Origin of the sequence: Rhizobium sp. NZLR8 (assembly GCF_019685025.1) — a bacterium.
Classification (GTDB): domain Bacteria; phylum Pseudomonadota; class Alphaproteobacteria; order Rhizobiales; family Rhizobiaceae; genus Rhizobium.
The window spans coordinates 165,444-388,495 of record NZ_JABDVY010000003.1 but is presented as its reverse complement, the minus strand read 5'-3'; the positions used below and the strand labels follow the sequence as shown (position 1 = coordinate 388,495).

The following is a 223,052-nucleotide window of genomic DNA, read 5'->3' as shown; positions in this document are numbered from 1 at the left end:
AGATCCGGGCGATCGGCCTTTCCAACGAAACCACCTGGGGCATCCAGAAATACCTGACACTGTCAGAACAGAAGAGCCTGCCGCGCGTCGCCAGCGTCCAGAACGAATACAATCTGCTCTACCGCCATTTCGACCTCGATCTCGCCGAACTCTCGCACCATGAGGATGTCGGGCTGCTCGCCTATTCGCCGCTCGCCGGCGGCATCCTGTCCGGTAAATATGTCGATGGCCGCAGGCCGAAAGGTTCGCGCGGCTCGATCAACCACGATATCGGCGGCCGCCTGCAGCCGCTGCAGGAGCCGGCGACCAAAGCCTATCTGGCGATCGCGGCCAGTTACGGCCTCGACCCAACGGCCATGGCGATCGCCTTCTGCCTGTCGAGGCCCTTCATGGCCTCGGCCATCATCGGCGCAACCTCGATGGAGCAGCTGAAAGTCGATATCGGCGCGGCCGAGCTGACGCTTTCTAACGACGTGCTGGCGGAGATCGCCAAGGTGCATCGGCAGTATCCGCTGCCGCTCTGATTATATTCCTTGATTTCGATTTAAGGAATTATGCAATAGCCAGACGCTACCGATTGGTCTGCGTCGGGCTCGAGTGTCCGATTGAGCTTGCGTTTGCCCGAAAAATCCGTATAAGCCGCCCTGTTCGTTAATCCGGTCTTCTGGCTGGTGGCTGAACGGAGGGCCGGTTTCCTGTTGGAAATCGTTCGGAACGGAAGCGTTCCAGCCTCCCGTGTCTCCGCTCTCGACCGTCTCGGAAACGCTTTCTTGCCTGGGTCCGCCCAATCAGGAGCAGTCGTTGAGGCTTAGCCGCCGAATATCGGGTTGAACCAAACGCAAGAAAGGCAAAGCTGTCATGGCTCTTTATGAACATGTATTCCTTGCCCGGCAGGATATTTCCGCTCAGCAGGTCGATGCCCTCGTAGAACAGTACAAGGGTGTGATCGAAGCTAACGGCGGTAAAGTCGGGCGTATCGAGAACTGGGGCCTCAAGTCCCTTACCTATCGCATCAAGAAGAACCGCAAGGCGCACTACGCCCTGATGGACATCGATGCACCGGCTGCTGCCGTCCAGGAAATGGAACGTCAGATGCGCATCAGCGAAGACGTTCTTCGCTACATGACGATCGCCGTCGAGAAGCATGAAGAAGGGCCGTCTGCCATGACGCAGAAGCGCGACCGCGACGACCGTCCGCGCGAAGGCGGCCGTGGCCCGCGTGAAGGCGGCTTCGGCGATCGTGACCGCGGCCCGCGTCCGCCGCGTGAAGGTGGCTTCGACGACCGTCCGCGCCGTCCGCGCGAAGACCGTGTATAAGGGAGATCCGAGATATGTCTGAAACTTCCTCCGCTCCGGTCCGCCGCCCGTTCCATCGCCGCCGCAAGACCTGCCCGTTCTCCGGCGCCAACGCGCCGCGGATCGACTACAAGGACGTACGTCTGCTGCAGCGCTACATTTCCGAGCGCGGCAAGATCGTTCCGTCGCGCATCACGGCTGTTTCCCAGAAGAAGCAGCGCGAACTCGCCCAGGCGATCAAGCGCGCCCGTTTCCTCGGCCTGCTGCCCTACGTCGTAGCCTAATAGAATATGTGACCCCCGGATTCCTGATCTGGGGGTTGCCTCCCTTCTGCGATGGGCGCGGATCGGAACTCTTAAAACCCATGTTGAGACGTTTCTGAATTCGATTCAGCAACATCCTCTAACTGCTTGATGAAGCAGGACAGCGACCTTGAAACGACCGGATCTTAAAACGCTGCTGATCGGCGCACTCGCCGGATTGACCGCCGCCCTGCTGGTGCTGGGCGCGAGCGTGCAGCCGTCGTTTTTCAGCGCGCTCCTCTACACGGCCTCGGCGCTGCCGATCCTGATCGTCGGGCTCGGCTGGGGCAATGCCGCGGCGATCTCGGCCGTTGCCACTGCAGCGGCGCTCGGCGCGATCTTCATCTCGCCTTCCTTTGCGCTGATCATGACGCTGGTGACGCTCTTGCCGGCCGGCTGGCTCAGCCACCTCGCCAATCTCGCTCGCCCCGCCTCCGAACTCGGCGGCCCTGACCACCTGCTTGCCTGGTATCCGCTCTCCGATATTCTGCTGCATCTCTGCGGCCTGGTGACGATCGCCGTCATCGTCATCGGCGTGATGATCGGCTATGGGCCGGAGATCACCGATCCGATCGTCGATCTGCTGATCACCTCGGTCAAGCAGCAGCAGCCGGAATTCATGCCCGATCCGGCAGCCACCGCGCAGACCAAGTCGCTGATCCTGCTGATGCTGCCGGCTTTGCAGGGCGGCATGTGGGTCAGCATGCTGTTTGCCGCCTATTATTTCGCCGTGCGCATCGTCGCAGCGTCAGGTCGCGGCCTTCGCCCGCGCGAGGACATTCCCTCGTCGCTGCGCATGAACCGCAACTCGATCTTCATCTTCCTCGCCGGGCTTGCCGCCTGCTTCTTCGGCGGCGTTCCGGCGCTGGTCGGCGCGACGGTGATCGGCACCTTCGGCGCCGGCTTCGTGCTTTCCGGTTTCGCCTCGCTGCATTTCCGCACGCGCGGCAAGGACTGGCGCATCCCGGCCCTCATCCTTAGCTACCTGGCTTCGATGCTCATGCTGCTGCCAGCTCTCCTCATCCTCGTCCTCGGTCTCAGCGATACGCGCAAGGCGATCGCGCTGACCCCGACGAAAGATGCTGATGCCCCCAAACAATCCGACACGAAAATTTGAGACACAAGAAAGGCAAAAGAAAATGCAAGTCATCCTTCTCGAACGCATCTCCAAGCTCGGCCAGATGGGCGAAACCGTAAAGGTTCGCGACGGCTTTGCCCGTAACTACCTGCTTCCGCTCGGCAAGGCGCTGCGCGCCAACGCCGCCAACAAGACCCGCTTCGAAGCCGAGCGTTCGACGCTCGAAGCCCGCAACCTCGAGCGCAAGTCGGAAGCCCAGAAGGTTGCCGACGTTCTCGACGGCAAGTCCTTCATCGTCGTGCGTTCGGCCGGCGAAACCGGCCAGCTCTATGGTTCGGTCGCTGCCCGTGACGTCGTCGATATTCTCGCCGCCGAAGGCTTTAACATCGGGCGCAATCAGGTTCACCTCAACACGCCGATCAAGGCGATCGGCCTGCACAAGGTCGAGCTGCAGCTGCATGCCGAAGTCGAAATCCACGTCCAGCTGAACGTTGCCCGTTCTGCCGAAGAGGCAGAGCGCCAGTCCAAGGGCGAAGAACTCACCTCGGTCGACGCCATCTACGGCGTCGACGAAGACGCTCTGCGTCCTGAAGATTTCTTCGATCCGGAAGCCGACGGCGTCGACGAAGACGAAGCATAATATCGTCGGAGCAATCCACGACAGGAAGCCCGGCCACAGCGCCGGGCTTTTTCGTTGGGGATGTTTCGGATGTTTTTGCTGCGAGCCTTATCGCATCGCGCTAAAATAGAGTTCTCCGAAACGGATGGGCTGAGTCGGCGCCATACCGTGTCGTGCGGGTGACACTGCCGGTATTTCTCCTTTGCGTCGCCCAGGACTGTGGAGAAGTCGAACAACGTGCACAGCGTTCAGGATTTAAGCGAAGCGAGCCCCCGCTCCCCTCGCAGCCTCTTGATTTTCGCGTCCGGAATTGCAAATCCGGAGCTGGAAAAAGACAGAACGGATGATGATGAACGACGCCGCTCGAAAGATTGCAGCCGTTGCTCCCTCGGAGCAGCATTATCGCGAAGCACCCAACAATATCGAAGCCGAGCAGGCGCTTCTGGGTGCTATCCTGATGAACAACGACGCCTATTACCGGGTGTCGGACTTCCTGAAGCCGATTCATCTCTATGAACCGCTGCACAGGAAGATCTTCGAGGTTGCCGGCGATATCATCCGCATGGGCAAAATCGCCAATCCGGTGACGATCAAGACCTTCCTGAAGGCCGACGAGAAGGTCGGCGATATGACGGTTTCGCAATATCTGGCGAGCCTCGTCAGCAATGCCGTCACCGTCATCAATGCCGAGGATTACGGCCGGGCGATCTACGATCTGGCGCTGCGCCGGGCGCTGATCACCATCGGCGAAGATGTCGTCAACATCGCCTACGACGCGCCGCTCGACATGCCGCCGCAGTCGCAGATCGAGGATACCGAACGCCGCCTCTTCGAACTGGCGGAAAACGGCCGCTACGACGGCGGCTTCCAGGCCTTCAATGATGCGGTTGCGCTGGCGATCGACATGGCGGCCGTCGCCAAGGAACGCGACGGCGGGCTTTCCGGCATTTCCACCGGCATCCATTCGCTGGATTCCAAGATGGGCGGCCTGCAGCGTTCGGACTTGATCGTTCTTGCCGGACGTCCCGGCATGGGCAAGACTTCGCTTGCGACCAATATCGCCTACAATATCGCTGCCGCCTACGAAGGCGAAGTCCAGTCGGACGGCAGCACGAAGGCGAAGAACGGCGGCGTCGTCGGTTTCTATTCGCTGGAAATGTCGTCGGAACAGCTTGCCACCCGTATCATCTCCGAGCAGACGGAAGTCTCCTCCTCGAAGATCCGCCGCGGCGACATCAACGATGCCGATTTCGAAAAGCTCGTCGCCTGCTCGATGATGATGCAGAAGGTGCCGCTTTATATCGACCAGACCGGTGGTATCTCGATTGCCCAGCTTTCGGCGCGCGCGCGCCGTCTCAAGCGCCAGCGCGGCCTCGACGTGCTTGTGGTCGACTACATTCAGCTGATGACCGGCTCGGGCAAATCCAGCGACAACCGCGTGCAGGAAATCACCCAGATCACCACCGGCCTGAAGGCGCTCGGCAAGGAACTCAACGTTCCGATCATCGCTTTGTCGCAGCTCTCGCGTCAGGTGGAAAGCCGCGACGACAAGCGGCCGCAGCTCTCCGACCTTCGCGAATCCGGCTCGATCGAGCAGGACGCCGACGTTGTGCTCTTCGTGTTCCGCGAGGAATACTACGTCAAGAATTCGGAACCGCGCGACATCCACGATCCGAAATATCCGGAATGGGAAGCGCTGTTCGACAAGGTGAAGGGTACCGCCGACGTCATCATCGCCAAGCAGCGCCACGGGCCGACCGGCACGGTGAAGCTCGCCTTCCAGGCGGAATTCACCCGCTTTGCCGATCTCGCCGATCCGTCCTTCACCCAATATGAAGAGCACTGATCGCGCAGCGATGCTGCAGCGCCGGGCTTTCCATTGACAAAATCGACCTTTAAACTGGCCGGAGAATCCTCCTCCGGCCTCTTTTCGATGTGGATCATGAGCGATTTTCTCGACGCCCCCGAAGACGATAATTTTGCCTCGGCAGGCCTGCGACTGACCGTCGACCTGACGGCCTTGACGGAGAACTGGCGCGACATGGCGCGCCGCTCCGGTGCGGCGCGCGCCTCGGCGGTCGTCAAGGCGGATGCCTACGGCATGGGCATCGAGGATGCCGGCGAAGCGCTCTACATGGCAGGCGCCCGCGACTTCTTCGTCGCGACCGTCGACGAGGGTGTGACGCTTCGCCTCTATGCGCCCGAGGCGCGCATTTTCGTGCTCTCGGGCATATGGCCGGGCACCGAGCGGCGCTTCTTCGAAAACGATCTGGTTCCGGTGATCTCCTCTGACGAGCAGCTCGCCTTCTGGATGGCGGTACTTGCCGATTACGGTGACTACCCCTGCGCGCTGCATGTCGATACCGGCTTCAATCGGCTCGGATTGCATATGGACGATGCGATCGCGCTCGCCGACGACGTCTCACGTCCGGCGAGCTTCGCACCGGTGCTTGTCATGAGCCATCTCGCCTGCGCCGACGATCCCAGCCATGCGATGAACCGGCAGCAACTCGAATCATTCCACAGGGTTAGCGCCGCCTATGAAGGCATCGATTCAAGCCTTGCCGCCTCGGCCGGCATTTTCCTCGGCGAGGATTATCACTTCGACTTGACCCGTCCCGGCATCGCGCTTTATGGCGCCGAGGCGGTCTGCGGCCTGGCCAATCCGATGCGGCCGGTGGCAACCGCGGAAGCCCGCATCATCCAGGTGCGCAGCGTCGAGGCCGGCGAGACCGTCAGCTACGGGCGGGCGCTGCAGCTTGGCCGCAAAAGCCGGCTGGCGATCGCTTCGGCCGGTTATGCCGACGGCTACATGCGCAGCCTGTCGAGCGGCGGCGTGCCGCTGCGCCAGACCGTACCGCAGGGTGGGCAAGGCTTCATCGCCGGACGTAAGGTGCCGGTCGCGGGCAGGATCACGATGGACCTGACGATCTTCGACGTGACGGATCTGCCTGACAACGCCGTGCGCGCCGGGGATTATGTCGAGCTGTTCGGAAAGAACATGGCCCTGGACGATGTGGCGCGGGCGGCAGGCACGATCGGATACGAGATCCTGACCAGCATGGGGCTCCGCCACGAGCGGCGCTATGTCGCCGACGAGGAATAACCTACCCGTCAGCGGCTGCTGAGCGCAAGGCGGACGCCGAGCGCCAGGAAAAGCGCGCCGAGGCCGCGATCGAGCCATAACCCAATTTTTTGATTATGCCTGAGCGCATCGGCAAGGCGCCCTCCGAGGAGGACGAGCGGCGGCTCGATGAAGGCAGCGACGACGATGATCAGCCCGCCATGCAGCATGAGCTGGGCCCATGCCGGCCCTGCCCCTTCAACGACGAATTGCGGCAGGAAGGCCAGGAAGAAAATCGCCACTTTCGGATTGAGCAATGAAACCAGAATGCCCTGTCGGTAGATCCTTGCTGCCGGCATTTTTTCACCGGCAGTCTTTATCAGACCATTGCCGCCGCCGGCGCGCAAAGCCTGGATGCCCAGCCAGACGAGATAGGCGGCGCCGATCCATTTGACCGCGGAGAAGGCGACGGCGGAAGCGGCGAGCACGGCGGAAAGGCCGAGCGCTGCCATCAGTACATGCAGGCAGGCGCCGGACCAGACGCCGAACAACGCGGAAAAACCGGCGCGTTTTCCGCTTTTCATCGTGTGACCGAGGATGAAGGCGATGTCGGGGCCGGGCGACAGGTTGAGCAGAACCGCCGCTGAGAGAAATGCAAACCAGTGCGCAAGCGAATAATCGAACATCTTCCACCGTTCAGAATGAGCAGAGGCAAAGGATAGGCACGGGAGGCGCTGATGGGAAAATCATTAGTTTTGATCCGTCGCGATAGCCATTATCTCAGGCACGACAATGATTCGATGAAGCGGCGCGTCTGCTTCACTCGGGAACCCGGACTGAAAGAGTGATTGATGGCGAAGGCCAGGACACAATTCATCTGCCAGAGTTGCGGCACGATCCACAACCGCTGGGCCGGCAAATGCGAGAACTGCGGCGAGTGGAACACCATCGTCGAAGAGGACCCGATGGGCGGGATCGGCTCCGGCCCCGGCAAGACGCCGAAGAAGGGCCGGCCGGTGGCGCTGACGGCGCTCTCAGGCGAGGTCGAGGAGGCGCCGCGCATTCATACCGCCATGTCGGAGCTCGACCGGGCGCTCGGCGGCGGCTTCGTGCGCGGGTCGGCGGTGCTGATCGGCGGTGATCCCGGTATCGGCAAATCGACGCTGCTGATGCAGGCGGCCGCCGCCCTTGCGCGGCGCGGCCACAAGATCATCTACGTTTCCGGCGAGGAAGCCGTGGCGCAGGTTCGGCTGCGGGCACAGCGCCTTGCGGCGGCCGATACCGACGTGATGCTGGCGGCCGAAACCAATGTCGAGGATATTCTGGCGACACTTGCCGAGGGCAAGCGGCCGGACCTCGTCATTATCGATTCCATCCAGACGCTGTGGAGCGAACTGGCCGAATCCGCGCCGGGAACGGTGACGCAGGTGCGCACCGGCGTGCAGGCGATGATCCGTTTCGCCAAGCAGACCGGGGCCGCCATGGTGCTGGTCGGGCATGTCACCAAGGACGGGCAGATCGCCGGCCCGCGCGTCGTCGAGCATATGGTCGACGCCGTGCTCTATTTCGAGGGCGATCGCGGCCATCACTACCGCATCCTGCGCACGGTCAAGAACCGCTTCGGCCCGACCGACGAGATCGGCGTTTTCGAAATGTCAGACAAGGGCCTGCGCGAGGTTGCCAACCCCTCGGAGTTGTTTCTCGGCGAACGAAACGAAAAATCGCCGGGTGCTGCCGTCTTTGCCGGCATGGAGGGCACGCGTCCCATTCTCGTCGAGGTGCAGGCGCTGGTGGCGCCGACCTCGCTCGGCACACCACGGCGCGCCGTGGTCGGCTGGGATTCGGCCCGGCTGTCGATGATCCTCGCGGTGCTGGAAGCCCATTGCGGCGTCAGGCTCGGCCAGCATGACGTCTACCTCAATGTTGCCGGCGGTTACCGCATCACCGAACCGGCGGCCGATCTCGCCGTCGCCTCGGCGCTGGTTTCCTCGCTTGCCGGTATTGCCCTTCCCGCCGATTGCGTCTATTTCGGCGAAGTCAGCCTGTCGGGCGCCATCCGGCCGGTTGCGCACACCGCCCAGCGCCTCAAGGAAGCCGAGAAGCTGGGCTTTTCCGCAGCACTGCTTCCATCCGCCTCCGCCGAACTGCCGAAGGGCTCCGGCGGGCGGTGGAGCGAGGTCGAAAGCCTGCCGGATCTGGTGGCGCGCATCGCCGGCTCGAAGGGAGCGCTGCGTGTGGAAGACGAGGTTTGATCCTTTCATTGCCAAGATTGGTAATGATATAGGAGGCACACGATAAGGCACGACACGGCCGCCAAGCGGCAGTCCTGGAGTTGAATTTACATGCCCATTACGATTTTCGACGGTATTGTCATCGGCGTCGTGCTCTTCTCCGCCGTGCTGGCGATGGTCCGCGGCTTTTCGCGCGAGATCCTCTCAATCGCGAGCTGGGGCGGATCGGCAGCGGCGGCCTATTACCTCTATCCGTACCTGTTGCCCTACGCGAAGAAATATACCGATGACGACCGCATCGCGATCGTCGGTTCGGCAGCGGTCGTCTTCCTGATCGCGCTCATCGTCATTTCTTTCATCACGATGAAGATTGCCGATTTCATCATCGACAGCCGCGTCGGCGCGCTCGACCGCACGCTCGGTTTCCTGTTCGGGGCAGCGCGCGGCGTGCTGCTGCTGGTCGTCGCCGTCGCCTTCTGGAACTGGCTGGTCGATGTCGACCACCGCCCGGCCTGGGTCAACCAAGCAAAATCGAAACCCTTCCTGGATTCGATGGTCGTGAAGCTGAAATCGGTTCTGCCGGAGCAATTTGCCCAGATGATACCGGCGAGCATCCGTGATAAGCTTCAGCCGCCGGCACAGGGCGCCGAAGGCACCAATCCGCCGACGGGCGACCAGGCACCGGCAGAAGACGCACCGACCGCGCCTGCACAGCAGCCAGCGAATTGACACAGTGTTCAAGAGCTTGACCCGCCCTCCGACAATTGCCATTTGAGCGGGATGTCAAATAAGGGGTCCGGCCGGGCATTCCAGCTCTGCCGGGCTTCAGTTATTTCTGGAAATGCCGATCCATTCTTGTGAGAGCAGAGGCCCGCAGAAATGAACCAGTCCCATTCCTTCCCGACCGACGATCCGCTCGACGGAGATACGCTGCATGAGGAATGCGGGGTTTTCGGAATTTTGGGACATCCCGATGCCGCGGCACTGACGGCTCTTGGTCTGCATGCGCTTCAGCATCGCGGACAGGAAGCAGCCGGCATCGTCTCGTTCGACGGCAAGCGCTTCTATCAGGAGCGCCATATGGGCCTGGTCGGCGACCACTATACCAATCCGATGACGCTCGCCCGCCTGCCCGGCAGCATGTCGATCGGTCATACCCGCTACTCGACGACAGGCGAAGTCGCCATGCGCAACGTGCAGCCGCTGTTTGCCGAACTTGAGGAAGGCGGGATCGCCATTGCCCATAACGGTAATTTCACCAACGGCCTGACGCTGCGCCGCCAGATTATCGCGACCGGCGCCATCTGTCAGTCGACGTCCGATACCGAAGTGGTGCTCCATCTCATCGCCCGCTCCCGCCACGCTTCCACGTCCGACCGCTTCATCGACGCCATTCGCCAGATGGAAGGCGGCTATTCGATGCTCGCGATGACGCGCACTAAGCTGATTGCCGCGCGTGACCCGACCGGCATCCGCCCCCTGGTGATGGGCGAACTCGACGGCAAGCCGATCTTCTGCTCGGAAACCTGCGCGCTCGACATCATCGGCGCCAAGTTCATCCGCGACGTGGAAAATGGCGAGGTCGTCATCTGCGAAATCCAGCCCGACGGCTCGATCAGCATCGATGCCCGCAAGCCCGGCAAGCGGCAGCCGGAACGGCTCTGCCTGTTCGAATATGTCTATTTCGCCCGGCCGGACTCGGTCGTCGGCGGCCGCAACGTCTATACGACGCGCAAGAATATGGGCATGAACCTCGCCAAGGAATCGCCCGTCGAGGCCGACGTTGTCGTGCCGGTGCCGGACGGCGGCACGCCGGCGGCTCTCGGCTTCGCACAGGAAAGCGGCATTCCCTTCGAATACGGCATCATCCGCAACCACTATGTCGGCCGCACCTTCATCGAACCGACCCAGCAGATCCGCGCCTTTGGGGTGAAGCTGAAGCATTCGGCCAACCGGGCGATGATCGAAGGCAAGCGTGTGGTGCTGGTCGATGATTCCATCGTGCGCGGCACGACGTCTCTCAAGATCGTCCAGATGATCCGTGAAGCGGGCGCGCGCGAAGTCCATCTCCGCGTCGCCAGCCCGATGATCTTCTTCCCCGACTTTTACGGCATCGACACGCCCGATGCCGAAAAGCTCCTGGCGAACCAGTATGCCGATGTCGACGCCATGGCCAAATATATCGGCGCGGACTCGCTTGCCTTCCTGTCGATCAACGGGCTTTACCGCGCCGTCGGCGGCGAGGACCGCAATCCTGCCCGGCCGCAATTCACCGACCACTACTTCACCGGTGACTATCCGACCCGCCTGCTCGACAAGAACGGCGAGTCGATGGGCAACAAGCTTTCGATGCTTGCCAGCAACGGCTGAGCCGCCGCTGCTTTGACTTCCCTTCCGAGGGGCTCGTGCGCCCCTCGCCATCGCAAGCAAATCCGGAACCGGAACAGATGAACATCAATCTTGAGGGCAAGATCGCACTCGTCACCGGTGCATCGCGTGGCATCGGGTATTTCACGGCGCTGGAGCTTGCCAAAGCCGGCGCCCATGTGATCGCCTGCGCCCGCACGGTCGGCGGGCTCGAGGATCTCGACGATGCGATCAAGGCGGTCGGCGGCACGGCGACGCTCGTCCCCTTCGACCTGGCCGACATGAATGCGATCGACGCGCTCGGCGGCTCGATCTTCGAGCGCTGGGGCAAACTCGATATCCTCGTCGCCAATGCCGGCGTGCTCGGCGTCATTTCGCCGATCGGTCATATCGAGGCGAAGGTGTTCGAAAAGGTGATGACCATCAACGTCACTGCCACATGGCGGCTGATCCGGTCGGTCGATCCGCTGCTGACCCGCTCGGATGCCGGCCGCGCCGTCATCCTGTCCTCGGGTGCCGCCCACAAGTGCCGGCCCTTCTGGGGCGCCTACTCCGCTTCCAAGGCGGCCGTCGAGGCGCTGGCTCGGACCTGGGCCGGCGAGAGCCAATCGACGCCGCTGCGCATCACCAGCGTCGATCCGGGCGCCACCCGCACGGCGATGCGCGCCCAGGCGGTACCGGGCGAAGATCCGCAGACGCTGCCGCATCCCTCCGAGATCGCCAAGGCGATCCTGCCATTGACGGGGCCTGGTGTGACCGAGACGGGCAAACTGTTCATCGTGCGGGAAAACAAGCTCGTCGACTACCGCCTGCCGGAGTAGCGTCATTTGACAGCAACGGCTGGGAACAGATGTGCGAAGCCCGTTTCCGACGGGCACACCGCATTGAGGTCCACCGCTCCCTGAATGCCGTCGACAGTGCCGTTGTCGGCAAATTGCCAGATCGACCAACCACCGCAATCTTCCTGCGTCGGTTCTTGGAACACGCTTCGCAGCCACAGGAAATGGTCGGGGAAGCGGTATTCATTGCCTTTCAGATAGCGATCGAAGAATTCCTGCGTGACGTAAAAGATCGGCTTTTCCGGAAAGGTGCCTTTCAGCTCGATGAGGAAGGCGTTCAGTTCGGTGGCCATCTCCTCGAGCGTCGGGATCTTGTGCAATTGCCGACAAACTCCAGATCGACGGCGATGGGCAGGGTTCCCGGTTCCTTCGGCACGGTGGCGAGGACGTTCTGCGCCTGATCCTTGCCCGGGCGGCAGAAGGTGAAGAAATGATAAGCGCCCCTGACCACTCCTGCATCGCCGGCGCGCCGCCAGTTGTCGGCGAACCTGGAATCCTTGTGGTCGCCGCCTTCGGTCGCCTTCATGATCGCGAAACGGACATTCGGCTGCGCGGCCACCATCTTCCAATCGATATCGCCCTGATGATGGCTGACATCGATGCCCTGGATCGGATAGCGGCTCAAGGATGGATTGTTGAAGCGAAGCATCCCGAAATCGTATGCGAAATATGCAGCCAATGCGACTGCCAGAATTGCAGTCGCCGCAATCGTCCACCGAACCAAGCTTCTGACATTCCCCCCATTTTCAGTAGCTTGACGATAAACGATTTGTGCCGCGAAAATGGCGGACGAACCGTACCGCGGGATCGTTCTTCGCCCCTCTTGACCAAACGTCATTCCCACGCCATAAAACGCGGCATGAAAACGGTTATCTGCATTATCTGCGGAAAGATTATTCGCTAGCGCAAGCGCTGGCCCGGCCGTTTTCGTCTCCCAAATAGTCAAGATGCGAAACGCCCCGGCCCGCCGGTCGCGATATTTCTGATTGTACTTATGGGAGAGTGGAATGGGCGGCATGCCGGAACTGAGGCTGTACAACACGCTGACACGGGAAGAATCGGTTCTTTCGCCGATCGATCCCAACAATGTCCGCATGTATGTCTGCGGCCCGACCGTCTATGATTTCGCTCATATCGGCAATGCCCGGCCGGTCATCGTCTTCGACGTGCTGTTCCGGCTGCTGCGCCATGTCTATGGCCAAGACCACGTCACTTATGCCCGCAACATCACCGACGTCGACGACAAGATCAATGCGCGGGCGCTCCGGGATCATCCCGGCCTGCCGCTCAACGAAGCGATCCGGGCGGTCACCGAAAAGACCGAGACGCAATTTCACGCCGATGTCGCCGAACTCGGCTGCCTGGAGCCGACCTTCGAGCCGCGGGCGACCGACAATATTACTGGGATGACCGAGATCATCGAGAAGCTGATCGGCAACGGCCATGCCTATGTCGCAGCCGGCGAAGTGCTGTTCGACACCAAGTCCATGGCGGATTACGGCCAACTTTCGAAGCGCCCGCTCGACGAGCAGCAGGCCGGCGCCCGCATCGCCGTCGACGCGCACAAGAAGAACCCGGGCGATTTCGTGCTCTGGAAGCTGTCGAGCCACAACGAGCCCGGCTGGGAGAGCCCTTGGGGCCGCGGCCGGCCTGGCTGGCATATCGAGTGCTCGGCGATGAGCAAGCGCTATCTCGGCGATGTCTTCGACATTCATGGCGGCGGGCTGGACCTGATCTTCCCGCATCATGAAAACGAGATCGCCCAGTCGCGTTGCGCCCACGGCACCGAGGTGATGGCGAATGTCTGGATGCATAACGGCTTCCTGCAGGTCGAAGGCCGCAAGATGTCGAAATCCGAAGGCAATTTCGTCACCATCCACGAGTTGCTGTACACGCCGGTTTTCGGCGGCCGGAAATGGCCGGGCCAGGTGCTGCGCCTTGCCATGCTGATGACGCATTACCGCGAGCCGATCGATTTCTCGATCAAGCGGCTGGAAGAGGCCGAACGGCTGCTCGCCAAATGGCCGGCGACCGAAGCCGGCGATACCGCACCCGACGAAACCGTGCTCAATGCGCTGGCCGACGACCTCAACACGGTGGCGGCGGTGCAGGCATTGCATGCGCTGGCGCAAGCTGCCCATACGGATCCCGCCGCCGGCGCCGCCTTCGCGGCAACCGCTGCCCTCCTCGGGCTGCTGCCGAGGAAAGCAGAAATCGACGCGGTCGTCGCAGCGGCAGTCGATGCACTGGTCGCCATGCGTCTGGAGATGCTGAAGGCGAAGAACTTCGCCGAGGCCGACAATATCCGCGACGAGCTGACCGCGAAAGGCATCCAGCTGAAGGACGGCAAGAATACGGCGACCGGCGAGCGGGTGACGACGTGGGAGGTCAAGCGGTGAGAGTGGTGTCTGGGGATAAGGCCCCTCCCCAACCCCTCCCCACATTGTTGCGGAGGGATTGTCCATGACCACCTATACCGGCGGCTGCCAGTGCGGTGCGGTGCGCTTTCGCGTCAGCGGCGAGATCAAGGATTCGTCGATCTGTCATTGCCGCATGTGCCAGAAGGCGTTCGGGGCTTATTATGCGCCGCTGGTGTCGGTGCGTGGCGCCGATTTTGCGTGGACGCGCGGGGAGCGGAAAAGATTCCGCTCTTCCAATTTCGTCGAGCGCGGCTTCTGCGGCGATTGCGGCACGCCGCTTTCCTACGAGGCGCCTGACGGGGTTGCGATTGCCGCGGGTGCCTTCGACGATCCTTCGGCGCTCCCGCCGGTGGTGCAATTCGGCATCGAGGGCAAGATCGGCTTCGTCGATCATCTGCACGAATTGCCGGGGCACCGGACGGAAGAGGATGCGCAAGCCGCCCCCTTCGTGCTCGAACTCGTCTCCTTCCAGCATCCCGATCATGAGACGCTGGCATGGCCGCGCAAGGAGCCCAGATGACAGTGCACGCAGACAGAAGCGGCGGGTGCCAATGCGGGGCGGTGCGTTACCGCGCTGAAGGCGAACTCGGTTATCCCCACCTTTGCCATTGCCGCATGTGCCAGAAGGCGGCCGGCAATTATTTCATGCCGCTTGCAGCGGCGGAGCGTCAAGATTTCGAGCTGACGCGCGGCGCGCCGAAATGGTTTCAGTCATCGGATCTGGTGCGGCGCGGCTTCTGCGGCGATTGCGGCACGCCGCTGTTTTACGACATTCCGGAGATGAATTTCATCAACATCACGCTCGGCTCGCTTGATAATCCCGACACGGTCAAGCCCGTGATGCAATCGAACACTGGCCGCAAGATGTCCTGGTTTCACGCGCTGGACGGTCTGCCGCTGGAACCACAGGCTGAAACACCCGACCGCGAGGACGCGATTGCGGCAAGCAACCATCAGCACCCCGACCACGACACGAAAAGCTGGCCCCTCGGAGAAATCTCATGACGGACACGATAAAAACAGGCGGATGCCAATGCGGCGCCGTGCGCTTCCGCATTTCAGGCGGACTGGGGCGACCCTCGATCTGCCATTGCCGCATGTGCCAGAAGCAGTTCGGCGGTTTCTTCTCGGCGCTCGTTACTGCGCCTGAGGAGGGGATGGAATGGACGCGCGGCGAGCCGAGCTATTTCCAGTCCTCGGTCAATATCGACCGTGGCTTCTGCAGCAATTGCGGCACGCCGATGACCTATCGTCATCCGGGCGGGCTGGAGCTTGCGATCGGCACTTTCGACGACCGCAGCGATCTCGCACCGCTGGTCCAGGTAAACTACGAGGCCCGCCTGCCCTGGGTCGAAGAGATCTTCGATGCGCCGGTGCTGAAGGATCAGGATTTCTACGCGCGGCAGGAGGCGATCATTTCCTTCCAGCATCCCGATCACGACACCGCGCTCTGGCCCGCGAAAGGCGTGAAGATATGACCGAGATCCTGCGCACACTCTATCCCGAGATCGAACCCTATGCCTCCGGCCATCTCGATGTCGGTGACGGCCATGTGATCTATTGGGAGCGGTCGGGAACGCCTGGCGCCAAGCCGGCCGTCTTCCTGCATGGCGGCCCGGGCGGCGGCATTTCGCCCGCCCATCGCCGGCTTTTCGATCCTCAGCTCTACGACGTCATGCTGTTCGACCAGCGCGGTTGCGGCCGGTCGACACCGCATGCCGAACTTAACGCCAACACGACCTGGCATCTCGTCGCCGATATCGAGCGTCTGCGCGAGATGGCCGGCGTCGACAGCTGGCAGGTGTTCGGCGGCTCCTGGGGTTCGACCCTGGCGCTCGCCTACGCCGAGGCGCATCCGGAGCGCGTCTCCGAGCTCATCCTGCGCGGGATCTATACGCTGACCAAGGCCGAGCTCGACTGGTACTACCAGTTCGGCGTCTCGGAAATGTTCCCGGACAAGTGGGAGCGCTTTATCGCTCCCATTCCGCCGGAAGAGCGGCATGAGATGATGCATGCCTATCATCGCCGCCTGACGCACGAAGACAGAGACGTGCGCCTCAAGGCCGCGCAGGCCTGGAGTATCTGGGAAGGCGAAACGATCACGCTGCTGCCCGAACCTTCGACGAGCGGCAAGTTCGAGGAGCCGGAATTCGCCTATGCATTCGCACGCATCGAGAACCATTTCTTCGTCAATGCCGGTTGGATGGACGAGGGACAGCTGATCCGCGATGCCGGCAAGCTCAAGGATATTCCCGGCGTCATCGTGCATGGACGCTACGACATGCCCTGCCCGGCAAAATATGCCTGGCAGTTGCACAAGGCCTGGTCGAAGGCAGAGCTCCACCTGATCGAGGGTGCGGGCCATGCCTATTCGGAGCCGGGGATTCTCGACCAGCTGATCCGGGCGACGGATAAGTTTGCTGGGAAGGCGGATTGATGTCGCACGCCGCGACTACCCCCTCTGCCCTGCCGGGCATCTCCCCCACAAGGAGGGAGATCGGCTGGGCGTGGGCTCCTTGCCCAAACCTCGATGGCCTGGACTGCAGCTCAGCGAATTTTCGATCTCCCCCCTTGTGGGGGAGATGCCCGGCAGGGCAGAGGGGGGTGAGCCCCGGATGAAAACATTAAATGCCTGGGAGGCATCGCGGTGACCAAGGAAAAAATCTACCTCTTCGACACGACGCTCCGGGACGGGCAGCAGACGCCCGGCATCGATTTCTCGGTCGAGGACAAGATTGCGATCGCCGCGATGCTGGACGAATTCGGCATCGATTACGTCGAGGGCGGCTATCCCGGCGCCAATCCGACGGATACAGCCTTCTTCAGCGAGAAGCGCACCAGCCGGGCCGCCTTCGTTGCCTTCGGCATGACGAAGCGGGCGGGCGTTTCGGTTTCCAATGATCCCGGCATTGCCGGGCTGCTGCAGGCGAAATCCGACGCCATCTGTTTCGTCGCCAAGAGCTGGGATTATCATGTTGCGGTGGCGCTTGGCTGCACTAACGAGGAAAACCTCGAAAGCATCGCCGAAAGCGTCAAGGCGGCGGTCGGCGCCGGCAAGGAGGCGATTGTCGATTGCGAGCATTTCTTCGACGGCTTCAAGGCCAATCCGGCCTATGCGCTCGCCTGCGCCAAGACCGCCTATGACAGCGGCGCCCGCTGGGTGGTGCTCTGCGACACAAATGGCGGCACGCAGCCGCCGGAGGTGCGCGCCATCGTCGAGGCGGTGATCGCCTCAGGCGTTCCCGGCCACTGTCTTGGGATTCATGCCCATAACGACACCGGCCAGGCGGTCGCCAATTCATTGGCCGCGGTCGAGGCCGGCGTCCGGCAGATCCAGGGCACGCTGAACGGCATCGGCGAGCGTTGCGGCAATGCCAATCTGGTGACGCTGATCCCGACGCTGGCGCTAAAGAGCGCCTACAACACACGTTTCGAAACGGCAATCGACGAGGAGCGGCTGCTCAATCTCACCCGCCTTTCGCATGCCTTCGACGAGCTGCTCAACCGCTCGCCTGATCATCAGATGCCCTATGTCGGCGCTTCCGCCTTCGCCACCAAGGCCGGCATCCATGCATCGGCGCTGATCAAGGACCCGCGGACCTATGAACACGTGCCGCCGGAGACCATCGGCAACTTCCGCAAGGTCATGGTGTCAGACCAGGGCGGCAAGGCGAACTTCATCAATGCGCTGAAGCGGCGCGGCATTACCGTCGCCAAGGACGATCCAAAGCTCGACTTGCTGATCTCGATCGTCAAGGAACGTGAATCCATCGGCTATGCCTATGAGGGCGCAGATGCGAGCTTCGAGCTGCTGGCGCACCGCACGCTCGGCACGATCCCGGAATTCTTCACCATCGAAGGCTTCCGGGTGATGATCGAGCGCCGCTTCGACAGTCTTGGCCGCGTGAAGATCGTCTCCGAGGCCGTGGTGAAGATCACCATCGACGGCCAGACGCTGATGTCGGTTGCCGATGCCGAAGGCCCGGTGAACGCGCTCGACCTCGCGCTGCGCAAGGATTTCGGCAAATACCAGCACGAGATCGACGATCTGGTGCTCGCCGATTTCAAGGTGCGTATCCTCAATGGCGGCACGGAGGCGATCACCCGCGTTCTGATCGAGTCCACCGACAGCGACGGCGTGCGCTGGTGGACGGTCGGCGTCTCGGAGAACATCATCGACGCCTCGTTCCAAGCACTGATGGACTCCGTCATCTACAAGTTGATGAAGAACCGGCAGCTGGCAGGCAAGATCGCGGCGGAATAAGTCTCTTCCGCCGGTTCGGCGAGGAAGCCTTGCCGGTCTTTGCCGCCATCATCCGTCCGTCACCTCGTTTCCGCTTCAAATTCTCTCAAGGTTCATTGAAATGAATTGGCCTATTCACGGCGCTTAAGCTAGGCCGGATCAGAAGAAGAACAAAGATGGAAACACCCCGATGTCGACCGATGCATCCGTTCCCTTGGCCAAGAACGAAGACAGTCCGCGCGGTTTCGCCTTCGCGCTGACGGCCTATCTGCTCTGGGGCTTCCTGCCGATCTACATGAAGGCGGTGGCGCATATTTCGCCGGCCGAGGTGATCGCCCACCGCATCGTCTGGTCGCTGCCGCTGGCAGGCATCGTTCTGATCGTGCTCGGGCGCACCCAGGAGATCGCGACTGCGCTGCGCTCGCCGCGCATGCTGGCGATGGCAGCGCTGACGGCGTCGCTGATCACCGTCAACTGGGGCACTTATGTCTGGGCGATCGGCGCCGGCCATTCGCTCGATGCGGCGCTCGGTTATTTCATCAATCCGCTGTTCAGCATCTTCCTCGGCTCGGTGCTGCTCAAGGAGAAGCTGCAGCCGCTGCAGATCGCCGCGATCGCGCTGGCAGGGCTTGCCGTCGCCATTCTCGCATTCGATAGCGGCGGCATTCCATGGGTGGCGCTGACGCTGGCGATCTCGTGGGGGTTTTATGCTTTGCTCCGCAAGACGCTGCCGCTCGGGCCGAACCAGGGCTTCTTCCTCGAAGTGCTGATCCTCAGCGGACCCGCCCTGCTCTATATCCTCTATCTCGAATTCGGCAGCGGCCAGGGCCACCTCTACCGCACCGGCCTTGCAGATACGACGCTGCTGCTCGGCTGCGGCGTCATTACCGCTGTGCCGCTGATGATCTATGCCAACGGCGCCAAGCTGCTGAAACTCTCGACGATCGGCATCATGCAGTATATCGCACCGACGATGATTTTCCTGATCGCGGTCTTCGTCTTCCAGGAGCCGCTCGGCACGGCGCGCATGATTGCCTTCCCGCTGATCTGGGCAGGGCTGGTCCTCTACAGCTGGTCGATGCTGAGGGGAAGCCGCGGGCGCTGAGGGCGCCCGTACGGACTTCTACATCTTCGAGATCACCTCGTCCTCGCCGTTACGATCGGCGGCGAGTTGGGCTGCCTGGGCCATGATCGCCGGAATGATGCCGGAGATCTCGTCGACGACGAGCGGCTGCACCCGGTGGGCGGTGTGCAGGAAGCCTTCTTCGGTCATATGGCGCATCAGTTCCATCATCGGATCCCAGAAACCGTTGACGTTGGCAAAAACCATCGGCTTTTCGTGGCGGCCGAGCTGTGCCCAGGTCATGATCTCGACGATCTCCTCCAGCGTGCCGATGCCGCCTGGCAGCGCGACGAAAGCATCGGAACGCTCGAACATCGTGTGTTTGCGCGCATGCATATCAGGGGTTACAATAAGTTCGTTGAGCTGACCGAGCGAGTGGCGAGTCGCCTCCATATCGATCAGGAATTCGGGGATAATGCCCGTGACCTGACCGCCGCCTGAAAGCACGCCGCTTGCGACCGCGCCCATGATGCCTTTGGTACCCCCGCCATAGACGAGGCGCAGGCCGTATTCGGCGATCTCTCGTCCGAGAGCGCGCCCGGCCGCCATGTGGGAGGGATCGCGTCCCGGCCTTGAGCCGCAGTAAACGCAGATGGATCGAATCGATACAGATTGTTCGGTCATAGAGGCAAACAACTATTCCATTTCAATGCAGTCAAGAAAATTGACTGGAAAGCAGCGTGCCTAGCTTGCCGAATTGCTTTGAATGCTTGTGAAAAGCAACGGGAATCGCTAGCAATTTCGGTTACTACGGCAAATTGCCGCCTTGGGAGACATAATGATGAAGAACCGTGCCGGCTTGCTGGCCCTTGCAGTGCTCGTAATCGCAATCCTACTGATGGTGTTTTTCGTTATGCCGCGCATCGGCGGCGATGCAGGCAAGGTCGGCGACGCGATCAACCAGGCGAGCACGGAACTCAAGGATACGGTTAACGAGTCGGCAAAGACATCGCGCTCCGCTGTGGCGGATGCGGCTGCGACAGCCGACAAGGTGGGCCGCCTTTCGGCCGGCGCCAGCGTCTCGCTCAGCGAACTTAAGGCGCTGTTTGCCGACGGCAAGGGCCCTGCCGACGATGTCTTCGCCGCCACCAAGACCAAGGCCGTCAACGCGCTGGGCGCACTTGCCGGTTTCGCAATCCCCGAGGGCCTCGATCCGGCGACCCAGACGCTTGCCACGAAAGCCAAGGACGGCGGCGCGAAGGCGCTCGCTATCGTCCAGGCGCTGCCGGAGAACATCGCCGATGCGCTTGCCGCGATCGCCAAGGCCGAGGCTGCGCTGACCGGTGCGTCCGACCCTGCTGCGAGCACGGCAGCGGCGAATGCCGGCCCGAAGCTTCCCGCCTTCGACGTCTTGCGCGTTGAGCCCGACGGCTCGACGGTGATTGCCGGCTCCGCCGAACCGAACGGCAAGCTCGAAGTGCTTGACGGCGAAAAGGTCGTAACGACAGCCAATGTCGATGCAAGCGGCGATTTCGCCGCGGTTCTCGACGAGCCGCTTGCAGCGGGCGACCACCAGCTGGTGCTCAAGTTCACCGGCAAGGACGGCAAGAGCTCGCTTTCCGAAGAAGTCGCGACAATTTCCGTGCCGAAAGACGGCAACGGTGCCAATCTGCTCGCCATGGTATCCAAACCCGGCACAGCGAGCCGCATCATCACCGCGCCGAAGGCCGGAACCGAAGTTGCCGATGCCTCCAACAAACCGGCCACGGGCGAAAGCTCGCCTGCGCCTGCCACAACAGCTGCGCCGACCGGCGAGCTGGCGCTGCAGACGCCAAACCTCACCGACGCCGCCTCCGGCGCCGCAGCCACGGCACCGGCCATCCCCGGCACCGCCGCACCCGACAAGACGAATGCGCCCGATGTGATGGTCAATGCCGTCGAGATCGAAGGCAACAAGATCTTCATTGCCGGCACGGCGCGCGCCAACGCCAAGGTCGTCGGTTATGCCGACGACAGCCTGGTCGGCCAGGACACGGCCGGCTCGGACGGCCATTTCGTCATCGACGGTGTGGTGGCGCTTTCGGTCGGCGACCACAAGATCCGCGTTGATGTTGTCGATCCCTCCGGCAAGGTGATCGTTCGCGCGGCGGTGAATTTCAATCGCCCTGCCGGCGACCAGGTGAGGGTCGCCGCCCAATCCGCGCCTGCCGACGCGAATGGCGCTTCCTCGATGGTGCCGCTCGACGAAGGCGAACTCGGCAAGCGCAAGGCCGAGACCGGCAAGGCCTTCGGCCTGCTGAAGGGGCTGTTTGCCGACGGCAAGCTGCCGGGCGCCGAACAGCTTGCGGCAGCGCGCTCGGCAACGGAATTCGCACTGCGCTCGGTCGCCGATTTCCGCGCGTCGGCAGATGCATCCGATGCCTTCAAGCAAGCGTCCGGCGCCGCCTCTCAGGTCGCCGGCAATGCGCTGACGCTGCTGCAGAGCCTGCCTGGGGACGCGAAGTCCGTCGGCGCGGCACTCGACAGGCTGGGTGGCATGATCGCTGAACTTACCGCCACGCCCGCGCCGGCGGTGACCTCTGCAAACGATGTCGTAGGCAATCAGCCGAAGACGATCGAACAGGCGCCGCTGACTGCAAACAACGCGGCGGTCATCATTCGCCGCGGCGACACGCTGTGGCAGATCTCGCGCCGCACCTATGGCCTCGGCGTTCGTTACACGACGATCTACATCGCCAACGAAGACAAGATCGTCGATCCAGACCGCATCCGTCCCGGTCAGATTTTCGGTCTGCCGAAGGATGTGTTGCCGAATGCCGAAGAGCTGCACCGCAAGCGCCTTTCCGGCCAACACCTCTAAACGCCAGACAAGATGACGAAGCCGGGCGGGCGAACCGCCCGGCCTGTCTTTTCCTGAACTCCGCATTTGTTGTATTCGTCCGCCCGACACCCTATCTGGCGATGGCGGCTGCGGGTTGCGGCGAGTGCTTTCGGGCACGTCCCGGTTCCGTGCTCTTGCCGGCATCGAAGCGCGGCAATCGCCGCAAGCCCATCCGGGCTGGAGACAAGCATGGCAAACGGTAAGACAGTCTCGGAATCCAACCTGCTGCAGACGCTTCTCAACCTCTGGCCCTATATGTGGCCGGCCGGCCGGCCGGACCTCAAGATGCGCGTGGTCTGGGCTTCGGTCTTCCTGCTGATTTCCAAGTTCGTCCTGCTGCTCGTCCCCTATTTCTTCAAGTGGTCGACCGATGCGCTGAACGGCAGGATGGATCTGGCCGGCTCGGTGCCGCCGCTGCTGGCCGGCGCCATCGCCCTGGTGATCGCCTATAACATCACCCGGCTGATTCAGCTCGGCCTCAACCAGTTGCGCGACGCGCTGTTTGCCAGCGTCGGGCAACATGCGGTGCGTCAGCTCGCCTACAGGACCTTCGTGCACATGCACGAGTTGTCGCTGCGCTTCCATCTGGAGCGCAAGACCGGCGGTCTCTCGCGCATCATCGAGCGCGGCACCAAGGGCATCGAGACGATCGTGCGGTTCACGATCCTTAATTCGGTCCCGACAGTCATTGAATTCCTGCTGACGGCGGCGATCTTCTGGTGGGGCTACGGCTTCTCCTATCTCGCCGTCACCGGCTTCACTGTCTGGGCCTATATCTGGTTCACCATCCGAGCATCCGACTGGCGCATCGCCATCCGCCGGTCAATGAACGACAGCGATACCGACGCCAACACCAAGGCAATCGACTCCCTCCTCAATTTCGAGACCGTCAAATATTTCGGCAACGAAGAGATGGAGGCAAAACGCTTCGACAAATCGATGGAACGCTACGAGAAGGCGGCGACCGATGTCTGGACCTCGCTCGGCTGCCTGAACTTCGGCCAGGGCGTCATCTTCGGCATCGGCACGACCATCATGCTGGTGCTGTCGGCGCTGGCCGTCCAGCGCGGCGAGCAGACGGTCGGCGATTTCGTCTTCGTCAATTCGATGCTGCTGCAGCTTTCCGCGCCGCTCAATTTCATCGGCTTCGTCTACCGCGAAATCCGCCAGGGCTTGACCGACATCGAGCAGATGTTCGACTTGCTTGAGGTCAAGGCCGAGGTCAAAGACACGTCCGATGCGACCGAGCTTCGGATCGGCCAGGGTGCGATCGCCTTCAAGGACGTGCACTTTTCCTACGACCCGGCCCGTCCGATCCTGAAGGGCATTTCTTTCGATGTTCCAGCCGGCAAGACAGTTGCCGTCGTCGGTCCTTCGGGCGCCGGCAAATCGACGCTGTCGCGGCTGCTCTACCGTTTCTACGATATCCAGAGCGGCGTAATCACCGTCGACGGCCAGGACATCCGCACAGTGACGCAGAAGAGCCTGCGCTCAGTGATCGGCATGGTGCCGCAGGATACCGTGCTCTTCAACGACACGGTCGCCTATAACATCCGCTACGGCCGCACATCGGCCAGCGAAGGCGAGGTCTTTGCGGCAGCCGAGGTAGCGCAGATCGCCCATTTCATCGAGACGCTGCCCGAGGGATTCGAGACCAAGGTCGGCGAACGCGGGCTCAAGCTTTCGGGTGGCGAGAAGCAGCGGGTGGCGATCGCCCGCACCATCCTCAAGGCGCCGCCGATCCTGATCCTCGACGAGGCGACATCGGCGCTCGATACGACGACGGAACGGGAAATCCAGACCGCGCTCGACGTGGTGTCGAAGAACCGCACGACACTGGTGATCGCCCACCGGCTTTCGACCGTCATCGGCGCCGACGAAATCATCGTGCTGAAAAGCGGGGAGATCGCCGAGCGCGGGACGCATGCCGCCCTGCTCGAAATGAACGGTCTCTACGCCTCGATGTGGAACCGCCAACGCGAGGCGACACAGGCGGAGGAACATCTGAAGCAGGTGCGAGAAAGCGACGACCTCGGCGTGATTGCGCGGCTTGCCCCGGCAAGCTGAGCCGGGATAGGGCACCGACAGGCTTTTGTTGTTCAGAACCCCGGCGTCGGAACCAGGGCGCGGGCCATAGCATTGCCCCGGAGACGGTTTTTCGCTAACCAGCGAGAAACGCAAACGCAAGGAGACCGGCAGCATGAGCCTGTTCAACACGGTTCGCAACACGATCGTCCCCGTGCACAAGGAGGGTTATCCCTTCGTTGCCGCCTTCTTCGTCGCGTCGCTGATCCTAGGCTGGATCTTCAAGCCGCTCTTCTGGATCGGCATGATCTTCACGCTCTGGTGCGCCTATTTCTTCCGCGATCCCGAACGGGTGACCCCGCAGGACGACGATCTGGTGATCTCTCCCGCCGACGGCAAAGTCTCGGCGATCCAGATGGTGACCCCGCCGGCGGAACTCAATCTCGGCTCCGAGCCGATGCTGCGCATCTCGGTGTTCATGAACGTCTTCAATTGCCATGTGAACCGGGCGCCGATGCGCGGGCGCATCGTCAGCATCAACTACCGCTCCGGCAGCTTTGTCAACGCCGAGCTCGACAAGGCGAGCGAGGACAATGAACGCAACGGGCTGGTGATCGAAACCCGGCACGGCCAGATCGGTGTGGTCCAGATCGCCGGTCTCGTGGCACGGCGCATCCTCTGCTGGGCAAACCCCAACGAACCGTTAGATGCCGGCGAGCGCTTCGGGCTGATCCGTTTCGGGTCGCGGCTCGACGTGTTCCTGCCGGCCGGTGCCGCGCCACGCGTCTCGCTCGGCCAAGTGGCGATTGCCGGGGAAACTGTTATCGCCGAATTTGCCTCCGCCAAGGGTCCCGTCATCAGCCGCCGCAGCTAAAGCGCGTCGCGATCTTTCAGATTCGCTCTTGGCGCTTAAGCCCATTGTTTTACGCCTGTCGTTATCGCAAACCGCTGCACAGTTTTGCGCGACATGCTCCAGGTTCAGATTGGAACGCGATATGGAAACGCCCTTTCCGCCTTTCGAGCCCAATGGTCCGGATGATTCCGCCCGCGGCCCGCGCCTGCGCGAAATCCCGCTCCGTCTCGTCTTTCCGAACCTCATCACCATTCTGGCGATCTGCGCCGGGCTGACCGGCATCCGGCTGGCTTTCGAGAACCGTTACGAGCTCGCCGTCTCCATGGTACTGGTGGCCGCCTTCCTCGACGGCATCGACGGGCGCGTGGCCCGGCTGATGAAGGCGACCTCGAAGTTCGGCGCGCAAATGGATTCGCTTGCCGATATCGTCAATTTCGGCGTCGCACCCGCCCTCGTCGTCTATGTCTTCGCGCTCGACCAGGCGCGCTCGCTCGGCTGGATCGCCGCCCTGATCTACGCGATCGCCGCCGGGCTTCGGCTTGCCCGCTTCAACGTCATGGCCGAACGTGAGAACAAGGCGAGCTGGCAATCGGAATATTTCGTCGGCGTGCCGGCGCCGGCTGGCGCCATGCTAGTGCTGCTGCCGGTCTATCTCGGCTTCCTCGGCCTGGCGACGGACCGCACCTTCGCCTATGTTTCTTCGATCTATACGGTCGTTATCGCCTTCCTGCTGATCAGCCGGCTGCCGGTCTGGTCGGGCAAATCGGAAGGCAACCGGTTGCGGCGCGATCTCGTGCTGCCGATGATGCTCGGCGTCGTGCTCTATGTGGCTCTGCTGATGAGCTACACCTGGGAGGTGATGGTCTTTACCGTTGCTGCCTACCTTATATCGCTTCCCTTCGGCGCACGGAAATGGCGCCGGAAATATGGGACGCTGACGATCGAGGAACCTGGTGTCGGCGACGACGATATCGGCCGGCACATCTGATCTCCGCGCATTGCTGATTTTTCTGACCTGGGAAATCTTCTCTCTACGTTCTCACCCACGGGATAACCGCTACGCGCGATTCTCCGGCGAAAACCGCTGCGCACTTTAGTTGGAACCGCTGTCTTCAGTAAGTATTAACCAACGTAGGCTTCAGTTAAGCCTCGCGAATTATGGTGCTCGTTTACAAATCCTGATGGGAGACGTCTCTGTTTTGTCGCTATTTATGACGAAACAGCAAATCATAAAATGCCCAGGGAAGAACCACGTAAGGAGAGTATCGTGACCTCGAAAAAGAGTATTAGCAGCGAACAGCAGCCGTCCAAGCCTGATCTCAGCGCCAACTATCGCCCGGTTGGCCTGAAGGCCGTTGTCGCAGCATCGCTGATGGCAAAGAACAAGCCGGGCACCGTCAAGAAATCCGCTTGAGGTGCTACACTTCCAACCGGACTTCGGTGCGCTTCAAGTCTGGTTCTCCGCATGTCGTCATCCCAAAACAGCAGTGATTTTGGGTGACATGCGTTAGGTACCGCTGACGAAGCGGATGCTGAGATTTATCGCCGGAAGCCTCAGACGATGCCGACCACGCCATCCTCCAACCCGCCGTGCGGCGGGTCTGACGTGGAGCGGTTGCAGCAAGCCGCACCAAAACCTCCTCCAACGCACAAGACGAACCAAGCGGTTATACCGCCAAGTGAAAAATGGCGGATGCCGCTTCAGAAGAAACTGAGCTGGTCGTCGTCAGGCCTTCGCTTCTCGGGAGCCTTCAGCGGCTTTTCGATGACGACCGGCTGCTGCAGGTCAGGCCCCATATTAGTGACCTTGTTGACCTTGTCGGAGACCGGGACGGCCTCGAAGAAATCGTCCTGAACGGGCCGCATCAAGTCGACCACCTCGCGCGGTTCCTGCGTCTTGCAATCCAGCCAGCGCGAAAAGTCTTCGGGCTTGATGACGACCGGCATGCGATCGTGGATCGAGGATATGCCTGAGTTGGCTGATGTCGTCAGGATCGCGCCGGTATCGACCTCGGAACCATCAGCCGAGGACCATGTCTCCATCAGGCCGGCAAAGGCGACGACCCCGCCTTGACGCGGCCTGATCCAATAGGCCTGCGGTTTCTCACCGCTATCCTTTGATGCACGATGCCATTCATAGAAGCCGGAGGCCGGGATGAGCACGCGGCGATGGCGCATGGCCGCCCGGAAAGAAGCCTTGCCGATCGCGGTCTCGGAGCGGGCATTGGTCAGCAGCGGAAATTCCTTCGGATCCTTGACCCAGCCCGGCGTGAAGCCCCAGCGCACGAGCACGGCGCGCCGGTCGGCCAAGTTGCTGCCCTGCTCCCTGCCCTCGCCTGAAATGACGACGAGAATCGGCTGCGTCGGCGCAATATTGTAGCGCGCCGGAAATTCGTCGAAATCCAGACCGGAGAAAATGTCGCGCAGGCCGGCGCTAGTGATTGTCAGGGCAAAACGTCCACACATCGGCTTGTCTTTGCACCGGGCCTGAGTCCGGTCAAGGCGCTTCAGCCTCTCGGCGCAAAGAGGATGATGCTCGTCCCGGCAAGGCAGATCAACGCCCCGCCGATGTCGTAACGATCAGGCATGCGGCTTTCGACCAGCCAAAGCCAGAGCAGCGAGGCGACGATGTAGATGCCGCCATAGGCCGCGAAGGTGCGGCCGGCCGCCTCGCTCGGCACCAGCGTCAGAAGCCAGGCAAAAAGCGCCAGCGAGACCATGCCCGGCGCCAGCCACCAGATCGGCTTTTCGAGTTTCAGCCACGCCCAGAAGGCAAAACACCCGGCGATCTCGAAGACGGCGGCGAAGGCGTAAATGATGTAGGTCACGAAAGCACCTTTCGAATCCGTCACCACTATCCCAGCGAAAACTGGGGAAGCCAAGCAGCGGCGGCATGCAAATATCGGTTCATCGGATAGGATGGGCGATCCGAGCCAAGAGCCCCAAGAGCAGCCCCGATGACCTCCACCGCCAAAGCCGCCTCATCCGCCATTCTTGAACGCGACGGACGATTCCTGCTGGTGCTGCGGCGCAATCCGCCTTCCGCCGACATGTATGCCTTTCCCGGCGGACGCGCTGAACCTGGCGAGACCCCGGAGCAAACGGCCTTGCGAGAATTCGGTGAAGAGACCGGCATTTCGGCACGCAATCCGCGGCTGCTTTCGACCTATGATCTGAAGACCCATGCGGCCGATGGCAGCGTCAACAGCCATTTCCTGCTCTCGGTCTTCCGGGTCGAGGCGGATAGGGATGTGGTGGCGGAAGCCGCCGACGATGCGGCCGCCGTCGGCTGGTACACGGTGGAGGAAATCCGGCGATTGCCCGTACCGCAGAGCGTGCTCGAATGCGCCGAGCGGCTAGAACAGGATGCCGAAAACCGCTGACGCTTTTGGGCATCATGTCCTGGCGGGCGGCGAATAGAAGTGGAAACTCTCAGGCCCGCCTTGTTGCCGTCATGCTCAACGTATCAACTGAGAGCATGATTCCCGTTCGACGCATTTTCTTGTCCCTGCTCGTCCTGGCCGGTCCGACCATGGCGCAGGGCAAGAATTCGCCGCCTCCACAGGAGGAGATTACGCCGCCGCCCGCCGTGATCGTGCCTTATGACGACAAGCTGGCGCGGCTCGCCGAGGTGTTGGGTTCGGTGCATTATTTGAGAACGCTCTGCAAGGCGGCAGACGCCGACGAGTGGCGCAACGGCATGCAGCAGCTGCTCGATTCGGAGACCGGCAACGAGCAGCTGCGCAAGGAAAGGCTGACTGCAGCCTTCAATCGCGGCTACCGCGCGTTCGCCTCCGTCTATACGGATTGCACCGCAGCGGCCATCGTGGCAGAAGAGCGCTACCGTAACGAAGGTGCAACACTCGCCACAGAAATTACCTCGCGTTTTGGAAATTGACGTTTAATTAACCTGTTTTCGCATGCGGACGTGTCGTTTTGGGAAAAGGCTGTTAGTGTTGTTAACGGTGCAGTAAGACATGAGAAGTTCTGAGGAAAAGACAATGGAAGCAAGCCTCAACGAGATCGACGACATGATCGTCCACGAAAAGATGCAGGCGGCTCTGGAGTACCAGAACGAGGCTTGGGCCGACGGCATGGCGGACGGAATCGAGCCTGAAATCATCGCTGATGCCGCCATTGCGCATGCACTGCGGGAGACCATCAGATTGCACGGGGAAAGCAGCGCAGAGGCCCTGCTGGATTCGCTCCGTGAGCGCATGCTTGCCGGCGAATTCTCCGCGAACCGCACCCTGCAATAATTATTATCAGAGAGTTTGATGCGCACCGGTAAAGAGAAAGTATCGCGAATTCCGCTCGCGCCGGTGCTGCTTGCGTTCAGCCTCGCCGCCGGCAATGTTTTCCTCGCGCCGGCAGCGTACGCGCTTTCCGAACTGCACAAGGTCCCAGGCCAGCCCACCAACGACGCCCCGGCCGCTCAGGGACAGAGCCAACCGCAAAGCGGAGCCGCTCCCGGCGTTCCCATGGCGGATCCGCTGGTCAACAGCCAGAATAATCAGGGTGTCGACAAGACGCCAGGCGCCCAGGATGCTGCCAAGCCCGCCGAAGTGATTTACGACATCAGCAAGGTACCCGAGCCGGTTCGCAAGATGCGCGAGCAAATCGTCGAGGCGGCCGCCTCCGGCGATCTCGAACGGCTGCGGCCGCTGATGGGCGCCGGCACTGAGCAGACGCAGGTGACGGTGGGTGAGCCCACAGACGATCCGATCGGCACGCTAAAGGATCTTTCGGGCGACCCTGACGGAGACGAGATCCTCGCCATCATGCTCGACATCATCTCGACCGGCTTCGTGCATGTCGGCCAGGGTACGGCAGACGATATGTATGTGTGGCCGTATTTTGCCGAGAAGGACTTGAAGTCGCTGACGCCGCCGGAGCGCGTCGAGCTACTGCGCATCGTCACCGCCGGCGATCTTTCCGACATGCAGGAATTCGGCGGATATAATTTCTACCGCCTCGGCATTACGCCTCAGGGCAAATGGAAATTCTTCACGGCGGGCGACTGACGCCCACCTCGCTTGCTCCTCTCGCGTTTCGCATGAGGCGCTTGCGATCCCCCTCATGAAGACATACCTGTGAGCGATGACCAACGCGACAGGTTCCGCCATGCCAGCCGTATTCCTGAAAGACCGCGCATTGCTCTTTGTCAGCGGTGCGGAAGCCCAATCCTTCCTGCAGAATCTGATCACCACCGATATCATCTCGCTCGGGTCCGACGAGGTGCGGCCCGGGGCGCTGCTGACGCCGCAAGGCAAGATCCTGTTCGACTTCATGATCTGGCAGGAGGGCGATGGCTATACGATCGAAACGGACGCCAGCCAGCGCGATGGCCTGCTGAAGCGACTGACGATGTACAAGCTGCGTGCCGCCGTCACGCTTGCCCTTCGCGCAGAGGAGGGCGTCACCGTTTGCTGGGGCGATGATGCCGACGCCAGCCAGGGCGCCCGGGACAGTCGCTTCGCCAAGGCGGGCGTCACGCTGGTCCGTCGGCCCGGCAAACACGGCAAAGGTGAGGAAGCGCTCTATGACGCGCTGCGTATCAGGCTCGGCATCGTCACCTCAGGATCGGACTTCGCCCTGCAGGATGCCTTCCCGCATGACGTGCTGATGGATTTGAATGGCGGCCTCTCCTTCAGGAAAGGCTGCTATGTCGGCCAGGAGGTCGTCTCGCGCATGCAGCACCGCGGCACTGCGCGCCGGCGCGTCGTGACCGTTTCTGCCGTGACAGCCCTGCCGGGGACGGGAACGGAGATCACCGCGGCCGGCAAGCCTATAGGGACGCTCGGTTCGGTCGAAGGCGACCATGGACTTGCGATCGTGCGTATCGACCGCGCCGGCGCCGCAATCGCCGCAGGCACGCCGCTGCTCGCCGGCGAAACACCTGTTTCCCTCGTCCTGCCGGCATGGTCCGGCCTTGTCTTCCCCACCAGCGCCGACGAGGCCAGTGCGTGACAACCGCAAAAGCCCCGCGTGCCTGGCAGCGTATGCTGTCCGGGCGCAGGCTCGACCTGCTCGACCCCTCGCCGCTCGATGTCGAACTGATCGATATCGCCCATGGGCTGGCGCGTGTCGCTCGCTGGAACGGCCAGACATCAGGCGATCATGCTTTTTCGGTGGCGCAGCACAGTCTCGTCGTTGAAGACATTTTCCGCCGCTTCAACGATGCGCGGCCGCAGGAGTGTCTGATGGCGCTGCTGCATGATGCACCCGAATATGTGATCGGCGATATGATCTCACCGTTCAAATCGGTGGTCGGCGGCGGCTACAAGACGGTGGAGAAGCGGTTGGAGGCCGCAGTGCACCTGCGCTTCGGCCTGCCGCCGCATCCCTCGCGCGACCTCAAGGACCGAATCAAGAAGGCCGATACGATCGCCGCCTATTTCGAGGCGACGGTGCTTGCCGGCTTCACACCCGCCGAGGCGCAGAAATTCTTCGGCCAGCCGCGCGGCATCAGCCCGGAGATGCTGATGATCGAGCCCCTGCCGGCAGTCGAAGCGCAGCGACTGTTCTGCGAGCGCTTCGCGGCGATCGAGGCCGAGCGGGAGATGGTGTCGTGAGCTTCATCGTCGTCTCGCCGCTGTCGCGCATCGCGGAGATGGCGGTGCGCCACAAGGCGCGTGACATGATCAGCCTGATCGCCAAGGAGCAGGCCTTTCACCGACCTGGCGTGATCGCGGCCGACCGCCACCTGACGCTTGCGATGAACGACATCGCCTTCAAGGGCACCGGCGGCCTGGTGGCGCCCGACGAGACGCATGTGCAGGGAATTATCGACTTTGCCGCATCGTGGCGGCAGGAGACGCCGCTGCTCATCCATTGCTGGATGGGCGTGTCGCGATCGCCGGCGGCAGCCCTGATCGCCGCGCTGTCGCTCGTACCGGATCAGAGCGAAGAAAGGCTTGCCGGCCGGCTGCGGGCGGCCTCGCCTTTCGCGACGCCGAATGCCCGGTTGATCGAGATCGGCGACGCGCTGCTTAACCGCCGCGGCCAGTTGGTCGCGGCAGTGCGGGCAATCGGCCGCGGTGCGGATGCCGACGGCAACGCGCCCTTCGTGCTTGCGATCGACGACGCCGCCTGCGGTTGACGCTACCGCCATTCGCTCCATCTAGCCTCCGACCAAGAACAATCGACAGGGCCAGATCATGCAACAACAGGCAGCCGACGTCCTTCTCGCCACGCAAACGGCGCTCAGCCAGGCGAGCGCGCTGGCAGTGCAATATTCCTTTTCCGTCCTCGGCGCCGTCATCCTGCTCATTCTCGGCTGGGCGCTCGCCGGTTTTACCAGCCGCTGGGCCTATGAAGGCCTGTCGCGAGTCCATGGCATCGACGAGACGCTGGCGCGATTCTTCACCAATGTGCTGCGCTACGCGCTGCTTATCCTGGTGTTCATCACCGTGCTCGGCCAGTTCGGCGTCCAGACCGCCTCAATCATCGCGACCCTCGGCGCAGCCGGCCTGGCAATCGGACTGGCGCTACAGGGGACGCTGCAGGATATCGCCGCCGGCATCATGCTGCTGATCCTCAGGCCATTTCGAGTCGGGGAATACATCGAGACCAGCAGTGTGGCCGGCACAGTGCGCGAAATCGGGTTGTTTGCGACTGAACTCAGGACCGGCGACGGGCTCTACCGGTTGGCGCCGAATTCGACACTCTGGAACACGCCGATTACCAATTTCAGTCGCGAGCCTACGCGACGGAACGATGTGAACGTCAAGATCGCCGATGGGGATGACATCCATCAAGCGTTGGAGACACTGATGGGCCTTGCCAAAGCCGATTCCCGGGTGCTGAGGTCACCGGAACCAAGCGTCTTCATCAATAGCCTCGGTGACGGCGCGATCTTGGTGACGCTGCGCTACTGGGCAAAGACCGGCGACTGGTGGGCGGTCAGCCGTGACATGATAAAGCGCGTCAAACTCGCTTTCAACGAGAGGGATCGGGACGTTGTTCCGGATGTACCGGACGCTGCGTCGGCAAAGAACTCCAAAGGCAGGGCGGCGGCCGAAAAGCCGGCGCCGACGCGCCAATGACACATTCCAGCACCGCCGCGATTTCAGATCGCATAGCTCTTAACACGTTGAATCGGCGTATAATTTTGTCGTAACAGTCTATTGGATGACGCCGCAGGAGAGTCTTTCACCGGCATCACCGGAGGGCTGGCTGCGATAATCATCCGAATTGGCGTGGACCATCAATGCGCGGCCGCGAATTCCGTCGGTCTTGCCGTCGAGCGTGACCTTGCTATCGAAGACCTGGGCTCTCAGCATACCGTCCTCTCCGACATACTGATTGGGCATATCGCCGGCGTGCGGACCCTTGGCGGCAAGGAGGCCGTGCTCGGCCTTCTCAGGGTTGAAGTGACCGCCGGCCGACTCGTGATGGGTCGCGGCATCGCAGCGGCCGGTCTCGTGAACATGGAAGGCCACCCATTTGTTGGCCGGCAGCCCCGATATCTCGACTTCGATCAGGACGCCACCACTGGCGGCAGCCGTCAGTTGCGCGCGGCCGTCCTCCTTGCCGTCCTTGCCGACGAAATTGGCGACCGCCGTCTGCTTGTCCTGAGCGCTCGCCGGCAATGCAACTGCAAGCAGGCTCAGGGCGGCGATGGTGCACATGGCTTTCATGGAGGTCTCCTTCCGTCCGGTTGTCCTTCTGAACGTGTCAGCCAGGAAGGTGTTCCTGATTAAGCACAAAGGACGCTCTATCCGTTGGATTAACGCATGATCCTTTGCTGATATCGATTCCGGTTTTCGGGTCATGCGCTGGGAACACAGGACTGGAAAAGCCGGCCAAACGGCCGGCTTGCAGATCGCCTGATTCGGGAGTGGCTCAGGCGACGGCGTTGAAGTCGAACTGGCCGTAAGTGTTGCGGTAAACATCGTCCGACCGATCGCCGGTCGTCGGCGCGGTCTGCTGCAAAGGATAGGGAACGGCGATACTGGCTGCCACGCCGCTGTCACGCGAGTCCATCATCAGCGCAATCAGGCTGCCGGAAAATTTCGGCTGCGTTTCGCTGGCCTTGTCCTCGTCCAGGAGTTCCTTGATGATGCCGGGCTTCTGATCGGCGGCGCGTTCGCCGCGGCTGAGGACACCATCGCCATTGGCATCAAGCCGCGAGAGCGTCGCCAGATATGCATATGAAGTGTCCGAAACGGATGTGGTGCTGGTCATACAAACCTCCATTCACCGCCTTTAGCCGGTGGTGTTTGTACGCAATACGAACGTGGAAAATCACTAATTGACTCGCTGGTTAAACTGATTTGCGCGGTGCGTCAATAAGTTGTTAACTTCTCATTAACGATGATTGACAACCGTTAACGCAATGCTTGGCTGCCAACCTTCCGTCGAGGTCAAATGAGGGGATCTCGCGGTATTTCAGCGATTTTTCACATATAAAACAAATGCCTAACGATCTGGCCTCGCTGCCGCACTGCAACCGAATATTAATCCCGTCCGACCAGAATGGGCGCCACAAGCCACTACCCAGACTTTCAGCTTATAAAAAAATCAATTTTATGTTCACTTTGGAAGGGTTTTCGATGTGATGAGGTACGTTCATCAGGTGAGGACGACCATTGCTGTCGCAGCCGCCCCGCAAGAGGCATCCCCATGAAAGCTGAAGCGCTCTTCTGGAAGCAATGCAGCCAGGCCGTCATGGCCGATGGATCGGTCGATGCGCGACGTTTGATGGAGCTTGTGATCGCGACCTACCGCGTCCATGAAAGCGACTATGACGAAATCGAGAGAAGCGCGGATACGCTGCTGAGAGAAAACCATGCGCTGAGAGGCAATATTTCCGCCCTCAGTCAGGCATTCGACGGACAGCAAAGGCTCTTCGAAATCATCCTCAACAACCTGCCGCTCGGTCTCAGCGTATTTGACGCGGACCAACGGCTGACACTTTCCAACATTCGCTTCGCTCAGCTTTTCGGCCTGACGCAGGACGATGTCGCTGCCGGCGCGACAATCGCCGATCTCACCGACAAAATGCGCGGCGCGGAGGGCGCCAGCGCCAAACCCGGCCGCCGGGTCGGGCGACATTCCTCTGCAACCACAAAACGCAGCAGTATCCGTCGGCGCGAATGGCTGATGGACGACGGCCGCATCATCCAGAGCATGGTGACCATCCTTGCCGACGGCAGCAACATCGCCATTCATGCCGATGTCACCGAGGATCGAAGGGCGGCCGAGCGCATCACCTATCTCGCCCATCACGACCCGCTGACCGGCCTCCCGAATCGCATCCATTTCCGCGAGCAGGTCGATGCGACGCTCATCGAGCGCAAGCCGGACGAGCAGATCGCCCTTGTTCACCTCAATCTCGACCGTTTCAAATCGATCAACAACACGATGGGCGTGTCAGTCGGCGACAAAATATTGCAGCAGGTCGCCCAGCGCATCCGAGCCTCGGCTGGTTCGGAGAATGCCTTGGCGCGCCTCGGCTCGGACGAGTTCGCCATCCTGCAGACAGGCAGACAGCAGCCGTGGAACGTGACTGCCCTTGCCGAGCAGATCCGCCGTGCGCTTTCCGAGCCATTCATCCACGGCGAGAAACAAGTGGAGCTCAGCGTCTCGATGGGGATCGCAGTCGCCCCGGGGGATGGCGAAGACACCGATATCCTCCTGAAGAATGCCGGCGTGGCGCTGTCGCATGCCAAGGCGGACGGGCGCAAGCGCGAGCGTTTCTTCGCAGGCGAGATGGAAGTGCAGATGCAGCTGCGCCATGCGCTGGAGGCCGACCTCAGAGCAGCCGTTGAAAAAGAAGAATTCGAGCTGCATTACCAGCCGCTCTATGACCTTTCGCAGCGGCGCATCTGCGGCTTCGAGGCTCTGATCCGCTGGAACCACCCGATCCGCGGCCGCGTTGCGCCGATGGATTTCATTCCGCTCGCCGAAGAGGTCGGCCTTATCGTCGATATCGGCCGCTGGGTTTTGCGCCAAGCCTGCAACGATGCAGCGCAATGGCCGGAGGATATCAAGGTCGCGGTCAACGTTTCGGCGATCCAGTTCAGCAGCAGCGACCTGACTGAGGACGTCAGCGAGGCGCTTGCCGCTGCTGCTGTATCGCCGTCGCGGCTTGAGCTCGAAATCACCGAGAGCGTGCTGATGGAAAATCTCAGCGAGGTGCTGCCGATCCTGCATGCGCTGAAGGAGCGCGGCATCCGCATCTCGATGGATGATTTCGGCACCGGCTATTCCTCGCTGAGCTATCTTTCGAGCTTCCCCTTCGACAAGATCAAGATCGACAAATCCTTCGTCAGCGACATCGTCGACAACAAGGAAGCGCATGCGATCATGCATGCAATCATCCTGCTTGGCGATGCGCTCGGCATGCGCGTTACCGTCGAAGGCGTCGAGACGGCCGCACAGCTGGCGCTGCTCGAATGCGAGGAATGCGACGAGATCCAGGGCTATCACATCAGTCCGCCGAGACCCGTGCGTGACGTGCCCCATCTTCTCTCCCTTCCGAAGAACGGCGGCAAGATGCATCTTCCCCGGGGCTGAGCCTCGATTGCGACTCGCACGGCAAGCCGCTACAAAATCGGCAGCGGTCAGCGAGCCTTCATTGTCGCGGGCTTTGACCGAGATCTCCGCTTCCGTTCCGGTGTTCTATCGACGGAAAACATTCTTCCTCATAACAGGTGGCGCAATGTTCGAGGCCGAAGCCTTCTCTCCTTATGAAACTCTCGCCGCAGCGCTGATCGCAGACGCTGCCGATGGCGACGACGGCTCGCACGACCTTGCCCATATCCTGCGCGTCTTCCGGAACGCCATGCGCATCCATGCTAGAGAAGGCGGCGACGGGCGGGTTCTTGCCGCTTCCGTGCTGCTGCACGACTGCGTCGCCGTCGAGAAGAATTCGCCGCTACGGGCAAAAGCGTCGGCCTTGGCGGCGGAAAAGGCATCGGCCATCCTGGCAGACCTCGGCTGGAGCCACGCGGATATCGAAGCCGCGGCTCACGCGATCACCGCGCATAGTTTCTCGGCCGGGGTGGTGGCGCAGACATTGGAGGCAAAGATCCTCCAGGACGCCGACCGGCTGGATGCGATCGGCATGGTCGGCGCCGCACGCTGCTTCTATATCGCCGGGCGACTGGGATCTGGACTCTATGATCCATTCGATCCGGCGGCAGCGAACCGCCCGCTCGATGACAAGCGTTATGCGATTGACCATTTCCAGACGAAGCTGTTCAAACTGGCGGACGGGTTCCAGACCGAGACCGGCCGCAGGCTGGCGGCCGATCGCGACCAAAGCCTGCGCGACTTCCTCCAGGCATTCATGGACGAGATCTAGGAGAACGGCATGCATATCAGCGACCTCTTCATCTACCCGCTCAAGAGCGCCCGCGGCCTTGCCCTGCCTTCGGCCGACATCGACGCCTATGGGCTTCCTGGCGACCGGCGAGCAATGATCACCGATGCGCACGGGCACTTCATCACCCAGCGCGAGTTGCCGGACCTCGCGCGTATCGAAGTACGACCGGAACCCGGCGTCTTTCGGCTGCTGATGCAGGGAAAACCGGAAATATCGGTACCGCCGCCTCAGCCTGAAAGCCGCATGGATGTGTCCGTCTGGAAATCAACTGTCAGCGCCGCCGTCGCCGATCCCGAGAGCAACCGTCAGCTTTCCGAATGGCTTGGCCGCGAGGTGCGGCTGGTCTTCTTCGACGGACAGGCCCGGCGGACTGCGAATGCCGAATGGGCCGGCGAAGGCACGCCGGTCACCTTTACCGACGGCTACCAGATCCTGGTGACGACGACCGGCTCGCTGAAGGCGCTGAATGCCGATCTCGCCGCCCATGGCGAAGGCAGCGTCGGCATGGAACGCTTCCGGCCGAACATCGTCATCGATATCGACGAGGCCTGGCCGGAGGACCGCTGGGCGGCGATCGAGATCGCCGGCATCCGCTTCGATCTCGTCAAACCCTGCTCGCGCTGCATCATGACGACGCAGGACCAGTTGACCGGCTCACGCGACGGGCCAAACCCGATGCCGGCCATGGGCCGCATCCGCATGTCGGCCGACAGACGTGTGCCCGGCCCGCTTTTCGGCTGGAACGTCACCCCACGCGGCAACGGCAGGATCATGATCGGCGACACAGTCAGCATTATAGAAGAGAGGCCGGAGGGCTGGGCGCTCAAGCGTCGCGTCGCAGCATGATGCGTGTCCTCAGGATCTGATGCGACAGGCTTTGGAAGCGTCAGACACGCGCGAGTGCCGCGTCGATCCCGGCCATGACATCGGCCGATAGCGGTCCCTTTTCCAGCGCGCCGGCATTTTCCTCCACCTGGGCGACGGTGCGGAAGCCCGGAATGGGCAGGGTGCGCGGCGACCTCGCCCAGAGCCAGCCAAGCGCCCCTTGCGTCAGCGTGCGGCCGCCCGATGTCAGGAGATCGCGGACGGCGTCGAGCCTTGCGGTAAATTCCGGGGCCATGCGCCCGTCCTTGAAATAAACCATCCAGTCGAGGGCTGCGCCCCGTACATCCTTGGCGCCGACCGCCTTGTCGGCGGTGAATTTGCCGGTTAGGAGGCCCATGGCCAGCGGACCGCGATTGATGGAGATCAGGCCCTTTCTCTCGATCACCGCGATCATCTCCGGCACCGGCTCGAAGACATTCATCGTATGCTGAACGGAGACATAGCCCTGACGGCCGGCATGGCGGGCAGCACGATCAGGAAAATCGGTGCTCCAACCGAACGCATCGATCTTGCCTTCGGCGCGCAACGCTTCCAGCGTGTCGAAGACTGCGTCCGATTGTGCCAGTGGAAAGTCATTGAGGTGGAACTGCAGAAGATCGAGGCGGTCGCGCTTGAGACGGCGCAGCGAGGTCTCGACCGAACGGCGGATGAAGGCTTCGTCGGCGAAAGCGCCGGTTGCCTGCTTGGTTTGCGAATCGGTGGCGAAGCCGAACTTGGTGGCGACGATAATATCGTCGCGATTGCCGATTGCCCGGCCGAGCACCTCCTCCGAATGGCCGGCGCCGTAGTTTGAAGCGGTGTCGAAGAAGCGGATGCCGAGTTCGATGGCGCGATGGATCGCTTCCACCGATTCATCGTCGTCGACGTCTCCCCAGCCGAGTGGTGTGTCGCCGGCGAAGAAGGGACCGCCGATCGCCCAGCATCCCATGCCGAGACGCGGAATTTCGCGGCCGTTCCAGAGCGTGATCGTCGTCGGGGTTGCGGTCTTGATCAGCATGAAATCCTCCTTGGTTGGCGTCTCCAAGACATAGGAAGGGCTCATATACGGGTAAACCGCCAAATCCGGAGGATGTTTTGCACCCGTAAAAAACGGCTGAAAACCGATCTCAGGCGGAGATCTGACCGGAAAGCGTCCGCAAAGCAGGATTGAGCGCCTTGAGTGCCGCCTGAACGAAGCCCTCGCGGGCTGCAACGGCCTCGATGCCTCGCGGTTCATAGACGTGGCGATGCAGAAAGAATCCCGTCAGACGAAACGCCGCCGCAAGGCTGTCGAAGTCGGCTGCATGGTTGCCTTCGATGCCGAGGAAGGGCGGCAGGAGCAGCATCTTGTCCGCCCAGGGGGCACCGGCGCTGCGGCTGACGGCGCGGCCGGATTTCGGCGAGACATAGGCGAGATCGGAACGGGCGCCGGTCGCGGCACATTCGGCCAGATCGAGACCGAAGCCGAGATCGTTCAGCACCGCAAGCTCGAAACGCACGAAGAGTTCGCCGGCATCGGCCGGGTTGTGCAGGTGATCGAGGATGACCTCCAGCGCATCGAAGAGATGCGGATGCGGGTCACGCTCCGGCAGCAGCCGCAGCAGCGCGCCCATCGCCTGAACGCCGTAGACGGCGGTCGCCGTTTCCATCAGGCGGGCGGCGCGCAACGTCACCGGCTCGACGCGAAATTCGCCGAGATGCTCGTCCAACCTGGCGCGCCAAAGGACCTCCACGGCATTGCCCACCTGCAGCACTGGCTGCATGGCGCGCGACCGGCCGGAACGAACCAGGCCGAGATGGCGGCCGCGATCACGCGTCATCACCTCGGCGATGACACTCGTCTCGCCGTGGCGCTTAACGCCCAGGATGATCGCATGGTCCTGCCACTGCATCGAAAGAAGTCCTTACGGCCGACGAATCCATCCTAGAGCATGATGCCGAAAACAGTGAGCGGTTTTCGGGCGACATCATGCTCCTGTCACGGAGCGCATCAGGCGACAGCCGGGAAAAGCCTCAGCAGGAATTCACGCATCGCCGTTTCGTCGAAAGGCTTCACCAAAAGCGGAATGTGCTGCAAGTCGGGCGGGAAATCGCCCGTATCGGAATAGCCGCTGACGAAGCCGAAGGGAATGCCAATATCGAGAAGATGGCGGGCAAATCCGAAGCTCATGCCCTCACCGAGATTGACGTCGAGAAGGGCGAAATCATATGTCTCCGCAGCGATAGCAGCCCTCGCCTGCTCCACACTGCCGACGATATCGATACTCTCGACGCCGGCCAGGCGCAGCATATCCTCCGCCTCCATCGCGATGATCAGACTGTCTTCAAGAACCAGAACACGGATTGCGCTCATGATTCCATGCCTCCCGTCGGGCGCCTGTCGCAGCGTCCCGGCTGTTTCGCCAACATCATTGCCTTCCGGTGCCCCGCATGGCACGCTATCGGTGAATTCCGCCACCATTTCTGAATAAACCACTTTTCTGCCCGGTCGATAAGAATCAAAATCGGAGGAAAGGCGACGACCGACCTTATTTTCCGAGCTGCTAATGCGCATTTAAAAAAGACATAGGGCCAAGTGTTAGATGAAGGGGCGTTTGCCCTCTCCGAGCCCTTCCCAGCCGGCAATGGCCATCAATTCCTCGCCGTTCAGAACCTCGCAGCCGCGCTCCTGCCAGCGGATCAACCGACGTTCACCGAGCTTTTTCAGGGTCTTGTTGGTGTGGACGATGGAAAGGCCGAGTGTATCGGCAATGTGCTGCTGGGTGATGGGGATGAATTTGCGGCCGTTGAAGAGATTAAGCTTCCGGCCACGCTCAAACAGGAAAGCGATCAGGTAGGCTGCTCTTTCCAGCGCCGTGCGGCGGCCGATGCTGAGCAGGTGTTCATCGAGAATACGCTCCTCGCGCGCAGCGATCCAGGTGATGTCGAAGGCGAGCGAGGGGTGTTTGTTGTAGAGCGTCATCAGTCTGTCACGCTCGAAAACACAAAGAGATACCGGCGAAAGCGCTTCGACGGAATGCTGCATCTCGCCGGCGATCGTTCCCTGCAGGCCGATCAGATCGCCTGGCATGATATAATTCAGAATCTGGCGGCGCCCATCCTCCAGCATCTTGTAGCGAAAGCCCCAACCAGCAAGCACGGTGAAGAGATGAGCGCTGTGTGCGCCCTCGACGAGGATAGTGGAGCCGGCATCGACGGCAAGCTCACCCCTCTTGAAGCTCGAGACGAATTCCAGCTCGTCGCGGCTGAATTCCCTGAAATGCGGCAGGGGCCGCAAGGGACATTGCTGGCAAGGGGTCTTGAAAGAATTGACCGATCTCGACGTCACCATGTTTGCCCTTGCCGTCGCAAAACCGACGCACCATCGCTTGCACGCCGTTCATTCAGGAATGCGAAAGCCACAAATTTGTTCCGTGAGCAAAGCGATTTTTTTATGCGGAAACAACGGTCTGGCGCCTGGCCGACGAAATCCTTGCCGTGCTTATTTCGGGAAATCGAGACCCATTTCGCGGAACCGCTCGGGATCATCACCCCAATTCTCGCGAACCTTGACGAACAGGAAGAGATGGACCGGCTGCTCGAGGATCTCCGACAATTCCTTGCGCGACGCAGTCGAGATCGCCTTGATGGTTTCACCACCCTTGCCGAGCGCGATCTTCTTCTGGCTGTCGCGCTCGAGATAGATCACCTGCTCGATCCGCACCGAGCCGTCCTTGCGCTCTTCCCACTTTTCGGTCTCGACATGCGAGGCGTAGGGAAGCTCCTGGTGCAGGCGCAGAAACAGCTTCTCGCGGGTGATCTCGGCGGCGAGCTGGCGCATCGGCAGATCGGAGATCTGGTCTTCCGGATAGTACCACGGCCCTTCCGGCAGCGTGGCGGCCAGATAGTCCATGAGATCGTCGCAGCCGGAGCCGTTTTCGGCTGATATCATGAAGGTACGATCGAAGGCGATCTTCTCGTTGGCAGCGGCCGCGAGTGCCAGCAGATCCTCACGGTTGACGCGGTCGATCTTGTTGAGCAGCAGGATTTTGGGCTGCCGGACCTCCTTGAGGCCTTCGAGGATGGCTTCGGCATCGCCGCGCAGGCCGCGCTCGCTGTCGATCAGCAGTACGATCAGATCGGCATCCCTCGCACCGCCCCAGGCCGAGGTCACCATGGCGCGGTCGAGCCGGCGGCGTGGCTTGAAGATGCCGGGCGTGTCCATGAAGACGATCTGGGCGTTGTCATGGATCGCGATACCGCGGACGATGGCACGCGTCGTCTGCACCTTATGGCTGACGATCGAGACCTTGGCGCCGACGAGGCGGTTCACCAGCGTCGACTTACCGGCGTTGGTCGGCCCGATCAGCGCAACGAAGCCCGAATGCGTCGGACGATTGGTTTCTGCAGCAGCTTCGGCCGCGATATCTTCTTCTTGTGTCATTGTCCCGTCAGTTTCCGGCAGGCGATTGCTGCCAAATGCCTTCGCGCTCAAGCATCTTCGTCGCCGCAACCTGTTCGGCGGCGCGCTTCGACCGCTCTACGCCGGTTTCCGGCTTTATGCCAGCAACTTCCACCGTCACCTTGAAACGCGGATCATGATCCGGTCCGCTGCGTTCATCAACCCGGTAGTTGGGCGTGACGCCGAATTTGGCGTGCGACCATTCCTGCAGCTCGGTTTTGGCGTCCCGCTTGGCGCCATCGGCCCTGACCGCCCTGCCCTGCCAGTAGCGCAGGATGAAGCGGCGGGCAACTTCGAGGCCGCCGTCGAGATAGATCGCGGCGATCAGGCTTTCGACGACGTCGGCGCGCACGTTCATCATCCGCTTGCCGGTCAATTTCTTCACATCGGCGCCGGTACGGATATAGAGGTGAAGACTGAGTTCGTCGGCGACGGCAGCGCAGGTTTCAGCGCTGACGAGCTGGTTGAGGCGAACCGAGAGCTCGCCTTCCGCCGCCGCACCGAAGGTGCGAAACAGAAGCTCGGCGATGCAGAGGCCGAGCACCCTGTCGCCGAGGAATTCCAGCCGTTCGTAATTGCCGCCCTTTTCGGTGCGGGCGCTGGCATGGGTCAGCGCCCGATCCAGGCGTTCCTTTTCGGCGAAGTCGTGACCGATCAGGCCTTCAAGCTTTGCGCGGTCGGCCGCAGAAAGCGTCTGCGCCTTGCTCATTCAACAACCTTGAAGAGGCGGTCCCAGCGCATATTCGTCGGCCACTTCCAGATTTCGCGGAAGGAGGTGTCGTTGCCGAGTGAGAAGAAGATGACGCTGGCGCGGCCGACAAGATTTTCTGCAGGCACGAAGCCGACGTCGAAACGGCTGTCGAGCGAGTTGTCGCGGTTGTCGCCCATCATGAAATAATGGCCTTCCGGCACGATGAATTCACGGGTGTTATCGCCGCGCGACACGGGAGATTGATCGAGCGTATCGTAGGTCTTGCCGCTGTCGAGCGTTTCGCGGAAGACCGGTACGTCGGCGCCCGGATCGAGTTTGTAATCCGACGTGAAGGTACCGTCAGCCACCTTCGGAACCGGCTTGCCATTGACGTAGAGCACGCCGTCGGTAACCTGGATATGGTCGCCCGGCAGGCCAATGCAACGCTTGATGTAATCGACTTCAGGGTTTGGCGGGAAGCGGAAAACGACGATGTCGCCACGCTTCGGATCGGAGCCGAACAGGCGGCCGCTGAAGATATCGGGCGAGAAGGGCAGCGAATATTTCGAATAGCCGTAAGCGAACTTATTGACGAAGATGTAGTCGCCGACGAGCAGCGTCGGCATCATCGAACCGGACGGAATGGTAAAGGGCTGGAACAGCACCGTTCGGATCACCATCGCCAAAATCAGCGCCTGGATGATGACTTTGATATTTTCCCAGAGGGCGTTCGGCTTGGTTTCGACTTTTTCGGACACGCAGTCTTATTCCTTCAAGACGCCGCGGCGGCGCAATTTTTCTGTCGTTCTCTTAGAGCATGATGCCGAAAAGTGTCAGCGGTTTTCTTATGACATCATGCTCTAATTCTTTAATCGAGAACAGGATTCAGATTTTGGGCCGGCCCGGCCTAAAATCGCCCTGTTCTAGCGACTTCGGCCGGTTGCGGCAATGGCGACAACATCAAAAGCGACGAGAGGTCGCGATCAACATCTCCCGAGGTCGCGATCAACAGCTCCCGAGGTCGCGATCAGAGGCTCTCGGGCAACGCCTCGATAATCACGAAGGCCTGCGCCAAGGGATAATCATCCGTTATTGTCAAATGAATGGCGGGCCTATGGCCTGCGGGCAGCATCGATTCGAGGATCAGGGCGGCGGCGCCCGATAAAACCATGGTCGGCTTGCCGCTCGGCAAGTTGACGACGCCCATGTCCTTCCAGAAGACCCCCTGGGCTATGCCGGTACCGAGCGCCTTGGAACAGGCCTCCTTGGCGGCGAAACGCTTGGCATAGGATGCACCACGATTTGCCCGGCGGTCGGAACGCGCGCGCTCGATCTCGGTGAAGCAGCGACGGGTGAAGCGCTCGCCAAAGCGTTCGATGGATTTCTCGACGCGGCGAATGTCGATCAGATCGCTGCCAATGCCGATGATCATGCCGGAACCTTCCGTCGCTTAAGCATTCTTGATCAGGCTCATACGCTCGGCATGTCGCCGGCCGGGCTGGCTAGGCGCAATCGCGCCCGCTCCAACAGCCGTGTGTGGCGGCGCGTCTGGAAACCCTTCACGGTGTAGAACGTCAGCGCATAGAGCGCAACGGAGGTGACGATCCCGGGCGGAATGGCGCCAACGAGCATCGGTTCGAGCACCGGCCTCCACAGTTCGGAAAAGTTCAGCTTGTGAAAGAGGGCAGCCAGATCAACGGTCTGACCCGCCAGATGATCCTCACGGCTCAACAGCAGATGCCCGATCTCCCAGGTGATGCCCCAGATGAAGGGATAGGTCAGCGGATTGCCGAAAGCGGCGCAGCCGAGGGCGGCGGCCACCATACTGCCGGAGAGGAAATAGGTGATGACAAAAGCCATGACGAAATGCACGCCAATGAACGGCGTCCACGAGACGAAGACACCCGCAGCGACGCCGGCCGCAACCGCATGCGGCGAAGCGCTGAGGCGCAGGATGCGCATTGTCAGATAACGGATCGGGCGAAGGAAACCTTTGCGGGGCCATAAAAGCTCTCGCATCTTTTCCTTGAATCCCGCGGGCTTGCGACGGCGAAACAACATGGCCGGTATTTAGTGCAGCGCACATGACCATGACAAGAGCGGCAGTTGATACCGCGTAAAAAACAGCTCAGTTCTCTTCGCGGTGAGGAGCTTCTTCATGCCAAGGGGCGTCCGTCATGCATAACGTCCCTCACTCGTCTCAAGTATAAAGTTCAGTATCAGCGCGTGCGGAACAGACCGCGGTCGACCTGGCGCTGACGAAACTCGAGATCGATACGATCGAGCGAGCCATTGAGATATGCCATTTCACGTTCCTGCGTGGTCGGAGCGCGGAAGGCACGGGCGAATTTCTTGATGGGGTCAAACATTTCTTGTCTCATCTTCTGTTTGCGTTTCGATGACCAGAAGATAGGCTCGGCACAAGTTAATTACTACAGCCGCAACATGGAGACAGCCATGCATTTAGCGCATTGCTTGCCTTTTTAACGCTCCACCTTGACCACGGAACGATCATAAAATGTGCAATTTTGCGCTCAAAGCCCTGAGGGCTTAACAAAGAGCCTACTCATAAAGCCGCCGAACCGTGGCGATGCAGTCCAGTTCCTTCATCTGAGCGAGCAGTTGATTGAGCTGACGGAGGTCCCAGACCTCGACCTCGAGCATCATCTCGGTGAAATCCGCCGCTACCCGCACGGTATTTAGCAAACGGATATTGACGTCGAGGCCTGCAACCGTCTGGGCGACCTTGGCAAGCGTGCCGGGCTCGTTCAACCCATTCACCATGATGCGCGCCATGAAACGCGACTTGTTGGCTTCGTCGAGGTCCCAGCGGACGTCGATCCAACGGTCGGGCTGATCGTCGAAGCGCTGCAGGCTCGGCGACTGGATCGGATAGATGGTGATGCCCTTGCCCTGGTCCATGATGCCGACGATGCGATCGCCGGGCACCGCGCCTGTTGACGCGAACTTGACGTCGACATTGCCGGACAGGCCGCGGATCGGCCCGATATCGGCGTCGGTGTCGATTTCCGAATGGCCGCCATCAGGCCCGGGCTTGGTCTTGCCGGGGATCTTGAAGATCATGCCGGCAGCACTGCGGACATTGAACCAGCCGTCGTCGCCGGAGGGCCTCACGGTGACGCGCTCATCCTGATGGTCGGGATAGACGGCGCGCAGCACGTCGAGCGAAGACATCTCGCCGCGGCCGACGGCAGCGATCGCATCCTCGACTTCCTTCTGGCCGAGGCGGTGCAGCGCCGGCTTCATCGCCTCGCGGGAGAAAATCTTGCCGGCCCTGTCGAAGGTGCGTTCGAGTATGCGGTGGCCGAGGCCGGCATATTGCTTGCGGATCGCCATGCGGGTGGCGCGGCGGATGGCGGCGCGCGCTTTGCCGGTGACGACGATCTCCTCCCAGGCTGCGGGTGGAACCTGCACGCCGGAGCGGATGATCTCGACCTCATCGCCATTCGCAAGCCGCGTCACCAGCGGCATGATCCGGCCGTTGATCTTGGCGCCCACCGTGGTATCGCCGATATTGGTGTGCACCGCATAGGCAAAATCGATCGGCGTGGCGCCACGCGGCAGGGCAATCAGCTTCCCCTTCGGCGTGAAGCAGAAGACTTGATCCTGGAAGAGTTCGAGCTTGGTGTGCTCGAGGAATTCTTCCGGGCTGTCGCCCTCGGCGAGCGCTTCGATCGTATGGCGCAGCCAGGAATAGGCATTGGATTCGCGAGACAGGATGTCGCCGTCGGCATTGGTGGCGCCGTCCTTATAGAGCGTGTGGGCGGCGATACCGAATTCGGCGATCTCATGCATGCGCTTGGTGCGGATCTGCAGTTCGATCCGCTGGCTGGAAGGACCGACGATGGTGGTGTGCAGGGAACGATAATCGTTCTGCTTCGGCGTCGAGATATAGTCCTTGAAGCGGCCAGGCACGACGCGCCAGCGGGTGTGAACGATGCCGAGTGCCCGATAGCAGGAGGGGATGTCCTCGACGATCAACCGGAAGCCGTAGACATCGGAAAGCTGTTCGAAGGAAAGCGACTTCGACTGCATCTTGCGGAAGACCGAATAGGGCTTCTTCTGCCGGCCCTTGACATAGGCGCTGGTCAGGCCGCTTGCGACCAGCAGGTCACGCAGTTCGGCCTCAATCTTCTTGACAATGCCTTCATTGCGCTTGGAGAGCTCTTCCAGCCTTTTGGTGACGGTGTCGTAGGCTTCCGGGTTCATATGCCGGAAGGAGAGTTCCTCCAACTCCTCGCGCATGTCCTGCATGCCCATGCGGCCGGCGAGCGGCGCATAGATTTCCATCGTCTCCTCGGAGATGCGGGCCCGCTTGTCGGCCGACATGTGATCGAGGGTGCGCATATTGTGCAGACGGTCGGCAAGCTTGACGAGCAGCACGCGCACATCGTCGGAAATGGCCAGCAGCAGCTTGCGCAGGTTTTCCGCCTGCTTGGCTTTCTTGGTAACGAGGTCGAGCTTCTTGATCTTCGTCAGACCCTCGACCAGGCGGCCGATATCCTCGCCGAAGAGTTCGTCGATCTCGGCGCGCGTCGCCGTCGTATCCTCGATCGTATCGTGCAGCAGGGCAACCGCGATCGTCGATTCGTCGAGGTGCATGTCGGTGAGGATGGCGGCGACTTCGAGCGGATGGGAAATATAGGGATCGCCGCTCGCGCGCTTTTGCTGGCCATGTTTCTGCATGGCGTAGACATAGGCTTTGTTCAGCAGTGCTTCATTGGCATCGGGCTTGTATTGCTGAACCCGCTCCACGAGCTCGTACTGCCGCATCATTCCAAAGCCACTCCGATAAAAATAAAAGCGCGCCAATCAACGATTGGCGCACACATGGGCAATAATATGCCTAAGCAATAAAGGCGCAAGATTGACGATTGGTAATCATCGCTCTTTTCCATCGCATGAAACTTTTCCCGGATCGGATTCAACCGGGGGATCACATGCGACCGGGATCAGGCTACGCGCTTAGTAGTCGTCGCTCTTTTCCGGCGGCACGAGGCCTTCAATGCCGGCGAGCAGCTCTTCTTCCGACATCTGGTCGAAAGTGATCGTCTCGGGCACGTCGTCCTGCTCTTCGCTGTCGGCTGCGGCGACACCGCCGGCGGCGATCATGCTGGCCGGATCGGGCTCGGGCTCGTCGACTTCGACATGCTTCTGCAGCGAATGGATCAGATCTTCCTTGAGGTCATCGGGCGAAAGCGTCTCGTCGGCGATTTCGCGCAGGGCGACGACCGGGTTCTTGTCGTTGTCGCGATCGATGGTGATCGAGGCACCCTGGGAAATCAGCCGGGCGCGGTGGCTGGCGAGCAGAACCAGCTCGAAGCGGTTCTCCACCTTGTCGATGCAATCTTCAACTGTGACACGGGCCATTGCCTGTCCTTTACGGTCGTCATTTCGGGATTAGCACGCCGGATACAATTAAAACCGGGCAAATACAAGTTTTTCATTCCGGCTCCCCTCGTCTTTATCCGCGGCCGAGCTAAATTTCCATGGAGAATGTCACAATTCCACCGAAGGTTGCTTGGAATATGCCGAATCGTGCCCTAAATCTTTCATATATGAATAATTGTTAAAATATGGATCAGATCGAAGTCAAAACACAAGTCATTGTTTTTATTGGATTTTGGTCCTGCGGATTTCTATTGCTCTCATTGGATTGGTAAGCGATGTTTGACCCACGCGAGAAAATTGCACTCTTCATTGACGGCGCCAACCTTTACGCTGCATCCAAGAGCCTCGGCTTCGACATAGATTACCGCAAGCTCTTGAAAGCATTCCAGAAACGCGGTTATTTGCTGCGCGCCTACTATTATACGGCTCTGATCGAAGATCAGGAATATTCGTCGATCCGGCCGCTGATCGATTGGCTCGACTATAACGGCTATAAAGTCGTCACCAAGCCTGCCAAGGAATTCACGGATTCCATGGGTCGACGCAAGATCAAGGGCAACATGGACATCGAGCTTGCGATCGACGCCATGGAACAGTCCGAAACTGTCGATCATCTCGTTATCTTCTCGGGCGACGGCGACTTTACCAACCTGGTCGAGGCGTTGCAGCGCAGGGGCCGCAAGGTCTCGGTGATCTCAACCATGGCGACCCAGCCGCCGATGATTGCCGACGACCTGCGTCGCCAAGCCGATCACTTCATCGATCTCCTATCTCTGAAAGCTGAAATTGGTCGCGATCCCGCCGAGCGAGCCCCACGTCAGGTCGAAGTCGCACCGGCGAACGATGTAGAGGATTGATCTCAATCGATCATTTCGAAGCGAGTGGCCGCGAGGGAAAAGGGCGTGGCAGCCCCTCCCCGCACCGCCATGCCTGCACACTCGAGATCAGCGACAGCGGCCGACTGCAGTGTGATCGCCAATCACGGCATAGTGGGCAGCCCAGTGTGGTCAGCCATTGTCCTTCAGAAGGCGGCTCTTCTGCCGGTTCCAATCCCGCTCCTTCTCGGATTCCCGCTTGTCGTGCAATTTCTTGCCCTTAGCGAGCGCCAGCTCCATCTTTGCCCGGCCGCGATCGTTGAAATAGATCTTCAGCGGGATCAGCGTCATGCCTTCGCGGTTGATAGCAGAGCGCAGGCGATGAATTTCACGCCCCGACAGCAGCAGCTTGCGGCGTCGGCGCGGTTCGTGATTGAAGCGGTTCGCCTGCAGATATTCGGGCAAATAGGAATTGATCAGCCAGATCTCGCCGCCCTCATCCGACGCATAGGATTCGGCAATATTGGCCTTTCCTTCGCGTAGCGCCTTGACCTCCGTGCCCATCAGCACGAGGCCGGCCTCGTAGGTATCGATGATCTCGTAGTTGAAGCGGGCCTTGCGGTTTTCGGCCACGACCTTATTCACCACGCGCTGGCTGCCTTTGGGGGCCATGACGATATTCCCTTCAGGGCGCGAAAAGCCGCGCCCTCATTGCTTGCCCTTATGTAGGGGAACGACCCGGCCTTGTGAAGACGGCCGGTCTCTTCAGTTCAGAAGCCCGGCGTGGCGCAGGGCGGCGTCGATCGCCGTTTCCGTTGCCGGTTCCAGCGTCGAAATCAGCGGCGAGCGGACGTTGCGGCTCATACGACCAAGCTTGAAGAGCCCGTATTTGGCGCCGCAAAGACCAGGTTCCAGGAAGATCGCTTTATGCAGCGGCATCAACCGATCCTGATATTCCAGCGCGCTCGAATAGTTGCCTTCCAGCGTCGCCGCCTGGAAATCGGCGCAGAGGCGCGGGGCGACATTGGCCGTTACCGAAATACAGCCGACACCGCCATGGGCGTTGAAGCCGAGCGCCGTCCCATCCTCGCCGGACAACTGCCTGAAATCCGAACCGCAGGTGATGCGCTGCTCGGAGACACGCTCGATCTTGCCCGTCGCATCCTTGACCCCGACGATATTCCTGTGGGCTTTGGCGAGCGCACCCATCGTTTCCGGCGTCATGTCGACCACGGAGCGGCCGGGGATGTTGTAGATATAGATCGGTAGATCGACGGCCTCGGCAATCGCCGAAAAATGCGCGATCAAGCCCTTCTGCGTCGGCTTGTTGTAGTAAGGCGTGACGACCAGAACTGCGTCCGCACCGACCTTTTCGGCATGCTGGGCAAGCTCGATCGCCTCACGTGTATTGTTCGAGCCGGCGCCGGCCATGACGGGGACGCGTTTTGCAGCAACCTCGATGCAGAGTTCCACCACTCGTTTGTGCTCGGCATGCGACAGCGTCGGGGATTCGCCCGTCGTGCCGACAGGAACGAGACCCCGGCTGCCTTCCTTGACCTGCCAGTCGACATGCGCGGCGAAGCTGTCTTCGTCGATCAGTCCGGCATCCGTGAAGGGGGTGACGAGGGCGGGAATGGACCCATTGAACATGCAAAGCTCCTCACGACCAAATCCTTGCTTCGGCCGCATTCCATGAATATTTTGCGCACCATAGAGCGCCGAAATCATCGCGACAAGCGCGTAGAGTTCGGTTTAGGGCAATTCCGATAGCAGATGTGAATGAATTTTACCTGGTACGGTAAGGTTTCGTTAAGATGCCTCTAGCCAAATGGCAGGGCGTGTTTTCGTTGCGAGATCCCGGATGAAGAAAGCTGTCCTGATTCTGTCCGCCTTCGGCTTCATTGCCGCCGCGTGGGGCGGTGTAGCGTCGCCGCTTCCCGGCGAGAGCGCGCCCGTGCCTGCTGTCAAGCCGCTCGGCTTCATTCCTGAGACGGCCATACCGGAATCGATCACAACAGGCGCCATTCCGCGCAATCCGGCAGTCGCGCCAGTCAACAACGATCTGAAAGCCGGCCTCGACGCGCTTTCCGACAAGGACCCGCAGCTAGCGCTGTCGATCCGCGACAGCATGCGCGACGATACGCTCGACCGCCATATCCTCACCTGGGCGATCGCCGTTTCCGGATTGAAGGGCGTTCCCTCCTATGAAATCGCCAGTGCTGCGCAAGAGCTCAAGAGCTGGCCGGGCCTTTCGCGGCTGCGCGCCTATTCCGAACGCGCGCTCTATGATGAAAACCCCGCCCCATCAGCCGTGCTCGCCGCCTTCGGCGATACCGCACCTGAGACGATGCAGGGCGCAGTCATCCTCGGCCGGGCGCTGATTGCAACGGGCAAGCAGGCGCAGGCGGCAAAATATATCCGCAAGGTCTGGCGTGGAGAGGGTCTCGACAAGGCGACCGAGGATAAGATGCTCATCGAGTTTTCGGCGCTGCTGACGCCCGCCGACCACAAGGCGCGGATGGACTATCTGATGTATCGCGGCCGAGTGGCGCAGGCTAAGCGCTTTGGAGACATGGGCCAGGCGCAGTCGCTCTACAAGGCCTGGTCTGCCGTCGACGCCAAGGCTGGCAATGCCGGCGCGCTACTCGATACCGTCGATGCCAGATGGCGCGGCGATGCCGGCTTGCTGTTTGCGCGAATCGAATATCTCCGCAAGCAGGACAAATATGCCGAGGCGGCAGCACTTCTGGAGCAGATGCCGCCCGAGCGCAGCGACCTTGTCAATTCGGGCGAGTGGTGGAACGAGCAGCGTATCGTCAGCCGTGGTCTCGTCGACCAGGGACAGTTCAAGCCGGCCTATCGCATCGTCGCAAATTACGCCGCAACGAGCCCGACGGATATCGTCGAGGCTGAGTTCCATGCCGGATGGTACGCGCTTCGCGGCCTGCAGGATCCGGCAGCCGCGGAACAACACTTCCGCAAGATCCTCCAGACGTCAAACGGGCCGATCTCGGTTTCACGCGCCTGGTATTGGCTGGGACGAGCGGCGGAGGCCGGAGGTCCTGGCAAATCCGGCGAACTCTATGCGAAGGCTGCGACTTTTCCCGGCACTTTCTATGGCCAGCTCGCGGCGGAACGGTTAGGGCGGAAGACGCTGAACGTTACTTATCCCTCGCCGACCGCGGACGACCGGCAACGCTTCCAGGGACGCGAAGCCGTGCAGGCGATCGCCCGGCTGGAGGCGGCAGGCCATGGATGGCGGGCCGACATTCTCTATCTGGCGCTCGCCGATCAACTGCAGAGCCCGGGTGAACTGGCTGTGCTTGCGGCACAGGCTGAGCAATCCGGCGATCACCATCTGTCGCTGCAGATCGGCAAGATCGCCTATGGACGCGGCATCGACGTCGCAGCACTCGCCTTTCCTGTCGGCGTCATCCCGGCTAATGCCAATATCTCCGGCTCCGGCAAGGCACTCGCCTATGCCATCGCCCGGCAGGAAAGCGCCTTCAACCCAGCCGCCGTTTCGGCGGCGAATGCGCGGGGATTGCTGCAGCTTCTGCCGGGGACAGCCCAGGCGGTGGCCAAGCGCCATAACATCGCCTACTCGAAAGACAAGCTGACGGCCGATGCCGGTTACAACGCCACACTCGGCGCGCATTACCTTGGCGAGCAGATCGACGCCTTCGGCGGCTCCTACATTCTCACCTTCATCGCCTACAATGCCGGACCGAAGCGGGTACCTGAATGGATCGGCCGCTATGGCGATCCGCGCGGCAAGTCGATCGACGAGATCGTCGACTGGATCGAGCGCATCCCCTTCCCCGAAACGCGCAACTACGTCCAGCGGGTCATGGAGAATTACGAGGTCTACAAGGCCCGTCTCGGCCAGCCGACCGATATCGAGCGCGACCTGATCGGCGGACGCAGCGCCTCCTGAAGCCGTTTGGCGCGGCAGGCTACATCTGCGGGATCAACAACTCTCGAGGGATACGATGCCGGATACGGATGCAAGCGGTTTCCAGGAACGATTTTACGCGTCTTCGGATGGGCTGAAGCTTTATGCCCGCGACTATCGGCCGGGCGAGGCGGCAACCGCGGGACGACTGCCGGTCGTCTGCCTGCCCGGCCTGACCCGCAATACGCGGGATTTTCATCCGCTTGCGCTGCTTCTCTCCGGGGACATGACAGAACCGCGCCGGGTCATCGCGCTCGATTCGCGCGGGCGGGGAAACTCGGCCTGGGATGAGAACAAGGCGAACTACAATCTCACGATGGAGGCCGGCGACGTCGTTGCCACCTGCGCGGCACTCGGAATCGAGAGGGCGATCTTCATCGGCACGTCTCGGGGCGGGCTGATCCTGCACCTGATCGCGGCGACACGGCCGGATCTTCTCGAAGCCGTCATCCTCAACGATATCGGGCCTGTCGTCGAGGCCGAAGGGCTGGCGCGGATCCGCGATTATCTCAACGGCGGCAGAAGGCCAGAAGACTGGAACGCCGCGGCCGATATATTGAAGGAAAATCATGGCGCGTCGTTCACCGCGCTTGAAAACGACGACTGGCGCGAGATGGCACGTGCCATTTATCGCGACATCGGCGGAGGGCCGGTCGCCGATTTCGATCCGGCGATCGCCGAGGCACTGAAATCGGTCGATCTCAGCCAGCCGCTACCGGATCTCTGGGAGCAATTCGAAAGCCTGAGCCGATTTCCGCTCCTGCTGATCCGTGGCGAAAATACATCTCTGCTCTCAAAGGAGACCGCTGATGAAATGGGGCGGCGGCACTCAAGGTTGATCTTTCACGCTGTCGAAGGGCAAGGACATGCACCCCTCCTGCATCTCAGCAGTATTCCCGCAGCTATTCGAGCTTTTCTCGCCACCTGCGGATAGCCTGATTGACGCCGGACATCCGCAGCTATCCCTGCCATTTATCGGAATACAAAAAGCCCGGCTCGAGAGCCGGGCTTTCCTGATTGACCGAAATCAGATCAGATTAGAACGAACGCTGCAGACGGAAGTAGCCCGTCGTGGAGTCGTCAGCATCTTCCGGATCGAGGTACTGAACCGAAGCCTTGGCGTAGAAGTTGTCGACGATCTGGTAATCAACCGTCAGACCGACCTTCCAGGCGTCGCCGTCGGCGAAGTCGCTACCGTCAATGCCGTAGTTGCTGTAGTACTGAACACCAGGGGTGATCTTGAGCTTGTCAGTTGCCTTGATAGCGTATTCGGCAGCAACAGCCCATTCAGCCGCGTTGTAGTAGGCATTCGGGTTGGTGGCGTAGACGGCTGCGAGGCCGAGCGTGCCGGGACCGATTTCAACCGTACCCATTGCGCGGACGGCGCCTTCTTCATTGTCGGTGTCATAGCCGGCAGTGATCTGGTAGCTGAATGCACCAGCCTTACCGCCGAGACCGACTGCAACGCCGACGTTGTTGGCGGTTTCGCCATCATAGAACGGGCTGTCTTCCAGCTCGTCGACGCTGATGCCAGCATAGAAGTCGCCGGTTTCGTACTGATAACGGATGGAGTTATGCAGCGTAACCGGAGAGCCGATATCGTCGGTTTCGCCGGAGAGGCCATCGTCCCACCAGCTGTAGAACAGACCGGCGCGGAAGCCGGCGATGTCGAGGTAAGCGGAGTCGAGCTTGGCTTCCTGATCGGTGGCGTTGTCAGCATTGAACTGCATGACGATGACGCCGGTCAGCGGACCATACTCGGTATCGCTCTTGGCGGTAAACTGAACCTGACCGCGGGTAACGGCATCCCAATCGGAGTCGTTAGGATGAGCTAGCGAACCGCCAACCTGATCGCCAACGTTGACCTGGAAACGAATGTAGCCTTCGATCTTGAGGCAGGTTTCGGTGCCCGGGATGTAGAAGTAGCCGGTGCCGTAAGCGTCGCAGACGCGAACGTATTCAACCGGTTCCGGCTCAGCAGCAACGATAGCGTCAGCAGCCTGAGCACCGGAAACTACTGCGAGAGCAGCAGCGGAGCCGAGAAGAAGGCTCTTGATGTTCATAAATGACCTCCAATTCAAAGTTTCGATCGGGTTTGGGATCTTTCGCTGAGCAGCGTTCCCTGCCCCATCCCCGTGTTTGAAGAAGTGGACGATCAGTCGCCCTTGCTTCCGACGCTGAAAATACAAGACGGAAGCCGTCACGCAATCACCAACTTACTCGGACGGGGGTTTTGGGGGAGCCTTCCCGACATTCTGTTGCTGAAAGGACACAAGTCGGGCCACCGGCCGCGATTTCCTTTATGCTTTGTTAAGAAAACCCTGATTTTGCGGCGGCTTAGGTCGGATCAACAATGAACTGGACATGGGCTGCGCAACATATCTGGGACGCTTTTTTGACGAAATCCGGATGCCGAAGGAGATATCGCCACTGCGGCAAGCGTAACCGGACATGCACAGAACCGGTTTCGCCGCTTGCCGGGGCATGGGAGCGGGCGGTGATTCCCGCCGGCGATTCTCTCGCCCAGGGCGGAGCGATTTTTCTCATCGCGCCGCCGCGAGACATAATCACCTAAGCGAAGGGGTTCTCTGCCGGACGGTAAGAATCGATTTGAGCTGGGAAAAATCAAAATGGCGGAGAAGATGGGATTCGAACCCACGATACGCTTTTGACGTATACTCCCTTAGCAGGGGAGCGCCTTCGACCAACTCGGCCACCTCTCCGGTGCGGCCTAACTATGGTGACCGGTCTGTGAATGCAAGGGTTTTTTCAGGTTTCACCAGAAGAAATGCAGTGGCCGGCATTTCGACCGGTTGCTTAAACAGACCGCATTTCCTGGGCTGATCCGCGGAATTTGATCGCGCTTCGTTCTCTTTAGCGAAGAAGCTGAGCTTTGCTGCCCGGCGTTCGATATGATTGGCGAGCCGAGCACGGCGTTTCCGCTGGCTGTGATTCGTTGCGACGATCGGTCTTGGGCTCAGCCAAGCAGGCGCTTGAGGTCGGCGGAGGGGTCGGCGAGAATCGACCTGTCGGGGTTGGTCCCGGATTCCAGCAGCTTTTTGCCGGTCACATAGGCTTTGGCGTCGTTGATGGCATCGACGGCAATCAGCAGGCCTTGCCTGAAGTACCAGATCGAATGGGCGCCTTCGCGGGCGCCGGGGCGCAGCAGCGTTTCGTCATAACCGAGATTGAAGCCGGCGATCTGCAGCTTGACATCATACTGGTCGGACCAGAACCACGGCTTCGGATCATATGGCTCGCTGCCACCGGCAATGACGGCGGCCGCCGCTTCGGCCTGGTCAACGGCGTTCTGCACCGATTCGAGCCTGATGCGGCCACCCTGCCAGGGAAGAGCTGCGCAATCGCCGGCGGCAAAGATCGCCGGATCGGAGGTGCGAGCGAATTCGTCGACGACAATGCCGTTGGCGACTTCGAGGCCGGCTTCCTTGGCGAGCTGGTCATTCGGCACGACGCCGATGCCGACGACGGCAAAGTCGATGTCGATAACCGATACGTCGGACAGGGCGGCGCCAGTGACGCGGCCATCCCTGCCGACCAGATGCTTGAGCCCGGTTTTTTCGCGGATCACCACGTCATGGGTCTCATGGATCCCGCGCATGATGTCGGCGGTCTCCTTCGCGGCGACGCGCTGGAGGATGCGGTCAGCCATCTCTATGACGGTGACCTCAAGGCCGCGGTGGCGGGCGACGGCTGCCGCCTCGAGGCCGATATAACCGCCGCCGATGATGAGGACGCGGCGACCGGGGCGCATCTCGTCGGCGAGCAGATCGGCATCGCGCTTGTCGCGGGCGACATAGACGCCTTCGAGATCGCCGCCGATTGCGGCCGGCAGCCGGCGCGGCGTCGAGCCGGTGGCGAGCGCCAGCGTGCCGTAATCGAGAACAGAGCCATCCTGCAGCAGAACCTGTTTGCTGTCCGGCTTGATTTGCTCGGCCCAGGTCGAAAGGCGAAGATCGACGTTATTGTCGGCATACCAGTGGTCGGCGCGGAACAGCAGGCGGTCGAAGGTCATTTCGCCCAGCAGGTATTTCTTCGAAAGCGGCGGGCGCTGATAAGGCGCCACGTCTTCGGCGCCGATAAGGGTGATCGGGCGCGCGTCCTTCAAGGCACGCAGCTTGGCCGCCAATGCGAAGCCGGCTTGTCCCGCGCCGATGATCACCAGTCTATCCGTCACGATCTCACTCCCGAAAATGCGCCGACAACCGCGCCAAGGCCTATTCCCTGCTCTGCGCGCCGTCAACGGAAAGCGGCTTCTTACCTTCAGCCGATCTCGATCCAGCGACGCTCGTGGAAGGACTGTGCCATGGCATGCACCGACTTCTCTATCCTGAGACCGTCTTTAAATGTCACGATCGACGACGGCTCGCCCGATATCGCCCGGATCAGCTCGCGGCATTCGATAATCTTCAGATCATTGAAGCCTAGGCCGTGGCCGGGCGCCGGGATGAACCGATCATAGGGCCGATGGGCTGGTGCCGCCAGTATCTTGCGGAAACCCTGTTCGGAGCCGCGACCCTCGGCCTGATAGAGTTCGAATTCGTTCATCCGCTCCTGGTCGTAGACGATCGAGCCTTTCGAACCATAAATCTGCAGGGCGATGCGGCCCTTGCGGCCCCAGGCGGCGCGATTCGCCATCAAGACAGCGGAGATGCCGCCGCCAAGCCGCATCAGCACGTTGGCGGCATCGTGGTTTTCGACGGCGCGACGGCCACCGTCGCTGAGCGGTCGGTCTGCATAGGGCTTCACCATGTCGGTTATGACGGCCTCGACATGGCCGAAGAGGTACCAGAGCAGCGACAGCGGGTGCACGGCGAAATCGTCGAGCGCGCCGTAGCCGGCGGAAAGCTCGCTCTTCCAATAAAAGAAGACATCGGGATCGGCCATGAAATCCTCGTCCATCTCGACGCGGATATGGTTGACCGTGCCGATGGCACCCTCACCAACAAGCATCTTGATGTGCCGCATGACGGGATTCTGGATGTAATTATAGCCAAGGGCGGCAACCTTGCCGGAACGCTCCGCCGTTTCCAGCATGCGCTCGGCATCGGTATAGGCGGGCGCCATCGGCTTTTCGCACCAGACGTGCTTGCCGGCCTCGAGGGCTGCAATCGCCATCTCGGCGTGGAACTGATTGGGCGTGGTGACCGAGACGACGTCGACCTCGGGGTCGGCGATCAGTTCCCGCCAGTCGGCCGTCGCCTTCTCGAATCCGAATTCACCGGCCCGCGTCTGCGCCAGCCCGGCATTGGCTTCGGCCAGATGCACGAGACGCGGACGCTCGACATCGCCGAACACCGTCTTCACCGCATTCCACGCCAACGCATGGCATTTGCCCATGTAGCCGGTGCCGATCAAACCGATGCCAAGTGACTTCATTTCCGTCTCCTCCAAAGCTGCGCGCAGATTTTTGGAATATTTGGATCATTTTGACAAGAGAGTTGTCCGCAGGCATTTTCGCGTTTTTCCCGAAAAATTGTTCAAAACCCTTCAATTACAGAGGATTAAAAACAATTAGGCGTGTGATTTGAAATCGTCTATGCTCAATAATATGGAATATTTGTTTCATCTCGCGGGCAGCAAGCATGGATAACGATCCCCAGAGGCAGGCGCGTGTGCCGCGCGATTTCGAAAGCCTGCGCAGCACCATCATCGAGCGCAAGGCGAACATGCCGAAGCGGCTGGCGCAGGTCGCCGCTTTCGCGCTCGGCAACCCCGACGAGATCGCTTTCGGCACGACGGCAAGCATTGCAGCCGCCTCCGACGTCCAGCCCTCGACGCTGGTGCGCCTGGCGCATCATCTGGGCTACGAAGGCTTTTCCGACCTGCAGAGCATCTTCCGCGAAAGGCTGCGCGACCGAACCCTGAGCTATGAAGAGCGGCTCGTCACGCTGGAGCAAACGAGCGGCGACGACGAGGATGCCAATCTGCTTTCCGGTTTCATTGCCGCGGCCAGCCAGTCGGTCAACCGGTTGGCGGCGACGGTGCAGAGCGATACGTTCACGAAAGCGGTGAGTATCCTTGCCGCCGCCGAAACGATCTATCTGATCGCCAAACGGCGTTCTTACCCGCTGACGGCGCACATGACCTACGCATTTTCCAAGCTCAACATCCGCCACCAGATCGTCGCCTCGCCGAACGGCGTCGACCCCGAAATGGTGCAGTTCGCAACACCGAAGGATGCAGCGATCGCCGCGAGCTTCTCGCCCTATGCGGCCGACAGCCTCAGCCAGAGCCAGGAGCTTGCCGACCGCGGCGTCCCCGTCATCGCGATCACCGATTCGGCGTTCTCGCCGCTTGCCGCCTGCGCCACGCACTGGTTCGAGGTGGCGGAAGCCGATTTCGCCGGCTTCCGCTCGCTTTCGGCCTCGATGGCGCTCACCATGGCGCTTCCGGTGGCGATCGCCGAACGGCGCCGCAAGCTTCAGCATCCAAAAGCTGGAAAAGCGAAAATGGAATAAACATTCCGAATTGACAAAATAACGGAACCGATGTTTCATTATTGAAAATTCGCAGGCACTGGAAGCCGCGCAAAATCTAGCGGGAGGACATCATGGTACAATCGAATCCGAGCTCACAGCCGGAGCCGGCGCTTGATGTAATCACTATCGGCCGCTCCTCGGTCGATCTTTACGGCCAGCAGATCGGTTCGCGGCTGGAGGACATTGCCTCCTTCGCCAAGTCCGTCGGCGGCTGCCCGGCCAATATCGCCATCGGCACGGCGCGGCTCGGCCTCAAATCCGGTCTCATCACCCGCGTCGGCGACGAGCAGATGGGACGCTTCATCCGCGAGCAGTCGGCGCGCGAAGGTGTGGCAACAGACGGTATCGTCACCGACAAGGAGCGGCTGACGGCGCTGGTGCTGCTTGCGGTCGAGGCCGAGGGGGTGTCGCCGATGATCTTCTATCGGTCCGACTGCGCCGACATGGCGCTCGATGAAGGCGATATCGATGAGAATTTTATCAAATCGTCGCGCGCCGTTCTCGTTTCCGGCACGCATTTCTCGAGGCCGAATACCGAGGCCGCGCAACGCAAGGCGATTCGCATCGCCAAGGCGAACGGCCGCAAGGTGATCTTCGACATCGACTACCGGCCGAACCTCTGGGGCCTTGCCGGCCATGCGGAAGGCTTCGAGCGCTACGTGAAATCCGACCGGGTGTCCTCGAAGATGAAGGAGACGCTGCCGGATTGCGACCTCATCATCGGCACCGAAGAGGAAATCCTGATCGCTTCCGGCGCCGACGACGTGCTCGGCGCGCTGAAGGAGATTCGTCGCCTGTCGCCGGCGACGATCGTGCTCAAGCGCGGCGCCATGGGCTGCATCGTCTATGACGGGCCGATCGCCGACGATCTTGAAGCCGGCATCGTCGGCCAGGGTTTTCCGATCGAAGTCTTCAACGTGCTCGGCGCCGGCGATGCTTTCATGTCCGGCTTCCTGCGCGGCTTCCTGCGTGACGAGCCGCTGAAGACCTGCGCCACCTGGGCCAATGCCTGCGGCGCCTTTGCCGTCTCCCGCCTGCTCTGCTCGCCGGAATATCCGACCTGGGCGGAACTTGACTTCTTTTTGACGAGCGGAAGCAAACACCGTGCGCTGCGCAAGGACGAGGCGATCAACCATATCCACTGGGCATCGACCCGGCGCGGCGAAATCCCGCTGCTGATGGCGCTGGCGATCGATCATCGTTCACAACTCGTCAGCGTTGCCGATGAACTCGGCGTCGGCCACGAAAAGATCGTCGCCTTCAAGCGGCTGGCGGTCGCCGCAGCGTCGCGGGTTTCGAATGGCCGCGACGGCTACGGCATGCTGATCGACGAACGTTTCGGCCGTGACGCCTTCTTCGATGCGGCGGCGAAGAATTTTTCCTGGATCGGCCGGCCGGTGGAATTGCCGGGCTCGAAGCCGCTGCGTTTCGAATTCAGCCAGGATATCGGCTCGCAGCTTGTGGAATGGCCGCTTGGCCATTGCATCAAGTGCCTGTGCTTCTATCATCCCGATGATCCGGCCGAATTGAAGACCGAGCAGCAGGAGAAGCTGCGCACGCTGTTCGAGGCGGCCCGCAAGGTCGGGCGCGAACTGCTGGTGGAGATCATTGCCGGCAAGAACGGACCGCTGACGGACGATACGATCGCAACCGCGCTGGAGGAGCTCTATGCACTCGGCATCAAGCCTGACTGGTGGAAGCTCGAGCCGCAGGCATCGAGCAAAGCCTGGAAGAAGATCGATGCGGTGATCGCCAAAAATGATCCCCTGTGCCGCGGTATCGTACTGCTCGGGCTCGAGGCGCCCGCCGACGAGCTGATTTCCTGCTTCGAGGCGACGCTGGCTGCTCCTTCGGTGAAGGGCTTTGCCGTCGGCCGGACGATCTTTGCCGATGCGGCGCGCGCCTGGCTTTCGGGCGCAATGAACGACGAGGAAGCGATCAGCGATATGGCCGGCCGCTTCCGGCAACTGACAGAGGCGTGGCTGAAGACGCGCGAGCGTCAGTAGGAAAATTAAGACCCCTCCCCAACCCCTCCCCACAAGGGGGAGGGACTTAACTTGAGGCATCGCCTCACGCCATGAGCGAGCATCCCGAGGATGAAACGTTGCGGCGCGAAGCAGAGAGCCCGGCAGATTGGCCCCTCCCCCTTGTGGGGACGGGTTGGGGAGGGGAAGATAGATAGAGAGTTCAAAGTTCGGGAGGCCCCGATGGGCAAGACGATACGGTTGACGATGGCGCAGGCCGTCGCACATTTCCTCAAAAAGCAGATGACTGTTGTCGACGGCAAAAAGGTGCCGATCTTCGGCGGCGTCTGGGCGATCTTCGGCCACGGCAACGTCGCCGGCATGGGCGAGGCGCTCTATCAGGTGCGCGGAGAGTTGACGACCTATCGCGCCCACAACGAGCAGGGCATGGCGCATGCGGCGATCGCCTATGCCAAGGCGAATTTTCGCACGCGCTTCATGGCCTGCACCACCTCGATCGGCCCCGGCGCGCTGAACATGGTGACGGCCGCCGGCGTCGCGCATGTCAATCGTATTCCGGTTCTCTTCCTGCCGGGCGATGTCTTCGCCAACCGCGCGCCGGATCCGGTGCTGCAGCAGATCGAGGATTTCGGCGACGGCACGGTTTCGGCCAATGATGCCTTCCGTCCGGTTTCGCGCTATTTCGACCGCATCACCCGGCCCGAGCAGATCATTTCGGCGCTGAAGCGCGCCATGCAAGTGCTCACGGATCCGCTGGATTGCGGCCCGGTGACCTTGTCGCTCTGCCAGGACGTCCAGGCGGAAGCCTACGATTACCCGGAAAGCCTGTTCGATGAAAAAGTCTGGACGACCCGCCGGCCACAACCGGATGCCGACGAGCTGGCGAATGCCATCGCGCTGATCAAGGCCTCGCAGAAGCCGGTGATCGTTGCCGGCGGCGGCGTGCTTTATTCGCAGGCGACGAAGGAGCTTGCCGCCTTTGCCGCGGCCCACGCCATTCCGGTTGTCGTCACCCAGGCCGGCAAATCGTCGATCAACGAGACCCATCCGCTGGCGCTTGGCTCGGTCGGCGTCACGGGCACGTCGGCGGCGAATGCGATTGCCGAAGAGACGGATCTCGTTATCGCCGTCGGCACCCGCTGCCAGGATTTCACCACCGGCTCCTGGGCGCTGTTCAAGAACGACAGCCTCAGGATGATCGGTCTCAATATCGCCGCCTATGATGCGGTGAAGCATGACAGCCATCCGCTGGTGGCCGATGCCCGCGAAGGGCTGAAGGCGCTTTCGGCGGGGCTTTCCGGCTGGAAGGCGCCGGCGGCACTGGCCGAAAAGGCGGCTGCGGAGAAGAAGGCCTGGATGGAGGCCGCCGCCAAAGCGTTGGCGACGACCAATGCCGCCCTGCCCTCCGACGCCCAGGTGATCGGCGCGGTGGCGCGCACGATCGGCGGCGAGAATACGACGGTACTTTGCGCTGCGGGCGGCCTTCCCGGCGAGTTGCACAAACTCTGGCCGGCGACAGCGCCGGGCAGCTATCATATGGAATATGGCTTTTCCTGCATGGGTTACGAAATTGCCGGCGGGCTCGGCGCCAAGATGGCGCATCCCGAACGGGATGTCGTCGTCATGGTCGGCGACGGTTCCTACATGATGATGAACTCCGAGATCGCGACCTCGGTCATGCTCGGCCTCAAGCTGAACATCGTCGTGCTCGACAATCGCGGCTATGGCTGCATCAACCGCTTGCAGATGGGCACCGGCGGCGCCAACTTCAACAATCTGCTCAAGGACTCCTATCACGAGGTGATGCCGGAGATCGATTTCCGCGCGCATGCCGAAAGCATGGGCGCCATTGCCGTCAAGGTCGGCTCGATCACCGAGCTGGAGCAGGCGATCGCCGGTTCGAAGAAGAACGATCGCACTTCGGTCTTCCTCATCGACACCGATCCGCTTGTTACCACCGAGGCCGGCGGCCACTGGTGGGATGTCGCGGTGCCGGAGGTCAGCCCCCGCGAACAGGTCAACGAGGCGCGCAAGGGCTATGTCGAGGCACGCGCCGCCCAGCGCATCGGCTAATCTACTGCTGTCATTTTTCGGAGGAGCGGAGCCGCTCTTCCGCAGTGCTTTTGAGGAGAATGTGATGAAGGCCAAACTCGGCATGTCGCCCATCGCGTGGTGGAACGACGATCTTCCTGAACTCAGCGACGACGTATCGCTGGAGGAATGCCTTCGGCAATCGCGCAGCGCCGGTTTTACCGGCATGGAGCAAGGCCGTCGTTTCCCCAGCAATCCCCAGGATATGCTGCCCATCCTGCGCGCCGCCGACGTGACGCTGTGCGGCGGCTGGTTCTCGGGCACGCTGGTCAATGAGGAGCTTACCGCCAACAAAGACCGCATCGCTCCGATGATCGAGCTGTTCAAGGCGGTCAATGCGCCCTGCATCGTTTATGGCGAGGTCGGCCGCTCGATCCAGGGCGACCGGTCCAAGCCGCTCGCGACCAAGCCGCGCCTTTCCGACGACGAGATGAAGGCCTATGCCCGCCGCGTCACCGAGTTCGGGGAATGGTGCGCCGAACAGGGCATGCCGCTCTCCTATCACCATCATATGGCCGCCGTCGTCGAAACCGAGCCGGAACTCGACGCCTTCATGCGCTCTTCGGGCGCAGGCATTCCGCTGCTGCTCGATGCCGGCCATCTCGCCTTTGCCGGCGGTGACGTGCTGCGCGCCATCGGCAACCACCACGCCCGCATCAACCATGTTCACGTCAAGGACATCCGCAAGCCTGTCGTCGACGGGCTCGACCGCAGCCGGCAATCCTTCCTCGACGCAGTGGCGCTCGGCGCCTTCACGGTGCCGGGTGACGGCTCGCTCGATTTCGGCGCCATCGTCCAGCGGCTGGCCGATCACGGCTATGAAGGCTGGTTCGTTGTCGAGGCAGAACAGGATCCACGCAAGTCACCTCCGCAGAAGATGGCCGAGATCGGCCATACGGAATTGATGCGGGTCATGACCGCCGCGGGTTATACAGTCGAGACCGAAGGGTTTCCGAAGGGATAACTGAAAGGTCCTGCCGAACTGCTGGAGCAAGAGGCCCCCTCATCCGCCCTCCGGGCACCTTCTCCCCCAAGGGAGAAGGGGAAAAGAGACGGCGCGGCATATCCCTTCTCCCCTCGGGGAGAAGGTGGCGGCAGCCGGATGAGGGGACCGCACCGCCAACTTACGAGGAGAAATCACCATGCCAAACCTCAAGGTCAAACCATCGGGCACACATGGCCGGGTCACGCATGTCACCCCTGAGAATGCCGGCTGGACCTATGTCGGCTTCGACCTGCATCGGATGAAGCCGGGCGAGACCGTTTCCGGAGAGACGGGCGATCGGGAAGTCTGCCTGGTCTGGGTGACCGGCAAGGGCAAGGCATCGGCGGGAACCGAAGATTTCGGCATGCTCGGCGGCCGCATGAACCCGTTCGAAGGCGCACCGCATGCGCTCTACATCCCGATGGAATCGACGTGGTCGGTGACGGCGGAAACCGATCTGGAGCTCGCCGTCTGCTCGGCGCCCGGCGGTGGCACCTATCCGGCGAAGGAAATCCCGCCGGGCACGCATGCGCAGGCGACGCGCGGCAAGGGCACGAATGTGCGCTACGTCAACAATATCATGCCGGAAGACGACAGCTCGGCGCATTCGCTGCTTGTGGTCGAGGTGATTACGCCCGGCGGCCATACCTCGTCCTATCCGCCGCACAAGCACGACCAGGACGACCTGCCGAACGAAAGCTTGCTGGAAGAAACCTATTACCATCGCCTCAACCCGCCGCAGGGCTTCGGTTTCCAGCGCGTCTACACAGACGATCGCTCGCTTGACGAAGCGATGGCGATCGAGGACGGCGACGTGACACTGGTGCCGAAGGGCTATCACCCCTGCGCCGCCTGCCATGGCTACGATCTTTATTACCTCAACGTCATGGCCGGGCCGACGCGGACCTGGAAATTCCACAACGCCGTCGAGCACGAGTGGCTGGTCAAGGCGTGAGGACTGCGTCAGATCGCTAAATAATCTGACAGCGGCAAGCTGCCGTTGATGGTTCACTGCCTCCATCCAAACACGGATGGAGGACACCATGCACAGCTCGAATGTCACAATCTCGGCCCGGAATATTCGCTCTTCGCGTCATTTCCGTCCCGGCCTGCTTCTTGCCATCGTCGCGGCAGCACGCTGGCTGGCGCGCAAGATAGGCGAACGGCGCAACAGTAATGCGCTAATGGAACTTTCCGACGATCAGTTGAAAGATATCGGTCTCTCCAGGGGGCAGACAGAAAGCGACGTTCACGTCTATAGTCGCTACTAAAATACAGGCGTCAGTTGTGATACTGTGCCTCGGGCCGCCTCGTCGGCGGCCTGTCCTGACCCGGAACATCAAATGTCGCAGTTTTCAACAGCACCGCTCCTGCAAACGAAGATGATCACCATTCGTGACATCGTCTGCAATGGTGAGTGCCGCCATAAGAGCGACGAAGAATGCGCCCACGCAACAAGCCTCGTCTATCCCTATCGCGGCGTCTTCATGCGGCATGTCGGCCGCAATGACACGGTGGCCGAAGCCAATCAGCTGTTGTTCTTCAATGCCGGCCAGGGATATCGGATCAGCCATCCGATCGAAGGTGGCGACGCCTGCATCGATCTGGCAATCGACGAAACCATGCTCGAAGAACTCGCGCCGAAAGATCAGGTGCAGCCCGGCCCTGCTTTTTCCTTCCGCCGCCAGCGCCGACGGATCGATCCGCGCGCACAGGCGCTGGTCGCCCTCCTGCGTCACGGTTTGAGCCGCAATGTCGCCGAAACGCTGGAGGCAGAAACACTCGCACTGACGCTGGTCCGCCGCTCGCTCGGCGAGCGCACATCGCATGCGCCGGGCGCCAGCGCCGGCCGGCAGAAACTCGTCGACCGGGCAAAGCTGGTGCTTTCCTCCGATCTCGCGCGGCGCTGGACGCTCGGCGAAATCGCCGTCGAAGTGGGCGTCTCGCCGGTTTATCTCACCCAGGTCTTCCAACAGGTCGAGGCGACACCGCTCTATCGCTATCAGCTGCGGCTGAGACTTGCCCGCGCGCTCGATCTACTCGGAGAGTACGACGATCTGACCGCGCTCGGGCTCGATCTCGGCTTTTCCAGCCACAGCCATTTCAGCGCTTCCTTCAAACAATCCTTCGGGCAGACCCCGGCCGAATTCCAGCGCGCGACGCAGCTGCGCCGGAGGTGATGGTCCAGGTCGATCGCTAAAGATTTCGACAGCGGCGTTGCGGTCTTCGATGATCTTATCAGCCCGTCCCGATCCGTGGACGATCAACCGGAGGATCACCAGGTGAAGAAGACAACCTGTGCCGCCTGCGACTGCGAACTCGGCGCCGAGACCATCACCGTCAAGCTCGGCGGCAAGACGGTCGAGGTCTGCTGCCAGGAATGCGCCGAGGCGCTGAACGAGGCGGAAGCGGCGACATCGGCGGCTCCGACAGGCAAGGAGTAGACGGCATCAGGCAAGAGCCGCGCTCCGCAGCGCGGCTCTTGCGATTCAGGCCTGCAGGAGGCCGTAACGCCAGCCGCGGCGTTTTGCATTCTGTGACAGGACAAGGAAGGCGAGGATAAACATGCCTGCCTCGGCAAAGACCGGCACCATCCAGATCCCCTGCTCGCCGAAGATAAAGGGCAGCAGGAAAGTGAGCGGCAGGGTCAGCAGGTAGGGCCGCGACAGGCCGAAGATCGCCGCGCGCGGCGCATCGCCGATCGACTGGAAATAGGAAGACAGAATCAGCATCTGCCCGAAAAGAAAATAGGCGCCGATCGTCCAGGGCAGAATTCGCCTGACCTCGGCGACAATGGCGGGATCGGCGACGAAGACGGCGCCGAGGCGGCCAGCCAGCAACTCGACGGTGATCTCCACCAGGCTGCAATAGACGAGCGCTGCGAGCATGGCGATCTGCAGGCTTTGGCCGACGCGAAGCTTGAGACCAGCACCATGATTGTTGCCGGCGATCGTCTGCAGGGCAATGCTGAGGCCGAGCAGCGGCAGATAGGTGAAGGTCATGATCCGGGTGATGATGCCGTAGGCGGCGATCGTCGCGACGTGGTCATGCGAGTTCCAGAGCGAGATATTGATCAGAATGGCTGCCGAGGCCAGCGATATGCCGATGAAGCCGAGGCTCATCGGCGCGCCGAAGGCGACGATGCCGCGCCACTCGGTCAATGCGGTTTCCAAAGAAGGCCTGAGGGCCGCCGGCCGGCGCCGGCGATAGGCGAGCACGGCTGCGAGACAGACGAATTGCGATGTGATGGAGCCGATCGCCGAACCGAGCACGCCCCAATGCATCACCGCCATGAACAGCCAGTTGGCGAGGATGTTCAGCAGCGAGGCCGACAGCGTCACCAGCGTCATGAAACCGATCTTGCCTTCGCAGCGCAATCCGTCGAGATGCAGCGACAGGAAGAAGCTGACCGGCGCAAAGGCGATCATTGTGCCCATGAACAGCATGGCGCCCTCAGCCACCGCGGCGTTGCCGGCAGCACCGGCATCGATGATCTGCCGGCCCGCGGTCCAGTAGACCGCGTTGAGCATCAGGATGACGGCGAGCGCCAGCGTATGGGCGCCTGTGAATACTCGGCGCGCGCCTTGGCGATCGCCGGCGCCGAGCCGGCGGGCAAGGATGCTGGCCATGCCGTTCGAGACCAGTGATTGCAAGGCGACGAGCAGCATCAGCCCCGGGAAAATCAGGCTGACGGCAGAAAGCGCGTCAGGGCCGACATAGGCGCCGAGGAAGTAGGCATCGACGACGGTGAACAGGCCGTTGACGGTGGTGATCGCGACGATCGGCGCCGCCGTTTTGATGAAGACGGCCGGCAGCCAGCCGGTGAGAAAGGCGTTGCCTTGGGAAAGAGCGGTCATGGAGAAATCCGTGCGATAGGAGGCAAGGCCCGAGCCGGCTAAATCATCCGGATCTGGACGGCCTCAAAAGAAAGAAAGCAATCTAGAGATCAAGCACCAGATGCGGCACGCCGTTCGAGGTCTTCCGCGGCGAGACGCCGTCGGCATCGATCTGCGCGTTCACGCGCCGGCGAAAGGCCGAAAAGCTCTCGAAGGTGACGACATCAACCGGCTCGTCGAAATGGATGGTGATCCTGTGGAGATCGCCGCCCGGCAAGGCCGAAAGCGCCAGAATCTCGCCGGTAAACGGCTGATTGAGATAGCGGCCGCGAATATGGGCGCCGACGAAGAGCTGTGTCTTCGGGCTGGTATTGGGCTTTGCCGCAAGGGCTGCGAGCGTGTTCCAATCGCGTGCGCCGTGCTGGCGGGCAATCATTTCGAGGGCTGCACTGTGGGTCAGTGCGGTGCCGCGATCGTTCATCGCCTGGCGCAATCGCTTGGCCTGGGCCTTCAATTCTTCAATGGCAGGATAGGTCGCCGTCATGGAGTGAGCCTTCGCAAGGCATGCTCTTCGACTGTGAATGGGAGCTCGCATTGCCGCCAGTCAGCATGCACAAGGGGCCGTGACCATGATCGCGAGGACTTCACCATGGATTTTCATCCGCGAGCGGCCGGTGCCTCGAACCGGCCTCTGTATGCGCGAACGCCGCCGACATGTCAAGAATGGCGCATGCGCACTTGATAATGAGCAAATTTGGGAATGAGCAAATTTGGGGCAAATCTGCTCGAAATCGGTGCGATTTCCCCGCAAGTTCCACATAAACATTCAATCTTATCGATGTTGTTCAGCAGCTGTCAGCATTCTTCAACTAATATCCTGTGGTAGAACAAGCGGAGGCTGAAAGGGCCTTTCAGATGCACCTCGACACAGAACACCCCAAGCCGGAACGTGCTTACAGGGAATTCAATCTCGACAGGCCCGGCAACATCATCTTCGTCGGCCATCACCTCAGCACCGGAACGCAGGTGCGCTGCCTGATCCGCACGATCACGCTTGCCGGCGCATTGCTCGAAGTCAGCCCGAACCTGGAAATGCCGAGCCATTTCTTCCTCGAAATCCTCGGCATCCATGACGAGATCGGCGCAACCATGGTCAAGCGCGAAGGCGAATGGGTGACGGTCAGCTTCAACATGCTGCTCAATCCGGAATTTCTGCACCACGTGCTACGACTGAGCTTCGAAACCTGAGGCTTGCGATCGGTAGATCATTGCGGCGCGGCATTTTTGTTTCGACGTCCCGCCTTGCGGCCAGACGAGCAATGATCGGAACGACCCAGAGACTCCCGTGCCACTCCGGTCGATCGAGCGGGTCGGCAAAAGCATCGCGGCGGATCCGGCGATTGCGGATTTCAATTTCCCTGAAGAGAACTACCCAGTTGAGAAGCATTGCTTCATCCTCCATCTATTGGCTGGAGCACTTGAGCTAGGGCTTCACGCCGCTCCGATGTAGAGGCGCTGGGGAAAGGGGGTTTTCATCCATGAAAGATGCGAGCTGGGACGACCTGCAACTTTTCTTCCATGTCGCGACCGGCGGCGGGCTCTCGGCCGCAGCCGCGCGCACCGGGCTCAGCGCGCCGACGATCGGCAGGCGGATGCTGGCGCTTGAACGAGTGACGGGCAGATCGCTGTTCAGCCGCGGCCCCACCGGTTATCTGCTCGCGAGGGACGGGCAGGAATTGCTCGGCCGCGTCCGGCTGATGCAGGATGCGGCGCGTGCGATCTCCGACTGGCGCGGCGAGGTTCTGACACTGCCGATCGTCTCGACGGCCGCCGACAGCTGGACATCGCGCTTCATCGCCGATCATCTGGCCAGCGTCTGGACGCCGAAGGACAGCTTCCGCATGTGCTACAAGACCTGCGATACGAGTGTCGATTTCACCTACCGCGAGGCACATATCGCAGTTGGCCACAGCCGGCCGGACAGCGGTAACGTCGCGATCCGCCGCTCGGTCAAGGTGGCGCATGCGGTTTACCAGGCGGCAGATTATGACGAGGCCAACTGCAACTGGATCTCGCTCGGCACCGATACCGCCGTCACGCCGGCGGACAAATGGACCTTCGAACAGCCGGATTACTGGATCACCAGCTGGACCAACACGCCGCATATGCTGTTTTACCTGATCCGTGGGAGTGCCGGGCGCGGCGTGCTCCCCTGTTTCATCGGCGACCGGGAACGCCACCTTGTCCGCGCCGGGCCTCTCATCGACGAACTGACCTATGAAATGTGGATCGTTGCGCATGACGACGAGCGGCAACGGCCGGAGGTCAGGATCGTCATCGACCGCCTGGCGGCACTCTTTGCCGATCATGAAGACCTGTTTGCCGGGCAGAGGCCGTCGACATGACACGAAAACGCGGGCCTCTCGACCCGCGCCCCCATCATTCAATGTGTACAGCGTCCTTAACGCGCCGGAATCGACGCGCGGCGCTGTCGATAGGCTTCTGTCGGTTCAGGCGGCGAGATGGCGCTCGATCTCATCGACCGGCATATTCGTATAGTCCTTCGCCACTTCCGCGGTGATCACAGCCTGCGTATCGGCGCTGAGCGCCGGCCGCAATGTGCCGAGCGCTTTTGGCGGTGCGACGATAACGATGCGGCGGGCACTCTTTTCCTGCACCAGTTCGTCAAGCTTTTCCGCCACCTGTTTCAGGAATTCGGCTTCGGCCTGATCCTGCCAGCTGGTCTCCTCGACAGCGCTGCCGCTGAAGCCATTTGCTGCATGGGTTCGGCCGGGCTTATCGGCGCCAATCTCGCGATCCGGCGCGCTCGGCTGCGTCAGGGTTTCCAGCACCTTCAGGTTCATCAGTTGGGCATCGCCCGCGTTCTGCATGATCAGAGCCTTGGCTCCGTCACAGACCACAACCCATGATTCCAAAGGGATTTTAACGTTGGCCATTTTCAACTCCTCGCTGTCGTCATTCGAAGCGCGCCCTGCGTCATCGATCAAGGCAGAACGCCCGGCAGTTGAAAGAGTTCGGGAAAATTGCACCGAAATCGAACGGGCGGCAATCCGGTCGGCCTTTGCTGCGTAGAAAAGGCAGGTTCGGGAGATTGACGATGAAGACATCACTGTTGGCCTATGCCGGCACCTTTCTCACCCTGCTCGTCTGCGACGGGATATGGCTTGGCCTCATCGCCCGCAACTTTTATCGCGACCAGTTGGGGGCGCTCATGCTGCCTTCCCCCAATCTAGCGGTCGCCGCATTGTTCTACCTGTTCTTCGCCGCCGCAGTGGTCGTGCTTGCAGTGCTGCCCGCGCTGCCGGCAGGCTCGATCGCCACAGCGTTTCTTCACGGCGCCATTCTAGGATTGGCGGCCTATGGCACCTATGACGTCACCAATCTTGCCACACTCCGCAACTGGCCACTCGCCATGAGCCTTGTCGACATGGCGTGGGGCACGTTGCTGACGGCGCTGACCGCCGGCGGCGGATATCTCGCCGTCAGAATTCTTGCCTGAAACGATACCAAGGAGTGAAAGCCCGCGTCCCGATAATGGACATGACGGCGTCCCGCATAGGAACAAAGTTTGAACTCGTTAAAATTGTAATTTTATATTTGACGAATGTGCAAAACATTCATGTGACCTTGGTTGGGAGCAAGACCAGATTGCTCGGGATGAAGACCAGCTTGCTCGATCAAAACCGCCCTGATCGAGATCATAGACCCCAAATGCGTCCTGACGGAGAATGTGAATGTCTATGCTCCGCGCCACACACCTTGCCACGGTGAAGTCCGCTGTTTACGACCTGCGCTGGGAAGAATTCAGCGTCAAGCGGCCAGCCCGCATCGTCGCCGTCCGGCCGTGCCTCACAGGCGTCTCGATGCGAAGCGCCGAGATCATCGATATTTCCCAGGGTGGCGCGACGTTTGTCGTATCGACCACGGCCGGCCTGCCGAAGCATTATTATCTCAACATTCTCGGCCTCGCCTATCGCATCGGATGCGCCGAAGTCTATCGTCACAAGGAACGCATCGGCGTGCGGTTCATCAACATTATGGACCCCGAGGTTCTGCGCCGCGTCGTCCGCACCGATTTCCTCGTCGGCAATATGGAAGCGATCGCCGCCCGGCGCGGGCCGATCTTCCGGGCGTGAACAGGCCAAGAGGCTGCATAATTCCTTGAATCGGGATTGGCGTCTCGCGCGTCTGAAAAGACGCGCTGGGCTGCCGTTGCGGAAATAATCTTGCTTGCGTTGGCCGTGCCCGGGCCTATTGTTTCGCCAATTGTCACGATATCCGGGAAACCGCCGTCGCATGTCCGCCTTTTCGCGCTTCACGCCTCTTGCCAGCGCCCTGCCTTCCACAGTTCCTTTCGTCGGCCCCGAGGCGATCGAGCGCCAACGCGGACTTGCCGTTTTGGCCCGTATCGGCGCCAATGAGAACGGCTTTGGTCCAGCCCCTTCCGTCTTTGCGGCGATGCGCGAGGAGGCCGGCAATATCTGGAAATACAATGATCCGGAAAATTTCGCGCTCAGGCAAGCGCTTGCCGCCCATCTCGGCGTCTCGGCCACCAATATCGCCATCGGCAGCGGCATCGACGAATTGCTCGGCCAAATCGTCCGGCTGGTGATCGAGCCGGGCGCGCCTGTCGTCACTTCGCTTGGCGCCTACCCGACCTTCAACTTCCATGTGACCGGTTTCGACGGCCGACTGGTGACGGTTCGCTACGCAAACGACCGTGAGGATCTCGACGGGCTGCTGGATGCCGTGAAGCGCGAGAATGCGCCGCTCGTCTATTTCGCCAATCCCGACAATCCTATGGGGAGCTGGTGGGATGCCGACAGGATCGTCGCTTTCGCCCGGGCGCTGCCCGAGACGACGCTGATGGTGCTCGACGAGGCCTATAGCGAGACCGGGCCGGCAGGGTCGCTGCCGTCGATTTCCTCGCTTATCGACCTGCCGAACGTCGTTCGCACCCGCACTTTCTCCAAAGCCTACGGGCTTGCCGGCTCGCGCACCGGCTACGTGATCTCGGCCGCCGGCACGGCGCAGGCCTTCGACAAGATCCGCAATCATTTCGGCATGAACCGGTTGGCGACGGCCGCAGCGCTCGCCGCCCTCAAGGACCAGGCCTATCTCGTCGAGGTGGTCGGGAAAATCCACGCGGCGCGCGACCGGATCGGCGGTATCGCCCGGGCAAACGGCCTTGAGCCCCTGCCCTCGGCAACGAATTTCGTGGCGATCGACGCCGGCCGCGACGGCGCATATGCCAGGGCGATCGTCGACGGTCTGATGGAACGCGGCGTCTTCATCCGCATGCCTGGCGTGGCGCCCCTCAATCGCTGCATTCGCGTCAGCGTCGGGCCAGAGGCGGATATGGCGCTTCTCGAAGAAACCCTGCCGCAGGTGCTGAAACAGATCGGCTGATGGAGCATGTGCCGAAAATGTCAGCGGTTTTCGGGCGGCATCATGCTCTCACTCTTTGCTGTAAAACAGCGAGAACCGCGACCGGGTGGAGGATTCGGTCGCGGTTCCGTTCTCCCGGCGTCGGCCCCATCTAAAGTGCCCGCCAGCCCCTCTTTTCGAGGTTGTTATATCGTTCCTGCCGATTTGCCGGCAGGACAATGTCAGTGAACCGTCATCCACTCGCGGGCGGCGCGTAGCGCTGCCACGAGCTGCATCTTGTCCATTGCGGCGGCCACGTCGGCACGAAGCTCGGCGGCGCGGTCGTTGCCCTTGATTGCGGCGATGTTCAGCCATTTGTGAGCTGCGACAAGATCGACTTCGCAACCGCGGCCGGTCGCATACATCAGACCCATTTCGCAGAAGACATCGGCGCTGTTGTCGCCACCCATGGTGGCCGTTTCAGCATTGTGCATTTCAAAGCGTGCCATCGGTTTTATCCCTGTTAGCCTGTTTATGACTTACCCTGTTTTACCTCTGGGCCTTGCCGTCTATCGCGGCTTGCGGCCCTTGCGGTCCGGCGGGTTTGCCCCGCTCGTTTGATGGGTTCACTATGCCAAACGGCTTTCAAAAAACGCCTAAAATGCATGATTAATTCTAGACAAACAAAGTGCAAATGCTTGGTAAATTTGGGTTTTTGTTAAACATCAGATGCCTTGCGGATTAGGGATTTTCGCTCGAATTTTACGAAAGATTCAGATCTGAAAATAAAGGGATCGTTCATCATGAAATCAGCAGGCGATATTTTTGAAAGGCCGCCGCACGGCTTTTTCTCGCGTCTTTTGCCCAGTCTGCGGGATAACAATCATGCTTATTTACCTTTACGTTCGCGTCAGTTAGTTTCGCGGCCGATCAGGGACATCATGGAGGAAAAGATGATCCGCAGCTTCGTTCTCGCCGCCGCCATAACAATGATCGCGGGGATCTCGCATGCCGAGGAGCCGATCGTCGGTAACTGGAAGACGGCCGCCGGCGATACGGCGGTGATCGCTTCCTGCGGCGGCAGTTATTGCGTGACGCTGAAGACCGGCAAATATGCCGGCCGGAAGATCGGCACGCTTGCGGGAACCGGTGGCAGCTATGCCGGCGAGATCATCGACCCGGCCGCCGACAAGACTTATAGCGGCTCGGGCAAGATTTCCGGCAATTCGCTGAGGATGCAAGGCTGCGTGATGAAGGTCCTCTGCAAGGCCCAGACATGGACACGGCTCTGAGCCTGGCGGCTGCACGACGATCACCAAACGCGGGGCATGCCAACGCCCCGGCATGCCAGCGGCCCTTTTCCGCCCCTTCACCCAAGCGACCCGGCAAAATCGAACGCGTTGAGCCGGGCCTGGCGAACCCTTGTAAATCCCCTCCGCAACCCGCCCGAGCCTCCCCGGCAAGCTGAACGCTGGATGAACCGGTATCTCAGCACTCATTCAGCCGCCCCATGGCAAAACCCTTGTCACGATAGAGTTGCGTATCGGGGGCAAGGCAATGGACATGTATATTCTGGCAAGGCGTTTCAGCATCATCACACTGTTTGCGGCGATCTTCGCGATCACGTTTTCGGCGGTGGTGGTGCACAATGGCGGCGGTGGCGCACAGTCGCATTTCGGGGCGAGCTATACCTGCCTGGAGAGAAACGGCACCTTCTGCGCGCCATCGGTGCAGTGAGCGGCATCTGACGCGGAAGACGATAAAATAATCGGATTCCGCCGGCGCGCGTCGTTTGCTTGTCAAAAACAACTCTCTATAATGCGTCATGAACAAACGAATCTCCCCTTTGTCGCCGCTCGACATATCCTCGCCACCCCCTTTCCAGTCGCAGAGCTTTGATGATCCCGCCAAGGCGGTGGAGGCGCTGACGGCGCTTTACGAGCGCAATACGGCATTCCTGATCAAGAGCTTCACCGAGCTGGCGCAGGGCGCTCCGATCTCCTCGCGCTATCGTGCTTTCTATCCGCAGGTCAGCATCGAGACGACAAGCTTCGGCCATGTCGATTCGCGCCTTTCCTACGGCCATGTCACGGCACCGGGCATCTATACGACGACAGTCACCCGGCCGAAGCTCTTCAAGCATTACTTGAAGGAGCAGCTGGCGCTCCTGGTGAAGAGCCACAATGTTCCGGTCATCGTGTCGGAATCGACGACGCCGATCCCCTTGCATTTCGCCTTCGGCGAGGGTGCGCATGTGGAAGCATCGACAAACGCCTTCATCGACGTTCCGATGCGCGATATTTTCGACACGCCCGACCTCAACACCACCGATGACGAGATCGCCAACGGCGAATATATCCCGCCACCGGGAGAGCCCTCGCCGCTTGCGCCATTCACCGCGCAACGCATCGACTATTCGCTCGCCCGTCTGTCGCATTATACGGCGACGCATGCCGAGCATTTTCAGAATTTCGTGCTGTTCACGAACTATCAGTTCTATATCGACGAATTTTGCAGCTGGGCTCGCAAGCTGATGGCGGAGGGCGGCGACGGCTATACGGCCTTCGTCGAGCCCGGCAACATCGTCACCCTGCCCGGCTCGAGCGCGCCGGAAACCGATGCGGCGCTTACGCGCCTGCCGCAGATGCCGGCTTACCATCTAAAGAAGAAGGGCCATGCCGGGATCACCATGATCAATATCGGCGTCGGCCCCTCCAACGCCAAGACGATCACCGATCATGTCGCCGTGCTGCGCCCGCATGCCTGGCTGATGCTCGGCCACTGCGCCGGTCTTCGCAACAGCCAGCGGCTCGGCGATTATGTGCTTGCCCATGCTTATATGCGCGAGGACCATGTTCTCGACGACGATCTGCCGGTCTGGGTGCCGATCCCGGCGCTGGCCGAAGTGCAGGTGGCGCTTGAGGCAGCCGTTGCCGAAATCACCGGCTACGAGGGCTTCGAGCTGAAACGCATCATGCGCACCGGCACCGTCGGGACGATCGACAACCGCAACTGGGAACTGCGCGACCAGCGCGGGCCGGTGAAGCGGCTGTCCCAGGCGCGCGCAATCGCGCTCGACATGGAATCGGCGACGATCGCCGCCAACGGCTTCCGCTTCCGCGTGCCCTACGGCACGCTGCTCTGCGTTTCCGACAAGCCGCTGCACGGCGAATTGAAGCTGCCGGGCATGGCGACGGCCTTCTACCGCACACAGGTCAACCAGCATCTGCAGATCGGCATCCGCGCCGTGCAGAAGCTTGCCGCCATGCCGACGGAAGCGCTGCATTCGCGCAAGCTGCGCAGCTTCTTCGAAACGGCCTTCCAATAGGCCGTTTCCTCATCGGCCTGTCATCACAACAGGCACTGAGCGCTGTGCAAGCGTCTGCGGCCTGCCAGCGGCAATATTCAGCCCTGCGATCAACAGGGTGAAGGCCAGGAAGGCGAAAGCGACGCGCTGGAGAATCTTCAGCCCATCGCTTTCGAGGAACTCCTGCTGACGCTTTTCATGGCGACGTGCCCAGATCTGGCTTGCCAGCGCGATTTCAAGAATGCTCATTGTCGTTCTCCTCGACAGGTTTCGATGAAGCCTTGTCGAGTGCTGACTTGCCGTTTCGACAGCCGACCCACCAAAAGTTTTTTTAGGGCGATGTCGAAATGCGCGAAGCTCGATCGTCCAGAGTCATTGAAGCGCCGCAAGGGAGGCTGTCCGCGATGAAATATCTCTGTCAGGTCTGGTTCGATAACGGCGTGCTCGACGCCATGACGCAAGAGGAGAAGGCCAAGCTCGACACGAACTCCTTGAACTATGACAAGGACCTCGTCGAAAGCGGACATATGATCGTCGCCCAGGCGTTGCAGTCGCCGAAAGCGGCGGTGACCGTTAGGGTGCGGGGCGGTGAAATGTCGGTAACGGACGGTCCCTTTACCGAGACCAAGGAGGCGCTCGGCGGCTTCATCCTGATCGAGGCCAAGGATCTCAACGACGCGATCCGCATCGCCGCTGGCATCCCGCTTGCCAAGCTCGGCGCGATCGAGGTGCGGCCCATCCACGAATTCGCAGCTCAATGAGGAGGTACCAATGAAGTTTCTATGCCAGATCTGGTTCGACACGGAAAAAAGCAAGCTGGTTCCTCAGACCGAATGGGATGCGCTCACACAGGAGTGCATCACCAGCGACAATCGCTGGCGCGAGAGCGGTCATCTGCTGGTGGCGCTCGCCTTGCATGAACCGTCAGCGGCGATCACCGTCCGCCTGCGCAACGGCGAAGCCTCCGCGACCGATGGTCCTTTTGCCGAAATCAAAGAGCACCTCGGTGGTTTCGTGCTGATCGAAGCCGAGAATATCGAGGAGGCGAAGACGATCGTGTCCAGTTTTCCGATCCTCAGATATTGCTCAATCGAAGTGCGCCCGACTTATGCCATCCAGGATGGGAAATAGTCGTGCGCTACATCTGCCTGATCTATAACAGCGCCGACACCGACGGCACGCTGACATCTGAAGAGACCGATGACCTCGTCAAAGCGCATTTCGCCTTCGACGAGGAACTGCGCCGCGACGGTATCATGGTCCACGCCGATGCGCTTGAGATGCCTGATAGGGCGACCGTGCTGCGTGTTCGAGACAACACTCTGTCCGCGACCGACGGTCCCTATGTCGAGACGAAGGAGCATCTTGCCGGCTTCTACGTCATCGAGGCGCCTGATATGGCGACGGCAAAAAAGATCGCCGGGCGGATCCCTTCGGCGCGTTTCGGCGCGGTCGAACTTCGGCCCGTGCGGATGCTGACCCTGCCGGACTGAGGTGCGCCGTTGGAAAGCCTGATCGAGGAGATTTATCGAACCCAATCGCGCCGGGTGCTGGCGACGCTGATCCGCCTGCTCGGCGATTTCGACCGGGCCGAGGAAGCGCTGCACGACGCCTTCGCCGCGGCCGCCCGGACATGGCCGGCCGACGGCATTCCCGGCAATCCCTTCGCCTGGCTCGTTTCCACGGGGCGCTTCAAAGCGATCGACACGATCCGGCGGCGAGCGCGCTTCGATGCGTCGCAGCATCACATCGAGGACAGCCTCTACACGCCTGATGCAACGGAGATCGGCGACATGGAACCAATCGAGGACGACATGCTGCGGCTGATCTTCACCTGCTGCCATCCCGCCATCCCCTCCGATGCGCAGACGGCGATGACGCTTCGGGAAATCTGCGGATTGACCACCGAGGAGATCGCCCATGCCTTCCTCTCCCCGGCGCCGACGGTCGCCCAGCGGATCGTGCGCGCCAAGAACAGGATCCGAACGGAGAATATCCCCTATGAGGTGCCAGGCCGCGAGGCGCTGCCTGAGCGGCTCGACCAGGTGCTGCACGTCATCTACCTGGTCTTCAACGAAGGCTATTCCGCCTCTTCGGGCGAGGCCGTGGTTCGTGCCGACCTGACGGCGGAGGCGATCCGTCTGGCCCGGCTGCTTCTGGCGCTGCTGCCGCATCCCGATGTCCGCGGCCTGCTGTCGCTGATGCTGCTGCAGGATTCCCGCCGCACCGCCCGCAGCAATGAGCAGGGGCTGCTGGTGCTGCTTGCCGATCAGGACCGCTCGCTCTGGGATCATGAAAAGATTGCGGAAGGATCGGCGCTGCTTGCCGAGGCGATGCGGGCGGGAGAGATCGGCACCTACACACTGCAGGCGGCAATCGCCGCCGAGCATGCCAGGGCACCTGCTGCCGATGAGACTGACTGGCGGCGGATCGCCTTCTATTACGATCTTCTTCTGGCGGCTCAGCCCTCGCCGATCGTCGAACTCAATCGCGCCGTGGCGATCGCGATGGCGGAAGGGCCGGCGAAGGGGCTGGATCTGGTCGATGCCATTATGGAACGCCAGGAGCTCAAGGCCTTTCATCTCGCTCATTCGGCGCGCGCCGATTTCCTGCGGCGCCTCGGCCGGCGGCAGGAGGCGATCGCGGCCTATGGAACGGCGCTGTCGCTTTGCCGGCAGGAGCCGGAGCAGGCATTTCTCAGAAAACGGATTTCAGAGCTTGCCGCGACGCCCGAGCGGCAGTGAGATCGCCGTGCCCGTCAGCGCTGAGACGATGATCAGCAGGTGGGCGTTGACGCTTGCCTGCGCCAACGCGGCCAGGGCCAGCCGCTCGCTCGAAGCGCCGAGAGCAATGGCGCCGGCGGTGATGCCGGCCGGATAGGTACCGACGCCACCCGGCGCGTGTACCGGCAGCACGGAGGAAAGCTCACCGCCAAGCGCACCGCCGAAGCTTGCCGCCATCGGCAGCACGCCCATCAGGCCGAGCGCCCAGGCAAGCACCATCACCTTCACCAGCCAGTTGACGATGGTCATCGCCCAGGCGCGTGTAAAAGCGATGGCATCGACCGGCAACCCGTTTTCGATCTCAGCGACGAATTTCTGCGCCTTCCCCGGCAGCAGCCTGGCGGCGAGGCGCAGCAGCGGCTTGCGGGCGGCGAAAGCTGCGACCGGCAGCAGCAGAAACATCGTCCAGAGCAACCAGGCAACAACTGCATCTGCGGCGGCGACGGCAAAACCGATACCGGCGGCGGCGACAAGCGCGTGCAGGTCGAGCAGCCGCATGACGAACAGCGCCGAGGTTCCGCGCGTCAGCGGAATACCGAACTCCGTGCGCATCAGCAGCGGAAAGCTGGTCTCGCCGGTGCGGAAGGGCAGCATGATGTTCAACAGGTTGTGGATCTGCGTGACGCGGAAGAGGACCGCGAACCGGCCGGCCGTCTCCTTCGGAAAATAATCATAGATGCGCCAAGTGCGCAGGAAATAGGTGCTCGTCAGGAGCACCAGCGCGCCGATCACCGGGCCGGCGCCGATATCCGCCCATTGCCTGATAATGACAGGCCAACCCCAGAACCATTGGATGAAGAGCGCATAGGCTGCGACGATGACGACCGTCAGCACCGTCATGCGATTGCGCATAAACCAGGATTGCCGGCTTTCAACGATCGAACTCTTCATATAGTAGGCATTCCTTGCTTGGGTCGGCAGGGCTTGGGTCGGCAGGGCCCGATCCCGTCGCCAGGCCTTTTAAGAGAAATGACGGTTGCGCACAACGGCGGAGTTGATGGGCAGTGGCGGCGAACTCCGATTCCCCGCCGACGATCCCAGCGCTGACCGGTAAATCACATGCCTTGCCGGCTTGACGTGGAGATCGATGTTGGAGCGGATTACCAAAAGCATTACGAGCGCAAGCTTTTTTCTGGCAGTCTATTTCCTGCTCAATATCGCGCTGCGCATCGCCTTGCCTCATACGCTCGATCTCGACGAGGCGGAGCAATCTTTCTATTCACAATACCTGCTTGCCGGCTACGGCCCGCAGCCGCCGTTCTACAACTGGATTCAATATGCCATCGTTTCGGTGACCAGCATATCGATGTGGGTGCTGTCGGTGCCCAAGAATATCATTCTCTTCGGCTGTTATCTCTTCTATGGGCTTGCTGCCCGCGAGGTGCTGAAGAACCGTTCGCTGGCAGCCGTCGCCATGCTGAGCCTGATTACGCTGCCGCAGGTGGGTCTGATGGCGCAGCGCGAATTGACCCATACCGTCGCCCTGCTGTTTGCGACCTCGCTCTTCCTCTTCGGTTTTTTCCGGACGCTGCGCCAGCCGACGCTCGCAAGTTTCCTCGTCATCGGCATCGCCACCGGCATCGGGCTGATCTCGAAATACAATTTCGCCATCCTGCCGGCTGCAGCACTCCTCGCCGTGCTGCCGGACCGGGAATGGCGCAGCCGCCTGATCGACTGGCGTTTGCTGCCGGCGATCGTAGTCGCCATTCTGATCGTGCTGCCGCATGCGCTCTGGTTGCCTGACAATCTCCTAAGCGCCTCTGGGCCGACACTGGAGCGAATGACCGCAGAAGACTTGGCCCCCGCCGGCATGCCCCGCATCGGACAGGGACTATTATCTCTCCTCATCGCCGTCCTCGGCTTCGTCGCCTTGCCGATCGTTCTCGTCGCAGCGGCCTTCCGGCGGGACTTCTTTGGCGCGCTCTCCTCGTCCAGCCCGATGATCCGGGTGATCGAGCGGATGATGGTCATCAGTCTGGTCGCTTTCGTCGGCGTGGTGCTCTTTGCCGGCGCAAGCGATATCCACGAGCGCTGGCTCGACCCCTGCCTGCTCGTCCTGCCGCTCTATCTGTTCCTGAAACTGGAAACCGCAGGTGTCGATCTTTCCGCCGGCCTTGCGCGCTTCCGGCCCGTGGTGCCGGTCTTCATGGTCGTCATCCTGTCGATCCTTCTCTTCCGGATCATCGGCATTCAATATATCGGCACCTATACGAGAACGAACGTACCCTTTGCGGGCTACGTCGCTGAATTGACCGCGACCCGCAAGCCGGTTCTCATCGTCGCTGGAACCAAGTTCGTGGCCGGCAATCTGAAGCTGGCGCTTCCCGATGTTCCCGTGGTGATACCGTTCTTCCCGGGATCCGGGGTTCCCGAATATGCGGCTGCGAAGGGACCGGTTCTGGTTGTCTGGCGCGGCGAGACCGCAGACGACCCGACGATTTCCCCCGGCTTCGCCAACGATCTCGCAAGATCAGGCATTCATCTGCAGGAGTTGAACACGCTGACGCTGCCCTATCTCTTCGGTGACGGCAAACGCAGCTTCTCCATCGGGTATTCCTGGGTAGAGGGCGGCGCGAAATAGCGTTGCGGCAGGTCAAGCGATTGCGGGGAAACCGGCATTGCCCGCTGGCAACCGGCGGACAGTTCATGTACTAGCCTTCCGCAAGCGCGACGGCAGCAGTAAGATTGCTCGGCCGTCCGGCCTTTTGGAGATGAACGTTGCAGACAACCGTAGAGCCCATTCGCGGTACGAATGATCCGGTACAATCGCTCGAGCTGTCGCTGGTCGTGCCGATTTTCAACGAAGAGGATAGCGTCGGTCCGCTCGTCGAGCGTGTCGTGGCTGCGATGGCAGCCTATCCCCATCGCTGGGAGCTGCTCCTCGTCGACGACGGCAGCACGGATGCGACGCTCGTCAACGCCCGCAAGTTCGTCGGACGCGACGGGCTGGTGCTCAGGATTGTCGAACTGCAGCGCAACTTCGGCCAGACCGCTGCCATGCAGGCTGGTATCGACACCGCTCAGGGCCGGCTGATCGCAACGATGGACGGCGACCTGCAGAACGATCCGAAGGACATTCCTGCGATGGTCGCCGAATTGGAACGGCGCGAACTCGACCTCTTGGTCGGCTGGCGCAAGAACCGCAAGGACGGTCTGCTGCTGCGCAAGATCCCCTCCTGGTGCGCAAACTACCTGATCGGCCGCATCACCGGTGTCAAGCTGCACGATTACGGCTGCAGCCTGAAGATCTACCGTGCCTCAATCATCAAGCAGGTGAAGCTGATGGGCGAAATGCACCGCTTCATCCCGGCCTGGGTGGCCGGCGTCGTCCCGAGCTCGCGCATCGGCGAGATGGCCGTCACCCACCATGCGCGCGAACACGGCGTTTCGAAATACGGAATTTCGCGCACCGTCCGCGTCATTCTCGACCTGCTGTCGGTGATGTTCTTTATGCGCTACAAGGCGCGGCCTGGGCATTTCTTCGGCTCGCTGGGTCTTGGCCTCGGTGCGGTCGCGATGCTGATCCTCATCTATCTCGGCTTCGACAAGTTCATCATGGGCAACGATATCGGCACGCGGCCGATGCTGATGGTCGGCGTCGTGCTGCTGCTGTCGTCGGTGCAGATGATCACAACCGGCATCCTGGCGGAGATGATCGCGCGCACCTATTATCGTGACGACGCCTCTCCGAATTATATCGTGCGGCAGATCTTCGACGATCGAAGCCAAGCCTAAGCCGGCAGCACGATGCTGGAGCGCGCGACGAGGACGATCAAAACCGCCGGCCTGCTGCTTGCGGCCTATTTCGTGCTCAACATCGTGCTGCGCCTCGCGCTTCCGCATTCGCTGGAGCTCGACGAGGCCGAGCAATCCTTCTTCTCGCAATATCTGCTGGCGGGCTACGGTCCGCAGCCGCCCTTCTACAACTGGATGCAATATGCCGTCGTTTCGGTGACGGGCATGTCGATCGGCGCGCTGATCGTTCCGAAGAATATTCTCCTCTTTCTGTGCTACCTTTTCTACGGCCTTGCCGGGCGCGAAGCTTTGAAGGACCAGGCGCTTGCCGCCATCGGCATGCTCGCGCTGATCACCCTGCCCCAGGTCTCCTTTATGGCCCAGCAGGATCTGACCCACACGACGGCACTGCTCGTTGCCAGTTCGCTGTTTCTCTACGGCTTTTTCCGCACGCTCGATCGACCAAATCTCGGCAGCTATCTCGTGCTCGGGCTTGCCACAGGCATTGGCCTGATCTCGAAATATAATTTCGCACTGATGCCAGCCGCCGCCTTGATCGCCATCCTGCCGGATGCCGAATGGCGCCGCAGGGCGCTCGATTGGCGCATATCGGCGGCGATCGCCGTTGCGCTGGTCATCGTCCTGCCGCACGCGATCTGGCTGCGAGACAATCTCGCATTTGCCTCCTCGGATACTCTGGTGAAGATGGCGGCCGGCAACGAACCCGCCGGCATGGTGCGAATTGGCAAGGGCATCATCGCCTTTGTCGTTGCCATCATTGCCTTTGCGGCCCTGCCGGCCGCTATCTTCGCCGCCACCTTCCGCCGGGATTTTATCCGTGCCCTTTCGGCCGGCAACCGCTGGACCGGGATGATGGAGCGGATGATGCTCGCAAGCCTTGCCGGCATCGTTCTCATCGTGCTCTTCACCGGCTCCACCACTGTGCGTGAACGCTGGCTCGACCCGTTCCTGCTCGTGCTGCCGATCTATTTCCTGGCGAAGATGCAGGCTGCCGGCATCGACCTTTCCGGAGGGCTACGCCGCCTCCGGCCGGTGCTGCCGGTGCTGATGGCCTGCGTGCTGATCGCACTCGGCTTGCGTGTCGTCGGCGCCGGGCTGATCGGCGTCTACAGCAGGCCGAACGTGCCGATGGCGCGCCTTTCCCGCGAGATGTCGCGGCAGGCGGAACCGGCGTTGGTGATCGCCTCGGACACCTATGTCGGCGGAAACATGCGGCTGCAATTTCCCGATGTGCCCGCGGTCATCCCCGATTTCCCGGCACCTGGCATTCCAGCCTATGCCGAGGCGAAGGGACCGGTGCTGATCGTCTGGCGCGGCAAGAAGACGGCGACGGCCGCCGATGCGGTCATGCCGGAGCAGTTTTCATCGGCGCTGACGGCAGCGGGCATCGCGCCGCAGGAGATCGGCTCGCTGTCGCTTCCCTATTATTTCGGCCGCCCGGGCGACAATTTCGCGCTCGGTTACGCCTGGGTTCAGCCGAGGGCCAGATAGATGAGCGAAACCAATAGCCGCGACATCCGGTGGATTTTCGTTCTGCTGGCGGCCTATTTCGTGCTTCAGGTCGGCGTGCGGCTGGCAACCTCGCATTCGCTCGATCTCGACGAAGCCGAACAGGCCTTCCGCTCGCAATGGCTTGCCGCCGGCTACGGCCCTCAGCCGCCGTTCTACAACTGGCTGCAATACACCGTCTTCCAATTTGCCGGCGTCTCGCTTGCCGCGCTTTCGGTGGTGAAAAACCTTCTGCTGTTCACGTCCTACTTGCTCTACGGCCTGACCGCGCGTCTCCTGCTGCGCGACAAGGCGCTGGTGGCGATATCAGCACTGGGGCTGCTGACGATCCCGCAGATGGCTTTCGAGATGCAGCGCGACCTCACGCATACGGTCGCCGTGTTCTTCTCGGCCAGCATCTTCTTCTACGGCTTCATCCGCAGCCTGAAACAGCCGAGCCTTGCCTCCTATCTGATCGCCGGCATCGGAATCGGCTTCGGACTGCTTGCTAAATATAATTTCGCGATCCTGCCGGCGGCAGCGCTGATTGCCGCGCTGGCGGATGCGCGCCTGCGGCCGCGGATCTTCGACCGGCGGCTGATGCTGACGGTGGCGGTGGCATTCGTCATCACCCTGCCGCATCTCTTCTGGCTGAAGGACAATCTCGATTTCGCCACCGCACGCACCCTGGAGAAGATGACTGCGAGCGGCCATGCGAGCTATCTCGTGCAGGTGGCCATGGGTGTCACCTCGCTCGCTCTCGCCACCATCAGCTTTGCCGGATTGACGGTGGCGGTCTTTGCCATCGTCTTCGGCAAGAGCCTTCGTCCGGCGCTCACCGCCGGCTCGGAATGGACACGGCTCATCGAGCGGATGATGCTCGTCTTCCTCATCGGCATTCTGTTTCTGATCGTCTTCGGCGGCGCGGCCGGTATCAAGGACCGCTGGCTGGTGCCGATGCTCTTCATCCTGCCGCTCTATTTCTGCCTGAAGATCGAGGCCGCCGGCGTCGCGACAGGCAGGGCGTTCCGGCGTTTTATGGCGATCGTCGCGATCATCATGATCGGCGTGCCAGCGGCCCTTTACGGCAGTGTCGCGGCCGCACGCTTCACCGGTCACTACGAACGATTGAACAGGCCCTATGCCACGATGCTGGAAAGCCTGCGCAAACAGGCCGAGCCGGCGGCGATCCTTGCCGGAGACAGCCTGCTTGCCGGCAATCTCCGGCAGGATATTCCCGGCTTGCCGGTTCTCTCCGTGGATTATCCCGGCTTCCATCCGGATCTGACCGACCGGCGACCGCTTCTCCTCGTCTGGCTGATACCGCCGAAAGGGGGAAGCGAAGCCCTCCCGCCGGCCATGGCTCAATGGCTCCAAGCCAATCTCGGCACGTCCGCACCGGATGGGTCGGTGATCGACGCGCCCTATTTCTACGGGCGCGGCGAGGATCGCTACCGTTTCGGCTATGCCTGGATCAACCAGCCGGACTAAGCGAAATCAGGATTTCAGTTCCTTCCAGGCCAAATCCAGCGCCAGGCTGGTAATTCTTGCCATCTCGTCCACCTCCGCATGGCTGATGACAAGCGGTGGCGAGGCCAGCATGCGGTCGCCCGTGGCGCGCAGCACGAGGCCGTTCGCCAGCGCATGGTTGCGCACCAGCGCACCGACCTGATCGGGCTTGTCATAACGCGTGCGCGTGCTCTTGTCGGCAGTCAGCTGCAGGGCGCCCATCAGGCCGATGCTGACGGCCTCGCCGACCAGATCATGCTCGGCAAGGGCCGCCCAGGCCTTGCCAAAATAGGGGCCGATATCGTCGCGCACCCGTTCGACCAATTTCTCCTCCTCGATGATGCGCAGGTTTTCGAGGGCGGCGGCAGCGCAGACGGGATGGCCGGAATAGGTGAAGCCGTGATTGAACTCGCCGACCTCGTTGATCAGCACGTCGGCGATGCGGTCACTGACGAGCACGCCGCCGATCGGCAGGTAGCCGGAGGACAGTCCCTTGGCGATCGGCGCCAGATCGGGCTCGACGCCGAAATGCTGATAGCCGAACCAGGCGCCCAGCCGGCCGAAACCGCAGATCACCTCATCGGTCACCAACAGGATATTACGCGCCTTGCAGATCCTGTCGATCTCCGGCCAGTAGGTCTCGGGCGGGATGATGACGCCGGCAGCCCCCTGCACCGGTTCGGCGACGAAGGCTGCGACATTTTCCTCGCCCAACTCGTCGATCTTCGCTTCGAGTTCGCGGGCGACCTTGAGACCGAATTCATCAGGCGAGAGATCGCCGCCCTCGCCGTACCAATAGGGCTGGCCGATATGAACGATGCCCGGGATCGGCAGGTCGCCCTGCTCGTGCATGTATTTCATACCGCCGAGGCTGGCGCCGGCGACGGTCGAACCGTGATAGCCGTTCTTCCTTGCTATAACGATTTTCTTCGACGGCTTGCCGACGGCGCTCCAATAGACGCGGGCCATGCGGAACCAGGTGTCGTTCGCCTCCGAGCCGGAGCCGGTGAAGAAGATATGGTTGAAACGCGCCCCCGCGTGGGCGGTGACCTTCTGGGCAAGCAGCGTCGCCGGCGTCGAACTCGTGCCGAAGAAGGTATTGTAATAGGGCAGCTCGTTCATCTGTCTTGCAACGGCGTCAGTGATCTCGCGGCGGCCATAGCCGATATTGACGCACCAGAGGCCGGCGAAGCCATCGAGATATTTCCTGCCGTGATTGTCGAAGATATGAACGCCCTCGCCGCGCTGGATGATGCGCGTGCCTTCGGCATTCAGCTTCTTCATGTCGGCGAAGGGATGCAGGTGATGCGCGGCGTCGATCGCCGCAAGGTTCGAGGGTGGGTAGGTATCGGGCATAATGGGAAGACCCTCGCGGATTGAAAGGCTGTTATCGATGGGATAGGAGCTTGGCCTTGTCCCGGAGGATTTTCAAGGTCATGGCGAGCGACAGGGTGGACGGCAAGGCCGAGGGCGGCGATCCTCGTTTTGAGATCCTGATCGTCGGCATGAACGGCGATCTGCGCGGCAAGCAGCTTCCGCCCGGCGCCGAAGACAAGATCTGGGCCGGCGACATCCGCCTGCCGACCTCGACGCAATCGCTCGACATCTGGGGCGACGACAATGACGACATTACCGGCCTGTCGCTGACGATCGGTGATCCGGACGGCAAGCTCGTCCCCGACCGGCGGAGCCTCGCGCCGATGCCCTGGGCGCCCGAGGGCTCGATGCAGGTGCTTGCCACCATGCACGAATTCGACGGCATCCCGAGCTTCATGGATCCGCGCGCCATCCTCGCCTCGGTGCTCGATCGTTATCGTGCACGCGGCCTGACACCCGTGGTGGCGACCGAGCTGGAATTCTACGTGATGTCAGGGGACTGGCGCGAGGCCGGCCGCCCCTCCCCGCCCGAAAGCCTCACCTATCGCGGCGAACCGAACGGCTTCCAGCTTTACGACATGAGCGCCGTCGATGCACTCGACGTCTATCTCGGGACGCTGAGGGCCTATGCGAAGGCGCAGGGGCTGCCGGCGGATGCGACGACGGCGGAATTCGGCCCTGGTCAGTTCGAGGTCAACCTGCTGCACCGCCCCGATGCGCTGGCCGCGGCGGACGATTGCCTCTACCTCAAGCGCATCGCCGAGCAGGCGGCGCGCCGCCACGGACTGAAATCGACCTGCATGGCCAAGCCTTATTCCGACCATGCCGGCTCCGGCCTGCATGTGCATGCGAGCATCATCGATGTGCAAGGCCGCAACATTCTCGATGCCAAGGGCGGCGAACCGAAACTGCTGAAATCGGTGACAGCAGGCCTGCTCGACACCATGCGCGCGGCGCAGCTGATCTTCGCCCCGTTCGCCAACTCCTATCGCCGCTTCCAGCCGGGCTCGTTTGCACCTGTCGATCTGACCTGGGGCAGCGGCCATCGCGGCACGGCGATCCGCATACCCGACAAGGATGGGCCGGCCGCCCGCATCGAGCACCGCGTCGCCGGCGCCGACGCCAATCCCTATCTGCTGCTCGCCGCGATCCTTGGCGGCATGCTTATCGGTCTCGACGGCGAACTCGACCCCGGCGAGGAGACGTCGCCGTCGCACACACCGGCGAATACCGCGCGGCTGACGCATGATTTCCTGAGTGCCGTCGAAGCCTTCCGTGCCTCGCCCTTCATCGCCGATATCTTCGGCGCACGTTATCAGGCGCTCTACGGCGACACCAAGCGCAAGGAAGCGCTTGCGCATCTGCGCACCGTCTCGGATTTCGACTATCGCACTTATCTGCCGCGGCTCTGAAATTCAGCAGAAGACCTACACAGCCGGCTCGCGGCGCTCGGCCGCATCCACCTGCGCGGCGAGACCCTGCTTGACGAGAACCTTCAACTCGCCTGGATGCAGTCGGATCGAGACGTCGCGTTCGAGCGGCAGCAACTCGCCGTCCATGACACAATTGGCCTTGTAACGCAGTTTCGGGAAATGCAGTTGCACCTCCGCCGGATGCATCACCATGACATCGGCATTCTCGCGGACCTTGCCGCGCAGCATGTCGATGGCGAGACGGGCGACACCGACCGGTTTCAGCGGATTTGCCGTATAGAAGCCGAGCTCGCCGCTTCTCAGATTGTCGGCGTAAAGCAGCGCATTCTCACCGAAGGGATTGTTGGAGACGGAGATTGCCGACACCCTGCGGCGCTCGCGCATGCCGGCCGCCTCGAACTCGACTTCGAATTCCGGCGGGTTGAAGATGACGCCCAAGGCCGCCTTTGTGCTCGCCCGTATCTTGCCCAGCCGCGAACGATAGCTGTAGGCGTTGCGGTAGCGCACCATTCGGGCATGCAGGCCGGCGGAAAACTGGTGGATGAAGGGCCGGCCGTTGGCGCTGGCGATATCGACATTGTCGATCTCGCCAGAGGCAAGCACATCGAGCGCCTGCCAGATATCGAGCGGCACACGCAGCGAGCGGGCAAACAGGTTCATGGTGCCGGCCGGCACGACGCCGAGCGCAATGCCGTTTTTCCAGGCGATCGATGCCGCCGCCGAAATCGTGCCGTCGCCGCCGCCGGCGACGATCCCGTCGATGTCGTCGCGCTTGGCCGCCCGCTCCATGGCGGGAATGATCTCCTTTCCGGAGAAGACGATGGCGTCGAAATCGTGCCCAGCTTCGCGGAAAGCCGCCTCCGCCCTCTTTTCGTAGGCCAGCATGTCGGTGGTCCTGAAGGTACCGCCGTCGCGATTGAAAAAGCCTACAAGCTTCATGAGGGCTCCCGTCTCTGGCGCGGAAATAATCCTGCCTTGCCCATCAGATGGTTTCGGGATCGGCGATTTCAAGCGCCAGTACCTTTCCCGGGAGACGACAGAAATGCAAAAATTGCAACGGACATATGCACATAGCAGGACGCTGCACTGCAAAAAACGCACTCGACGCCGGCCGGGTCGTCACGGATAGATGGAAGGATCGGAGACAGGTCTCCACCTCCCGCCATTTTGAACGATCGGCCCGCGGCCGTGCCAGCGCCAAGGCCATCGCCAATCAGAAAACCGCATCGAGGAGCTCTCGTGAGTGAGATCACCGTCAATGATTCCATCGATAGCCAGGATGAAGGGCTGCCCTCGGCAACGACAGTAGCGCTGGTCCAGCTGGCGCTCGCCTGCGGCGGCTTCGGCATCGGCACCGGCGAATTCGCGATTATGGGCCTATTGCCCAATGTCGCCAAGACCTTCTCGGTCACGCCCCCGCAAGCCGGCTACGTCATCAGCGCCTATGCACTCGGCGTCGTCATCGGCGCGCCCGTCATCGCCGTGCTCGCCGCGAAGATGGCGCGCCGTACGCTGCTGCTGACACTGATGCTGATCTTTGCCGCCGGCAATATCTTCAGCGCCATGGCGCCGACCTTCGAAACCTTCACGTTGCTGCGCTTCGTCAGCGGCCTGCCGCATGGCGCCTATTTCGGCGTCGCAGCCCTTGTCGCCGCCTCGATGGTGCCTGTGCACCGCCGCGCACGTGCCGTCGGCCGCGTCATGCTCGGCCTAACCGTCGCAACACTTCTCGGCACGCCCTTGACGACGTTCTTCGGCCAGTCGCTCGACTGGCAGATCGCATTTTTCTCGGTCGGCGTGCTCGGCCTGCTGACGGTGGCGCTGATCTGGTTCTACGTTCCCAAGGACAGGGTTTCCGAGGAGGCAAGCTTCCTGCGCGAACTCGGGGCTTTCCGCCGGCCGCAGGTGTGGCTGACGCTCGGCATCGCCGCTGTCGGTTACGGCGGTATGTTTGCGATGTTCAGCTATATCGCCTCGACGACAACCGAGGTGGCGATGCTGCCGGAAACAGCGGTTCCGATCATGCTGGTGCTCTTCGGCGTCGGCATGAATGCCGGCAATTTCATCGGTTCATGGCTCGCCGACAAATCGCTGCTCGGTACGATCGGCGGCTCGCTCGTCTATAAAATCGTCGTGCTGACCACCTTCTCGCTGACCGCCGCCAATCCCTATATGCTCGGCCTCTCCGTCTTCCTCGTCGGCTGCGGTTTTGCCGCCGGCCCGGCGCTGCAGACACGGCTGATGGATGTCGCCGCCGATGCGCAGACGCTTGCCGCCGCTTCCAACCATTCCGCCTTCAACATCGCCAATGCGATCGGCGCCTGGCTCGGCGGTCTCGTCATCGCCTGGGGCTACGGTTTTGCGGCAACCGGTTATGTCGGCGCAGCACTGTCCTTCCTCGGCCTCTTCGTCTTTGCGGCCTCAGCACGGCTGGAGCGTCGCAGCCGGAGCACGCAGGCCGCGTAGAGCGTCTCCGCCCACAATGCGCGGGTGTGCGACATTCTGGCGTTAAGCTTTTACCCCGCTTGACTTTTTTCGCGTTCGGGACCACCTAGAATCTCACGTGGACGGCACTCGTCTTCCGCGGATTTTAACGGAGCCATCTTAACGATGCCAAGCGACAGTAGCAGTCGATTGCCCTTGCCGTACGCGGCCCTCGTGCGCTGACCGACTCCTGTCGGCTCGCCCGGTCGGGACGCTACGGCGGATCGACGGAAAGGCGAGCCTCAAATGAATATCAATCGCTTCCCTCTTCGGGCAGGCCATGCCGCCCGTGCCTTCATCAACAACAGCCGCGGCGCAACGATCGCCGAACACGTCGAATCGTTGAACGCGCTGACCGTCCAGGACGCCGGCCGCGTGCTGACCGGCATGCCGCTCGACTATGCCGTCAACATCCTCGACCGGCCGGAGCTTCGCAACGCTGCACAGATCCTGGCGCTGATCAGCGCCGAGGACGCTGCACGCCTGCTGCATGGCATGTCCAACGACCGTGTCGCCGACGTGCTGCTCGAACTCGACGGCGAGACCCGCGCCCGGCTGTTTGCCAGCCTCGACGAGCCGGTGCGCATCGCGATCCAGCACCTGATGGGCTACCCGCCGCGCACGGCCGGCGGCATCATGACGACGGAATTCGTCAGCGTGCCGGTGAACTGGACCATCGCCCAGACACTCGACCATGTGCGCCAGGTCGAACGCTCGCGCGAGACCGTCTACGCCATCTATGTGCTCGACGAGATCAGCCATGCGCTCATGCATGTGGTGACGCTGCGCCGCCTCATCACCGGCGAGCCGGATGCTTCCATCCTCTCGGTGGCGCAGAAGGGTGCGCCGGTTTCGGCCGATCCGCTGATGAAGCAGGAGGATGTCGCCCGGTTGATCCGCAAGCATGACCTGCTCGCCCTGCCGGTCACCGACGAACATGGGCAGATGCTCGGCATCGTCACCGTCGACGACGTGATCGACACGATGATATCAGACACGACGGAAGCGGCCCAGAGGTTCGGCGGCATGGAGGCGCTCGGCCAGCCCTACATGAAGATCGGCTTCGCCGGCATGATCCGCAAGCGCGCCGGCTGGCTCGCCGCCCTCTTCCTCGGCGAGATGCTGACGGCAAGCGCCATGCAGCATTTCGAAGGCGAGCTGGAAAAGGCCGTGGTGCTGACGCTGTTCATCCCGCTGATCATGAGCTCGGGCGGCAATTCCGGTTCGCAGGCGACCTCGCTGATCATTCGGGCGCTGGCGCTCGGCGAGCTGAAGCTTTCGGACTGGTGGAAGGTGCTGCTGCGCGAACTGCCGACCGGCATCGTGCTCGGCGCGATCCTCGGCCTCGTCGGCTTCATTCGCATCGTCTTCTGGCAGTCGGCCGGCCTCTACGACTACGGCCCGCACTGGCAGATGGTCGCCATCACGGTGTTTGCCGCCCTGATCGGGATCGTCACCTTCGGCTCGATCTGCGGTTCGATGCTGCCCTTCTTGCTGCAGAAGCTCCGGCTCGATCCGGCCAGCGCTTCGGCCCCCTTCGTCGCCACGCTGGTCGACGTCACCGGGCTCGTCATCTACTTCTCGGTGGCCCTGCTCATCCTCAGCGGGACGCTGCTGTAGCACCCGCAAATGGCAGCAAGCCCCGAGGGGATTTATTTTCCCTCGGGCAGCTTCAACGGCCCATGCGTCTTCATGCTGCGGATGGCGAAGTTGGAGCGGATGTCGCTGACATTCGGCAGGGTCAACAGCGTTTCCGTCAGAAGCCGTTCGTAGGCGGCGAGATCCTCGACCACCACTTCGGCGAGGAAATCGGCCGTGCCCGAAATCAGGAAACAGGAGACGATCTCGGGGATGGCGAGCAGCGCCTTCTGCTGCGCCTCGGAATTCTCACGGCTGTGATGGGCGACCTTGAATTCGACGAAGACGGTCAGGCCGAGGCCGACCTCCTTACGGTCGATATCGGCCGTGTAGCCGCGGATGATACCGGAGCGTTCGAGATTGCGGATGCGGCGCAGGCAGGGCGACGGCGAAAGGTTCACCTTCTCGGCGATCTCGACATTGGTTGCCCGTGCATCCTCCTGCAGGCACTTCAGGATGGCGATATCGAATTTATCGAGATTTGGCATTTTCGCGATCCCTGTTGGCGTCGATTGGCAGAATATTGCGCATAATATGATTTTTGAGCCAGAGATAGCAAGGACATGCCCTGCCCTCTGGGACTAATCTTTTCCTCAACCGGAAAGGCTCCGGATGAAGGAAGGGACAGGACGATGACCACCATTGCATTTACGAACGACAAATCGCCTTCGCAGGCACTGGGTTATGCCGGCGGCACCGTTACCGTACTGATCTGGGCGACATGGTTTCTCGTCACCCGCCACAGCGCCGCAACGCCGCTCGGCTCGGTCGACATCGGGCTGATCCGCTTCGGCATTCCGGCGCTGGTGCTTTCGCCGGTCTGGCTGAAGACCGGACTGTTGCCGAAGTCCCTGCCGCTGCACCTGGTGGCGATCATGGTGTCCGGGTCCGGCGCCGTTTTCTTCCTGCTCACCACGCTGGCAATCCATTCGACGCCGGCTGCGTCTTCAGGCATCCTGCTCGGCGGCTCGATGCCGCTCGCGGCGGCGCTGATCGGCATCGTGCTGTTTGGCGAAAGACCTGATACCACCCGCATCGCCGGGCTGGTCGCAATCGTCGCCGGCGTGCTGATCCTGCTCACCCACAGCCTTGCAGACGCCTCGCTTCCATGGACGAGCTTCGTGCTGCTACCGGCCGGCGCCGTATTGTGGGCGAGCTATACGCATGCCTTCCGCCGCTCCGGCCTGACGGCCGTGCAGGCAAGCGCGCTGATCGCCGTCTGGTCCTTCCTGATCATGGGCGCGCTGGCCCTCATCTTCGGCATCTCGCTGCAGCAGGCACCGCTTCCGGAAATCGGCCTGCAGGTGCTGAGCCAGGGCATTCTTTCCGGCCTCGTCGCCATGGTCGCCTACGGCACCGCCGTCACAACGCTCGGCGGAACGCAGGCCGCCGCCTTCACGGCGCTGACGCCTGTGCTGGCAACGCTTGGCGGCGGCTTGCTGCTTGGCGAACCGATCGGCCTGACGGAAATCAGCGCCGCCGTGATCACCGGCATGGGCGTTGCGCTTTCCACGGGGATCGCCGCCCAGCGCCGCTGACCGCCACCGGACCAACGAACGTCGAAAGCCGCCGACAGCCATCGCTGCGGCGGCTTTTTCAATCAACGTGATTTTGCTCGCTCAAGCCTGGATGACGACGACCCTGGCGCCGACTTCGACCCGGCTATAGAGGTCGATCACGTCGTGGTTCATCATGCGAATACAGCCGCTCGACATGGCGAGCCCGATCGATTGCGGCTGATTGGTGCCGTGAATGCGGAAATGCGTGTCGCCGCCGCCGCGATAGAGATACATCGCTCGTGCGCCGAGCGGGTTGTTCGGACCGCCCGGCATGCCGCCGGCGAGCTTGCGATAACGCTCTTCGCGGCGCTGCATGTTTTCCGTCGGCGTCCAGCTCGGCCACTCGGCCTTGCGGCCGATATAGGCGTTGCCGGCAAATGCCAGCCCCTCGCGACCGACGCCAACGCCGTACCGCACCGCCCTGCCGCCGCCGAGGACATAATAGGCACGGCGCGTCGGGGTGTCGACCACCACGGTGCCGGCGTCATGGGTGGTTTCGTAGGCCACTTCCTGACGGCGGAGTTCCGGCTTGATCTTGTCGATCGGCACCTGCCTCAACGGGAATTTTTCATCCGGAAGTGCGGCGTAATTGGTCTGGCTGTTCAGGCCGGTCGAAGAGCAGCCGGCGACAAAAAGCGGCAGAGCGATCAGGAAACCCCGGCGGGAGATCGTCATGAATGTGTCCTTAGTGCGTCAACAAGATGTCGCACGCTAAGGAAATTATGGTTAACGAACGGCTAACGGCCGCCCGCCGCAGGCGATACGAAGGCGTCAGCACGTAAAATTGTCGGCGGCGTGGATAATCCGCCTCACATGTTCGGATAGACCGGCCCCTCGCCGCCCTGCGGCGGCACCCAGTTGATGTTCTGGTTGGGATCCTTGATGTCGCAGGTCTTGCAGTGCACGCAGTTCTGGGCGTTGATGACGAAGGTCTCCTCTCCGTCCTTCTCGACCCATTCATAAACCCCGGCCGGACAGTAACGCGTCGACGGGCCGGCATAGATGTCGTGCTCCGAACGTTTCTGCAGGCCCATGTCCTTGACCTGAAGATGCACCGGCTGGTCTTCCTCGTGATTGGTGTTCGACAGGAACACCGAGGACAGCCGGTCGAAGGTCAAGACGCCATCCGGTTTCGGATAGGCAATCGGCTTGTGGTTTGCGGCCGGCTCGAGCGACTGCGCATCGGTCTTGCCATGCTTCAGCGTGCCGAAGAACGAGAAGCCGAACAGCGTATTGGTCCACATGTCGAGACCGCCGAGCGCCACGCCGAGCGCCGTGCCGAACTTCGACCACAGCGGCTTGACGTTGCGCACCCGCTTGAGATCCTTGCCGATGTCGCCCTTGCGCCATTCGTTTTCGATCTCGACCACCTCGTCATGGCTGCGGCCGGCTGTAATCGCCGCCGCCACCTTCTCGGCCGCCAGCATGCCCGACAGAACCGCGTTATGGCTGCCCTTGATGCGCGGCACGTTGACGAGACCAGCCGAACAGCCGATCAGCGCCCCGCCGGGGAAGGAGAGCTTCGGCACCGACTGATAACCGCCCTCGGTGATGGCACGCGCGCCATAGGAGAGCCGCTTGCCGCCCTCGAAGGTTCCGCGGATCGCCGGATGGGTCTTGAAGCGCTGGAATTCCTCGAACGGATAGAGATAGGGGTTCTTGTAGTTGAGATGGACGACGAAGCCGACGGCGACCAGATTGTCTTCGAGGTGATAGAGGAAGGAACCGCCGCCGGTCTTCATCCCGAGCGGCCAGCCGAAGGAGTGCTGCACCAGGCCGGGCTTATGGTTCTCCGGCTTGACCTGCCAGAGTTCCTTGATGCCAATGCCGAACTTTTGCGGTTCGCGACCTTTTTGCAGATCGAACTTGGCGATCAGCTGCTTGGCGAGCGAGCCGCGTACACCTTCGCCGATCAGCACGTATTTGCCGAGCAGTTCCATGCCGCGCGTATAATTCGGGCCGGGCTCACCGTTCTTCTCGATCCCCATGTCGCCGGTGGCGACGCCGATGACCGCGCCCTCGTCATTATAGAGCACTTCGGTTGCGGCAAAGCCCGGATAAATCTCGACGCCGAGTTCTTCGGCCTTACCGGCCAGCCAGCGACAGACGAGCCCGAGCGAGACGATGTAGTTGCCGTGATTGTTCATCAGCGGCGGCATCAGCACATTCGGCAGGCGGATCGAGCCGGCCGGGCCGAGCAGCAGGAAATGGTCGGCGGTGACCTCGGTCTTGAAGGGATGCTCACTCTCTTCGCGCCAGCCGGGCAGCAGCCGGTCGATGCCGATCGGATCGACGACGGCGCCGGAGAGGATGTGGGCGCCGACTTCCGAGCCCTTCTCCAGCACGACGACCGAAAGCTCCGGATTGACCTGCTTCAGCCGGATCGCCGCAGAAAGACCAGCCGGACCGGCGCCGACGATCACCACGTCGAATTCCATGCTCTCGCGTTCGGGCAGCTCAGTCGTCTCGGTCATTCACTCGTCTCCGCTTGGCGGCACGCGGCCGTCATCCCGTCATAGGCACTTTCTTGTCAAAACGAGAAAGCATTGTCGAGCCGGGATACGACAGCCAATCTTCAATTCGCACAATGATATGCCCTGGACGCCAGAATTATATGCGGTTTACGTGAACGTCAATTATCAAACGACGCCGAACCGACCACACGCCCTTCCCTTTTCCGGCGCATGCGCCTTATACATCGCTCAAAGATATTGGAGGGAACGATCATGGATCTCGGCATCGAAGGCAAACGGGCGCTCGTCCTCGCCTCCTCGCGTGGCCTCGGCCTCGGCATCGCCGCAGCACTGGCGCGCGAAGGCACAAATGTGCTGCTCTGCGGGCGCAGCGGCGAGCAGCTGGACGCCAACTGCAAGGCAATCAATGCCGAAGGCAAAGGCCGGGCCGACTGGATCTGGGCCGACCTCGGGGATGAACGCTTCGTCGAGACGACGACGGCGGCGGTGAACGAAAAATTCGGCGGGCTCGATATCCTCGTCAACAATACCGGCGGGCCGAAGCCCGGTACGACCGAGGACATGACGGGTGAAAAGCTCGAGACCTATTTTATCTCCATGGTCGCCCGCGTGATCACGCTGACCAATGCGCTGCTGCCCGGAATGAAGGCGCAGGGCTGGGGCCGCATCCTGACGGTCGCCTCCTCAGGGGTGATCGAACCGATCGCCAATCTGGCTTTGTCGAATACGCTGCGCCCCGCACTTGCCGGCTGGAGCAAGACGCTTGCCTCCGAAGTGGGCGGCTTCGGCGTTACCACCAACCTGCTCTTGCCGGGCAGCATCCTGACCGGGAGGCTCGACGAGCTCGACGGGGCGGCGGCAAAGCGGACGGGCAAGAGCCTCGAAGATATCCGTACCGACAAGGAAGCGCGCATTCCGGTCGGCCGCTATGGCAGGGTGGAGGAATTTGCCGCAACGGCTGCCTTCCTTTGCAGCCAGCCGGCAAGCTACATCACCGGCTCGCTGATCCGCTGCGACGGCGGCGCGGCGCGATCAGTCTAGCAGTTTCGCTTCAGCCGACGTGGACAGCCCCCGCCCACGTCGCAGCACTTCGGATCATCTGTTCGAGGTAGGCCGGATCGTCGGCAAATTCGGCGAGCTCGGAAAGACGATGGAAGCCCGTCAGGATTGCAATGCGCCGCCGGTCGAGCCGGCGTCCGGTCAGCATTTCATAGGCCGATACGATGCGAGTGGTGAGATCGGGCGAGATGAAGTTCGAGTAGATGAATTCCTGGTGCAACGGACCGAAGCCCGAATCGGCAAAATCGTAGATGCCGTTGAGCCTCCCTTGCGCATGGTCGAAGGCCATGTTCCAGCCATGACCGTCGAAGAAGCCGTAGATGTTGCCGTGGGGATCAGGCGGCAGGGTTTCGAAATCGGAAATAATGGCCTGCGCAAAACTCCGGAGGTCGAGCGGCAGCAGCGGCAAGGCCTTGGTTCGCACCACCTCCGACGATTGCCAGGGCTGGATCGGCCCGGCGCCGGCCGACCGCATGCGATCGGCATCGAGCACGTGCAGCTCGGCGTAAAAACGCGCAAGATCATCGGCGAGGCGCCGACGATAACTCTCGCCAAGCGCATCGTAATCCTCGGCGATGAGATGTTCGCCCTCGAGCTTGGCATGGCTGGAGAAGATCGGCGGCCCGTCGTGAATGCACATGTCTGGAACCGCCATCGACAGCGACGGCCTGATGATGTCGAGCAGGGCGGCTTCCTTGACGAGCGCTCTTTCCGCGCCGGAATGGCGGGGAAATTTAAAGATCAGCGTGTCGTCGACGTCGACGGCAAGCGAGTCCCAACCCTGCGCCGCCAGCTTGAAGACGGAGGCCGTGAGTTCGGGAAACACGCTTATGATGAGAGAGCGAAATTCGCTGGCGCTAAACTCGGTCATGACGACCTGCCTTCTCTGGTTTTTCCGCGTTTTTCCCGCGCTATCGACGGCTTGCGGGTTGATATCGTCTTCTCGCGAAGGGTCTCCCGCCGCAGCCGTCAAACGGCAATCGGGCACGCTCGGCCTATATTAGTATAGTTTGAATATTACGGAATATTCATTACAAAAATTTAAGCCGTTATAACCACTTAGTGATTGCGACCCGGGAATTATGTCTTTTTTGCGCCGCAATATAAGCGGCTCAATCGGAGCATAAAATTCGCAACCCCGTTCAACACCCGGTCTGTCGCCCATGAAGAAATTTTGGATCACTGTCAGCGTTATCGCAGTTGCCGCCGTCGGCGTCTGGCAATTCGGGAATCTGATCCCTTATGCCTCTCGCATTCCCACCCTCTCGCAGTTCATCAAGCAGCCGGCCGGCAGCAATGGCGGTGGGCAGCAAGCACGGGGCGATCAGGCGCAGGCCGACCAAGGGCAGGCCGATCAAACGCAGAACGGTGGTCAACATCAGGGCGGCGGGCGCAGACGCGGCGGCGGCGGCCCGACGGTCGTCAAGACCGTCGCAGCGGTGAAAACCACGCTGCCGACCGATGTGACGGCGACCGGCTGGGCCGATGCCGATGACAACACGACCATTGCCGCACAGGAACAGGGCCTGATCGTCAGCATCGATGCGCAGGATGGGGCGACCGTCAAAACCGGCGACCTGATCGCCAAGCTGGACGGGCGGACGGCCAAGGCAGCGGTCGACAAGGACAATGCGATGATCGTGCGCGACACCGCCACCCTTTCGGAGGCCGCGACCGCATTGACGCGCGCGCGAGATCTCTTCGACCAGAAGGCGGGCACCCAGCAGAGCCTCGACCAGGCGGTCGCCGCCCGTGATACCGCCGCAGCCACTGTTGACGCCGACAAGGCATCGCTTGTCTCCGATCAGGTCATCCTCGAGCACACCGACATTCGCGCGCCCTTCGATGGTCGGCTCGGCGATATCGCCGTCAGCAAAGGCGCTTTTCTCAGTGCCGGCGCGGCAATCGTCACCATCGCCAAATACGACCCGATCTATATAAAATTCCACCTGCAGGAGCGCTACCTGCGCACGTTGAAAAGCGCTCTGGCAGCCGGTCCGGTCGCGGTCAGCACGGTTCCCAAATCCACCAAGGGACAGGTCCGAAAGGGCGAGATCAGCTTCTACGACAACACGGTCGACACGGCCTCGGGCACGATCCTCGCCAAGGCGAAATTCGAGAATGCCTCCGGTGCGCTCTGGCCCGGCCAGTCGGTCAACATCGTGGTGCATTTCAACAATGACGAACAGCAGGTGGTGGTGCCGACGGTTGCCGTCAGCCCCGGCCCTGAGGGTTTCTTCGCCTTCGTCGCCAAGGACGGCAAATCGCATCTGACGCCGGTCACCGTCGCCCGCGCAAATGGCGGCTTCACCGCCATCGGCGCGGGTCTTTCGGCAGGCGACCACGTTGTCGTCGAGGGTCAGGGCCAGCTCAGCGATCAGCAGGCGATCAACGAGCAGTTCGACGAAAAGGCGCTTGATGTCGCCTCCGCCGACGAGCCTCGGCAGCAGCAGTCCGAGACGATCTCGGTGGGAGCTCAGCAATGATCCCCAATTTCTGTATCCAGCGGCCCGTCGCGACGACGCTGCTTGCCATCGGCGTCATTCTGGCTGGCCTTGCCGGTTACCAACTCGTTCCGGTCGCGGCACTTCCACAGGTCGATTTCCCGACAATCAACGTTTCGGCGCAGTTGAGCGGCGCCTCGCCGCAGACGATGGCAACCTCGGTTGCCACGCCGCTGATCAAGCAGTTCGAGACCATTCCCGGGGTCAGCGAAATCAGCGCCTCGAGTTCGCTCGGCAGCAGCAGCATCGTGCTGCAGTTCGATCTCAATCGCAATATCGACGCCGCCGCAGCCGACGTGCAGGCGGCGATCTCGCATGCAACCCGGCAGTTGCCCGACAACTTGACGACACCGCCGAGCTACCGCAAGACCAATCCGGCCGATGCGCCGGTGATGCTGCTTTCGGTGCAGAGCAACACCATGCCGCGCAGCAAGCTCGACGAGATCGCCGAGGACATCATCTCGCCGTCGCTTTCCACACTCCCCGGCGTTGCTCAGGTCAGCGTCTACGGTGCGCAGACCTACGCCGTGCGCGTCGAGGTCGATCCCAACAAGCTTTTGACCCGCGGCATCGGCATCGATACCGTCAACAAGGCGCTAGCTGCGGCCAACAGCCAGCAGCCGGTGGGAACGCTGCAGAACAACTCGCAGAGCATGACCATCACGGCAAACACGCAGCGCACCAACGCCGAACAATTCCGCTCGCTCGTCATTGCCAATCCGAATGGTGCGCCGATCCACCTCGGCGATATCGCCGATGTGCAGGACAGTGTCGAGAACCAGTATACCGGAAGCTGGTATGACGGCCAGCGCGGCATCATTCTCGCCATCCAGCGTCAGCCGGATGCCAACACGGTCGATGTCGTCGATGCGATCAACGCCAAGCTGCCGCAGCTTCACGCCGAAATCCCACCCTCGGTGAACACCGTCGTCATGAACGACGCGGCAAAACCCATTCGCGATGCCATTTCCGACGTGAAGTTCACGCTGCTCTTGACGATCGGCCTCGTCGTTCTCGTCATCTACCTTTTCACCGGCCATGCGACCGCAACGATCATTCCGGGACTTGCGGTTCCGCTGTCGCTGATCTCGACCTTCGGCATGATGTATGTGCTTGGCTACAGCATCGACAACATCTCGCTGCTCGGGCTGACGCTCGCGGTGGGGCTGGTGGTCGACGACGCGATCGTCATGCTCGAAAACATCCTGCGCCATGTCGAAGAAGGCATGCCGGTGCGGGAAGCGGCGATCAAGGGTGCCGGCGAAGTCAGCTACACCATCATTTCCATGTCGGTTTCGCTGATTGCTGTCTTCATCCCGATCCTGCTGATGGGCGGCGTCGTTGGCCGCGTGTTCAACGAATTCGGCATGGTCGTCGCCATCGCCATCATCTCGTCGGCCATCGTCTCGCTGACCGTGACCCCGATGCTCGGCTCGCGTCTGTCCAACAACCACAGCCGCCCACCGCTCATCATCCGCATCTTCGATGCCGGCTTCGAGCGGACGCTCAACGGCTACGACAGGGCGGTTGGCTGGTGCCTTCAGCATCGCCCCACAATCCTCGGGGTTTTCCTCGGCTCGGTGGCGCTGACGATCTACTTCTTCATGACGCTGCCGACGAGCTTCTTCCCGCAGGAAGATATCGGCCGCCTGACGATCAGCACGCAGGCCCGGCAGGACATTTCCTATTCGGCCATGGAAGCGCTGCAGCAGCAGGCGGCAGCCGCCGTCAAGGCGAACCCGGCGGTCAACCACGTGATGTCGACGATCGGCGGCAATCCGAACAAACCGCAGAACAACGGCTCGATGTTCGTCGAACTCAAGGACAAGAAGGCGCGTCCGCCGCTTGACCAGACGCTGCGCGAGCTGCGCACGGCGATCAACAAGATCCCCGGACTGCAGGCCTTCGTGACGCCGAACCAGAGCCTGCGCTTCGGCGGCCGCCAGACCGCAAGCCAGTATCAGCTGGTGGTGCAGGCGCTGAGTGCCGATCAGACCAACCTCTGGGCCGGCAAGATCCAGGCGGCGATGCGCAAGGACCGCCTGTTCACCGACGTGACTTCGGACGCCCAGAACAACGCCCTGCAGGCCAACATCGTCATCGATACCGAGCGGGCGGCCGCCTATGGGATTGACAACGACACGCTGCGCACGACGCTGCAGGAATCCTTCAGCGGCTATTCAGCTGCGGAAATCCAGTCGACCGGCGATAGCTACAATGTCATCGTCGAATACGACACCAGCAAACCCTGGGACGACCAGAAGCTGTCGGAAATTCGTGTCGCCTCCGCCAATGGCAGCCTGGTGCCGCTGTCGAACTTCGCCCATGTGCAACGCACCACCGGCCCGGTCACCATCAACCAGACGGGGCAGCTGGTCTCGACCACTGTTTCCTTCAACCTGCCGGAAGGCGTCTCGCTCAGCGATGCGACGACGGCGGTCGACCAGATCAAGAAGGACATCGCCACACCGGCGGACGTCTTCACCTCCTATGGCGGTACGGCGGAGATTTTCCAGCAGTCGCAGGGCAATACGCCCTATTTGATCCTGGCGGCGGTGCTGACCATCTATGTCGTGCTTGGCGTGCTCTATGAGAGCTTCATCCATCCGCTCACCATCCTCTCCGGCCTGCCGGCCGCGGCCTTCGGCGCGCTGCTGGCGCTGAAGATCATGGGCTTCGATCTGTCGATCATCGCGCTTATCGGCCTGTTGATGCTGATCGGCATCGTCAAGAAAAACGCGATCATGATGATCGACGTGGCGGTGGAGACCATGCGCACGACGGGCGAAAAGGCGACGGCGGCGATCCACGAGGCCTGCGTGCGACGCTTCCGGCCGATCATGATGACGACTTTTTGCGCCTTGCTCGGCGCCCTGCCGATCGCGCTCGGCACCGGCGCAAGCTCGGAACTGCGCCAGCCGCTCGGCATCGCCGTCGTCGGCGGCCTGATCGTCTCGCAGATGCTGACACTGTTCATCACCCCGGTCATCTTCGTCGAGATGGACCGCTTCGGAAACTTCCTCGGCCGCCTGATCGGCGGAAAGAAGGTTGCGGAGCCGGTGGTGCAGGAGGCGAGGGCAATGGCTGCCGAATGATGATGGCCCTCTGAATTCGGCATTTGCCAATCAACCCTTGCGGCGCACTTCTTCTTCCGACCGGGAGAAGAAGTGCGCCCGCGATCACATCAGCTTTCGATCCCCTTGAATGTGTCCCGCCCCTGTGGCATCACCCGCCCTCCTGAATCTGGGGCGTGCTTACGCCCGTCGCGGAGCGATGCTCCGTCTCCAATAACAATCGGCATGAAGAGGTGCGGGCATGGCTCAGGCGCTGGGTTTGGACTTTGGCACGACGAATACGGTTCTCGCCATGGCGGATGGCGGGGCAACGCGCTCGATGGCGTTCACGAACACGGAAGGCACGGCCGACAGCATGCGCACAGCACTTTCCTTCATGAAGGATGCGCAACTCGGCGCTTCAGCCCTGAAGGTGGAGGCGGGCCATGCGGCGATCCGCCAGTTCATCGACAATCCCGGCGAATGCCGCTTTCTGCAGTCGATCAAGACCTTTGCGGCAAGCGCGCTGTTCCAGGGCACGCTGATCTACGCCAAGCGGCATAATTTCGAGGATCTGATGGAGGTGTTCGTCAGGCGCCTGCGCAATTACGCCGGCGACCACTGGCCTTCGGATGTCAGCCGCATCGTCACCGGCCGGCCGGTGCATTTTGCCGGCGCCAGCCCCGATCCTGACCTCGCGACCCAACGCTACAACGAGGCGCTGTCGCGCTTCGGCTTTCCCGAAATCCACTACGTCTACGAGCCGGTCGCCGCCGCCTTCTACTTCGCGCAGAACCTGAAGCAGGATGCGACAGTGCTGGTTGCCGATTTCGGCGGCGGCACGACCGACTATTCGCTGATCCGCTTCGAGACGGCCGCCGGCAAGCTGACAGCAACGCCAATCGGCCATTCCGGCGTCGGCGTTGCCGGCGACCATTTCGACTACAGGATGATCGACAACATCGTTGCACCGCTGATCGGCAAGGGCAGCCATTTCAAAAGCTTCGACAAGATCCTTGAAGTCCCGTCCAACTACTATTCCAGCTTCGGCCGCTGGAACCAGCTGTCGATCTTCAAGACCACCCGCGAATTCGAGGATCTGAAGAAGCTGGTGCGCACCAGCCTGGAGCCGGAAAAGCTCGAAATCTTCATCGATCTCATCGACCATGACGAGGGCTACCCGCTCTATCAGGCGGTGTCGGCGACGAAGATGGCGCTGTCGGCCGCGGAGGAAGCACCTTTCGATTTCGCGCCGCTCGGCCGCGGCGGGCATCGCAGCATCCGACGCAGCGACTTCGAAGGCTGGATCGCCGAGGATCTCGCCCGCATCGAAGGCGCGCTCGATGACGTGCTCGACAAGACCAGGACAAAGCCCGGGGAGATCGACAAGGTGTTCCTGACCGGCGGCACCTCCTTCGTGCCGGCGGTGCGCCGCATCTTCACCGAGCGTTTCGAGCGCGACCGGATCGAAAGCGGTGGCGAGCTGTTGTCGATCGCCCACGGTCTGGCGCTGATCGGCGAACGCGAGGACATCGCGCAATGGACTGTGCAATAGATCAGGCAGGGGTGGGCAATCTGTCGCCTGCCCTTCCAATGCCACTGTCTCTCCGCTAAACCTGCCATATGATCTCCGCCAACGACCTTTCCCCTGCCGAGCTTGCAGCGCTTCTGCATTTCCATGCGGATGCCGGCGTGGAATGGCTGCTGGAGGAAGAGGCGATCGACCGCTTCGCCGAGTTCGAGGCGATGAAGGCGGCCCGACGCCCGGCGGCACAGGCGCAGCCACAAGCTCCCATCACTGGGGAAGGTCCTGTCGCTCGGGACGGCCGGACACCGCCGCGTCCGAATACAGCGTCACGCCCGGCCCCGGCCGAACGCGCCGCTTCCGGCCCGCAGCCGGCGATCCCGGACGGCGAAGCGGTGCAGCAGGCGCGTTTCGTCGCCGAGACGGCGCGATCCCTGAGCGAACTCAAGACCGCGATCGAAGCCTTTAACGGCTGCAACCTCAAGCACAGCGCCCGCTCGACCATCTTTGCCAGCGGTGATGCCGAAAGCGGTATCATGGTGATCGGCTCGGCGCCGGGCGCCGAAGACGATCGCGAAGGCGTGCCCTTCTCGGGAAAATCCGGCCAGCTGTTCGACAAGATGCTGGCTGCGATTGGGCTGACGCGCTCAAGCGTTCTGCTGACGCAGGTCATCCCCTGGCGGCCACCTGGCAATCGTGCGCCTTCGGCGGCGGAAATGGACATCTGCCGGCCCTTCATCGAACGGCAGATCGCCCTGGCCGAACCCAAGGTGATCCTGTTGCTCGGCAATTTTTCGGCCCGCTTCTTCTTCGGTGAAAACGACACGATCCACGGCTTGCGCGGCCGCTGGAAGGAGATTGCCGCTGCGGACTGTGTCATTCCTGCCATAGCCAGCCTGCATCCGCAGGATCTGTTGACCGCGCCGGTCAACAAGCGGCTGGCCTGGAATGACCTGCTCGCCTTTCAAGCGAAGCTTAAGTCCCTCTCTTTGCTTAGAAATTAGCCAAAGTTGAATATATTATGAATCGATCTATGCGCCTTACGCATGGCTGCATCCCGCCATGACGCATTGCGGAATCAATGCTGCACCGCAATATGAAGTGGTGTCTTGGGAGGAACCACAGGAACCAAGGCCATGAACAAACGATTTCGTCCTATCCATAGCGGGTTTGAAACCCTTCGCCTCGCCGGCGACCAAGTTCGTACCACTCACGGCTACAGCCGCTTCGGCTTTGCCGCGAATGAACAGATGATCGCCCGCGGCACCGACATCAACGGCCGCACAGCGCGCCCCGACGCGATTTTTTCGGACTTCCAGCAATATTGAGCGGCAGGCGCTTCGCCTGCCCTTTTGCGTTAAGAGTACTCAAAGATGACGATCCTGATATCGCTTCTGCGCAACATCGAAACCTTCGAGCATATCCGCGTCGCGGTCTCAGCCGCGCGGGAATATGAGCGCGAGCTATCGCTCAAGCCGGTCGACGCCGCCCCCTGCATTGGACCAAGTGTTGCGGCAATCGTTCTGTGATCAGACGGCAATTTCCTCGATCTGGGCTTTTGCCCATTCGAAGGCTTCGTCGACATAGGCGAACTTGACCGCCTGCCAGGCGCAGTATTGCTCGACGAAATCCCGCGATATCCAAATGTGCGCCTTGCGTGGTTCGTCATGCCAGCCGACGCAGCCGCGCTGCGCCGCCTTTGCCAAGAGCCGTTGGAGATGGGTGCGCGACATCATGAAATCGGCGGCGAGCGCACGGGTTTCGACGCGGCCGACGGAAAATCTATCCGGCTCGCTGCTTTCCATATCCATTCGAGCGATGAAGTTGTCGACGACGAGGCCACCAGCCTCCGTCCAGAGGAACAGCGCCACCTGTTCGGGCGGCTCGCGCCAGGCGGCATCTTCCAGGCAATGGCGGGCGATGCGCGGCTGAACCAGCCGCATCATTGATGGGTTTGACTGAAAAAACGCTGCCCTTCGACCGCCGTCAAGTAGATCGAGCGCGCCGAGATTGGAATGAATCCAGGCAAACATCGCCTGATGGCTGACGTCGGCCGGCTCGAAATGACGTGGCCGCCGCCGCTCGTCGCCGGGCGTGTGAACAATGAAGCGGTAGGTATAGAGTTCTTCGATAAAGGCGAGAACGGTGTTGCGGCTCGCCACCTTATGCGCGGTGATGCGTCCGGTCAGCCGAACGGCGGTGAAACCCGAGGTCGGGTCGCGCGGGTCATATTCCAGGTTGAGGGCATAGGCAGTCTGGGTCAGAAGCCAGCGCTGATGCGAAGCGAGCAATCGCGCCAGGCGCGGGCCGGCATCGAACATGCCGCGCATCTGCCCAGCCAAAAAGCGGATGCTCATCAGAAAGGAGCAGTTCCCCGCCAATTGCTCCGCCGTGAATGCCATTATGCTTTTCTCCACCTCCGCGCGCCGGCCAGCGTTCGGAGCAGCAATACCGGAAGCTTCCCCGGTATCAGCGGCCATTCAGACATGCACAGCTTCGAATAAATGATACTCTCTCATCTTCAACAAACATATTCCGTGCGGCAGCGATATCCCAAGAATTCACCATTCTTTTCGCTCTTAGCGAGCAATTTTCCCCAAGCGGCGATATTCGCCTTAAAAGCCTTCATATCATGCGGTTGCAAGCGTCAGGCTTGCGGCGTCGTGGCTCTGCGCGCCTCCCTCTGCTCGATGCCGAGCTGATGCTCACGATAGATGATGAAGATGCCGGCGGAGATGACGATGAGAGTGCCGATCAGCATGGTAAAGCTCGGCACGTCGCCGAAGACGAAATAAGCGACGATGATGCCGAGTAGGATCGAGGTATATTCAAACGGCGCGATGGTGGAGACATCGGCATGGCGGTAGCTTTCCGTCAGCAGGATCTGCGCGACGCCGCCGCAAAAACCGGCGGCGACGAGATAGAGTGCCGACGGCCATGGCAGGACGAGCCAGCCGAACGGCAGGGAGGCCAGCGAGAAGACCGATGCGATGAGCGAGAAATAGAGCACAATCGTCGCCGTCTTCTCCTCCTCGACGAGACGACGCACTTGGATCATCGCCATGCCGCCGAGAACGGCCGAAAATAGCACCGAGAGCGCGCCGACGGCCTGCTCGGCTTCCATGCCGCCGTCACGAAACAGCGTGAGTTTCGGCCAGGAGACGATGGCGACGCCGACGATGCCGACCAAGACGGCGCTCCAACGATAGATGCGCACGGTCTCGCCGAGAAAAACCGCGGCGAAGACGACGGCGACGAGCGGTAAGGCGTAGCCGAGCGCAATCGCTTCCGGCAGCGGCAGATGCAGCAGGCCGTAGAAACCGAAAGCCATCGACATGATGCCGATCGTGCCGCGCTTGAGGTGGCCGATCGGATTGGCGGTGTAGAAGGCCGCGCGCAGTTGCCCGATATAGGCGAGATAAGCCATGATCGGGAAAAGCGCGAAGAAGGACCTGCAGAAGGTGACCTGACCGGGTGGGATGTCTGAGCCCGCCAGCTTGATGAAAGTCTGCATGGCCAGGAAGACCACGACCGACGAGACCTTCAGCGCAATGCCTCTCATCGGGTTTTTGAGAACCGCGTGCATGATCCTGGCTCTTATGTCGACTTAACAGCAACGGGGAGACGCGTTCGACTCGGGAACGCAGAAGATGACGTCTCCCATCGTAGCGAAGAAAATCCCGATTGGCGAAAAAATCGCAAGCAGCGTGGAAGAATCGCAAAGTCACCTTCCGGCGCAGGCCCGACGGTGCGGATGCGCGCCCTCGCGTCGATTTTTTGCTCTCTTCAGCCATTTCGCCGCAAAATGTTCACCTCTGACCGGTCGGTGTTAACCAATTGAAAACCATAGGCACGCATCGTTTTTGCTTACTCGAAATTTTCTTCGCCCTGCAACGATTGCCCGCCCCTTCCAGGATCATTTGATGAAGCCGCTTAGCGCCGAAACCATTGCCCAGTCGCAAAATGCGACGCCGCGCTCGATGCGCGTTGTCACCGACGGCATCAGCACCGACCTCGAGCGCTTCAGCGCCGACAACACCAATATCGTCAAGCAGATCAAGCTGCTCGCCATCAATGCGCTGATCGAAGCGGCAAGAGCCGGCGAGACCGGAAAGGGCTTTGCGGTCGTTGCCAACGAGGTGCAGCGGCTGGCGCAGGTCGCCACCGACATCACCGGCAGGTTCGAGAGCAACGTGCTCGGGCGCATCGGCCTCAGCCGCGCCATGGCGGATTCGCTGGTCGAGGAGATGGAGGGCGTTCGCCTCACCGATCTGGCGCAGACGCTGGTGCAGCTCATTGTCCGCAATCTTTTCGAGCGCACGGCCGATGTGCGCTGGTGGGCGACGGACCCGGCACTCTGGCAGGCGCTGCGAAACCCGGATCGGGAAACCGTCGCCTTTGCGGCGGAGCGTCTCGGCGCCATCAACCGCTTCTACACCGTCTACCTCGATCTGGTCATGACCGATCTTTCGGGCAAGGTGATCGCATCGGCCAATCCCAAGTTCCAGCGCAAGATTGCCGGCACGAGCCTTGCCGGTGATGCATGGTTCCGCGCGGCGTCTGCCTGCGCCTCCGGCGAGGCGTATAGTGTCGACGAGGTCAAAGCGAGCCCGATCCATGACAACAGGCATGCGCTCGTCTATGCCACCGGCATCCGCGAAGAAGGCAAGCTCGACGGACGGCTGATCGGCACGCTCGGCGTCTATTTCGACTGGCAGAACCAGGGCCAGGCGATCGTCGAGAAAGAGGCGAACCTGCCGCCGCAACTGGCGGAAAGGACGACAGTCATGCTGCTCGACGGCAAGAGCCGGGTGATCGCCACCACCAATCCCGCCTTGCTGTTTTCCCATTTTGCTCTCGCCAATCCGTCCGGCCGGGCCAAGGGCAGCTACTACGACAATAACGGCTCGATCGTCGCTTTCGCGCGCACCCTCGGCTACGAGGATTACGACGGGCTCGGCTGGTACGGCGTCGTCGTACAGCGGACGGAAAGCGACGCGACGATCAAGGCGGCACTCAATCTAAAATAGCACCTTTCGCCCAGCAGCCGCGTCCTTCAGTTCTGAAGAGGATATTTTGCCCGTGAACTTGGTGTTCGCGGGCAATTTGCTTTAACTTTAGTTCAGACTTTAATGTAATCATGCCCGGCAAAATTATAGCAGAGTGCGCCCGCCTCTGTATTCCACGGTTGTCAAATAACGGTCTTCAGGAAACACCATGCGAACAGATACCGGCCAGGTCATCCATCTGGCAGATTACCGTCCCACCGACTTTGTGCTGGAACGCGTGGACCTGACCTTCGAACTCGACCCGACGGAGACAAAAGTCGAGGCACGCCTGATCTTTCATCGCCGCCCGGGCGCCGATACAACGGCGCCAATCGTGCTCGACGGCGACGAGCTGACGCTGTCCGGGCTGCTGTTCGACCAGGTGGAGCTCGACCCTTCGCGTTATGACGCAACAGCGGAAAGCCTGACGGTGCGCGACCTGCCGGAGAGCGTGCCTTTCGAGCTGACGATCACTACGGTCATCAACCCCGAGGCCAACACCAAGCTGATGGGCCTTTACCGCACCGGCGGCATCTACTGCACGCAATGCGAGGCGGAGGGCTTCCGCCGCATCACCTATTTCCCCGACCGGCCCGACGTGCTTGCGCCGTTCACGGTCAACATTATCGCCGACAAGGACGCCAACCCGCTGCTGTTGTCGAACGGCAACTTCCTCGGCGGCGCCGGCTACGGCCCGGGCAAGCATTTCGCCGCCTGGTTCGACCCGCATCCGAAGCCGAGCTATCTCTTCGCGCTCGTCGCCGGCGATCTCGGCGTCGTCGAAGACACGTTTGCCACCATGTCCGGCCGCGAGGTGGTGCTGAAGATCTATGTCGAGCACGGCAACGAGCCGCGCGCAGCCTATGCGATGGACGCGCTGAAACGCTCGATGAAGTGGGACGAAGAGAGGTTCGGACGCGAATACGATCTCGACATCTTCATGATCGTCGCCGTCTCCGACTTCAACATGGGGGCGATGGAGAACAAGGGCCTCAACGTCTTCAACGACAAATACGTCCTTGCCGATCCGGAACTCGCCACCGATGCCGACTATGCCAATATCGAGGCGATCATCGCGCATGAATATTTCCACAACTGGACCGGCAACCGCATCACCTGCCGCGACTGGTTCCAGCTGTGCCTCAAGGAAGGCCTGACGGTCTATCGCGACCACGAATTCTCTTCCGACCAGCGCTCGCGGCCGGTCAAGCGCATCGCCGAGGTGCGCCATCTGAAGTCGGAGCAGTTCCCGGAAGATGGCGGCCCGCTCGCTCATCCGGTGCGGCCGACGCAATATCGCGAGATCAATAATTTCTACACGACGACCGTCTACGAGAAGGGCAGCGAAGTGACGCGGATGATCGCGACGCTGCTCGGCAAGGACGGCTTCAAGACGGGCATGGACCTCTATTTCGATCGTCATGACGGCCAGGCCGTGACGATCGAGGATTTCGTCAAATGCTTCGAGGATGCAAGCGGGCGCGACCTCACGCAATTCTCGCTCTGGTACCATCAGGCCGGCACGCCGCTCGTCACCGCATCGGGCAGCTATGATGCGGCCGCCGGCAGCTTCACCCTGTCGCTCGAACAGATGACGCCCGCTACACCCGGCCAGCCGAACAAGGAGCCGATGCACATTCCGCTCAGCCTGGCGCTCTTCGGCGAAAACGGCGGCAAGATCGAGCCTCGCTCGGTCGACGGCGCGGAATATGCCGGCGAGGTGCTGCATCTCACAGGCCGCACGCAGACGGCGGTGTTTCATGGCATTGGCTCGCGGCCGGTCGTTTCGATCAACCGCAGCTTTTCCGCGCCGATCAACCTGCATTTCGATCAGAGCCCGGCCGATCTCGCCCACCTCGCCCGCCATGAGACCGATCATTTCGCCCGCTGGCAGGCACTGACCGATCTGGCGCTGCCGAACCTCCTGAAAGCAGCCCGCGACGCTCGCGAGGGCAAGCCTGTCGTCTGCGAGGCGACCTTCGTCGAGACGCTGATTGCGGCGGCCGCCGACGAGCGCCTCGAGCCTGCCTTCCGCGCCCAGGCGCTGGCTCTGCCGAGCGAATCCGATATCGCCCGCGAACTCGGCGGCAACAATGATCCCGATGCCATCCATGCCGGCCGGCAAGCGGTTCTGAAGCAGATCGCCGATGCCGGAAAGGATGTTTTTGCCGACCTCTACGCGGCGATGACGACATTGGGCGATTTCAGCCCGGACGCGAAAAGCGCCGGCCACAGGGCCTTGCGCAATACCGCCCTCACCTACCTCTCCTATGCCGAGCAGACGCCGGCCCGCGCCAAGGCCGCCTTTGATGCTGCCGACAATATGACAGATCTCAGCCATGCGCTGACGATCCTCGCCCATCGTTTCGCCGGCAGCGCGGAGACAAACGAGGCGCTGGCAAACTTCCGCGACCGCTTCGCGGGAAATGCGCTCGTCATCGACAAATGGTTCGCAATCCAGGCCGGCATTCCGGGCGCGGAAACCCTGGAACGGATTCGCGCGCTGATGGACGATCCGCTGTTCAAGCGGACCAATCCGAACCGGATGCGGGCGCTGGTCGGCACCTTCGCCTTCGCCAATCCGACCGGCTTTGGCCGCGCCGACGGCGAAGGCTATCGTTTCCTCGCAGGTCAGATTCTCGATATCGACGAACGCAACCCGCAGCTTGCCGCCCGCATTCTCACTTCGATGCGCTCCTGGCGCGCGCTTGAACCGGCACGTGCCGATCACGCCCGTTTGGCGCTAATCGAGATCGAGCAGGCTGCCGCTCTTTCGACCGACGTGCGCGATATCGTCGAGCGCACGCTTAAAGGGTAATTTGCTTCGACCGGTCGTCGTGAAAAATTCGGCGACCGGTTGCCTAGCGAGTCGAATCGCCCGAAAAGCACGAAATCATAGATAGTTAACGGATTTTTACCTTTGCCTCTGGACAAGGCGAATCACCCATGATTCTCTAGGTCAGGTTCGAGCGAGCGGCGCGCGAATCACACGAGGGACAAGGCGAAGAGATGATAGACGTGCGGCGGGCAACCGTGGCCGGAGGACGGCTGCGTGTCGATTTTGACGGGTTGAAAGCCTGGCGAGACAGCCTTTCCGGTCATGCGACATCGGAACCTCTTCTGCGTCATCTGCCGAAGGCCGAGCTGCTCTTGAAGCGCGCCATTCCGGCGCTGATCGTCGCCTTCCTCTTCATCGTTGCCGCATCGCATTTCTTCGGCATGGTCAGCGAATACTCCCGCCTGGAAGCCTCGGCTCGCCATGCCACCGCGCTGTCGGCAGCGACCGCCTCTGCGGTATTTGCCGATACATCAGACATTTTCGACAGCGGCGATATCGCAGAAGCGCAGGCCCGGCTCGCCAGGTTCCTGCCGCAGGATCGGCTCGACAGCGGCGCCTTCGTGCTGCTCGTACAGGCAAGCGGCAAGGTTTTTGCCGCGACGACCGCCGGGCTTTCGCATGTCGGCAGCAATGTCAGCGATTTTTTCCCCGAGGTCTCGGCGATCCGGCGGTTCGGCGACCGCGCCGGCGTCATCGAAACGACCATAGGCGGCGTGCCGCACTATGCCGAGATCACGCTGATGGGCAATGCCGGCGGCTATATCGTCGCCGCCACCTCGCTCGACGAGATCAGCCGGCTCTGGCGCGAGCAGCTGGCCCTCAACGTTACGCTGTTTGCCGGCATCTCCTCGATCCTGCTGGTCATTCTCTATGCCTATTACACGCAGGTGAAGCGCGCCCGCGACGCCGACGACATCTTCCTGGAATCGAACCTGCGCGTCGAGACGGCGCTGTCGCGCGGCCGCTGCGGCCTCTGGGACTTCGATTTCGAGAACCGCGAATTCTTCTGGTCACGCTCAATGTACGACATGCTCGGCCTGCCGGGTTCCGACAAGACGATGGGCTTCGGTGAAGCCGCGCGGCTGATGCATCCTGATGACGGCGGGCTTTACGAGATCGCCCGCGCCATCGCCAAGGGCCACTCCGGTCAGGTCGATCAGATCTTCCGCATGCGCCATGCCGGCGGCCACTATGTCTGGATGCGCGCCCGCGCCCAGGTGATCCGCAGCAATTCCGGCCGCGTGCACCTGATCGGCATCGCCATGGACGTGACCGAGCAGCATCGGCTCGCGCAGCGCTACGCCGAAGCCGACCAGCGCCTCGCCGACGCCATCGAATGCACCTCGGAAGCCTTCGTGCTCTGGGACAAGAACGATCGGCTGGTCATGTGCAACACGCATTTCCAGCAGGCTTACGGCTTGCCGGACAGCGTGCTCGTGCCCGGCACTGAGCGCTCGGCCGTCAATGCTGCCGCCGCCCGTCCTGTCATCGAGCGGCGGATTTCCGATGCCGACGGCTCCGGCTATTCACGGACGACGGAAGTGCAGCTTGCCGACGAGCGCTGGCTGCAGATCAACGAGCGGCGCACCCGCGACGGCGGCAGGGTCTCGGTCGGAACCGACATCACGCTGATGAAGCGCCATCAGGAACGGCTGCGCGAATCCGAACGCCGGCTGATGGCAACGATTGGCGACCTTTCCGCCTCGCGCCAGACGCTGGAGAGCCAGAAATCGGAACTTTCAACGGCGAACGCCAACTATCAGGCTGAGAAAGAACGCGCCGAGGCTGCCAACCAGGCGAAATCGGAATTCCTTGCCAACATGTCGCATGAGCTGCGCACGCCGCTTAACGCCATCCTCGGCTTCTCGGAAATTCTGCAAAACGAGATGTTTGGTCCGCTCGGTTGCCTGAAATATGACGAGTATGCCCGCGATATCCATGACAGCGGCAAACATCTGCTCAACGTCATCAACGATATTCTCGACATGTCGAAGATCGAGGCCGGCCACGTCAGGCTGCACTGCGAGCGCATCGATCTCGTGCCGCTGATCGAGGAAAGCCTGCGCTTCACCGCCATGCCTGCGGCTGAAAAGAACATCGTCATCGACCAGCGTATCTCATCCGGGCTGACGCTGATGGCCGACCGCCGGGCGATGAAACAGGTGCTGCTCAACCTGCTCTCCAATGCGGTGAAGTTCACCGACAACGGCGGCCGCATCGCGGTGCGCACACGCCGTGTCGACGGCGCCGTCGTCGTCACCATCGCCGACACCGGCATCGGCATTCCGCGCTCGGCACTGGCGAAGATCGGCCAGCCCTTCGAGCAGGTGCAGAGCCAGTATGCCAAGAGCAAGGGCGGCTCCGGCCTCGGGCTTGCCATCTCCCGCTCACTGACCGCGCTGCATGGCGGCCGCATGAAGATCCGCTCCCGCGAAGCGGTGGGCACGGTGATCTCGCTGCGCATTCCCGACGACGTCTAAAGCACGCCGCAGTTCGTCGATGCATCAAGCCTTCACGATTTTCAGGAAAATCTTTCTGACCGCTTTCGAAAGCCGCTTCAGCTCGCCTTCCAGCGTCCTGATGTCGGGGCAATCGCCGGCGCGGCAGACGAGTTCGACGAGGCCGGAAGGTGCTTCCTTCGGATCGAACAGGCCGTCGATGGAGAGGCGGATCAGTTGTGAAAGCCCGGTGTAGAGCGCGAAGGCCTCCAGGCAAATGTCGAGATCGACTGTTGCCATCAGCCTGTCACCAAGCTGCTTCAAGGCCTCGCCGGTGCTCATGCCGTTCACCGCAATGCCGACACCCCTGGTGGGCGCGATCAGCGCCAGATACTGGGCGATGAATTCGAGGTCGATGACGCCGCCGGCGATCAGCTTCAGGTCCCATGGGCCGGCGGGCGGCTTTTCCTTATCGATCAGCTCGCGCATTTCGGCGACGTCATGCGCCACCTTGGCGATGTCGCGATCGGCCGACAGCACCTCGCGGACGATATGTTCGGCCTCGGCGATGAGGCTCTCATCGCCAGAGATCAGCCGGGCGCGGCTGAGCGCCATATGCTCCCAGGTCCATGCCTCTTCACGCTGATATTTGCCGAAGGCATTGATGCGGGTGGCAACCGGCCCCTTGTTGCCGGACGGGCGCAGCCGCATATCGACCTCATAGAGCACGCCTTCGGCGGTCGGCGCCGAAAAGGCGGCGATCAGCCGCTGGGTGATGCGGGTGAAGTAACGCGTCGCGTCGAGCGGCTTTTCTCCATCGGATTCGGAGGCGGTGTCGTCATAATCATAGAGCAGGATCAGATCGATGTCGGAACCGGCCGTCAGCTCGAAGCTGCCGAGCTTACCCATGCCGGCGACAGCGATGCGCCCGCCGGGGTAGTCGCCGTGCGCTACCCGCATCTCGCTCACGACGGCCTCGAGTGCGGCTGCGATGATAAGGTCGGCGAGATGGGTGAAGGCGCGTGCGGCCATCTGGCCATTGATCGCGCCGGTCAGCAGGCGGATGCCGATCAGGAAGCGCTGTTCGGCGGCGAAGATGCGCAAGCGGTCGAGCAATTCCTCATAGTGGCGCGCCTGGACAAGCGAGCCCTTCAGCCGTTCGCCGAGATAATCGCGGGTCGGCAGCTCGGCCATCAGGCCGGGATCGAGCATGCCGTCGAAGACATGCGGCTTGGCGGCGATCACCTCGGCAAGCCGTGGTGCCGAGGACATGATGTTGACGATCAGCGACAGCAATGCCGGGTTGCTGCCGAGCAGCGAGAAGAGCTGGATGCCGGAGGGAAGGCCCGAAATGAAGCTGTCGAAGCGCAGCAGCGCTTCGTCGGCGCGCTTGCTTTCGCCGAAAACCCGCAAAAGCTCCGGCGCCAGCTCCGTCAGCCTTTCGCGCGCCTCTACCGATTGCGTCGCGCGGTAGCGGCCATAGTGCCAGGTGCGGATGATGCGGGAGATGTCGGACGGTCTGCTAAAACCGAGTTTCTTCAGCGTCTCCAGCGTATCGGGATCGTCGCCCTGGCCGGTGAAGACGAGGTTTCCGGTGTCGGTGGAAAGCTTGCTCTCCTGTTCGAAGAGATGGGCATAACGCCGCTCCACCGTCTTCAGCACGCCGACCAACCGTTCGGAGAAGCTTGGCGTGTCGCAAAAGCCCATCATGAAGGCGATGCGCTTCAGGTCGACATCCGTCTCCGGCAACAGGTGGGTCTGCTCGTCGCGCACCATCTGGATGCGGTGCTCGACATCGCGCAGGAACCAGTAGGCCTCGGTCAGTTCGTCACGGGTCTCGGCGTCTATCCATTTCGCCTTGGTCAGTTCGCCGAGCGTCTGCTCCGTTGCCCGGCCCCGCAAGGCCGGCATGCGGCCGCCAGCGATCAGCTGTTGCGTCTGGACGAAGAACTCGATCTCGCGAATGCCGCCGCGGCCGAGCTTGACGTTATGGCCCTTGACCGCGATCGCGCCGTGGCCCTTATGCACATGTATCTGCCGCTTGATCGAATGGATATCGGCGATGGCGGCGTAATCGAGATATTTTCGAAAGACGAAAGGGGCGAGCCCACGCAGGAATTCGCTGCCGGCCGTCAGGTCGCCGGCCACGGCGCGAGCCTTGACGAAGGCTGCCCGCTCCCAATTCTGACCCCTGCCCTCGTAATAGATCATCGCTGCGTCGACCGGGATCGCCAGTGGCGTCGAGCCGGGATCGGGGCGCAGTCTGAGATCGGTGCGGAAGACGTAGCCGTCAGCGGTGCGCTCCTGCAGGATGCGCACCAGCCGGCGCATCATCCTGGGGAAGATCTCGATCGCGTCATCCGGGTCGGGCACGATGCCTGCCTCCTCGTCGAAGAAGACAACGAGGTCGATATCGGAGGAATAGTTGAGCTCGGAAGCGCCGAGCTTGCCCATGCCGAGCACGATCAGGCCGGAGCCGTCGCTGGGTGCTGCCGGATTGTGCAGCTTCAACTTTCCGCCCTCATGCGCCGACAGCAGTAGGTGGTCGATTGCGGCCGCGACCGAAGCTTCGGCCAGCGCACTCAGCCAGGCCGTCGTCGCCCGCCCGTCGAAGATCCGCGCCAGATCGGCGAGTGCGACGAGGAAGGCCACCTTGCGCTTGATGACGCGCAGCCTGCTCATCACCACGGATTCCGTAGGTGCTGTCCCCTCGCCGTTCGGCCGCCAGCAGTGCCGGGCCTCAGCGACCAGCGCCTCGATTTGCGGCTCCAGCGGCTCGCTGATGGCGCCAGCGAGGACGGCAGGGTCGAGATTGGCGATTTCGCGCAGGTAAGGCGACAGCGTCAGCGCGGCGGCGATGAAATCGCGCAGCGGACCGTCGGTCTTGAGCATTGCAGCCACCGACCGCTCGCTCTTGCCGGCCTCCTGAAGATCGGCCATCGCCAGCTTCAGCTCCGTCTGGCTCAGCGGACGAAGCAGCCCTTCGACCACATCCTTCAGGCCATGCGTCGATTTCGTCAGCATGCGCTCTCCCTGGCTTTTGAGCGGAAGAAAACGGCCACATAGAATCGCGAACCGTCTGCTTCGATCGGAATTAAACTAGGGTCTTGGCGCCAAACCGCCAATACGCGATTCGGCCGATGGTCATTCGGCAGAAGAGTTCAGGCGGCCTTGGCCGGAAAAATCATGCTGACGGTCAAGCCGCGCTGTCCGGGTCTGTCGGGATCGGTGTCGGAGAGTTCCAGCCGGCCGTTGTGCAGCTCCATCACCGCTTCCACCAACGAAAGCCCGAGCCCCGTCCCGGGCTTCGAACGGCTTTCATCAAGGCGGACGAAGCGCTTCACCACGTCGTCGCGCCTTTCGGCGGGAACGCCCGGTCCGTGGTCGGCCACCGAAAGGCAGATGCCATCCGGGCGGCGGGCAAGCTTCAGCGATACCGTGCCTGCTCCTTCGGTATCGGAGGAATATTTGATGGCATTGTCGAGCAGGTTGAAGATTGCCTGGCCGATCAGCTCGCGATTGCCCTGCACTTCGACACCTGGTTCGACGCTGGCGGTGAGGCCTAGCCCGGCTTCCTCGGCCGCCGGTTCGTAAAGCTCGGCGCTGTCGGAAACGATCGCCGAAAGCTCGACCGGCGACATCTCGGCCGCCACCGATCCGGCCTCGACGCGAGAGATCATCAACAGCGCGTTGAAGGTGCGGATCAGCTGGTCTGATTCGGAAATAATGCCTTCGAGCGCTCCCCGCCGCGTCTCGCCATCGGCGATATCGAGTGCATCGGCCGCCTTGTTGCGTAGCCGGGTCAGCGGCGTCTTGAGATCGTGGGCGATATTGTCGGAGACCTGCCGCAGGCCCTCGTTCAGCTTCTCGATGCGCTCCAGCATGGTATTCAAGGACATCGACAGCCGGTCGAACTCATCGCCGGATCCGCCGACCGGCAGGCGTTGCGACAGGTCGCCGGCCATGATCTTCTTGCTCGCATCCGACATGCGGTCGATGCGTTTCAGTGCATTGCGGCCGATGGCGAACCAGATAATGATGGCGCCGAGCCCCATGATCGCCAAGGCCACCATCAGCGCCTGGCGTACCAAGAGACGAAAACGCTCGGGATCGCCGAGGTCGCGGCCGATCAAAATCCTCAGGCCGTTGTCGAGCACGAAGATATTGGCGATCGCCTTGTGGCGGCGCTCGACGCCGCTGTCGGTATAGCGCTGATAGATGAAAGACGCGGACGTCCAGCCGATTTCCTCGAAAACACCCGGCTGCACCGAGGCGACGTTGCCGGCGAGAATATCGCCCGAAGGACCGGCGATGATGTAGAGATTGGCGCCTGGCTGACGGGCGCGCCGCTCCATGGTACGCAAGAGAAGGTTCATGCCGCCAGTGTCATAGGCGCGCTGTACCTGCTCCACCTCCTGCTTGACGGCATCGCGGATCTGGCCGGTCAGCAGCCGTTCCGACATCGCCGTCACATAGAAGACGAGCGTCGCGGCGCAGATGGCGAAAAGCAGGATATAGAGTGCCGAGAGGCGGACTGCGGTGGACTTGAAAAGAACCCTGAAACGGCTCATCCCTCGTCCTTGATCATGTACCCCGCGCCCCTGATGGTCTTCAGGAGCGGCTGGCTGTAATCCTTCTCGATCTTCGAGCGCAGGCGCGAGACGTGCACATCGATGACATTGGTCTGCGGATCGAAGTGATAGTCCCAGACATTTTCAAGCAGCATGGTGCGGGTCACCACCTGGCCGGCATTTTTCATCAGGTATTCGAGCAGGCGGAATTCGCGCGGCTGCAGCAATATCTCCTTGCCGCCGCGGCGTACCTCGTGGGAAAGTCGGTCGAGTTCGAGGTCGGCGACACGATAGACGACGTCCTGATCCGGCGTGCCCTTGCGGCGGCCGAGCACCTCGACGCGGGCCAGCAGTTCGCTGAAGGCATAGGGCTTCGGCAGGTAATCGTCGCCGCCGGCACGAAGTCCGGTGACGCGGTCATCGACCTGGCCGAGCGCCGAGAGAATGAGGACCGGCGTATGGATCGCCTTGCGGCGCAGCTCGCTGATAACGGAGAGACCGTCCCGGCGCGGCAGCATGCGGTCGATGACGATGACGTCGTAGGTATTTTCCGACCCCATGAACAGGCCGGCCTCGCCATCGCTGGCGTGATCGGCGACGATGCCCGCCTCGCGAAAGGCTTTCGTGAGGTATACCGCGGCTTCGAGATCATCTTCGATGATGAGAATCTTCATGCGGCCGACATTACCCACCGGCTGCGTTTCGGCAAGGCTCAAAGCATCTTCCTGCGGGGCGGCGCTCATCGCGATCATCCTTCAAAGGTCAGAAGAATTGAGCCGCGCGGATTTTCATCCGCACGGCTCCTGTTTTCTTAAAGGATCAGCCCTGGCCGTTGATTGGAAGCGCGACGAAACGGCTTCCTTCACTGGACTGGATCTGGAAGAGCGCGCGGGTGCGGCCGTCCTTCTTGGCCTGGTTCAACACCTTGACGACATCGGCGGGGCTGGAGACCTCCTGGTTGTTAACCGAGGTGATCTTTTCACCTTCCTTGATGCCCTTGTCGGCGGCGTCGGAGTCCGGGTCTATGCCGGTGATCGCCAGGCCCTTGCCGTCATCGGCAGGACCGACCGTCAGGCCGAGATCGGCAAGCGCCTTCTCGGAAGCCGGTGCCTCAGGCTGCTGCGGCTGGCTGTTGTCATCGGCGGACGCATCCTTCTGGTCGGCCGGCAGCGTGCCGAGTTCGACGGTGAGAGGCTGGGCCTTGCCGGCGCGCCAGACGGAAAGCTCGACCTTGCTGCCCGGCTGCATCGCACCGATGCGGCGGCTGAGGTCACGCGCATCCTTGATCGTTTCACCGTTCAGCGCCGTGACGACGTCGCCGGCCTTCATGCCGGCCTTGTCACCCGGCGATCCGGCCTGCGGGGCGACGACGAGGGCGCCGCTCGGCTCGGAAAGGCCGATGGATTCGGCGATGTCCTTGGTCACCGGCTGGATCTGCACACCCAGCCAGCCACGCGAAACCTGGCCGTCCTTCATCAGATCGGCGACGACGTCCTTGGCGGTCGAGGCGGGAATGGCGAAGGCGATGCCGACGCTGCCGCCCGACGGCGAGAAGATCGCGGTGTTGATGCCGACGACTTCGCCGCTGAGGTTGAAGGTCGGACCACCGGAGTTGCCGCGGTTCACGGCGGCATCCACCTGCAGGTAATCGTCGTATGGACCGGAACCGATATCGCGGCCGCGGGCCGAGACGATACCGGCTGTGACCGTGCCGCCGAGGCCGAAGGGGTTGCCGACCGCAACGACCCAGTCGCCGACGCGGACGTTATTGTCGTCGGCCCAGTTGACGTAGGTGAACTTCTTGCCCTTGCCGTCGACCTTCAAGACGGCGAGGTCGGTGCGCGGATCCTTGCCGATCAGTTTGGCATCGAGCTCGGTGCCGTCATTCATGACGGCGACGAAGGCCTGGCCATCGGAAACGACGTGGTTGTTGGTGACGATGTAACCGTCCTCGGAGATGAAGAAGCCGGACCCTTGAGCGACCGGACGCAGACGGCCCTTGCCGCCGGGGGCATTCGGGCCGCCGGGACCATTCGGGCCGCCCGGGCCGTTCTGGCCAAAGCGCCGCTGATGGCCCTGCTGATCATTTGGGTCCTGACCGCCGAACTGCTTGAAGAAGCGCTTCAGCGGATGATCATCGGGAAGATCGTCGAAGCCGCGGCCTTCGATGGAGAAACCGTCATTGTCAGAGACGGGATTGACGCGGTTTTCAACGCGGACGGAAACCACGGCCGGCGAAACGGCATCGACGACATTGGCAAAGCTCGGGACAGCAGGTGCTTGAACCTTGACTGCTTCGGCATAAGACCGGGTGATTTCGAGCGGAACGCCGGTTGCAAGCACAGCGGCTGCGATACCGGCGACGGTAGAAGCCTTGAGCACAGTGGCGAGGGACGGACGTCCGTTGAAATTCTTGAGCATTGGAGCACCTTCTCTTGTTCTTAAATCTTCAGACCGGCGGCGCCGGATCAGTCGATGAATGAAGATATAGGACGCCGCACCTTACTGCGAACTGTCCGGCCAATGAAAAATTGGTAATGTATGAAAATGCTTGGCCCGGTTGCGGCGGACGATTGCCGCCGGCGGACTGCCTACTTTTTCAAAAGCTCGCTCAACTTCGCCTGCTCATCCGCCGTCAGCTTGCTTCCCGTCGGCTTGCCGGCCCTCCTGCGCGCAAAAACCAGCAGTGACAGCCCGCCGGCGAGCACCAGCAGCGCCGGGGCGCCCCATAGCAGGCTCGTCTTCATGCTGAAACGCGGCTTCAGCAGCACGAACTCGCCGTAGCGCGAGACGATATAGTTCAGCACCTCATCGTCGCTGTCGCCGTCGGTGATGCGCTCGCGCACCAGCAGACGCAGATCCTTGGCGAGATCGGCATTGGAATCGTCGATCGACTGGTTCTGGCAGACCATGCAGCGCAGTTCCGCCGAAAGGCCCCGCGCCCGCGCCTCCAGCGCCGGATCGGCCAGCACCTCGTCCGGATTGACGGCGAAGGCCGGCGCGGCCATCAGCACCAAAGCCAAAGCCAGGAGGAGACGTCGCATCATTCCGCCGGCTCCATTGCGGGCGCTACCGGCTTTGCGGCCTTCGCCTTCCTGCGTGGGGCGCCGACGCGCAGGCGCCGGTCGCTGAGCGAGACGAGGCCGCCGAAGGCCATGAGCACCGCTCCGCCCCAGATGCAGAGGATGAACGGCTTCCACCAGATGCGCACGACGATGCCGCCGTCCTTGGTGGCGTCACCCAATGAGACATAGAGCTGGCTAAGCCCGAAGGTGAGGATGCCCGCCTCGGTCGTCGGCATCTGGCGGGCGGTGTAGAGGCGCTTGGCCGACCAGGTATCGGCGACCGCGACACCGGCGCGGCGAATAGTGAAGTGGCCGCGCTCCTCGGTATAGTTCGGCCCGGTCGCCGGCTGCATGCCGTCGAAATGCAGGCTATAGCCGCCGGCATCGGTCGTCTCGCCGGGCTTCATCTCGACCACATGTTCGGTCTGAAACGTCGTCACCGCGACGATGCCGAGCACGGTCACGCCGAGCCCGGCATGGGCAAGGGCGGTCCCGAAGGCCGAACGCGGCAGGCCGGTCAGACGGCGCCAGGCGACGTTGCCCGCCACCTTGCCGATGCCGGCGCGATACCAGAGATCGGCCGCAGCACCCAGAACCACGAACAGCCCGGCTGCCAGTCCGAGCACGGACAGTACCGGGCCGCCATGTTGGAGATAGAAGAAGACCACCGCAGCAGTGAAGGCGAGACCTGCGACGACATAGAGCCGCTGCAAGGCGCCGAGGAGATCACCGCGCTTCCAGGCAAGCAGCGGTCCGAATGGCACGACAACGATCAGCGGCGCCATCAGCAGGCCGAAGGTCAGGTTGAAGAAGGGCGGCCCGACAGAGATCTTGTCGCCGGTCAGCGTTTCCAGCAGCAGCGGATAGAGCGTGCCTGTGAGAACCGTGCCGCAGGCAACCGTCAGGATCAGATTGTTGACGACAAGCGCGCCCTCGCGCGAAATCGGCGCGAACAGGCCGCCGGCCGACAGCTTCGGAGCGCGGAAGGCAAACAGCGACAGCGCGCCGCCGATAAAGATCAGCAGGATGCAGAGAATGAAGACGCCGCGGCTCGGGTCGCTGGCAAAGGCATGCACCGAGGTCAGCACCCCGGAGCGCACCAGGAAGGTGCCCATCAGCGACAGCGAGAAGGTGAGGATGGCAAGCAGCACCGTCCAGATCTTCAGCGCCTCGCGCTTTTCCATGACGAGGGCGGAATGTAACAATGCGGTGCCGGCGAGCCACGGCATGAAGGAGGCGTTTTCCACCGGGTCCCAGAACCACCAGCCGCCCCAGCCGAGTTCGTAGTAGGCCCAGTAGGAGCCCATAGCGATGCCGAGCGTCAGGAAAGTCCAGGCGGCCAGCGTCCAAGGCCGCACCCAGCGGGCCCAGGCGGCATCGATGCGCCCTTCGAGGAGTGCTGCAACCGCAAAGGAAAAGCAGACGGAAAAGCCGACATAGCCGAGATAAAGCAGCGGCGGGTGGATCGCCAGGCCGATATCCTGAAGGACCGGATTGAGATCGCGGCCCTCGGCCGGCGCCGGATCGAGCCGCAGGAAGGGATTGGAGGTCAGCAGAATGAACAGCGTGAAGGCGACCGAAATCCAGGCCTGCACGGCCAGCACATTGGCCTTCAGCGTCTCCGGCAGATTGCGGCCGAAGACGGCGACCAGGGCGCTGAACAGCGTCAGGATCAACAGCCAGAGCATCATCGATCCCTCGTGATTGCCCCAGACGCCGGAATATTTGTAGATCAGCGGCACCAGCGAATGCGAATTCTCCCAGACGTTCTCGACCGAGAAATCCGAGACGACATGGGCATAGGTGAGCACGCCGAAGGAGAAGGCGACAAGCGCAAACATCGCCAGCGAACCGACCGTCGCCACATCCATCATCGCCCGGTCGTGGCGACGGGCTCCCATCACCGGCACGATGGAAAGGATGAGCGCTGTTGCCAGCGCCAGCACCAGCGCGTAATGGCCGATCTCGATGATCATTGCGTCGCCTTCACTTCCTGGGCTTGACCTTCCTTCGTTGGGCCTTGGCCTTCCTTCCACAGCCCCTGCTGCTTCAGCCTGTCGGCCACGTCCTTCGGCATATAGGTTTCGTCATGCTTGGCAAGCACGGTATCGGCAACGAAGACGTTGGTCCCTGATGCAAACATGCCTTCGGTGACGACACCCTGGCCTTCGCGGAAGAGATCAGGAAGAATGCCGGTATATTTGACCTTCACGGCATTGGCGCTGCCGTCGGTGACGGCAAATTCCACGGTCGAGCCTGTGCCGCGCACAACGCTGCCTTCGCCGACCAGGCCGCCAAGCCGGATGCGGGTTTCCGGCGCCACCGGCGTCTTCGCCAGATCGGCCGGCATATAGAAATAAGCGACCGACTGGCTGAAGGCGAACATCACCAGCAACACGGCGGCGGCAATGAAGCCCATGCCGCCCGCGATCACCGCCAGGCGCTTCTGCTTGCGCGTCATTGCGTCATTCCCTCCGTGGCGATGCCGAGTTCCCGGGCCAGCGCCAGCAATTGCCTGCCCTGCTCGCCGGCCGACGGAAAGGCAGCAAGCCCGCGCTTCAGCGCAGCGGCGGCGCGATCCTTATCGTTCAATACGGCGTAAGAGCGGACGAGCCGCACCCATCCCTCGAAATTGTTCGGATCCTCGTTCAGCTTGGCGTCGAGGCTCTCGACCATGCCGCGGATCATCTGCTGCCGGTCGCCGGCGCTCATGTTGTCCGCCGCGGCCACATCCTGCTGCGTGGGATTGCCCGGGGCAGCCGGGGCAGCCGGGGTTATCGGGGCTGCTTGATCGGGAACTGCCGGCGCGCCGCCGTTCATGGCGATATGCTGGTTGACCAGCGGCAGCCAGGGCGCATCGGCCGGCGATTGTTTCGCCAGCGCCTCGAAGGCCTGGCGCGCCTCATCGGGCCGTCCGGCCTGCTCCATGCTGAGCGCGATATAAAAGCGGGCGCGGGGATTGTCGGGTTCCAGCGTCAGCGACTGTTCCAGCACTTGGCGCGTCTCCTCCGTCACGACGCCGTCGGAGATCGCCATCAGCGTCTCGGCCAGGCCGTCGAGCCGGACCGGACTTGGGCCGAGAAGCCGGATGGCATTGCGATAGGCCAGTTGCGCATCGTTCACGCGCATCGTGCGGACATAGATCGGCGCCAGCACGTCCCAGCCCTTGCCGTCATCGGGATTCTGCGCCAGGTGCCGTTCCGCCTTGGTGATCAGCACAGCCATATCGTTGCCGGGATTTTCCAGCCGCGCTTCCAGCGGCTGCGAGGGCAGGTCCGGCCTGCCCGTCGTCAAATAAAGACAGAGCCCGAGAACCGGCAGGACCAGCAGCACGAAGGCCTCGGTGAAACGGCGATGCCGTGCGGGTTTCGGCGTTTCTTCCCGCTCATCGGCAGAAACGGCGATCAGCCGCCGGCCGATTTCAGCCCTGGCATAGTCAGCTTCTTCAGGCGTGATCAGTCCGCCATTGAGATCGCGGTCGAGTTCGCGCAGTTGGTCACGGTAGACTGCCGCCTCGCCCGCGCGGATATTCTCCGCCGCCTTCGCTCCGCGCAGAAGGGGGTAAAGCAGGATGATGGCGACGGCTGCCGTCAGAACGGCAACGAGAATCCAGAACAGCATATCGGCCCAAATACTTGATGCGCGCCGCCATTCCAACTGCCAAAGCCGGAATGACAAAGATTTGAGCCGCAACTCACCAGATTCAGCCGAGCGGCGACCAGCTTCCGTCATTGTTGCGGCAGGCAACGCCTCGCACCACGGTGTCCTTGCCGTCGGCGGTCAGCGTATGGGTATATTGGCGGCAGTTCTGCGAACCGACCTGATAGGGTGCTGCCGCGACCACCTTGCCGGTGACGTCCTCGCCGGTCCACAGCACCGGCTGGCCGACGGCTGCGCCTTCCAGCGCCCGATATTCTGCCTCGAGCGCCCGCTGCTTGTCGCTATCGCTCAAGCTCACGCCGCTGCGGCCGGCAAGGCCGCCTTGCAGCGCGGTGAGGAAGGCGGCCGAGGCCGAGGGCTTGCTCGAAAAAATGCCGCGTGAAGCGGCACCCTTCGTCGTCGTGCAGCCGGTGAGCGCGACGGCGACGAGAAGAGCGGAAGCGATCATGCCTTGCGAGCGTAAAATCATTGCGTCGAACCACGATCAGGGGTCAATTTCAGCCGATCGAAGTGCAGCGTCCCCGTGTCAGCATTAAGGCAAAGCATGCTATGCATTTGCCAGTATCTTTGTGACATCAAGCAGTTGCTCATGCAACATCCTTTGTGATGCCGGGCAGGATAAGCTTCGCCTTGAGCCCGCCCCATTCGCCGCGGGAAAGCTCGAGCCGTCCTTGATACTCACTGGAGATCTCGGTGACGATCGAAAGGCCGAGCCCGGTTCCGGGCTTGCTTTCGTCGAGCCTGCGGCCGCGCTTCAGCGCCTCGCGGATCTGATCGGGCTCGAGGCCCGGCCCGTCATCCTCGACGGCGAGCTCCACCCAGTGGCGGCGCGCACTCGCCTCCGCTCCCTTGACGTCGTCGCCGGCCTCGACGGCCGAAAGCCGTACCTTGCTTTTGGCAAAACGCGCCGCATTCTCCAAGAGATTGCCGACGGTCTCCTCGAGATCCTGTTGCTCCATAGCGACGGCCAGATGCGGCGGCGAGACGACGAGATCGAATTCGGTATCGACGTTCAGCCGGCGCATGACGCGCACCAGCCGCTCGAGCGCCGGCTCGGCATCGGTGCGGGCGAGCACGGATTCGCGTTGCGCAGCGATGCGGGCGCGGTTGAGATAGGACTGCACCTGTCCCTGCATCGATTCCGCCTGGCTGCGCACCAGTTCGCCATGGGATTTTTCGAGCACGCGCGCCTCGTTGAGAAGCACGGCAATCGGGGTCTTCAGCGAATGGGCGAGATTGCCGACCTGCATGCGGGCCCGCTCGACGATGCGGCGGTTGCTGTCGATCAGCGCGTTGACCTCGTTGGCGAGCGGCAAAATCTCACGCGGGAAGTCGCCTTTGAGCTGCTCGCTCTCGCCGGCGCGGATGCGCTCCAAGGCGGCACGTGCCTTGTCGAGTGGCTTCAGGCCATAGAGAATCGCCAGGGCATTGACGATCAGGCTGCCGACGCCGAAGCCGGCCAGCGCCAGATAGAGGCTATGGGAAAAGGTGCGCACGTCGTCTTCGACGACATCGACATTGCCGGTGACGCGGACGCGCGCCGCGCGCCCGTCAGTATCGAGCACCACTTCGGTTTCCGCCACCTGCACGCGGTTCCCGGAGGCATCCGTCACCTGATAGTAGCGTTCGTAATTCTTGTCGAAAGGCGCCTCGACGACGGAGGGAACCGGAATGAGCGCCGAGCCGAGCGAGGGCGACACCAGCGGTGCCGTCGTATAGGTGCCGAGCGGCTCCACCACCCAATACCAACCGGTCTTCGGCTGGGCAAAACGCAGGTCGCCGAGCTGCGGGCTGCCGCTGAGCGCTCCCTGATCGCCGATCGTCACAGAGTTGATGACGTTATAGAGCTGCGCCCGCAGCAGATCCTGGAAACCGCGTTCGGCGCTCTTGCGGTAGAGGGTGGAGATCAACAGGCCGATCACCACCAGCGCCACCGTCGACCAGACTGTGGTCAACAACAAAACACGTGCGGTGAGCGACTTAATTCGCATGTTTCGGCGCTTGGATGCGGTATCCGAGACCGCGCACCGTTTCGATCAGATCGACGCCCATCTTCTTGCGCAGACGGCCGACAAAGACCTCGATCGTGTTGGAATCGCGGTCAAAATCCTGGTCGTACATGTGCTCGACCAGTTCTGTGCGGGAGACGACCTCGCCCATATGATGCATGAGATAGGCGAGAAGGCGGTATTCGTGCGAGGTCAGCTTCAGCGTCGTGCCATTGACCGTCGCCTTGGAGGATTTGGTATCGAGCCGCACCGGCCCGCAGATGATCTCGGATGAGGAATGCCCCGCCGCGCGCCGGATCAGCGCCCGAATTCGCGCCAGCACTTCCTCGACATGGAAGGGTTTGGTGACGTAGTCGTCGGCCCCTGCGTCGATACCGGCGACCTTGTCGCTCCAGCGGTCGCGCGCCGTCAGGATCAGCACCGGCATGCCGCGGCCGGCGCCGCGCCATTTTTCAAGGACGGTGACCCCGTCCAGCTCCGGCAAGCCGATATCGAGAATTATGGCGTCATAAGGTTCGGTATCGCCGAGGAAATGGCCTTCCTCGCCGTCGAACGCCTGGTCGACGACATAGCCCGCCTCCTTCAGCGTGTCGGCCAGCTGCCGGTTCAGATTAACATCGTCTTCGACTACCAGAATGCGCATCGGTCCGCCTTCGCCCGCTTCAAATCGATCATGTCCTGAATAGACCGATTCCGCCTACATCGGAACCTTTACCGTCACTTTGCGTGGACGCTGGCCGTTTCCCGACACCAGAACGGTGATGATGCAGGTGTCGCCCACCGGTTGCACGGACAGGAGCTGGCCGCCCGTTTGCTCAACCACCTGGGCTGCGGCGGCGCTGCAGTCACCTGCCACGCTGTGAACGAGAGTGCCCACGACGTCCGATGAGGGCGCCGATACCACCAGTCCGGCGGCCAACGCTGCGACGCTCAGAGGAAAGGCCATGTGCTATGCTTTCAAGGTAATGCCAATGTGGCCCGAATATGTACTCACGCGACCTGAATGGCAAATGAATGCGCTGTAACGCAGGGCATTTAGAACCATTCTCGACTGCTGACGGCAACCGGTGTCAGCTGCTGAAAACCGCTGCCGCGGCAGGCTTCGGCGGCCTCCTCCGCATCGGAAAAAGTCGTTCGGTATCAGGTGTGGCGGGAATTGCGATCGCAACTTTTACCGGCCGATTGAAACTGGTATGTCCTTGGTGTTTCCGCATTCAGGCCATTTCAGCACCAATGCCAAATTCCTTCCGCTTCCGCTCGGCGCAGACGGTCACCGTGCTTGCCATCACCCAGTTGATCGGCTGGGGCACGACGTTCGACATGCTCGGGGTCATGGGCCGCGTCGTGGCACCCGCTCTTGGCTTGGCGAACGAGGTCGCGTTTGCCGGCCTGACGATCATGATGATGGTCAGCGCCATCATTGGTCCCGCGACCGGCCGCTGGCTCTCCCGCTACGGCGCCGCCCGAGTGTTATCGGCCGCCTCACTGACCTTTGCGCTTGGCTTGCTTCTGCTTTCCGCCGCAAACGGCATCGTGTTTTATGCCGCCGCCTGGGTGATCATCGGCATCGGCGGCGCCTGTGGCCTTTCGGCACCGGCCTATACGGCCGTCGTCGAGCGCGAAGGGGCGAACGGCAAACGCGTCATCGCTATTCTCATGCTGTTCACCGGGCTTTCGAGCGCCATCTTCTGGCCGATCCTCAGCCTGCTCAACGAGACGCTCGGCTGGCGCCTCACCTTTCTCGTCTGCGCGGGGCTGCAATTCTTCGTCTGTCTGCCGCTGCATCTTTTCGCCCTGCCGAAACCGATCGTAATGCATATCGAAGGCGGCGCGGCAGACATTGCCCCGGTGCCGCTGTCGAAGGTGGCACGGCGCAAAGCCTTCCTGCTGATTGCCGCGGCGACGACGATCTCGACCTTCATCACCTTCGGCATCTCGCCATCGCTGCTCGAAATCTTCCGTCAGTCCGGCGCCTCGCCGGCCTTCGCGCTGCAGCTCGGCTCGGCACGCGGCGTGCTCGGCATCTCGGCGCGTTTCCTCGACATGCTGCTCGGCCGGCGCGGCAACCCCATGCTCAGCGCGGCGATGGGCATCGGCCTGATGATGATCAGTTTCCTGATCATGCTGGTCGCCGGCTCGTCAACACCGCTGCTCGTCACCTTCATTCTGCTCTACGGCTTTGGCGCCGGCGTCATGACCGTCGCCCGCGCGCTTCTGCCGCTGGCGCTGTTTTCACCTGCCGAATACGGTCTGCAGTCGGCCCGGCTGTCGCTGCCGCAAAACCTCGCCAACGCCATCGCCCCCGTCATCTTCACCGCCATCCTCGACCGCGCTGGCACCGGCCCGGCACTCGTCGCCTGCGCCGTTCTCGCCGCCTTGTCGTTGAGTTTCGTGCTGATGTTGATGGCGGTGGTGCGCAGCGCCCACGCATCGCACCCGAGCCCGGTCGTCTCGTGAGAGCCCGGGCCCGGCAAGTCAGCCATTCTTAATCTGTCTTGATTATCATCATCATCAGGACGAGAGCGGCTTTCCGACCGCGTATCGCGACTGCTGCAGCCAGCTGACCATTAGCACGCAGCCCGCTTTGGCGAATCTTTTGAATCGCTTGCCGCCGCTTTTTCGAAAGTTGAGTCCGGCGGCTCAACAGTTGAGTGAACTTCGGGGCGCGACCCCCCTCCGGAAAATCAGTCTTCCATCTGAAATTTCGACGGAATGTGGCATGGCAACAGCACGCTTGCGAGATTCAAAGCGGCCGCGTCACCGCCGTGGAGCTGTCGTAATCGGCGGCGATGCGCTTTTCCCGGAGCGGCCGCACGCGCTCGATCGAGAGCTGGTAATCCGGATGGGCCTTATAGGCGGCAAGGGCCGCCTCGTCGTCGAATTCGCCGTAGACTACGAGATCGATCTCGGTGCCCAATTGATCGGTTTTCACATTGGTGCCGATCTCCAGCAACCGCGCATGCGGAATGCCGGTCAGAACCGAAAGCCCGGCCCTCACCTCCTGCAGATGTTCCTCCTGCACGGTGAAGAAGACGATATGGCGGATCACGCGGAAGCTCCTGTCAAGTTTCAGAGGGTCAGCCGGGCGATAACACGCAAGCCCCAGGCCTTCAACCGCGCGAACATGCCATGCGGGGCATCCGGACGTATCGCCGCAGCGAAGATGATGGCGTAAGCCGCGAGCTTTTCCGCCCGGTCGGTGCCGTTGACGATGCGGCGTGCGTTCACCCAATCCTCCGTCGTCAAGTTCAGGTGATCGGCGAGCTTGTGGCCGGTAAAGCTGCCCTGCAGCATGCCTTCGATCAGGATCGTTACCGCCGCCGCCATCTCCATCGCCCGGTCGGGATCGGCAACGAGGTCGATGCCCGTCAGCGTGCTCATCGCCTCATAGTTCCGCTTGTGGGTGAGTTGCACCAGACCGCGTCCATGCCAGCTGCGACCATCCTCGTCCGGCCGCCAGTACGGGGTTTTCACCCAGGAAAGCTTGCCTGCAGCAAAGGCCGTCTCCAGGATCTCGACCGCGCGTTTATCGCTGTGCGCCAGCGTCTCGCGCACTGGCTGCATCGTATAGGCGGTCTCATGGTAAGCGGTTGCGAGGATATAGGCGAGCCACCGCCGATCGGCATGGGGAAACCGCTCTTCCCAAGCGTCGATAATCGCTGTGATGCCCACTACCTGAGGATGCGTCATCTCTCCCTTGAAGAGTTGGTCCCGCACCGCATCGAAAAAGAAACCCCGGTCCATGTGGACAACCATTCCGCGCTTCCCAAAAATATCGTGGTTAAAACCGTCTTAATCGATTAAAATCTATTTAATCGTTTAAAGTGTTTAAGCCACTGATTTACACGCCTTTTGTCTTGTGCGATGCATCTCTTTGCCCTGAAGCCTTACCACAGAACGAGGAGACTTCCGATGCAGACGCCCGCCACAACGCAAACCACCATTCCCCAGCACGTCGTCGACCAGATGGAAAATGAATGGCGCCAGATTCGCCCTGAACGGGAAAATCCGCGCCCGGCCCAGCAGCCTCAACAACAACGCTGATATAAGATCGAGCGCCGCCCAGCGCCCGATCGAGGCCCCGGCCAATCAATCGTGGCCGGGTGAATTCTTTACGGCTGCAATGGAACATCCCAGCCGCTTTGACCGCCCTCATCGCATCACGACTTCGAGCCGTTTCGCCAGCGTCTGCAGCGATCGGGTGAAGACCGTTGTGTCGTCCAGCGCCCGCGACAGCACCAGTGCGCCTTGAATGCCGGCGACGCTCTCCTCGGCCAGCGCCTGCGCCTCCTCCTCTGCACAGCCCGCCCGCATCAACGCCGAACGCAAGGCGTCGATCCAGCGAATGAAATAGCCGCCGATTGCTGGCGAAAATCGTTCCCGGGTCTCATCAAGCGCGAAGGCGCCGACGAGGCAGATGCGCCGGCCGGAGCGAAAATAATCGTTCACATGCGTCCACATCGCCGCGATAGCCTGACGAGCGTCGTCCTTTCTTAACGGCTGATAGATCGCCTGTTCGAACCAGGCATCGACATCGGCGAGCACGGCACCCGCCATCTCCTCCTTGCCACCGGGAAAGAAGTGATAAAGACTGCCCTTGCCGATGCCGATGCGTTCGGTTATGCGGCTGAGCGACGTGGCCTCATAGCCGAGTTCGCGGAAGATTTCCGCCAGCAACGGCACGATGTCGGCGCGTTCGTAGACGGTCTTCACCGGCGGAGTTCCTTGGCCTGGCTTGCGTCAGAGGCCGAGTTCGCTCAGACCGGGATGATCGTCGGGCCGCCGGCCGAGCGGCCAGTGGTACTGTCGTTCCGATTCCCGAATCGGCAGGTCGTTGATGCAGGCGAAGCGGCGCTGCATCAGACCGGCGGCATCGAATTCCCAGTTCTCGTTGCCATAGGAGCGGAACCAGTTGCCGCTGTCGTCGTGCCATTCGTAAGCGAAGCGCACGGCGATGCGATCATCGGTGAAGGCCCAGATCTCCTTGATCAGCCGGTAGTCCAATTCCTTGGCCCATTTGCGGGTGAGAAAGGCGACGATCTCGGCTCGACCGTTGACGAATTCGGCGCGGTTCCGCCAGCAACTGTCCGGCGTATAGACGAGCGAGACGCGCTCCGGATCGCGGCTGTTCCAGCCGTCCTCGGCAAGGCGGACTTTTCGGGTGGCGGTCTCAAGGGTGAAGGCTGGGGCCAGGCTGGACATGGGCGCTCCTGTAGTGAATGGTTATCATTGTACCGATCGGTACAATTGTTGCAAGGCGCCAAGGTAACGTTTTGCCGCAGAGGTCGAGATGCAGCCAAGCGTCCCCCTCACCCGCGGGAACGGCGCAGCAGATCGGCGCTCTCCTTGCTCCATCGCAGCGGCAGAGCATCCGGGCGAAACACGATCTCTTCCGGCGTGAAACGCCACAGCCGTTCCGCCCTTTGAAAGCTGGTGATTTCGGGCGAATCCACCAGCACTTCTGCCGTTCCGGTCATCTGCAGCATGTCGCCGGTTTCAAAATCGATGAAGACCAGACCGGCCTTCGGGTTGACGAGGAAATTGCCGAGGGTGTTGAAGAACCGATTGCCGGCAAAATCGGGAATGGTCAGCACGCCGCCAGCACTGAGACGGACGAAGCCGGCATCGCCGCCGCGATGGGAGACGTCCACCTGCCGCTCGCCATTGTCGCGATCAACATAGGAGGCGACGAAGAAGGTGTCGGCACCCTCGATCATCTGCCGCATGCGATGGTCGAGTTGACCGGAATGCGGCGGCGCCACCGCTGTCGGCCTATCGGGATCGCGGACAAAGACGGAAGAGCGCGGCTGGATATACTGCGGGCAGTTGCCGAAGCTCTGGCCGACACGCACGCGGAAAGCTTCGGCATCCGTTCTGCGGATCACGCCGTTCAGCCGGTTGCGCCGGCGGGTCTCGAGTTGGATGCCGAGCATTGCGATCGCATTGCCGTCCTCCATGCCGGCATCGGCGGGATCGGCCGGGTCGCGCCGCAGGTCGACATCCAGGACCTCCGGATCCGGTGAGGACATGAAGCCCGGTCGCTCAGCCCGCACCGTCGCCCAGACATCGCCTTTGGCATCGACGGCGCCGAGGACGACAAAAGGCAGCATTGGAAAGAAGGCGCGGTGCTGCTCCGGCATTGCCTTGCGGACGAAATTGCGTCCGGGTCCGTCCATGCGTTCGACGACCCCGACGCTACGCTGCATGGCGAGTTCACCTTGATGCCAGGGTGATGTGGCGTCCTGTCTTGTCTGCTCCAGCATTACGGCCTCCTTGCGGGCACCATTTGGGAAACCGGGACGGTGATCCGTCCCGGCGACGTCTCATGCGGCAAGGCCGATCTTCGTCTTGCGAAAGCCGACGAAACCCGGCAACGCCTCGATGCGCGCGAGCCAGGCGCGGACGTTTGGATAAGCCGAGAGATCGACATTGCCCTCCGGCGCATTGGCGATGTAGCTGTAGAGCGCGACGTCGGCGATCACCGGATTGTTGCCGAGTAGGAAATTGCGGTCGGCGAGTTCCGCGTCGATCAGCGCGAGAATGCGGTGCGCCCGGGTGATCACCTCCTCAGTACGGAAATCGGCGCCGAAGACGGTCACCAAGCGAGCAGCGCACACCCCGTAGGCGATTTCGCCTGATGCAACCGACAACCATTTCTGTGTTCGCGCCGCGGCCAATGCCTCTTCCGGCAGCCAGTCGTTACGGCCATATTTGCGCGCGAGATAGACGAGGATGGCAGAGGAATCGGCAATGACCGTGCCATTATCGTCGAGTACCGGCACTTGGCCAAAGGGATTGAGCTTCAGAAACTCCGGCGCTTTGTGGTCGCCTGCCGCCAGGTCGAGCTCGACCAGTTCATAGGGCACGCCCAGCAGAGACAGGAACAGGTGAACCCGGTGCGAATGACCGGATAGCGGATGGTAGTAGAGTTTCATGATGTTTTCCTCTGATCTTTGTGATCGACGGGCCGCGATTGATGATGGCCGCTTCGAACCATCTGCGGCATAATTTATTGCCTTCCATTTGCGTGCAGTAGAGTGCTATTCTGGAAGGTATATTCCCAATTTATGGAAGGATAGGATGGACCGCCTCGACGCCATGACCGTGCTTCTTGCCGTGGTCGAACAGGGCAGCCTGTCGGCCGCCTCCCGGCATCTGCGGTCCCCGCTGGCAACTGTCAGCCGCAAGGTTTCCGAACTGGAAGCACATCTGAACGCCCAGTTGCTGCAGAGAACCAACAGGAAGGTCGCGCTGACGGAGGCAGGCCGCTCCTATGTGGAGGCGGCGCGGGAAATTCTCGATCGGGTGGAAGAGGCGGAACGGGCGGCGGCCGGTGAATACAGCGTACCGAAGGGCGAGTTGACGATGACTGCGCCGATCGTCTTCGGGCGGCTGCATGTCCTGCCTGTGGTGGTGGATTTCCTGAAGGCCTACCCCGATATCAATCTGCGGCTGATGCTTGGCGACCGGCTGTCCAACCTCGTCGAGGATCATATCGATGTGGCGCTCCGTATCGGCAACCTGCCGGACAGCAACATGATCGCCACCAGGCTCGGCGCAATCCGCCGGACGGTCTATGCCAGCCCGGATTATCTGACGCGGCACGTCGCACCTCAGCAGCCAGGCGATCTCACCGCCCATGACTGCGTCACCTTCGAGGCCATGGCCTCGACGCTGAGTTGGACATTCACCGAGGGAAAACGTGACCTCATCGTGCCGATCCGCTCACGGCTTGGCGTCAACACCGCCGAGGCTGCGGTCGATGCGGCGGTCGCCGGCCTCGGCATCACCCGGGTACTTTCCTACCAGGCCGCAGGCGCTGAGATGGCCGGTCAACTCACGCCGCTGCTTGTCGATTTCGAACCGCCGCCGGCACCGGTGCATCTCGTCTATCCCCAGCAGGGATTGGTGCCGCTGAAATTGCGGGCGCTCATCAATTTCGCCACGCCGCGCCTGCGCGCGACGCTGAACAGATCTCAGGCGAGTTTGCCCTCTTCCGCCTTGTAGAAATACTGGCTGGCGACCAGCCAGCCCTTCAGCGGCCGCAGCGGCGGTATGCAGGTGGCGAGCATGAAGGGGCCGGTGACCAGAAGCTGCACCCAGATCGGCGCCGTGAAAGCGACCTCCAGCCAGACGCCGAGCAGCACGCTCGGTATGCAGGCAAAGCAGATGACGAAAAAAGCCGGACCATCAGCCGGATCGGCGAAGGAATAATCGAGGCCGCAGGCCTCGCATTCCGGCTGCAAGGTCAGGAAGCCCTTGAACATATGGCCCTGGCCGCAGCGCGGGCAGCGTCCCCTGATGCCGGTCTGCAGCGGAGGAAGCGGGGGGTATTCGGTCTCCATGATGATATCGCCTTTTTCTGCGCGGAACATCGAGTCAATCAATGCTCAGCAATGTATGCATTCAATATAACTGCATCATCTCGACATTACCAGTCAATTCGTCAGAATGCCGCACAGTCCCGCCGGCTGGCGGCAGCTGACGGCTAATGCGCGTCGCATTGGACTAGATTCATGCGATGCGCATTAGCTCTTGTTTTTATGCATGTCCTTATCCCGGAACCGCTGCACACTTCCGGGCGACATGCATTAGGCTTCATCTTGGGTGAATCATGGCGCGGCCGATTACCCCGACCGCTTCCGGCTTTCGGATGCGTCGACGGCGTCAGCCACGAGGCTTGAACGTCAGAAGAACGAAGCCGCCATTTCCGGCGGGCCCTCAAGCGCATGGGCCATGAACTCCAGCGCGCCCTGCAGCTTCTCCCGGGTGATCGGCCCGCCAAGGCAGACACGCACGGCCTCGGGTGCCGTCCCCTCGACTGTGAAGACATCGCTTGCCGCGACGCCGATGCCGGAGGAGCGGGTGTGGCTGCCGAAGGTGGAGCGGGTCCAGCCGTTGGAGAGCGGCAGCCAGATATTGAAACTGATCGGATCGGCGCGGTAGCTGTCGGCCGGCAGGATGGCAGCGACCATCTGCTGGCGGGCGGCGGCCTCGGCGCGGATGAAACGCAGGATCGTATCGGCGGTGCCGTCCTCGATCCAACGGGTGGCGAGCGCCACGGTCAGCGGCGAGGCCATGACATTGTTGGCGCGCATGGCGCTGACGAAGGGCCAAACGGCCTTGCTATCCGGCGCCACGACATAGGCAAGGCGCAGACCCGCGCCGATGCATTTCGCCAGTCCGCCGATATGCCAGGTGAGATCGGGGGCTATTGCCGCGAGGGGCGCCGGGCCTTGCAGCGGAATGAAGCCGTAGGCATCGTCTTCGACGATCGGCACGTGGTATTTGCGGGCAACAGCTGAGATTTCCTCACGGCGCTTGGCCGGGATCGTCAGCGTCGTCGGGTTCTGCAGCGTCGGATTGAGATAGAGTGCCTTCGGCTTCAATCTCTCGCAGGCCTCGGCAAAAGCGTCCGGCAGGATACCGTCCTCGTCCATCGGCAGACCGGTCAGATTGAGCCGCAGCTGGGCAGCGATCGATCGCATGCCAGGATAGGTAATGATTTCCGAAAGCACGGTTTCACCCGGCTTTGCCAGCAGGCCGAAGATCGCCAGCAGGGCCGGATGGGCGCCAGGGGTGACGAATATCCGCTCCTGCGAGGGCACCAGCCCGCGACGGCTGAGCCAGGCGGCGGCGGCATCCTTGTCCATGCCGGAGCCGCCAAAACCCTGATAGCGCAGAAGCGGAATGAGGTTGGCGGCCACCGCCGACATGCCCTCGCGCATGCGGGCGAGCAGTTCCGGATCGTTCGGTTCCGGCGGCATGTTCATCGAGAAATCGACGACGGATGCGCGGCGCGGATCGGGGGCGGCGCCGGGCGCGAAACCTTGGCGCTCCTTATCGGCGCCACCGGTGACGAAGGTGCCGCGGCCGACATGCGAATCGACAAGCCCGCGCTTCTGCGCCTCGACATAACCTCTCGCCACCGTCGTGAAATCGACATTCAGCCGCTTGGCGAGTTCGCGTTGCGGCGGCAGCCGGTCGCCGGCCACCAGATGGCCGCTGCGCAGATCCATTTCGATCACATCGGCGATCGCCATATAACGAGGGCTGCTGCTGCGGCTGAGATCGGGATGCCAGTCTTTCATGTCGTAAATCCGTGTCAGCCTGATTCCTGATAGGATTGACCGTATATTGTTGCACGGTGACGCTGTCATCAAAAATATCGCGTCCACAAGTTTGGTTGTGCCGAACCTTGGCACGGAACGGCCATTTACAACGTATTTGATCGCGCATTGAATGCATCCCCTGGGTTTCCCCGATTTGGAAATTCCATCCGCTGCAGCCTTGCCGCCACCCGTCCGTCTTCTTACTTATTCAGGGTGAAATGCGCCGGCTTTCATCCTTTCGCGCCGGTGCCTCATCGGGATGAAAGCATGAATATCGATCCGATTTTGCGGTCAGTCGTGGCCGTTCGTTCTTCCATTCCGGAAGATGCCTTCACAGCGGAGACGCTGGGCATTGTCCGGGAGGGCAGCGGCGTGGTCATTCGCGACAATGGGCTGGTGCTGACCATCGGCTATCTCATCACCGAGGCCGAAGAGGTCTGGCTGACCACCCATGACGGGCGCGTCGTTCCCGCGCATGCACTCGCCTATGATCAGGAAAGCGGCTTCGGCCTGGTGCAGGCGCTTGGGCCCCTTGATGCGCCGGCCGTGGATCTCGGCGACGCGGCAAGCGCCAAGGCCGGCGATCCCGTCGTGCTTGCCGATGGCATCGGAGAATTCGTCGAGGCAAACATCGTCGCCCGGCAGGAATTCGCCGGCTACTGGGAATATCTGCTGGACGAAGCGATTTTCACGGCGCCGGCCCATCCCTCATGGGGCGGTGCGGCGCTGATCGGTTCGGACGGCAAGCTTCTCGGCATCGGTTCGCTTCGCCTGCAGATGAGCCAGGGCGACGAGGTCGCCGATATCAATATGGTCGTGCCGATCGACCTTTTGCCGCCGATCCTCGACGATCTGCTGAACCGCGGCCGGGTCAACAAGCCGCCGCGGCCCTGGCTCGGCGCATTCTCCGCCGAGAGCAATGGCGGCGTGGTGGTGATGAGCGTTGCCGAAGACGGTCCGGCCGCAAAGGCCGGCCTGCGACAGGGCGACATCATCTCGGAGATCCGCGACGAAGAGGTCGATGGTCTGGCCGACTTCTATCGCAAGGTTTGGAGCAGCGGCCCGGCCGGCGCTGAGATTCCGATCCGGATACTCAGGAACGGCCGGGAAGCCTGGCTGCGCATCAAATCCGCCGACCGCAACAGCTTTCTCAAGAAGCCGCAGCTGCAGTAAGGTCGCTCCAGGCGTCGTGAAGACCGCCGGCGCTTATCCAAATTGGCCACATCCCGCCTGTCTGGAGGCCGACTCAAGGACGCCATTTCCGATAAGCCGGTCGTCATCTTCCGCCGCCCGCGGCGCCCGGCTACGGAGGCTATCGTTGGCTGCTTTCTTATGCCTATCGGCTGCTGCCTCGCGGACTTTCTCGAAGCAGTCCTCGCCGGCGTCTTCTGCGGCTGGCTGCGGGTCGCTCTTTTTCACGAAACGGATCATTGGTCATTTCCAGCTTTGGTCATTTCCAGCTTTGACGGTGGCAGCGCTCCGCACACATATCGGAGCGCTCTGGAAAAACGATGTTAGACGGCAAGCGCAGTGGCGCAGCCTTGGACACTTCGGCTGTCGGCTGAGGTCTGCGCCGGCATGGTCGCCCAACCGCCGGCCTCAACGAACTGACGCTGCTTGTAGCCTTCGGTAATCGCCCTGAACTCGATACGTTTAGCACTCGCATCCGGCGCCGCATTGAACCGCTCGACGCAAATGGCCGACGCCAGCTCCCCGCGTGCGATGTCGCTGGCGGCGGCGGCCGCTTTGCTCGACGTGCCGCCTGTGACCCAACCTCCCCAGCTGAAGCCGATAATCATCGTGGCGATCGCTGTGACGACGCAGGCCCAGACGAGTAACGTTTTGGATGGCTGGTAACTGTCGAAACGCTGGGTGATCGATGTCTTACTGCTGCTCTGCATGGACATTGGAATTCTCCCTCTCTGTTGTTCGGGTTCCACCGTCGGACCACCCTGGCCAAACGGCTCAGGTGTTCTCAATAGCCCATATCGCCACTTCCGGCTGCAGGGGCAGAGTCTCTTGCGGGGATGTCGGCGATCATCACCTCGGCGGTGATCAGAAGTGCTGCAATCGAGCCGGCGTCCTGCAGAGCCGTACGCACGACCTTGGCGGGATCGACGATGCCGGCCTCGATCATATCGACATAGGTCTCCGTCTGTGCGTCGAAGCCGTGATTGTAATCATTGCTGCCGGCGAGTTTTCCGACGACGATCGAGCCCTCGAACCCTGCATTGTCGGCGATCTGCCGGATCGGGGCCTCGAGCGCCCTGAGCACGATCGAGATGCCGGCTGTCACGTCGGCGTTCTCCCCGGTCAGTCCCGTTAGCGCCGACTTCGCGCGCAACAGTGCCACGCCGCCGCCGGGCACGATGCCCTCTTCGACCGCGGCACGAGTGGCGTTCAGCGCGTCATCGATGCGGTCCTTCTTTTCCTTGACCTCCGTCTCGGTCGCGCCGCCGACGCGGATGACCGCAACGCCACCGGCGAGTTTCGCCAGCCGTTCCTGCAGTTCTTCCTTGTCGTAGTCGGAGGTGGTCTCGTCGATCTGCGCCTTGATCTGCTGGATGCGGGCCTGGATGGCCGCTTTCTCGCCGGAACCGTCGATGATCGTGGTGCTATCCTTTTCGATCAGCACGCGTTTGGCGCGGCCGAGCATATCGAGCGTGACGTTCTCAAGCTTGATGCCTAGATCCTCGGAAATCATCTGGCCGGCCGTGAGCACGGCAATGTCTTCCAGCATGGCCTTGCGGCGGTCGCCGAAGCCTGGCGCCTTGACGGCCGCGACCTTCAACCCGCCGCGCAGCTTGTTGACGACCAACGTCGCCAGTGCGTCGCCTTCGACGTCCTCCGAGATGAGCAGAAGCGGTTTGCCGGTCTGCACGACGGCCTCCAGGATCGGGAGCATCGACTGCAAGCTGCCGAGTTTCTTCTCGTAAACGACGATGTAGGGCTCCTCCAGCTCCACGCGCATCTTCTCGGCATTGGTCACGAAATAGGGCGAGAGATAGCCACGGTCGAACTGCATGCCCTCAACGACGTCGAGTTCGGTCTTGAGATACGGATCGGAATGCGATCGATCAGGCGGCTTTTTGAGAGGCCTCTCCGATCTTTTCGACAATGCCCATGATGTCGGTTTCCTTCATGATCAGAAGGGTTTCGTCATCGATCGTGACCTCCGTCCCCGACCATTTTCCGAACAGAATGAGATCACCGACCTTAACGTCGAGCGGGACCAGATTGCCGTTTTTGTCGCGCAGGCCGGGGCCGACCGCGACCACTTCGCCTTGCTGCGGCTTCTCCTTAGCGGCGTCTGGAATGATGATCCCGCCCTTGGATTTGACATCGCCTTCCGCACGTCGAATGACGACGCGGTCGTGAAGTGAACGGAATTTCATAGAGATCTTTCTGCTGCCGGCGCTTATGGCGGCTGCAGCCTATAAATAACTCTCGTGGCACTCGATTGATAGGAGTGCCAAGAAATAATGTTCGCGCGGGAAATTTTTTGAAAAATTCATGAAATCAATCCGACGGGATATTTTGTAATAATCAGGAAATGGATAGAATTTTTCAAGCCATCGCGCTCCATTTATCTGGGTGAGCGAAGAGTTAATTTAGCGTTTTTCATAGATAATTCTGAATTTATCTTGATTTAAACTCAATCGAGGCGCAATGATTGGCCTCGTCGATTTGGCCGATTTGGCTTCGCGGTGTCAGAGACCTACGACCCGCCATCACCACTGAATTCTCGATGCGATCTATACGTCGTTCCGGCGTTGATTTCGCCTATTCCGATCCGGAATGAGCTCGGCGCTGACCGCGGATGTACCGGCAGCCTCGAGGTCGTCCGGTTCGGATCCCAACGATACAGGAAACGCATCGATGTATTCCTGCGGAGGCCTCAGCCGTGACAAGTCGCACCACACAAACGGTCGTCCGCTTTTCGTCTCCATTCCGCCTGCCCGGTTTCGACGGGGCGCAGCCAGCTGGAGAATACCGCGTCGATCATGATGAGGAATTGATCGATAGCGTTTCCAGGCTTGCCTGGCGACGGGTCGGCGCCTTTATCCACCTGCCGGCGATCGCCGGGCAGAGTTCGACGCAGCAGATGGTGCCAATCCACCTGTCAGATCTCGAAAGCGCACTCGAAAAGGACCACAAACCGTCATGACCGCTACCCGCATCCCGCAACGCAATGGACGCTCAATCCGACGCGAGGAAGCAACACATATCTTCAAGGTGGGGCAGCCTGTCCGGTTGAAGGCCAGGTTCTTAGGAGTCCCCTCCAAGCTCCCCGACACATACCGCATTACCGCCACGCTGCCTCTGAGAGGAAATGTGCTGCAATACCGCATCCGCAGTGACGATGAACGTCATGAGCGGGTCGCGACGGAAGATAGCCTGGAACCGGTAAACCTATCGCCCGCCGGCAGCGGCGCAACACTGATCGAGAGGACGTTTGGCAATGGCCCGAATGACGAAAGGTTGACATCGTGAACAGCCATGAAGACGAAGCCGAACGAAGACGGAATGCCTTTGCCGTCTGCACATGGGAAAGCAAATGTGGTGCGCACGGCCGCTACTCCATGGAGATCGAACACGACCGCCGGATCGAATCCGCCCGTTCGTGGACCGTCTATCGTGTCTCTGCGAGCGTTCCAGTGCACGCCGACCATGTCATGATCGGCAAGAGCCGTTCGGAGGCCAGGAGAGACATGATGTCCTTCAATCTTCTCAGCATAGGATATCGGAAGGAATGGCTGAGGCTGTCGGACGCCGCCCGGAGTGCTTGTGAGATCCCGCCGGTTCAACCATGGCGCTAGCTTTTCTGAGCCAAAGCCGCAGCTTCGATTCGGTGAGAAATGCTGTGCGCTTTGTCGGCCATGACGGCATGTTCCAGGTATTGTTCTTCATCGAGGCTGGCGCGCTGGCGAAATCCGACGCTGCATTGCAAAGAACCGAGCCTTCGGAAACGAGGTGGCTTTCGTCTTTCGACGCCCTGCGCAACTCGATTCAGCACGTGGCACACAAAGCCTATTCCTGCCGCCGCCGCGCCTTCTACACTCCAACTGCGGCGGAGAACGTTCCATGTTGATCCGTTACGGCTATGAAATGACGCTGACCTGCCCGCAGCCGACCGCATTGGTGTGTCTGTTGTCGGTTCATGAGGATCGTGCGGCCGACATCAGAATTCCGGAAACGGTATTCACCACGCCCGATGTTGCCACTTCGACTTATCGCGACCTCTTCGGCAACCGCTGTCTTCGGCTGGTTGCCCCAGCGGGCGACCTGACCATATGGGGCGATGCGACGATCGAAGACGACGGCAAACCGGACAGGTCGCTGCTAGGCGCCAGGGAAATCCCGGTTTCGGAGTTGCCGGATGATTGCCTCGTCTACCTGATGGGCAGCCGCTATTGCGAGACGGATCGTCTCAGTCAAATCGCGTGGGATATGTTCGGCACCGTCTCATCCGGCTGGGGCCGCGTTCAGGCGATCTGCGACTTCGTTCACGGCTATATCCAATTCGACTACATGCGGGCGCGATCGACGCGGACAGCCTTCGAGGCGTTCCACGAACGTGTCGGCGTCTGTCGCGACTTTGCGCATCTCGCGGTGGCGTTGTGCCGTTGCCTCAACATTCCTGCGCGATATATCAATGGCCATCTCGGCGACATCGGTATTCCCGTCGTCGATCCGATGGACTTCAGCGCCTGGATCGAGGTCTTCCTTGATGGCGCATGGCATACATTTGATCCGCGCAACAACACGCCGCGGATCGGTCGTATCATCGTCGCGCGCGGGCGCGACGCCGCCGACATACCGCTCATCAATTCCTTCGGACCGCATGTGCTGAAGGCGTTTCGAGTCTGGACCTATGAGGTGACGAACCTGCAGCACATGCAAAGCGTCGCTGAGGGCGCCGTTTAGAACGAGACCTGGGCGGATGCGGCAATGTCCAGCCACAGGCTTTGCCGCAGGCGGAAGGCGCGGCCGGAATGGTCGACCGCAAGCGCAGTTTTGCGCGACATGCTTTGAGACAGCGGTTGAAAGATTTTAGCGTCGAGCCATCTTGGGTGTGAGCAGTCCTTTGGGGATTAGCAGAAGATAGGGGGTTCGCAGTCCATGTTCGATCATATCTCCATCGGCGTAAAAGACCTGGAAAGAGCCCGCCGTTTCTATGATGCGGCACTGGCGCCGCTCGGATATGAGCGCCTATCCAATTCCGACAAGATGATCGGCTACGGCCCGGAACAGGTCGGGCTCTGGGTGATGCAGGTCGAGCAACCGGTTGTTGCCGATATGCGATCCGGGCTGCATTTCTGCTTCGTCGCGCCGAACGAGGCGGCGGTCGATGCCTTTTACGCGGCCGCAGTCGCATCCGGCGGCACCGACAATGGCGAACCGGGTATCCGGCCGGATTATGGACGCTTTTATTACGCCGCGTTCATCATCGACCCGGATGGCTACCGCCTCGAAGCCTATTTCCACAAAGGCGAGCTATAATAGGGATCAGCATTTTATTTTTACGCAATTCCAGACGGAAAACCGCTTCGCACTTTTCCTGGAATTGCTTAGGCCGCCGCTCTGATGATCGAGACGCGGCAGCCGGAGGCTACGAGCGCCTCGCCGGCGACGTCGAGGAACAGGCGGCGGAACCAGCGCGCCCGGCCGTCGGCCTGGTCGACCCGGCGGTAGAGCATGGTCACCGGATCGGCCGGCAGCGAAAGCGGCGGCGCTGAGATGGTCAGCCCATGCAGTTGCGCCATGCAGCGACCGATCGATTCCGGCACGATGGCGATGGCGGGCATCGCCCGCAACGCCGTCGGCAGGGCGGAAAAGCGCGGCACCGTCGCCACCACACGCCTGACATGGCCGGTGCGGCTCAGTGCGGTGTCGATGCTGGTCGAGGCATTGCCTTCGAACGAGACGGTGAGATGGGCGACAGTGGCGAAATCCTCAAGGCTCAGCGGCGCCTCCAGTCGGAGTTGAGCGTCATCGTAAATGCAGATCGAGGCCTGGTCGAACAGCGGCGCGCGGATGTGCCAGGAGGCCGGTTCGTCATGCACGGAAACGCTGAAGTCGAAGACCCCCTCGTCCAACCGGCGGGCGGCATCGCGCTTTTCGGACGCGATGCCGATCAGCCGGGCGCCCGGCGAAAGCTGGAGAAGACGGGCGGCAAGCGGGCCGAAGAAAGCTGATTCGAGATTGTCGCACATGCCGATGCGGAACTCGCCCTGCCAGCTTGCCGGATCAAACTCGGCCTGCGGGCGGATGGCGCGTTCGATGCCCGATAGCGCATCCTCGATCGCCGGGGCAATGGAAAGGGCGCGCGGTGTCGGCTGCAGACCGCGGCCGACACGCACGAAGAGTTCGTCATCCAGCGCCTCGCGCAGGCGCCGCAAAGCGGCCGACAGGCCTGGCTGGCCAAGCAGCAGGCGCTCGGCGGCGCGGCTGACATTGCGCTCCTGCATCAGCACCGAAAAGGCCAGCAAAAGGTTCAGATCGATTTTTCGAAGCGTAGCATCATTCATCATCGTGAGTAATACCTGGCATGGCTACTATCAATTTGCAATAGGTTAGGAAGCTGTACATTTTCTCGTTCCCTGCCGTCCGCGCAACCTCCCTCGACGAGGCGGCAGCAAAGAAGGAACGATTTCGATGACACTTTCCAAATCGAAAGGCGGAGCGGGGCTGGCATTGCTGCTGCTCTGTGCCGCCAACTTTCTCGACGCCATGGACGTCTCCACCATCGGTGTCGCGCTGCCCGCCATCCAGGCCGAACTCGGCATGGAGGCGACATCGCTGCAATGGGCCGTCAGCGCGTATGTGCTCGGCTATGGCGGCTTTCTACTGCTCGGCGGCCGGGTTGCCGACGTCTTCGGCCACCGCCGCGTCTTCCTGTGGTCGCTGGCGATTTTTGCCGCCGCCAGCATCGCCGGCGGCTTTGTCGACAGCGGGCCGACGCTGATTGGTGCCCGATTGATCAAGGGCATTGCCGCCGCCTTCACCGCGCCTGCCGCCCTTGCGCTGCTGCTCTCCGTCTTCGGCGAGGGGAAGGCGCGGGCAAAAGCGCTTGGGGTCTTCGCCTCCACCGGCGCCACCGGCTTCGTGCTCGGCATGGTCCTCGGCGGTGCGGCGACGATCTTCAGTTGGCGGGCGACGCTCGTCATGGGCGCGCCGGTTGCCATCCTGACGCTCTTTCTTGCGCCGCTGGCGCTGCCGGCCGACCCGAAAAGAACGGGACCGCGGCCCGCCTTCGACTGGGCCGGCGCGCTGACGATCACCCCCGGCCTGTTGCTCTTCGTCTTCGGCATCACCAATGCCGCTGCCGCCGGCTGGCAGGCTTTTGCGACCTGGGGTTCGCTCGTCGCGTCGCTGGCGCTGATCCTGCTCTTCCTGCTGGTCGAAGCGCGCCATGCCGATCCGATGGTGCCGCTTGGCATGTTCCGCCGGGCGAAACTCCGGCATGCCAATGCGATCGCCGCCCTCTTCCAGGGGTCCTATGTCGGCTTCCAGTTCCTGGCGACGCTCTATTACCAGAACGTCATCGGCTGGTCGGCCTTCACCACCGGCTTCTGCTTTGCGCTTGGCGGCGTCTTCGTGATGTTCCTGGCGCCACGTTTTGCGACACTCGCGCAAAATCGCGGCGCCACCGGCCTGATGGCGGCGGGTGTCGGCCTGCAGGCCTTCAGCTATATTTTGTGGGTAACCGCACTCGGACATGTCGACCCGATCCTGCTTGTGCTGTTCTCACAAATCCCGCTCGGCCTCGGTTACGCCCTGACCTACCCTTCAGTGCAGGTCGCAGCCCTTTCCGACGTGGAGGATGACAAGTCGGGGCTTGCCTCTGGACTGCTCTTCGCTTCTTTCCAGATCGGCGGCGGCATCGTGCTCGCAGCCGCCTCGGCAGTGTTCGGTGCCGCACCGCATTTCGGCTGGGATCCTTATGTCGCCGGCATCGCCTTCGTCGCGCTGCTCGCGGTCGCGATTACCCTGCTTGCAGCCGCCGGTCCGCGGACATCGGCCGCCCGGACGTCGGCCTATCAGGCGGCGGAATGACCGTTGCGCCCGCACCCTGATCGGTGCGGGCTCTTCATAAGACAAAGCGAATATTAGCAGCAGAATCCCGTTGCCTTGCTCCGGCGAAAGGCGCATGGTCTCGCCTTCGGCAGCCATTGTACGGGCGCTGCCGACTGAGGGTTTTCATACCTTCGCCCCGATGAAAGGAGGACCTATGTCTTCCACTTCCGAAAAGTCACATCTGACCTCGTCCGATCTCGACATGCTTCAGGGCGTGCTCGACGACGCCGGTTATGACGCCAGAATCCTGATCGAGGACCAACGGGTCTTCAACGTCGCCGCCGTGCTTTTGATCAGATTGTTCGAGGAGGGTGTCACCTCGCCGGCCATGCTCTCACGGGCGCTCGAATACCATTTCGGCAAGCCGAAGGCACCGCCGAAACCGGTCGTCCCGGTCTGTAACCGATATGCGATACAGGGATTGCCCCGCGAAAAACGTGCCGCCGTCTAATGCCCCGCGCGTCTTTCAGACGCTCCAAGGACGCTCTATCACTTTGAAACTGCGCATAACCGAGCTGCCCGGCTCCGAAGGATTATTGTGCGAAAAACCCTGTTGCTCTGTATCTGCGTCGTAGCGGCCGGTTATTTTGGATGAGTGCAGTTCGGGGCTTACCAACAACGACAGCATGCCGAGGAACTTGCAGAGATTGACAGGGAGCGCCGGGTGGCGCTCCTCGAAGCGGACGGTTGCCAGGCGCGGCTGGACCTGCTTTTGTCGATGACCGACCGCCTGCTCAAGGCCGGCGGCATGCAAGTACCTGTCGATATCGGGCGGGATAGAGACCTTTGCCTGGCCCGTGGCATCATGTCGGCATCAGGCCGAGCGGAAATGGAAAGAACCAAGCTGATCCGCCTGTTTCCCATCAATGATTAAGCCCTGTGGAAATATGGCTTTCTTGCGGCAATGGCCTTAATGGCACCGTAATTTCAGTGTAAGAAGATGGCTCGCTGATCTGGCCGATGTGGCATTTGCGGTGACCGGATTCCGGCCCCGCCATTTTCCTGATCGCGAAGCATGGTGACGTCCCGTCTCAACGTCGGGTTTGGCTTTTGGTGACCTCTCAGGTCATCCGCCTCCAGACTTCGATGCGGTTTCAGCAGGCATCATTTCATTCAATTCCTGCGGCCCGGCGTTGTCGGGTCGCCCTCATGACGACCCCGCGATCTCCGGTCGCGACCGACAAGTGGGCGAACACCGCGCAGGCTGCGGCTTTCAGTTTTCGATCAAACGGGAGATTTATCCATGGCAAAAGGACAGGTAAGAAGCAATCGTGAGGTCCGGAAGCCGAAGAAGGACAAGCAGGCGGCTAAGACGGAAAGCACATTCGCCAACCAGATGAAGACGGCGACCACGACCGCCCCGCAGGGCAGTGCTCCAAAGAAATAGACGCTCTCATCGAGCCCCCACGCACATACAGCGGAAATCAGGATCGATTTGCGCACAAAATCATGTGTGATTTGAAGGTGATGGCGCGTTCTATCGGCCGCGCCGCGCGCCGGCGTGACATTATCGCCATTGACATGTTTTCAGAAAAACGGGAAGTGCTGCAGCCATGACCTCTTTTCATACAATGTACCGTTTCGACTATCCGCTCTTTCTCATTCGCTCGGCTGTGGTGATCGCACTCGGCCTTTCGAGTATCGCGGCCTTTCATGGCGCTATTCTGTGATCGAATCCGCGCGCCGCAACGAGAGCGAGGAAATGCAAGTGGCCCCTTTGGCCGAACCCGCCGCAACCTTGGAACCCTCCGCGGGCCACAACGAGCTTTTTGCTGAAAAGCGCTGGTTGAAGATTCTTGCCGGATATCGCCAGCCGAGAGCCGGACGTAGCGCTTTCGAGCTTGCCGTCACCGTCGTCCCCTTCGCGCTGTTTTGGGCTGCCGCATGGGCCTCGGTTCATTACAGCTTCTGGCCCGGCCTGATCCTGGTCGTTCCCGCCGCCGCTTTTCTGCTGCGGCTGTTCATGATCCAGCATGATTGCGGCCATGGCTCGTTTTTCGCGCGCCGCGGCGTCGACGACTGGGTTGGGCGCACGATCGGCGTCCTGACGCTGACGCCTTACGACTATTGGCGCCGGGCGCATGCGGAACACCACGCCTCGGCCGGGAACCTGGACGAGCGCGGCGTCGGCGACATCGAAACGCTGACGATCGCCGAATACAATGCGCTGTCGCGCTGGGGCCGTCTTGGCTATCGGCTTTACCGGCACCCGATCGTGATGTTCGGGATCGGGCCGGCATGGCTGTTCCTCATCAAGCAGCGCCTGCCTTTCGGCATGATGCGCTCCGGCGCTCTGCCCTGGGTCTCGACCATGGCGACCAATCTTGCCATCGCACTGGTCGCAGCGCTGCTGATCTGGGCCGTCGGGATCGTCCCCTTCCTCCTGGTGCATCTGCCGACCGTCCTTCTGGCCGGTGCTGCCGGTGTCTGGCTGTTCTACGTCCAGCATCAATTCGAGGAAACCCATTGGTCGAAGGATCCGGACTGGCAGTTCCAGCATGCCGCCCTCCACGGCGCCTCGCATTACGACCTGCCGCCGGTGCTGCGCTGGATTACCGGCAATATCGGCATCCACCACGTGCATCATCTGTCGAGCCGGGTGCCCTATTACCGGCTGCCGGAGGTGCTGCGAGACCATCCTGAGCTTGCCGACCTCGGCCGGATCACGCTCATGGAAAGCCTGCGTTGCGTCAAGCTTGTGCTGTGGGACGAACAGACCAAACGGCTGGTGTCGTTTCGCGATGCGGCGCGGCTCGCAGCCGCGCGGTAATCAGAGGCCTTAAAGCGCGTTGCATCAAATTTGATTGATGCAACGCGCTTGATCCTTTGTTTTAGGCAGGTCGTTATTCCGGAACTGCTGCACACTTCCTGATGACATGCATTAGCGATAGCCGGTCACGTCCGCCGGCTTGCCCGGCTCCTGCACTTCCACCATGTAGCGCCAGCAATCCGGCCGCGAGCCGTCGATGTCATCGAAGCCGTAGACCTTGGCCAGTCCACCGCTCGACAGCGACTGGCCGTTCCAGCGGGCGCGGTCGGGATCGGCGGCGATGGCCGCCACCGCGCGGCCGACGAAGCGCGGGGTTTCGGAAATGGCGAAATGCGGCTGCGTCTTCGTCGCCTCGCGCCAGTTCTCCTCTCGAACACCAAAAGCATCCAGCATCATTTCGGAGCGCAGCCAGCCAGGCGTGATTGAAACTGCAGTGGCGCCGCGTTTTGCCAAATCCTGAGCATGCGCCCAGGCCATGCGAGTGACACCCGTTTTGACGAGGTCATAGAAGGGCGACAGCCGGTAATGGCTGGCGTTGTATTCGGCCGTGCCATCGGTCATCTCCACCAGCAGTCCACCCGGCCGTTCGATCATCAGCGGCAGGGCGTAGTGGGCGGTGATCAGATGTGTTTCGATGCCGAGCCGCAGCATGCGCAGGCCGTTGTCCAGCGAATGCTCCCAGACTGCCTTGTCCCATTCGAACAGCTTCTCGCCGCCCCAGATGTCGTTGACGAGAATATCGAGCTTGCCGGTCTCCGCCCGGATGCGGGCCACCAGCGCCTCGACCTCAGCCACAACGAGATGGTCGACCTGCACGGCAATGCCCCTGCCGCCCGCAGCCGTTACCAGTTCGGCCGTCTCCTCGATCGTCTCCGGTCGCGCATATTCGGATTGCCGGGTGCGCGTCGTGCGTCCTGTTACGTAGACGGTGGCGCCGACAGCACCGAGTTCCACCGCGATGCCGCGGCCGGCGCCGCGCGTTGCGCCTGCCACCAAAGCCACTTTCTCCCGCAGGTTCGCTGTCACTTCTCCATCCTCCACGCTAGAACTCAAAAAAAGCCGATTGTATATAAACGAACGTTCGTTCATAAATAGAGCGAATGCAAGAGGAATTTCATGCCGCGCCGCCGCACGCTTTCCGATGAACAGCTTCTCGCCATGGTGCTGGCGCTGATCCATGCCGAGGGGCCGGATGCGGCAACTTTTGCTGCAGTGGCCAAAGCCAGCGGCCTTTCCGGCTCGACGCTGGTGCAGCGGTTTGCGACGAAGGCGGCGATGCTGCGTGCAGCGCTGCTATACGCCTGGGACGGGCTGGATGCGGAAACGACGCGGCTTGCCGAGAGCGTGCCGAAAACCCCGGAAGGCGCGATCGCCCTACTTGTCGGCCTGTCGCTGGATTACGGCGACAATGCCGCCGCCTATGGCGAGGGACTGCTGGTGCTTCGTGAAGACTTTCGTGATTCGGTGCTGCGCGCCCGCGGGGCCACCTGGGGAAAAGCGCTGACGGTGGCGGTCGCTCGCTGTTTCGGATCGGCAACCGCGCCGGAGACGATCGCCCGGCTGATGCTGTCGCAATGGCAGGGCTCGCTCACTTGGTGGGGTTTTGGCGCAGACGGGCCGGTGGACGCTTATGTGGAGAGAGAACTGCGGCGTTTCCTCGCGGCGGTAGCCCGCATCTAGAGCATGATGCCGAAAAGTGTGAGCGGTTTTCTTATGACATCATGCTCTAACTCTTTAATTGAGAACAGGATTCAGATTTTAGGCGGGCCTAAAATCATCCTGCTCTAGCTAGGCTTCTTCTTCCTCATCCTTCTCTTCGCCCACGGTCAGCGGCCAGTCGACGACGTAGTCTTCGAGATCGTCGATATCGATCTCATTTTCGTTGATCGTGCGGCCTCGGGCGGAAATGCCGGCGGCATGAACGGTTTCCGGATCGCCGGAGACGAGCGGATGCCACCAGTAGAGGTCGCGGCCTTCGTTGACCAGCCGGTACCCGCAGGTAGGCGGCAGCCAGGCGATATCGGGCACATTCTCCTTGGTCAGCTGCACGCAATCCGGCACGAAATCCCAGCGGTTCTCGTAGCTGGAGCAGCGACAGCTTTGGCCGTCGAGCAGCTTGCAGCTGACCGAGGTGAAATAGATATCGCCGCTATCCCATTCCTCGATCTTGTTGAGACAACAAAGGCCGCAGCCGTCGCAGAGACTTTCCCATTCGGCGACGGTCATTTCGGCCAGTGTCTTGCTCTTCCAGAAGGGCAGATCGTTCATCGTTCGTTTCTTGCAACAGCGGCCCGCAAATTCACGTGACCCCCATCTATCTCTCTTGTTATCAGGCGCAAAATCAATCAATTCTTCAGCATGCTCCTGGTACCGGAGAACTTTCTTCTGGTATCGGAGAGCATTGCGGCCATATGGCGGCCTCGCGCTTTCGTCGCTTTCCGACGGTCGGATATGAGCGAAGCGCGATCAGGCGGGAATACGGGACGTGCAGGATCCGGACAACCCCGAAAAGGGGCCTGAAAATGAACCAGAAAAAGCGGCGGACAAGCGGCCGACGAAGAGCCGTCACATTCTGCTGCGCATCGATTCGTGGATCGATTCGACCGTCTGGAACGCCGGCTTCCGTGCCGCCGAGATCTGGGAAGACATCACCATCTTCTTCCGCCGCTTCCGCGTGCGCGGCTGGAAGCGCATGGTATTCGAACTTGCCGGCGAAGGGCTGACGCTCGGGGCCGCCGGCTCGGTGCTGATGCTGCTGCTTGCCCAGCCCGCCTTCGAGGCGACCAAGGAGGACTGGCGTAACCGCGGCGATTTCGCCGTCACCTTCACCGACCGCTACGGCTACGTCATCGGCCATCGCGGCGTCATCCATCAAAATTCCGTGCCGATCGATGAACTGCCCGATTCCCTGATCAAGTCCGTGCTCGCCACCGAAGACCGGCGCTTCTTCGACCATTTCGGCATCGACGCCATCGGCCTCTTCCGCGCTATGGTCACCAACGCCCAGGCCGGCGAAGTCGTGCAGGGTGGCTCGACGCTGACCCAGCAGTTGGCCAAGAACCTGTTCCTCTCCAACGAACGCTCGATCGACCGCAAGGTCACCGAGGCATTCCTGGCACTTTGGCTCGAGGCAAACCTTTCCAAGAAGGAAATCCTCTCCACCTATCTCGACCGGGCCTATATGGGCGGCGGCACGTTTGGCGCAGCCGCGGCGGCACAGTTCTATTTCGGCAAGAATATCACCGATGTAAACCTCGCCGAATCCGCCATGCTCGCCGGCCTGTTCAAGGCGCCCGCGAAATACGCCCCGCATGTCAACCTGCCGGCAGCGCGTGCGCGCGCCAACGAGGTGCTGACCAATCTCGTGCAGAGCGGGCTGATGACCGAGGGCCAGGTGATTGCCGCCCGGCGCAACCCGGCCACCGTCGTCGACCGCAACGAGGTGGAATCGCCCGACTTCTTCCTAGACTGGGCCTTCGACGAGGTGCAGCGGCTTTCGCCGCGTTTCCACCAGCATTCGCTGATCGTGCGCACGACGATCGACATGGGCATCCAGCAGGCGGCTGAGGATTCAGTCGAAACGTCGCTGCGGGAATATGGCGAGGCCTATCACGCCAAGCAGGGCGCCATGGTGATGATCGAGAATGGCGGCGCCGTGCGCGCCATGGTCGGCGGCCGCGATTACGGCGAGAGCCAGTTCAACCGCGCCACCAGGGCGCTGCGCCAGCCGGGCTCCTCTTTCAAGGTCTATACCTATTCGGTGGCGATGGAGAGCGGGATGACGCCGCAAACGACCATCGTCGACGCGCCGATCTCCTGGGGCAATTGGAGCCCGCATAATTATGCCAACCACTATGCCGGCCGCATAACGCTCGAGACCGCGATCGCCCAGTCGATCAACACCGTGCCGGTGCGGCTCGCCAAGGAAAAACTCGGCATTCAGCCGATCCGGGCGATGGCGAAAAACCTCGGCGTCGAGACGCCGATCCGCGACGACGTCACCATTCCGATCGGCACATCCGAGGTGACGGTGCTCGATCAGGCGACGGCCTATGCCACCTTCCCGGCCGGCGGCTACCAGTCGCGTCGCCACGGCATAACCCAGGTCCTCGATTATGACGGCGACGTGCTCTACGATTTCGACCGTGACGAGCCGGCAGCCAAACGTGTGTTGTCCGAAAAGGCCGACGCCTACATGAACCAGATGCTGTCGCGCGTTCCCTATGTCGGCACGGCGCGCAAGGCAGCCCTCGACAATGGCATTCTGACAGCCGGCAAGACCGGCACGACCCAGGCCTATCGCGACGCCTGGTTCGTCGGGTTCACCGGCAACTATACCTGCGCCGTCTGGTTCGGCAATGACGACTACACCTCGACCAACAACATGACCGGCGGCTCGCTGCCGGCGATGACCTTCAAGCGCGCCATGGACTACGCCCATCAGGGTGTGACGCTGCGGGCCATACCTGGGGTCGAAAATCCCCTGCCCTCGGAAAAGGATCTCGCCAAGACCGCCGCCGCCAAGCCGCAGGATGGATTGCCGCAGCTCATCCGGCCGCGCATGCTCTCGGTTCAGTCGACGAATATCTTGAAAGATCTCGGCAAAAAGCTGAAGGATGCCGTTCCGCTTGCGCCGCAGAAAGTCGCGAGTGTGGAATAGATTCTGGGTGGATGCGGCGCTTTTGTTCGTGTCGGCACAATGCCAAGGAGATCGGCGAGGCGGGCCCCTCCTCCGCCTGCCGGGACCTTCTCCCCGCAAACGGGGCGAACGGAGATAGCCTCGCCCTCCCCGTTTCTCGCCTGCCTCTCGCATGGCACGTCCCCTCGCCCCGTTTACGCTAGGGCATATACACATCTCCCAAGGCCCACCCGTCGGGGTTAGGGTGAGGGGCAGCTTTCGACGTTAACCGGACTGATCGGCATCCATGTCGTCTCGTGGCATTCCACCCCGCCAGAATCAGTGGTAACCCTTTCATCTGATATGGTTTCCAAGGTCATGACGTGTTTCGGTTTCCCCTCTTCATCCTGGTCACGCTGATCGTCGCCTTCGGCGGCGGGATCATGATTTCGCTTTATGCGCTGGATGCCACACAGGGTTTCGGGGCGATCAAGCTCGGCGCCTGGGAGGCTTTTCCGGCGTTGCAGACGGTCGAGGCCGATCCTTATGCCAAGTCGCACCGCGCGCGCGCCGGCAAACTGCTTTATGGCAGCGCCGAAGGCCTGACCTTTACGGCGAGCGTCGACGATGATGGCGCGCGGCTGAATGCCGGTTGCCGCTACCGCATCAGCGGGCAGACGCCGCCTGCCCGGCTCTGGACCCTGTTTACCGCCGACAATGGCGGCAATCCGGCGGCGGTGACGACCGGACATCCGGCAGCGCTCAATTCCTGGACGGTGCTGCGCCAGCCGGACAGCAGCTTCTCGATCGAAATCTCAGCCGTCGCGCAGCCGGGCAACTGGCTGGCCTTGCCAGAGGCCGGCACCTTCCGGCTTGTGCTGACGCTGTTCGACACGCCGACCGCCGGCAGTTCCGGGGTGATCGACCTTGCCATGCCGAAGCTCACCAAGACCGGATGCGGCAATGCTTAGGATATTCTTCGCCATCCTGACCGGCCTTTTCGGCGCCGCGCTGCTGCACCTCGTCATCATCCTTTCGCTGCCGCATTTCACCGGCAAGGATGCGGCGACCCGTGTAGAGGCGGAGGGTGACCTGAATAATTTCACCCTGCTCGGCGGCCGATATGACGAGGCAGGCCTTGCCAATGGCGACCCCTTCGTGCGCACCGCCGTCTGCTCCTTCGACGTCGAAGATGCGCCGGTGCATTTCACTGCCAAGGGCAATGTGCCCTTCTGGTCGATCGCGATCTACGACAGCGCCTCCAACGAGGTCTTCAGCATGAACGACAGGACCTCTGTCGGCGGCGCGCTCGATGTGCTGGCAGGCGGTCCGATCCAGCTGACCGACCTGCGCAAGAACCTGCCGCAGGAATTGCAGCAGGCGATTCTGGTGGAGATGGCCCGACCGGACGGCTACGCCGTGCTGCGGACGCTGGCGCCGCAGGCAAGTTTCGATGAGGCAGCGCGGAACTTCCTGACGGAAGCCGGCTGCGAGCAATTCATCGCCCGCTAAGGTTGAGCAGGCGTCACTTCGTGTTGACGCGCGGCGCGGGCGCCGGCACGCGCCTGGGGCTCTCGGCCAGCCGCTCGTAGCGGACGCCGGTGAACCATAGGATCTTGGCTTCGCGGGGTTGTTTGTCCGGGCGACGCGGCGCCCGCGGCTGCCAATCCGCCAATGCGACTACTATTGCCATTCTCGTCTCCATGCACTGCCCGAGACGGATGAACTTGCGATGGATTTCACCCTGCCCGCCAATGTGCGAGCCAGCGCGTCCTGCAGTGCCGGAGTGACCGGACCGAGGGCATTCGCGCCTTTCCCACGGCACCTGATTGAAATACCGTGATCAGGACTTTCAACGATCCACACACTCAAATCGCGTCGTTCCTAGCCGAATTGAGACAGATGTCAGTTAACAGCTTACTAATGTTCGGTGGACGCCAAACACAGTTCACGTTACTTCCTCTCTAACGCGCGAAGAGATGATTTGGTTTCACCCGCCCACGCAGAGACACGGCTTGGCATCGATGTATAAAATTAGAAACAATTCATATGGTTGGCATGAACACCGGCAGGTTACTCGGCCGGAAATGCATACTGTTGCAAAAATACTTCATGAAAATATTTAATTGCGACCGATTCGGATGCGCGTATGGTTCAATCGTCGATCACACGTTTCCGGGCACCGGTCGATCGCGGATATTGCGCGCTCTTGCCGGAATGCGGAGGGCCGGCGATGTCTTTGCTGGTGAATTCATCTTTCTCGCCTGAGGATCTCGACGTGTTGCGCGGTGCACTCGATGCCTGGTGCGCGGAACGGCGCATCGACGTCAAGAGCGTCGAGGCGCAGTTTGCGGCATCCGCAGCCCTCGACCTTTATCAGGCCGGTCACGACAGCCGCGAAACCCTGCTGCACGCGCTACGCGATCGCAGGGCCGCCTGAACTTTCCCCCCGTCACCAGCGATGAGCAATCGCTGCAACGCCTTTTCAAATCGGCATTGTTGGACTGCCGGCCGATGATGTCGCGACACGTCACGCGTGTATAATTCCGTCAAATTTTAATAAAATCTTCAGCATGCATTAACCGTACCGGTGTAGGATTTGTTCATAACCCATGTGGTCCGACATGCGTTCCGCCAGCGCATATCGGCCCGTGGTTCCCCTTGGTTCGGCGTTTTCGGGGTGTTCTTGTGCGTGACCGGTTTCGAGACCTAGAGGGCCCATTGGCCGTCAGGAAAAAGGACGTGGTATTGATGGCGACTGTCAGCAGTTTTGAGAACCTGTCTCATCCGACACGGTCCGAACTGCGCCAATTCGCCGAGCTTTTCATGCCGCTATTCCAGGCCTCCTCCGATGAGGCCAAGCGCCAAGCGGTCGCGGCGCTCTCCCAATGCGCAAACATGCCGGCAGCCGTGGCGCTGTTCATCGGCAACCAGCCGATCGAGATCGCAGCCCCTTTTCTTGCCGCCTCCAAGGCAATTGCCGACGACACGCTGATTACCATCGCGCGCACGCAGGGTGCAGCGCATGTCAGGGCGATCGTCAGCCGCGATTCACTCTCGCCGAAGGTCATCGATGCGCTGGTGGCGCTGCGCCAGAGCCAACCGCGGCCGGCGGCCGCGCCAGCGCCAATCACAGAAGCGCAGACGGTTGCGCTTTCGCCGGCGCCGACCGAGACCACTGAGGCGGAGGCGCTACAGGGGCAGAGGATTGCCAATGAGGAGGCGCTGCGCGAGCGTATCCTCGGTCTTGCCGGTCATCTCGGCCGGGCCGACGAGGACAGGCTCGGCCTGCGCACGCTCACCGATATTCAGGAGGCTTTGCTGGTACGCTTCGCCCGCTCGCGCGAGGCGACGCATTTCGCAACCGCGCTTGCCGATGCGCTGTCGGCCAGCCGCTGGCTTGCCGAGCGCATCATGCTCGATCTTTCCGGCCAACAGCTCGCGACGACGCTGACGAGCCTCGGCATGGGCTTTCTGGACGCCGTCTTCGTACTCGAGAAGCTCTATCCACACCTTGCCGAACAGCAGCACAACGTCACACGCGGCTGGATGGTGCTCGATGCGCTCGATCCAGAAGAATGCCACGAACGTGTGGACGCCTGGCGCCGCGCCGATCGCTACACCTATAAGCCCGAAGTGGCTAATGCGCCGGCGCTCCAGGAAACGGAAAACCACCGCTTCATCCGACAGTCACCGCCGCAACGCGACTTGCGTGTCCTCGGACGGCGATCGCGCTGAGCTGACAGCCTCGGTCATTCGGCTCGGCTGTCAGCCATCTTTTGCAAGCGGGAGCATGTCTCCCAATTCCTCCGCCTCCAGCTCGACGATCCAGAGATCGGGGTCGAACCTGCGTTCGCGCTCCAGCATGGCACGCACCGCTTCCGGATCGCTGCGCGACAGGCGGATTTCGAACAGCCGGTCGCCGGCCTCGCTCTCGCCGAAGGCGGTCTGCGGCGCTGGCGCATAGAGCGTTTCCAGGCCATCGCGGAAGTGCTGGAGGATGAAGATCGCACCCGCCTCCTCCGCACCCTTCTTTTCGACGGCGGCAAAATCGCCGCTGGCGAAGACGCGGCGCAGGAGTGCGGAAACGAAGATGTCGGCGCGTAATCTCATCGGGGCGGTATAGACCGGGGCGCGGACGGCGGCAATGCGGCGATCGCCGCAATTGGCGGTGTTCCAGACAACATCGCCAGGCCCCTGAGGCTGCGAGAGTTTCCGGTCATGGTAAGGGCGGTTTCGAGTTTAAATCGCGCCGATTTCCTTGAGTTTTTTCAGAACCGCCTGGTTTGGCTCGCCATCTTCGAGCAGGTTGTAGTGCTTCTGGAAATGGCGGATGGCCGCGCGGGTCTGCTCGCCGGCGACGCCGTCGACGCCGACATTGGCATAGGCCATGTTGGAAAGACCCTTCTGGATCTTCAGCACCAGGTCGACATTGGTGATTTCGCTTGATGGAACCTGCTTTGCGGATGACGAAGCGGTTCTGACGGTCTTCTCGGCGCTGCGGATCGCCGCTGCCACCGGGTCTTCCGCCGCCGCCTTCGAGCTCACATCCTCGGGCGGCTTTTCCGCGGGCACGGTCGATGGGCCGGCGGCATCGGTCTTCAGCGCCGCCAGTACCCCGGGTGTCGGATCGCCGGTCTGGACCATGCCGACGGTTTCCTCGAAGAACAGGATGGCCGCACTGGTGCGGGGGCCGATGACGCCGTCGGGTATGCCGTTATAGAGGCCACGGCGCACCAGCTGCTGTTGGATGTCCATGACAAGTTGGTTCGGCTGCTGGCCGGGCGCGGCAGGCGCCGGCGTTGCGTTGGTGGTGGTCGCGGTATCCTCCGGCCGTTCGATCCGGAAGGTGGTGACGTCGCCCTGCTGCTCCTCGGCTGGGCGGCGGGCGCCGAGCACATTTGGAGACTGCGGATCGCGGGTGCGGAAAATCGGATGCGGATGCAGGCCCGGCTGATACCAGAGCGCGTTGGCGGCGACGAAGGAGAAGATGACGACGAAGGTGATCGTGCCGCCGGCAACCGAAGGATTGCGGCCGATGACGCCGCCGAGCACGGATGCGCCCTGCAGGCTGAGACCGCCCAGGGCGGCGGCACCTGACATCAGGAGGCCCGGCTGCTGCCGTCCCCTTTTTCCCTTAGGCGATTTTCGCTTGCGCGCGGCCATCGAAACGCCCCTCCCCCAGTTCTGCACCTGTATGGACCGCGCCCTTCAGCCGCGGCGGGAACTCGACAGTCGCGCCATGACCGGCGTCTTCGGCGCACACGGCGCCCGAGCCGTCCACCGCGATCTCGATGGTGATGATCGTGCCTTCGCCGGGCTGGCTGGCGATGGCGAAATGCCCGCCATGCAGCGCCACCAGCCCCTTGACCAGGGAAAGACCAAGGCCGGTGCCTTCGAAGCGGCGGGTATAGTCGTTCTGGATCTGGACGAAGGGCTGGCCGAGCAATGCCAGCTTGTCGGCAGCAATACCGATGCCGGTATCGCTGACCGTTAGCTTGAGGATGCCGTCGCGCGCCGCCGCATCGACCGAGACGACGCCGCCTGCCTCGGTGAACTTGATGGCATTGCCGACGAGATTGATCAGGATCTGCTGGATGGCGCGCTGATCGGCGACGATCTCGCCGAGACCGCGCTGGATACGGCTGGTCAGCGTCAGGCCCTTGGTCTTGGCCTGCAATGCCAGCATCGATTCGCAGGATTTGACCGAGCTTGATATATCGAAGGCATCGAGGATCAGCTCGTAACGGCCGGCTTCGATCTTGCTCATGTCGAGCATGGTGTTGACGACGGACAAGAGGTGCGCGCCGGATTCGCGCACAAGGCCGACATATTCGCGCTGGCGATCGTTTTCGAACTTGCCGAAATATTCTCCGATCAGGATGTCGGAAAAACCGAGAATAGCGTTCAGCGGCGTGCGCAGCTCGTGGCTGACGGCGGCGAGGAAGCGCGATTTGGCGTCGTTTGCCGATTCGGCATCGGCGACGCGGTTTTGAGCCTCGGCACGCAGCTGCTGTTCGACGGAGACATCGTGCAACTGGGCAATGACAGCGGCAAGTTCGCCATCGGCGTCGCGCCGGGCCGTCATGTCCATTCTGAGATAAGCGAACTGGCGTTGATCACGCGCGACCGAGGGGCGGTCGATGCGCAGATCGACGCATTGAGCATCCTCGCCCCGGCGCAGGCCATCGAGCGCCTGCAGGAAAAGGATGCGGTCGGAGACATGCACCTGTTCCAGGAAACCCCTGCCCTTGGGATCGCGCATCCAGGCGAGAAAATCGCGCCGGTCACGGCCGCCGACAGTCGCCACGCTGCCATGCGGGTCGAGGAAGAAGACGAGGCCGGGGGTGGCGGCAAGGAAGAAATCCTCGGCCGATTGCGTCGCGATACCGGCGGATGAGCCCTGACGGGCGAGCGCGATGCTGCCGACGGCGGAAAAGAGAAAGGCAGCGCAGACCATGGCGACACCTGCCGGCAAGGCGACGGCCGGACTGGTGACCGCCGAGAGGCCGACAGGAGCGGCAATAAGAGCGGCCGATGAGAACAGCACGAGGCGGCGCAGGATCGCGAGCTCGCGTTGGCGCACGGCTTCGCCGCCGCCCGTCCGGGAGAGCCAGCTTGTCGCCGCCCGGTCTACGAGGGCCGTCACCCAGCCGCCAATGTTACTCAATACACGCACGCAATACCCGCCCGAAAGGCTGTCTATCGATCCGGACAATAGGCCTTGGCGACTTAAAGAAAGGCTAAGGCAAAAGCGCTGTTCACAGCCCGAAACCCCCGAAATTCCCGTTTTGAAGCATCTGGAAGGCTCTTTGCCTTTTGTGGTTAATAGCAGGTAAGCGACGGATTTTCCTCATATTTCAGCATTGCATTAACTCCTGTGGCAAGGCGAGCCGGCAAAAGCCCTGCAATTGCAAGCAGGTGCTGCCCTGATGCTTAACGGCGATCGCTCGCATTCGACTAAAATGTCCGTCAAATACCGTTCGCTAAAATTTGAACTAAATTTGCCGCAAATGCCCGTGAGTTTCGAAAAGCGGCGTTCGCAACTTGGCGGTAGGGTGAAAACACACCGGACAACCGGCCTGATTCGGCGACAAGAACCGGACGGGAAAACAGGATGGGCAACGACAATGTGGTTTCTGATCAAAGGATCCTTCTGGTTTGGCCTTGTGCTCGTGCTTCTTTCCGTCTTCAGCACGGAGAGTTCCGACAAGCTCGCCAACGGCCCGCAATTGCAGCTTTCCGACGCGTTTACGGCGGCAAGCGGCGCCTATGACTATCTCACAGGCATGTGCTCGGAAAAGCCCGAGGTCTGCGCCAAGGGCGCCGAAACCGCCACGGCGCTCGGCTACCGGGCCCGTGAAGGCGCTCGCGTCGCCTACGAACTTCTCGACAGCCAGTTAAAGGACGAGGCGCCGGCGACCGCAAAGCGCGCCGAACCGCAGGTGCCGGTGGCGCTCAACATGCCTTCGCTGGCCGCACCTGCAATCCAGGAAAAGCTGCGTGAGGCAAAGGCCGCGCTGAACCAGCCGATGCCTTACCGGCCGCCGGTCGAGGATGACGCCTCTGCCGAGACCGTTGTCACCGGCGCGATCCCGCTACCCACGCCGAAGCCGGCGATCTGATTTTTCTGAACTTGCATCGGTGGTCCGCATGACGCGGAAATGCCCCATGCCTGACGTGCCTGCCCTGTTTAATTCAGCATGTTGCTGCGCCGTGAGGATGCCCATCCCTCGCGGCGTTTCTTTTTATCTTTGTGTACGCAATTCCGGACGAAAAACCGCTTCGCACTTTTCCCGGAATTGCTTTAACGGTTCAAATCCGCCGATCTTTCACCTATATGCACATCTAGAGCATTTCCTGACGCATTCCGGACCCGAACCGCTGCGCAGCTTTGTTGGAATTGCTTGAATCGTGAAAGGCTTCTCCATGGCATCCCTCGACCAGATCATCGACGACTTCGCCTTCCTGGACGATTGGGAAGACCGTTACCGCTATGTCATCGAACTCGGCAAGGCGCTGCCCGACCTGGCCGAGGAGAAGCGTACGTCCGAAAACAAGGTAATGGGCTGCGCCAGCCAGGTGTGGCTGGTGACGCATACGACAGGCGATCCCGACAACCCGGTGATGAGCTTCGAGGGTGATTCGGACGCCCATATCGTGCGCGGCCTCGTCGCCATCGTGCTCGCCACCTATTCCGGCAAGACGGCATCCGAGATCGCCGGGCTCGATGCCTTCGAGATTTTCTCGAAGATCGGTCTGGTGGAGAACCTGTCGTCACAGCGCTCGAACGGACTGCGGTCGATGGTCAACAGGATCCGGGAAGAAGCAACGATTCGCGCCGCGGCTTGAAGTGTTTGACGGGCTTTGCCAGATCCCGGGCCAAGCGTTCGCACAGCGCCGGCTCAGCGGATCAGTATATTAACACTTGCTGATAGTACAGGAATACAGTCTGCGGCCGCCAGCGAAGCATAGAGCAGCGCCCCCGCCTCGAGCGCATACAGAAAAGCCGGGCACAAGACCCGGCTTTTGTCGTTGGTGGCTTTCGAAAAAGCTCAGCCGCGGCCGCGCTTGCGGCGCTGACCCAGGCCCATCTCCTTTGCCAGGCGCGAACGCGCTTCGGCATAAGCGGGCGCTACCATCGGGTAGTCGGTCGGCAGGTCCCACTTCTCGCGGTAGTCTTCCGGCGAGAGGCTGTGATGCGTCATCAGGTGACGCTTGAGGGACTTGAAGTTGCCGCCGCATTCCAGACACGTGATCTGCTCGTCCTGTACGGACTTGCGGACAGAGACTGCAGGCTTCTGTTTTTCGACGATGGCCGCAGCAGGCTGCGGTACGGACGTGTTGCTCAGTGCCGAATGCACGTCGGAAATCAGATTTGCCAAGTCGCTGACCGGGACAACATGGTTGCTGACATAAGCCGCGACGATGTCGGCCGTCAGTTCCACAAGCAGCTCCGGCGCATTGCCGGTCGCCATTTCCGTCATATTTTTTCTCCTGTTAGCATGCTCAAACGGCCTTTGACTGTTACGTCAAAGACCCGCCTCGTAGAAGCGAACAGCAAAAGCACATGACCGACCTTCTGTTTCGAAAAACGCGAAATCCACCCCTAGATTCCGAAGAGCGAGACCTGTTCTTATACTGCCTGACTGCAAACCACTACGTCATGCCCCAGGCGATGGCCGCAGTTTAGACATAAAAAATCAAAACTGAGGGACTTGGAAGCAGTACGATTGTAACTCACAATCAGAACTCTACTTGCATTTTCAAATAGCATCGTTTGGCCAAAAGGCCAATTATTATTTGTCGTTTTTCTTGAGAAAAAATGACAGATGAAGAATTAAGGCACCCACGGGCAAGCTTTACTCACAGGTTCCTGTGCATAAGTTTTGCATAAATCTGGTAAAGCAGCGCACAGCATAGGCTCAGCGCTTGTGCATATCGTCGCGGACCGAAACAGCCCCGAGCTCATATCCCGAGAGGTGGGCGGCTCTGGCCAACAGATGGGCAGAGACCGGCGCCGTCAGCAACAGGAAGACGAAGCCGGCAATGGCGCGGACGAGAATCGCCAGGTCCTGCGAATAGAGACCGGCGGCAAGGAGCAGCAGCCCGGCGCCGACGGTACCCACCTTCGAGGCCGCGTGCATGCGGGTATAGAGATCGGGCAGCCTGACCAGGCCGATCGCCGCCGAAAGAGCAAAAAACGCACCGGCGATCAGCAGCAGAGCGACAATGGCAGCCAGAATATAATCGATCATCGCTTCTTTCCTCCCGCATGACGCCCTTTCGCGCCGGTCTTTACCGGAGAGGCAGATGCCGGCGATTTGATGTTGCCGCGCGACAGCACGAATCGGGCGAAGGCGACCGTCGCCAGGAAGCCGACGAGGCCGAGCGAGATGGCGATATCGATATAGAGCGAAAAGCCTGTTTTGATCGCGATGACGGCGATGAAACCGATAGCGATGCCCGTCAGCATATCGAGGGCGAGGATGCGATCCGGCAATGTCGGGCCGGCAACGACGCGCCAGACCGTCAGAATCGACGCCAGGCCGAGGATGACAAGGGCAGCCGAGGATGCGACCGCGATAATGGCGGCAGGTGTGATCACCGGAAAGCCTCCATGATCTTGCGTTCGAAACCATTGGCGATATCCCGCCTGGTTGTCTCGGGATCGGAGCAATCGAGCGCGTGGACATAGAGCGTGCGGCGATCGGTGGAGACATCGACCGAAAGCGTGCCGGGTGTCAGGGTGATGAGGTTTGCGAGCAAAGTGATCTCGAAATCACTCGTCACCGTCAGAGGGAAGGCGAAGATGCCCGGCTTCACTTTCATATCAGGCGAGAGGATGGTGAGCGTGACTTTCCAAGCCGACAACGACAATTCCTTCAGGAACAGAGCGGCGAGCGAGAGCACCAGACGAGCGCGGCGCAGATATCCCGTGCCGCCGAAAGGTTCGCGGATGACGGCCAGCGCCAGGGCGCCAAGCAGGAAGCCGAAGACGAGATTGTGCAGCGAGCCGCTACCGGTAACGGCGACCCAGGCAATGGCAAGCAGCAGGTTGAAGAGAAAGGCGATCACCGCGCGTCTCCGGGGAAGACCGAATGGAGATAGGCCGCTGGATCGGCAAGACCGGCAGCGGCCGATTGCGACAGCGCCAGCAGCTGTTCCGGCAGGATGCCGAAGCCGATGGTGAGCGCCGTTAATGCCGCCAGTGGCAGGCCGGTGCGCCATCTGGCCTCGGACGGCATCAGTTCTACCGGCGCCGGGCGCCAATAGGCGAGCAGGAAGAGGCGGCCGAAGGCGATCGTCGTTAGAAAACCGCCGACGAGGATTACGGCCGCCAGCCACCAGTCACCGAGATCGAGCGAGGCCTTGACGAGAATGACCTTCGGCCAGAAGCCGGAAAAAGGCGGTAGGCCGCAGGCGGCAAGGAAGAGAACGAGGGAGAGCGCGGCGAAGGCGCCGCTCTGCCGATAGAGCCCGCCGAGCTCGGACAGTAAAAAGCCACCGCCACGCCGAGCGATCTCGCCGGCAGCCAGATAAAGCGCCGTCATCAGAACCATGGAATGGAGCGCATAGAAGACCGCGCCGCTGACGCCGTCAATGCCACCGCCTGGGCCGCCGCCGGGGCCACCAAGGGCGACGCCGGCGAGCATGTTGCCGATGCCCGAGATGACGACATAGCCGAACAGCCTGCGGATATCGTTTTCGGCAAGGGCGCCGAGAGCGCCGACGACAATGGTCGCGGCGGCGGCAAGCGCGATCACCAGGCTCAATTCCTGTCGCTCTACCGGCAGCAGCATGACCATCACCCGGATCAGTGCGTAGATCCCGACCTTGGTGAGTAGGCCGGCAAACAGCGCGGAGACCACGATACGCGGCGTATGGTAGGCGGCGGGCAGCCAGAAATTAACCGGGAAGGCTGCCGCCTTCATGCCGAAGGCGAGCAGGAAGAGGCTGGCCAGGGTCATCAGCGGCGCGGTACCGCGCAATTCCTTCGCCCTTGCCGCGATATCGGCCATGTTGAGCGTACCGAAGGCAGCATAGAGGATGCCGACGCCAATCAGGAACAGCGTCGTGGCGATGAGGTTCAGCACCGCATATTTCAGCGCGCCGTCGATCTGTTGACGTTCGGAGCCAAGGATGATCAGCCCGAAAGAAGAGATCAGCAGAACTTCGAACCAGACATAGAGATTGAAAACATCGCCAGTGAGAAAGGCGCCGCTGACACCGGCCATCAGCAACATGAGCAGCGGAAAGAAACCGTACCGCCGGCCACTTTCGCCGATATCGGCAAGCGCATAGATGCCGGCGGCAAGCGCCACAAGGGCTGCGGTGAAGGCCATCAGCGCACCAAGGAGATCGACAGTGAAGGCGATGCCGAAGGGCGGCAGCCAGCGGCCCATGACCATGGTGAGCGGCCCTTCGGCCGAAACCTTGGCGAGCAACGCCGCATCGATCAGTGCCAGCATCGCAAGGCCTGAGATGGCGAGCCATGCCTGCAGGCGGGGATGGTTGCGCAGCATCAGCAGAACAGCACCCAGCGTGATGCAATGGGCGACCGGCAGGATCACCAGCCAATGGCCGATGGGAACCGGGGCGGTGATCAGGGCGGCGGCGAGATCGACGGTGGAGGTGGGAGCGGCCATCAGGTACGGCCCTCGGCATCGCAGGGGGCGTACCGTGGCGCACCCCCCTCTGCCCTGCCGGGCACCTCCCCCACAAGGAGGGAGATCGGCATGCGGAAGCGGCTTCTCCAAATTATGCCGCCCTGGCCGCGGGAGACGTATTGTCGCCTGGTCTGAGGTTGCCATGATACGCGAGACCTGGCCCCCAGCCGATCTCCCCCCTTGTGGGGGAGATGCTCGGCAGGGCTGAGGGGGGTAATCACCGACACCGACATCCGCCTCAATACCCCAATGGCGGCAGCGGCCGGTCGTCGGGCTCGGCGGCGCGCATTTCGCTGGTGTCGTCGGTGCCGAGGTCCTGATAGGCGCGGTAAGTCAGCACCAGCAGGAAGGCGAGGAAGGAGAAGGAGATGACGATCGCCGTCAGGATGAGGGCCTGCGGCAGCGGGTTGGCCGTGCCGGCAGGCAAGGCGTCGAGACCGGCCGGGATGATTGGCGGCACGCCACGCGTCAGCCGGCCGCCGGTAAAGAGCAGAAGGTTGACGGCATTGCCGAGGATGGCGATGCCGAGCATGATGCTGATCGTGAATTTCGACAGCATCAGATAGATGGCTGCGGCGAAGAACAGGCCGACGAGGATCGCCAGAAGCGGTTCCATCATTCCATCTCCTTTTCTTCCAACGCCACTTCCTTTTCTTCCAATGTCAGGGCGATCGAGGTGATGGCGCCGAGCACGACGAGATAGACGCCGATGTCGAAGAGCATGACGCTCGACAGCGGCACTTCGAGACCGAAGAGGTTCGGATAGATCCAGAGGCCGGTCATGAAGGGAACGGCGAAGAGAATGGAGAGAAGACCTGCTACCGTCGACAGCAGCAGGCCGAAGCCGGCGAGCGACAGCGGATGGAAAAACAGCGCGCGGCGAACGGCGGCAACCCCGCGGGCAATGCCATAGATTGCCAGTCCCGAGGCGGCGATCAGCCCACCAATGAAGCCGCCGCCCGGCTCGTTGTGGCCGCGCAGCAGCACGAAGACCGAAAATAGCAGCATCAATGCGGTGAGGAACGGAGCAACCGTGCGGAAAATCAGGGTGTTCATCAGCCCTCTGTCTCCACCGCAGGGTCATTGGCCGCAAGTTTGCGCTCGGTGCCGGCGCGGATGCGGATCAGTGCAAGGATGGCTAGGCCGGTGACGGCGACGACGGCGATTTCGCCGAGCGTGTCGGTGCCGCGGAAATCGACGATGATGACGTTGACGACATTGGCGCCGTGGGCAATCGTTTTCGAATAGGCGTTGAAGAATACCGTCAGCGCGTCGTTGAACGGCACCTGGGTCGCCCGCAGCAGCAGAAGCGTGAAGCCGAGGCCGCAAATGAGTGCAAGCGCACCATCGAAGACCCTGCGACCGAGCGGGCGCCCGTCGGCCGGCAAAAGACGGAGCCTGGTCATGACCAGGGCGAGAATGACCACCGACAGAGTTTCGACCATGAACTGGGTGAAGGACAGATCCGGCGCGCCGAACAGCAGGAAAATGATGGCGACGGCAAAACCCTGGATGCCGAGCGAGACGATCGCCGTCAGCCGGTCGCGGGCAACGAGCACGGCGGCAAGGCCGAAGGCGGCAATCAGCAAAACCGCCCATTCATAAAGCTCGACATCGGCCGGCCAGGCGGGAGGGTGCGGCAGCTCACCGTAGACGATAGGGGGAATGATGAGGATGGCGGCGACTGAGAGGAAGGTGCAGGCAACATAGGTCTGCAGCCGCCCCGGCTGGAGAACACGCATGGTGCGGGCGGCGAAGCGAACAAGGCCGGATATGGCAAGGTCGAAACCGTGATCCGGGCCGCTCCCGGCGGCGCGCAGGAAGACAACCATCAAAAAGCGGGCGCGATCGAGCTGCCAATAGACGCCGATACCAAGCAGCGCGGTCAGGGCGGAGAGCGCCAACGGCCCGCCGAGATGCGGCGTCAGCGAAATGTCGATCTCTACAGGGTCCTGACGGATGGCGGCGGCGATGGAAGAGGACAGGACGGCGTGAGTGAAGTCTGAAAAGATCGCGCCAAGAAAGCCGAGGGAGGCGAGAACGGCCGGGCCGAGCCAGAGCAGCACAGGCGCTTCGTGCGGATGGTTCGGCGTTTCCGCCGGTTGGCCGAGAAAGGGTTTCAGCGATACCGCGAAGGCGACGGCGAACATCAGCGCGTTGCCGAAAACGGTGATTGCGGTGAAGGTCAGCGCGCGGACATCGCCGCCGACCAGGGCCGTATAGATCTCCTCCTTGGCGAGGAAGCCGAAGAATGGCGGCAGACCGGCCATGGAGAACGCCGCCGCAAGCGCAATTACCCATGTCAGCGGCATCGCCCGCATCAGGCCGCGGAGCCTGGTGATATCACGTGTGCCGGTCTCGTGATCGATGATTCCGGCGACCATGAAGAGCGCGCCCTTGAACAGCGAATGCGCCACCAGATAGAGCGCCGCCGCCTCCACCGCATGTTCGGAGCCAAACCCGATCAGCATGACGAGCAGGCCAAGCGAAGAGACGGTGGTATAGGCGAGCTTGAGCTTCAGGTCCGTCTGGCGGATGGCAAGCGCGGTGCCGACCAACAGCGTCAGCCCGCCGAAGAAGGGCAGAAGGATTTCCCAGGCCGGCGTCGCCCCCATGACCGGGTTGAGCCGCATCAGCAGATAGACGCCGGCTTTCACCATGGTGGCCGAATGCAGGTAGGCAGACACCGGCGTCGGCGCCTCCATGGCGTTCGGCAGCCAGAAATGAAAGGGAAACTGCGCCGACTTGGTGAAGGCGCCGCCAAGGACCAGGATGAGAATGGCGAGATAGAGCGGGCTTTCGCGCACGGCATCGCCAAATCCCATAAGCTGCGACATCTGCGTGACGCCTGAGATGTTCCAGAGCAGCAGCAGGCCGGCCAGCAGGCAGAGCCCTCCCCCGCCGGTCACCACCAGCGCCTGCAGGGCGGCGCGGCGAGCCGCCTTACGCTCGTGATCGAAGCCGATCAGCAGGAAGGAGGTGATCGATGTCAGTTCCCAGAAGATGAAGAGCATCAGGAAACTGTCGGAAACGACGACGCCAAGCATGGCGCCCATGAACAGAAAGATGAAGGAGAAGAAGCGGCCTTGATCCTTGTGTCCCTTGAGATAACCGCCAGCATATAGCACGATCAGGGTGCCGATGCCGGTGATCAGCAGCGCGAAAGCCAGCGACAGGCCATCGAGGAACCAGGAGAAGGAGAGATTGTAGCTCGGCACCCAGGAATAGCCGCCGGTGACGACCTCGCCGCGCGCAACCTCGGGAACGAAACGCAGGAAATGCAGGAAGGCGAGCAACGGAGCGATCGCCAGGAGCCAGGCGCCGTTAGCGCCGAAGATGCGGATGACGAAGGGGGCGGCAAGAGCGCCGGCGAGCGGCAGACACAGGGCCAAAAATGTCAGAGCCGTGACATCGGCCATGTCTCCTCCTCTACCAGCAACAGACGAAAGCCGGAGAAAACCGGCTGCCCTCTGACTTAGGCGAAATGGTAGAGCGTCTCAAGCAATTTCGATCGGAGGGCGAAGGGGCGCAGCGATGGTGATGGATCAGGCCGCCGATCGAGAACGGCGCGTCAGCAGCCGGGCGACGAAACCGTGCAGGATGAAGATCAGCAGCGTTAGCGGCCAAAGCAGGCAGGCGAAAAGCCCGGCGAGACGATGGAGCGTCAAGCCGTCATGGTTGGCCCAGCCTTCCAACAGCGTGACCGCCAAGGCGGCCACGGCTACGAGGCCGTAGAGCAGGACGATTGCTGCTTCAAACACCAGTGATCCCCAATGCACGTAACATTAACCCTAACAGAAACTCCCTAACGGATGTAAAAGCAAGCGTCTTCCCCCAATTGCGGTATGCGGCCAATCTCACGGCACGCCGCTGTAGACTTGATGAACTGACGACGGCACACCACATTTCTCGCGAAACGGAACCGCCCCTCGGCGAAAGGAGCATGGCATGTCCGAAACTGCAACCACCGCCAAGATCCATAAGACCGATGCCGAATGGAAAGAGCAGCTCACCCCCGAGCAGTACCGCATCACGCGCCAGCACGGCACCGAGCGCGCCTTCACCGGCCCCTATTGGGATTCCTTCGAGACAGGACTTTACCGCTGTGTCGGCTGTAATGCCCCGCTTTTCCGCTCCGACACGAAATTCGATGCCGGCTGCGGCTGGCCGAGCTATTTCGAAGCGGTGTCGCCGGATGCGGTGACCGAGCATCGCGATACGGCCTTTGGCATGGTGCGCACCGAAATCCGCTGCGGCAACTGCGAAGCCCATCTCGGCCACGTCTTTCCCGACGGCCCGCCGCCGACCGGCCTGCGCTACTGCATCAATGGCCATTCCATGGTGTTCGAGCCTGGGAAGTAAGCGTCCGGCCGGCAATCGGCAAGCGGCTCATCCCAACGCGATGGGCCGCCGGTGGACGGTGATCCGATAGGCAGGAGAAGGCTGATGGCGCGAGATATTCTCAGGACCGACCGGCTGACGCTACGGGAGATCACGCCTGCCGATCTGCCGTTTCTCCACCGCATTTTCGGCGATGCTGAATGCATGCGTTATTACCCCGGCATCAAGAGCTTCGACGAAACCGCAAGCTGGTTTCACCGACTCGCCTTCGACAGTTATGCCATTCACGGTTTCGGCCTCTGGGCGGTGACGGACCGGCGGAGCGGCACATTGCTCGGCGATTGTGGAATCACGCTGCAGGAAACGTCCGCAGGCCCGGAACCCGAGATCGGCTACCATCTGTGGCGCGATCACTGGGGCAAGGGATATGCAGCCGAGGCGGCCGCCGCCTGCCGGGACCACGCGCTCGATGCTCTTGGCTTCGCGAGAATCGTCTCCATCGTCAGGCCCGACAATGTCCGCTCCCAACGCGTCGCGAAGCGGGTGCATCGGCGGCGGGAAACATTCTCCAAGGCGGCAGACCCCGATGGCGGTAGGTTGGAATTCCACCTCTATATTACGGACAAAGCATAGGGCAATTCATACGAGGAGGACGGCGAGACCAGCCCCTCATCCGCCTGCCGGCACTTTCTCCCCGCTTGCGGGGCGAAGGGGGTGTGCCGCAGCACCCTCTCCGTTCCCCACAAACCTCTCGTATGGCAAGCCCCCTCGCCCCGTTTACGGGGAGAGGGTTAGGGTGAGGGGCAGCGTCCGGCGCTAACCGGCCCCCGCCCAATCACTCGTGTTCGGCAGGGCATGGCCAGGTTGTCGGCGCCGAAAGGCCGGCCGGCAGCTTGGTCGAGGCATCGCCGCAGGCGAGATCGATCTGCGCCTGTTCGAGCCCGGCTGCGGCCGAGAGGTCAAGGCCTTCGATGCGGGTCAGGAACATGAAAGCGCGCTCGAATATCGGCGGGCCTTCGAAGGTGGCGCCGGAGAGATCGGCACGGGAGAGATTGGCGAACGAGAATTTCGTGCCCGTCAGCACCGCCTTGTCGAAATCGGCGCGGCCGAGCTCGGCCTTTTCGAAGCTCGCGCCGGCAAGCGTGGCGCCGGCGAAATTGGCCCGCTGCAGTTCGGCGCCGGCGAAGGAGGCGCCGTCGGCGGCAATATTGGCGAAACTGGCGCGATAGGCCTCGATCTTGGCGAAGTTGGCGCCTTCGGCGTGGGCGCCCTCGAGTGAGGCACGCACCAAAGTTGCCTTTTCGAGATTGGCGGATTTGACGTTGGCGCCGGCGAGATCCGTCAGCGAGAAATCGGTGCCGACGAGGTCGGCGCCTTCGAGATCACTGCCCTGCAGCATCAGGTTCTTCTTGGTGCATTCCTGCCAGTCGAGCTTCGGCGAGGCCAGGCTGCCGCAATCGGCCGCCGGGGCGGCAACCGGCGCAAATGCCAGAAGGACGAGGGCAAGGAGACCGAGCGACGATCCGTGCATTGCCATTGAACTGTTCACCTCCATACCATTCTGAGGCCGCCTCGCGCGAAGCAGGCTGCCTCCACTTTCTTACACAGCTCAGACTACAATAAAAAGATGGCGCGCCCTTCACAATGGGATGCCGGATCAGTCCAGAGGCAGGCGAAGCTCCATGCAGGTGAGGTCCAGCCAGCGGCCGAACTTGGTGCCGACCTCGGAAAATCTGCCGGCAATGCGAAAACCAAGCTTTTCATGCAGCCTGATCGAAGCGGTGTTCTCCGCCTCGATGCCGGCGATCATCACGTGGATATTTCCTGCCGCAGCACGGGTGATCAGTTCCCGCATCAGGCGCTCGCCTATGCCGGCGCCGCGGCAATCCTTGTCGACATAGACGGAATGCTCGACGGTGTGGCGGTAGCCATCAAAGGAGCGCCAGTCGCCATAGGAGGCATAGCCCGCGACCCTGCCTGCCAGCTCGGCGACGATGACCGGAAACCCGCGGCCCTTGCGCGCCTTCATCCATTCCTGGCGGTTTTCGAGATCGACCAGCGTATCGTTCCAGATCGCCGTCGTGTGCTCGACGGCGTGATTGTAGATATCGCGGATGGCTGGGAGATCGGCTTCGGTGGCATCGCGGAGGAGGACAGCGTCTGTCATGATTGCCCGTTCGTATTGTCTGCGAAAGGGGCATACGCCCGGCCTCGAACGATGTAAACGGCGGATGCGAAATACCGGCGACTTTGGGCACGGCCGTGATTAGAGGCCCGGCCCCGGCAGGCTAAAACAGGTGAAGACGGCCGAATAATGCACCGCCGCGGCGGTGACGACGAAACCGTGCCAGATGGCATTCTGAAAGCGCAGCTTCTCCCAGACATGGAAAATGACGCCAAGCGAATAGATGACCCCGCCGATGACGATCAGCAGCATCGAGGTGGAGGGAATGCGCGAAGCGACAGGCCCGGCCACCAGCACGCCGCTCCAGCCCATGGCGAGATAAAGCAGGATGGCAACACGGTCGTAACGGTCGGGAAAGACGCATTTCAGGATAATGCCGGCGGCGGCGAACAGCCAGATCGCAACCAGCATGAACAAGAGCAGCGGGTCGTCGGCGCCGCGTTCGAGAAAGGGCGTGTAGGTGGCGGCGATCAACAGGAAGATCGCCGAATGATCGAAGCGGCGCAGGTACCATTTGGTGCGCGAGACCGGCCAGGCGTTGTAGGAAAAGGAAATGGCCAGCGTCAACACCAGCCCGACGCCATAGATCCAGGCGGCAGCGAGCGCGCCGTAGGAGCTCCAGAGCGTGGCGTAGAAGATCAGCACGGTGGCCCCGATCAGCGCCAGCACGAGACCGACGCCATGGACGATACCATCGGCGATTAGTTCATATCTGTCGTAAGCCCAGCGAATGCCGTTGAACTCGGCCATGCCCGCCAATCCGTTTCAGACCCCGACTGCAATCGTCGCATCGAACCGACGGGTGCGCAACTGCGGCAAAGCGCACGGGCGGTAAATCTTCGTGACAGGCTGATGGACGGCGAAGCAGCTACGCATCAAACCTTCTGCCGGTCGACCAGCACCGAGCATTTGGCGTGGCGCACGACCCGGTCGGCGGTGGCGCCGATGAAGTAATTGGAAAAATCCGGAACATGCGAGGCGACGATAATGAGGTCGGCTCCGTGGCTTTCGGCGGTCGAAATGATCGCTTTGGCAGGCGGGCCGTTGCGAATCTCGACGGTTGCCGCAATTCCGGTTGCGGCGATTAGCGCTTTTAGCGTGTCGCGGCTGTCCTGCATGGCGTCCTCGACCATATTGGCCGGCAGTTCGATCGCGACATAGGTCGGCACATCCTCGATGACGTTGAGTGCTATGATCTCGCCGCCGGCGTCGAGCAGGGACGCGGCCTTGCGGAGGATCGCGCCTCCCTTTTCGATGCCGCCGAGCGCGATCGCCACGATGATCTTCCTGTACATGGCTTCCCTCCATGACTGAGATGCATAAGCTTCCTCTAAAGAAGATATGGACACTTTGACCGCGATCAAGTGGACGTCATCGTCAACACCTGCTCAACGCTTCATCTTCAAAAACGGATCTTCTGTGAACAATCGGAATCCGCCATATAGGGATCAGGTACGGCAGCCCAGAGGAGGCAGAGGCGGATGAATCGACGAAGCTTTCTCGGCCTTGCCATGCGCGGCACATTCGCCGCCACCGCCGGCGCGCCGTCCATTCTACAGGCCAGATCAGGAGCAGGAGAACAATCCATGACGACCGAAACTTCCTATGCGCTGACGCGGCCAGCCTATATCGACCAGTCGCATCTCGTGGTGACCGACCTCACTGTCGTTTCCGGCTTCTATCAATCGATGCTCGGGCTGAAGGTCATCGAGAAGACGGCGAGCGGGCAAGTGCTGGGTGTCGGGGATCTGCCGCTTTTGACGCTGACGACTGCCAAGGATGCCGCAATCGCGCCGCGCAATGCCGCCGGCCTTTTCCACACCGCCTTCCTGATGCCGGATCGGGCGGAACTTGCACGCTGGCTACGCCATGCCGCCAACAATAACGTCGTGCTCGACGGCGCCTCGGATCATCTCGTCAGCGAGGCAATCTATCTGTCCGACCCCGAAGGCAACGGGATCGAAATCTATGCCGACCGGCCGCACGAACAATGGAAATTCGATCAGGACGGCATGGTCGACATGGCAACGCTGCGCCTCGACCTGCAGGCGCTCTATGACAGCGCGGCCGATGAGCACTGGAGCGGCATGGCTGTGGGAACGGCGATCGGCCACCTGCATCTGCAGGTCGGCGACATCCCTCAGGCCGACGCCTTTTACCGCGACGTCCTCGGCCTCAAGCTGATGGCGAGTCGACCCGGCGCGAGTTTCTTTGCGACCGGCGGCTACCATCATCATATCGCCGCCAATATCTGGAACAGCAGGGGTGCTGTCGCACGCGCCGACAATATGACCGGACTTTCGGACTACAAGGTCCGGTTCAACGACAAGGCAACGCTGGATGCGGCGATCTCCAAGCTCGACGCGCTGGAGATCAAGAGCGAGAAGCGCGATGGCGGCGTGTTCCTCAGGGACCCGTGGGGCATCGGCCTGACGCTTTTGGCGTAATTTCCTTGCCGTGACAGATCAGCCTTGATGCATGTCGCCCAGAAGTGCCCGGTGTTTCCGGGCGACATGCATACAAACAAATGACTAAAGCGCGTCGCATGCATCAAATTTGATGCGACGCGCTTTAGCGACTGGAGACGTTCACGCATGGAATGCTCCATGCGCGAAGACACGCGGCAAGCGCCCTGGAGGCCCCCACGGAACCGGAACCGCATCGGCGCGTTTTCGTGACGAAGCAATGAGGCTTCGGGGACCTCACCGCATGGGCATCGCCAACGGCATCCGCAAACAGGCAAAGAAGATCGCGATCGGCGAACGCCGCACCAGCGCCTGGGCGCAGACGCTGAAGGAGGCAGCCGAAGAGCTGCCGCCGCCACCGCTGCACCGGCTGGAAAAGGACGGTCTCGATATCAGCATGGCCTGGGCGATCATCGGCATCTTCGGCATTCTCGGCCTTGCCGCCGTCTACATGATGTCGCTGATCCTCATTCCGATCACACTTGCCGTCGTCGTCGGGATGATCCTCGGCATGGCGGCGGAAAAACTCAGCAGGATGGGCGTGCCGCGACTGGCCAACGCCTTCATGCTGTCAAGCGGCGTGGCGCTGGTGATCTTCCTGGTGATCAACTCGCTCGCCGGCCCGCTGATGACGTTTGCCAATGAGGGGCCGGCCTTTGCCGAGCGGACCATGGACCGCGTCATGCCTTATCTCGAGCGCATCCAATGGCTGCATATCACGCCGGCGACATTCGAAAGCGGGCCGATGTCGATCGGTGCGCTGCTCGAAAACACCGGCAACGTGCTGCATGTGGTGACGACCAGCCTGACGCCGGCTGTCGTGCAGGGGATGATCTTCTTTGCGGCGCTGCTGCTCTTCCTGGCCAGCCGGGTCAACCTGCGCAAGACGATCATCATGACCTTCCGCACCCGCACGCAACGCCTGGCGGCAATCCGCGTCATCAATGCCGTCGAGCAGGTGCTTGGCTTCTACTTCGCCACAGCCTCGCTGATCTATATCGGGCTCGGCGTCGTCATGACTGTCATCGCTTATACGGGCGGGCTGGCGGCGCCGGTGCTCTGGGGCTTCTTCGCCTTCCTGTCGAGCTTCATTCCCTACCTCGGCATCACGCTGATGACGCTTGCCGTCGCGGTCGCCGGCATTCTCTCCCATGATGACCTCGTCATTGGCCTGATACCGGCCGCGGCCTTCTTTACCGTGCATCTTCTCATGGAAAACCTGATCTTCCCGGCGGTGATGGGACGGCGGCTGGAAATCAACCCTTTCGTCGTCTTTCTCGCCATTCTGTTCTGGACATGGATGTGGGGCGCCGTCGGCGCTATGCTGGCGCTGCCGCTGTCGCTGATCGTCATCACGATCATCGAGGAATTGCTGATCGAGGAAAAGCCGCAGCCGCAACTGCCGAAATGATCAACCGGGGAGACATGCGTGGCCTCTGATCTCGATCTCGACGAATCCGATCACGACCAGATGGTCAGCGGCCGTTCTCTCTGGGGAAAAAGCGGCGTACGGCCGGAGTGGCGGCCGATGGAGCAAAGCTTTTCCACCGACGTCGCCGTGATCGGCGGCGGCATCACTGGCGCTTTGGTCGGCGAACACCTGACGGCGCGCGGTTTTTCCGTTGTTATCATCGACCGGGAGAAGCCCGGTTTCGGCAGCACCGTGGCGAGCACGGCGATGCTGCAATGGGAAATCGACAGCACGCTCATCGAGCTTGAGGACTATTACGGCTTCGAACGCGCCGCCGGCATCTATCGCCGCAGCGGTGCTGCGGTCGCCGGCCTTTCCAAGCTGATCGCCGCAAACGGGATTGCCTGCGGCTTCCGGCCGCGCAACACGCTCTATCTCGCCGAGGGTCGCGAAGGGGCACGCAATCTCCTCGATGAGCGCCAGCTTCGCCGCCGGGCCGGCCTGCCCGGAGTCTATCTCGAACATCCCGATCTCTTCACGCAATTTGAGTTCGACCGGGATGGGGCGATCTATTCACCGGGTTCGGCGGAGTGCGACCCGCTGCTTCTGACCTGGGCGTTGATCGAAATGTCCGTCCGGCGCGGCGCGCGACTGGTGAGCGCCTCCGTCACAGCACTTCACAGCGAAGGCGATCACGTCACGGCGGAGACGGACGGAGGCCATATCATCGAGGCGCGGCGCGCCGTGCTTGCGACCGGCTATTCGATGCCGGGCATCGACATGCCGAAGCTGCACCGCACCAGCTCGAGCTGGGCGCTCGCCACCGTGCCTCAGGACCCGGCAAATTTCTGGCGCGACAGGGCGCTGATCTGGGAGGACAGTCACCCCTATCTCTACATGCGCACGACCGAGGATAATCGCATCGTCGCCGGCGGCGAGGATGACGGCACGGCCGATCCCGAAGCCCGCGACCGCAAGCTGCCGGCCAAGACCATCGCGATCCAGGAGAAAGTAAGGCGGCTATGGCCGAAGGCTGATACGCGGGTGGAACACGCCTGGTGCGGAACCTTCGGCGAAACGACCGACGGCCTGCCGCTGATCGGCCCGGTGCCTGAGATGCCGCATGTGCTCGCCGCCTACGGCTACGGCGGCAACGGCATCACCTTTTCCTATCTCGCAGCCCAGATGATCGGGGCGATGCTCGCAGGCATGCATCGCGACTGGTTCGAGGATTTCGCGCTCGACAGGGATGGGCCGGGGCTGCGGCGGTTTGGAGAGGATAGGTTGGGGGCTGGGAGTGAACTGCGGTAAAGGCTTCGGATTGACTGTTGTGCCGTGCCAGCCCCCCCTCTGCCCTGCCGGGCATCTCCCCCACAGGTGCGGAGATTGGCTGGACGCAACGGCTTCCCCAAACAACTGGCGTTGCAGCCCGCCGGAGCGGTAAACGAGCGCGAAGGTTTGGCCACTTGTGATCTCCCCACCTGTGGGGAGATGCCCGGCAGGGCAGAGGGGGCCCACACGGCACGCCCTACAAAACTACTCCGTCGTTTTGTCGTCGCCCATATCCTCGACGTCCTCGAGACGGACGAATTGCACGCCCTTGGCTTTCAGGTCGACCAGCGCCTTGGCCACGCCCTCGCCCGCGGCATGGGTTGGCTGGTTGACGTGGGAGATGACGACATCGCCATCCTTGGCCGAGGCGATGCGCTTTTCGGTAATCGCAGCCCCAAGCAGCGAGCCGCCGTCGCCGTTCACCGAATAACCGGCGATGCGATATCCCATGGCGCGGATTTCGCCGATGGCGGAAAGGTCATATTTGGCGGTCGAGCCGCGGAACCAGCGCGGCGCCGGAATCCCGGCCGCGACCATGGCGGCAGCGCCGCCTTCGACCTCCTGCCTTACCGCCTGCGGCGAGCCCGCCGAGGCGATGCCATAGATCAGCGTCGGCGTGTCGACGGCCGGAATATGGTTCTCTCCGTGATTTTCGAGTTCGAAGAGATCGGGGTTCTGCAGGAACACGGCAACCGCGGCAGGGTTATGCTTCAGCCAGCGGGCGGTGACGAAGATCGTCACCGGGATGCGTTCGCGCACCAGCGTCGACAGGATGCGCTCATCTGCCTGCCCCATGCAGGCATCGAAGGTCAGCGCAATGCGGGCATGGCCAGCAAGGTTGGAGCGGGCGATATGCAGATGCGGCTCGACGAGCTTTGCCACCGGCGCTCTCGGGGCCGCGCTCACAGCGGCCGAGGCTGGCAGCGCTGACGGTAGCTCGTCCGCCAGTACGGGAGCGATGGTGGTCAGAAGGAACGCCGAAGCGAGCAGGATGCGGTTCATATCAGAGGCTTCTACAAGTCGGTTTCGACAGATTTTAGCGGATGCTTTTGCATGGCGCCATGTGGCCGGATGTCACCGCTGCCGCCCGAACAAAGCCAAGGGCATCAATCGTAGAGATAATACTTGTCCCACTTCTCGCGCGGCACCTTGTCGCCGATCTGGTAGTCGAGTTCGCGCACGTTGATATGCTGCGGGCCGGTGATGCAATTGTAGGAGAGATGATACCAATCGCCCTTGCTGCGGAAGACCGCGCCCGGGGCCTGCAGCGAATTATCGCCGGGGATCGGGTCCTTGAAGGTATAGGCGATCACTTTGTCGGGCTTGAAGCCGGCGCTTTCCTGGTTGATGCGGCTCATCGCCTCGGTGTCGCAGCTCTGTTCCAGACGGGTCGAGGGATCGAGTTTTTCAAGTTGCTTCTTGATGGCGGGATCGACGGCAAAGGCAGGGGCAGCAAGGCTGACGAGGGATACAAACAGGAGCAGACGTTTCGGCATTGCGGAGAAATCCCTTGCTGTTGTCCATTTTTCACCCTGCCGCAGGCAGCTTGCCGGAGGCTTGGCGCGTGCAATTTTCGCTCTGTGAGAGCGGACATTCTTAAATATTGTGGTGACATCAAGGCAAGGCGGGCGGAGCCGCCTCCTTGCTTGTGGAAGGCCACCTGCACCCTTGGCGCACCTTTGACGCTTGATCCGGGACCAGTGCGCCTCTATCTCTTGCCAACCCGACATTCCCACCGGAGCCATTCCTTGTCCGTTTTCAAAAGCCTGCCGACACCGCCTGCCGCACCGAAAAAGCCCGTTTCCGATACGCGCCACGGCATCACCCGCACGGACGACTATGCCTGGCTGCGCGCCGACAACTGGCAGGCGATGTTCAAGGATCCCTCGATCCTCGATCCCGAGATCCGCCGGCATCTCGAAGCTGAAAACGCCTATATGAATGCGGCGATGGAAGACACCAAGCCGCTGCAGAAGGTGCTGTTTTCCGAAATGCGCGGCCGCATCAAGGAAGACGACAGTTCGGTGCCGATGAAGGACGGCGCCTATGCCTACGGCACGTTTTATGTCACAGGCGGCGAACAGCCGCGCTTTTTCCGCATCGCCCGCGACGGCAACGTCGCCGACGAGACGATCCGCACCGTGCTGCTCGACGGCGACAAGGAGGCATCAGGCAAGGCCTATTTCCGTCTCGGCGGTCTCGACCATTCGAGCGACCATAGCCGCGGCATCTGGGGCTATGACGATAAGGGTTCGGAATTCTTTACGCTGAAGGTGCGCGACCTCGCGACCGGACAAGACCTCGAAGACCGGATCGAGAATACCGGCGGCGGCGGCGTCTGGGCGCCCGACGGCAAGAGCTTCTTCTATTCGGCGCTCGACGAGAACCACCGGCCTTCGAAGGTGTTCCACCATATTGTCGGCCAGCCGCAATCGGCGGACCGGCTGGTCTACGAGGAAGCCGATGCCGGCTTTTTCATGGGCGTCGGCGGCTCGCTGCTCGACGACTTCATCTATATCGATATTCACGACCACGAGACCAGCGAATACCGGCTGCTGTCGACCAAGGATCTCACCGCCGAGCCGAAGCTGGTGGCGGCGCGCGAGGAAGGCATCGAATATTCGCTGACCGAGGGCGGCGACGTCTTCTACGTCCTGACGAATGATGGCGGCGCCAAGGACTTCAAGATCATGCAAGCGCCGGCCGACAATCCGGTCAAGGAAAACTGGCGCGAAGTGGTCGCCCACAAGCCCGGCACGCTGATTATCAGCCACATGGCCTATGCCCGCCATCTTCTGTGGCTGGAGCGCAAGGACGGGCTGCCGCAGATCATGATCCGCGACCGCAGGTCCGGCGAGGAACATGCGATCGCCTTTGCCGAGGAAGCCTATTCGCTGGGGCTCTCGGGCGCGGCAGAATACGACACGGATGTCGTTCGTTTCTCCTATTCGTCGATGACGACGCCGTCGCAGCTTTATGATTACAACATGGTGACCCGCGAGCGCACGCTCCTGAAGACGCAGGAGGTGCCGTCGGGTCACAATCCCGACGATTACATCACCCGCCGCGTCTTCGCCCCGGCATGGGACGGCGAGACAGTGCCGGTCACCCTGCTCTATCGCAAAGACACCGCGCTCGACGGCAGCGCGCCCTGCCTGCTCTATGGCTACGGCGCCTACGGCATCACCATTCCGGCCGGTTTCAACACCAACTGCCTGTCGCTCGCCGATCGCGGCTTCGTCTATGCCATCGCCCATATCCGCGGCGGCAAGGACAAGGGGTTTTCCTGGTACGAAGACGGCAAGATGGACAAGAAGACGAATACGTTCAAGGACTTCGTCGCTGCCGCCGATTATCTGAATCAACAGAAGTTCACCTCTTACGCGAAGATCATCGCCGAAGGCGGATCGGCCGGCGGCATGCTGATGGGCGCGGTTGCCAACATGGCGCCGGAGAAGTTTGCCGGCATCATCGCCGCCGTTCCCTTCGTCGACGTGCTCAACACGATGCTCGACGATACTTTGCCGCTCACCCCGCCGGAATGGCCGGAATGGGGCAACCCGATCGACAGCCGGGAAGAATACGAGCAGATCGCCTCATACTCGCCCTACGACAATGTCGGCGCCAAAGCCTACCCGCCGATCCTGGCGCTCGGCGGCCTGACCGACCCGCGCGTCACCTATTGGGAACCCGCCAAGTGGGTGGCGAAGCTGCGTGAGGAAACGACCGGCGAGGCGCCGATCCTGCTCAAGACCAACATGGACGCCGGCCACGGCGGTGCTTCTGGACGTTTCCAGCGGCTGGAAGAGATCGCGTTTGAGTATGCGTTCGCGATCAAGGTGGCGGGGAAGATGTGAAATCTTTATAGGGGGTGCCGTGGTCGAGGGAGAAAGAAATGGCAGTCTACATCGCCCTCCTCCGCGCCGTAAACGTCGGGGGCACCGGGTCGCTCCCGATGGCTGAGCTCAAGGCTATCTGCGAAGGCCTCGGCTTTGCCGACGTGAAAACCTACATCCAAAGCGGCAATGTACTCTTCCGCTCGGACGAATCCGAAACGACCGTAGAGGAAAAGCTCGACGCAGCGCTCGGGCAGAAGATGGGCAAGCGGCCGGGGGTGATGGTGCGAAGCCGCAAGGAGCTCGACGCCATTGCCACCAACGCACCTTTTCCCAAGGCCAAACCGAACTTCCTGCTCGTCTATTTCCTGCCCGAAAAACCGCCTGCCGATGCGCTTGATAAAATGGTGGCGCCTGATGGCGAGGAGGCAAAGCTCGGGACCTGCGAAATCTATGTGCATTATCCCAATGGGTCCGGCCGCTCGAAGCTGAAGCTGCCGGCGCTAAAGCCAGGAACGTCGCGCAACCTCAACACCGTGCGCAAGCTCGCGGACATGGCGGCAGCGATGGAGGGCTGAAGTCCGGCGCAGAATTTGATTCAAGCGAGGGGCTTCAAGCCTTTGTTTTTATGCATGTCGCATCAGTTTTCGTCCGTTTCACCTTGTAGCCGCTGATCTCCTCGCCGGCGGTCGGCGAGAAGCGCAGGTTCCAGAAGGTGGCGGTGATCGAGATGATCGTGACGACGATAAAGGCGGCCGAGAAATCACCAAGCGCAGGCGTTTCAGCCCCGCTAAAGGCCATGGAACCGTGCAGCGCTAAGGCCCCGATGCAGATGCCGAGCGACAGCATGAGCTGCTGGAAGGTGGTGTAGAAACTCGTGGCCGAGCTCATCCGCTCCTTGTCGATCTCGTCATAGGCAATGGTGTTGTAGGCGGTGAACTGGAACGACAGGAAGAAGGCGCTGAGGATCAGGACGAGGAAGATCAGCGGCATCGGCCAATCCGGCCGGAAGGCGGCGCAGAGGCCATAGCCGACCGTGCCGAAGATGCCGTTGAGGACCAGGCTTCGGCGGAACCCCAGCCGGCGGAAGACGAACTTCGCCATCGGTTTCATGGCGAGAGCGCCAAGTGCTGTGGCGATGACGATCTGGCCGGCCGCAGCGGCGGACAGGCCGAAGCCGATCTGGAAGAGCAGCGGCAGCAGGAAGGGCTGGGCGCCCTGGGTGATGCGCGTCAGCGACCCGGCGATCACCGACGTGCCGAAGCTCGCTACCTTCATCAGCGAGAAATCCATGATCGGCGACGGATGCTTGCGGGCGTGCCGGAGATAGGCGATGCCGAAGAGCAGGCCGATAGCGATCAGGAAGATCGAGAAGGCGCCCTCGCCTTCGTGGCTCGACATTTCGAAGCCGAAGAGCAACGAACCGAGCGAGATGCCGGAAAGGACGAAGCCGAGCGTATCGAACGGGCCGCTCGCCTCGCCCTTCACCTCGTCGATGTAGATCGACACGAAGATCATGCCGATGATGCCGATCGGCACGTTGATGTAGAAGATCCAGCGCCAGTCGAGATAGGTGACGAAGAAGCCGCCGAGCGGCGGGCCGACGATCGGCCCGATCAGCGCCGGCACCAGCAGCCAGGACATGGCGCTGACCATATCCTTGCGGTCGACGCTGCGCATCAGCACGAGGCGGCCGACCGGCATCATCATCGCACCGCCTATGCCCTGAAGCAGCCGCGCCAGCACCAGGAACGACAGCGTCGGCGCCAGCGCACAGAAGATCGAGCCGATCACGAAGACGGATATGGCCGCGCGGAAGACGGTGCGAGAGCCAAAACGGTCGGCCATCCGGCCGCTCGCGGGAATGAAGATCGCCAGGCTGAGGAGATAGGAGGTCAGGGCGATCGACATGGCCGGCGCGCTGACGCTGAAATCGCGCGCCATGGTGGGCAGCGCGGTCGCAAGCACAGTCGCGTCGATATTTTCCATCAGCATCGCACTCGCGACAATCATCGCGATCACCCGGAAATTGGGCGCGGCGCGCCGAACCATCGGCGCCTGGTAAATCTGATCCGACATCGTCCGGAATCACTCGCGGTGGCGCGGCGGAGCACAGCAGGCAGCAGGGCCGCGGGGATGACATGGCGCAAAGCCAAGGGGAGACGATTTGCTATACGCTCGCGATCATGGCGGCGCTATGTCGTTTATGGCAAACCAGCTTTGACGAGAGGTAAAGGCAGATCACGATTCCTTGCATCGGCCTGTTCTTCGTGAAGGGCTTTGGGGTCTTCAACCAAACCGGCTTGCGCCAAGCGCACCCCGGCCCTACCTATGAAGCATGACCTCCACCCTGCAGAAAAACCGGGCCGCCGCGGCCTTTCCGTTCGACAACAGCTATGCCGGCTTGCCCGAGCGCTTCTTTGCGGCGCAGACGCCGACTTCGGTGGCGGAGCCCTCGCTGATCAAGCTCAACGAGCCGCTGGCTGCCGAGCTCGGGCTCGACGTCGAGGCGTTGCGGCGCGACGGCGCGGCGATCTTTTCCGGAAATCTGGTTCCCGAAGGTGCCGAACCGCTGGCGATGGCCTATGCGGGCCATCAGTTCGGCGGCTTCTCGCCGCAGCTCGGCGACGGGCGGGCGATCCTGCTCGGCGAGGTGATCGACCGCAGCGGCAGGCGCTTCGATATCCAGCTGAAGGGCGCCGGACCCACGCCTTTTTCGCGCCGCGGCGATGGGCGGGCGGCAATCGGGCCGGTGCTGCGCGAATATATCATCAGCGAAGCGATGTTTGCGCTCGGCATTCCGGCCACGCGGGCGTTGGCGGCGGTGACCACAGGCGAGCCGGTCTACCGGGAAGAGGTGCTGGCGGGCGCGGTCTTCACCCGGGTCGCGGCAAGCCATATCCGCGTCGGCACCTTCCAGTACTTCGCGGCCAGGGGCGATGCCGACGGCGTGCGAGCGCTGGCCGACTATGTGATCGACCGGCATTACCCCACCCTGAAAACGGCTGACAATCCATATCTTTCACTGTTTTCGGCGGTCTCGGAGCGGCAGGCGGCGCTGATTGCCCGTTGGCTGCATGTCGGTTTCATCCATGGGGTGATGAACACCGACAATATGACCGTTTCCGGCGAGACGATCGATTTCGGCCCCTGCGCCTTTATGGATACCTATGATCCGGCCACCGTCTTCTCATCGATCGACCAGCATGGCCGCTATGCCTATGCCAACCAGCCCGGCATCGGCCAATGGAACCTCGCAAGGCTCGGCGAAACGCTGCTGCCGCTGATCGACGAAGAGCCCGACGGCGCGGTCGACAAAGCGAATGCGGTGATCCGAGCCTATGGCGAACGGTTCCAGGCTGCGTGGCTGGCCGGCATGCGAGAGAAAATCGGTCTTGCCGGCGAAGAGGACGGAGATCTCGACCTGGTGCAGGCGCTGCTGTCATTGATGCAGGCGCAGGGCGCCGATTTCACCCTGGCTTTCCGGCGGCTGTCGGATCTTGCCGGCGACGGCGCTGTGGAAACTGCCTTTGCCGCGAGTTTTCGCGAACCGGAGGCCTGCGGCACCTGGCTCACGCAGTGGCGCGAGAGACTGTCGCGCGATCCGCAGACGGCGCCTCAGCGCACTCTGGCCATGCGCAGCGTCAATCCGGTCTTCATTCCGCGCAATCACCGGGTCGAACAGGCGATCGAGGCCGCGGTCGAGAACGGCGATTTCTTGCTGTTCGAGGCGCTGCTGACCGTGCTTTCGAAACCCTATGAAGACCAGCCGGGCTTTGCCGCTTATATGGAACCGCCGAAGCCGGACGAACGGGTGCTCGCGACCTTCTGCGGGACGTAACTGCGGTCTTGCCTTCCAGTGGCCGCCTCACAGCGATCGGCTTCATCCGGCTGGCACAACGGTTGCTGAGCCTAAAAGCGCTATGCCAGGCTGTATCGAGCCTGGTCCGTGCATGTCCAATGGCCGCCGCAGCCTGCGGCAAATATGGCCGTTGAAAGGCATTTCCTTCGCGCTATCTGCCTGATCGGCGGGACTTTTCCGCCGATCCTTCACCCCGGCTAACCTCAGCGGGAGACAGCCCTTATGGCGATCGTCATCACCTCCGTGTTCTTCATCATCATCGGGCTTACGCTTAGCGGCGGCGGGCTCTGGCTCGTCACGCTCGGCGGCAGCATATTTTATCTGTTCGCCGGGTTGATGTTCCTCATCACCGCCGGGCTGCTGTTGATGCGCAAGGCGGTGGCGCTCTGGGTCTATGCGGTGCTCGTCGTCGCAGCACTCGCCTGGGCGATCTGGGAGGTCGGCTTCGACTGGTGGCAGCTCGGCCCGCGCGGCGGCATGATCATCCTGCTCGGGCTCTGGCTGCTGACGCCGTGGATCCGCCGGCCGCTCGGCTTTCGCAGCCCGACGGGCATCACCTACGGCGCCAATCCCTGGCCGCTCGCCGTGCCTGTCATTCTCGCCATCCTCGTCGCGCTCTATTCGATGACGACAGACCCGCACGATCTTGCCGGCGAACTGCCGAAGGATCAGGTCGCCGCCAACCCCGCCTTCGGCGGCAGCGTCCCCGACGGCGAATGGCATCAATATGGGCGCACGCCCTTCGGCCAGCGTTATTCGCCGCTCGACCAGATCACCGCCGAGAACGTCTCCACCCTCAAGGAGACGTGGCGATACCAGACCGGCGACGTCAAACGCCCGGACGATGTCGGCGAGACGACCTATCAGGTGACCCCGCTCAAGGTGAAGAACACGCTCTATCTCTGCACGCCGCACAACTGGGCGATCGCGCTCGACGCCAAAACCGGCAAGGAGAAATGGAAATACGACGCCAATTCCGGGATGAACCCCAACCGGCAGCATCAGACCTGCCGCGGTGTCACCTATTATGCCGATCCCAATGTGGCCGCCGGCCAGCCCTGCGCCGAGCGCGTCTACCTGCCGACCTCCGATGCCCGGCTGATCGCGCTCGACGCGGCGGACGGCAAGGTGTGCACCAGCTTTGCGGATCAGGGCGTGCTGCATCTGGAAACCGGCATGCGCTACAACCCGGCCGGCTATTATTATTCCACCTCGCCGCCGGTAGCCGTGGCAGGCAAGATCATCGTCGGCGGCGCGGTGAACGACAACTATTCGACTGAGGAACAATCCGGCGTCATCCGCGCCTTCGACATCAATACCGGCGCGCTGCTCTGGAACTGGGATTCCGGCAATCCCGACGTGACGATGCCGATCACCGATAGCCAGACCTATACGACCAATTCGCCGAACAGCTGGTCGGTCTTCAGCGTCGACGAGGGCCTCGGCTTGGTCTACATCCCGCTCGGCAACCAGGTGCCCGACCAGATCGGCATCAACCGCAGCGACAATGTCGAGAAATTCTCCTCCTCGATCGTCGCCCTCGACATCGCCACCGGCCAATTGCGCTGGGTGCGCCAGACAGTGCATCACGATCTCTGGGACATGGACGTGCCGGCCCAGCCGGCGCTGATCGACCTGACGAAACCGGACGGCAGCGTCGTTCCGGCCCTGGTCGGCCCGACCAAGCAAGGCGATCTCTATGTGCTCGACCGGCGCAGCGGCGAGCCGATCATCCCGGTCAAGGAGATTCCAGCGCCTGATGGTGCGGTCTCCGGCGACCACACCTCGCCGACGCAGCCGATCTCCGATCTAACCTTCTCGCCCGACCCGCTCAAGGAGAAGGATATGTGGGGCGTGTCGCTGTTTGACCAACTCGCCTGCCGCATCGACTTCCATCGTTACCGCTACGAGGGCCGCTATACTCCGCCGTCGCTGAAGGGCACGATCGTCTATCCCGGCAATTTCGGCACCTTCAACTGGGGCTCGGTCGCGGTCGATCCGGAGCGGCAGATCATGTTCGGCATGCCGACCTATCTCGCCTTCACCTCGCGCCTGGTGCCGGCCGCCGACATTCCGCCGCGCGGCCAGGACGAGAAGGGCAGCGAACAGGGGCTCAACCGCAATGACGGCGCGCCCTACGGCGTCTTCATGGGTCCGTTCCTCGGGCTGCTCAAAATCCCCTGCCAGGCGCCGCCATGGGGCTATGTCGCCGGCGTCGATCTGCGCACCGGCAAGATCGCCTACATGCACAAGAACGGCACCGTGCACGACATGACGCCGCTACCCCTGCCCTTCAAGGTCGGCGTGCCGGGCATCGGCGGACCGATGCTGACCAAGGGCGGCGTCGCCTTCCTCGGGGCTGCGGTCGACAATTACCTGCGCGCCTACGACGTGACCAACGGCCGGGAGCTGTGGCAGGCCCGGCTTCCCGCCGGCGGCCAGGCGACGCCGATGACCTATACGGCCGATGACAACAAACAATATGTCGTCATGGTCGCCGGCGGTCACGGGTCGGTCGGCACCAAGCCCGGCGACTATGTGATCGCCTATACGCTGCCGTGATGGAGAGGGTGCCCTCTCCTTGCAGAAGAAAGACCCGCGAACCAGACAGCTGCCGATTATGCCCTTTGCATCAAACCATCTCGGCGATCATCCGGCCGACTTCGGCAAAGACGGGATTGAGCTCCTTCACCGGCGCGGTCGCCTCGGCGATATAGACGGCCGCGACGATCGGGCCGCGGTCGGGCGGCCAGATGACGGCGATATCGCCGAGGGAGCCGTTCGGGCCGGTACCGGTCTTGTCGCCGACTTTCCACTCCTTAGGCAGGCCGGCTCTCAGCCGCTCGCCGCCGGTGGTGCTGGCCACCAGCCAGGCGATCAACCTGTCTGAGGAGGCTTCGGTGAGGATCGAGCCGAGCGTCAGGTTGCCGAGCGTGTCGAGCATCGCATCCGGTGTCGTCGTGTCGCGCGGATCGTCCTTCCTGCCCTCGTTCAGCGTCGGTTCGGTGCGGTCGAGACGCGTCGTGCCGTCGCCGATCGAACGCAGCCAGTCGGTCAAACCCGCCGGACCGCCAAAACTTTCGAGCAGCAGGTTGCCGGCCGTGTTGTCGCTGACGGTCACCGCCGCCTCGCAGAGTTCGGCGACCGTCATGCCATCGGTGCCGGCGTGTTTTTCGCTGAGCGGCGAATAGTCGACCAGCTTGTCCTTTCCATAGGTCACCCGGCGGTCGAGGCTTTCCTCGCCCTTGTCGGCACGGGCGAGCACGAAGCCGGCTGCCAGCGCCTTGAAGGTGCTGCACATCGGAAAGGCTTCGCTGCCGCGATAGTTGAAGGAAATGCTCGTCTCAGTGTCGAGCACCGAGACGCCGAGACGGCCGCCGGTGCGTTTTTCCAACGCGGCAAGGCGCCGCTCGATGTTGTCGTTGTCTTCCTCGCTCTTCTCTTGGGCTCTGACGGGAAGCGTTAGTGCAGGCAGGCACAATGCCGAGCCTATCAGCATACGGCGGGTAAGACTGAGATCCATGATTCCTCCGGCGGTGAGGAACACAAAGCTAAGGGGCGATTGCGGCGGCATCTCGTCCCCGCGGCGACAATGTCGTCCGCCGAGCAACCTTGTTGTTCGCCGAGCGACTTTGTCGGCCGCACGCCGATCACGCGGCGCGGGTGACCTCGACCGTCACATGCGACAATTCCGTCAGCGCCGAAAGCCTGCCCTTGTAAAAGGCCGGCTCGCGCGGCTCAGAGGTGACGACCGCGACGATCGCCGCATGGTGGCCGGGGCCGACCTGCCAGACATGCAGATCGGTGATCCGGTCTTCCTCCGTCTCGATCGCCTCGCGAATCTCCGCCGGCAAAGTCTCGCCGTGCGGGACGACGTCGAGAAGGACGCCGCCCGAGGATTTCATCAGGCTCCAGGACCAATTGGCGATGACCAGCCCGCCGACGATGCCCATGATGGGGTCGAGCCAGAGCCAGCCGTAGAGGCTGCCGAGCGTCAGCGCCGCGATGGCGAGCACGGAGGTCAAGGCATCGGCGATGACATGCAGATAGGCGGCGCGGATATTGTTGTCGCCCGGTTCTGCGTGGCCGGGACCGTGATCACCATGACCATGACCATGATGGGCGTGGTCGCCGTGATGGTGATGCGCGTGCGCATGATTGCCATGCGCGGCATGGCCGCCGCCGGAAAGCAGCCAGGCGCTGACGAGATTGACGGCAAGGCCGATCACGGCGACGGCAATCGCCTGGGCAAAGCCGATCGGCACGGGATTTGAGAGGCGCAACAGGCTTTCCCAGGCCATCAGCAGGGCGATCAGCGCAAGGATGATGGCGCTGGCGAAGCCGGCGAGGTCGCCGAGCTTGCCGGTGCCGAAGGTGAAACGCGGATTGCGCGCCTGCCGGCGGGCGAAGAGATAGGCGAGCGCCGAAATCAGCAGAGCGCTGGCATGGGTCGACATGTGCCAGCCATCGGCGACCAGGGCCATGGAGCCGTAGACGGTGCCGGCGGCGATTTCCGCCACCATCATCACCGCCGTCAGCGCGATCACCAGCCAGATGCGCCGCTCGTTGCGCTGATGATCCGCGCCGAGGAAGACATGGTCGTGTTCAAAGGTATTCATTGCAGCTTTCCCGATTCCGGCACTCATTACAGGCTCCTTCGTCTCGGCAATCAGCGGATATAGGTTCGCAAGACTTCCGATATTTCCTCGACCGCCTCCGCCCTTGCAGCGTCGTCGGCAGCATTCAGCACATGTTCGCGCAGGTGATCGTCCAAAACCTCGCCGGTCAGCCCGGTCAGAGCGCCGCGGACGGAGGCAAGCAGCTGCAGGATCTCGCCGCAGGGGCGCTCGGCCTCGAGCGCCCGCTCGACCGCCTCCATCTGCCCCTTCAGGCGGCTGACACGGGCGACGAGCTTCTTTTTCTGCAGAGTGGTGTGGGACACGGTGAGTCCTCATATAGAATAGGGGGGTATACTATCGATGGGCTTGACCGATATCAAGGCCGATGGCGTGTTTCAGCGTCCGGCTCCGACGCCATTGACAAACGCCGCGTTTCCGACGATTGATGACCCATGATCAAAAACGCGCACCAGAGCCGCTCGTATTTTTGGCTGTACCTGTAAAGGGCGGCTGGACAAGATCATATTGTCAACAAGCCGCCGTCAGGCGGCTTTGTTGTATCGGCAGCGTCCTGACGGCAGACTATCAAAGGACGCGAAGACCATGACCGAAATCGAAGACAGCGAAATTTCATTGATGCGCCCATCGGTGGTGACGATCCGCGCCGCCAAGCCGCGCGACCTGCCCGAACTCAACGCGATGATTGCCCTGCTTGCCGCCCATCACGGCGATGCGGCGGGAACGACGCCGGAGCAGTTGGAGCGCGACCTCTTCGGCCCGCTGCCGTGGATCACGGCGCTCGTTGCCGAAACCGACGGAGGGCTGATCGGCTACGCCATTCTGGTGCCGCTCTACAGAGCGCAAGAGGGAAAGCGCGGCATGGACCTGCACCATCTCTTCGTGCGCGACGGCCATCGCGGTCATGGCACCGGCCAGCTGCTCGTCGACCGGGCCCGCGAGACCGCGCGCAATGCCGGCTGCGGCTACCTCTCCGTCAGCGCCGCGACCGGAAACGTGCTGGCGCACCGCTTCTACGAACAGATGGATTTCACCCCGCGTCCGGTGACCGGCATGCGCTATATGCAGTCGATCGCTTAAACAGCGACATGCTCTAACGGCCCGGCACGGCCTTCAGATAGGCGGCGATCGCCTCGCGGTCGGCGGGCGGCAGACGGGCAATGTTCTGCTGCACATCGACCATCGAGCCGCCGGCTGTGTCGAAATCTGGCGTGAAGCCGGTTTCGAGGTAGCTGGCGATATCGGCCTCGCTCCAGCCGCCGATGCTCTTGGAGGCCGGGGTGATATCGGGTATGCGGCCCTTGCCTTCCGGATTGGGGGCGCCGGCGAGCCACTGATCTGCCTGGAAGCCGCCGAGCGCATCGCGCGGCGTATGGCATTCGCCGCAATGGCCGGGACCTTCGACGAGATATTGGCCGCGCTTGATCTTGTCGTCGCTCTTTGCCAGGGCGACGCGCGGCTGGTCGTTGAAATAGAGAAATTTCCAGCCGCCGAGCGCCAGCCGGATATTGAACGGGAACGGCAGCTCATGCGGGGCCGCGACGTTTGCGCTCTTCGGCAGGGTTTTCAGGAAGGCGAAGAGATCGTTGACGTCCTTGTCGCTCATGCGGGCATAGGAGCCATAGGGAAAGGAAGGGTAGAGATGCTGACCGCCCGGTCCGACGCCCCGCTTCATCGCATTGCCGAACTCGGCCAGCGTCCAGCCGCCGATGCCGGCCTTTTCATCGGGTGAGATATTCGGCACGTGGAATGTGCCGAACGGGCTCTTCAACGCCAGCCCGCCTGACAGCGTCAGCCTGGCATCGCCTTCGGAACCGGGGGCTGAATGACAGCTGACGCAGCCGCCGGCCCAGAAAACCATCTGGCCGTTGGCCGGATCCGGGGCGCCGAGACCCGCCCAATGGCTTTCCGGCAGAGGATCGGGCGCGGTCACCAGATAGAAGGCGCCACCGCCGAGCACGGCGACGCCGATCAGACAGAGCAGCAACCGGATGAACCTGCGGATCATGCTCCGCCTCCCCTTTTTGTCGAATTTTTCCCGCGCCGAGAATAAGACGACCCGCACTGGCGGCAAAGCCAGCGCGGATCGAGGATCGGGTATCTTCTGCTTACGCAATTCCGGACGCAAAACCGCTGCACACTTTTGCTGGAATTGCTCTTGATCAAAACGACCTATCGCTCACTTCTTGAGGCGATAGGCCTTGTGACAGCCGCCGCAACTGGCGCCGAGCGTGTCGACCGTGGCGCCGACAGCCGCTTCATCGGCCGGAAGCTGGGCGAGCGCGGTTTCGGCATCGGCGGAGAGCTTCGCGGCGCGCGCCTTGAAATCATCCATGTTTTCCCAAATCTTCGGGCTCGCTTCTTCGTCGCCCGTTTCCGTGCCCGGCTTGAACTGATCGGGGAAAACCTTGGCCGTTGCGGCAATCGTCGTCAGCGCCGCCTTCACCGCTTCGGCGTCATAGGGCTTGGTGCCCTTGGCGATAGCTCCCAAGGCGCCTGCCGCCCCGCCGATCTGCTTCATCAGGGCAATGCGCGAATCATGGGTGCCGTCGGCGGCGCTCACCGAACCGAAGGCTATGCCGGCCATCGCCGCGGCGGCAGCTACTGCTTTCCAATTCATATTCCTCTCCATTTCTCTTCTGCATTTTCCGGGGCCAAGGAGGCCATGGCCAATCTGCACCGGGAGGATGACAAAATCCATGCCATTCGGGCAGTCACGTTTTGCCGGATCATCATAAAAACAATGTGATAGGTACAGGTGTCTCAAGCGCTTTTCCACCCCTGCCAGAGGCTGAGCGCGGAGACCGCAACCAGCAGCAGCCCGGCGAAGCGGCCGACGAAGGCCGTGACGTCGGGATTTGCGACAAGCAGGTCGCGGCTGCGGCCGGCCGTCATCGCCAGCGTGCCGTAGATGGCGAACTGGGTGGCGACGGTCATGGCGCCCATGATCAGGCCCTGCATCCAGACCGGGCCGTATTCCGGCTTGAGGAACTGCGGATAGACGGCGAACATGAAAATATAGGCTTTGGGATTGACCAGACAGGTGACGGCCCCCTGGCGGAAGGCGCGCCAGCCGGAGCGTGCCGTCCCCGGCCCGACCGCCTCGACGGTGATCGAACTGCGGATCAAGGAAATGCCGATCCAGATCATATAGGCGACGCCGGCAACAAGCAGCACGTTGAAAAGCTGCGGCAGCATGGTGACGAGCACGCCGACGCCGGCCGCACCATAGGCCGAATGCACGGCGCCGCCGGCCATGATGCCGCCGGTTGCCGCGAGCCCCCGCCTGACGCCGCCGGTCAGCGAATTGGCGAGCACGAAGAGCATGTCCATGCCCGGCACGATGATGATGCCGAAGAGAAGGACGAAGAAAAGCCAGAGGTTTTCGTGGTAGTTCATGTCAGTTACCGCCTTGAGTTCTGCGGGCCGTTTTCAGAGACCCTAATTGATTTCAATCTGATAGGCGGCTCTATACGGGAACCCAACTGACAGTGTATTGTCAGGAGCGTAAGGGATGGGAGAGGCAAAATGCGCAAGGCCTCGCGGCTTTTCGAGATCATTCAGATCCTGAGGCTCGCCAGAAAACCGATGACGGCGGCTGTTATCGCCGAGACGCTTGAGGTGACCGTGCGTTCGATCTATCGCGACATCGCCGCCCTTCAGGCGATGCGCGTGCCGATCGAGGGCGGGCGCGGCATCGGCTATATCATGCGGCCGGGCTTCGACCTGCCGCCGCTGATGTTCTCGATCGAAGAGATGGAGGCGATCGTGTTGTCGCTGGCGCTGCTCGAACGGACGGCCGACGAGGAGCTGAAGCAGGCCGCGCGCCGGGTCAACCAGAAGATCGCCGGCGCCGTGCCGGCACCGCTGCGCCAGGCAATGGACAGCAAAGCGCTCTATGCCTGGGGCTCGATCGCCCAGCCGGCTGGCTTCGATCTTGCGATCGTGCGCCGGGCGATCCGCGACGAACGCAAGCTGATGCTCGACTACCGCGACGAGGTTGGTCGGGCCAGCGAACGGACGATCCAGCCGATCGCGCTGATCTATTATTCGCAGACCGCCAATATCGTCGCCTGGTGCGAGTTGCGCCAGGCGATTCGCAATTTCCGCAGCGACCGGGTGGAGTACTGCGCGGCAAGCGAGGATTTCTTCACGGGCGACGGCGACCGACTGCGGGAGTTGTGGACCAGCGGCTGGACGGAGAAGGCAGTGCCTGTGTAATAGCCGGGCGTTTGTGCGAACACGTTTGGCGGCGTTTGAGCCACGAGCAGGGGTCAGTGTCATGAGCCTGGTGAAGCGCCTTTCGTGCCTGGCACATCTTCGACGCCGCCAAAGGACTGCCGACATTTATCCCTCCTCCGTCATCCTCGGCCTTGAGCCGAGGATCCACGTTGGCCTCTATCAGCAGCGCGCATGGATCCTCGGCTCAAGGCCGAGGATGACGGAGGGTGTGGGCGCGCTGCACCAGACTCGCACTGGCGCCTTAGGTGCTCCATCGAGGGCGCACCCGGCTTACCTCTGACGATCCCTGCGCAGGATAAACCGAGCAGCACAAAAGAGCCGTACAGCCGTCCCAGCCTAAAAAGCCAACGTCCGGCTCTCCTCGCGGCCGAAGCCGCGGATTTCAATCTGGTCGGGGTAGACTTCGACGATGGCGAAGGCGTTTTCGGTCTCGGTGTCGACCACGCCCTTGAAATTGACGAAGTGGCAGGCGCCGGCTTTGCCGTAATTGCCGACGTGGTTGTGACCGTTGAGATAGGCGACGACATTGTCGTGCGAGGCGAGCAGCGCGACGATGCGGTCGCAATCCCACATGTCGTGCTCACCGGGAGGATGCACGGGATAGTGATTCATGACGATCACCTTCTCGCCGGCCGCGGCTGCGCTTGATATTTCATCGCCGAGCCAGGTGAACTGCTCGTCGCTCAGCGCAGCATTCCAGCGATGGGCATTTCTGGCGCCTTGCTCCTGCAGCACGGTCAGCATCCGTGCGGCCAGCGCCCGATGCGGATGGCCTTCGGGCGGCGCGAAGGTGCTGACTTCGTTGCCGTCGAGCACGATGAAACGCCAGCCGTGGCGCGAGACGCTGTAATAGGGCGATGGCATGCCGAGACGGGCGGCGATTTCGGAGAGATGGCCGGAGGAGACCGAGAAATCGTGATTGCCGAGCAGGAAGAGCGCCTCATGCCTCAGCTTGCCGTAGACCGGCAGGATGTCGTCGAAGCTTGCGAAGCTGCGGTCGATGATATCGCCGAGCGTCATGACGAAGCTCAATTCCTCGCCGTTGAAGACCTCGATCGCCTCGGCAACTTTGGCGAGGCTGTTGGCGTAATAGCGGTCCATGGCCGCATGCGGCTGGATTGCCGCATATTGCGGGTCGGCGATGATGCCGAAGCGGAACAGGGGAAGAGCAGAAAAAGACATGGGGCGTGATTAGGAGCGGCCGATGACAGGGATGTGACGGCTTGTCTTTCAAAACGAAACACCCGGCGTTTGAGGCGCCGGGTGCCAAGTTCGAAGAGGCTGACTGACATCGCCGCCCGTGGGCTGCGAGTCCGGGGCCGCTTACTTCGCGGCTGCTTCGTAGCGTTCCAGGACGTAGTCCCAGTTGATCAGGCTATCGACGAAGGCCTCGAGATATTTCGGGCGGGCGTTGCGATAGTCGATGTAGTAGGAGTGTTCCCAGACGTCGACGCCGAGGATCGGGGTGGCGCCGTGAACCAGCGGATTTTCGCCGTTCGGGGTCTTGGAGATTTCGAGCTTGCCGTTCTTGACGGAAACCCAGGCCCAGCCGGAGCCGAACTGGGTGGCGCCGGCAGTGGCGAAATCGGCCTTGAACTTGTCGTAGCCGCCGAGATCGGACGTAAAGGCCGCTTCGAGCTTGCCCGGCAGCTTGTTGCCGCCGCCGCCCTTCTTCATCCACTTCCAGAAATGGATGTGGTTGTAGTGCTGGGCAGCGTTGTTGAAGAGGCCGGCATTGGTGCCGAACGACTTCTTCACCACGTCTTCGAGCGAGAGATCCGAAAGACCGGCTTCGGCGGCAAGCTTGTTGCCGTTGTCCACATAGGCCTTATGGTGCTTGTCGTGGTGAAACTCCAGCGTTTCCTTCGACATGAAGGGAGCAAGCGCTTCGTAATCATAGGGAAGTTCAGGCAATTCGAAAGCCATATCAGATCTCCTTGCAATAGATTGCGTCATCGGCAGGTGAGGCGGAACATAGGAGGGGAAAGGGGGAGAGGCAACCGGCGAAATATCAAAAAACGATCCGTCGGAGGAAAATTTGCCTCAGTTGCCGCGATGGAATCGCGCCTGCAAATTGCTTGGGATATCCGCACCGAAAACCGCTTCCCCGCGATTGACCTCAATGGAGACCCGATATGAACAGGAATATAATCCCGCTGCTGGCGATGGCCACGTTTCCCTTGCTCTCAGCTGCGGCGCACGCATCCTCGGATGAGGCCTGGAAACAGATGGCGGCTGACGTGGAGGCCAAGTGCAAGACGGCGGCTGTCGCCATCGACAATCCGAATGCCGCCGTCGATCCCTTCGGCACTTCCCATTACGGGCTTGCCCTGCTGACGGGGAAACCGAAGGGCGCCAAGGGGCTGATCGCCCAGATCTGCGTCTACGACAAACAAAAGAAAACCGTCGAGATCGGCAGCGAGCTGGACGCCAAAGAGCTTGGGCTCATGCCGGCAAAATAGGCAGCCGCGGGTCGGCCTGCCAGGCGATTTTGTGCCTTCGGTCACAATCCGAGCGGAACCGGAACCTACCCTTAGGAGTTGAGGCCTGGGCTTCAGGGAGGTGCGGCATGTCGGAGCTTCGCAGCAGCGCGGAAGATCAACAGAAAATCTATCAGCGCTGGGCACCGGTCTATGACCGCGTCTGTCGCGGCATTCTCCGTGATGGCCACCGCAAGCTGGCGGCGCTTGCCGCCGCAGCCGGCAGCGATGTTCTGGAGGTCGGCGTCGGCACCGGCCTGACGCTCGGGCACTATGCCAGCCGCTGCCGGGTGACCGGCATCGACATTTCCGAACACATGCTCGCCCGGGCGCGCGAAAAGGCGAAACGCGAGGATCTGCAGCACGTCCAGGCGCTTGACGTGATGGATGCGCATGCGCTGAGCTTTGCCGACAGGTCTTTCGATGCGGTTTGCCTGCCCTTCGTCATCACCCTGATCCCCGAGCCCGAGCGGGCGCTCGACGAATGCGCCAGGGTGCTGCGGCCGGGCGGCGAAATCATCCTGGCCAGCAAGCTTGGAGACGGCGCCGGTCTGCAGGGCGCGATCGAGGCGGCGGTGGCGCCGCTGGTGCGTCACATCGGCTGGTCCTCCGCCTTCCGCATCCACCGTATCCTCGCCTGGGCCGAGCGGCGTGGCGATTTTTCCGCCGTCGAAATCCTGCCGGTCTTTCCGAACGGCTTCTTCAAAATTGTTCGGCTGAAACAGCGCGGACTTTCCGCTTGAATTAAGATTTTTTCCGCATCGCGGATTCTGATGCTACCGTTCGTCTGAGGGGACCGCATGACATCGGATATCTTCTTCTTCATCGTGGTGGGCTTCTGCGCGCAGATCGTCGACGGAGCACTCGGCATGGCCTTCGGCGTGCTGTCGACGACGAGTCTTCTTGCCTTCGGGGTGCCGGCGGCCAATGCCAGCGCGATGACGCATGTGGCTGAGATGTTCACCACGGCCGCGTCGGGCATTTCGCATGCCTATCATCGCAATGTCGACTGGCGCCTGGTGGGGCGGCTGGCACCGGCCGGCATGATCGGCGGCGCGATCGGCGCCTATCTGCTGGCCAATATCGACGGCAGGGTGATCGCACCGTTCGTGTCGGCCTACCTGATCGCGATCGGCTTGCTAATTCTCTACAAGGCCTTTCGGCCACCGGCAAAACGCGAGGTGCGCGACTGGGCCGTGCCGCCCGTCGGGTTTTGCGGCGGCGTGCTCGATGCGATCGGCGGCGGCGGATGGGGACCTGTCGTCACCAGCACGCTGATCGGGCGCGGCCATGACCTGAAGCGGGTGATCGGCTCGACCAATTTCACCGAATTCGCGGTAACGCTGACGATTTCGCTGACCTTCATCCTGACGCTCGGCTGGTCGGAGCTCAATTCGGCGATCGGCCTGATCATCGGCGGCGTCATTGCCGCCCCCTTTGGCGCCGTCCTCGTCAAGCGGCTGCCGGTGCGGCCGCTGATGGTGGCGGTCTCGATGGTCATCATCGTCACGTCGGCAATTCGGATCCTGTAAACCGCGCCAGCCGCGATCAGAGATTGCGGCCGAAATAGACTTCCACGGCGGCGATCTTGTCGCCGCGGAAACGAAGGCTTTCTATGTTGCAGAAGCTGCCGCCGTCGAGTTTTTCGGCGCGGTAGCGAACAACAGCCTCGTCGCCGTCGACCGCCAGGAACTCGATGTGGATAGCACGGAAGAACGGCTCCTTCGGCCAGCAGCGCTCGAAATACGTGGCCCGGTCGATATGGTCGTCACGCGGACTGGAGAAGGTGAAATCTTCCGCCAGCATGGCGTCGACTTTATCCTTGCGGTCTTCGAGATAGGCGGCGTAGAGATCGCGGACTGTCTGTTGCCTCGTGCGCATATCGTTCATGGCAATATCCTCCGATTATCCGATTGCATTATGCAATCAGTTATATCTAACACTTTTATCCGAGATCATCCAGATTGCCGCGCAACTGCGCCTTCATGATCGACGCCGAGGCAAGGAATGACCGATACTCAATTGGACGCGGCGAGCGCTAGGGCAGGCTCGATCTACTGGAAGCGCAACCTCGCGATCTCGCTGGTCGGCTCTTTCACGACGATCGTGGCGATGACGCTGTTGCTGCCCTTCCTGCCGCTCTATGTCGAGGAACTCGGCGTCAGCGACCATGCGGCGATCGTGCAATGGTCTGGTATCGCCTATGGTGCCACCTTCCTGGCCGCGGCTCTCGTCGCGCCGATCTGGGGACGGCTCGGTGATATTTACGGTCGCAAGCTGATGCTGGTGCGCGCCAGCCTCGGCATGACGGTGGCGATCTCGCTGATGGGCATGGCCGGTAATGTCTGGCAGCTGGTGGCGCTGCGCCTCTTCGTCGGCCTTGCTGGCGGTTATGCCTCCGGCTCGATGGTGCTGGTGGCGACGCAGACGCCGAAGGACCGCTCGGCCTGGGCGCTCGGCGTTCTCTCTTCCGGCATCATGGCCGGCAATCTCGTCGGGCCGCTGATTGGCGGGGCGCTGCCGCCGGTCATCGGCATCCGCGCCACGTTTCTGGCGGCCGGCGGCATGATCTTCCTCGCCTTTCTCGCCACGATCCTGCTGATCAAGGAGGAGAAATCGCCGGCCCGCAAACAGGCGGCCAAGGCCAGCGGCGGCTGGAAATCCATCGGCGACAAACGGCCTGTCATCGCCATGCTGGCGACCGGCATGCTGTTGATGTTCGCCAATATGTCGATCGAGCCGATCATCACCGTTTATGTCGCGCAGATCGTGCCGGTCGCGGACCAAGTCACGATGATTTCGGGCATCGTCATGTCGGCCGCCGCCCTCGGCAGCATTCTTTCCGCCTCGCGGCTCGGCAAGCTTGCCGACCGGATCGGCCATTGGCCGGTGATTTCAGGCGCGCTCGCCGTCGCCGGACTGCTGCTGATCCCGCAGGCCTTCGTCACCAGTTCCTGGCAGCTGATCGTCCTGCGTTTCCTGATGGGCGCAGCACTCGGCGGGCTCCTGCCCTGCATCGCCGCCGTCATCCGCCACAGCGTGCCGGATAGCGCGGCCGGCAGCATTCTCGGGCTTTCCATCTCCTCGCAATATATCGGCCAGGTGGCCGGTCCGGTCCTCGGCGGCTTTGTCGGCGGCCATATCGGCATGCGGGCGGTTTTCCTCGGCACCTCGGTGCTGCTTCTCGGCGGTGCTGCCTATGCCTGGATGGTGCGGCCGCGGGATGCCGAGACGGACCCCCAGTCAGCTTCGCTGGACGCTCCCGCAGATCAGCTCGACGCCTGAGCTGGCGATCGCTTCCAGCGTCTCGCGGCTGTCGCCGGCGCGGGCGCGGACTGCGAGCGAATGCATGACGGCGGAGGCGAGCATTGCCAGCATCTGCGGATCGGCGCCTTGCGGAAGCTCGCCGCTTTGAACCGCAAGGCGCATGCGCTTTTCGATCTCGCCGTCGAAATCGCTGAGGCTGCGGCCAAGCACCTCGCGGACCCGCTCATGCTCGACCGCCTCGACCGTTGCCGTGCCGATCAGGAGACAGCCGCGCGCGGCGGTTTCACCATGCAGATACACCGCCAACGCGCCGGCATAGACGCGTGCGAGATTGTCGCGCAGCTGAAGTGACGGATCGAGCGCCTCAGCCAGCGCATCCATGCCGTCCTGCCGGTAACCCTCCAGCGTATCGAGATAGAGATCCTCCTTGTCGCCGAAGGCGCCATAGAGGCTCGGACGATTGAGCTTGGTCGCGGCACTCAGATTGTCGAGCGAGGCGGCGGTAAAGCCCCTGTCCCAGAAGACATCCCGCGCCTTGGCGAGTGCGGCCTTGGCGTCGAAACCCCTCGGGCGGCCGCGCTTCTTTTCATCCTTCATATTTTGTACCGTTTCGCATTAAATTCTTGACGAACGTTATTTTATGCGAAACAGTACAAATGTTCAATGGCATGAACAGCCGGCATCGACCGGCTGCGCCAAGAGAGGAACTGAGAGAGGAAATCGCCATGAAACTCTATATGAACGCCGCTGCCTGCTCGCTGTCGCCGCATATCGTCTGCCGGGAGCTGGGGCTCGATATCGAACTGGTCGAGGTCGACCGGCAAACCAACAGAACGAGCGACGGGCAGGACTACCTTTCGATCAACGGCAACGGTTATGTCCCGGCGCTGCTGCTCGACGACGGCAAAGTGCTGACCGAGGGGCCGGCGATCGTGCAATTCCTCGCCGACAGCGTGCCGCAGGGATCAGCCATGCTGCCCGAGGTCGGCAATATCAGCCGCAACGAGGTGCAATCCTATCTGAATTTCATCACCGCCGAACTGCACAAGCCGATGGTAATGCTGTTCAACCCGCTTTATGCCAGCGTCCATGCGGAGATCCGCGCGCTAATCTCAAAGCGGCTCACCTGGCTGAACGGCCGCATTGCCGGACCCTACCTCACCGGCGATGCCTTCACGGTGGCGGACGCCTATCTCTTCGTCTGCCTGAACTGGTCGCCCTGGATCGATGTCGATCTCAGAAAATGGCCGGCGCTGCTTGGCTTCCTCGGCCGCGTGGCGGAACGCCCGAAGGTGCGCGGGGCGATGCAGGCCGAAGATCTCGAAGCCTTCGATGCCGACGGCGTCTATTTCGCGCCGCATGCCTATGTCGCCTCGTCGGGGCGAACGGGATCGCCGGTGCGGCCATGAACGCGGCTTCGACCGAGACGATCCTGCGGCGGTTCAACGATGTGTTCCTGTCGCACAATCCCGCAGCACTCGATGAACTTGTCGGCGAAGACTGCATCGTCGAGAACACGCAGCCGGCGCCGAACGGATCCCGCCATGTCGGACGCGCGGCCTGCATCGAACTCTGGAGCTGGATCGCAACCACCCCCGGCACCTGGTTCGTTTCCGAGGACATGATCGTCACCGGCGAACGCGGTATCCTCCTCTGGCGCTTCTGCTGGGGAGAGGACGAAGGGCAATCGGTGCGCGGCGTCAATCTGATGCGGGTGGCGGACGGCAGGATCGTCGAGGCGCTCGGCTACGTGAAAGGCAATTGACGGCATTGCCGGCGCCGGCGATTATCCGCCGGCGCCGGATGATCCTTCTCGAACTTCCCGGATTATCGAAAGGCTGCGCCGACTGCATCTTGCCTCCCGTGATAGCCGAAGAGCCGGCTCCCCAACGATAGGAGATGACAATGCGCCAGACGATGACGGCCTATAGAGTGCATGCCTTTGGCCCGCCGCAGGCAATTGTACCAGAAAAAATCGAACGCCCGATGCCTGCTGCAGGCGAGGTCCTGGTAAAGGTGAAGGCAGCCGGTGTCGGACCGTGGGACGGCTGGATCCGCTCCGGCCACAGCGCCCTGCCCCAGCCGCTGCCGCTGACGCTCGGCTCCGACCTCTCGGGCACCGTCGAAGCCGTCGGGCCTGATGTCACCCATGTGGTGCGGGGCGATGCCGTCTACGGCGTTACCAATCAGCGCTTTGTCGGCGCCTACGCAGAGTATGCCATTGCCGCCACCGGCATGATCGCCCGCAAGCCGGCGACGATCAGCGACATCGAGGCGGCATCGATCCCGGTGATCGCGGTGACGGCGCGCCAGGCGCTCTTCGACCATGCGAAGCTTGACGCTGGGCAGACCGTGCTGATCCATGGCGCGGCCGGCAATGTCGGCGCCTATGCGGTGCAATTTGCCCGCAAAGCCGGGCTTACCGTCATTGCGACGGCCAGCGGCGGCGACGTCGAGATGGTCGGCAAACTCGGCGCCGATACGGTGATCGATTTCCGCAGCCAGCGTTTCGAGGATTTGAGCCACGAGGTCGACGCCGTCATCGATCTGGTCGGCGGGCAAACCCAGACGCGCTCCTTTGCGGTGCTGAAGCGCGGCGGCAGGTTGGTTTCCGCAGTATCACAGCCGGACCAGGAGCTTGCCAAGGCGCACAGCGTCGAGGCCCTCTTCTTCCTGGTCGAGGTCACGACGGCACAGCTCGCCGACATCGCGGCGATGGTGGAATCAGGCGCGCTCGTGACCCAAGTCGGCACCGTGCTGCCGCTTTCCGAAGCCATTGCTGCGCATGAGATGCTGGAGGGAACCCGGCCGCACGCCAAGGGCAAGATCGTTCTTAGCGTTACCGCATGAACCAAACAATCAAAGGCCGGGCATCGTCCCGGCCCTTTAGGGAGACAGAGCATGATGTCCTCCGAAAACCGCTCACAGTTTTCGGAGGACATCATGCTCTAACGGCAGCTTGCCGTCTCAATCTCCCGTATGGGGCTTGCCGGCATGTTCGCGGACCGCTTAGGGCAAGGGCAAACCCGGCATCCCGATCTCAGGCCTGCCCTCACAGCGCGTTGACGGCAACCGGCGGAGCGCGCTTGTGGGCGGTTGCGCGATAGGCGGCGAGGATGCGGCGGCGGGCGATCTCGCCGACCGGCTTGCCCTCTAGAAAATCGTCGATCTCGTCATAGCTGACGCCATAGGCCTCCTCGTCGGGGCGCAACGGCCGCTGGTCCTCGAGATCGGCGGTCGGCACTTTGAACACCAGCTCATCCGGCGCGCCGAGCCGCTTTGCCAGCAGGCGCACCCGGCGCTTGTTGAGGCCGGCGAGCGGCAGGATATCGGCTGCGCCATCACCGAACTTGGTGAAAAAGCCCATGACCGCCTCGGCGGCATGATCGGTGCCGATGACGAGACTGCCGAGCGCGCCGGCAAGGGCGAACTGGGCGATCATGCGCTGACGGGCCTTGATGTTGCCGAGAATGAAATCCTGGCGACCGGCATCGGCAAAAGCAAGGCCGCCGCTACGGGCCGCGGCAAGCATCGCATCGGCCGGCTCTTTGATGTTGACCACCATCGAACGATCGGCGCCGATCGTGGCAAGCGCCCTCTCCGCATCGGCCTCGTCGGCCTGGACACCATAGGGAAGGCGCACGGCAATGAACTCGGCCTTATGGCCGCTGTCACGCAGCTCGCGCACGGCCTTCTGGGCGATCAGGGCCGCCGTCAGCGAATCGACGCCACCGCTGACACCGAGGACATAGCCGCGCAGGCCCGAGGCCACGAGATAATCCTTGAGGAAATCGGTTCGCCGCTCGATCTCGTGATCGGGATCGATATCGGCGGCGACGCCCAACTCGCGGATAATCTCGCCTTGTTCGTCGGACAGTACTGTCATGGGATTCTTCCTCGGTGTTGTGGGGTTGGCGCAGTATGGGAGGAAGATAGCGGAAGGGTGAGAGGTGTGGCACCCCCTGCCCTGGGGTCCTACCACACACCTACCGCACGATCGTGAACAACTCCACCGGCTCCGCAAACCCCTTCAGCCCATGCGCCCCGACGGACACCACATCCCCTGCCCCCGCCTCTTGGCGGAACGGCTCCGACATCAGCAAAACCTCTCCCAACTCGCTGCAGGCGGTCTGGATGCGGCTGACCAGGTTGACGTCGCGGCCGATCAGGGTGAAGTCGAGGCGGCGGCCGGAGCCGATATTGCCGTAGCTGACCTCACCGTAATGCAGGGCGATGCCGGCCTTTACGGCGATGCCCTCATACTGGAAATGGTCGATCTCATTGAGGATGGCACGGGCCGCGGCAAGAGCGGCGCCGCAGGAATTGGCCGCGTCGCAACCCGGGAAAAAGGCGAGCACGGCATCACCCATGAATTTCAGCAGTTCGCCGCCCTCGCGGGTGATGGCCGGCACGATCCTGTCGAAATAGGCGTTGAGCAGGCCGAGCACGGTGCTGCCGGGCAGCCGATTCGACAGTTCGGTAAAGCCGCGCAGATCGCAGAGCAGCAGGGCCGCCTCCATCGATTCGATCTCGTCGCGGCGGATGCGGCCGGCAAGAATGCGGCTGGCCGTCAGCGGGCCGATATAGGTATCGAGCAGGCTGAGCTCGACCTGGCGAAGGATGCGCAGCTCGCTGGTGTTGCGCAGCGCCGGCAGGATGCGCTCTATCAGCTGCCGCTCCGAGGCGGTGAAGCCGCCCGGTCGCCTGGTGCCGAAGACGGCGGCACTAACCGGACCGTCGACATTGCAGAGCGGCGCGATGACAAGCTGCATCAGGCCGCGATCGGCGAAAACATCGATATGCTGCCAGCGGCCATGCACGCTGTCTCTTGTATCGACGACCAGCGGTTCGCGGGTTTCCATGACCTTGCGCAGCGGTGTATTGGCGATGGCGACCCGCGCGCCGTGTTCCCGGTCGTGGATCTCGACCGGCTCGCCCGGCGCCCAGGCGATGGTCCGGCCGATGAACTCGGGATGCAGCGTCATCAGATGCAGGGTCAACCGGTCGACCGGCAGGCCGAGCGCCTGAAGCCTGCGGCCGAGGCCGGAGACGAGGCCCGCTTCGTCGAGCGCATGGCACTCATCGCCGGAAAGCCACTCGATGATCGAGAGCAGCGCCCCGGCGCTGACGGCATGGCCGGCGGCCTTTGGCTGAAACCGATCGAGATCGGGAGCATGGATCGCTGATATCATGGCGTTGTCCTCCTTAAGGGCGCGCGGGGGTTAGTGAGCACCGCCACCTGAGAGCTGACCGGGTTTCCTGAGCAGCAGGCTTGCAACCAGGGCGACGACGAGGGCGACGCCGAGCAGGAAGAAGGTGTCGCTGAAGGCCATGATATTGGCCTGCTTGCGTATTTTGAGCGCGATGGCGACGACGGCCTTGTGGCCGGCGAGCGCCTGGTCGCTGACGCCGTGGCTCATGAAGTAGCCGGTGAGCCTGGCGATACGATCGCGGGTGGCTTCCTCGAAGACCGAGACCGAGTTGGTCAGAATGTTCGAGTGGAACTGTTCGCGCTTCGACAGGAAGGTCTGCAGCGAGGCGATGCCGACGGCGCCGCCGAGATTGCGCATCATGTTGAAGAGCGCCGAAGCCGAACCGGCATTCTCCTGCTCGATGCCTGATGTGGCGATCGCCGAGAGCGGGGTGAAGACCAGCGCCTGGCCGATGGCGCGGACGATATTCGGCCAGAACAGCTGGTCGCTCGCATAGTCGCCGGTCATATGCACGTTCATGAAGTTCGAGGCGGCAAAGAGGGCAAAGCCGACGATAATCAGCAGCCGAACGTCGAACCGTTTCATCAGCTGCGGCACCAGCGGGATCAGCAGCAGCTGCGGGATGCCTGTCCAGGCGAGCACCATGCCGATCTGCTCGGAATTATAGCCCTGGATGCGGGTCAGATAGATCGGCAGCACGAAGACCGAACCATAGAGCGCGATGCCGAGCAGGAAGTTGGCGACGATGCCGAAGCCGAAGTTGCGGCGCAGCAGCAGGCGCAGGTTGAGGAGCGGATGGGCCGCCCTTAGCTCGATGACGATGAACAGGGTCAGCGACACGGCGGCGATAACCGACAGGCGGAGGATGAAATCGGAGCCGAACCAGTCTTCCTTGTTGCCTTCTTCCAGCACGGTCTGCAGGGCTGCGAGCCCGATCGCCATGGTGGCGATGCCGGGCCAGTCACCCTTGGCAAGCAGCTTCAGGTTCATCGGCGCCCGGTCGAGCGAGGCCCACAGCATGGCGACCATCAGCGCGCCCGGCACCAGGTTGACGTAGAAGATATATTCCCAGCCCCAGTTCTCGGTGAGGTAACCGCCGATCGTCGGGCCGATCGCCGGCGCGAAGGTGGCCGACAGGGCAAAGAGGGCAAGGCCGATCGGCTGCTTGGCCTTGGGCAGCAGCGTGATGATGATGGTGAAGGCCATCGGGATCAGCACGCCGCCGGAAAAGCCCTGAATGGCGCGCAGGATGATCATCTGCTGCAGGTTGGCCGCAAAGGCGCAGGCGATGGAGAAGATCAGGAAGAGGATGGCGTTGACAAGCAGATAGTTGCGCAGGGAAAAGACCCGCGCCAGCCAGGCGCTCAAGGGGATGACGACGATCTCGGCAATCAGATAGGAGGTCGAGATCCAGCCGCCGTCATCGCTGCCGGCGCCGATGGCGCCCTGAATATCGGCAAGCGAGGCATTGACGATCTGGATGTTGAGCACCGCCATGAAGGCGCCGAGCGTCGAGCCGACAACGGCCGTCCACATGCGAAGCGGGCTCAGGGCTGCGGGCACGGGCGCTGCAGCGGCGGGCTTGCGCGAATTGCTGTTGGCGGCGATCTGAAGAGTGGCCATGACGTATCTCCTTCCGGCTCTTGCGGAAAACTGTCTCATGACGAGGTTCGGGTGATAATTCGGGAATTTGGAGAAGGATCATCCAGCGTGGCTGGATAATCCCCCCTCGGCTGCCTTGGACGCCTGAACAGCCCCGCTCTGGGCAGCCTTGGTATCGATTTCGGGCTCGACCGACATGCCGGAGCGCAACAGGCCGCTCAGCGCCTGGTCGTCGATGACGATCTTGACCGGGATGCGCTGGACGATCTTGGTGAAGTTGCCGGTGGCATTGTCCGGTGGCAGCAGCGAGAATTCCAGGCCGCTTGCCGGCGAAACGCTGTCGACATGACCTTTGATCGATATATCGGGAAAGCTGTCGACCTTGATCTCGACCGACTGGCCGGGACGGACATAGGTCAGCTGCGTTTCCTTGAAATTGGCGACGACATAGACGGCATGCAGCGGCACCACCGCCATCAGCTGCGTGCCCGAGGTGACATACTGGCCGACACGGATCGACCGGGCGCCGACCGTGCCGTCGACGGCGGCGACGATATCAGTATAGGACAGATTGAGTTCGGCCTGCTGGGCCGCCGCAGCTGCCCGGTCGCGCTCGGCGACCGTCTGTTCGCGCTGGCTCTGGAGCACCGGCACCTTGTTCTCCGCCGCAACGAGCGCCGCCCGGTCGCGCTCGACGGCGGCAGCTGCCTGGTCGCGGGCCGACTGGGTCTGTTCGGCGCGCGACTGGGTGCCGGCGCCATTGCTGATGAGGCGGGCCGAGCGGGCGGCGTCGGAGACGGCAAAATCCAGCGAGGCCTGCGAAGCATCGATCGTCGCCCTCGCCTGCCCGATGACCGACTGCTGCAGGGAGATCTGGGCATCGATATTGGCGATGGCGGCTTCGGCCGCCTTCAGATTGGCTCTCGCCTGGGAAAGTGCGGCCTGGAAATCACGATCGTCGATGCTGGCAAGAACCTGGCCTGCCTTGACCGCGTCGTTGTCGTTGACCAGAACCTGCCTGATATAGCCGGCGACCTTCGGGGCGACGGTGGTGTAATCGGCCTTCACATAGGCATCGTCTGTGGATTCGATGAAGCGGCCGACCGTCCAGTAGCGGTAGCCGAAATCGCCTGATAAGGCGACGCCGGCAAGCAGCGCGGCGGCAACGACGGCGCGCTTGAATATCGCCCGGCCGGCCTTTTTGGGAGCGTCGGAAACCGGCGCTTCGGCGACCGGCATGGGAGCCGCCTCGGCGACGGGCGCCCGGGCGGTTTCGTCAGCCAAGATCAACTCGGCCTGTCCGGCAGTTTCGAAAACATCCTTGCGGGGTAACTCGACCATCGTCCTTCTCCTTCGTCTGTCGCCCCGTTTCTGCGGGGCCCTGTTCGATGCGAAGGAAAATGCACCCTGCCAATCATTCTGATAATCTGCTTATATCGGGAAGGATCATCAACTCTCAGCGGATAATCCGGAGACAATATGGATCGACTGACAAGCCTCGCCGTCTTTGGCCGCGTGGTGGAATGCGGCGGGTTTTCCGCTGCCGCGCGCCGGCTCAACATGTCCGTGACCATGGTCGGCAATCACGTGCAATCGCTGGAGGACCGGCTCGGCGTCAGGCTGCTCAACCGCACGACACGCAAGGTCAGCCTGACGGAAACCGGCAAATATTACTATGAGCGCTCGTCGCAGATCCTCGCCGAACTCGACGAGGCGGATCGGACGGCTGGGGCGCTGAACACGACGCCGCGCGGCACGCTGAAGGTCTATACCAGCAGCGCCATCGTGCGGTTCCTGCTGCCTGTCGTCAGCGAATATATGGAGCTTTACCCGTCGATCGCGCTCGATTTCAGCGTCGGCGAGCGGATGGTCGACATGATCGAAGACGGCTACGACCTGGTGATGCGCACCGTGCCGCCGCCGGATTCGTCGCTGGTCGCCCGCAAGCTGACGCCTTGGCGCCATATGCTGGTCTGCTCGCCGGCCTATTTCGAGAGCCACCCGATGCCGAAAAGCCCGGCCGAGGTCGCCGATCACAATTGCCTGCAATATGCCTATTACCCCTATGGCGACGAGTGGCGCTTCGAGGATGGCGAGGGTAAGCACGAGAGTGTCAAGATCGGCGGCAACGTCGTCTCCAACAGCGCCGAAATGCTGCGTTTCCTGACGCTGAATGGGCAGGGCATCTTCCTGGCGCCGAGCTTCGTGGTGTTCGACGACATCGCCGAAGGGCGGCTGGTGAAGATCATGCCCGACTACCGGCCGGTGGAATTCAACATCAACGCCGTCTACCCCAACCGCAGCCACCTGCCGACCAAGGTCCGGCTGTTCATCGATCTGTTGGCGGAGAGATTTGCGGAGCATCGGAAGTGGATGACGTGAGGGCCTGAAGCAGGCCTGCTCTCACATTTTTTTAGAATGGGCTCGGGGGTCGATGGCACCCCCTCCGCCCTGCCGGGCATCTCCCCACAAGGGGAGAGATCGGATGGGGCGATGGTTTCCCCAGACAACGGGCCTTACAGACGTCGTCATTTTAGAGCGAGGCATGACCTCCTGCCGATCTCCCCACCTGTGGGGGAGATGCCCGGCAGGGCAGAGGGGGGGTGGACGCAGGCTGGGATTTGCCGGCGGGATCGCGCCAGCCCTTCGCTTGCGCTTCGGGCGTTCGTCGCTGCAATCGATTGACTGGATCGATTGCAGCGGCTTCTCACTCTTCACTCTCGCTTCGTCCGTGGGCCCAGTCCATGTAGAGGTCCAGCGCCTTGCGGGTGACCGGGCCTTCCTGAAAATCGCGGCTGTCGAGGCGGGTGACGCCGACGACTTTGGAATAGTTGCCGGTGGTGAAGATTTCGTCGGCTGCGAGGAAGTCCTCGACCGACAGCGTTGCTTCGACGACGTCGAAACCGGCCTTGCGCAAAAGGCCCATGACTCGGGCGCGAGTGATGCCGGCCAGGAAGGTGCGGTTGGCGGCCGGCGTCATCACCACGCCGTCACGCAACAGGAAGACATTCGAGGAGGCGGTCTCGACGACGTTGCCGTTGAGATCGCGCACCAGCGCATTGTCGAAGCCGCGGCTGCGGGCCTCGGCGATCATCCGGCCGCTGTTCGGATAGAGCGAGCCGGTCTTCGCCTCGGTCATCGCCGTTTCCGGCGACGGGCGGCGATAGGGCGAGACGGTGAGGCTGGTGCCGCCATGGCCGCCCATCGGCGCCTCGAACAGGCAGAGTGCGAAGCGGGTCGATTCCGCATCGACGGAAACGACGCTGCCCGGCGAACCATGTTCGCCCCAATACATCGGCTTGATGTAGATCGGCGTCGCGCCCTCGAATTTGGCAACACCCTCCCAGGCGAGTGCGGCGATTTCCTCAGCCGATTTCACCGGTTTCAGGCCCATGGCCAGCGCCGAGCGGTTGATGCGCTGGCAGTGCAGGTCGAGATCCGGCGCAATGCCGTCGAACCAGCGGGCGCCGTCGAAGACCGTCGAGCCCAGCCACATGGCATGCGAGGTCGGCCCGATCAGCGGCGGATTGCCGGGGAGCCATTCCCCGTCGACGTGAGTCCAGGTGGTTGAACGCGGTGATGTATCGACGGCCATGCTGCCCTCCCTAAAAAGCTGGTTGAGCAAAAACCCCGTCGGCAAGCCGGGTCAAGGATAAATCCAGACCGGAAACATGGAAGCAAGAAAATGCCGGAGGATGACGCCTGGCCGCAATTTTCGTGCGCGACAACGGTGACTTGAGCGATGGGTGCATCAGCAAAAGTGATGGGAATGGATGTTGGAATGGCAGCTTGGCGGATGCATCATGGGCGCAATCACTGAACAAGGAAGACACCGATGAAAGCCATGTTCTACGAAGCCTTTGAACAGGCGCCCGAGATTCGCATCCTGCCCGATCCGACGCCTTCCGAGGACGGCGTCGTCATATCGGTCGGCGCCAGCGGGCTCTGCCGCAGCGATTGGCACGGCTGGATGGGACACGACCCCGATATCCGCCTGCCGCATGTGCCGGGGCACGAGCTTGCCGGAAAGATCGTCGCCACCGGCCGCGGCGTGATGCGTTTCAAGGTGGGCGACCGGGTGACCGTGCCGTTCGTTTCCGGCTGCGGCCATTGCAGCGAATGCCATTCCGGCAACCAGCAGGTCTGCCCCAACCAGTTCCAGCCGGGCTTCACCCATTGGGGATCGTTCGCCGAATATGTGGCGATCGATTATGCCGACACCAATCTGGTGCATCTGCCCGATACGATCGACGATGCGACGGCGGCAAGCCTCGGCTGCCGCTTCGCCACCTCGTTTCGAGCCGTCGCCGACCAGGCGAGGACCGGACCCGGCGAATGGATCGCCGTGCATGGCTGCGGCGGCGTCGGCCTGTCGGCGATCATGATCGCCACCGCACTCGGGGCGAATGCGATCGGCATCGATATCTCCGAGGAGAAACTTGCCTTCGCCAGAGAATGCGGGGCAGTGGCAACGGTCGATGCCTCAGGCGTCGCCGACGTGGCGGAGGCGGTGCGCGAGATCACCAAGGGTGGCGCGCATGTCTCGATCGACGCGCTCGGCCATCCCGCCACCTGTTTCAACTCGATCAAGAATCTTCGCCGGCGCGGCCGGCATGTGCAGGTGGGGCTGATGCTCGGCGAACATGCCACGCCGCAGATTCCGATGGCGCAGGTGATCGGCCACGAATTGGAGATCTACGGCAGCCACGGCATGCAGGCCTGGCGCTACGACGCCATGCTGTCGATGCTCGCCGCCGGCAAGATCGCGCCGCAGAAGCTGATCGGACGTCGGGTCAGCCTGGAGGAGGCCGTGCCGGCGCTGATGGCGCTCGACAAGGCAGAGGCGACGGGGATCAGTGTGATCACCCGGTTTTCATGAGGGAATTCCACCCTCTCGCCTGTGGCAAGCACAGGAGGGAGTAAGGTGCCGCCACGATTGCCTTCTGCCCAACGGGGAGAAGATGCCGGCAGGCAGATGAGGGGGTGAGCGGCGAAGCCGCGAATGCACGGAGCGGATGCGAAGGGCAATCATGAATGGCGTGCCGTGCGGCCCCCTCATCCGACCCTTCGGGCCACCTTCTCCCCGCTGGGGAGAAGAGGGAATGGGCGGACAACGAACCCTATTCGGCCAAGCCGATCGAGGCGAGATAGGCCGCGGAAGCCGGGATCTTCGACTTGTCCTTGATCTCGATGATCAGGCGCGGATTGCTTTCGAGCTTGGCGAGGGCTGCGAAGACGGCGTGCCAGTGGATCGAGCCTTCACCGAGGCTCCAGTGGCGGTCGGCATAGCCGTCGGCATCCTGCAGATGGACATGCTGCAGGCGGTTGCCGGCGGCCTTGACGTAATAATCCACAGGCGGCGCGCCGGTATAACCATGGGCATAATGGGCGTGGCCGGTATCGATCGAGACGGCGACGGCGGGCGAATTGAAGCTTTCGGCCAGCGCCACGCGGATGCTGGGATCCTTGTCCTCGATGTTTTCGATGACCATGGTGCAGCCGATATCCTCGGCGCGTCTGACGGCGTCACGCAGCGTCAGATGCACGCGCTCGACCAGATCCCCTCGGGCACCGTCATTGTTGTCGAGATTGTTGTAAGACCACGAGGTGTAAGGGCTGTGGACGACCATCTGCGTCGCGCCGATGGCGGCGCAGACGTCGAGGCCCTGCAGCAGCCGCCGGGTGACGACAGCGCGGATATCCGGATCTTCCGAGGCGATGGTAAAACCCCAGAACGGGCCGTGAATGCCGAGGCGGCCGGTATGGCCGTCGAGAAGCCTGCGGGCGCGCGCAGCGAGCGGCGCCCAGTCGCCGTTCAGAACCTCGGCATCGACGAAACTCTGCAATTCGAGATCGCGGGACTTTTCGAAGAGCCAGCTTCGGTGAAGCTCGAGCTCAACGAGCGTCATGGCGGCGCCGACGACGGGAAGAGAAGACATGGATGCGCTCCATCGATGACGCCGTGACGGCGTGAAGGGACGGCCGGAACAGCCGCCGCGTTCTATGCGCCCCTTCTGTGTCGGCGGTATTACAGGCGCGGAGCCTTTCGAAACGCCGCAGCCCTGTCATTTCCGCACGGCTGGCACAGCGCTGGCGGACCTTGCGAAATAGATCCGTCGCACCGATATCAGCCTCTCAGCTTCGTGAGGCATGTCCCATGCCCGAGCTATGTGGCGACGGTGCCTTCGGTAACAAGGCTGTTGTCAAAGGCGGTGCAAAGGTCTAACGGCTACGCCCGCAAGAAAAAGCCCCGGGAGAAAAGCCCGAAAAAAGAAAGGGACATGATGTCCAACTCATTTGTGACAATGCCTGCCGGCGAAGGGGCGAAGCGCTTTTTCGTCCTCGGCGACCGGATCGAGCGACAGGTCCGTATCCGCGGAACCTGGCTCAACATCTTCGACGTCACCGTGCCGCCCGGCAGCCGCACCCCGAAACACGCGCATGCGAGCCCGGAAGTGTTTCGCATCCTCGCGGGACGTTTGACGATCTGGCGGCTCACCGACAACGGCCCCGAAGAGATCGAGGCCGGCGCGGGCGATATCGTCACCATTCCGCCCTTCATGGTGCACGGCTATTCCAACCGCGGGACAGCCCCGGCTGTCTTTTCCGCGATCGTCGATCGCGACATGGCCGAATTCATCGAAGCGGAAGGCACGACCGAGCCGCTGAAAGCCCCCTCGCCTGAGACCATCGCCCGCATGACCGCGGCGGCCAATGCTTACGGGATCACCATTCTGGCGGCTTGATGGCGCGAGCGCGTGATGCCGGGCCGCTTCGAGCGGCTTTCGGCATATGCGGAAACACGAACAATCCTTTTAAAACCTTCAATCAGAACGCGGTACTGCCGCCGTTTTCAAAACTGTCACATCAGTAGGCTATGAGGATTTTTGCCCGGTGCCTCTTGCGCCGGCACCGTTTCACCGCCAAAATTGCGACATGCCTGACAGCGACCCATCCAGTACAAGTTCCGCCCGTTCCAGCCGAGATCTTCCGGCCGAGGAAGCTGGCGACCACTGTAGGCGGCTTCGTGTCCGCCCCGCCCAGGGTACATCCCGCAGAGAGCGGCCTGCTTCCAGATCATTGCGAACGACGCGCCGCCGCATAGCCGGCTCTTGCCGAATCACGGATGTTTTTCGACCGCATTTCCGACCCTTCCACCCGGGTCGGGCTTGCCGCCTCACGGAATTCTGAGGACCGATGGAAGCGACACTGATGTAATACGACGACGGAATGACGATGGGCGACGCGTATGTAGCGCCTCGTCGAACACCTCGCTGCGTCGCCTTGTCGATGCGGCATTGAAACCTCAACGAATAGGGTCCCTGTGTTTCTGGAAATTGGAATTGTGGCGTTTCTCACCATCGTCAATGGTGTGCTCGCCATGTCGGAGTTGGCTGTTGTGTCTTCTCGAACAGCCCGCCTCAAGGTTCTCTCTGACCATGGGAGCAAGGGTGCAGCGCAAGCAATCAAACTTGCCGAAAACCCCGGTCGTTTTCTCTCTACGGTTCAGATTGGCATCACACTGGTCGGTGTTCTCTCGGGCGCCTTCTCAGGGGCCACGCTCGGCAGCCGCTTGACCGGATGGCTGGAGACACAGGGAATGTCATCGACGGTCGCCGACGCGATTGGCGTCGGTTCAGTCGTCGTGGCAATCACCTATCTTTCTTTGATTGTCGGCGAACTTGTTCCAAAGCAGATCGCGTTGCGAGAACCCGAAGCCGTTGCAGCGAAGGTCGCACCGGCTATGGCGGTGCTTTCAAAAATCGCGCTGCCGCTCGTGTGGCTTCTGAACGCCTCCGGAAATCTTGTGCTCAAGCTCTTGGGCCAAGCCGGAAAAGGTGGCGATAACGTCTCTGACGAAGAGATCAAAACTGTTCTGGCCGAGGCGCAGTCGGCCGGCGTTATCGAAAGCGAAGAGTCCGCGATGATATCCGGCGTTATGCGCCTGGCGGACCGCACCGCCCGAGCGCTTATGACGCCGCGACGAGACGTCGAAATTATCGATATCGACGACAGCCTTGATGAAATTCGAACTCAGTTGCACCGGACGAAACGGTCTCGGCTGCCGGTTCGGAAAGGCAGTTCGGACGAGGTGATCGGCATCCTTCCGGTCAAGGACTTTTACGACTCGATGTCGGAACACGGCACTGCCGATATCAAGGCTCTGACGCAAGACGTCCCGGTGGTTTCAGACCTTTCAACGGCGATCAATGTGATTGAAGCCATCAGGAAATCGCCAGTCCACATGGTGCTGGTTTTTGACGAGTACGGCCATTTCGAGGGGATTGTCTCGTCGGGTGACATTTTGGAAGCGATCATGGGGGCGCTCCAGGAGGGACCTATCGACGAGCAGGCCATCGCTCGTCGAGACGACGGTTCGTACCTGGTGTCCGGCTGGACGCCGATCGACGAATTCGCCGAGTTCTTGAATCTCAAGCTCGATGACGATCTCGAATATCAGACCGTGGCTGGCCTGGTGTTGGAAGAGTTGAAACATCTGCCGGAGCTGGGTGAGAGCTTCACGAGAGGCGGATGGCGCTTCGAAGTCGTCGATCTCGACGGAAGGCGCGTGGACAAAATACTTGTGTCTGCGGAGTGAAGGTCGGCGGGCGCTTGCATCGCCTATAAGATCGTCAAGCTCGACGGCCACAACATCAGGAGGTACCGCCCATGGCATGGTCCGCCCATCAATATGTGAAATTCGAGGATGAGCGCACACGACCGGCGCGCGATCTTCTGGCGCAGGTGCCTTTGCAAAGCCTTCGCCGCGCTGTCGACCTCGGTTGCGGGCCGGGCAATTCGACAGAACTGATCATCGAGCGCTATGGGGCCGACGGCGTCTCCGGTCTCGATAGCGACATGAACATGCTGGAGGCGGCCCGCAAGCGGCTTCCAGGCACGGCCTTCGTCGAAGCCGATCTCGGCAGCTGGCAGCCGACGGAGCCGGCCGACCTGCTGTTTGCCAATGCGGTCTTCCAATGGCTGCCCGATCATCTCGATATTTTCGACCGGCTGATGGACGGGCTTTCCGCAGGCGGCGTGCTGGCGGTGCAGATGCCCGACAATCTTGGCGAACCCTCGCATCTGATGATGGAGGAGACGGCGCATGCGGGGGCCTGGAAGGCCGCCTTCGAGGAAAAGAGCGTGCGCCGCCAGGCGTTGGCCCCGCCTTCGGCCTATTATTCCAGGCTGATCGCCAAAGCCGCGCGCGTCGATATCTGGCACACCATCTACAATCATCCGATGGCGGATGGCGCGGCGATCGTCGAATGGGTGAAGGGCACCGGGCTGATGCCCTATCTCACCCATGCCGGCGAAAAGCATCGCCAGGCCTTCCTGACGGATTATCTCGCGCGGGTGGAAAAGGCCTATCCGAAGATGTCGGATGGGCGGGTGCTGCTGCGGTTTCCGCGGATTTTCATGGTGGCGGTGAAGGGATAACCGGAGGCTAATCACTGCTCTCCGGTTCTGACCGCAGCCCAGACCCCTCCCCACAAGGGGGAAGGGCTGAAATGCCGCACCGCTTCACATAACCTCCATCGCAGCAATCCGCAGAACGGTAACAGCCAGCAAGACTTCTCGTTTTGGTCACCGCCAGGGACCACAGCTTAGTCCCTCCCTCTTGTGGGGTCTTCATGGGTCTTCATGCAGCCGAATGAGGAGCCTCGGCACCCAGGCCGCCTCAGATAATGTCAAATGCCTGTTATCCCCGCCCGCATATGTTGCGGCGAAACCGATGCGGATTATAGTCGGCCGGAAAATCTCAGGAGATGACACACATGAACGCTGCCCCTACCCCGCCGGTCACCCTCGTCATCTTCGGCGCCACGGGAGACCTGACGCGCCGCCTGCTGGTGCCGGCGATCATCAACCTGACGCGTGAGCGCCTCGTCGGCGACGATCTTCATATTCTCGGCGTCGGCATCGAACCGGGCGACGACGCGTTTCTGCGCGGGCGGCTCGACGAATTTCTCAATCATCTCAGTGGCGAACAGCCGACGGTGAAAGACGAGGCCTGGCAAAGCCTGCGCCGGCGCATTTCCTATATGGCGGGCGATTTCACCAAGGTCGAAATTTTCACCGAGATCGGCAAGCGGCTGGGGCCGGATGCCAATGCCGCCTTCTATCTGGCGGTGCCGCCATCCTTTTTCGGCTCGATCGTCGAAAAGCTCGCCGCCCATGGCCTGACCGATGAAAAGGACGGCACCTTCCGTCGCGTCGCCATCGAAAAGCCATTCGGTACCGATCTCGCCTCCGCCAAGGCGCTCAATGCGCAAATCCTCGCCCAGATCGCGGAAAGCCAAGTCTACCGGCTCGACCATTTCCTCGGCAAGGAGACGGTGCAGAACCTGATGACGGCGCGTTTTGCCAATATGATGATCGAGTCTTTGTGGAACAGCCGCTACATCGACCATGTGCAGATCACTGCCGCCGAGATCGTCGATGTCGGCAGCCGCGGCAAATTCTACGATGCGACCGGCGCGCTGCGCGACATGGTGCCGAACCATCTGTTCCAGCTCCTGGCGATGATCGCCATGGAACCGCCGAACAGCTTCGATGCCGAAGCGATCCGCAACGAGAAGAGCAAGGTGTTGAAGGCGCTGCGCATCTATACGCCCGAGGAGGCAAAGACACATGGCGTTCGCGGCGCCTATGCCGCCGGCCCGCTCAACGGTGCTGCGCTTCCGGCCTATCGCGATAGCAAGGACGTTTCGCCCGACAGCCGGACCGAGACCTATGTGGCGCTGAAGCTCTATGCCGATACCTGGCGCTGGGCGGGTGTGCCCTTCTACCTCAGGACCGGCAAGGCGCTGACGGCGCGCGACACCGAGATCGTCATCACCTTCCAGCCGGTGCCCTTCGCGCAGTTTCGCGAGACCGACGTCCAGAGCCGCCTGCCGCGGAACCGGCTGGTGATCCAGGTGCAGCCGGACGAGGGCATGAGCATGGAAATCTCGATCAAGTCGCCGGGGCTTTCGGTCGATACGACGCCGGTCTCTCTCGACTTCCGCTATGCCGACAAGTTCGATATCGGCAAGACCACCGGCTATGAATCGCTGCTCTACGATCTCTTCATCGGCGACCAGACGCTGTTTCAGCGCGCCGACGGCATCGAGGCCGGCTGGGCGGCGGTGCAGCCCTTCCTCGACATCTGGGAGACGGATGAGAGCGTGCCCGAGGCCTACGCGCCGGGCAGCATGGGACCGGCCTGCGCCGACCAGCTTATCCAGCGTGACGGGCGGCGGTGGCATGAACTCGGTGTCATCCTGAACCATGACAAGAAGGACGGTAAATAGCGCCCTTCCCCAACGCTAAAGCGCGTCGCAGTTAACGTGATTCATGCGACGCGCTTTAGCTCTTTGTTTTACGCAATTCCGAACGCAAAACCGCTTCACACTTTTGCTGGAATTTCTCTATTGCTTTCCGTTGTCACGGCAGGCGGCGCTGGTGGAGGCGCCACTGTTGCCGCCCTCGGTCGCAAGCGCTCCACGGGTCTTGCGCGGCGGGCAGCGCGCCCAGTCGACGCGACCGCTCGACGTTCCATTGTCGTTAATGCTGCCGGTTTCCATCGAGTCGAGCGGGATGATCAGTCCGCTTTGTGTTTCGACGCCCGGCGCGGTGCCGAGCGGCGGCGTGCCGTCGATCCGGCCGCTGGCGTCCATGCCCATGTTCGACTGGGCAAGACCCGGGGCGGAGAGGCTGAGGAGAGCGATCGTCGTTGCTGCAATAAACCTGCGCATGATGCTATTCCTTCTGATTTCAGCGATGCTGATAGAACAGCGAATACGACCTCGTTGTTCCTTCGTTACCGTCACTGACGATCAAAGTTTGGCGCGCTGTATGGGAGCCTTGCACCGGCGGTGTTTCCAGCTCAATCGCGCCAGCGTGACAGCAGTCTGTCGAGGCCTGTCGGATAGAGATCGATGCCGGCGTCACGCAGTGTATCGCGGCCGAACCAGCGCGCCGTCGCCGCCGTCTCGTCAAGTTCGGAATAGCGGATTTCGTCGCGCTCATAGAGCGATGCATCCGCCAGTTCGATTTCGGCGGCGAAGATGAATTCGTGACCGGTCTCGCCATGATGCTCGTAGATGTTTTCAAGCAGGAGCCAGGGACCGACGATGCGGATCGCCGTCTCAAGTTCCTCGCTAAATTCGCGGTGCAGCGCTTCTTCGCGGCTTTCGCCGAATTCGATCGCGCCGCCGAGCGGGCGAACACCCTTGATGCGGCCGCTATCTTCCTCGACCTCCGCGGCGAGCAACCGGTCTTCCCGCCAGGCGAGGCCGATCACCTTCACCCTGATCTGCTGCGACGGGCGCCAGACGGTCATCCGGCTCTCCTTCCATTCGAGAGGCAACGTTGCTGTTCACCCCGGTTTTTCCGGCACGAGAGCAATGAGCCCCGCAACGAAGCGAGGCTCCTGCCGATCTCTCGTCTCAGACGAACTGGCTGAGGCCCGGGACGGAGGCAACGACTTCGTCGACCACCTCTTCGCCGGCATATTGCTTGGCGATGGCGATGGTTTCCTTGGCGAGCGAGGTGATCTCGCCCATGCCGAGGCCTTCGCCCATCAGCTGCTGGCCGAGACCCATGATGCCGCCGCCGCCGAGCGAGCTCATCAGCCCGCCGAGCAGACCGCCACCGCCAGCACTTGCGCCATTGTACTGGGCGACGAGATCGGCGCCGCCGGGGATTGCTTCGATCATCCGGGCGACAGGGCCATCAGCGGCCTCGCGTTGCAGGAAGCCGAGCATCATGCCGAGCGCCTTTTCGGCCAGATCAGGCGCAATGCCCACACGATCGGCGATCTGGGTCACAATTTCATTCATCGTCAGCCTCCTGTTATTTTGACGTTAACGTCAACGTTATTCGAGATTCGAGCGCAACTCAAGCCGGGCGCGCACGGCGGCACATTGTCCAGTTTTGCTTTCGATGCAAACAGTTGTCCGCATCGGCCAGCCTGCTTATAACAGGGAAACGATGGTTCGATGAAGGCGGCAGGAGCCAGCCTTCTCAACAAAGACCGGCATAGCCGAAGGGAGCATTTGCGGATGATCGAGGATGGCAAGATTTTCATCGGCGCGAGCCGCAATCCCGACGACAGCATCAACAAGCCGGAATATCTCGACTTGAAGTTCGGCAACCGCCACGGCCTCGTCACCGGCGCCACCGGTACCGGCAAGACGGTGACGCTGCAGGTGCTGGCCGAGGGCTTCTCGCGGGCCGGCGTGCCGGTCTTCGCCGCCGATATCAAGGGCGACCTTTCCGGCATT

At 61.9% G+C, this 223,052-nt stretch carries 223 protein-coding genes, 1 tRNA gene and 4 pseudogenes (2 of these 228 cut by a window edge); 123 read left to right on the top strand and 105 right to left on the bottom strand.

Translation table 11 applies throughout. The features are described from left to right. The 7 genes from HJB89_RS09385 to alr all read left to right on the top strand — a co-directional run. On the top strand, window positions 1-524 hold the 3' portion of the coding sequence (locus tag HJB89_RS09385; RefSeq protein ID WP_221149637.1) for an aldo/keto reductase. 520 nt of this gene lie to the left of the window's left edge; 524 of the gene's 1,044 nt are visible here — the last part of the coding sequence; its start codon lies beyond the left edge, outside the window; it ends in the stop codon at window positions 522-524. Window positions 525-858: 334 nt separating this feature from the next. Beyond that, the gene (rpsF, locus tag HJB89_RS09380) at window positions 859-1,317 is read left to right on the top strand and encodes a 30S ribosomal protein S6 (RefSeq protein WP_207583651.1); all 459 of its coding nucleotides are present in this window, start codon (window positions 859-861) and stop codon (window positions 1,315-1,317) included. Between the two features lie 14 nt (window positions 1,318-1,331). Then, window positions 1,332-1,580 carry a 30S ribosomal protein S18 gene (gene rpsR / locus HJB89_RS09375; protein WP_003547038.1) on the top strand — a complete coding sequence of 83 codons (249 nt, stop codon included), beginning with the start codon at window positions 1,332-1,334 and terminating at the stop codon, window positions 1,578-1,580. Window positions 1,581-1,728: 148 nt separating this feature from the next. Then, the gene (locus HJB89_RS09370; RefSeq protein ID WP_164008680.1) at window positions 1,729-2,715 is read left to right on the top strand and encodes a DUF2232 domain-containing protein; all 987 of its coding nucleotides are present in this window, start codon (window positions 1,729-1,731) and stop codon (window positions 2,713-2,715) included. A 22-nt stretch (window positions 2,716-2,737) separates the two neighbouring features. Continuing rightward, on the top strand, window positions 2,738-3,316 hold the full coding sequence (rplI, locus tag HJB89_RS09365; protein WP_207583650.1) for a 50S ribosomal protein L9: 579 nt from the start codon (window positions 2,738-2,740) through the stop codon (window positions 3,314-3,316). A 328-nt stretch (window positions 3,317-3,644) separates the two neighbouring features. Continuing rightward, a complete protein-coding gene (locus HJB89_RS09360; RefSeq protein WP_207584280.1) occupies window positions 3,645-5,141 on the top strand; it encodes a replicative DNA helicase in 1,497 nt (498 codons plus the stop codon). An 87-nt stretch (window positions 5,142-5,228) separates the two neighbouring features. Beyond that, entirely contained in the window at window positions 5,229-6,401 is a 1,173-nt protein-coding gene (gene alr / locus HJB89_RS09355; RefSeq protein WP_405048987.1) for an alanine racemase, read from the top strand. 8 nt (window positions 6,402-6,409) lie between these two features. Here the strand turns inward: alr and HJB89_RS09350 are convergent, their stop codons facing one another. Then, window positions 6,410-7,045 carry a LysE family translocator gene (locus tag HJB89_RS09350; RefSeq protein ID WP_221149634.1) on the bottom strand — a complete coding sequence of 212 codons (636 nt, stop codon included), beginning with the start codon at window positions 7,043-7,045 and terminating at the stop codon, window positions 6,410-6,412. Window positions 7,046-7,210: 165 nt separating this feature from the next. Here HJB89_RS09350 and radA point away from each other — a divergent pair, with 165 nt between their 5' ends. The 4 genes from radA (at window position 7,211) to HJB89_RS09330 (ending at window position 11,778) form a co-directional block, all read left to right on the top strand. Next, window positions 7,211-8,611, top strand: a complete 1,401-nt coding sequence (gene radA / locus HJB89_RS09345; protein ID WP_221149632.1) for a DNA repair protein RadA — start codon at window positions 7,211-7,213, stop codon at window positions 8,609-8,611. A gap of 90 nt (window positions 8,612-8,701) precedes the next feature. Then, window positions 8,702-9,319, top strand: coding sequence for a CvpA family protein (locus HJB89_RS09340; RefSeq protein WP_164008666.1), 618 nt, complete (start codon window positions 8,702-8,704; stop codon window positions 9,317-9,319). Between the two features lie 150 nt (window positions 9,320-9,469). Next, the gene (purF, locus tag HJB89_RS09335) at window positions 9,470-10,960 is read left to right on the top strand and encodes an amidophosphoribosyltransferase (protein ID WP_207583646.1); all 1,491 of its coding nucleotides are present in this window, start codon (window positions 9,470-9,472) and stop codon (window positions 10,958-10,960) included. 77 nt (window positions 10,961-11,037) lie between these two features. Then, window positions 11,038-11,778: an SDR family NAD(P)-dependent oxidoreductase gene (locus HJB89_RS09330; protein ID WP_221139787.1), complete on the top strand. Its 741-nt coding sequence runs from the start codon at window positions 11,038-11,040 to the stop codon at window positions 11,776-11,778. 2 nt (window positions 11,779-11,780) lie between these two features. On the opposite strand, the pseudogene HJB89_RS09325 reads toward HJB89_RS09330, so the two are convergent. Continuing rightward, window positions 11,781-12,565, bottom strand: a pseudogene (locus tag HJB89_RS09325) (GH25 family lysozyme). Window positions 12,566-12,803: 238 nt separating this feature from the next. Here HJB89_RS09325 and cysS point away from each other — a divergent pair. The 7 genes from cysS to rarD all read left to right on the top strand — a co-directional run bounded on the left by cysS (window position 12,804) and on the right by rarD (window position 19,564). Further along, window positions 12,804-14,195, top strand: coding sequence for a cysteine--tRNA ligase (gene cysS, locus HJB89_RS09320; RefSeq protein ID WP_221149630.1), 1,392 nt, complete (start codon window positions 12,804-12,806; stop codon window positions 14,193-14,195). 64 nt (window positions 14,196-14,259) lie between these two features. Continuing rightward, on the top strand, window positions 14,260-14,736 hold the full coding sequence (locus HJB89_RS09315; protein WP_221149628.1) for a GFA family protein: 477 nt from the start codon (window positions 14,260-14,262) through the stop codon (window positions 14,734-14,736). After that, window positions 14,733-15,221: a GFA family protein gene (locus HJB89_RS09310; RefSeq protein ID WP_221149627.1), complete on the top strand. Its 489-nt coding sequence runs from the start codon at window positions 14,733-14,735 to the stop codon at window positions 15,219-15,221. Before HJB89_RS09315 ends, HJB89_RS09310 begins: the two co-directional genes overlap by 4 nt. Next, window positions 15,218-15,694: a GFA family protein gene (locus HJB89_RS09305; RefSeq protein WP_207583640.1), complete on the top strand. Its 477-nt coding sequence runs from the start codon at window positions 15,218-15,220 to the stop codon at window positions 15,692-15,694. The genes HJB89_RS09310 and HJB89_RS09305 overlap by 4 nt, the downstream gene beginning before the upstream one ends. Next, window positions 15,691-16,653, top strand: a complete 963-nt coding sequence (gene pip / locus HJB89_RS09300) for a prolyl aminopeptidase (protein ID WP_221149626.1) — start codon at window positions 15,691-15,693, stop codon at window positions 16,651-16,653. The genes HJB89_RS09305 and pip overlap by 4 nt, the downstream gene beginning before the upstream one ends. 210 nt (window positions 16,654-16,863) lie before the next feature. Then, window positions 16,864-18,480, top strand: a complete 1,617-nt coding sequence (gene cimA, locus HJB89_RS09295) for a citramalate synthase (RefSeq protein WP_221149625.1) — start codon at window positions 16,864-16,866, stop codon at window positions 18,478-18,480. 169 nt (window positions 18,481-18,649) lie between these two features. Then, on the top strand, window positions 18,650-19,564 hold the full coding sequence (gene rarD / locus HJB89_RS09290; protein ID WP_207583637.1) for an EamA family transporter RarD: 915 nt from the start codon (window positions 18,650-18,652) through the stop codon (window positions 19,562-19,564). Between the two features lie 18 nt (window positions 19,565-19,582). On the opposite strand, the gene HJB89_RS09285 is transcribed toward rarD, so the two are convergent. Beyond that, window positions 19,583-20,206 (bottom strand): TIGR00730 family Rossman fold protein, encoded by a 624-nt coding sequence (locus tag HJB89_RS09285; RefSeq protein WP_018241422.1) that lies wholly within the window; start codon window positions 20,204-20,206, stop codon window positions 19,583-19,585. Between the two features lie 154 nt (window positions 20,207-20,360). Here HJB89_RS09285 and HJB89_RS09280 point away from each other — a divergent pair, with 154 nt between their 5' ends. From HJB89_RS09280 to HJB89_RS09260, 5 genes and pseudogenes are all read left to right on the top strand, one after another. Then, on the top strand, window positions 20,361-22,382 hold the full coding sequence (locus tag HJB89_RS09280) for a LysM peptidoglycan-binding domain-containing protein (RefSeq protein ID WP_207583636.1): 2,022 nt from the start codon (window positions 20,361-20,363) through the stop codon (window positions 22,380-22,382). A 210-nt stretch (window positions 22,383-22,592) separates the two neighbouring features. Further along, a complete protein-coding gene (locus HJB89_RS09275; RefSeq protein ID WP_221149624.1) occupies window positions 22,593-24,470 on the top strand; it encodes an ABC transporter ATP-binding protein/permease in 1,878 nt (625 codons plus the stop codon). Window positions 24,471-24,588: 118 nt separating this feature from the next. Then, window positions 24,589-25,302 (top strand): annotated as a pseudogene (locus tag HJB89_RS09270) (phosphatidylserine decarboxylase); the annotation flags it as partial. Window positions 25,303-25,423: 121 nt separating this feature from the next. Beyond that, window positions 25,424-26,269 (top strand): CDP-diacylglycerol--serine O-phosphatidyltransferase, encoded by an 846-nt coding sequence (gene pssA, locus HJB89_RS09265; RefSeq protein WP_003587548.1) that lies wholly within the window; start codon window positions 25,424-25,426, stop codon window positions 26,267-26,269. Between the two features lie 279 nt (window positions 26,270-26,548). Continuing rightward, window positions 26,549-26,695, top strand: coding sequence for a hypothetical protein (locus HJB89_RS09260; RefSeq protein WP_207583633.1), 147 nt, complete (start codon window positions 26,549-26,551; stop codon window positions 26,693-26,695). Between the two features lie 287 nt (window positions 26,696-26,982). Here HJB89_RS09260 and HJB89_RS09255 read toward each other — a convergent pair whose 3' ends face one another. Continuing rightward, window positions 26,983-27,747, bottom strand: a complete 765-nt coding sequence (locus tag HJB89_RS09255) for an SOS response-associated peptidase (RefSeq protein WP_207583632.1) — start codon at window positions 27,745-27,747, stop codon at window positions 26,983-26,985. A gap of 41 nt (window positions 27,748-27,788) precedes the next feature. Then, window positions 27,789-28,109 (bottom strand): YnfA family protein, encoded by a 321-nt coding sequence (locus HJB89_RS09250; RefSeq protein WP_207583631.1) that lies wholly within the window; start codon window positions 28,107-28,109, stop codon window positions 27,789-27,791. 129 nt (window positions 28,110-28,238) lie between these two features. Between HJB89_RS09250 and HJB89_RS09245 the strand changes: the two genes are divergently transcribed. The 8 genes from HJB89_RS09245 (at window position 28,239) to HJB89_RS09210 (ending at window position 33,329) form a co-directional block, all read left to right on the top strand. After that, window positions 28,239-28,664, top strand: a complete 426-nt coding sequence (locus tag HJB89_RS09245; RefSeq protein WP_207583630.1) for an NUDIX hydrolase — start codon at window positions 28,239-28,241, stop codon at window positions 28,662-28,664. 71 nt (window positions 28,665-28,735) lie between these two features. Next, window positions 28,736-29,179 carry a TIGR02301 family protein gene (locus tag HJB89_RS09240; RefSeq protein WP_207583629.1) on the top strand — a complete coding sequence of 148 codons (444 nt, stop codon included), beginning with the start codon at window positions 28,736-28,738 and terminating at the stop codon, window positions 29,177-29,179. A 103-nt stretch (window positions 29,180-29,282) separates the two neighbouring features. After that, window positions 29,283-29,540, top strand: coding sequence for a hypothetical protein (locus tag HJB89_RS09235; RefSeq protein ID WP_003578293.1), 258 nt, complete (start codon window positions 29,283-29,285; stop codon window positions 29,538-29,540). Between the two features lie 18 nt (window positions 29,541-29,558). Further along, window positions 29,559-30,305 carry a hypothetical protein gene (locus HJB89_RS09230; protein WP_221115289.1) on the top strand — a complete coding sequence of 249 codons (747 nt, stop codon included), beginning with the start codon at window positions 29,559-29,561 and terminating at the stop codon, window positions 30,303-30,305. A 100-nt stretch (window positions 30,306-30,405) separates the two neighbouring features. After that, on the top strand, window positions 30,406-31,251 hold the full coding sequence (locus tag HJB89_RS09225) for a folate-binding protein YgfZ (protein WP_221149623.1): 846 nt from the start codon (window positions 30,406-30,408) through the stop codon (window positions 31,249-31,251). Next, a complete protein-coding gene (locus tag HJB89_RS09220; protein ID WP_207583626.1) occupies window positions 31,248-31,856 on the top strand; it encodes a YfbR-like 5'-deoxynucleotidase in 609 nt (202 codons plus the stop codon). The genes HJB89_RS09225 and HJB89_RS09220 overlap by 4 nt, the downstream gene beginning before the upstream one ends. After that, window positions 31,853-32,383 (top strand): tyrosine phosphatase family protein, encoded by a 531-nt coding sequence (locus HJB89_RS09215; protein ID WP_207583625.1) that lies wholly within the window; start codon window positions 31,853-31,855, stop codon window positions 32,381-32,383. Before HJB89_RS09220 ends, HJB89_RS09215 begins: the two co-directional genes overlap by 4 nt. Window positions 32,384-32,441: 58 nt before the next feature. Next, entirely contained in the window at window positions 32,442-33,329 is an 888-nt protein-coding gene (locus HJB89_RS09210) for a mechanosensitive ion channel family protein (RefSeq protein WP_221149622.1), read from the top strand. 78 nt (window positions 33,330-33,407) lie between these two features. Here HJB89_RS09210 and HJB89_RS09205 read toward each other — a convergent pair whose 3' ends face one another. Beyond that, a complete protein-coding gene (locus tag HJB89_RS09205) occupies window positions 33,408-33,923 on the bottom strand; it encodes a superoxide dismutase family protein (protein ID WP_207583623.1) in 516 nt (171 codons plus the stop codon). A 205-nt stretch (window positions 33,924-34,128) separates the two neighbouring features. Continuing rightward, window positions 34,129-34,482, bottom strand: coding sequence for a hypothetical protein (locus HJB89_RS09200; protein WP_207583622.1), 354 nt, complete (start codon window positions 34,480-34,482; stop codon window positions 34,129-34,131). A 426-nt stretch (window positions 34,483-34,908) separates the two neighbouring features. Between HJB89_RS09200 and HJB89_RS09195 the strand changes: the two genes are divergently transcribed. The 3 genes from HJB89_RS09195 (at window position 34,909) to HJB89_RS09185 (ending at window position 38,461) form a co-directional block, all read left to right on the top strand. Then, complete coding sequence (locus HJB89_RS09195) at window positions 34,909-36,804, top strand: bifunctional diguanylate cyclase/phosphodiesterase (protein WP_221131486.1); 1,896 nt, start codon at window positions 34,909-34,911, stop codon at window positions 36,802-36,804. A 145-nt stretch (window positions 36,805-36,949) separates the two neighbouring features. Next, on the top strand, window positions 36,950-37,594 hold the full coding sequence (locus HJB89_RS09190; RefSeq protein WP_221115292.1) for an HD domain-containing protein: 645 nt from the start codon (window positions 36,950-36,952) through the stop codon (window positions 37,592-37,594). A gap of 9 nt (window positions 37,595-37,603) precedes the next feature. Beyond that, window positions 37,604-38,461, top strand: coding sequence for an MOSC domain-containing protein (locus tag HJB89_RS09185; protein WP_207583619.1), 858 nt, complete (start codon window positions 37,604-37,606; stop codon window positions 38,459-38,461). Window positions 38,462-38,501: 40 nt separating this feature from the next. On the opposite strand, the gene HJB89_RS09180 is transcribed toward HJB89_RS09185, so the two are convergent. From HJB89_RS09180 to rpoZ, 12 genes are all read right to left on the bottom strand, one after another. After that, the gene (locus HJB89_RS09180; RefSeq protein ID WP_207583618.1) at window positions 38,502-39,497 is read right to left on the bottom strand and encodes an aldo/keto reductase; all 996 of its coding nucleotides are present in this window, start codon (window positions 39,495-39,497) and stop codon (window positions 38,502-38,504) included. Window positions 39,498-39,606: 109 nt separating this feature from the next. Then, entirely contained in the window at window positions 39,607-40,371 is a 765-nt protein-coding gene (gene recO / locus HJB89_RS09175) for a DNA repair protein RecO (protein WP_207583617.1), read from the bottom strand. 98 nt (window positions 40,372-40,469) lie between these two features. After that, window positions 40,470-40,955, bottom strand: coding sequence for a hypothetical protein (locus HJB89_RS09170; RefSeq protein ID WP_207583616.1), 486 nt, complete (start codon window positions 40,953-40,955; stop codon window positions 40,470-40,472). A gap of 102 nt (window positions 40,956-41,057) precedes the next feature. Then, window positions 41,058-41,810: a Crp/Fnr family transcriptional regulator gene (locus tag HJB89_RS09165; RefSeq protein WP_207583615.1), complete on the bottom strand. Its 753-nt coding sequence runs from the start codon at window positions 41,808-41,810 to the stop codon at window positions 41,058-41,060. A 150-nt stretch (window positions 41,811-41,960) separates the two neighbouring features. Continuing rightward, complete coding sequence (era, locus tag HJB89_RS09160; protein WP_164008604.1) at window positions 41,961-42,902, bottom strand: GTPase Era; 942 nt, start codon at window positions 42,900-42,902, stop codon at window positions 41,961-41,963. A 7-nt stretch (window positions 42,903-42,909) separates the two neighbouring features. Next, entirely contained in the window at window positions 42,910-43,629 is a 720-nt protein-coding gene (gene rnc / locus HJB89_RS09155) for a ribonuclease III (protein WP_207583614.1), read from the bottom strand. After that, the gene (lepB, locus tag HJB89_RS09150) at window positions 43,626-44,369 is read right to left on the bottom strand and encodes a signal peptidase I (protein WP_207583613.1); all 744 of its coding nucleotides are present in this window, start codon (window positions 44,367-44,369) and stop codon (window positions 43,626-43,628) included. The genes rnc and lepB overlap by 4 nt, the downstream gene beginning before the upstream one ends. A gap of 269 nt (window positions 44,370-44,638) precedes the next feature. Continuing rightward, window positions 44,639-45,043, bottom strand: coding sequence for a holo-ACP synthase (gene acpS / locus HJB89_RS09145; protein ID WP_007626522.1), 405 nt, complete (start codon window positions 45,041-45,043; stop codon window positions 44,639-44,641). Between the two features lie 38 nt (window positions 45,044-45,081). Next, window positions 45,082-45,672 (bottom strand): DUF2062 domain-containing protein, encoded by a 591-nt coding sequence (locus HJB89_RS09140; protein ID WP_164008596.1) that lies wholly within the window; start codon window positions 45,670-45,672, stop codon window positions 45,082-45,084. Between the two features lie 158 nt (window positions 45,673-45,830). After that, entirely contained in the window at window positions 45,831-45,980 is a 150-nt protein-coding gene (locus HJB89_RS09135; RefSeq protein WP_207583611.1) for a DUF3563 family protein, read from the bottom strand. A 193-nt stretch (window positions 45,981-46,173) separates the two neighbouring features. After that, window positions 46,174-48,408, bottom strand: coding sequence for a bifunctional (p)ppGpp synthetase/guanosine-3',5'-bis(diphosphate) 3'-pyrophosphohydrolase (locus HJB89_RS09130; RefSeq protein WP_207583610.1), 2,235 nt, complete (start codon window positions 48,406-48,408; stop codon window positions 46,174-46,176). A 189-nt stretch (window positions 48,409-48,597) separates the two neighbouring features. Next, on the bottom strand, window positions 48,598-49,002 hold the full coding sequence (gene rpoZ / locus HJB89_RS09125; RefSeq protein WP_003558080.1) for a DNA-directed RNA polymerase subunit omega: 405 nt from the start codon (window positions 49,000-49,002) through the stop codon (window positions 48,598-48,600). A 296-nt stretch (window positions 49,003-49,298) separates the two neighbouring features. Between rpoZ and HJB89_RS09120 the strand changes: the two genes are divergently transcribed. Then, window positions 49,299-49,880: an NYN domain-containing protein gene (locus tag HJB89_RS09120; RefSeq protein WP_207583609.1), complete on the top strand. Its 582-nt coding sequence runs from the start codon at window positions 49,299-49,301 to the stop codon at window positions 49,878-49,880. Window positions 49,881-50,030: 150 nt separating this feature from the next. Here HJB89_RS09120 and smpB read toward each other — a convergent pair whose 3' ends face one another. Further along, a complete protein-coding gene (gene smpB, locus HJB89_RS09115; protein ID WP_164008587.1) occupies window positions 50,031-50,510 on the bottom strand; it encodes an SsrA-binding protein SmpB in 480 nt (159 codons plus the stop codon). 93 nt (window positions 50,511-50,603) lie between these two features. After that, complete coding sequence (gene dapA, locus HJB89_RS09110; protein ID WP_221131483.1) at window positions 50,604-51,488, bottom strand: 4-hydroxy-tetrahydrodipicolinate synthase; 885 nt, start codon at window positions 51,486-51,488, stop codon at window positions 50,604-50,606. A 211-nt stretch (window positions 51,489-51,699) separates the two neighbouring features. Here dapA and HJB89_RS09105 point away from each other — a divergent pair, with 211 nt between their 5' ends. Both HJB89_RS09105 and HJB89_RS09100 read left to right on the top strand, forming a co-directional pair. Beyond that, a complete protein-coding gene (locus HJB89_RS09105; protein ID WP_221149621.1) occupies window positions 51,700-53,775 on the top strand; it encodes a lytic transglycosylase domain-containing protein in 2,076 nt (691 codons plus the stop codon). A 55-nt stretch (window positions 53,776-53,830) separates the two neighbouring features. Then, window positions 53,831-54,727: an alpha/beta fold hydrolase gene (locus HJB89_RS09100; RefSeq protein ID WP_221149619.1), complete on the top strand. Its 897-nt coding sequence runs from the start codon at window positions 53,831-53,833 to the stop codon at window positions 54,725-54,727. 103 nt (window positions 54,728-54,830) lie between these two features. On the opposite strand, the gene HJB89_RS09095 is transcribed toward HJB89_RS09100, so the two are convergent. The 4 genes from HJB89_RS09095 to HJB89_RS09080 all read right to left on the bottom strand — a co-directional run bounded on the left by HJB89_RS09095 (window position 54,831) and on the right by HJB89_RS09080 (window position 59,190). Next, window positions 54,831-55,856, bottom strand: a complete 1,026-nt coding sequence (locus HJB89_RS09095; RefSeq protein ID WP_221131480.1) for a porin — start codon at window positions 55,854-55,856, stop codon at window positions 54,831-54,833. A 568-nt stretch (window positions 55,857-56,424) separates the two neighbouring features. Further along, window positions 56,425-56,516, bottom strand: a tRNA-Ser gene (locus tag HJB89_RS09090). Window positions 56,517-56,770: 254 nt separating this feature from the next. Then, window positions 56,771-57,988: an FAD-dependent oxidoreductase gene (locus tag HJB89_RS09085; RefSeq protein ID WP_221149618.1), complete on the bottom strand. Its 1,218-nt coding sequence runs from the start codon at window positions 57,986-57,988 to the stop codon at window positions 56,771-56,773. A gap of 86 nt (window positions 57,989-58,074) precedes the next feature. Next, window positions 58,075-59,190, bottom strand: coding sequence for a Gfo/Idh/MocA family protein (locus tag HJB89_RS09080; protein ID WP_221115296.1), 1,116 nt, complete (start codon window positions 59,188-59,190; stop codon window positions 58,075-58,077). 206 nt (window positions 59,191-59,396) lie between these two features. On the opposite strand from HJB89_RS09080, the gene HJB89_RS09075 reads away from it, so the two are divergent. From HJB89_RS09075 to HJB89_RS09040, 8 genes are all read left to right on the top strand, one after another. Beyond that, window positions 59,397-60,272 (top strand): MurR/RpiR family transcriptional regulator, encoded by an 876-nt coding sequence (locus tag HJB89_RS09075; protein ID WP_221115297.1) that lies wholly within the window; start codon window positions 59,397-59,399, stop codon window positions 60,270-60,272. A 92-nt stretch (window positions 60,273-60,364) separates the two neighbouring features. Beyond that, on the top strand, window positions 60,365-62,299 hold the full coding sequence (gene iolC / locus HJB89_RS09070) for a bifunctional 5-dehydro-2-deoxygluconokinase/5-dehydro-2-deoxyphosphogluconate aldolase (protein WP_221131478.1): 1,935 nt from the start codon (window positions 60,365-60,367) through the stop codon (window positions 62,297-62,299). A 201-nt stretch (window positions 62,300-62,500) separates the two neighbouring features. Further along, window positions 62,501-64,351, top strand: coding sequence for a 3D-(3,5/4)-trihydroxycyclohexane-1,2-dione acylhydrolase (decyclizing) (gene iolD / locus HJB89_RS09065; RefSeq protein ID WP_221131477.1), 1,851 nt, complete (start codon window positions 62,501-62,503; stop codon window positions 64,349-64,351). Window positions 64,352-64,415: 64 nt separating this feature from the next. Beyond that, a complete protein-coding gene (gene iolE, locus HJB89_RS09060; protein ID WP_221131476.1) occupies window positions 64,416-65,333 on the top strand; it encodes a myo-inosose-2 dehydratase in 918 nt (305 codons plus the stop codon). A 178-nt stretch (window positions 65,334-65,511) separates the two neighbouring features. Then, a complete protein-coding gene (gene iolB, locus HJB89_RS09055; RefSeq protein ID WP_221149617.1) occupies window positions 65,512-66,309 on the top strand; it encodes a 5-deoxy-glucuronate isomerase in 798 nt (265 codons plus the stop codon). A gap of 88 nt (window positions 66,310-66,397) precedes the next feature. Continuing rightward, entirely contained in the window at window positions 66,398-66,625 is a 228-nt protein-coding gene (locus tag HJB89_RS09050) for a DUF1127 domain-containing protein (RefSeq protein WP_221149616.1), read from the top strand. A gap of 72 nt (window positions 66,626-66,697) precedes the next feature. Next, a complete protein-coding gene (locus tag HJB89_RS09045; protein ID WP_207583596.1) occupies window positions 66,698-67,534 on the top strand; it encodes a helix-turn-helix transcriptional regulator in 837 nt (278 codons plus the stop codon). A 102-nt stretch (window positions 67,535-67,636) separates the two neighbouring features. Beyond that, window positions 67,637-67,798 (top strand): hypothetical protein, encoded by a 162-nt coding sequence (locus HJB89_RS09040; protein WP_007626555.1) that lies wholly within the window; start codon window positions 67,637-67,639, stop codon window positions 67,796-67,798. Window positions 67,799-67,843: 45 nt separating this feature from the next. Here HJB89_RS09040 and HJB89_RS09035 read toward each other — a convergent pair whose 3' ends face one another. Then, the gene (locus HJB89_RS09035) at window positions 67,844-69,211 is read right to left on the bottom strand and encodes an MATE family efflux transporter (protein WP_221149615.1); all 1,368 of its coding nucleotides are present in this window, start codon (window positions 69,209-69,211) and stop codon (window positions 67,844-67,846) included. 82 nt (window positions 69,212-69,293) lie between these two features. Further along, complete coding sequence (locus tag HJB89_RS09030; protein WP_221149614.1) at window positions 69,294-69,734, bottom strand: glyoxalase superfamily protein; 441 nt, start codon at window positions 69,732-69,734, stop codon at window positions 69,294-69,296. Window positions 69,735-70,105: 371 nt separating this feature from the next. Here HJB89_RS09030 and HJB89_RS09025 point away from each other — a divergent pair, with 371 nt between their 5' ends. Continuing rightward, window positions 70,106-70,438, top strand: coding sequence for a hypothetical protein (locus tag HJB89_RS09025; protein WP_049733849.1), 333 nt, complete (start codon window positions 70,106-70,108; stop codon window positions 70,436-70,438). On the opposite strand, the gene HJB89_RS33175 is transcribed toward HJB89_RS09025, so the two are convergent. Then, entirely contained in the window at window positions 70,389-70,637 is a 249-nt protein-coding gene (locus HJB89_RS33175) for a hypothetical protein (protein WP_259669579.1), read from the bottom strand. The genes HJB89_RS09025 and HJB89_RS33175 overlap by 50 nt on opposite strands. A 91-nt stretch (window positions 70,638-70,728) precedes the next feature. Here HJB89_RS33175 and HJB89_RS09020 point away from each other — a divergent pair, with 91 nt between their 5' ends. Beyond that, window positions 70,729-71,595 (top strand): LysR family transcriptional regulator, encoded by an 867-nt coding sequence (locus HJB89_RS09020; RefSeq protein WP_221149613.1) that lies wholly within the window; start codon window positions 70,729-70,731, stop codon window positions 71,593-71,595. Window positions 71,596-71,700: 105 nt separating this feature from the next. On the opposite strand, the gene HJB89_RS09015 is transcribed toward HJB89_RS09020, so the two are convergent. After that, window positions 71,701-72,147 (bottom strand): host attachment protein, encoded by a 447-nt coding sequence (locus HJB89_RS09015; protein WP_207583591.1) that lies wholly within the window; start codon window positions 72,145-72,147, stop codon window positions 71,701-71,703. A gap of 161 nt (window positions 72,148-72,308) precedes the next feature. Here HJB89_RS09015 and HJB89_RS09010 point away from each other — a divergent pair, with 161 nt between their 5' ends. From HJB89_RS09010 to HJB89_RS09000, 3 genes are all read left to right on the top strand, one after another. Continuing rightward, window positions 72,309-72,710, top strand: a complete 402-nt coding sequence (locus HJB89_RS09010) for a DUF2177 family protein (RefSeq protein WP_221149612.1) — start codon at window positions 72,309-72,311, stop codon at window positions 72,708-72,710. Between the two features lie 235 nt (window positions 72,711-72,945). Beyond that, window positions 72,946-73,347 (top strand): PilZ domain-containing protein, encoded by a 402-nt coding sequence (locus tag HJB89_RS09005; RefSeq protein WP_116405296.1) that lies wholly within the window; start codon window positions 72,946-72,948, stop codon window positions 73,345-73,347. A 160-nt stretch (window positions 73,348-73,507) separates the two neighbouring features. Continuing rightward, window positions 73,508-74,620: a pyridoxal phosphate-dependent aminotransferase gene (locus tag HJB89_RS09000; RefSeq protein ID WP_207583589.1), complete on the top strand. Its 1,113-nt coding sequence runs from the start codon at window positions 73,508-73,510 to the stop codon at window positions 74,618-74,620. Between the two features lie 200 nt (window positions 74,621-74,820). Here HJB89_RS09000 and HJB89_RS08995 read toward each other — a convergent pair whose 3' ends face one another. Then, window positions 74,821-75,087, bottom strand: coding sequence for a sel1 repeat family protein (locus tag HJB89_RS08995; RefSeq protein ID WP_018071017.1), 267 nt, complete (start codon window positions 75,085-75,087; stop codon window positions 74,821-74,823). A gap of 444 nt (window positions 75,088-75,531) precedes the next feature. Here HJB89_RS08995 and HJB89_RS08990 point away from each other — a divergent pair, with 444 nt between their 5' ends. The 3 genes from HJB89_RS08990 to HJB89_RS08980 all read left to right on the top strand — a co-directional run bounded on the left by HJB89_RS08990 (window position 75,532) and on the right by HJB89_RS08980 (window position 77,906). Next, window positions 75,532-75,870, top strand: coding sequence for a DUF2147 domain-containing protein (locus HJB89_RS08990; RefSeq protein ID WP_207583588.1), 339 nt, complete (start codon window positions 75,532-75,534; stop codon window positions 75,868-75,870). A gap of 265 nt (window positions 75,871-76,135) precedes the next feature. After that, window positions 76,136-76,315, top strand: coding sequence for a hypothetical protein (locus tag HJB89_RS08985; RefSeq protein WP_164010299.1), 180 nt, complete (start codon window positions 76,136-76,138; stop codon window positions 76,313-76,315). 88 nt (window positions 76,316-76,403) lie between these two features. Continuing rightward, on the top strand, window positions 76,404-77,906 hold the full coding sequence (locus HJB89_RS08980; RefSeq protein ID WP_207583587.1) for an AMP nucleosidase: 1,503 nt from the start codon (window positions 76,404-76,406) through the stop codon (window positions 77,904-77,906). A gap of 9 nt (window positions 77,907-77,915) precedes the next feature. On the opposite strand, the gene HJB89_RS08975 is transcribed toward HJB89_RS08980, so the two are convergent. Continuing rightward, window positions 77,916-78,134, bottom strand: coding sequence for a hypothetical protein (locus tag HJB89_RS08975; protein ID WP_207583586.1), 219 nt, complete (start codon window positions 78,132-78,134; stop codon window positions 77,916-77,918). A 155-nt stretch (window positions 78,135-78,289) separates the two neighbouring features. Here HJB89_RS08975 and HJB89_RS08970 point away from each other — a divergent pair, with 155 nt between their 5' ends. The 4 genes from HJB89_RS08970 to HJB89_RS08955 are packed head-to-tail and all read left to right on the top strand — an operon-like array spanning window position 78,290 to window position 80,629. Then, entirely contained in the window at window positions 78,290-78,646 is a 357-nt protein-coding gene (locus tag HJB89_RS08970) for a YciI family protein (RefSeq protein WP_207583585.1), read from the top strand. 10 nt (window positions 78,647-78,656) lie between these two features. Beyond that, window positions 78,657-79,016 carry a YciI family protein gene (locus HJB89_RS08965; protein WP_207583584.1) on the top strand — a complete coding sequence of 120 codons (360 nt, stop codon included), beginning with the start codon at window positions 78,657-78,659 and terminating at the stop codon, window positions 79,014-79,016. 2 nt (window positions 79,017-79,018) lie between these two features. Beyond that, window positions 79,019-79,378: a YciI family protein gene (locus HJB89_RS08960; protein ID WP_221115307.1), complete on the top strand. Its 360-nt coding sequence runs from the start codon at window positions 79,019-79,021 to the stop codon at window positions 79,376-79,378. A gap of 9 nt (window positions 79,379-79,387) precedes the next feature. Continuing rightward, window positions 79,388-80,629 carry an RNA polymerase sigma factor gene (locus tag HJB89_RS08955; protein ID WP_221149611.1) on the top strand — a complete coding sequence of 414 codons (1,242 nt, stop codon included), beginning with the start codon at window positions 79,388-79,390 and terminating at the stop codon, window positions 80,627-80,629. On the opposite strand, the gene HJB89_RS08950 is transcribed toward HJB89_RS08955, so the two are convergent. Next, window positions 80,597-81,559, bottom strand: a complete 963-nt coding sequence (locus tag HJB89_RS08950; protein WP_221149609.1) for a lysylphosphatidylglycerol synthase domain-containing protein — start codon at window positions 81,557-81,559, stop codon at window positions 80,597-80,599. The genes HJB89_RS08955 and HJB89_RS08950 overlap by 33 nt on opposite strands. 196 nt (window positions 81,560-81,755) lie before the next feature. Between HJB89_RS08950 and HJB89_RS08945 the strand changes: the two genes are divergently transcribed. The 4 genes from HJB89_RS08945 to HJB89_RS08930 all read left to right on the top strand — a co-directional run bounded on the left by HJB89_RS08945 (window position 81,756) and on the right by HJB89_RS08930 (window position 87,403). Next, complete coding sequence (locus HJB89_RS08945) at window positions 81,756-83,249, top strand: glycosyltransferase family 39 protein (RefSeq protein WP_221149607.1); 1,494 nt, start codon at window positions 81,756-81,758, stop codon at window positions 83,247-83,249. 137 nt (window positions 83,250-83,386) lie between these two features. Continuing rightward, entirely contained in the window at window positions 83,387-84,403 is a 1,017-nt protein-coding gene (locus HJB89_RS08940; protein WP_207583579.1) for a glycosyltransferase family 2 protein, read from the top strand. Window positions 84,404-84,415: 12 nt separating this feature from the next. Further along, window positions 84,416-85,915 (top strand): glycosyltransferase family 39 protein, encoded by a 1,500-nt coding sequence (locus HJB89_RS08935; protein WP_221149606.1) that lies wholly within the window; start codon window positions 84,416-84,418, stop codon window positions 85,913-85,915. Continuing rightward, window positions 85,916-87,403 (top strand): glycosyltransferase family 39 protein, encoded by a 1,488-nt coding sequence (locus tag HJB89_RS08930; RefSeq protein ID WP_207583577.1) that lies wholly within the window; start codon window positions 85,916-85,918, stop codon window positions 87,401-87,403. Window positions 87,404-87,409: 6 nt separating this feature from the next. On the opposite strand, the gene HJB89_RS08925 is transcribed toward HJB89_RS08930, so the two are convergent. Further along, window positions 87,410-88,777, bottom strand: coding sequence for an aspartate aminotransferase family protein (locus HJB89_RS08925; RefSeq protein ID WP_221139806.1), 1,368 nt, complete (start codon window positions 88,775-88,777; stop codon window positions 87,410-87,412). Window positions 88,778-88,857: 80 nt separating this feature from the next. Between HJB89_RS08925 and HJB89_RS08920 the strand changes: the two genes are divergently transcribed. Continuing rightward, window positions 88,858-90,210, top strand: a complete 1,353-nt coding sequence (locus HJB89_RS08920) for a glutamine synthetase family protein (RefSeq protein WP_207584279.1) — start codon at window positions 88,858-88,860, stop codon at window positions 90,208-90,210. Between the two features lie 15 nt (window positions 90,211-90,225). Here HJB89_RS08920 and HJB89_RS08915 read toward each other — a convergent pair whose 3' ends face one another. After that, window positions 90,226-91,170: a diacylglycerol kinase family protein gene (locus HJB89_RS08915; protein WP_207583575.1), complete on the bottom strand. Its 945-nt coding sequence runs from the start codon at window positions 91,168-91,170 to the stop codon at window positions 90,226-90,228. Between the two features lie 300 nt (window positions 91,171-91,470). Between HJB89_RS08915 and HJB89_RS08910 the strand changes: the two genes are divergently transcribed. Both HJB89_RS08910 and mgtE read left to right on the top strand, forming a co-directional pair. Continuing rightward, a complete protein-coding gene (locus HJB89_RS08910) occupies window positions 91,471-92,697 on the top strand; it encodes an MFS transporter (RefSeq protein ID WP_221149605.1) in 1,227 nt (408 codons plus the stop codon). 264 nt (window positions 92,698-92,961) lie between these two features. After that, window positions 92,962-94,335 carry a magnesium transporter gene (gene mgtE, locus HJB89_RS08905; protein ID WP_221115314.1) on the top strand — a complete coding sequence of 458 codons (1,374 nt, stop codon included), beginning with the start codon at window positions 92,962-92,964 and terminating at the stop codon, window positions 94,333-94,335. A gap of 32 nt (window positions 94,336-94,367) precedes the next feature. Here mgtE and HJB89_RS08900 read toward each other — a convergent pair whose 3' ends face one another. Beyond that, complete coding sequence (locus HJB89_RS08900) at window positions 94,368-94,841, bottom strand: Lrp/AsnC family transcriptional regulator (RefSeq protein ID WP_207583572.1); 474 nt, start codon at window positions 94,839-94,841, stop codon at window positions 94,368-94,370. Window positions 94,842-94,985: 144 nt separating this feature from the next. Between HJB89_RS08900 and HJB89_RS08895 the strand changes: the two genes are divergently transcribed. After that, window positions 94,986-95,891: a DMT family transporter gene (locus tag HJB89_RS08895; RefSeq protein WP_207583571.1), complete on the top strand. Its 906-nt coding sequence runs from the start codon at window positions 94,986-94,988 to the stop codon at window positions 95,889-95,891. 81 nt (window positions 95,892-95,972) lie between these two features. Here HJB89_RS08895 and HJB89_RS08890 read toward each other — a convergent pair whose 3' ends face one another. Continuing rightward, entirely contained in the window at window positions 95,973-96,587 is a 615-nt protein-coding gene (locus tag HJB89_RS08890) for a L,D-transpeptidase (RefSeq protein WP_221115315.1), read from the bottom strand. A 134-nt stretch (window positions 96,588-96,721) separates the two neighbouring features. After that, complete coding sequence (locus HJB89_RS08885) at window positions 96,722-98,386, bottom strand: electron transfer flavoprotein-ubiquinone oxidoreductase (protein ID WP_221115316.1); 1,665 nt, start codon at window positions 98,384-98,386, stop codon at window positions 96,722-96,724. A gap of 252 nt (window positions 98,387-98,638) precedes the next feature. Here HJB89_RS08885 and HJB89_RS08880 point away from each other — a divergent pair, with 252 nt between their 5' ends. Then, window positions 98,639-99,427, top strand: coding sequence for an SDR family oxidoreductase (locus HJB89_RS08880; RefSeq protein ID WP_221149604.1), 789 nt, complete (start codon window positions 98,639-98,641; stop codon window positions 99,425-99,427). A gap of 10 nt (window positions 99,428-99,437) precedes the next feature. Here HJB89_RS08880 and HJB89_RS08875 read toward each other — a convergent pair whose 3' ends face one another. Then, the gene (locus tag HJB89_RS08875; protein ID WP_221149603.1) at window positions 99,438-100,316 is read right to left on the bottom strand and encodes a phosphotransferase family protein; all 879 of its coding nucleotides are present in this window, start codon (window positions 100,314-100,316) and stop codon (window positions 99,438-99,440) included. A 292-nt stretch (window positions 100,317-100,608) separates the two neighbouring features. Between HJB89_RS08875 and HJB89_RS08870 the strand changes: the two genes are divergently transcribed. The 6 genes from HJB89_RS08870 to HJB89_RS08845 all read left to right on the top strand — a co-directional run bounded on the left by HJB89_RS08870 (window position 100,609) and on the right by HJB89_RS08845 (window position 108,056). Next, on the top strand, window positions 100,609-101,931 hold the full coding sequence (locus HJB89_RS08870; RefSeq protein ID WP_221149602.1) for an efflux RND transporter periplasmic adaptor subunit: 1,323 nt from the start codon (window positions 100,609-100,611) through the stop codon (window positions 101,929-101,931). Beyond that, on the top strand, window positions 101,928-105,044 hold the full coding sequence (locus HJB89_RS08865; RefSeq protein ID WP_221139807.1) for an efflux RND transporter permease subunit: 3,117 nt from the start codon (window positions 101,928-101,930) through the stop codon (window positions 105,042-105,044). Before HJB89_RS08870 ends, HJB89_RS08865 begins: the two co-directional genes overlap by 4 nt. A gap of 220 nt (window positions 105,045-105,264) precedes the next feature. Continuing rightward, window positions 105,265-106,557 (top strand): Hsp70 family protein, encoded by a 1,293-nt coding sequence (locus tag HJB89_RS08860; RefSeq protein WP_207583564.1) that lies wholly within the window; start codon window positions 105,265-105,267, stop codon window positions 106,555-106,557. A 68-nt stretch (window positions 106,558-106,625) separates the two neighbouring features. Continuing rightward, window positions 106,626-107,531, top strand: a complete 906-nt coding sequence (locus HJB89_RS08855) for a uracil-DNA glycosylase family protein (RefSeq protein WP_221115321.1) — start codon at window positions 106,626-106,628, stop codon at window positions 107,529-107,531. Between the two features lie 132 nt (window positions 107,532-107,663). Then, window positions 107,664-107,855 (top strand): hypothetical protein, encoded by a 192-nt coding sequence (locus HJB89_RS08850; protein WP_207583562.1) that lies wholly within the window; start codon window positions 107,664-107,666, stop codon window positions 107,853-107,855. A gap of 45 nt (window positions 107,856-107,900) precedes the next feature. Further along, complete coding sequence (locus HJB89_RS08845; protein WP_207583561.1) at window positions 107,901-108,056, top strand: hypothetical protein; 156 nt, start codon at window positions 107,901-107,903, stop codon at window positions 108,054-108,056. Here the strand turns inward: HJB89_RS08845 and HJB89_RS08840 are convergent, their stop codons facing one another. Together HJB89_RS08840 and HJB89_RS08835 are read right to left on the bottom strand one after the other, a co-directional pair. After that, window positions 108,057-108,929, bottom strand: a complete 873-nt coding sequence (locus tag HJB89_RS08840) for a hypothetical protein (RefSeq protein WP_207583560.1) — start codon at window positions 108,927-108,929, stop codon at window positions 108,057-108,059. Between the two features lie 245 nt (window positions 108,930-109,174). Beyond that, on the bottom strand, window positions 109,175-110,113 hold the full coding sequence (locus tag HJB89_RS08835) for a DMT family transporter (protein WP_207583559.1): 939 nt from the start codon (window positions 110,111-110,113) through the stop codon (window positions 109,175-109,177). 337 nt (window positions 110,114-110,450) lie between these two features. Between HJB89_RS08835 and HJB89_RS33585 the strand changes: the two genes are divergently transcribed. The 3 genes from HJB89_RS33585 to HJB89_RS08820 all read left to right on the top strand — a co-directional run bounded on the left by HJB89_RS33585 (window position 110,451) and on the right by HJB89_RS08820 (window position 116,894). Next, on the top strand, window positions 110,451-111,557 hold the full coding sequence (locus HJB89_RS33585; RefSeq protein WP_221115322.1) for a methyl-accepting chemotaxis protein: 1,107 nt from the start codon (window positions 110,451-110,453) through the stop codon (window positions 111,555-111,557). Between the two features lie 187 nt (window positions 111,558-111,744). After that, window positions 111,745-114,393: an aminopeptidase N gene (pepN, locus tag HJB89_RS08825; RefSeq protein WP_221115323.1), complete on the top strand. Its 2,649-nt coding sequence runs from the start codon at window positions 111,745-111,747 to the stop codon at window positions 114,391-114,393. Window positions 114,394-114,584: 191 nt separating this feature from the next. Next, entirely contained in the window at window positions 114,585-116,894 is a 2,310-nt protein-coding gene (locus tag HJB89_RS08820; protein ID WP_221115324.1) for a PAS domain-containing sensor histidine kinase, read from the top strand. A gap of 24 nt (window positions 116,895-116,918) precedes the next feature. Here HJB89_RS08820 and HJB89_RS08815 read toward each other — a convergent pair whose 3' ends face one another. From HJB89_RS08815 to HJB89_RS08760, 12 genes and pseudogenes are all read right to left on the bottom strand, one after another. Next, complete coding sequence (locus HJB89_RS08815; RefSeq protein WP_207583555.1) at window positions 116,919-119,876, bottom strand: bifunctional [glutamine synthetase] adenylyltransferase/[glutamine synthetase]-adenylyl-L-tyrosine phosphorylase; 2,958 nt, start codon at window positions 119,874-119,876, stop codon at window positions 116,919-116,921. A 137-nt stretch (window positions 119,877-120,013) separates the two neighbouring features. After that, complete coding sequence (locus HJB89_RS08810) at window positions 120,014-121,423, bottom strand: HAMP domain-containing sensor histidine kinase (protein WP_221115325.1); 1,410 nt, start codon at window positions 121,421-121,423, stop codon at window positions 120,014-120,016. Beyond that, the gene (locus HJB89_RS08805; RefSeq protein WP_405048986.1) at window positions 121,420-122,175 is read right to left on the bottom strand and encodes a response regulator transcription factor; all 756 of its coding nucleotides are present in this window, start codon (window positions 122,173-122,175) and stop codon (window positions 121,420-121,422) included. The genes HJB89_RS08810 and HJB89_RS08805 overlap by 4 nt, the downstream gene beginning before the upstream one ends. A 67-nt stretch (window positions 122,176-122,242) precedes the next feature. Further along, window positions 122,243-123,844, bottom strand: coding sequence for a Do family serine endopeptidase (locus HJB89_RS08800; protein ID WP_207583553.1), 1,602 nt, complete (start codon window positions 123,842-123,844; stop codon window positions 122,243-122,245). A gap of 170 nt (window positions 123,845-124,014) precedes the next feature. Then, window positions 124,015-124,470 carry a cytochrome c-type biogenesis protein gene (locus HJB89_RS08795; protein ID WP_207583552.1) on the bottom strand — a complete coding sequence of 152 codons (456 nt, stop codon included), beginning with the start codon at window positions 124,468-124,470 and terminating at the stop codon, window positions 124,015-124,017. Then, complete coding sequence (locus HJB89_RS08790) at window positions 124,467-126,464, bottom strand: heme lyase CcmF/NrfE family subunit (RefSeq protein ID WP_221115326.1); 1,998 nt, start codon at window positions 126,462-126,464, stop codon at window positions 124,467-124,469. The genes HJB89_RS08795 and HJB89_RS08790 overlap by 4 nt, the downstream gene beginning before the upstream one ends. Then, the gene (gene ccmE, locus HJB89_RS08785) at window positions 126,461-126,949 is read right to left on the bottom strand and encodes a cytochrome c maturation protein CcmE (protein WP_207583550.1); all 489 of its coding nucleotides are present in this window, start codon (window positions 126,947-126,949) and stop codon (window positions 126,461-126,463) included. Before ccmE ends, HJB89_RS08790 begins: the two co-directional genes overlap by 4 nt. Continuing rightward, window positions 126,946-128,140, bottom strand: a pseudogene (ccmI, locus tag HJB89_RS08780) (c-type cytochrome biogenesis protein CcmI). The gene ccmE and the pseudogene ccmI overlap by 4 nt, the downstream one beginning before the upstream one ends. Window positions 128,141-128,191: 51 nt before the next feature. Then, window positions 128,192-128,617, bottom strand: a complete 426-nt coding sequence (locus tag HJB89_RS08775; protein ID WP_207583548.1) for a hypothetical protein — start codon at window positions 128,615-128,617, stop codon at window positions 128,192-128,194. 118 nt (window positions 128,618-128,735) lie between these two features. Further along, window positions 128,736-130,139 carry a HAMP domain-containing sensor histidine kinase gene (locus HJB89_RS08770; protein WP_116405261.1) on the bottom strand — a complete coding sequence of 468 codons (1,404 nt, stop codon included), beginning with the start codon at window positions 130,137-130,139 and terminating at the stop codon, window positions 128,736-128,738. Beyond that, complete coding sequence (locus tag HJB89_RS08765) at window positions 130,129-130,800, bottom strand: response regulator transcription factor (protein ID WP_207583547.1); 672 nt, start codon at window positions 130,798-130,800, stop codon at window positions 130,129-130,131. Before HJB89_RS08765 ends, HJB89_RS08770 begins: the two co-directional genes overlap by 11 nt. A gap of 54 nt (window positions 130,801-130,854) precedes the next feature. Beyond that, window positions 130,855-131,103, bottom strand: a complete 249-nt coding sequence (locus HJB89_RS08760) for a hypothetical protein (RefSeq protein WP_207583546.1) — start codon at window positions 131,101-131,103, stop codon at window positions 130,855-130,857. Between the two features lie 287 nt (window positions 131,104-131,390). On the opposite strand from HJB89_RS08760, the gene HJB89_RS08755 reads away from it, so the two are divergent. Then, window positions 131,391-132,614: an MFS transporter gene (locus HJB89_RS08755; RefSeq protein ID WP_207583545.1), complete on the top strand. Its 1,224-nt coding sequence runs from the start codon at window positions 131,391-131,393 to the stop codon at window positions 132,612-132,614. A 286-nt stretch (window positions 132,615-132,900) separates the two neighbouring features. Here HJB89_RS08755 and HJB89_RS08750 read toward each other — a convergent pair whose 3' ends face one another. Then, window positions 132,901-133,206, bottom strand: coding sequence for a Dabb family protein (locus HJB89_RS08750; protein ID WP_207583544.1), 306 nt, complete (start codon window positions 133,204-133,206; stop codon window positions 132,901-132,903). A gap of 20 nt (window positions 133,207-133,226) precedes the next feature. Beyond that, entirely contained in the window at window positions 133,227-133,913 is a 687-nt protein-coding gene (locus tag HJB89_RS08745; RefSeq protein WP_207583543.1) for a hypothetical protein, read from the bottom strand. Between the two features lie 156 nt (window positions 133,914-134,069). Here HJB89_RS08745 and HJB89_RS33165 point away from each other — a divergent pair, with 156 nt between their 5' ends. Continuing rightward, the gene (locus tag HJB89_RS33165; RefSeq protein ID WP_259671014.1) at window positions 134,070-134,201 is read left to right on the top strand and encodes a hypothetical protein; all 132 of its coding nucleotides are present in this window, start codon (window positions 134,070-134,072) and stop codon (window positions 134,199-134,201) included. A 108-nt stretch (window positions 134,202-134,309) separates the two neighbouring features. On the opposite strand, the gene HJB89_RS08740 is transcribed toward HJB89_RS33165, so the two are convergent. The 4 genes from HJB89_RS08740 to HJB89_RS08725 form a co-directional block, all read right to left on the bottom strand. Continuing rightward, complete coding sequence (locus HJB89_RS08740; RefSeq protein WP_207583542.1) at window positions 134,310-134,870, bottom strand: TetR/AcrR family transcriptional regulator; 561 nt, start codon at window positions 134,868-134,870, stop codon at window positions 134,310-134,312. 27 nt (window positions 134,871-134,897) lie between these two features. After that, the gene (locus HJB89_RS08735; RefSeq protein WP_207583541.1) at window positions 134,898-135,359 is read right to left on the bottom strand and encodes a nuclear transport factor 2 family protein; all 462 of its coding nucleotides are present in this window, start codon (window positions 135,357-135,359) and stop codon (window positions 134,898-134,900) included. 107 nt (window positions 135,360-135,466) lie between these two features. Then, window positions 135,467-136,420, bottom strand: coding sequence for a pyridoxamine 5'-phosphate oxidase family protein (locus HJB89_RS08730; RefSeq protein WP_207583540.1), 954 nt, complete (start codon window positions 136,418-136,420; stop codon window positions 135,467-135,469). A gap of 60 nt (window positions 136,421-136,480) precedes the next feature. After that, the gene (locus HJB89_RS08725) at window positions 136,481-137,092 is read right to left on the bottom strand and encodes a glutathione S-transferase family protein (protein WP_221115328.1); all 612 of its coding nucleotides are present in this window, start codon (window positions 137,090-137,092) and stop codon (window positions 136,481-136,483) included. A 145-nt stretch (window positions 137,093-137,237) separates the two neighbouring features. On the opposite strand from HJB89_RS08725, the gene HJB89_RS08720 reads away from it, so the two are divergent. Beyond that, entirely contained in the window at window positions 137,238-138,164 is a 927-nt protein-coding gene (locus tag HJB89_RS08720; RefSeq protein ID WP_207583538.1) for a LysR family transcriptional regulator, read from the top strand. On the opposite strand, the gene HJB89_RS08715 is transcribed toward HJB89_RS08720, so the two are convergent. Both HJB89_RS08715 and HJB89_RS08710 read right to left on the bottom strand, forming a co-directional pair. Continuing rightward, window positions 138,134-138,502, bottom strand: a complete 369-nt coding sequence (locus HJB89_RS08715) for a DUF983 domain-containing protein (RefSeq protein WP_003587713.1) — start codon at window positions 138,500-138,502, stop codon at window positions 138,134-138,136. The two genes, HJB89_RS08720 and HJB89_RS08715, sit on opposite strands and share 31 nt — an antisense overlap. A 342-nt stretch (window positions 138,503-138,844) precedes the next feature. Continuing rightward, on the bottom strand, window positions 138,845-140,248 hold the full coding sequence (locus HJB89_RS08710; protein ID WP_207583537.1) for a PLP-dependent aminotransferase family protein: 1,404 nt from the start codon (window positions 140,246-140,248) through the stop codon (window positions 138,845-138,847). A 288-nt stretch (window positions 140,249-140,536) separates the two neighbouring features. Here HJB89_RS08710 and HJB89_RS08705 point away from each other — a divergent pair, with 288 nt between their 5' ends. Continuing rightward, window positions 140,537-141,442, top strand: coding sequence for a S1C family serine protease (locus tag HJB89_RS08705; protein ID WP_207583536.1), 906 nt, complete (start codon window positions 140,537-140,539; stop codon window positions 141,440-141,442). 341 nt (window positions 141,443-141,783) lie between these two features. On the opposite strand, the gene HJB89_RS08700 is transcribed toward HJB89_RS08705, so the two are convergent. From HJB89_RS08700 to groES, 3 genes and pseudogenes are all read right to left on the bottom strand, one after another. Next, on the bottom strand, window positions 141,784-142,176 hold the full coding sequence (locus HJB89_RS08700) for a hypothetical protein (protein ID WP_221149601.1): 393 nt from the start codon (window positions 142,174-142,176) through the stop codon (window positions 141,784-141,786). Between the two features lie 68 nt (window positions 142,177-142,244). Next, window positions 142,245-143,321: pseudogene (gene groEL / locus HJB89_RS08695) on the bottom strand (chaperonin GroEL); the annotation flags it as partial. A gap of 25 nt (window positions 143,322-143,346) precedes the next feature. After that, window positions 143,347-143,664, bottom strand: coding sequence for a co-chaperone GroES (groES, locus tag HJB89_RS08690; protein ID WP_207583534.1), 318 nt, complete (start codon window positions 143,662-143,664; stop codon window positions 143,347-143,349). Window positions 143,665-144,173: 509 nt separating this feature from the next. Here groES and HJB89_RS08685 point away from each other — a divergent pair. The 6 genes from HJB89_RS08685 (at window position 144,174) to HJB89_RS08665 (ending at window position 146,773) form a co-directional block, all read left to right on the top strand. Further along, on the top strand, window positions 144,174-144,437 hold the full coding sequence (locus tag HJB89_RS08685) for a hypothetical protein (protein ID WP_221149599.1): 264 nt from the start codon (window positions 144,174-144,176) through the stop codon (window positions 144,435-144,437). After that, a complete protein-coding gene (locus HJB89_RS08680) occupies window positions 144,434-144,763 on the top strand; it encodes a hypothetical protein (RefSeq protein WP_221149597.1) in 330 nt (109 codons plus the stop codon). Before HJB89_RS08685 ends, HJB89_RS08680 begins: the two co-directional genes overlap by 4 nt. After that, complete coding sequence (locus HJB89_RS33580) at window positions 144,760-145,089, top strand: hypothetical protein (RefSeq protein ID WP_311043799.1); 330 nt, start codon at window positions 144,760-144,762, stop codon at window positions 145,087-145,089. Before HJB89_RS08680 ends, HJB89_RS33580 begins: the two co-directional genes overlap by 4 nt. Next, entirely contained in the window at window positions 145,080-145,361 is a 282-nt protein-coding gene (locus HJB89_RS08675) for a DUF1488 domain-containing protein (protein WP_207583531.1), read from the top strand. Before HJB89_RS33580 ends, HJB89_RS08675 begins: the two co-directional genes overlap by 10 nt. After that, window positions 145,355-146,197 (top strand): transglutaminase family protein, encoded by an 843-nt coding sequence (locus tag HJB89_RS08670; RefSeq protein WP_221149596.1) that lies wholly within the window; start codon window positions 145,355-145,357, stop codon window positions 146,195-146,197. Before HJB89_RS08675 ends, HJB89_RS08670 begins: the two co-directional genes overlap by 7 nt. Before the next feature lie 195 nt (window positions 146,198-146,392). Beyond that, complete coding sequence (locus tag HJB89_RS08665) at window positions 146,393-146,773, top strand: VOC family protein (protein ID WP_207583529.1); 381 nt, start codon at window positions 146,393-146,395, stop codon at window positions 146,771-146,773. Between the two features lie 68 nt (window positions 146,774-146,841). Here the strand turns inward: HJB89_RS08665 and HJB89_RS08660 are convergent, their stop codons facing one another. Continuing rightward, window positions 146,842-147,804: a LysR family transcriptional regulator gene (locus HJB89_RS08660; RefSeq protein WP_221149594.1), complete on the bottom strand. Its 963-nt coding sequence runs from the start codon at window positions 147,802-147,804 to the stop codon at window positions 146,842-146,844. A 124-nt stretch (window positions 147,805-147,928) separates the two neighbouring features. On the opposite strand from HJB89_RS08660, the gene HJB89_RS08655 reads away from it, so the two are divergent. The 5 genes from HJB89_RS08655 (at window position 147,929) to HJB89_RS08635 (ending at window position 152,120) form a co-directional block, all read left to right on the top strand. Further along, complete coding sequence (locus HJB89_RS08655) at window positions 147,929-149,329, top strand: MFS transporter (RefSeq protein ID WP_221115331.1); 1,401 nt, start codon at window positions 147,929-147,931, stop codon at window positions 149,327-149,329. A gap of 94 nt (window positions 149,330-149,423) precedes the next feature. Beyond that, on the top strand, window positions 149,424-149,801 hold the full coding sequence (locus HJB89_RS08650; protein ID WP_207583526.1) for a hypothetical protein: 378 nt from the start codon (window positions 149,424-149,426) through the stop codon (window positions 149,799-149,801). Between the two features lie 144 nt (window positions 149,802-149,945). Then, on the top strand, window positions 149,946-150,224 hold the full coding sequence (locus tag HJB89_RS33160) for a hypothetical protein (protein WP_311043800.1): 279 nt from the start codon (window positions 149,946-149,948) through the stop codon (window positions 150,222-150,224). 369 nt (window positions 150,225-150,593) lie between these two features. Further along, the gene (locus HJB89_RS08640; RefSeq protein ID WP_204330206.1) at window positions 150,594-150,737 is read left to right on the top strand and encodes a hypothetical protein; all 144 of its coding nucleotides are present in this window, start codon (window positions 150,594-150,596) and stop codon (window positions 150,735-150,737) included. 315 nt (window positions 150,738-151,052) lie between these two features. Next, on the top strand, window positions 151,053-152,120 hold the full coding sequence (locus tag HJB89_RS08635) for a fatty acid desaturase (protein WP_246762734.1): 1,068 nt from the start codon (window positions 151,053-151,055) through the stop codon (window positions 152,118-152,120). Window positions 152,121-152,231: 111 nt separating this feature from the next. Here the strand turns inward: HJB89_RS08635 and HJB89_RS08630 are convergent, their stop codons facing one another. Next, entirely contained in the window at window positions 152,232-153,146 is a 915-nt protein-coding gene (locus tag HJB89_RS08630) for an SDR family oxidoreductase (protein WP_221149592.1), read from the bottom strand. 90 nt (window positions 153,147-153,236) lie between these two features. Between HJB89_RS08630 and HJB89_RS08625 the strand changes: the two genes are divergently transcribed. Beyond that, window positions 153,237-153,800: a TetR family transcriptional regulator gene (locus HJB89_RS08625; protein ID WP_221149590.1), complete on the top strand. Its 564-nt coding sequence runs from the start codon at window positions 153,237-153,239 to the stop codon at window positions 153,798-153,800. A gap of 108 nt (window positions 153,801-153,908) precedes the next feature. On the opposite strand, the gene HJB89_RS08620 is transcribed toward HJB89_RS08625, so the two are convergent. Next, the gene (locus tag HJB89_RS08620) at window positions 153,909-154,388 is read right to left on the bottom strand and encodes a YcgN family cysteine cluster protein (protein WP_207583522.1); all 480 of its coding nucleotides are present in this window, start codon (window positions 154,386-154,388) and stop codon (window positions 153,909-153,911) included. A 217-nt stretch (window positions 154,389-154,605) separates the two neighbouring features. On the opposite strand from HJB89_RS08620, the gene HJB89_RS08615 reads away from it, so the two are divergent. The 3 genes from HJB89_RS08615 (at window position 154,606) to HJB89_RS08605 (ending at window position 158,250) form a co-directional block, all read left to right on the top strand. Beyond that, the gene (locus HJB89_RS08615) at window positions 154,606-156,780 is read left to right on the top strand and encodes a transglycosylase domain-containing protein (RefSeq protein ID WP_207583521.1); all 2,175 of its coding nucleotides are present in this window, start codon (window positions 154,606-154,608) and stop codon (window positions 156,778-156,780) included. Window positions 156,781-157,121: 341 nt separating this feature from the next. Then, window positions 157,122-157,709 carry a DUF1214 domain-containing protein gene (locus HJB89_RS08610; protein WP_207583520.1) on the top strand — a complete coding sequence of 196 codons (588 nt, stop codon included), beginning with the start codon at window positions 157,122-157,124 and terminating at the stop codon, window positions 157,707-157,709. Further along, window positions 157,702-158,250, top strand: coding sequence for a DUF1254 domain-containing protein (locus tag HJB89_RS08605; protein WP_207583519.1), 549 nt, complete (start codon window positions 157,702-157,704; stop codon window positions 158,248-158,250). The genes HJB89_RS08610 and HJB89_RS08605 overlap by 8 nt, the downstream gene beginning before the upstream one ends. A 13-nt stretch (window positions 158,251-158,263) precedes the next feature. Here the strand turns inward: HJB89_RS08605 and HJB89_RS08600 are convergent, their stop codons facing one another. Beyond that, window positions 158,264-158,431 carry a hypothetical protein gene (locus tag HJB89_RS08600; protein ID WP_207583518.1) on the bottom strand — a complete coding sequence of 56 codons (168 nt, stop codon included), beginning with the start codon at window positions 158,429-158,431 and terminating at the stop codon, window positions 158,264-158,266. Between the two features lie 540 nt (window positions 158,432-158,971). Between HJB89_RS08600 and HJB89_RS08595 the strand changes: the two genes are divergently transcribed. Beyond that, the gene (locus tag HJB89_RS08595; RefSeq protein WP_207583517.1) at window positions 158,972-159,178 is read left to right on the top strand and encodes a hypothetical protein; all 207 of its coding nucleotides are present in this window, start codon (window positions 158,972-158,974) and stop codon (window positions 159,176-159,178) included. Window positions 159,179-159,426: 248 nt separating this feature from the next. Further along, window positions 159,427-160,476, top strand: a complete 1,050-nt coding sequence (locus tag HJB89_RS08590) for a DUF2336 domain-containing protein (RefSeq protein ID WP_207583516.1) — start codon at window positions 159,427-159,429, stop codon at window positions 160,474-160,476. A gap of 30 nt (window positions 160,477-160,506) precedes the next feature. On the opposite strand, the gene HJB89_RS08585 is transcribed toward HJB89_RS08590, so the two are convergent. From HJB89_RS08585 to HJB89_RS08575, 3 genes are all read right to left on the bottom strand, one after another. Then, on the bottom strand, window positions 160,507-160,851 hold the full coding sequence (locus HJB89_RS08585; protein WP_207583515.1) for a DUF1491 family protein: 345 nt from the start codon (window positions 160,849-160,851) through the stop codon (window positions 160,507-160,509). Between the two features lie 129 nt (window positions 160,852-160,980). Further along, window positions 160,981-161,904 (bottom strand): peptidoglycan-binding domain-containing protein, encoded by a 924-nt coding sequence (locus HJB89_RS08580; RefSeq protein WP_207583514.1) that lies wholly within the window; start codon window positions 161,902-161,904, stop codon window positions 160,981-160,983. Continuing rightward, entirely contained in the window at window positions 161,876-163,417 is a 1,542-nt protein-coding gene (locus HJB89_RS08575; RefSeq protein ID WP_207583513.1) for a HAMP domain-containing sensor histidine kinase, read from the bottom strand. Before HJB89_RS08575 ends, HJB89_RS08580 begins: the two co-directional genes overlap by 29 nt. A 451-nt stretch (window positions 163,418-163,868) precedes the next feature. On the opposite strand from HJB89_RS08575, the gene HJB89_RS08570 reads away from it, so the two are divergent. Then, window positions 163,869-164,363, top strand: a complete 495-nt coding sequence (locus tag HJB89_RS08570) for a DUF5330 domain-containing protein (protein ID WP_207583512.1) — start codon at window positions 163,869-163,871, stop codon at window positions 164,361-164,363. A gap of 304 nt (window positions 164,364-164,667) precedes the next feature. Continuing rightward, window positions 164,668-165,090: a SufE family protein gene (locus tag HJB89_RS08565; RefSeq protein ID WP_207583511.1), complete on the top strand. Its 423-nt coding sequence runs from the start codon at window positions 164,668-164,670 to the stop codon at window positions 165,088-165,090. Window positions 165,091-165,293: 203 nt separating this feature from the next. On the opposite strand, the gene HJB89_RS08560 is transcribed toward HJB89_RS08565, so the two are convergent. The 9 genes from HJB89_RS08560 to HJB89_RS08520 form a co-directional block, all read right to left on the bottom strand. Then, window positions 165,294-165,725 (bottom strand): MucR family transcriptional regulator, encoded by a 432-nt coding sequence (locus tag HJB89_RS08560; protein ID WP_007626776.1) that lies wholly within the window; start codon window positions 165,723-165,725, stop codon window positions 165,294-165,296. A 438-nt stretch (window positions 165,726-166,163) separates the two neighbouring features. Continuing rightward, window positions 166,164-166,496 (bottom strand): monovalent cation/H(+) antiporter subunit G, encoded by a 333-nt coding sequence (mnhG, locus tag HJB89_RS08555; RefSeq protein WP_207583510.1) that lies wholly within the window; start codon window positions 166,494-166,496, stop codon window positions 166,164-166,166. Continuing rightward, window positions 166,493-166,846, bottom strand: a complete 354-nt coding sequence (locus tag HJB89_RS08550; protein WP_207583509.1) for a cation:proton antiporter — start codon at window positions 166,844-166,846, stop codon at window positions 166,493-166,495. The genes mnhG and HJB89_RS08550 overlap by 4 nt, the downstream gene beginning before the upstream one ends. Continuing rightward, window positions 166,843-167,316 (bottom strand): Na+/H+ antiporter subunit E, encoded by a 474-nt coding sequence (locus tag HJB89_RS08545; RefSeq protein ID WP_221149588.1) that lies wholly within the window; start codon window positions 167,314-167,316, stop codon window positions 166,843-166,845. Before HJB89_RS08545 ends, HJB89_RS08550 begins: the two co-directional genes overlap by 4 nt. Further along, complete coding sequence (locus HJB89_RS08540) at window positions 167,313-168,887, bottom strand: Na+/H+ antiporter subunit D (protein WP_221149586.1); 1,575 nt, start codon at window positions 168,885-168,887, stop codon at window positions 167,313-167,315. The genes HJB89_RS08545 and HJB89_RS08540 overlap by 4 nt, the downstream gene beginning before the upstream one ends. Window positions 168,888-169,146: 259 nt before the next feature. Further along, window positions 169,147-169,524, bottom strand: a complete 378-nt coding sequence (locus HJB89_RS08535; protein ID WP_221149698.1) for a Na+/H+ antiporter subunit C — start codon at window positions 169,522-169,524, stop codon at window positions 169,147-169,149. Continuing rightward, complete coding sequence (locus HJB89_RS08530) at window positions 169,524-169,964, bottom strand: Na(+)/H(+) antiporter subunit B (RefSeq protein ID WP_221115335.1); 441 nt, start codon at window positions 169,962-169,964, stop codon at window positions 169,524-169,526. Before HJB89_RS08530 ends, HJB89_RS08535 begins: the two co-directional genes overlap by 1 nt. Beyond that, window positions 169,964-172,327 (bottom strand): putative monovalent cation/H+ antiporter subunit A, encoded by a 2,364-nt coding sequence (locus tag HJB89_RS08525; protein WP_221149584.1) that lies wholly within the window; start codon window positions 172,325-172,327, stop codon window positions 169,964-169,966. The genes HJB89_RS08530 and HJB89_RS08525 overlap by 1 nt, the downstream gene beginning before the upstream one ends. Before the next feature lie 126 nt (window positions 172,328-172,453). Continuing rightward, window positions 172,454-172,669, bottom strand: a complete 216-nt coding sequence (locus tag HJB89_RS08520; RefSeq protein WP_207583503.1) for a hypothetical protein — start codon at window positions 172,667-172,669, stop codon at window positions 172,454-172,456. Window positions 172,670-172,856: 187 nt separating this feature from the next. Between HJB89_RS08520 and msrB the strand changes: the two genes are divergently transcribed. Continuing rightward, on the top strand, window positions 172,857-173,270 hold the full coding sequence (msrB, locus tag HJB89_RS08515) for a peptide-methionine (R)-S-oxide reductase MsrB (RefSeq protein ID WP_007626796.1): 414 nt from the start codon (window positions 172,857-172,859) through the stop codon (window positions 173,268-173,270). An 84-nt stretch (window positions 173,271-173,354) separates the two neighbouring features. Continuing rightward, window positions 173,355-173,882: a GNAT family N-acetyltransferase gene (locus HJB89_RS08510; RefSeq protein ID WP_221149582.1), complete on the top strand. Its 528-nt coding sequence runs from the start codon at window positions 173,355-173,357 to the stop codon at window positions 173,880-173,882. Window positions 173,883-174,084: 202 nt separating this feature from the next. Here HJB89_RS08510 and HJB89_RS08505 read toward each other — a convergent pair whose 3' ends face one another. The 4 genes from HJB89_RS08505 to HJB89_RS08490 all read right to left on the bottom strand — a co-directional run bounded on the left by HJB89_RS08505 (window position 174,085) and on the right by HJB89_RS08490 (window position 176,729). Further along, window positions 174,085-174,786 carry a pentapeptide repeat-containing protein gene (locus tag HJB89_RS08505; RefSeq protein WP_207583501.1) on the bottom strand — a complete coding sequence of 234 codons (702 nt, stop codon included), beginning with the start codon at window positions 174,784-174,786 and terminating at the stop codon, window positions 174,085-174,087. A 120-nt stretch (window positions 174,787-174,906) separates the two neighbouring features. Next, entirely contained in the window at window positions 174,907-175,416 is a 510-nt protein-coding gene (locus HJB89_RS08500) for a GNAT family N-acetyltransferase (RefSeq protein ID WP_207583500.1), read from the bottom strand. Between the two features lie 99 nt (window positions 175,417-175,515). Next, window positions 175,516-176,184, bottom strand: a complete 669-nt coding sequence (gene trhA, locus HJB89_RS08495) for a PAQR family membrane homeostasis protein TrhA (RefSeq protein WP_221115337.1) — start codon at window positions 176,182-176,184, stop codon at window positions 175,516-175,518. Window positions 176,185-176,309: 125 nt separating this feature from the next. Continuing rightward, a complete protein-coding gene (locus HJB89_RS08490; RefSeq protein ID WP_221149576.1) occupies window positions 176,310-176,729 on the bottom strand; it encodes a universal stress protein in 420 nt (139 codons plus the stop codon). 186 nt (window positions 176,730-176,915) lie between these two features. Between HJB89_RS08490 and HJB89_RS08485 the strand changes: the two genes are divergently transcribed. The 3 genes from HJB89_RS08485 to HJB89_RS08475 all read left to right on the top strand — a co-directional run bounded on the left by HJB89_RS08485 (window position 176,916) and on the right by HJB89_RS08475 (window position 180,621). After that, a complete protein-coding gene (locus HJB89_RS08485) occupies window positions 176,916-177,881 on the top strand; it encodes a VOC family protein (RefSeq protein WP_221132131.1) in 966 nt (321 codons plus the stop codon). Window positions 177,882-178,143: 262 nt separating this feature from the next. After that, a complete protein-coding gene (locus HJB89_RS08480) occupies window positions 178,144-179,310 on the top strand; it encodes an AI-2E family transporter (RefSeq protein WP_207583496.1) in 1,167 nt (388 codons plus the stop codon). 18 nt (window positions 179,311-179,328) lie between these two features. Continuing rightward, entirely contained in the window at window positions 179,329-180,621 is a 1,293-nt protein-coding gene (locus tag HJB89_RS08475) for an FAD-binding oxidoreductase (protein WP_207583495.1), read from the top strand. Window positions 180,622-180,846: 225 nt separating this feature from the next. On the opposite strand, the gene HJB89_RS08470 is transcribed toward HJB89_RS08475, so the two are convergent. Together HJB89_RS08470 and HJB89_RS08465 are read right to left on the bottom strand one after the other, a co-directional pair. Beyond that, window positions 180,847-181,644, bottom strand: a complete 798-nt coding sequence (locus tag HJB89_RS08470) for a polysaccharide deacetylase family protein (protein ID WP_207583494.1) — start codon at window positions 181,642-181,644, stop codon at window positions 180,847-180,849. 104 nt (window positions 181,645-181,748) lie between these two features. After that, window positions 181,749-182,138 carry a DUF930 domain-containing protein gene (locus tag HJB89_RS08465; protein WP_007626817.1) on the bottom strand — a complete coding sequence of 130 codons (390 nt, stop codon included), beginning with the start codon at window positions 182,136-182,138 and terminating at the stop codon, window positions 181,749-181,751. 252 nt (window positions 182,139-182,390) lie between these two features. On the opposite strand from HJB89_RS08465, the gene HJB89_RS08460 reads away from it, so the two are divergent. Beyond that, window positions 182,391-184,499, top strand: a complete 2,109-nt coding sequence (locus HJB89_RS08460) for a S9 family peptidase (RefSeq protein WP_221149568.1) — start codon at window positions 182,391-182,393, stop codon at window positions 184,497-184,499. A gap of 38 nt (window positions 184,500-184,537) precedes the next feature. Beyond that, window positions 184,538-185,056 (top strand): DUF1697 domain-containing protein, encoded by a 519-nt coding sequence (locus HJB89_RS08455; protein ID WP_221149564.1) that lies wholly within the window; start codon window positions 184,538-184,540, stop codon window positions 185,054-185,056. A gap of 34 nt (window positions 185,057-185,090) precedes the next feature. Here the strand turns inward: HJB89_RS08455 and HJB89_RS08450 are convergent, their stop codons facing one another. Then, on the bottom strand, window positions 185,091-186,557 hold the full coding sequence (locus HJB89_RS08450) for a DHA2 family efflux MFS transporter permease subunit (protein WP_221149563.1): 1,467 nt from the start codon (window positions 186,555-186,557) through the stop codon (window positions 185,091-185,093). A 259-nt stretch (window positions 186,558-186,816) separates the two neighbouring features. Here HJB89_RS08450 and HJB89_RS08445 point away from each other — a divergent pair, with 259 nt between their 5' ends. Next, window positions 186,817-188,319 carry a YdiU family protein gene (locus HJB89_RS08445; RefSeq protein ID WP_221149551.1) on the top strand — a complete coding sequence of 501 codons (1,503 nt, stop codon included), beginning with the start codon at window positions 186,817-186,819 and terminating at the stop codon, window positions 188,317-188,319. A gap of 243 nt (window positions 188,320-188,562) precedes the next feature. Further along, window positions 188,563-190,902 carry a glucose/quinate/shikimate family membrane-bound PQQ-dependent dehydrogenase gene (locus HJB89_RS08440; RefSeq protein ID WP_221149550.1) on the top strand — a complete coding sequence of 780 codons (2,340 nt, stop codon included), beginning with the start codon at window positions 188,563-188,565 and terminating at the stop codon, window positions 190,900-190,902. A gap of 70 nt (window positions 190,903-190,972) precedes the next feature. On the opposite strand, the gene bla is transcribed toward HJB89_RS08440, so the two are convergent. The 3 genes from bla to dmeR form a co-directional block, all read right to left on the bottom strand. Further along, window positions 190,973-191,863, bottom strand: a complete 891-nt coding sequence (bla, locus tag HJB89_RS08435; RefSeq protein ID WP_221115344.1) for a class A beta-lactamase — start codon at window positions 191,861-191,863, stop codon at window positions 190,973-190,975. Between the two features lie 127 nt (window positions 191,864-191,990). Further along, window positions 191,991-192,986, bottom strand: coding sequence for a CDF family Co(II)/Ni(II) efflux transporter DmeF (gene dmeF / locus HJB89_RS08430; protein WP_221132136.1), 996 nt, complete (start codon window positions 192,984-192,986; stop codon window positions 191,991-191,993). Between the two features lie 23 nt (window positions 192,987-193,009). After that, window positions 193,010-193,282: a metal/formaldehyde-sensitive transcriptional repressor gene (gene dmeR, locus HJB89_RS08425; protein WP_207583486.1), complete on the bottom strand. Its 273-nt coding sequence runs from the start codon at window positions 193,280-193,282 to the stop codon at window positions 193,010-193,012. Window positions 193,283-193,562: 280 nt separating this feature from the next. Between dmeR and HJB89_RS08420 the strand changes: the two genes are divergently transcribed. After that, entirely contained in the window at window positions 193,563-194,057 is a 495-nt protein-coding gene (locus tag HJB89_RS08420; protein ID WP_207583485.1) for a GNAT family N-acetyltransferase, read from the top strand. Window positions 194,058-194,070: 13 nt separating this feature from the next. Here HJB89_RS08420 and HJB89_RS08415 read toward each other — a convergent pair whose 3' ends face one another. The 3 genes from HJB89_RS08415 to HJB89_RS08405 form a co-directional block, all read right to left on the bottom strand. Continuing rightward, window positions 194,071-194,985, bottom strand: coding sequence for a cytochrome c (locus HJB89_RS08415; protein ID WP_221132137.1), 915 nt, complete (start codon window positions 194,983-194,985; stop codon window positions 194,071-194,073). Window positions 194,986-195,156: 171 nt separating this feature from the next. Continuing rightward, window positions 195,157-195,597 (bottom strand): cytochrome c, encoded by a 441-nt coding sequence (locus HJB89_RS08410; RefSeq protein ID WP_207583483.1) that lies wholly within the window; start codon window positions 195,595-195,597, stop codon window positions 195,157-195,159. Between the two features lie 143 nt (window positions 195,598-195,740). Next, complete coding sequence (locus tag HJB89_RS08405; RefSeq protein WP_221115348.1) at window positions 195,741-196,376, bottom strand: LysE family translocator; 636 nt, start codon at window positions 196,374-196,376, stop codon at window positions 195,741-195,743. 129 nt (window positions 196,377-196,505) lie between these two features. Between HJB89_RS08405 and HJB89_RS08400 the strand changes: the two genes are divergently transcribed. Beyond that, window positions 196,506-197,198, top strand: coding sequence for a YafY family protein (locus HJB89_RS08400; RefSeq protein WP_221139827.1), 693 nt, complete (start codon window positions 196,506-196,508; stop codon window positions 197,196-197,198). Between the two features lie 357 nt (window positions 197,199-197,555). Here the strand turns inward: HJB89_RS08400 and HJB89_RS08395 are convergent, their stop codons facing one another. Continuing rightward, window positions 197,556-198,401 (bottom strand): metallophosphoesterase, encoded by an 846-nt coding sequence (locus HJB89_RS08395; RefSeq protein ID WP_207583480.1) that lies wholly within the window; start codon window positions 198,399-198,401, stop codon window positions 197,556-197,558. Between the two features lie 141 nt (window positions 198,402-198,542). Continuing rightward, window positions 198,543-199,145 carry a superoxide dismutase gene (locus HJB89_RS08390; protein ID WP_221149549.1) on the bottom strand — a complete coding sequence of 201 codons (603 nt, stop codon included), beginning with the start codon at window positions 199,143-199,145 and terminating at the stop codon, window positions 198,543-198,545. Window positions 199,146-199,354: 209 nt separating this feature from the next. Between HJB89_RS08390 and HJB89_RS08385 the strand changes: the two genes are divergently transcribed. The 3 genes from HJB89_RS08385 (at window position 199,355) to HJB89_RS08375 (ending at window position 201,231) form a co-directional block, all read left to right on the top strand. Beyond that, a complete protein-coding gene (locus HJB89_RS08385; protein ID WP_207583479.1) occupies window positions 199,355-199,681 on the top strand; it encodes a hypothetical protein in 327 nt (108 codons plus the stop codon). Between the two features lie 107 nt (window positions 199,682-199,788). Then, the gene (locus HJB89_RS08380; RefSeq protein WP_207583478.1) at window positions 199,789-200,442 is read left to right on the top strand and encodes a class I SAM-dependent methyltransferase; all 654 of its coding nucleotides are present in this window, start codon (window positions 199,789-199,791) and stop codon (window positions 200,440-200,442) included. A 57-nt stretch (window positions 200,443-200,499) separates the two neighbouring features. Beyond that, the gene (locus HJB89_RS08375) at window positions 200,500-201,231 is read left to right on the top strand and encodes a sulfite exporter TauE/SafE family protein (RefSeq protein ID WP_207583477.1); all 732 of its coding nucleotides are present in this window, start codon (window positions 200,500-200,502) and stop codon (window positions 201,229-201,231) included. A 16-nt stretch (window positions 201,232-201,247) separates the two neighbouring features. On the opposite strand, the gene HJB89_RS08370 is transcribed toward HJB89_RS08375, so the two are convergent. Further along, window positions 201,248-201,589, bottom strand: coding sequence for a nuclear transport factor 2 family protein (locus tag HJB89_RS08370; protein WP_207583476.1), 342 nt, complete (start codon window positions 201,587-201,589; stop codon window positions 201,248-201,250). Between the two features lie 117 nt (window positions 201,590-201,706). Here HJB89_RS08370 and HJB89_RS08365 point away from each other — a divergent pair, with 117 nt between their 5' ends. Further along, window positions 201,707-202,984 carry a multidrug efflux MFS transporter gene (locus HJB89_RS08365; RefSeq protein ID WP_207583475.1) on the top strand — a complete coding sequence of 426 codons (1,278 nt, stop codon included), beginning with the start codon at window positions 201,707-201,709 and terminating at the stop codon, window positions 202,982-202,984. Here the strand turns inward: HJB89_RS08365 and HJB89_RS08360 are convergent. Beyond that, window positions 202,943-203,563, bottom strand: a complete 621-nt coding sequence (locus tag HJB89_RS08360) for a TetR/AcrR family transcriptional regulator (protein ID WP_207583474.1) — start codon at window positions 203,561-203,563, stop codon at window positions 202,943-202,945. The two genes, HJB89_RS08365 and HJB89_RS08360, sit on opposite strands and share 42 nt — an antisense overlap. A 128-nt stretch (window positions 203,564-203,691) precedes the next feature. Here HJB89_RS08360 and HJB89_RS08355 point away from each other — a divergent pair, with 128 nt between their 5' ends. From HJB89_RS08355 to HJB89_RS08345, 3 genes are all read left to right on the top strand, one after another. Then, window positions 203,692-204,375, top strand: coding sequence for a glutathione S-transferase N-terminal domain-containing protein (locus tag HJB89_RS08355; RefSeq protein WP_221149548.1), 684 nt, complete (start codon window positions 203,692-203,694; stop codon window positions 204,373-204,375). Beyond that, window positions 204,372-204,731, top strand: coding sequence for a nuclear transport factor 2 family protein (locus HJB89_RS08350; protein ID WP_221132143.1), 360 nt, complete (start codon window positions 204,372-204,374; stop codon window positions 204,729-204,731). Before HJB89_RS08355 ends, HJB89_RS08350 begins: the two co-directional genes overlap by 4 nt. A 134-nt stretch (window positions 204,732-204,865) precedes the next feature. After that, window positions 204,866-205,816, top strand: coding sequence for an NADP-dependent oxidoreductase (locus HJB89_RS08345; protein ID WP_259671994.1), 951 nt, complete (start codon window positions 204,866-204,868; stop codon window positions 205,814-205,816). Window positions 205,817-206,018: 202 nt separating this feature from the next. On the opposite strand, the gene nadE is transcribed toward HJB89_RS08345, so the two are convergent. The 4 genes from nadE to HJB89_RS08325 all read right to left on the bottom strand — a co-directional run bounded on the left by nadE (window position 206,019) and on the right by HJB89_RS08325 (window position 211,122). Further along, window positions 206,019-206,852, bottom strand: coding sequence for an ammonia-dependent NAD(+) synthetase (gene nadE / locus HJB89_RS08340; RefSeq protein WP_221115353.1), 834 nt, complete (start codon window positions 206,850-206,852; stop codon window positions 206,019-206,021). A gap of 100 nt (window positions 206,853-206,952) precedes the next feature. Continuing rightward, window positions 206,953-208,158: an adenylate/guanylate cyclase domain-containing protein gene (locus HJB89_RS08335; RefSeq protein ID WP_207583469.1), complete on the bottom strand. Its 1,206-nt coding sequence runs from the start codon at window positions 208,156-208,158 to the stop codon at window positions 206,953-206,955. Between the two features lie 30 nt (window positions 208,159-208,188). Then, a complete protein-coding gene (locus HJB89_RS08330) occupies window positions 208,189-209,802 on the bottom strand; it encodes an MDR family MFS transporter (RefSeq protein ID WP_207583468.1) in 1,614 nt (537 codons plus the stop codon). Between the two features lie 78 nt (window positions 209,803-209,880). Continuing rightward, entirely contained in the window at window positions 209,881-211,122 is a 1,242-nt protein-coding gene (locus tag HJB89_RS08325; RefSeq protein WP_221132144.1) for an HlyD family secretion protein, read from the bottom strand. 138 nt (window positions 211,123-211,260) lie between these two features. Here HJB89_RS08325 and HJB89_RS08320 point away from each other — a divergent pair, with 138 nt between their 5' ends. After that, window positions 211,261-212,163 (top strand): LysR family transcriptional regulator, encoded by a 903-nt coding sequence (locus HJB89_RS08320; RefSeq protein ID WP_221149546.1) that lies wholly within the window; start codon window positions 211,261-211,263, stop codon window positions 212,161-212,163. A 325-nt stretch (window positions 212,164-212,488) separates the two neighbouring features. Here the strand turns inward: HJB89_RS08320 and HJB89_RS08315 are convergent, their stop codons facing one another. Beyond that, window positions 212,489-213,376, bottom strand: a complete 888-nt coding sequence (locus HJB89_RS08315; protein ID WP_207583465.1) for a branched-chain amino acid aminotransferase — start codon at window positions 213,374-213,376, stop codon at window positions 212,489-212,491. Between the two features lie 240 nt (window positions 213,377-213,616). On the opposite strand from HJB89_RS08315, the gene HJB89_RS08310 reads away from it, so the two are divergent. Continuing rightward, window positions 213,617-214,660, top strand: a complete 1,044-nt coding sequence (locus tag HJB89_RS08310) for a zinc-dependent alcohol dehydrogenase family protein (protein WP_221115356.1) — start codon at window positions 213,617-213,619, stop codon at window positions 214,658-214,660. Window positions 214,661-214,901: 241 nt separating this feature from the next. Here the strand turns inward: HJB89_RS08310 and HJB89_RS08305 are convergent, their stop codons facing one another. Beyond that, window positions 214,902-215,720: a sugar phosphate isomerase/epimerase gene (locus HJB89_RS08305; protein WP_221132146.1), complete on the bottom strand. Its 819-nt coding sequence runs from the start codon at window positions 215,718-215,720 to the stop codon at window positions 214,902-214,904. Between the two features lie 342 nt (window positions 215,721-216,062). On the opposite strand from HJB89_RS08305, the gene HJB89_RS08300 reads away from it, so the two are divergent. The 4 genes from HJB89_RS08300 (at window position 216,063) to zwf (ending at window position 221,078) form a co-directional block, all read left to right on the top strand. Beyond that, window positions 216,063-216,527, top strand: a complete 465-nt coding sequence (locus tag HJB89_RS08300) for a cupin domain-containing protein (RefSeq protein ID WP_221116993.1) — start codon at window positions 216,063-216,065, stop codon at window positions 216,525-216,527. 578 nt (window positions 216,528-217,105) lie between these two features. Next, window positions 217,106-218,380 (top strand): hemolysin family protein, encoded by a 1,275-nt coding sequence (locus HJB89_RS08295; RefSeq protein ID WP_207583460.1) that lies wholly within the window; start codon window positions 217,106-217,108, stop codon window positions 218,378-218,380. 71 nt (window positions 218,381-218,451) lie between these two features. Then, window positions 218,452-219,222, top strand: coding sequence for a trans-aconitate 2-methyltransferase (tam, locus tag HJB89_RS08290; protein ID WP_207583458.1), 771 nt, complete (start codon window positions 218,452-218,454; stop codon window positions 219,220-219,222). 338 nt (window positions 219,223-219,560) lie between these two features. Then, the gene (zwf, locus tag HJB89_RS08285; RefSeq protein ID WP_207583457.1) at window positions 219,561-221,078 is read left to right on the top strand and encodes a glucose-6-phosphate dehydrogenase; all 1,518 of its coding nucleotides are present in this window, start codon (window positions 219,561-219,563) and stop codon (window positions 221,076-221,078) included. A gap of 117 nt (window positions 221,079-221,195) precedes the next feature. Here zwf and HJB89_RS08280 read toward each other — a convergent pair whose 3' ends face one another. From HJB89_RS08280 to HJB89_RS08270, 3 genes are all read right to left on the bottom strand, one after another. Further along, the gene (locus HJB89_RS08280) at window positions 221,196-221,522 is read right to left on the bottom strand and encodes a hypothetical protein (protein WP_207583456.1); all 327 of its coding nucleotides are present in this window, start codon (window positions 221,520-221,522) and stop codon (window positions 221,196-221,198) included. A gap of 131 nt (window positions 221,523-221,653) precedes the next feature. Then, window positions 221,654-222,109, bottom strand: a complete 456-nt coding sequence (locus HJB89_RS08275) for an NUDIX hydrolase (RefSeq protein WP_207583455.1) — start codon at window positions 222,107-222,109, stop codon at window positions 221,654-221,656. A 106-nt stretch (window positions 222,110-222,215) separates the two neighbouring features. Further along, a complete protein-coding gene (locus HJB89_RS08270; RefSeq protein ID WP_207583454.1) occupies window positions 222,216-222,608 on the bottom strand; it encodes a hypothetical protein in 393 nt (130 codons plus the stop codon). Window positions 222,609-222,830: 222 nt separating this feature from the next. On the opposite strand from HJB89_RS08270, the gene HJB89_RS08265 reads away from it, so the two are divergent. Continuing rightward, window positions 222,831-223,052 carry the beginning of a helicase HerA-like C-terminal domain-containing protein gene (locus tag HJB89_RS08265; protein ID WP_221149541.1) on the top strand. The gene runs 1,344 nt beyond the window's last position, so 222 of the gene's 1,566 nt are visible here — the first part of the coding sequence; the start codon lies at window positions 222,831-222,833; its stop codon lies beyond the right edge, outside the window.

What these genes read in the sequence shown, in the direction of transcription:
- rpsF (WP_207583651.1), top strand. Translation starts at nt 859, where the DNA reads ATGGCTCTTTATGAACATGTATTCCTTGCCCGGCAGGATATTTCCGCT.
- rpsR (WP_003547038.1), top strand. Translation starts at nt 1,332, where the DNA reads ATGTCTGAAACTTCCTCCGCTCCGGTCCGCCGCCCGTTCCATCGCCGC.
- rplI (WP_207583650.1), top strand. Translation starts at nt 2,738, where the DNA reads ATGCAAGTCATCCTTCTCGAACGCATCTCCAAGCTCGGCCAGATGGGC.
- HJB89_RS09360 (WP_207584280.1), top strand. Translation starts at nt 3,645, where the DNA reads ATGAACGACGCCGCTCGAAAGATTGCAGCCGTTGCTCCCTCGGAGCAG.
- alr (WP_405048987.1), top strand. Translation starts at nt 5,229, where the DNA reads ATGTGGATCATGAGCGATTTTCTCGACGCCCCCGAAGACGATAATTTT.
- HJB89_RS09350 (WP_221149634.1), bottom strand. Translation starts at nt 7,045, where the DNA reads ATGTTCGATTATTCGCTTGCGCACTGGTTTGCATTTCTCTCAGCGGCG.
- radA (WP_221149632.1), top strand. Translation starts at nt 7,211, where the DNA reads ATGGCGAAGGCCAGGACACAATTCATCTGCCAGAGTTGCGGCACGATC.
- HJB89_RS09340 (WP_164008666.1), top strand. Translation starts at nt 8,702, where the DNA reads ATGCCCATTACGATTTTCGACGGTATTGTCATCGGCGTCGTGCTCTTC.
- purF (WP_207583646.1), top strand. Translation starts at nt 9,470, where the DNA reads ATGAACCAGTCCCATTCCTTCCCGACCGACGATCCGCTCGACGGAGAT.
- HJB89_RS09330 (WP_221139787.1), top strand. Translation starts at nt 11,038, where the DNA reads ATGAACATCAATCTTGAGGGCAAGATCGCACTCGTCACCGGTGCATCG.
- cysS (WP_221149630.1), top strand. Translation starts at nt 12,804, where the DNA reads ATGGGCGGCATGCCGGAACTGAGGCTGTACAACACGCTGACACGGGAA.
- HJB89_RS09315 (WP_221149628.1), top strand. Translation starts at nt 14,260, where the DNA reads ATGACCACCTATACCGGCGGCTGCCAGTGCGGTGCGGTGCGCTTTCGC.
- HJB89_RS09310 (WP_221149627.1), top strand. Translation starts at nt 14,733, where the DNA reads ATGACAGTGCACGCAGACAGAAGCGGCGGGTGCCAATGCGGGGCGGTG.
- HJB89_RS09305 (WP_207583640.1), top strand. Translation starts at nt 15,218, where the DNA reads ATGACGGACACGATAAAAACAGGCGGATGCCAATGCGGCGCCGTGCGC.
- pip (WP_221149626.1), top strand. Translation starts at nt 15,691, where the DNA reads ATGACCGAGATCCTGCGCACACTCTATCCCGAGATCGAACCCTATGCC.
- rarD (WP_207583637.1), top strand. Translation starts at nt 18,650, where the DNA reads ATGTCGACCGATGCATCCGTTCCCTTGGCCAAGAACGAAGACAGTCCG.
- HJB89_RS09285 (WP_018241422.1), bottom strand. Translation starts at nt 20,206, where the DNA reads ATGACCGAACAATCTGTATCGATTCGATCCATCTGCGTTTACTGCGGC.
- HJB89_RS09280 (WP_207583636.1), top strand. Translation starts at nt 20,361, where the DNA reads ATGATGAAGAACCGTGCCGGCTTGCTGGCCCTTGCAGTGCTCGTAATC.
- HJB89_RS09275 (WP_221149624.1), top strand. Translation starts at nt 22,593, where the DNA reads ATGGCAAACGGTAAGACAGTCTCGGAATCCAACCTGCTGCAGACGCTT.
- pssA (WP_003587548.1), top strand. Translation starts at nt 25,424, where the DNA reads ATGGAAACGCCCTTTCCGCCTTTCGAGCCCAATGGTCCGGATGATTCC.
- HJB89_RS09255 (WP_207583632.1), bottom strand. Translation starts at nt 27,747, where the DNA reads ATGTGTGGACGTTTTGCCCTGACAATCACTAGCGCCGGCCTGCGCGAC.
- HJB89_RS09245 (WP_207583630.1), top strand. Translation starts at nt 28,239, where the DNA reads ATGACCTCCACCGCCAAAGCCGCCTCATCCGCCATTCTTGAACGCGAC.
- HJB89_RS09240 (WP_207583629.1), top strand. Translation starts at nt 28,736, where the DNA reads ATGCTCAACGTATCAACTGAGAGCATGATTCCCGTTCGACGCATTTTC.
- HJB89_RS09235 (WP_003578293.1), top strand. Translation starts at nt 29,283, where the DNA reads ATGGAAGCAAGCCTCAACGAGATCGACGACATGATCGTCCACGAAAAG.
- HJB89_RS09230 (WP_221115289.1), top strand. Translation starts at nt 29,559, where the DNA reads ATGCGCACCGGTAAAGAGAAAGTATCGCGAATTCCGCTCGCGCCGGTG.
- HJB89_RS09225 (WP_221149623.1), top strand. Translation starts at nt 30,406, where the DNA reads ATGCCAGCCGTATTCCTGAAAGACCGCGCATTGCTCTTTGTCAGCGGT.
- HJB89_RS09210 (WP_221149622.1), top strand. Translation starts at nt 32,442, where the DNA reads ATGCAACAACAGGCAGCCGACGTCCTTCTCGCCACGCAAACGGCGCTC.
- HJB89_RS09205 (WP_207583623.1), bottom strand. Translation starts at nt 33,923, where the DNA reads ATGAAAGCCATGTGCACCATCGCCGCCCTGAGCCTGCTTGCAGTTGCA.
- HJB89_RS09200 (WP_207583622.1), bottom strand. Translation starts at nt 34,482, where the DNA reads ATGGAGGTTTGTATGACCAGCACCACATCCGTTTCGGACACTTCATAT.
- HJB89_RS09195 (WP_221131486.1), top strand. Translation starts at nt 34,909, where the DNA reads ATGAAAGCTGAAGCGCTCTTCTGGAAGCAATGCAGCCAGGCCGTCATG.
- HJB89_RS09190 (WP_221115292.1), top strand. Translation starts at nt 36,950, where the DNA reads ATGTTCGAGGCCGAAGCCTTCTCTCCTTATGAAACTCTCGCCGCAGCG.
- HJB89_RS09185 (WP_207583619.1), top strand. Translation starts at nt 37,604, where the DNA reads ATGCATATCAGCGACCTCTTCATCTACCCGCTCAAGAGCGCCCGCGGC.
- HJB89_RS09180 (WP_207583618.1), bottom strand. Translation starts at nt 39,497, where the DNA reads ATGCTGATCAAGACCGCAACCCCGACGACGATCACGCTCTGGAACGGC.
- recO (WP_207583617.1), bottom strand. Translation starts at nt 40,371, where the DNA reads ATGCAGTGGCAGGACCATGCGATCATCCTGGGCGTTAAGCGCCACGGC.
- HJB89_RS09165 (WP_207583615.1), bottom strand. Translation starts at nt 41,810, where the DNA reads ATGGTGACGTCGAGATCGGTCAATTCTTTCAAGACCCCTTGCCAGCAA.
- era (WP_164008604.1), bottom strand. Translation starts at nt 42,902, where the DNA reads ATGACACAAGAAGAAGATATCGCGGCCGAAGCTGCTGCAGAAACCAAT.
- rnc (WP_207583614.1), bottom strand. Translation starts at nt 43,629, where the DNA reads ATGAGCAAGGCGCAGACGCTTTCTGCGGCCGACCGCGCAAAGCTTGAA.
- acpS (WP_007626522.1), bottom strand. Translation starts at nt 45,043, where the DNA reads ATGATCATCGGCATTGGCAGCGATCTGATCGACATTCGCCGCGTCGAG.
- HJB89_RS09140 (WP_164008596.1), bottom strand. Translation starts at nt 45,672, where the DNA reads ATGTTGTTTCGCCGTCGCAAGCCCGCGGGATTCAAGGAAAAGATGCGA.
- HJB89_RS09135 (WP_207583611.1), bottom strand. Translation starts at nt 45,980, where the DNA reads ATGTTTGACCCCATCAAGAAATTCGCCCGTGCCTTCCGCGCTCCGACC.
- HJB89_RS09130 (WP_207583610.1), bottom strand. Translation starts at nt 48,408, where the DNA reads ATGATGCGGCAGTACGAGCTCGTGGAGCGGGTTCAGCAATACAAGCCC.
- rpoZ (WP_003558080.1), bottom strand. Translation starts at nt 49,002, where the DNA reads ATGGCCCGTGTCACAGTTGAAGATTGCATCGACAAGGTGGAGAACCGC.
- HJB89_RS09120 (WP_207583609.1), top strand. Translation starts at nt 49,299, where the DNA reads ATGTTTGACCCACGCGAGAAAATTGCACTCTTCATTGACGGCGCCAAC.
- smpB (WP_164008587.1), bottom strand. Translation starts at nt 50,510, where the DNA reads ATGGCCCCCAAAGGCAGCCAGCGCGTGGTGAATAAGGTCGTGGCCGAA.
- dapA (WP_221131483.1), bottom strand. Translation starts at nt 51,488, where the DNA reads ATGTTCAATGGGTCCATTCCCGCCCTCGTCACCCCCTTCACGGATGCC.
- HJB89_RS09105 (WP_221149621.1), top strand. Translation starts at nt 51,700, where the DNA reads ATGAAGAAAGCTGTCCTGATTCTGTCCGCCTTCGGCTTCATTGCCGCC.
- HJB89_RS09100 (WP_221149619.1), top strand. Translation starts at nt 53,831, where the DNA reads ATGCCGGATACGGATGCAAGCGGTTTCCAGGAACGATTTTACGCGTCT.
- HJB89_RS09095 (WP_221131480.1), bottom strand. Translation starts at nt 55,856, where the DNA reads ATGAACATCAAGAGCCTTCTTCTCGGCTCCGCTGCTGCTCTCGCAGTA.
- HJB89_RS09080 (WP_221115296.1), bottom strand. Translation starts at nt 59,190, where the DNA reads ATGAAGTCACTTGGCATCGGTTTGATCGGCACCGGCTACATGGGCAAA.
- HJB89_RS09075 (WP_221115297.1), top strand. Translation starts at nt 59,397, where the DNA reads ATGGATAACGATCCCCAGAGGCAGGCGCGTGTGCCGCGCGATTTCGAA.
- iolC (WP_221131478.1), top strand. Translation starts at nt 60,365, where the DNA reads ATGGTACAATCGAATCCGAGCTCACAGCCGGAGCCGGCGCTTGATGTA.
- iolD (WP_221131477.1), top strand. Translation starts at nt 62,501, where the DNA reads ATGGGCAAGACGATACGGTTGACGATGGCGCAGGCCGTCGCACATTTC.
- iolE (WP_221131476.1), top strand. Translation starts at nt 64,416, where the DNA reads ATGAAGGCCAAACTCGGCATGTCGCCCATCGCGTGGTGGAACGACGAT.
- iolB (WP_221149617.1), top strand. Translation starts at nt 65,512, where the DNA reads ATGCCAAACCTCAAGGTCAAACCATCGGGCACACATGGCCGGGTCACG.
- HJB89_RS09050 (WP_221149616.1), top strand. Translation starts at nt 66,398, where the DNA reads ATGCACAGCTCGAATGTCACAATCTCGGCCCGGAATATTCGCTCTTCG.
- HJB89_RS09045 (WP_207583596.1), top strand. Translation starts at nt 66,698, where the DNA reads ATGTCGCAGTTTTCAACAGCACCGCTCCTGCAAACGAAGATGATCACC.
- HJB89_RS09035 (WP_221149615.1), bottom strand. Translation starts at nt 69,211, where the DNA reads ATGACCGCTCTTTCCCAAGGCAACGCCTTTCTCACCGGCTGGCTGCCG.
- HJB89_RS09030 (WP_221149614.1), bottom strand. Translation starts at nt 69,734, where the DNA reads ATGACGGCGACCTATCCTGCCATTGAAGAATTGAAGGCCCAGGCCAAG.
- HJB89_RS09025 (WP_049733849.1), top strand. Translation starts at nt 70,106, where the DNA reads ATGCACCTCGACACAGAACACCCCAAGCCGGAACGTGCTTACAGGGAA.
- HJB89_RS33175 (WP_259669579.1), bottom strand. Translation starts at nt 70,637, where the DNA reads ATGCTTCTCAACTGGGTAGTTCTCTTCAGGGAAATTGAAATCCGCAAT.
- HJB89_RS09020 (WP_221149613.1), top strand. Translation starts at nt 70,729, where the DNA reads ATGAAAGATGCGAGCTGGGACGACCTGCAACTTTTCTTCCATGTCGCG.
- HJB89_RS09015 (WP_207583591.1), bottom strand. Translation starts at nt 72,147, where the DNA reads ATGGCCAACGTTAAAATCCCTTTGGAATCATGGGTTGTGGTCTGTGAC.
- HJB89_RS09010 (WP_221149612.1), top strand. Translation starts at nt 72,309, where the DNA reads ATGAAGACATCACTGTTGGCCTATGCCGGCACCTTTCTCACCCTGCTC.
- HJB89_RS09005 (WP_116405296.1), top strand. Translation starts at nt 72,946, where the DNA reads ATGTCTATGCTCCGCGCCACACACCTTGCCACGGTGAAGTCCGCTGTT.
- HJB89_RS09000 (WP_207583589.1), top strand. Translation starts at nt 73,508, where the DNA reads ATGTCCGCCTTTTCGCGCTTCACGCCTCTTGCCAGCGCCCTGCCTTCC.
- HJB89_RS08995 (WP_018071017.1), bottom strand. Translation starts at nt 75,087, where the DNA reads ATGGCACGCTTTGAAATGCACAATGCTGAAACGGCCACCATGGGTGGC.
- HJB89_RS08990 (WP_207583588.1), top strand. Translation starts at nt 75,532, where the DNA reads ATGATCCGCAGCTTCGTTCTCGCCGCCGCCATAACAATGATCGCGGGG.
- HJB89_RS08985 (WP_164010299.1), top strand. Translation starts at nt 76,136, where the DNA reads ATGGACATGTATATTCTGGCAAGGCGTTTCAGCATCATCACACTGTTT.
- HJB89_RS08980 (WP_207583587.1), top strand. Translation starts at nt 76,404, where the DNA reads ATGAACAAACGAATCTCCCCTTTGTCGCCGCTCGACATATCCTCGCCA.
- HJB89_RS08975 (WP_207583586.1), bottom strand. Translation starts at nt 78,134, where the DNA reads ATGAGCATTCTTGAAATCGCGCTGGCAAGCCAGATCTGGGCACGTCGC.
- HJB89_RS08970 (WP_207583585.1), top strand. Translation starts at nt 78,290, where the DNA reads ATGAAATATCTCTGTCAGGTCTGGTTCGATAACGGCGTGCTCGACGCC.
- HJB89_RS08965 (WP_207583584.1), top strand. Translation starts at nt 78,657, where the DNA reads ATGAAGTTTCTATGCCAGATCTGGTTCGACACGGAAAAAAGCAAGCTG.
- HJB89_RS08950 (WP_221149609.1), bottom strand. Translation starts at nt 81,559, where the DNA reads ATGAAGAGTTCGATCGTTGAAAGCCGGCAATCCTGGTTTATGCGCAAT.
- HJB89_RS08945 (WP_221149607.1), top strand. Translation starts at nt 81,756, where the DNA reads ATGTTGGAGCGGATTACCAAAAGCATTACGAGCGCAAGCTTTTTTCTG.
- HJB89_RS08935 (WP_221149606.1), top strand. Translation starts at nt 84,416, where the DNA reads ATGCTGGAGCGCGCGACGAGGACGATCAAAACCGCCGGCCTGCTGCTT.
- HJB89_RS08930 (WP_207583577.1), top strand. Translation starts at nt 85,916, where the DNA reads ATGAGCGAAACCAATAGCCGCGACATCCGGTGGATTTTCGTTCTGCTG.
- HJB89_RS08925 (WP_221139806.1), bottom strand. Translation starts at nt 88,777, where the DNA reads ATGCCCGATACCTACCCACCCTCGAACCTTGCGGCGATCGACGCCGCG.
- HJB89_RS08920 (WP_207584279.1), top strand. Translation starts at nt 88,858, where the DNA reads ATGGCGAGCGACAGGGTGGACGGCAAGGCCGAGGGCGGCGATCCTCGT.
- HJB89_RS08915 (WP_207583575.1), bottom strand. Translation starts at nt 91,170, where the DNA reads ATGAAGCTTGTAGGCTTTTTCAATCGCGACGGCGGTACCTTCAGGACC.
- mgtE (WP_221115314.1), top strand. Translation starts at nt 92,962, where the DNA reads ATGAATATCAATCGCTTCCCTCTTCGGGCAGGCCATGCCGCCCGTGCC.
- HJB89_RS08900 (WP_207583572.1), bottom strand. Translation starts at nt 94,841, where the DNA reads ATGCCAAATCTCGATAAATTCGATATCGCCATCCTGAAGTGCCTGCAG.
- HJB89_RS08895 (WP_207583571.1), top strand. Translation starts at nt 94,986, where the DNA reads ATGACCACCATTGCATTTACGAACGACAAATCGCCTTCGCAGGCACTG.
- HJB89_RS08890 (WP_221115315.1), bottom strand. Translation starts at nt 96,587, where the DNA reads ATGACGATCTCCCGCCGGGGTTTCCTGATCGCTCTGCCGCTTTTTGTC.
- HJB89_RS08885 (WP_221115316.1), bottom strand. Translation starts at nt 98,386, where the DNA reads ATGACCGAGACGACTGAGCTGCCCGAACGCGAGAGCATGGAATTCGAC.
- HJB89_RS08880 (WP_221149604.1), top strand. Translation starts at nt 98,639, where the DNA reads ATGGATCTCGGCATCGAAGGCAAACGGGCGCTCGTCCTCGCCTCCTCG.
- HJB89_RS08875 (WP_221149603.1), bottom strand. Translation starts at nt 100,316, where the DNA reads ATGACCGAGTTTAGCGCCAGCGAATTTCGCTCTCTCATCATAAGCGTG.
- HJB89_RS08870 (WP_221149602.1), top strand. Translation starts at nt 100,609, where the DNA reads ATGAAGAAATTTTGGATCACTGTCAGCGTTATCGCAGTTGCCGCCGTC.
- HJB89_RS08865 (WP_221139807.1), top strand. Translation starts at nt 101,928, where the DNA reads ATGATCCCCAATTTCTGTATCCAGCGGCCCGTCGCGACGACGCTGCTT.
- HJB89_RS08860 (WP_207583564.1), top strand. Translation starts at nt 105,265, where the DNA reads ATGGCTCAGGCGCTGGGTTTGGACTTTGGCACGACGAATACGGTTCTC.
- HJB89_RS08855 (WP_221115321.1), top strand. Translation starts at nt 106,626, where the DNA reads ATGATCTCCGCCAACGACCTTTCCCCTGCCGAGCTTGCAGCGCTTCTG.
- HJB89_RS08850 (WP_207583562.1), top strand. Translation starts at nt 107,664, where the DNA reads ATGAACAAACGATTTCGTCCTATCCATAGCGGGTTTGAAACCCTTCGC.
- HJB89_RS08845 (WP_207583561.1), top strand. Translation starts at nt 107,901, where the DNA reads ATGACGATCCTGATATCGCTTCTGCGCAACATCGAAACCTTCGAGCAT.
- HJB89_RS08840 (WP_207583560.1), bottom strand. Translation starts at nt 108,929, where the DNA reads ATGGCATTCACGGCGGAGCAATTGGCGGGGAACTGCTCCTTTCTGATG.
- HJB89_RS08835 (WP_207583559.1), bottom strand. Translation starts at nt 110,113, where the DNA reads ATGCACGCGGTTCTCAAAAACCCGATGAGAGGCATTGCGCTGAAGGTC.
- HJB89_RS33585 (WP_221115322.1), top strand. Translation starts at nt 110,451, where the DNA reads ATGAAGCCGCTTAGCGCCGAAACCATTGCCCAGTCGCAAAATGCGACG.
- pepN (WP_221115323.1), top strand. Translation starts at nt 111,745, where the DNA reads ATGCGAACAGATACCGGCCAGGTCATCCATCTGGCAGATTACCGTCCC.
- HJB89_RS08820 (WP_221115324.1), top strand. Translation starts at nt 114,585, where the DNA reads ATGATAGACGTGCGGCGGGCAACCGTGGCCGGAGGACGGCTGCGTGTC.
- HJB89_RS08815 (WP_207583555.1), bottom strand. Translation starts at nt 119,876, where the DNA reads ATGCTGACGAAATCGACGCATGGCCTGAAGGATGTGGTCGAAGGGCTG.
- HJB89_RS08810 (WP_221115325.1), bottom strand. Translation starts at nt 121,423, where the DNA reads ATGAGCCGTTTCAGGGTTCTTTTCAAGTCCACCGCAGTCCGCCTCTCG.
- HJB89_RS08805 (WP_405048986.1), bottom strand. Translation starts at nt 122,175, where the DNA reads ATGATCGCGATGAGCGCCGCCCCGCAGGAAGATGCTTTGAGCCTTGCC.
- HJB89_RS08800 (WP_207583553.1), bottom strand. Translation starts at nt 123,844, where the DNA reads ATGCTCAAGAATTTCAACGGACGTCCGTCCCTCGCCACTGTGCTCAAG.
- HJB89_RS08795 (WP_207583552.1), bottom strand. Translation starts at nt 124,470, where the DNA reads ATGATGCGACGTCTCCTCCTGGCTTTGGCTTTGGTGCTGATGGCCGCG.
- HJB89_RS08790 (WP_221115326.1), bottom strand. Translation starts at nt 126,464, where the DNA reads ATGATCATCGAGATCGGCCATTACGCGCTGGTGCTGGCGCTGGCAACA.
- ccmE (WP_207583550.1), bottom strand. Translation starts at nt 126,949, where the DNA reads ATGACGCGCAAGCAGAAGCGCCTGGCGGTGATCGCGGGCGGCATGGGC.
- HJB89_RS08775 (WP_207583548.1), bottom strand. Translation starts at nt 128,617, where the DNA reads ATGATTTTACGCTCGCAAGGCATGATCGCTTCCGCTCTTCTCGTCGCC.
- HJB89_RS08770 (WP_116405261.1), bottom strand. Translation starts at nt 130,139, where the DNA reads ATGCGAATTAAGTCGCTCACCGCACGTGTTTTGTTGTTGACCACAGTC.
- HJB89_RS08765 (WP_207583547.1), bottom strand. Translation starts at nt 130,800, where the DNA reads ATGCGCATTCTGGTAGTCGAAGACGATGTTAATCTGAACCGGCAGCTG.
- HJB89_RS08760 (WP_207583546.1), bottom strand. Translation starts at nt 131,103, where the DNA reads ATGGCCTTTCCTCTGAGCGTCGCAGCGTTGGCCGCCGGACTGGTGGTA.
- HJB89_RS08755 (WP_207583545.1), top strand. Translation starts at nt 131,391, where the DNA reads ATGCCAAATTCCTTCCGCTTCCGCTCGGCGCAGACGGTCACCGTGCTT.
- HJB89_RS08745 (WP_207583543.1), bottom strand. Translation starts at nt 133,913, where the DNA reads ATGGTTGTCCACATGGACCGGGGTTTCTTTTTCGATGCGGTGCGGGAC.
- HJB89_RS33165 (WP_259671014.1), top strand. Translation starts at nt 134,070, where the DNA reads ATGCAGACGCCCGCCACAACGCAAACCACCATTCCCCAGCACGTCGTC.
- HJB89_RS08735 (WP_207583541.1), bottom strand. Translation starts at nt 135,359, where the DNA reads ATGTCCAGCCTGGCCCCAGCCTTCACCCTTGAGACCGCCACCCGAAAA.
- HJB89_RS08730 (WP_207583540.1), bottom strand. Translation starts at nt 136,420, where the DNA reads ATGCTGGAGCAGACAAGACAGGACGCCACATCACCCTGGCATCAAGGT.
- HJB89_RS08725 (WP_221115328.1), bottom strand. Translation starts at nt 137,092, where the DNA reads ATGAAACTCTACTACCATCCGCTATCCGGTCATTCGCACCGGGTTCAC.
- HJB89_RS08720 (WP_207583538.1), top strand. Translation starts at nt 137,238, where the DNA reads ATGGACCGCCTCGACGCCATGACCGTGCTTCTTGCCGTGGTCGAACAG.
- HJB89_RS08715 (WP_003587713.1), bottom strand. Translation starts at nt 138,502, where the DNA reads ATGGAGACCGAATACCCCCCGCTTCCTCCGCTGCAGACCGGCATCAGG.
- HJB89_RS08710 (WP_207583537.1), bottom strand. Translation starts at nt 140,248, where the DNA reads ATGAAAGACTGGCATCCCGATCTCAGCCGCAGCAGCAGCCCTCGTTAT.
- HJB89_RS08705 (WP_207583536.1), top strand. Translation starts at nt 140,537, where the DNA reads ATGAATATCGATCCGATTTTGCGGTCAGTCGTGGCCGTTCGTTCTTCC.
- HJB89_RS08700 (WP_221149601.1), bottom strand. Translation starts at nt 142,176, where the DNA reads ATGTCCATGCAGAGCAGCAGTAAGACATCGATCACCCAGCGTTTCGAC.
- groES (WP_207583534.1), bottom strand. Translation starts at nt 143,664, where the DNA reads ATGAAATTCCGTTCACTTCACGACCGCGTCGTCATTCGACGTGCGGAA.
- HJB89_RS08680 (WP_221149597.1), top strand. Translation starts at nt 144,434, where the DNA reads ATGACCGCTACCCGCATCCCGCAACGCAATGGACGCTCAATCCGACGC.
- HJB89_RS08675 (WP_207583531.1), top strand. Translation starts at nt 145,080, where the DNA reads ATGGCGCTAGCTTTTCTGAGCCAAAGCCGCAGCTTCGATTCGGTGAGA.
- HJB89_RS08670 (WP_221149596.1), top strand. Translation starts at nt 145,355, where the DNA reads ATGTTGATCCGTTACGGCTATGAAATGACGCTGACCTGCCCGCAGCCG.
- HJB89_RS08665 (WP_207583529.1), top strand. Translation starts at nt 146,393, where the DNA reads ATGTTCGATCATATCTCCATCGGCGTAAAAGACCTGGAAAGAGCCCGC.
- HJB89_RS08660 (WP_221149594.1), bottom strand. Translation starts at nt 147,804, where the DNA reads ATGATGAATGATGCTACGCTTCGAAAAATCGATCTGAACCTTTTGCTG.
- HJB89_RS08655 (WP_221115331.1), top strand. Translation starts at nt 147,929, where the DNA reads ATGACACTTTCCAAATCGAAAGGCGGAGCGGGGCTGGCATTGCTGCTG.
- HJB89_RS08650 (WP_207583526.1), top strand. Translation starts at nt 149,424, where the DNA reads ATGGTCTCGCCTTCGGCAGCCATTGTACGGGCGCTGCCGACTGAGGGT.
- HJB89_RS08640 (WP_204330206.1), top strand. Translation starts at nt 150,594, where the DNA reads ATGGCAAAAGGACAGGTAAGAAGCAATCGTGAGGTCCGGAAGCCGAAG.
- HJB89_RS08635 (WP_246762734.1), top strand. Translation starts at nt 151,053, where the DNA reads ATGCAAGTGGCCCCTTTGGCCGAACCCGCCGCAACCTTGGAACCCTCC.
- HJB89_RS08625 (WP_221149590.1), top strand. Translation starts at nt 153,237, where the DNA reads ATGCCGCGCCGCCGCACGCTTTCCGATGAACAGCTTCTCGCCATGGTG.
- HJB89_RS08620 (WP_207583522.1), bottom strand. Translation starts at nt 154,388, where the DNA reads ATGAACGATCTGCCCTTCTGGAAGAGCAAGACACTGGCCGAAATGACC.
- HJB89_RS08605 (WP_207583519.1), top strand. Translation starts at nt 157,702, where the DNA reads ATGCTTAGGATATTCTTCGCCATCCTGACCGGCCTTTTCGGCGCCGCG.
- HJB89_RS08600 (WP_207583518.1), bottom strand. Translation starts at nt 158,431, where the DNA reads ATGGCAATAGTAGTCGCATTGGCGGATTGGCAGCCGCGGGCGCCGCGT.
- HJB89_RS08595 (WP_207583517.1), top strand. Translation starts at nt 158,972, where the DNA reads ATGTCTTTGCTGGTGAATTCATCTTTCTCGCCTGAGGATCTCGACGTG.
- HJB89_RS08585 (WP_207583515.1), bottom strand. Translation starts at nt 160,851, where the DNA reads ATGAGATTACGCGCCGACATCTTCGTTTCCGCACTCCTGCGCCGCGTC.
- HJB89_RS08580 (WP_207583514.1), bottom strand. Translation starts at nt 161,904, where the DNA reads ATGGCCGCGCGCAAGCGAAAATCGCCTAAGGGAAAAAGGGGACGGCAG.
- HJB89_RS08570 (WP_207583512.1), top strand. Translation starts at nt 163,869, where the DNA reads ATGTGGTTTCTGATCAAAGGATCCTTCTGGTTTGGCCTTGTGCTCGTG.
- HJB89_RS08565 (WP_207583511.1), top strand. Translation starts at nt 164,668, where the DNA reads ATGGCATCCCTCGACCAGATCATCGACGACTTCGCCTTCCTGGACGAT.
- HJB89_RS08560 (WP_007626776.1), bottom strand. Translation starts at nt 165,725, where the DNA reads ATGACGGAAATGGCGACCGGCAATGCGCCGGAGCTGCTTGTGGAACTG.
- mnhG (WP_207583510.1), bottom strand. Translation starts at nt 166,496, where the DNA reads ATGATCGATTATATTCTGGCTGCCATTGTCGCTCTGCTGCTGATCGCC.
- HJB89_RS08540 (WP_221149586.1), bottom strand. Translation starts at nt 168,887, where the DNA reads ATGGCCGCTCCCACCTCCACCGTCGATCTCGCCGCCGCCCTGATCACC.
- HJB89_RS08535 (WP_221149698.1), bottom strand. Translation starts at nt 169,524, where the DNA reads ATGGAACCGCTTCTGGCGATCCTCGTCGGCCTGTTCTTCGCCGCAGCC.
- HJB89_RS08530 (WP_221115335.1), bottom strand. Translation starts at nt 169,964, where the DNA reads ATGAACACCCTGATTTTCCGCACGGTTGCTCCGTTCCTCACCGCATTG.
- HJB89_RS08525 (WP_221149584.1), bottom strand. Translation starts at nt 172,327, where the DNA reads ATGGCCGATGTCACGGCTCTGACATTTTTGGCCCTGTGTCTGCCGCTC.
- msrB (WP_007626796.1), top strand. Translation starts at nt 172,857, where the DNA reads ATGTCCGAAACTGCAACCACCGCCAAGATCCATAAGACCGATGCCGAA.
- HJB89_RS08510 (WP_221149582.1), top strand. Translation starts at nt 173,355, where the DNA reads ATGGCGCGAGATATTCTCAGGACCGACCGGCTGACGCTACGGGAGATC.
- HJB89_RS08505 (WP_207583501.1), bottom strand. Translation starts at nt 174,786, where the DNA reads ATGGCAATGCACGGATCGTCGCTCGGTCTCCTTGCCCTCGTCCTTCTG.
- HJB89_RS08500 (WP_207583500.1), bottom strand. Translation starts at nt 175,416, where the DNA reads ATGACAGACGCTGTCCTCCTCCGCGATGCCACCGAAGCCGATCTCCCA.
- trhA (WP_221115337.1), bottom strand. Translation starts at nt 176,184, where the DNA reads ATGGCCGAGTTCAACGGCATTCGCTGGGCTTACGACAGATATGAACTA.
- HJB89_RS08490 (WP_221149576.1), bottom strand. Translation starts at nt 176,729, where the DNA reads ATGTACAGGAAGATCATCGTGGCGATCGCGCTCGGCGGCATCGAAAAG.
- HJB89_RS08485 (WP_221132131.1), top strand. Translation starts at nt 176,916, where the DNA reads ATGAATCGACGAAGCTTTCTCGGCCTTGCCATGCGCGGCACATTCGCC.
- HJB89_RS08480 (WP_207583496.1), top strand. Translation starts at nt 178,144, where the DNA reads ATGGGCATCGCCAACGGCATCCGCAAACAGGCAAAGAAGATCGCGATC.
- HJB89_RS08470 (WP_207583494.1), bottom strand. Translation starts at nt 181,644, where the DNA reads ATGAACCGCATCCTGCTCGCTTCGGCGTTCCTTCTGACCACCATCGCT.
- HJB89_RS08465 (WP_007626817.1), bottom strand. Translation starts at nt 182,138, where the DNA reads ATGCCGAAACGTCTGCTCCTGTTTGTATCCCTCGTCAGCCTTGCTGCC.
- HJB89_RS08455 (WP_221149564.1), top strand. Translation starts at nt 184,538, where the DNA reads ATGGCAGTCTACATCGCCCTCCTCCGCGCCGTAAACGTCGGGGGCACC.
- HJB89_RS08450 (WP_221149563.1), bottom strand. Translation starts at nt 186,557, where the DNA reads ATGTCGGATCAGATTTACCAGGCGCCGATGGTTCGGCGCGCCGCGCCC.
- HJB89_RS08445 (WP_221149551.1), top strand. Translation starts at nt 186,817, where the DNA reads ATGACCTCCACCCTGCAGAAAAACCGGGCCGCCGCGGCCTTTCCGTTC.
- HJB89_RS08440 (WP_221149550.1), top strand. Translation starts at nt 188,563, where the DNA reads ATGGCGATCGTCATCACCTCCGTGTTCTTCATCATCATCGGGCTTACG.
- bla (WP_221115344.1), bottom strand. Translation starts at nt 191,863, where the DNA reads ATGGATCTCAGTCTTACCCGCCGTATGCTGATAGGCTCGGCATTGTGC.
- dmeF (WP_221132136.1), bottom strand. Translation starts at nt 192,986, where the DNA reads ATGAGTGCCGGAATCGGGAAAGCTGCAATGAATACCTTTGAACACGAC.
- HJB89_RS08420 (WP_207583485.1), top strand. Translation starts at nt 193,563, where the DNA reads ATGACCGAAATCGAAGACAGCGAAATTTCATTGATGCGCCCATCGGTG.
- HJB89_RS08415 (WP_221132137.1), bottom strand. Translation starts at nt 194,985, where the DNA reads ATGATCCGCAGGTTCATCCGGTTGCTGCTCTGTCTGATCGGCGTCGCC.
- HJB89_RS08410 (WP_207583483.1), bottom strand. Translation starts at nt 195,597, where the DNA reads ATGAATTGGAAAGCAGTAGCTGCCGCCGCGGCGATGGCCGGCATAGCC.
- HJB89_RS08405 (WP_221115348.1), bottom strand. Translation starts at nt 196,376, where the DNA reads ATGAACTACCACGAAAACCTCTGGCTTTTCTTCGTCCTTCTCTTCGGC.
- HJB89_RS08400 (WP_221139827.1), top strand. Translation starts at nt 196,506, where the DNA reads ATGCGCAAGGCCTCGCGGCTTTTCGAGATCATTCAGATCCTGAGGCTC.
- HJB89_RS08395 (WP_207583480.1), bottom strand. Translation starts at nt 198,401, where the DNA reads ATGTCTTTTTCTGCTCTTCCCCTGTTCCGCTTCGGCATCATCGCCGAC.
- HJB89_RS08390 (WP_221149549.1), bottom strand. Translation starts at nt 199,145, where the DNA reads ATGGCTTTCGAATTGCCTGAACTTCCCTATGATTACGAAGCGCTTGCT.
- HJB89_RS08385 (WP_207583479.1), top strand. Translation starts at nt 199,355, where the DNA reads ATGAACAGGAATATAATCCCGCTGCTGGCGATGGCCACGTTTCCCTTG.
- HJB89_RS08380 (WP_207583478.1), top strand. Translation starts at nt 199,789, where the DNA reads ATGTCGGAGCTTCGCAGCAGCGCGGAAGATCAACAGAAAATCTATCAG.
- HJB89_RS08375 (WP_207583477.1), top strand. Translation starts at nt 200,500, where the DNA reads ATGACATCGGATATCTTCTTCTTCATCGTGGTGGGCTTCTGCGCGCAG.
- HJB89_RS08370 (WP_207583476.1), bottom strand. Translation starts at nt 201,589, where the DNA reads ATGAACGATATGCGCACGAGGCAACAGACAGTCCGCGATCTCTACGCC.
- HJB89_RS08365 (WP_207583475.1), top strand. Translation starts at nt 201,707, where the DNA reads ATGACCGATACTCAATTGGACGCGGCGAGCGCTAGGGCAGGCTCGATC.
- HJB89_RS08360 (WP_207583474.1), bottom strand. Translation starts at nt 203,563, where the DNA reads ATGAAGGATGAAAAGAAGCGCGGCCGCCCGAGGGGTTTCGACGCCAAG.
- HJB89_RS08355 (WP_221149548.1), top strand. Translation starts at nt 203,692, where the DNA reads ATGAAACTCTATATGAACGCCGCTGCCTGCTCGCTGTCGCCGCATATC.
- HJB89_RS08350 (WP_221132143.1), top strand. Translation starts at nt 204,372, where the DNA reads ATGAACGCGGCTTCGACCGAGACGATCCTGCGGCGGTTCAACGATGTG.
- HJB89_RS08345 (WP_259671994.1), top strand. Translation starts at nt 204,866, where the DNA reads ATGACAATGCGCCAGACGATGACGGCCTATAGAGTGCATGCCTTTGGC.
- nadE (WP_221115353.1), bottom strand. Translation starts at nt 206,852, where the DNA reads ATGACAGTACTGTCCGACGAACAAGGCGAGATTATCCGCGAGTTGGGC.
- HJB89_RS08335 (WP_207583469.1), bottom strand. Translation starts at nt 208,158, where the DNA reads ATGATATCAGCGATCCATGCTCCCGATCTCGATCGGTTTCAGCCAAAG.
- HJB89_RS08330 (WP_207583468.1), bottom strand. Translation starts at nt 209,802, where the DNA reads ATGGCCACTCTTCAGATCGCCGCCAACAGCAATTCGCGCAAGCCCGCC.
- HJB89_RS08325 (WP_221132144.1), bottom strand. Translation starts at nt 211,122, where the DNA reads ATGGTCGAGTTACCCCGCAAGGATGTTTTCGAAACTGCCGGACAGGCC.
- HJB89_RS08320 (WP_221149546.1), top strand. Translation starts at nt 211,261, where the DNA reads ATGGATCGACTGACAAGCCTCGCCGTCTTTGGCCGCGTGGTGGAATGC.
- HJB89_RS08315 (WP_207583465.1), bottom strand. Translation starts at nt 213,376, where the DNA reads ATGGCCGTCGATACATCACCGCGTTCAACCACCTGGACTCACGTCGAC.
- HJB89_RS08310 (WP_221115356.1), top strand. Translation starts at nt 213,617, where the DNA reads ATGAAAGCCATGTTCTACGAAGCCTTTGAACAGGCGCCCGAGATTCGC.
- HJB89_RS08305 (WP_221132146.1), bottom strand. Translation starts at nt 215,720, where the DNA reads ATGTCTTCTCTTCCCGTCGTCGGCGCCGCCATGACGCTCGTTGAGCTC.
- HJB89_RS08300 (WP_221116993.1), top strand. Translation starts at nt 216,063, where the DNA reads ATGATGTCCAACTCATTTGTGACAATGCCTGCCGGCGAAGGGGCGAAG.
- tam (WP_207583458.1), top strand. Translation starts at nt 218,452, where the DNA reads ATGGCATGGTCCGCCCATCAATATGTGAAATTCGAGGATGAGCGCACA.
- zwf (WP_207583457.1), top strand. Translation starts at nt 219,561, where the DNA reads ATGAACGCTGCCCCTACCCCGCCGGTCACCCTCGTCATCTTCGGCGCC.
- HJB89_RS08280 (WP_207583456.1), bottom strand. Translation starts at nt 221,522, where the DNA reads ATGCGCAGGTTTATTGCAGCAACGACGATCGCTCTCCTCAGCCTCTCC.
- HJB89_RS08275 (WP_207583455.1), bottom strand. Translation starts at nt 222,109, where the DNA reads ATGACCGTCTGGCGCCCGTCGCAGCAGATCAGGGTGAAGGTGATCGGC.
- HJB89_RS08270 (WP_207583454.1), bottom strand. Translation starts at nt 222,608, where the DNA reads ATGAATGAAATTGTGACCCAGATCGCCGATCGTGTGGGCATTGCGCCT.